The organism is Lepagella muris, assembly GCF_004793975.1.
Classification (GTDB): Bacteria; Bacteroidota; Bacteroidia; order Bacteroidales; family Muribaculaceae; genus Lepagella; species Lepagella muris.
This window is the reverse complement of the sequence record NZ_SRYB01000004.1, coordinates 1-213,612: the sequence shown is the minus strand read 5'-3', so window position 1 is coordinate 213,612 and position 213,612 is coordinate 1. Positions and strand designations below refer to the sequence as shown.

Genomic DNA, 213,612 nt, shown 5'->3' with positions numbered 1-213,612 from the left:
TAAACTATAAACTTTAAACCACTGAAGTGCAGCTTGCGAAACTTCAGTAATTAATCCCCATTTCCATAATTGGCAATTTTATACTGCTTATGGAAATGGGGATTATTGTAATTCTATGAATATAGACTATAATCCAAACATTTCACGTCGTCCTGTTATATTATATACCTTTTATACATTTACATCGTAAAACTAAGATACATGAGGAAATTGAATTATAGCCAAAAGTGGGTTATTTTTGCCACTTTTGGCTATAATTCAATTTTATGAGGACTATGAACTAAGAGACGTTAGTCCGGTAAGTCGGTATTCATACGTAGCCTATGGTCATGGGAAAAACAGTTGGTCTGCCGTTACCTGAATGGGAATCTCAAAGGAATTGTTGTTCTCTATAACGCCGTTTGATGTGATGAGGATGGGTTGTGCGACTTTGTTACGTGGAATGTAGAGATTGAATATACTTAACCTGTTGTGAATCTTTTTCAGTTCACTGTCAGTCAATCTATATCCAGCCGGGGCATATTTGATTTCACAAATGTTGATTACATTGTCGGCTCTGTCTATTATAAGGTCTATCTGAGCACCGGGATGCTCATGGTTCTTCTTGACATGCCATGAGAACAGACTTGCCGATATGCCGGAAATTCCGATGGCGGATTTGATTTGTCTGGTATGCAGAAGACACACTCTTTCAAAGGCAAGACCACACCATGTGCTATACGTGGGAGTTTTCATTGACCTTACCCAATATTCTTCATCAATCCCGTGTGACTTTTTTACAAATTGATAATAGAATAATGTATAGCAGTCTATTAGTTGGTACAAGGCATCCTTCAGAAGTTTGTCGGTATGGCAATATTTACGAATAAAGCCACATTCAATAAGATCTTCCAATACACGACTGAGCTGACCATTACTTTCAAGTTTTCCTTTCGTTATGATCTCATCTCGGGTCAATCCTGATTTTTTATCGGAAAGTGCTTCCACGACAGCGATATATTTATCCGGGCTGTTGAACATGGAGGAATAAATATAATCGAACTCGCTACGTAACTCTCCATCTTCTTTAAGGAAAAGATTGTTTATATTCTTTACCATACTCATTCTTGCCTCCAGCTTAGCCCAGTAATACGGCACTCCTCCCATGACCATATAACCCTCAACAATCATATTACGATTGAGAGGCAATTTCAAATAGTTAACAAGTTCCTCACATTCATTAAGAGAGAATTGCTGGAGCTTTATTCTGAATGTCACCCGGTTATATAGTCCTCCCTTATTGCGGAATATCTTGTTTATTATCCATGATGTAGCACTGCCGCAGATTATAAGTAGTATATCTTTTCTGGCAGAAGCCCATCCATTCCAGAAATGTTCAAAGGCAGGAATGAACCGGGAATTACGGGCATCCATCCAAGGAAGCTCATCAATGAATATTACCTTGCGTTGTTCATCCGACTTCTTTATCAGATGCTCCAACAGAAAGAAGGCATCAAACCAACTCTTAGGTGGTTTTTCTGTTGGATCCAAGCCCTGTTCAAGAAGGCTTTTGTAAAAGACTTCAAGTTGTTCCTGATTACTTACCTTGAATATTCCACTGTATTGGAATGTGAATTTGCCTTCAAATGTTTCCCTTATCAGGTATGTTTTGCCGATTCTACGTCGCCCATATACCGCTACAAACTCCGAATGGTCAGAGTTATATGCTTTCTTGAGCTTAGCTATCTCTTCTTTTCTGCCTATTATCATAGCTTTTAGTTTTTACAAAGATACAAAATAAAATCGAATTATAGCCAAAAGTAGCAAAAATAACCCACTTTTGGCTATAATTCGATTTTGTGAGAACAAGAAACTAAGGGATGTGAGCAAGACTCAATCACAAAAATACATATAGGTTAAGTATTATGTTCAAGAATTTACCACTTATATGGTGGTAAATTTAGACGAAAGTGGTAAATTTATTAATTTTACCTATAAGCAACTGGCCGTTTATGGGATGTTTATTTAGGGAATCTGCCGACTATATTCATCACATCAACTTCTGTCTCATCAAGAGTATATGCTGCAACGATACCAATTCCCCCATTTATATTGGAGAAGTATTTTATCGGTTCTGTGATTCCGAGATCAATCATTCCTCCATGTAGACCTTCTGATTCAGAATCATTGTATATGACGCTCAGAAGATAATTATAATAGTCTCGCGAGATCGAGAAGAGCTTGAACCTGCGATTCATCTCCGAATATGACGTGAGATCTCTTCCGTTACCTCCCTGCACTATTTCCTTCACCATAAGAGTATGTTTCTTCCCTTCGATTCCATGGTCTGAGAAAGGCAATCCATCAGGAGAATACGGCTCCCAACCGGGGACATTGGCGTTGATATGACGCGCCAGCTGTTGGAACACATATTCATAAGTAAAATCACGCTCACCCATCCCAACACCCTTACGCCAGTCGGAAGCATCATACTGCAGGAAATAGAAATTATCCTCCCCCACAGGATCCGTGAACGTTATGTTGTAGGTGAAAACATAGTCACGGTCAGTATATATCGACAGCGGCCCCTGGCGTGAGACCGATACAGATTCTATCCCCACTTTCTTGGGAACGATATCAGCGGCAGATACGAGAGAATCTTTGTAGGAAGTGCGTATCTCTACATTGTCACACTCAGCCGGTTTTATATCTGAGATATACATGTACGAGGTCTTGTCAAATGTCATTTCTCCTACTGATTTACCGTTAAGATATAGCTCAATATCAAGATCTTCAATATATGAGCGCTCATTGTGGATGTCGGAGAAGAAATATGTGCGGGTGGCAGCCACCGAAATTGTGGAATCCGGATTGATGATTGAGTTTATGGTGAGCAGATTCTCCCCGTTTTGCTCCCTGTATCCATCAAGGTCAATATCCTGATAGCAGGAAGTGGTGAACAGGGGGAGCATGAGAGGAAGCAGCATGTTTATTTTGGATGTCTTCATTGCTATCAAAATTCGTAAGTGTATGAAACTGAAGGAACGATTGGGATAAGGCTGAACTTTTGGAATGCCCTGTTCGGGCGTGAGGCATCCACATAGTCATCCTTGCGGATGGTCATTGCATTCATGCGGCAGTATGCGTTGTACAGGCTGAAATTCCATATAGAACGTCTGCCGCCTCCGAGATCCTTATACAGGCTCATGCCGATGTCGAGCCTGTGATATGCCGGGAAACGCACGTTGTTTCTCCCGGAATAGTAGTCGAGACCGGATGCCTGTTCCCAGTCCATGCCTGAGGAGCCGATTCCTGTGGTAGGGGCATCCGGAAAATTGTCGCCCGGCTCGTCATAGTTGTAGAGGGAAAGGGTGAGGCGGTTGCCGGTCATGTAAGTCCAACCGGCGTTGAACTCTATCTTGTCGTTCAGTCTGTAGGATGCGTTGATGTTTATCTTATGGCGGTTGTCGAATTTAGCCGGAAATTTCAGCCCCCCGTTAAGATTATCAAACTTGCGCCAGTTCCACATCAGGCCGTAGCTTACTGTGCCGGTGACCTTGCCGAGTTCTCTCGAGATACTCAGGTCAAGTCCGTATGCCCAACCTTTCCCGGATGTTATCTTCTCGTCCCATGTCAGATTAGGGTTCAGTGAGGATATACCTTCCCGGTATTCCACAAGATTACGCATATCCTTGTACCAACCTTCCAGAGAGAAATACATCCCTTTGGGCAGATTGCCATAAAACCCTATGGAATACTGGTCGCTCGACAGAGGCTTCATTCCCTTCCCTATCGGTTGCCAGAGGTCAGTAGGCAGATTGATGTAGTTGCTTGACACCTGCTGCACGAACTGGTTTATTCTGGCATAAGACGCTTTCACGCTGTAGTCATCTGTGATATTCACGCGTATAGATGCTCTTGGCTCAATGCGTGGGAAAGAGGCGTGCTGTATGAAATGGCTTACGAACCTGAGCCCGACATCAAGAGATGCACGCTCTCCGAAATTAAAAAGATTGTCTACATAGGCGAAGACCTCGTTCCCGGCCACTGACGGATTCCCGTTGCTGTCGCTCCAGCTCCGTCCGTCATCCTTATACTCATTCACCAGCCCTTCCGGATGGTATGTGTGGTTCACATATCCCACTCCGGATTTGAGGAGATATAATTTGGCAAACTGCTGCATGTAGCGCATGTTGACCCCGATATCGGCTATTGAGTTCCGCGTACCGTTAAGGGTGTAGCCGTAGGTCGACGGATCGTTAAGGTCTGTCTGATATTCGCTTTCCTGCCGATAGTGGGAGAAATATCTTGTGAAGTATGCCACTCCATTGATATATCCGTTGCCCAGCCGGTAGTCGGCATTTAGCGAGACACCCCAGTTACCCCAAGACAGACGGTTGGTATTTTCGTCAAAGAAACGAGTCTGATTGTCATCTGAAGGTGTCTCTGTTATAGTTCCATCGGGATTGACAGCAAAACTGTTGGCAGTCCCCTCAAACTTCCTGTCTCCGATTTTTAGGTAGTCCTTGCCGTAATATCCTATGGCGTATATTTTGCCGGCTCCAAGTTTCCAATCAATACGCGCGTTGAAGTCCATGAAATTATATCCGGCAATAGTCTTCTTCCCGTTTTTCTTCTGCACGGCGTTAGCTATAGCGAGAGCCGGAAGCCCCACCACATCAATCCATGAGCGGCGAATGGCGGCACTGAAAGCGAGCTTGTCTTTGACTATCGGACCGGATATGTAGCCGTTGGCAGCGAGGAGCCCGACAGTGAACTTCCCGGTGTATTTCCTGAAATCCGGAGACATCATGCTGATGTCTGTAATGCTTGAGATACGGCCTCCGAAACGTGCCGGGAAAGCAGACTTGAAGAAATCGATGTTGCGTATAGTTGAGACATTGAACGATGAGAATATACCACCGATATGGCTCACATGATAGAGCGGCAGTCCATTGTAGAGAAACAGGTTCTGGTCATTGTCCCCACCGTGGACATACAATCCGGTGAATCCCTCCACACCCTGCGACACTCCGGGGAGCGTCTGAAGAATCTTCACTATGTCGGGCTCCCCGAAAAGCACAGGCAGCTTCAATATCGCCTCCCTGCCAATCACATGCCTTCCCATCTCAGCAGCCTTCAGGTTGCGGTGTGCTCCCGTGGCTGTCACAATCACCTCGTCAAGAGTCTTATTCCCTAAAGTATCCGGAGGATTACTATTAGCGAAAGAAGTGAAGGCTATCAGAATTGCAGATGTTAAGAAGATATGTTTCATATTGATTATTTAGACTCAAGACGGACAATAATACACAATTTGGAATAATGAGTCTCAAAGGGATTTCCGATATATTCTCCGGACACATTATAATCATGTCCGTCAATAGTTGTCGTGCCGCTGAAATTATCAAGAGTGGCAATAACCTGAATATTGGTCGTCTTATTAGAATTAGACAATCCTTTTATTATCAGTGTTGTGTCATATATAGGATTAGATATGGACTCTTCCCCAGATGAAAGTTGAATGGATCTTACCCTTAATTCTTTGACTCTGGTCTGAATTTCGCCATTGATATATACTTTGACATTATCACCGGTATATGTCCAGTCCCGTGGACTGCCTTCATTGGATGGTGAAGGTTCTTCTTCATTTGAACATGACACACAAATGGAGACCATCATTACAGAAAATAGAAATAATAAAATTGATTTGAAGCTCATTGTTATTTGAATTTTATGATGTCGTTGACTACATCGGTTTGGTTTTATGGTGCAAAGCTATAAAAATCCAATATTTTATAAATTACACAAAAGTATATTTTAGTAAATCAGTACTGCAATATTACCCTTTTGTGTATAGTTATGGTTTATACATGTGTAACTTTTGTTAATTTTGCAATAAAATTTGACCCTACTTATGGAATCCAATATAAAGACAGGAGACTTCTTTTCACTTCAGAACTCAGTAGAAAGCATAAATGAGTCAGACTATGAGAAGACTGGACTCATAATAGAAGCTGCCCGTGCTTTTGAGCGAAGCACCTACCAGTGTGTATATATAATAGATTATTTTAAAAGAGGATTCTTGTATGTATCCGGGAATATCGCCAAACTGTGTGGAGGTGAGGCTGAAAAGATAAAGGATTTCGGATATAGGTTCTATATTGACTATGTACCGCAGGAGGATCTCAAAATGTTAATAGAGATCAACAACAAGGGATTCAAACTCTTCAACACGATTCCTATAGGAGAGAGGAAGGACTACACCATATCTTACGATTTCCATATAATGAGAGGAAAATGCAAGCGTCTTGTCAATCACAAGCTGACCCCGCTTATTCTTACAAAGGACGGTAGGATATGGCTGGCGATATGCACCATCTCGCTTGCCGCCGGGAATGAACCGGGAAATGTGATAATGAAGAAACCCGGTGCAGGAACATTTTATCAGTATTCCTTATATGACCATAAATGGGAGGAGCGCAAGGAGATTATCCTGACAGATAACGAGCGTGAGGTTCTTTCCTTGTCTACACAGGGATATACTATGAACGATATCGCCGACAATATATGCAAGTCGGTCGATACCGTCAAGGCCTACAAGCGCAGCATATTCCAGAAGATGGACGTGAAGAATATAGCGGAAGCTCTCACATACGCTCAGAACCATCAGTTGATATAGAAGAATTGTACATAAAATCAAGCCGGATCGCAGCGCAGTGAGGAGAAGTAAAATTTCGGGAAATACTTGATCTCCTTACCTGTGATTATGTCAAACATTGCATTTACACAATGTCCGGCAACAATCCATGAGGCTACTGAAAGTTTAGGTGGAGGAATCTCCCCCTCTTCATTTTTATATTTCTCAATAACATCATCAAGCCAGCGGTTGGGCATATTCCAGAACGTGCAGTACCGAGCCACGAAATCCGCCATCTTCACCTCAAACCCTTTGTAGGATTCGGATACTTCTGTAAGCTGGTATCCACCTGGCCTTATGATTGTAAGGAAGGCTCCCCACCCGAAATTATAAGGGTGGAGTACAGGAATCTTCCTCTTAGAACAAAGGTTGTCGAAAACAAACGGAATGTCACTCTTAAAGTCAAGCGCGTTTATGGCTATCTTAACTCCATTGAGAAGTTCTTTCACATTATCCTTATCGATGAATGTGTCACGGAATTGGATCTTTGCCTTGGGGTTAATCCTCAGTAGTCGCTTAGCGAGGCATTCTGCTTTCGATTTACCGATGTCGCTTTTGACATAGTTCTGGCGGTTCAGATTGGACAACTCCACCTTGTCCCCATCCACTATCACGATATCCTCAAAGCCGAAACGCAATGCACACTCGGCGATGATACTTCCTATTCCGGCTCCTCCGAGCAATATCCGGGTCTCACGAACCTTCTCCTGCTCTTCCTCGCTCACATAAATTCTGTTTCTGTTATATCTGTCCATAAAAGATAATTTTTATTACGGTGCAAAGATAGGACGGATATGACAAATGAATATAACACAAAAGGGTATTCTTTCTTTGCGAAGATACAAAATAAAATTGAATTATAGCCAAAAGTAGCAAAAATAACCTACTTTTGGCTATAATTCAATTTTGTGAGGACAAGAAACTAAGGGACGTGAGCAAGACTTACGACGAAAACACATAAGTCAAGAGGGTATAATAGTCAAAGAGAAACAATAGGCAAGAAAAACATAAGAGACATAAGATTTCGTTTTCATCAATTGATACGACTGCAATGCGTAGCCAAAAATCTTATGTCTCTTATGTTCTTTTGTTCTTATGTTTCTTCGCTGCTGCTGAATAGCTGCTGCTGAATAGAGAGAGATATCCGAGAATCTTTTCAAAAGAAGATATTGAGATTTAATTAAATAAGAGAAGAGGTATTGCCAGAACCAAGGTTTTGACAATACCCCTTTTGATCCGGAAGAAGAGTACTTCCGGACACGACCGTGGAGCTATTTTATTGTAATGAAAGGGTTACGATGCTCTTGGCGGGAAGAGTGACGGTCAGTTTGCCATCCTTCACCTGCCAACCATTCTTGAACGGCTTCAGAGTCACTTTCTCCGGTTGTCCGAAGTCATTGTAGTCGTTCATCGAAGTAGCAGTGAGGATTTCTCCCGATACCTTCTTCGCGGATATGCCGGCAAGATCAATAGTGATCTTGCTCTCATTCTGAAGATCAGTATTCACCAATGAGAGCGTGGTCTTGCCATCCTTTGTGGATGCAGTAGCACTCACCACCGGAACCTTCCGTCCGTCACGTGCCGCAATCTGCGGAGTAGCCACACTCAACGGTATCAGCTTCGCATCCTGATGAGGCACATACATCTTGAAGACGTAGTAGGTGGGAGTCAGAACCATTTGCGCATCCTTAGTCAGAACCATCGACTGAAGCACGTTGGCAATCTGCGCTATATTAGTCATCTTAACGCGATCCGTAAACGTATGGAATGTATTGAGACTCAATGCTGCCACCATAGCATCACGAAGCGTGTTCTGCTGATAGAGATGACCGGGAACAGTACCCGGCTCCTCATCAAACCATGTTCCCCACTCATCTACGAGCAGACCCACACGTTTCTTCGGGTCATACTTATCCATTATGTCGCAGTGACGCTTAACCACATCACCCACTTCAAGACATTTGCCGAGAGTCCAGTAATAATCCTCCTCATTAAACTGAGTGGCGGAACCCTTGCTACCACTCCATCCGAGCACCGTGTAATAATGAAGCGATATGCCATCCATGTGATGCCCGGCATTCTTCATCAACACCTCCGTCCAGTTATAGTCATAATCACTCGCTCCGGATGCTATCTTATACAGCTTGTTGCCGTTGAAATTACGGCAATAAGTCTGATAACGGCGATACACATCGGCATAATATTCCGGCGTGAAATTACCGCCGCATCCCCAGCTCTCGTTGCCTACGCCGAGATACTTCAGATGCCAGGGTTTCTCCCTGCCGTTCTTCTTGCGCAAGGTAGCCATCGGACCATCCTCCGCCGTGATATACTCCACCCATTTTGCAAGCTCCTCGACAGTGCCGCTACCGACATTGCCGCTCAGATACGGCTCGCAACCAAGCATCTCGCAAAGGTCGAAGAAATCATGGGTGCCAAAGGAGTTATCCTCAACTGTGCCTCCCCAGTTGCTGTTGACCATACGCGGACGGTTCTCTTTCGGTCCGATACCATCCATCCAATGATATTCATCAGCAAAACAGCCACCGGGCCAACGCAAAACCGGGATATGAAGCTCCTTGAGAGCATTTATCACGTCGTTTCTATAGCCGTTGGTATTCGGTATGGATGACTCCGGACCTACCCACAGACCGCCATAGATACACGTGCCGAGATGCTCGGCAAACTGACCGTAGATCTCCTTCTCGATTATCGGACTCTCCTTCGACGGAAGGAGAGTCACTGTCACGTCATTTGCCGCAAACGATGAGAGCGAGCAAAGTGCTGAAAAGGCAATAGTGCCTAATATATTCTTCATATCCGGTTATTTCTTAAAACGATAAACTGCGAATGTCTTGGCAGGGATCGACACGTTCATGTCGGTGATGCTGTCGGCATTATAGTTCTCCACCTTCGGCTTGACGATCTCCTGATTGTCAAGAGTGTTCTCGGCATCGTTGTCGGCATGGAGAGTGGTGATCTCCACTGATGAGTAGTGTTGCTTCTTCTTCAGACCCTTGAAATCTATCTGAAGCTCCTGTGCAGTGTCGCCCGTATTGGCAACCTTCACGATGATATCTCCACTCGGATCCTCCTTCACGGCTGACGCGAAGAGACCGTTCTGTCCCTCATTGCCTGCCACTGCCTTCCCATCCATCTTCAGGGGAACCACCTGTGTGCCCTTGTTGAGTGAATAAAGCTGCTGCACGTAGTAGCTTGCCGTAGGCATGGAGCGGAAATTGTCGAACCAGATCATATCCGGACGCCACTGCCAGCCCTCAACGTGGGCGAAGAGAGGAGCGTAGGTAGCCATCTCCACGATATCGGCATTGCGTTCAAGACCGGTCATAAAGGCTGCCTCAAGAAGTGCGGCATTGAAATGATTGTATTTCTTACCCTTACCGTGGCAAGCATATTCTCCGGCAAATACTTTCGGACCCTTACGGTCATAGTTGTCATAACGGTTGCCCTGTGCGAGGAACCATGACTCGGGACGATAGAAATGCTCATCGACCAAATCGGCTTTCAGACGCTTCATCTCAGGCCAGAGATAATCAAACTGCTTACCCTCGGAATCAGGACCGGAACTGCCGACAATCTTTATGTCGGGGTATTTGGCACGCACTGCCTTGATAAACGGTTCAAGACGGGTGGTGTATTCCGGACCCCACTGCTCATTGCCGATACCAACATATTTAAGATTGAACGGTTCCGGATGACCCATCTCCGCACGAACTTTACCCCATTCGGAATCAACAGGACCGTTGGCAAACTCAATAAGATCAAGCACATCGTCGATAAACGGCTGAAGTTCATTGAGAGAGGCATGAGCACTCTCATCATGGTTCTGATACTGGCATACAAGACCCACGTTCAGGATAGGAAGCGGCTCAGCACCTATATCCTCGCTGAGAAGGAAATACTCATAGAATCCGAGTCCGTAGCTCTGGAAATAGTCGGGGAAGAAACGGTGGCGGAAGGTGTAGTGCCAACGGTTCTCATTCACCGGGCGGTTCTCAACCGGACCGACTGTCTTTTTCCACTCATAGCGGGTATCCATATCCGTGCCCTCAACGATACATCCACCGGGGAAACGGAACACACCGGGTTTAAGATCTGCAAGTTTCTGAACCAGGTCATTGCGCAGACCATTCTCACGCCCTTTCCACGTGTCGGTAGGGAAGAGGGAGAGATGCTCAAGGTCTACGGTTGTCTCCGGCTTCACCAGGAACACTCTCAGCTTACCTTTGCTGACAGTCTCCGACGGCGACAGTGTGACGGTATATTTCTTCCAATCCTTGCCTGTCACCTCAAACTCCTTGGCACATTTGTCCTGACCCTCGCCCATAGTAGCGGGATCCTCAAGCTCGACACGCACTTTGGAAGTGCCGCCGTCGGGCACACGTGCCCAAACTGAGAAACGATAGTCCTTACCCTTCTCAAAGCTCACGCCGAAAAAGCCCTCATTGTCAAGACCTGTCCATTTATCGGTATGACCGGCGGGAGAAAGACGCACGTAATTAGGATTGTTGGCAAACGGACCGTCGTTACGCACCTCAACCTTGCCGAAGGCATTCCAGCCCTGAAGTGGAGTAGGGAAGTCGAACGAGCGGTTCTTGATCTTCTCTGCATACAGACCGCCGTCTGCCGCATAGTTGATATCTTCAAAGAAGAGTCCATACATCGTGGACGGGATAGGGGCTCCCTTTGCATTAGGCTCCACGACAAGCCTGTTGATTTCCGCACCTGCATAAGTCATGCAGCCAAGTGCGAGAAGCGCAGTTAAAAGTTGTTTTCTCATGATTTATGGTTATTCGAGTTTTTCGGTTTCCAATAATCGCAAGCATCGCCTCCCGAAAGAGCCTACGGCTTACGGTTGCAAAATTATAAAATATTTCCCTCACTAAAGTGGACAAATGTTTCAAAAAAGGTGAATAAATCGTATCCCTTCCACCACAATCAGTAAAAAAATGATTCATTCCACTTGACAAAAAGCCATTAAACCATTGTTTTATGTGAAATAACCTTCATTTCATTCTTATTCTGATGATTTTTAGTCAACAATTATTTCATTCCAAATATTTTTGTTAACTTTGGGTCATAATCTAAAAATCCATGCCCATGAAACGTTTATATCCAGTGCTTCTATTTGTTGCCGTTCCATTCATCTGTAATGCCGAGAAAATATATTTTTAATTATGAGATTTATCTTGAAACTCCTCTTGCATATAATGACTAAAGATTGAGTACAACCCAATTCAATTATACAATATGGTATCTCACAAAATTTTCAATGACTGGAAGGGAGCATTCCCTTTTCTGAAAGAATACACTAAGTCTACTCTTTATCTGAGAGCAGGTATCGTGATGTTGGGATTACGACTTGAATCGTCTAATTTCGATAGTAATACATATCTTATATATCTGGAATGCAGATCCCTTTGGGAAAATAAGAATAGTTTATGTGAATCTTTTGTGTTTTATTATTATTTGAGATCTAAAGGTAATATCCAATTCTGGATTTTTGATAATCACCATGATTTTTATTTTCCCAAAGTACTGCAGCGTGTGAAAGACCAATTTGGTGGTATTCTTGAAGAGAAAATTCGTTTAAGCAGTCTTTTTAACGTAATCAATCAAATTACCGTTTCATTCGATTGCAATATTTTGTCCATTTTTGAATTTGAACTGGCACTCTCTATATATTTGAATGATCCTGAAATGGAAGCAAGAATCTGGCGACAGATTGACATGAAATTTCGACATTTCAAGAAAAAGGATTTTCTAATCATTCACGGTATCACGATGGAAGAATGGAAACAGGATCTTCGGGTTAGGATGAGCGACCGGGAGGCATTGATGGCACAGGTGGAGAAAAATCTGGAAAGCCGGCGCATAAGGAATCTGAATGAGGCACAGTTTGTCATTGATGACTTTGTATTGGATTCTGAGCAACCCAAAAGTATGTCACGACGATGGAAAGAGTTCCGTGAAAACTTCCGTAACACCCGAATCGGATTATGGCGACAGCTAATAGCCAAAATAAACGGTGAGGAATACCCTTAAATCAAAAACCTCCGCGCTCTCCGCGCTCCCCGAGGTTAATTCCACACACCGTATCAAGCTGATTTACTACACCACAAAGAGCGCGGAGGACACAGAGTAATAATAAAAACTCCGCGTGCCCCGTGATTAATTCCACACATCATATCAAACTTATAATAGAGTAAACTAAATTCGATTTTATGGTTTCAAGAGAGATTTTCAATGACTGGAAGGGAGTATTCCCCTTTCTGACGGAATTTTCAAAGTCTACACTTTATCTTAGAGTAGGCATAGTGATGCTCGGTCTACGGTTGGAATCGTCCCAATATGAAAGCGACGATTATCAAGTTTACTTAGAATGTAGGTCGCTTTGGGATGATAGTGATGGCTATAATAGATTTGACATCTTTAATTATAGACTTGAAGGGAAAATAGGAAATACCTTTTATTTATCAAGTAAAAAAGAGCATGACTTTTATTTCTCTCGGGCGGAACAACGTGCCAGAGAACAGTTTGGTGACGTATTGCAGGAGAAGATTAGGCTGAGCAGTATCATGAATCTGTTTACGAGTCCTGATAAAGACATTGACAATCCAAATTTCTGGAAACCAGTGTATGAGTTCGTGTTTGCATTGTCGACATATCTGGATGATATTAACCTGAGAGAACGGCTGATGCGTGAGATAGAGTGGAAATCCAAGCGTTGGAAGTATAAATGGGTGAGGACGGAATTCGATATGGAATTTGAGGAATGGATGAACGGTATGTATGAAAGGGTTGGAAACAGGGAGAAACTGATGGCACAGGTGGAGAAGAATCTGGAAAGCTGGCGCGTCAGGAATCTGAACGAAGCGCAACTTATCATCGATGATTTCCTGTTCCCATCGGAAAAATATAGAAACACGTCGCAGAAATTCAAAGATTTTTTTGCCAATGCCATGAAAAGGTTATTACCCACACGCCATCAACCTTAATGACATCATGCACATCAACACCGCGACATCATGCACACAATGCGGTAATATCATGCACTTGATTATTTTGCAGATATAGAAATATCAGTGATTTTTTATATATTTGCAATAGAATCATCATAAATTAAATCATACGAGTTAGGCTGATTTATATCTGCTCTAACTGATTCTATATTCCATCATGAAAATCTTTCATCATCTAAATGGCTTTCCTCCAATAAGATTCTGTATCCTAATAATGATACCAATCTTGGCATTCATCTTGTGCGACTACCGTTCAGACAATCCATTGGCTCCGGGTTTGGAGAATATCGAGATATTATCCGCTGTCACCCCCGATTCTGCCTATACCCTCTTATCAACATACAACAAGAGTTTGCTGACCACAGAGCGTGACTCTGCCATGTTCGCACTGCTTTGGGCAGAACTTAGAGACAAGACATTTCATGACGACACTACATCCAAATTACTCAGTAAGGCGGTTGATTTATTCAAGAGAGAGCAAGATTACGACCGTCTGGCACGCACTCTCTTTTATCAAGGTCGTGTTTTCCAAAATTCAGGCAGATTAGGTGAATCCATCCTATGTTTCAACAATGCCCTTGAGAATATGCGGACTAACGGGATGCTCATATATAAGGCAAAAACTTACTGTGCACTGAGTGAGAGTAATTCCCAGATCGGCGACAGTCCGCAGCAACTGGAAAATTCAAGAAAAGCATGGCTATGTTATCTGCAACTTGATTCTCTGCCGTTCATTCGCGATGCACAGTTATGGTATGGCATATCCTTGGCAGAGAATGACAGTGTCGACAAAGGAGTAATGCTAATGAAAGAGGTGCTTGATGCGGCTATTGCAGAAAATGACACCGCCACTATACTGGAAGCATCAAGCCGTATCGGAAATGCTCTGCTATGGAAAAAGGACTACAATAGCGCAAATGGCTATTTCGACCTACCCCAAAGGATGGCTATTGACGACAGAATGTCAGAAAATGACAGGATCTTACTTATATATAGCATGATAAAGAACCATGCCGATCCGACTCTGATAAAAAAGTTACGCCAAAAGTTGTCGGATAATATCATGGAAGACGAACTACCACATGAATACCATCTCCTTTCTGATGACTACCTCAATGCATTCCTATCGTTATCAAGAGAATACGATAAATTAAATTTCTATTATACCGATAAGATAAAAAGCGATGCGAATCTTTTGATGGAGAAAGACCGCCAATTGAGACTGAAAGAAGCAGATTATAGGATTTGGAAAGCGAGGGTGCAGACCATCTGGATAATAATCACTTCTCTTGTGACTATAATTTCAATTATATTAATCACGAGATTGAAGATTGAAAGAAAATCAAATAAAATAAAGGAGTTGCTTGACACAATAGGTCTACTTTCCAAAAATGACAGTAAGCAACTCTCCGAACGATTTGTATCTTCTGATATTTTACAAAACATATTCCTCCGACTCGACCATCTGTATTCCGCATATTATCGTATGCCTGAATCATCAACTTCTGCGCCACAACTCATCTACGCCATGGAAACAGAACTTCAAGCGTTAAGAGAGGATGACACCCTGTTAACTCAACTTGAGAATGAAATTAATCAGGAAACTTCCGGGATTCTGAACCACACATATTCCAAAATGAAAAAGGTATCAGCCAACCAACGACGACTCATGGCATATCTATACTTCGGGCTATCTGTGGAGATGATATGTCTGCTGTTTAGGATTTCCCCCGAAGTGTATTACAATAGAAAGTCAAGATTGAAAAAGACTCTCATGGAACTGAAATCAGAAAGTGCACTGAATTTGATTGACAAAATATTCAATTGACATTACGGGACACTTTCATTTTCGTAACATTCTATTGATACAATTCATAAAATTATGAAAAAATTTCTATCGGCAATGCCAATAAAAGCCAATTTTCGGGAGTCATACGCTATCCAAATCATTCATATTTCATTATAATACTGTCTGTTATAAACGATAGACACCATATTTGGACATTCTCTTTAAGTTAGATACATTTGTGCAAAAAAACATGACGATATGAAAAAATCTAACTTGACTATCCGGGTTGCCATCGCAGCCACCTTCTTCACCTTGTCGTATGTTTCCATAGCAGACGCACAAACTTCGCCCGATACCAACAAAAATCAGACTGATACAGATAAACCGGTAGATGTAGGACGCTTGAAGAGTCAACCAAATCCTAAAAAACACCGCATGCCTTCAAATTCATATATTGAATATCAATATGACGGCAACGGTATCCTTATTCTCTCTACGGACAGATATGAACATTTGACTTTGACAGTGTCAAACGCAACATACAATGTCTCTGCAGATCTATCAATTGAAAACGGTATGTATCTTGAAACCGGTCCTCTTGCCGGCAGCTATCTTCTTGAATGTATCACGAATGATGGTGCATTATATTCAGGCACTCTTAACGTCACATTACCTGACTGATCTTTATCATTTCTTTGCCTGCATCATAATACGACCGAATATTAGGGTTAATCCAATTCCACATATATATTTCATCCCGAATATATCTAATTCCATGAGATTAAACTATCTTTTTTTGCTAATCGCATTGAATACATTCTCTATCAATGCCGAGAAAATAAGCTACAGCTATGACAGTTCCGGCAACCGGATAAAGCGGGAAATAGTTCTCGCCACAAAGTCAATGAATCAACGATCGGAAAACACCCGATATTCAGAAATGCTTTCTGAAAGACATGTCAACATCTATCCGAATCCAACACGAGGTGTCCTGAAGCTTGATATTACCGGGAAAGATAACATGGATGAAGCGATTATACAGATATTCAGTGTCTCGGGACAACAGATACTGTCTGTCATTGCATCAGATTTTCCGATGGAACTTGACATCAGTTCACAACCTGACGGCATATATATACTACATATCCGTATCGGTTCAGACGAGAGTTCATGGAAGATAATAAAGAATAACTGAACAATAATTTCCCCGACAACATGAAAAGACTATCATACATCATAGTGTGGGTACTCATAGGATTAAATCCCACTTATGCCGCATCCCGGACATCAATCAATATTGAAAACGACATAACAACCACCGTAGAGTCTCATCTTCCAGAGGATTCCATACCCCCGGCAGATGACAGGTTCGCAGGATGGACAGACGAACAGTTCCAGCACTACAACGACTCAATAATAGCAGCCCTATATCCCCCTGTAACAGCCCATCGCGCAGACAGCGCCACATTCGGTAAGGGTGAGGGCAACCGCCCGCAGAAAGCACCCTCTACGGCTGTTTCTCCGGTGCCTGAATCCATAACGATTGACACATCAAAGGAAGTGGGAGTGATTCCTATCATATCAGGAATGACTCCGACAGGTGCACGCACGTATGATGTCGCCATTGACGTATATCCCGGCATGAACGGTATGCAGCCGTCACTGTCTTTGAACTACAACAGCCAGCGTGGTAATTCCATCGTAGGCATGGGGTGGGCTTTATCCGGTGTCCCATCAATAACAAGAGGAACAAGATCCATCTATTATGACGGACAGGCACATGGTGTCTCAATGGACAATGATGATGCATTCTATCTTGACGGCATGCGTCTCATAAAAACAGGTACAGACACCGGTTGCATACTTTATGAGTCTGAGCAAGGCAACATAAAGGCAAAGGGATATTGCGGAGCCTATATCATGAAATATTTCGAGGTTTTCTATCCGGACGGAAAGAAAGGAGTGTTTGGTTACGAGAATAACTCCACCAACCGAGTGATGTATCCGCTGTGGTCTCTCACAGATCTATATGGGAACAAGATAGACTACACCTATGCCGAGGGAAACAATCTATTCAGACTTGAAAAAATCAATTATAATGCTGCAAGTATCGAATTCCGATACAAGACACGGTCTGACGGAATAGTCTCTTTTTGTGGCGGACTGCAAACTAATATACCGGTTATTCTGAATCAAATAATCTGCAAGGTCGGGACTACTGTCAGATGCACCTATACTCTCGGACATAAGTTTGACAATTCTGTATCATTGCTTGAAAAGATAGATTATTCCGCAAGTGGCAAGTCGTTTAATCCATTGATTTTTTACTATGGGAATGGCGAGACATCCAAAGTCTTTACCCAATCTTCCACTCAATTATATGAATGGTATGAATCTGCTGATCCATCCATGATCAAGATTGTGAGAGGGAAATTCGATTACGATGGAAATACCGACGGACTTATCGTGTTGCCAAACTATAATCCATATTATATCTATCATCAACACGCCACAACTTTCAGGAAATCCCAGAACTATTGTATAAACAACTATAAGGAGGATGATAAGATATTCCTGTATACTGGGCTTCAGGATGACTGGGTACATCCTATGCCCAATCTGATAACAGAGAAGGGCTTTGTTGACATTCTATGTGCTGACCTTGAAGGGAAACAGGAAGAATATATTGTGAAGGTAAATAATTTCGTGAATGGTCTTGACAAGGTAACATTCAATGTGTATAGGTCAAATCTTTATAGCGGCATGTCTCATCTGTACACAAGGACATTTGACTGGGACTATGCCTTCATGGACGAGAAAGGAAACACGAGCATAGTGCCTAAGTTCTATTATGCAGGAGATTTCAACGGAGATGGACGCATGGAGATATTGGCGATATCTGTGGATAATCCGTTTGTCGAACCTTGGCATTCCTCTCGTTGCTTTCTGTTTGATCTTTCCGGAAATAAAATTCTTTATAAGGGATCTGATCTCAATTTCAAGGTTCAGCTCGTGGGGTCGGACCAGCAGGATCCCGTTGCCACAGCCAATAATTCTGACAAACTTGTTGTCATGGATTATGACGGAGACGGCAAAACCGACATCTGCCTTATAAATGACTCCGGACTAAATATCTACACATTCACATTTTCAAATGGGAATGTATCGCTTGATAAGATTGCCACTGATACCGGCTTGACAAGGCAGATGCTGGTTGACAGGGAGCTTCTTGTCGGGGAATTCAATGGCGACGGACTCATGGATCTTCTTGTCTCAGCCAAACGTGGAGACCTGAATAATCTCAATTGGACAATATACCGTTCCAAGGGTAACGGAATGTTCGGGAAAACTGTCATCAACGGAATTTATGTAGACAATGATAGCAAATCCGGCTTCTTCCTGCAAGATGTGGACAATGACGGGAAGACAGACCTTCTAAACTATAAATCCTCATGTTTCTATACGTATTTCTCAAGAAACAACTCCATAGACTTTGGCAGTAGTCATCTCACATCATTTCCAACAACCGGTTCCTCTATTGTTCCTGTTGACATAAATTCCCATAACCGGCATTCAATGTTGATAAGTCTGATAAAGGGGACTGCAACCAAATATTCCCTTCCTCTCAATATTAGCAAGGAAGTGATGGCAACTGGAATGGCAAACAGCCTCGGGGTGATTGAGAAAAACACCTACTCCCAACTGACAGACGATACGGGAAACAGCTATACGAAAGGTTATGGAGCCTCTTACCCATACGTCAATATCCGAGAGCCTTTTAATGTGCTTACATCCTCTCATACATTCGCGGAAGGGAAGTGCATTGACAACAATTCCATCTCATATACGAATGCCATATTCCATCGGCAAGGTCTCGGATTCCGCGGATTTGAGAAGATAACCACGTTTGATAAAAGAGGACAAACCCATATCCTGACGTATGAGCCGGAGAGATTCGGGGTACTGAAGAGCGAGGAATCTCCGGCATTCAAGAATGAATTCACTTATTCTGTGTCAACCGGGACAGACCATCTCACAAAGATACGCCTGACAAGAAAGAAAGAGAACGACCTGTTGAAGGGTGTCTCTGCCACCACCACTTACAAATATGATGCCTACGGATACCCGACAGAAGAATTAATGCTGCTATATCCCGGAGCAATCACAGTAAAGAAAATCAACAGATATTCCTCATCAACCAACGTAAAGGATGGATATAATCTTGGATTCCTTCATAATCAGGAAACAAGCATAACACGTTCCGGTTCAACATACACTGAGAAAATGTGGATGCCCGCTCATTCGAAGCGTCAACCAAACGTAAAAATTCATTGCATAGACGGGAACAATGTCATACAGGAAACTTTTATCTATGACAGTCACGGGTGTGTCACCAAGAAGACTGGAACAAATTACTCATCATCAAAGGGTAGGACAACAGTCTACGAGTATGACTCATACGGGCGTCTGACTAAGGAGACTGACCCTATGGGACTCTCCACCGAATACACATACGACTCATACGGACGTGTCGCAACCATGAAGGATTATCTTGGATGCACCACAAAATATGGATATGATTCTTTCGGACGCGAGACAAGCGTGACTTATCCCGACAACACAGTAAGCAGTACAACCTACAGCTGGAACACAGCTGCCGGGAAAGGTCTCTACTCCATCGTGCGTACAGCCACGGGAAGACCCACGGAAACTGAAGGATACGACCCACTGAACAGGGAGGTATGGAACGCCTCCACACGTTTTGATGGTACAGTGCGCGGTGTCAGCAGGGAATATGACCTATATGGGAACCTGAAGAGGGAATCGCTTCCTTATATAGGCACCGGCACCCCTCTGTGGAACGTCTACGTCTATGATAACTATGACCGCCCAACCTCTTATACCGAGGCATCAGGCAGAAAGACGACCTGGAGCTATGACGGTACAAAAATCACGACAGTGGAGGACAATACCCCCACCACAAGGGAGTATGATTCACTCGGAGACCTGGTCTCGGTTACAGACCTCGCGGGAACAATAACATACAAACTTGCCGCTGACAGCCAGCCCATATCCATCACAGCTCCGGGAGATGTCACAACCACATTCACATACGACAAATATAGGAGACGGATCGGATTGTCCGACCCGAGCCAAGGCAACTCCCTATGGGCATACGATACAGAGGGTAACGTAATTAAAGAGACGGATGCGGATGGCAATGTCATAACCCATGAGTACGACGCGCATCAACGAGAGATTAAGCGTGTGACCGATGAATTCACAACAACATGGAAATATAATGAGAAGAACCAGCTGATCAACATATCCTCATCAAACGGCACGGGAAAGTCCCTTGTATACGATGCCTACGGCAGATTGAAGGCCGAGACTGAGGGAGGGGGAGGCAAATCATTGAGGAAAGACTATACATATTCTTCCGGAAACCTGAGTTCCGTGAGATACACGTCTCAGAACGGTCTTTTAGGTACCGAGAACCGTATCTATAGGAACGGCTGCCTGAGCGAGGTGAATCTCAACGGCTCGACCGTGATATTCAAACTGAACAAGGAAAATACGCTCGGACTTGAAATCGAGACCAATACCGGAAGCCTAAAACGTACATACGCGTTTGACCCTTATGGGATGCCGGCTGGAAGGATAGCCGTGGCAGGGAACAATACATATCAGAATTTCTCTTATACCTTTGACCACACCAACTCATGCCTCAAATCAAGGACAGACCGCAAAAGAAGCAAGACGGAATACTTCAGTTATGACAGGTTGAACAGACTCATATCATACGAGAGCAAAAAGGCTGCCTATGACATCAAAGGTAATATAACCTCCAGAAGCGATGTCGGCACGATGGAGTACAGCAATCCTGACAAGCCGTATGCCCTTACTGGACTGACCCCTTCGTCCGACGCTGTGCCACCACGCACCCAAAACATCTCCTATACCTCGTTCCATCGTCCGGCAATGATCTCCGAGAACGGCTGCATTGCCGATTTTACCTACAATGCCGATTTTGAACGAGTGAAAATGTTTACAGCAGGCAATAGCAAAAATCTGACACGCTATTATCTCGGTGGATGTTATGAGGCTGATGAGATTTCAGGGATCTTGAAGGAGAGACTGTATCTTTACGGTGGATATTATGACTCCCCTGCCGTCTTGATTAAGGAGGGGGGCACATCAAAGGTATATTATATCCTGCGGGACTATCTCGGAAGCATAACCCATGTCGTGGGAGCGGACGGTACACTTGTGCAGGAACTGAGTTACGATGCATGGGGTCGTCTCAGGAATCCCGCCACGCATGAGGTGTATGCTCCAGGAAAGGAACCCACCCTCTTCCTCGGACGTGGATACACCGGTCATGAGCATCTTACGGACTTCGGGCTCATCAACATGAACGCGCGTCTGTATGACCCGGCACTCGGCCGCTTCCTGTCACCGGATCCCTTCGTGCAGGAATCCGACCTGTCGCAGAACTTCAACCGCTACACATACGCTATGAACAATCCCCTCTGCTACGTCGATGAGGACGGGGAGTTCTTCTGGGCTGCTGTTGGAATTGCAGCATTAGTGGGGGGAATTGTCAATGTAGCCACCCACTGGAAAGAGATAAAGGCAACAGGCGGATGGAAAGGGTTCTGGAAAGGAGCCGGATATTTCGCTATTGGCGGGATAGCCGGAGGAGCTGGTATGGCTGTTGGAATCGGTGCAGCTGTCGGATTTGGGCACATGCTGACCACTACTGCTGCTGGATATTCCTTATACACAACCGGATTTCTCGGAGGGGCATATTCGGGTGCCATGGAAGGTTTAACACAAGGTTTCATACAGGGCACTGGGAATGCCCTCATAGAAGGTGAGAACTTAGGTACCGCCTTGGGTATGGGAGGGATTGGTGCTTTGTCCGGTGGTGTGTCGGGAGGTTTGACTGGAGGTGTCATGAGTGGGATTAAGGCTGTGATGCAAGGAAAAAATTTCTGGAACAGATCTTACAATAATAAAACTTTAGTACAAAAAGCTGCCGATTTTGCAGAAAGCAATATTAATGCTACAGGACATGCCGCTGGTTCTCGTAAACATAAAGTAGCTACAGATTTATTAAAAAAACATCAAAAATTTTATATTCCTGAAGAACGATGGTTAAAGTTTCACGTGAAAGGTAATTTAAATGGTAAAAATTATTTTCTAGATGTTTTAGATGAAAAAGGAAAGATGATCTATGATTGGAAATTTGGGTATCCAAAATTAACGCCAGCTCAATTAAATGAAACACGTCAAATGAAAATTTATCGAGATATTTGGAAAATACCTTCCACGATTATAAAACCAAAAAAATAAGTAGATAATCCTAAACATTAAATGAAATAATAAGTTTAGATATATGGTATATCGAGAGATTTTCAATGACTGGAAGGGAGCATTCCCCTTTCTGAAAGAATACACTAAGTCCACTCTTTATCTTAGAGCTGGCATAGTGATGATTGGGCTCAGATTTCAATGTAATGTATGGGGAGATTCAAGTTATCAAGTGTATTTGGAATGTGTTTCTTTATGGAAAAACTACAATGGAATAAATCGATTTAACTTATTTTTCAAGGAGTTGATAAAACCGAACGGAATTTCTCAATTTTTTATCAATTTCAAGTCGCAAGATGACTTCCTAAAAGCAGTCATGTGTGCCAATGCTCAATTTGGAGAATTACTACAATCCAATATAAAATTGAGCGATTTATTTAATCTAATAAACAGTATGACCGGCTCATTCCTTACCCGTCATAATCCAAATGATTATATAAATCTATTCGAATTTGAACTTGCATTAGCTCTCTTCCTAAATGATCCTTCTTTAGAAACAAGGATAAAAAGACAAATTGATTTGGAGTCTACAAATTGGGATAATAATAGTTTCTTTCATAGCTATGGAATTACGATTGAGGAATGGAAACAGGATCTCTACGAGCGGATGAGCGACCGGGAAGCGTTGATGGCTCAGGTGGAGAAAAATCTGGAAAGCCGGCGCATAAGGAATCTGAACGAAGCACAGTTTGTCATTGATGACTTTGTATTGGATTCTGAGCAACCTAAAAGTATGTTACGACGATGGAAAGAGTTCCGCGAAGACTTCCGTCATACCCGAATCTCGTTATGGCGACAGCTAATAGCCAAAATAAAGGGTGAGGAATACCCTTGAATCAAAAACCTCCGCGCTCTCCGTGCGCCCTGTGGTTAATTCCACATATCATATCAAACTTATAATAGAGTATAACTAAATTCGATTCTATGGTTTCAAGAGAGATTTTTAATGACTGGAAGGGAGCATTCCCTTTTCTGAAAGAATACACTTATAGGAGTGATTTAAACTTACGCCTAAAGGTAAAATACCATTCTTTTTGTAAATTTTATAAGGCTATTTCCTTTATGGTAACACCCCATCACGAAATCAAAGACTTCAAAATTTCCTAAAGCTATGAACTTTTCCGGCTTGTGAATAAGCTTAAATCGCTTCATAAATCACACAAAAAACAACATGATATGAAACCTAAATTTTATGACTTACTTCCTAAAGAGGAAAAAAACGGCGGATTAGTGGAAGCCCCTGAAGACTGGACCTATCCAATTGCCATGGATGGTAAAGAGGTGACGGACTGGCAATCCCTCGTGTTAGAACTGAAGTATGGGAAATATGCCCATTTCAATATGTGCACAGGAGGAGCCAACATTATCAGCGAGGAACTGAAAAAACTGTTTGAATCATTTGTGGACGATCCGACTCTAATAGAGTATCTACCGGTAAAGGTTTTTAGTAAGGAATATGGAGACAAGTGGATGTATATTATGCATTTTAAGAAAATATTTGATGTGGTGGATAAAAAGAATTCCATATATGTCCCCGGAACGGATATACTCATCAAAGAACGCCTCATTTATGATAAAGTCAAAGATTTGAAAATATTCAATATTAAAAAAAATCTTAATGATGTTGTCGTTTCTGAAGAAGTTTACCAGGCCATTAAGAAACAAAAATTGAATTTTTGTATTGAATTTGTCCCAATATACTGCAGTGCTTCCACCACTACATAAAGGTGAAAGTAAATACCGAAACTACGCAAGAAACAGATAGTCATAATGACCTCATGTGTTATTGTTGTATCATCTACGTTGGATATGACGTATTTACTCTCTTAAATACGTCATATCCAACGTAGATATTGATATATCTTTTACCGGATTCTTGAAAGGTCGCCGTCGTCAAACCCGATGGTTACGACTCTCCCTTCAAACATCGGAAGATGTTCTGCATTGATGGAAAGATAGTCTGAGATAATTCTTTTTGTTTTCTCCAGAAATTCCTCCCAATCCATATTGCCGGATGGCAATTCTATGAAATTACCTTCCGGTTCATAATCCACCTCACATGCCCAGTCATCATCCGATGCGTCATATTCCTCCGAACCGGTGAGATAGATACAATATCCTTCTTCTGTCTCATACAGCCCGAAATTCAAGGCAACGATGTCTGACGGCACGTCTGAGCTTTCATCAAGCTCACGGATCCAATTCTCAATTTTCTCCTTCATAAAAACTTTCTGTTAAGAATTATTCCCAAAGTTATAAATATATTTTTAATTATCCTTATATTTGCCATAATTTTCATAATCTTAGTAAGGGAGTTGTCTAAACTTCATTAAATAAAAACCATCGCAGGAGAATGAAAACTATAACCGACAGACATTTCGAACGTATTGACGAGTTTTTTGTCAATGAATTTATAGAGGAAGGATTAATCCTTGACGGATGTATCATCAATATCTTTGATGTAGTAAGCGTAAACTTCATCGGAAAAGTCGAGATCCGGAATTGCATCTTAAGCGAGTTTAAGATTCTCGGATGTTGGTTTGAAGGTGGACTTTCCTTCAGTCATAATATTGTAAAATCTCCAATAAATTATGAGATGGGAGGACACAACAAAGAGGTATTTGAACTAAATGGCAATATTTTTAATGGCTTTTTCAGTTTCTTTGACTGTCAGTTTGATGCTGAGGAAAGAATCGAGAACAACATATTCATGCAGGGTTCAGATCTGTTATACAAGGAACAAAAAGGCTTTGACAACTCTTTTAATAATGGACTCATACTTACCAACAATCTTGGCAGACTGGATATGATGGAATGTACAGCATGCAACTGATCCATGCTTCCATTATAATCATACCATATCAAACTTGATTTACTGCACCACAAAGATGACATCATGCACATCAAGCCATTACATCATGCACATGTTTATTTGATTTAAATACATTCAAATCAAAAAACTCCGCGCTCCCTGCGCTCTCCGTGGTTAATTCCACCTGACGGATATTGTTTGATTAGCTTTATTTTACTAATTTTGCCTTAAATTTGCAGAAAGGATTCAATTAGCTATGGCAGTAAACACTCCTTCAGAAGAGATGCCTCCAAAATCATCTTTGCGAAAAGAAACGCTTTGGAACCGTGACTATTGCAAGGCAATGGTCGGGAATTTCATGCTGTTTTTCTCTTTCTATATTCTCACTCCACTATTGCCCATATATCTGGATGCGGAATTTGCCGCCGATAAGGATGTAATGGGTCTTGTCCTATCCGGCTATGTCGTGGCGGCTCTCCTTGTCCGCCCTTTCAGCGGATTTATCGTCGATTCTTTCGACCGGAAAAAGGTGCTGGCAATCTGTTTCTTCATATTCTTTATCCTATTTACAGGATACATCGGTGCCGGGACGCTACTCATGTTCGCCATAGTGCGCACGCTCCACGGTCTGCCGTTCGGTGCCGTGACTGTAGCCAACTCCACCGTCGCAATCGACACTCTACCCTCATCACGCCGCAACGAAGGGATAGGATTCTATGGATTGAGCAACAACCTTGCAATGGCTTTCGCCCCGTCAATCGGTATATGGATCTATCACGCCTCCGATAATTTCACGCTTCTCTTCTGGATAGCCCTCGCCACCGCATTCATCGGATTCATGACCGTATCATCAATAAAGCTACCCAAGCGTGAGCCGAAAAAGAACCAGCCTATAAGCCTTGACCGATTCTTCCTGACAAAAGGATGGCTGCTCGCCCTGAATATCTGCTGCTTCAGTATCTGCTGGGGAATAATGTCGAACTACGTAGCTATTTACGGCAAGGAGATACTAAACGTCACAGACGGCACAGGCATCTTCTTCATGATTCTATCGTTCGGTCTCTTTGCCTCCCGACTACAAGGGTCGAAAGCTCTGGCAAAAGGGAAAATCATCGAGAATGCCGCAATGGGTGTGCTTCTGTCGCTATGCGGTTACACTCTTTTCGCCGCCGTCGAACAGCTATGGGCTTACTATCTCTCTGCCTTGCTCATCGGCTTAGGCAACGGGCACATGTACCCCGCATTCCTAAATATGTTTATAAAACTGGCACGCAATGACCAAAGGGGCACCGCCAACTCATCCATACTGACCGCATGGGATGTCGGAATGGGACTCGGAATGATAGCCGGAGGTTTCCTGCTGGAATACATATCCTATTCCGCCGCCTTCTGGGGTGCTGCCGTGATGCAGGCTGCCGGAACAGCACTCTTCTTCCTCGCCTCTCGCGACTTCTTCTCCCGACGACGAATCGACATTTAATGCTCCTCTTAATTAATACTCCTCTCAATCTTTCATAATCTTCTTCTCAACCTTTCCGACTCATGACACCGATCCTTAAACTCTCAGAATACCATGCGTTTCGCTGTATAAGCCTGACGATATTGATGCTTGTTGTCAACTCGCAAAGATTGGCTGCGGAGAATGATGCAGCAACGCTGCTACAGCGTGCCGTGACTCATCTATATGCCGACCCGAAGGAAGCATCTGCACTTGCCAACAGGGCTCTAAAACTTTGCGACATGTCGAAGCCCGACTCCGTATGCCGCGAAGCTTCAATCCTTTATGCCAATGCCGAACAATTACTCGGAAACTTCGATCTCAGTATAAAGACTCTCTTTGATGCGGAACAGATGACCGACTCCACCGATCTGCATACGTTCGCCAGAATATTTGTGCTGCAAGGTAGAGTGTTCAGCAAGCTCGGTGACTATGCCCGTGCCAACAAGCTAAACGACCGTGCCACCGCCATATTCAAATCGCTTGGGGATTCCGCCTGGGTAGCGAAATGCTACACGGAGAGGGGAGTGACCCTACTGAATACCGATGAATTTATATTGGCGGAGCATTTCTTCCGAAAATCTCTTGACATCAGCCGAAAACTCAAGAATTTAGAGGCAATAGCACGTAATCTCAACAATATGTGCCTATATCCCGGTGACAGCGATGAGAAACTGAAGATAATCGAGGAGGCGATAACCATCAACAAGCATCTTGATTCCAAGTGGGCTCTCGGTGAAAACTACAACAACAAGGGGAAACAGCTCTGCTATGCCAATAAGCCACGGGAAGCCCTTGCCGCTCTTGAGATTGCCAACAGATATATTGATGAGATAGGTGCCCGCGAATTGCTGTGTGATAATTATGAATACACCGCCATGGCTAACGCCGCCGCAGGAAATTTCAAGGCGGCATACGAAAATATGGAGAAGATGACTGTGCTTGTCAGTGAACTTCAACGGCATAACAGCCAGCGCAACACCGACCTTGATATTACAAGGAAACGATTCGAGAATCAGAAACTTGCTGCAGAGAAGCAGGAAAAGGATTACGAAATCAGGATTCTGCATAGAAATCTCTGGATACTGATAGGCGGTGTGATGATGATTGCTGTATGCTGCCTGTTCTATTATTTATGGTATAAACATAAGAAGAACCTGGAGCTGATACAGGCTAACCAGGACCTGCATCTGGCGGAGAAGGAGGTTGACTCCCTGAAGATGCGACAGCAGCAACTCGAACTTGAAAACACACAGAACCTTCTGTCGGAAAGTCGGCAGGAGCTTACCGGATTCGCAGCCTTCCTGAAGAGCAGGAATGAGATGATGGAGAAGATCCGGGATATGCTCAAAGAGGGGTATAAACTCCCGCATGATGAGATGGTGCCACATCTGAAGAAGATTTCCGCTTTCATCTCCTCATACGCCAGCCATGACGATACAAGTAAGACTCTTCTGCTGAAAGCCGAGGAGCTGAACAAGGATTTCATGAACAATCTATTGCAGAAGCATCCAAACCTAACTAAAGGGGAGCGCAACCTTGCATTACTCATTAGAGGGGGTATGTCAACAAAAGAGATCTCCATGCTCCTCGGTCTGGAGACGAAAACCATCAACATGAACAGGTACCGACTGCGAAAAGCCCTCGGCATTCCACAAGATGCCGATCTTCACGACTATCTCACATCCCTCTGAATAGTTTCATGTAGTTTTATGCAGTTTTCAATAGTTTTACACGTACTTTTCCCGCCCTCCCGTCATTTTTCCGTCATTTTCCCGTCATTTTTCCGTCATTTCCCGCACTTCCGTCATTTTTCCGTTATTCTCCCGTCATTTTTCCGTCATTTCTCACACAATAACCGCTAACTTCTTACAACAAACGTCAAACTTTTATAGAAATCATCAAACTTTCTATAGAAGTCGTCAAACTTTTTCAAGAATCGTCAAACTTTGACAAATACCAATTTTCAACACTGCTACCCCCATCGGTGCGTTTTCATATATTGTAGATTATATTCATATATTAAATCACTGATTATCAATATTAGCAATTTATTTTTGTAGATATAATTTGACCGATTTATGATGGTTTGTAGATTGATATTATAACGTAAAAGTTTGATGCCGCGTTCTCATTAATCTAATTTTGCGGCATAAACATTTTTTAATATCCATCTAACCTTTATCTATCATGACTACCACAATTAAGTTCAAAGACCGGGTCTTATCTCTCTTGACCTTGCTTCTTTGTCTCGCCCTTCCGATCCAGGCTTGGGCTCAAAAGCAGACCGTCACCGGCACGGTGACAGAACAGAATGGTGAGCCTATCATCGGAGCCACCATAATGGAAAAGGGAACCACAAACGGCACCACTACCGATTTTGATGGCAACTTCTCCATCAACGTTACAAAGGATGCAATAATCCTTGTATCATACGTCGGCTATGTCCCACAGGAAATCAAAGTGGGGAATAAGACGCATCTTGACATTGTAATCAAGGAAGACAATCAAGTGCTCGATGAAGTGGTCGTAGTAGGATACGGAACCATGAAGAAAAGCGACATGACCGGTGCAATCTCAAGTGTCAACGGAAGCGACCTTGCAAAACGTACCACCACTAACCCGGCAGAGGCACTTCAAGGTAAAATAGCCGGTGTCAACATCACCAAGTCGGGTGGTAATGCCGGTGCCGGTGTATCGGTAAAAATCCGTGGCGTCAAGACTTTCGGAGATAATGAACCGCTCTATATCATCGACGGATTCCCCGGTGATATCAACGCAGTCAATCCTCAGGACATCCAGAGCCTTGAAGTGCTGAAGGATGGTGCCGCCGCTGCAATCTACGGTTCGGTTGCCGCCAACGGTGTGGTGCTAATCACAACAAAAAGCGGTAAGAAGGGTGAAGTGAAAGTAGACTTCTCCACCTATCTCAGCTGGACAGAGGTGGCAAACAGCCTTAAGATGCTTAATGCTGATGAATATAAGCAGGTGCACAAGCAGATGTATGACAACTGGAACAGCCACGTGGAAAACCATAAGGCGAACTATGGCGGCGACAGCTGGAGCAACTCTCTGCTTCCTCTCCCGGCATATATTACCGAAAACACCGGAGTCAACACCAACTGGCAGGACGCAATGACCCGCACCGGTTTCTCACAGAACTATATGGTGAGCGTGCGCGGCGGAAGCGACATCGCACGATTCTCACTCAGCTACAACCACGCTAATGACAAAGGAATCTTCCTCGGCAATGACCATCGTCAGGACAACGCACGAATGAAAGTCACAGCCACTAAATATATTTTTGACTTTGAAGCTAACATGGCTTTCAAATACACTAAGAGCCGTCAGCCTCAGTATCAGATCAAAGAGATGTATGGCATATCTCCGCTCGTGCCTATCTATGACGACACTCGTGAGTATGGCTACGGACTCACTGACTTCAACGGATTGCCTAACAATAGAAACGTAATGGCTGATAATAATTTCCGTCAGTCGGAGGCCCGCTATTACCACACTTCTGCCAACGCTGCGATCACAATGCATTTCACACCCTGGCTAAACTACAAGATCAGCTAAGCCTACCGTGGCGAACACGAACGCGACAATTATCACACCCCCGCCTACGTGGCTGACGTGCGCTCAGTGCAGGAATATCCCGAAAATGACGAGACTTCGGCATATTGGGAGGAGCAGGTGATGGAAAATGTGCTCTCTTTCAACAAGGACTTCGGCAAGCACTCCGTGCAGGCTGTGCTCGGTCACTCCATCATGGCTCGCAAATACACCTGGAACTCTGTCGGTGTTGTCGGCAAGACCACGACTTACAAGGTGGAGGACGGCAACCTCGTCACAAGCGAAATCCCCGGTGGATTCCTTGATCCTAATTTCACCACTATAGGTGCCGGTACGGGCGGCACATTCTCCGGCGACGGCAGCAACTGGAAATATCGCCGTGTGTCAATATTCGGTCGTGTCAACTATAACTTCGACAGCCGTTATCTCTTCCAGGCAACTGTTCGCCGCGACGGTTCAAGTAAATTCGGCTCCAACAGCCGCTGGGGTACATTCCCATCATTCGCTCTCGGCTGGAGAATATCCGAAGAGGAGTTCTTCCCGAAAGATATTGCTGTCAGCAATCTTAAACTCCGTGGCAGCTGGGGTAAGCTCGGCAATGAGAATGCTCTCGGATACTACGACTTCCTCGCACTCATATCCACCTACAACACCAAGTATCAGGGATACGTGCAGGGCAACGGTGACAATGCTTGGACCGGAAGTATCGCCCGTACTCTCGAAAACCGTTCGCTCAAATGGGAAACAACTGAGACAACCAACATCGGCGTAGACTATGGTCTGTTTAACAATCACCTCAACGGCTCCTTGAACTGGTACTACAACAAGACATCCGACCTTCTCATCTATAAGGTGCTACCTTACTCCGCAGGTCTTGCCAACCCGATCCTCAACGTAGGCAAGATGAGAAACACCGGCGTGGAATTTGAAATCAACTATCAGGATTCAAAGGCGGGATGGGACTACAGCTTCGGTCTTAACCTCGCGACTACGAGCAACAAGGTGCTTGAGCTTGCCGATGAAGGACAGGTGATATATGGCGAAGGTCTTAAATTCGGTACAGAGCACTTCCCGACCCAGACGATGGTGGGCAAACCGATCGGTGCTTTCTATCTCTACAAGACCGACGGTCTCTTCCAGAGCGATGAGGAAGCCCGCAACTACGTCAACAAGAACGGCGACCGCTACCAGCCTCTCGCTGATGCCGGTGACGTGAAATTCGTAGACGTGAACGGTGACGGCGTAATCGATGACGCCGACAAAGTGGAATGTGGTTCCGGTATTCCCAAACTTGAGGTTAACCTCAACTTCAACGTGGCTTGGAAAGGATTCGACCTCTCCGGCGTGATCGGAAGTGCATGGGGACACAAGCTATACAACGGCAACATGTATTTCTATGAGAGCATGAACGCAGGATCCAACTTCCTGACCTCCACTCTTGATGCCTGGACACCGACCAATACCAACACCGACGTGCCGCGTGCTATCTTCAACGACCCCAACGGCAACCTCAAGGAGAGCGACCGCTTCCTGAAGAACGGCAATTTCGTGCGTCTTCGTCAGATTCAGCTCGGCTACACTCTTCCAGCCCACATCACACGCAAGGCATTTATCGAGAACCTGAGATTCTATTTCAGTGCCGACAACCTTTTCACAATCACATCCTACAAGGGTGTCGATCCGGAGTTCTCTCGTGCAAACGTGCTCAACACCGGTATCGATAAACTGATATATCCTTTCACCCGCAGCTTTACTATCGGAGCGCAGGTATCTTTCTAACAACCATTAAATCTGAATATTCTCATGAAATCCAAGATAATGATTCCCGCCCTTCTCCTCATGGCGGCTTCCTTCTCCTCTTGTGAGGACTACCTGACTCTCGAGAGTCCCGACAAACTGACATCCTCAAGCTTCTGGCGCGACCAAAGCGATGCAGAGGCAGGTCTCGCAGCTGCTTATTCTCAGCTTGAATATTACATCGACACTTGGGAGTTTGCCGAAGTGAAATGGCCCGTGGAGGCATACCGCGAGGATGTGGTAAAAATCGGTGCCGACGTGCCCAACTATCCCAACTGGATGGAACTCTACAACTTCACATATACCAACGGTAACTCACAGTTTGCAAGCTATTGGAGCAACAACTATCGAGGAATCAGCTTCTCCAACCAGGTCATCGACAAGGTTGGCGGAATGCCCGACGATAAGATAGATCCCACTATCCGCAAGCAAATCGTGAATGAAGGTAAGTTCCTGCGCGCATACTACCACCTGAAACTTATCCTCAACTGGGATAAAATCATTGTGCGTGACCATTTCATCACCGATCAGGCGGATCTCAGCGCACCCCTTTCAGAAAGAGCCACTGCATGGGACTTCATAATCGCCGACCTTCAGGATGCCACCGAACTCCCGGTAAGCCATAATTCCGATAATCTCGGACGTGCCACTAAGGGTGCAGCCTATTCTTACCTCGGATTTGCTTGCCTTACCCGTGCGTATGAGGAGCCGGCTCAAAAGAATGAATGGCTTAAAAAGGCTGCCGATGCTCTCAGCAACGTGAAGGGCTACGAACTGGAGAAGAATTTCAACACAATGTTCGACGGCTCCAACAAGAACTGCAAGGAATCCATCTTTGAGCTTCAGACATCCATGAGCACAGCAAATGGTGCGAACTACCGCACGCAGTTCCACCGTTGGATCGGTTGCAGCGAGCTTTGGGGATGGGACGAGATCCTACCTTCCGAAACTCTGGTGAAGGAATACATGAAAGAGGGTATGACCGCCACTACCGGACGCTATGACTCCCGCCTATACTACACAATCTTCTTGAATTGCGACTATTTCAACGACGGAACAGGAAGAATGTATGGCTATGACTACAACGACTGGTTTGAAGGTGCCGACAAACCCGCCTTCCGCAAGTTTCTCCCCGGTGATATGGCTGGTCTGGAAGCCAACTATTGTGCAATCAATGTGCCGTTGATGCGTTATTCTAATGTGCTGCTCATGCAGGCTGAGATTCTCAACGAGCAGGGCAACACTCCGGAAGCAATCAGCCTCATCAACAAGGTGAGAGACGTGCATGGCGATATGCCCCCTATGACGGGTAGTTCTCAGGATGCTGTACGCGCACAGATCGAGCATGAACGCATGATTGAGTTCCCGCTTGAAAACTGGAGATGGTACGACCTTCGCAGATGGGGCAAGACAAAGTCCGCCCTCGAAGCTGCCGGACGCGCCGGATACGACGATTCCCGTTCATTCTATCCCGTCCCTCTGATGGAGATAAATGCTAACGACCAGATTAGTTTATAGTTTATAGTTTATAGTTTATAATTGAGAATTTAGGATTGAGAATTGAAATTTTCAACACTAATTCTCCTCAACTTTCAATTCTCAATTCTAAATTTTAAATTTTCAACAATGTTTACCATAATTCTCATAATGGCTACAGGCATCGGTCTCGGCTGGCTGCTACGCGGACGAAAGATGCCGTTTCTCGGACGCATAACCAACGCACTGATATGGGTGCTCCTGTTTCTGCTCGGTGTCGAGGTAGGCGGCGATGAACGGATTGTAAACGGCATAGCCTCCCTTGGATTGGAAGCAATACTGATTTCTGTTGCAGGAGTAGCCGGTTCATGCCTACTTGCATGCGGATTATGGCGATGGGCGAGAAGCGGAAAGGAGGTGAAGAGGAAATGAAGGGTAGTCTCATAATCGTTGCGTTTTTCATACTCGGTGTGATTGCCGGACGTATGGAGTGGCTCACAATCGACAAATTCGGTTTCGACATCAGTTTCACGGCTCTTGCCATGCTGATGCTATGCGTCGGTATTGGCGTAGGTAGCGATCTCGGCGCATTGCGCAACCTGAAGACCCTTGACCGACGGTTACTGCTACTGCCGCTCGTCACTATATGCGGCACTCTCCTGGGATGTCTTATCCTCGCTGTCATTATTCCGTGGCGGACGATTCCGGAGACATTGGCTATCGGAAGCGGATTCGGCTACTACTCCTTGTCGAGTATATTCATAACCCAATATAAAGGTCCGGAACCGGGAACCGTTGCACTACTCGCCAACATAGCACGTGAGATAATAACCCTCTTAGGTGCTCCTATTCTGTTGAAGCTGGCAGGTCCGCTCGCTCCTATATCTTCCGGCGGAGCCACAAGCATGGATACGACCCTCCCGATAATTAGCAGTGTATCCGGCAAGGAATTTGTGATTCTCTCGATATACCACGGATTCACCGTAGATTTCAGTGTACCATTCCTCGTCACATTCTTCTGTAGCATCTGACATCCTCTTTCTCTTGGTAACAGTCGCCCGATAACGGATGCCTGCTGTCGAAAGGGGCTACCACTGTCAAAACAACCCTACAACCATGAAACCACATATACTATCTTTAGCATTATCTCTCTTGCCATTGACCGCTGTCGCGAATCAGCCTTGGCAAGACCAGCACATAAATTCTATCAATCGCGAGCCAATGGCGGCTCATTTCCTCCCGTTCTCCTCCGAGAAAGCTGCCGTCGGCAACCGTATGCTTCCCGCTGCCGCCAGATATGCCAATTCCGACGGGCAGAGAAGGGTTTCGCTCAACGGCACCTGGAAATTCCTATATTTCAAAAATGACGCATCCTGTCCTGCCGACATATATAAATCCAATCTGAAGAAACCGGCATCTATTGAAGTGCCCGGAAGCTGGGAACTGCAAGGCTTTGATGCCCCGATATATACCGATACCCGCTATCCATTCCCGGCTACGCCACCCTTTGTGCCTACCGACTATAATCCCGTCGGAGTGTACCAGCGCAACATCTCCGTGCCCGACGCATGGAAAGATCTCGACATATTCCTTGAATTTGAGGGGGTGGAATCCGCTTATTACGTATGGCTTAACGATGAACTGATAGGTTATGCAGAAGATAGCCGACTCCCTTCCGTATTCAAAATCACAGGGAAAGTCAAGAAAGGGAACAATCGTCTGACCGTAAAGGCATTCAGATATAGCGACGGATCATATCTTGAAGGGCAGGACTATTGGAAGTATAGCGGAATAGAGCGCAACGTGTCGCTGACCGCACGTCCGAAATCACGTATCGCCGATTTCCATCTTAACTCACCGTTGGTCAACGGATACCATGACGGTGATATGTCGCTATCTATAAAGATGCTTAACCCCATGAAGGGGGAGAGTATAGCCGTAAGGCTTTATGACGGCGACAGGGAGATCTGGAGCAATACCCACACCATCGCATCCGCAGCCGATTCCATACTTGATTACTCTCATCTCGTGGCGGCTGCAACCCCTTGGAATGCCGAGAACCCTCATCTCTACACCCTTACCGTGACGCATCGTGACGCATCCGGCAATGAGAAGGAGGCGTTCACCCATCCTTTCGGATTCCGAACGGTGGAGATGCGCAACGGTCAGCAGCTCATCAACGGCAAGGCTGTCCTCTTCAAAGGAGTCAACAGGCATGAGCATGATGCCGTGAAGGGGCGCACCGTCTCTGTAGAGTCAATGCTTCAGGATATATCTCTCATGAAACGCCATAATCTTAACGGAGTGCGCAACTGCCATTATCCCAACAACTGGCAATGGTATGAACTTTGCAATGAGTTCGGTCTCTACCTCGTGGATGAAGCGAATATCGAGAGCCATGGTATGGAGGCACACCCCGACGGCACACTTGCCAATATGGAGGGGTGGGAGATACCCTTCATGGAACGCATGAGCCGTATGATTGCACGCGACAGGAATTTCTCCTGTATCGTCACCTGGTCAATGGGTAACGAATCCGGCTACGGCAAGCATTTCGAGACACTATACGACTATACTCACGCCACCGATCCGACACGCCCCGTGCAGTATGAGGGTGGCGGCTACAATGCAAAGAGTGATATCTATTGCCCGATGTATGCCCGAATATGGTCACTTACGCGCCACGTCAACCAACGCGATGCCCGACCGATGATCATGTGTGAGTATGCCCACGCTATGGGTAACAGTGTCGGAAACCTTCAGGATTACTGGGACCTCATCTATAAATATGACCAGCTTCAGGGTGGCTTCATCTGGGATTGGGTAGACCAGACTTTTGAGAAGAGGGATGAAAAGGGGAGAAAGATTTGGGCATTCGGCGGCGATATGGGTTTTGCCGGAGTGGTCAACGACTCCAACTTCTGCGCCAACGGTCTTGTGAGTGCCGACCGCATACCTCACCCCCATCTCGCGGAGGTGAAGAGGGTGATGCAATACATCCATTTCCAGCCCATGGCGTTTGATAAGAACAAGATTGAGGTAATCAACCGTCATGACTTCTCCACTCTCGACAATTATTCTCTCACGTGGCAACTGTCGCGCGATGGCAAGATAGAGAAGACAGGGGATATGAACTTCCCCACCATACTTCCGGGGGAACATGCAGTCATGACCATTCCTTTCGGTGAAATCGAGGGGAAAGGGGAATATATACTGACTCTGCGTGCAAAGACAAAGGTTGCCAACGGTATGATTCCGTCCGGTCATGAATCTGCCACCGGTCAGTGGATGCTGACTGACTTCTCTCCGACATTCCAAGCTTCCGGCAACGGCAATACCTCCGTGGCGGAAGAGAACGGTATGGTCATATTGAATGCGAAAGGTCATTCCATATCATTCTCCAAAAACGATGGTGCGCTATGCTCTTGGCAGCATGAGGGGAGAGAGTTGGTGAAAGCTCCTCTGAAACCCAACTTCTGGCGCCCGCTTACAGATAACGACATCCCCAACGGGCATCTCGAACGCTGTGCCGTCTGGAAAAACGCCGCCGACAATATGAAGGTGGAGCAGATTACCACCGTAAGGAATGACAACGGACTTGCAGGGCTCGACGTGGCAATGTATAACGCCGCTCTTGACCTTCGTCTTGAGATAGCCTACAGATTAGGCGACAACGAGACTCTTGACGTGGATTATCACTTCATTCCCGGAAAGGTGCAGCTCCCCGAACTGCCGCGACTCGGAATGTCGATGACTCTCCCCGGCGAGTTCACAAATATGAAATGGTATGGCAGGGGACCGGTGGAAAGCTATCCCGACCGCAAATCGGCATCCCTTATCGGCACCTACGAATCGACTGTACGCGAACAATTCCACCCCTACGTAAGGGCACAGGAGACGGGCAACCATTGCGACGTGCGTTGGATGGCTCTCACCGACAATAATGGCTACGGTATAATGATAGCCGGCAACGAACCGCTCAATATATCCGCATGGGATTTCCCGCAGTCAGATCTGGAATACGTGCCGGCAATGATCGAGCGCAAGCATGGCGGGAGTATAGTGCCGCAAGACATGGTGACGCTCAACATCGACCACCGAATGATGGGCGTTGGGGGCGACAACACATGGGGCGCACAGGTGCATCCCGAATACACAATCACACCGGAAGAATACCGCTACAGGTTCTCCCTACGTCCAATAAAATAATTGATAGTTGATGGTTGATAGTTGATAGTTTATAGTTGATAGTTTATAGTTGATAGTTGATTAATTCTCAAACCTCCAACCTCAAATCTTAAACCATAAACCATAAACCTTAAACCATAAACCCTAAACACTAAACGACAATGAAATCTCTGCTTATCTCCGCACTCGCAGCCGTCGCAATCATTCCGACTGCCTGCACCGGCATAGATGCCGCCAACGAAGTGCGATATGAGTATCCGGATATTTTCGACATATCATACACTCCCGATACTCTACACAGATGCACCGGTTGGTTTACTGATGCCGGTGCATGGTTCGGATTCACGATTCCTGAGAAAGAGACCGAAATAAACGGTTTCTGCGGTCCCTTCAGCCTTGACATGAACCGTAGGCAATGGCTCGCGAAAACGGCTCTGAATGTGACTCCCGTCAATGCCGCAAAATTGACGGCGGCTGACTCATCATGCTACTATCCCGGAGAAATCCGCTTAATGTCAGAATATGCCGACGGCGAGATTGCCCAACGTCTGAATTTCATAAACTCTCATTCAGCCCTTCTCTCCATCGCAAACTCCACGGGTAATGAGATCATCTGCTCCGGCATAGATTGGGCAAAGGATATTAGTCTCTCTTTGAATGGGAACACCGTGGTGGCATCCCATCCATCAGGAGAAACACTTGCATTGACCTTCCGACCCGATGTGGAGATCTCCATATCATCCGACAACTACAAGGCGATCGTGCCCGCTCGTGACAAGGACTATGTGGTGATAAGTCTTTTTGATTCCCCCGATGCGCTGGAATCCGGATTAACCACCGTCGACAGTATTCTGACAAATCCGGCGAAGGCGTTACAGGTAAACTCTTCCCGTTGGGCAAATTATCTTCAGAAGACCCTGCGTGACGATATGCCGGAGGAATACGACCGTATCGCTGTCAAGGCTATCACCACGCTCGTATCCAATCACCGCGCCGCACGTGGCGGACTTCTACACGACGGCATAATACCGAGTCATGCCGTAGGATATTTCGTCGGTCTGTGGGCGTGGGACAGCTGGAGATTCGTGGCAGGTGCCGCTACTTTCGATCCGGAACTCGCAAAGAACAATATCCGCGCGATGTTTGACTATCAGCTCCCCGACGGAATGATAATCGACTGCATATATACCGACCCCACTGAAAATAATGCACGCAACAGCAAGCCACCGTTGGTATGTTGGGCGGTCAATAAGATCTGGGAGGCATCCGCCGACAAGGCATTCCTCGCCGAGATGTATCCTCAGCTGCTCGCCTACTATAAATGGTGGTATGATAAGCGCGACCATGACCGGAATGGCATGTGTGAGTACGGAGCCACCGACGGCACTCTTGAGGCAGCAGCATGGGAGAGCGGTATGGACAACGCGATACGTTTCGACGACACAAAGATGCTTTCCAACGGTTCTGACGATGCGTGGAGCATGGATCAGGAGAGCGTGGATCTCAACGCTTATCTTGCCAACGAATGCATGTATCTCAAGAAGTTTGCAGAAATCCTCGGCGAGAAATTCGATGCCCCGGACCATACTGCGGAGCTGAAGGATTATTTCTACGACAATGAGCGCAACTTCTTCTTCGACCGCACGCTCGACGGCAAATTCGTAGGAGACCCCGGTTGCGAGGCATACACCATGCTCTGGACCGGACTCGCATCGCCGGAACAGGTGGAGAAGATGATGCCGACGCTGAAGGATGAGAAGAAATTTTCCACTTTCATACCCTTCCCGACGATTGCCGCCGACAATCCGAAATATAATCCGCGCGGCTATTGGCGTGGTCCGATATGGCTCGACCAGACATACTTCGCCATCAACGGTCTACGCAACTACGGCTACGGCGATCTGGCAGACGAATACACACGTCAGGTGTTCGACCGTCTCGACGGATTGAAAGAGGGAGCACCCATACACGAAAACTATGACACACACACCGGAAAACGGCTGAAAGCACCCCATTTCAGCTGGAGCGCATCCCATCTGATAATGCTCTACCACGAATACGGCTCCTCCCAAAAAGAGAAAACCCAAAAAGAAAAGACAAAGAAAGAGCAGTCCAAAGCCTGATTCCAAAATGCCGCGCCAACAACGCGGCATTTTATTTTTACAAAAATTTGTAGACAATATTTCTCTCAACCATCCGGCATCAACAGATAAAATCCTCTCTACCTCTGCAATCGAAAGATTGATGACCTCAAAGTCATAGCAGAACCGACTCTGGGCATAAGTCATTTCAAAGATTATCGCGCCCCCTGAACGAACCACCTCTTTCCGTTGATCTCCTTAAGCCAAGGGATTATGAGAGTCATGTCATTCATATATATATTACATGAACTATATATGAATTTACAACCCATAATTCACTATCTTACAGAGTTATTTAAATATTACATGACTCAGGTCGCTTGAGCATCAAAGAGTCCATTACATGAATTTACATGAAAATCATCCCCATATCGGTATATAGGCTATGTCTCTTCGATTGGTACCCTCAGGTGTGCCGATCTTAATCAAACCCTGCGCGAGAGCTTCCTTGATAACAATCGAAACCAATGGATAGTTCCTCTCTTCAACCCCAAGACGCTCTCGTAATGACTTATTAGTAAGCATTTCGTTACCAAGATATTTCAGACAAGCGTGTTGATAACAGGCTTGCACACGCTCGTCCTTTGTGGTTTCGCCCCATGTCTTATACGCGGAAAGAATAATTGTGGTACGAATGTCAGAAACTCGGTATTTAATTGGAGGCAACTGATATTCCTCAATCGCTGAAAGTGCCTTATCCATACCACTTCCTTTTTCCTCGCAGAATCCCATTCTACGCATTATGTCGGCAAGTCCCTCGTTCCGTGATTGATACTCGTCAATAAATCGGTCTGTACTTATTAGAGGTTGTCCCGGGGATGAGATTTCAACACGGTCAGAGTATATCTCTATCATCGGAAAACCCATGATGAAAAAATCCTGATGGATTATCATATTGGCAGATATTTCCCGGATCGCTATCTCTGGGTACATCCTCACATCCTTACGTAATGCACGCCCGATTTCCTCGTTAGCCGGGAGTTGCCCGTTCACCCAATCAATCATCATAGGAAACCCGACGGCATATCCCTGTTCAAAAGATTTTTCCCTGACAGTTTCAAGCTTGTTTTTCCCTTTGTACACAATCACACGCACAGCCTTACGGTAAAGACTATCGAAATCCCGTAGGTCTTTGGCAAGCAGTATCGCACCTAATTCGGTAATTCCGTATCCCGTTAGCTCCGGTACGACAAACTTTTCAGATACGAAACGCTCCATTATGCCGTCAACAGTTTGCGGCATTGGGATTTTCAATCGGTCAAAGTAAGTCTCTGCACTGAGGAGCCGAATGACTTCGGAAGAACTACCACACTCTTTTATAATCGTCTTGTCAATGGTTTTGCCACGATTTTTCTTCCATAGTTTCATTTCTTTTTCCGGATAACCTAAAAGTGGTTTTGTCAACGACCCGATACGGATATATGCGACATTTAGGAATGTGACGGGACGCTCTGTCGCAGCTGGAATCCTATAAAGTGAGATATGCTTGTCCTCTTTATCAAATTCAAAACACTCAATATCGATTCTGGGGTTGAGGCGGTTAAGCAGCCACATTTCAAGCTCTTCGTTCCCTTTTTTACGTTGCTTCGCCTGGAAGCTTGTACCGATAACATTATGGGTGCCATCCTCAATACCGAATACAAGATATCCAAACGGCTCATTGACAAGGGCGGCACTATTGGATAGTGCTGACAGGCGTTGTCCAATTTCCTCCTCAGAGTGAAAATTATGTTTAAACTCCACCAATTCCGTTTCCTGCGGAAGCGAAATAAGTTTATCGAGTAAGTGTGTCAATTCAACTTTATTCATATTACAAAGATACTAATTTTTCTACAATGTTGGTCTGATCCCCCGTTTAATGTATAAGATTGTTTTTTTAATTATTGCTGTCCGATAAAACTCGGAAAATAGGGCGGCTGTTCAGTAATCTTTGGAAAATGGAGGTGGTATGGCATTAGAAAAAGTTCTATATTTGCGCAACAAACAGAAATGGCCGTCCGTTTTATATTTAAACATTTTCTAATTAGAATTATGGCAATAGCAATACATACATCACCTGAACTATCGGGTCGCACTGCTGAACTTTTTATAGAGGCTGCTGAGAATCGACCTACGACTCGTATTCCTTTGACAGAAGAGCAAAAAAATATGCTTCGTATGGTCGAAGAAAAAGGTCGAGTTTTAAGGGAGAAAATTCTCGGTCGCAATGGAAAATAAATTTGATCTTTTCCAAGAATGTTCATCTTTTTATCTGAAGAACGGTTTTAAATTCCTTTATCCAAATGAGCAGGAATAAAAGGACTTTTACAATCTACTTAATGATGATAAATTGCATACCAGAATGATGTATCTTGACTTAAAATAACCTTTATAGAATTAACACAATAACAAATAAAAACTATGATAAGTAATAGCTTAAAGCAGAAGATATGCGGAGCAATGGCGATTCTCGGGCTTCTCGGATTTATTACTATTTTGATAATAGAACTCGGCTACGATAAAGATGTCAACAACTGGTTATTTTATTGTGCTTTTAGTTTTATCTTTGTAGGAATAATGCAGTTCTTACGATATAAAAAACGTGACAGATGAGATAGGCATGTGCAGACGCAACATTGTTTCGGGAAATTTAATAAAAAAGTTCCTGATTTTGAGATAAAATGCCATGTGTTGAAAGTTTTATACAAAAAATTTTTAACTTTGCTATATGAAAAATTACTGGCAAAACAAATACGATATAGACAATTTATTCAATGCTCCCCAATTCAAAAAAATAAAATATGCTGCGTTGATAGTAATAGGTATTATCATTGCAATTCAAATTGCAACGATAGTGTGGATAGACTCTATTCCTTATAAAACAATGATTTTCTTGCGTGGATGTGTGGGCCTGGGAGCTATCATATTTGTAATCATAGCGACCATATTGGCTTACAAAGTACACTCTGAATATTTCCGTAATAGGAATAAGAAATAATAATCTCCTGACTCCTAACTATTTCCAATATTAAGATTTATATAGGAATTTCATACCTCAACCACCTGTAAAATGTGCACTCCAAGCACATTTTCTATCTGCGATATGGTTTCAATCGTGAAATTATGAGTGCCTCTCATCCACTTGCTTATCTCCGACTCATTCTTATCAAGCATTGACGCGAGATCCTTCTGACGTAGCCCACGCTCTTCAAGGATAGTATGGATACGATCAACAATGAGAAAGGAAAGGTCAACTCTTCTGCGGACCTCCGGTGACACTTTCGCACGACGTGCTTCTATAATGCTACTTCTTTTCATCGCGACTAAAATTTAAGTTCCCTATTATTTCCTTATCAACCATATATAGAGTGCCATTGGCAAGACAGGATGTTATGAAACGGCTTGTATCGACAAGCATCTCCACATATTCAGCAAGTGTATCACTATCCTGCCATGCAGCACAATTCTTAACACCACCGTTACCAAATATCAGAATTCTATCAGACAATCTGATGCAATATAACCTCAAATTGCTTGTTTCAATGGGAATGGCGCTTACTCCATCTCCATACTTACCTTCATATCTGAAATATCTTTCCAAAGCGCCTGTTTCACCTATCTTGTCAAGCCACGCAATGATGGTGTCAACATCCTCATCAAAAGGAGATCCCTCAGGGAATTTCTCAAAGAATCTTTCAAGTTCCGAGAGTTCTTCCTCGCTTAAATGGATGCTGTAGAAGTTTACAGCATCATGTTCTTCAATGAGTTCTATTGAATATCGTAGTGTCATACTTAACTTTTAGATAAACTACGCAAAATTAACCACTCTTTTCCATAACAACAAATAAATTCACTCTAAAGTTAAGAAAAAATCTTTCTGACATATAAAAGGCAATTATGATGAACTTTGTTCGTTGAGACTGTAACATATCCATTGTTTGCGAGTCTATATTATAAATATAGCAAAAAATGAAACTCAGACCAGTCATAATCTCTATACTAACGATTCCGCTTTGTGGATGTTCTTCACACCACAAGGTTGCCGGATGGTACCCCATCGCTTCTGATACTGAAAATACCATTATAGGAGAGTCATTGGTGACAATCAAGGATTTTGAGAAAGTTGTCTTGACAACAGATACATTTACAATTGACGGAAAAACTGTATGCCAGACGTTAATACAGGGAAAAATAAAGGCAGACAGAATCAATGATTTTGCGGATGCCACCGAGATGATGATAGGTCAACGCTTGGGATTTGTATTCAATGACTCGGTTATCATGGCACCACAGGTCAATGCCCGAATAGAAAGTGGCTCGTTCCAGATAATCAGTCCGGACACAACACTGCTGCGAAACATATACAATTCAATCAATCAAGAAATCAAAAACAATTAATCATGAACTATGAAAAAGCTACCTGTATTTTTAGCCATTTCAATGATTGCGGCAATTTCCTTAGCCCAAGAAGATAAATGGCTCAAAATTTTGGGTTCCTAAGAAGAAACTTAGCCAAAATATATTCCTGTCGCTCGGATATCAATTCTAACGACCAACTTCTTTTGAAGAATAGAATTATGTAGAATACAAAAAGCAAATAACAATATGAATAAACTACGTTATGGGATGTTCGTACCGCTGGCTTTTATGATTGCATCTTTGATATCAAGTTGTTTTTCGTATTCCAATGCCAGGCAGAATATTGCCGATGATCTGAACGAGGCGATGTTTGCTTTTGCGAACGAGAATAGGGAGCTATGGACAAGGCAAGACACCATAGCAGCCTTGCGTAAGATGCACGAGACGACTCACAAGCCGATAATATATCAAGCTTCCGATGTCAATTTCAGAAATGCAGCCTTGAAAGAGGATGCCTATTTCATACTTGCACTCGTGGACAAAAGAACTACAGCACCGAAAATCAAAGGTCATAAGATTGCTTCTGACTCCATAATGCTTATACCCGAAAACAATATAAGTGGAGTTGCCGTGCAGTTACAAGGATTTGCAGACTGTTCTATGGCATCGGTATTCGCTGCATCTGACCAAACTTTGCCCGGAGTATTTTTCTCTCTGTCGCTACTATCGATAGTATCAATGTATATTTGGCGACGCAAAGAAACGGAACCCATAACAGAGCTTGCCGTGGAAGTGCCTTCTATTCCATCACTTACCGGAATCAAACTGACACCCATGCAAAGGCAGTTGGCACAGATGCTTCTTGACGCTCCCGATATGAAAGTGGATAAAGCTACCTTATGCTCGGCTCTATGGGGCAACAAGAGTAATGCCGAGGAGTCGTTATATACTCTTGTAAGGCGTACAAAGGCAGCTCTTTCAGTTGCCAATATGGAAATTGTATGTAATAGGGGCGACTCCTACGAACTCCGTGTAATATCCTGATTTATTGCATTGTCAGTATTTGTCAGATAAATGTCAGACAACTTTTAAGGTGAATCTGGAGCTTTTTCATTTGCTTTGCAAAAAATCGTATAAGCATGAAAAAGTTACTTCTCGCTCTCGCCCCTGCTCTGCCTTTCATGGCATACGCACAAGACGTAAAAACAGATTCCATCACCACCTCTCTCAAAGAGGTGGTGGTGACAGCCGACACGCAAATTGAAACCTCTCAAAAGGTGATTCTCCATCCTACAAAATTGGAGAAGAGACACAGCACCAACGGATATACACTGTTTGCCAATATGAATTTGCCGGATTTCACCGTAAATCCCACAGATCAGACAATCTCAACCATAACCGGACGCGATGTGAAAATCCTTATAAACGGAGTGGAAGTTTCACCCGATGAACTTGGGACGCTTACCGCTTCCGAGATAACTCAGATCGACTATCAGCGTAACCCCGGTGGACGGTGGGCAGGCTGCGGTGCGGTTATCAACTTTATCACTGAGCAATATGATTACGGTGGAAATGTGTATCTATCTGCAGATAAAGGTTTGGCGCGTCAATATGGCGACTATACAGGCATGGCAAACTATAAGAGAAATGCTGTTACCCTTACTTTCACGGTAAATGGGAAATGGGAAAATTCATCGGTACTGAACAGTGCTGAAAATGCCGCAATATTCTCCGATGGAACATTATACCAAAGTATTACACCACAGGAAGCCTCAGCAAGGAGTAATTCGCAGTATTTCAAATTCAAATTCTCTCATGCTGCCAAAAACCACACGCTCGATTTGTCGGCATTGTTCAAGCGCAACGCCACCCCACGCAATCTGATGACTGATGTCATGACCTACTCCGGGCTATACAATTTCCCCTCGAATGTCGAGCGGAACAGCCGTGACCGGGGAGTTCTTCCGGCATTGGGTCTGAAATACAATCTGTTCATGCCCGGTGGTCACACTCTTATGATCACAAGCGAGGTAAGCCACGGTCATACGAACTACAATAGTATACGAACCGAAACCGGATTTGACCCGATAGCGAACAATGCTGTCGAGAATAATCTGAAAGCAGGGGGCAGTATCTCATATTTCAAATCATTGCCTCACGAACTTTCACTTGGTGTTTCGGTTGATGAATTCTATAACTATTTTCATGATGTCTATACCGGCAGTTTTGATAGCAAACAGACTCTTACCAATAACCACGCAATGCTAATGCTTAACGTTGACCAGAACCTACCTATCGGATTGTCCTATTATGTGTCGGCAGGACTTACCGACCTATATTCAACTATCGGTGACTATAACGACAACCAAATCTCTCCGATGGCATACTATGGAGCTACCTATGCAGTCAATCAAAAACACGTTTTTTCCTTAAACGGTAATTATGTTCACAGCATATACAATCCGTCATTCAAGAATGATGCGGTGATACGGACTTCGTTCTTTGAAGCGACAATGGGCAATCCTGAGCTCAAACAGTTGAAAGCGTTTCAGAATGTGGTGGGCTATAATGGGCACGCCGGACATTTCGGTTTTTCATTCACCTACGACTTTCTCAAATATTTCGGTAATACCACAAACCGTTACTTTGCCGACGGCAATATCATGTATCATCAGCTCGTAAATGATGGCAATTTCTGCTACAATAAATTGATTTTTGGCATTTCAGCAAATCTTCTTGGTAATAAGCTGCGTCTTAAAGGGAATGTCTCTTACAGCATTAACAGATTTAACTCAGATTATCGTCCGACTAAAAGCAATGACTGGCGTGAAGCCTTGAGTGCATCATATATGTTCGGCGACTGGCAGATAAAGGGCGAATATGTCAGTCCGTATAAATTCATGGACTACGAAGGAACAAAAGTCCGCTTCCCGGCTCAATACGGGCTATCAATCAACTGGCAGCATGGGGACTGGGCGGCAGAGTGTTGTATTGATAATTTTCTTGACCGCCGACTCTGCACAAGAACTGATGCTGATTATGGGGTATACCATTCTTTGGCTCATTCACTCAGTGATATGAAAGGTCGTAATATAAGCGTGTCATTGACCTATATTCTTCCTTATGGCAAGAAGACCGACCGCGAGCGAGTGGAAACCGATACAAAAATCAATTCCGCGATCCTCCGTCCATTCTGATTATAAAAAAGCGGTAAGAAATAGTTGAAAAACGAGATTCTCAACATTTGATAAGTTGCTTGGAGGGAAACTTCAGCTTGCCGCGCAACCATCTGTTTCAATATTTCGAATGACGGGATATTACGATATATCCAAAACACCATTTTCCATAAACGGGTCAGCTACATATTATCTTAACAACTTCTATTTCCAAGCTTCCTATCAGACTCCAAGCCGAACAATACAGGGAAACCGCGGGGTTTATTATAAAGACCGTGATTTTTACCAGATCCTTGCAGGATGGAGCAAATCGGGTTGGAATGTTCGCGTCACGGCAATCAATATGTTCCGTAACGATTGGTTAGGCTCTACCCAGACGCTGACATCGCCGTTATATTCGGAGGTGAAATATCAGGGAGGGAACTACTATCATCGCAGAATAAACCTATCCGTGACCTATACTTTCAACTATGGCAAGAAAGTGCGTCAAGGCAACGAAGTGGGAGAACAAAACGGTGGTACATCAGCAATCTTGAAATAATGTCTATGAAAGAACCGCATATATTCGGATGTAAAAAGTCGCTAATACACTGATATATCAGATATTTTTGCTACCTTTGCATAATAAACCAATCCCTCTCTGCGCATGGCAAAAATAACAGTCAAAAATACCAATATCACTATCATCAATGTAGATGGTGATGATTATGTGTCGCTAACAGATCTCGCTCGGCATAAAAGCGATGAGCCTAATGCTGTTATCGAAAATTGGATGCGTAATCGTACATTCGGTATAGCTTCCAAGCCTGATGCCGGCACAATCATCGTGACAGGAGTGCAATCTCCCTGCCGAGCCTCATATTATCGAGTAAACACCGGGGAGGGTAATAAGTCAATGTCTCTCAAAGGCAAAAATCTTGTCGGCGACGGAACGCTGTCCGTCACAATTTCAGAATGAAGGCGGTAATATTTTCTATTCTTACCATATTGTTTGTGTGCCTTTCGTCATGCGAGGGACGCACAGGCTATCTTAATGAAGGTCAGGAAAACACATTGTCAATGCTGACAGGGAAAGAGTGGGTTGAGGTATATGCTGATTACGGACTGGGCAACGAACAAACCATTGAGGATAAAACGTCAATATATTATTTCGATCTCAAAGGGAAAGGCTGGTTTGCTGTCGGCTCTCTAAAAGATGAAAACGTGAAAGAGGACATAAGATATTTTCAGTGGACTTTCACGACCGAGAATTTCGCGGTCATTCAGACAGCAGGAAATGCAATGGATGGCTATTGGCTTATCAAGAAACTCACACCAACGGAATTGTGGATGCAATGGTCAGCTAAAGACCCGGTACTGATACCCAATCAAACAACTACATTCTATAAATACAAAGCCCGAACGACAAGCAAATGAAAACCAAACTTATCATATTCATATTCCTATTGATCGCTGTCTTCCCTATATCGGCGAAGAGTAAGGAGTATCCGCGTGCTGAAATAAAAGTGGGTTATACTTATAACGGAACTTTTGTGCGTGGCTCTGACGGAATAATAAAAAGAGAGATACCGTTTGTGCTTCTCGCAAATAAAGAGCAGTCAAAGTTTTATAGTCTGGATACTGAATTCAAAGACTCTCTGCGATCGACACCGCAAGGACGTGCTATAGAAAGACAAATGACTACTTCAGTAGCAAAAAAATACTTGGAAACAAAAGATTTAAATGTTATAAATGCCGTTGTATATCCCACATTTCTTTATATTTTTCGTTCGCTCCTTGATAATGAATTGACTGTCTTTGATTATGCCGGATCTTTTGAATATGGCTATTATACCGAACCTCTTGGCGAAATACAGTGGGAAATTGGAGATTCCACTAAGACTGTACTTGGATATGAATGCTCTATTGCTACGGCTAATTATCACGGCAGGCACTGGACTGCATGGTTCACTACTGAAATCCCGTTGCAGGAAGGTCCGTGGAAACTCACCGGTCTCCCCGGTTTGATTCTTGAAGCATCCGAATCAACAGGACAACACAGTTTCATTGCAACGGGTCTGGAGGCATCCAATCAAGAGATGTATCCAATCTATCCTTATCGGCAATATGAGAAGATGTCACGTATTGAGATGTTAAGACAACTCCGTAATTATAGAGACCACAACAACTCCATAAATTCAGCGGAATTAGGTATCAACCTCGGAAAGGATCATATCAAAAATAAAGAAGAAGCTAAAATAGATTTCCTTGAAACCGATTATCACTAATAAACGACCTGAACTGATACTGATGCTTATTTCCACCACATTTAATTGTGCGATACAAGTCAATGTGACAGGATTATATCCCGACATGTTGTCAAGCTGATTTGTATATTGATAGGATACACTCCCAAATTTATCATTCAAGACGGTACAAGGCAATCACTCATCTTGTAATTGAGGCTGGGGTTATTGTCGGGCAGTCTCGTAATGAATCTCTACCGAAAATCGGTCTCCTATTGATTTCGGCAGTAGAAATCCCTTATGCCATTCGACGTATTCAGCCGTAAGCAGCGTCTCCACCTTCAAAAATAAGGCAACATCATTGTCACCATTCTGCCAATCACTCTGAATCCTAAGGATTGAATTTGGAGATGCGTCTTGCACATAAAGGAGGTTATATCTTGAAAAATCTATCTCTGACAGGCTTCCAGCATCCTCACCAAATAATTCTTTTGCCGCTTTTGATGAAGAGAGTAATACATAATCCTGCCCATCCATATTGACACAAATAGACTTGGACATATCATATTCCTTAATACCCATATCATCACAACACTCATTATCTTGACAGGAGACAAGGGCAAGCCCGACTAACAATACAGGCAGAAGCAATCTTATGAAACTTAATTTTTTCATGTCTTTACAATTTTAGAAAAGTATTTATTGAAATTGTTGTAATATTATTTTGGATTATGCAAAGTTATATAAAATATCTTAATCTCACTTTTCAATATGTATCTTTTCTTTTCATACTTGTAAAATAATGATCAATAATTACATCAAGTCCTCTCAATATTGTAAAATTATATCAGCAGCATCATGCAACCGTGCGATTTCTCTCATCCGAAAGGAGAATGCGAAAGGGAATTATCTTAATGAGACGTTCAACTCGTCAATGCTCACAAGGGATGTGATGACCGACTATATCGAGGTGGAGACACGCACCCGCCTATTCAACGCAATAGCCACATTGCCGCCGGAACTGCGTCAGATCTTCAACCTAAGTTTTGAGGAGGGGCTACGCAATCCGGAAATAGCCGCACGTCTCGGTGTGGCAGAAATCACCATAAAGAAACGTAAGGCAAGGCTCATCACACGGCTACGCGATATCTTCGGCATAAGCCCTGACCTCCTCCTCGCCATCGACATCATCTATTACTCCAATCTATTCAAACCCACCTAAAAATATGTCTAATAAGAGTTTCCGAACCAATTCCAATACAGTCATCTCTTAATTCTGAAATCTCAATTTTAACAGCAACTTAAATATTGACATTGTAATTTCATAAATAATAACTAAATTTGCATCATTCTCAAACAAAGCCGACTAATGGGGATAAAAAATATTATGAAATCGGAGATTGCTAATTCAGATAAATGTTTTATCCACGATTTAAAGAAAATTGTGGATGACTGCCGTAGGCAGGCATACCGCACCGTAAATTATGCCCAAGTAATGATGAACTGGCGTATAGGACAGCGCATAGTTGAGCAGGAGCAAGGTGGTTCAGAACGTGCCGAATATGGTAAATACGTAATCAAACTTGCATCAGAGTCTCTGACAGAAGAATATGGTCGTGGTTTTTCTGAGTCAAATATCAGAAGTTTTAGAAAATTTTACACTGAGTATAAAGAACTTGCAATTCAGCAGACAGTGTCTGCTGAATCTTCTGCAATCCAGCAGACACTATCTGTGTTATTACCTTGGAGCCACTATGAACGTCTGATGCGTGTAATAAATATTGAAGCAAGAAAGTGGTATGAGAATGAGGCAAGACAAGAAATGTGGAGCTATCGCACTCTCGACAGAAATATTTCAACGCAATATTATGAGAGGATGCTTCTTTCGCAAGTAAAAGATTCCGTTCATAATGAGATGTTATCTAATACCTCCGAATATCAAAATAATAAACTTGCGTATATCAAAAACCCTACGGTGCTGGAATTTCTCGGATTAGAATCCAACAGCGGCTATACAGAGACAGATCTTGAGAAGGCTATTCTAAATAATATCGAAGAAGTGTTGATGGAGATGGGAAAGGGCTTTGCTCTCGTTGCGCGTCAGAAACTGATTCGTACTGAAGCTCGTGATTATTACATTGACTTGGTATTTTACAATTTCATCACAAAATGCTTTTTTCTTGTTGACCTAAAAATAGGGAGAGTAACGCATCAAGATGTAGGACAAATGGATATGTATGTTCGCATGTATGACGAGCTTCAGCGACAGCAGGATGATAATCCTACTATCGGCATAGTTTTGTGTGCGGAAACAGATCCTGCGATTGCACGTTATTCCATACTTAAAGGGAATGAACAGATATTTGCAACAAAATACCGTCTGGTATTACCATCACCACAAGAACTACAGGCTGAAATAAATCATCAGACAGAATTAATTCGTCTTCAACTTGAGAAATCAAATTTAAGAAATAAAGCTAACGGAACTTGTTGAGCACATTTACAAGCACAAAGTTGCTTACTATAGAATAGAATTATATTGTCTGTAATGATTATGTGTCTTCATGGACCGGTAATGATGATGACCTCTCCATTATCGCATCGTGCAATGAGCTTGTCAAGATACTCATCTCGTCTGATATAGTTATATATGTTCATATAGTATTCCGAAAATACTGCAAATTTATAGTATTTTCGGAATACATACGTCTGCTAAAGACATAACTATCATTTTGAATTAGCTGGCACTCCATCTTTGGTGCATTTTACTGGCGAAACACTACGGAGATGTAACGGCATCGCGTTTTTTCAGGTAGTGCCGTCAAAAGGTGAGGGGGTTCCGTCTTCTTAACGAGCACTCCAATAATTTATCAGGAATTTACCATTGTACTTCTCCTTATCTTGTTTTACTTAATGGCTGAATTTATGGGTTATATGATACTATTTGCGTCCAATCAGGCGTTTATCTCAAATAAAATCAGTAATTTTGTGAATATGAAACGCCCTTTCAATACGCATATCGAAGATATTGACCTTAAATTTTGGCACGACTTGATTGAAAGCCATGGCAAGCTCGTTACGTTGAATGCCGGCGACTATATATGTCATGCCGGTGAACCATCTTCTCTTTGCGGATATGTTAAATCCGGTTATTTATGTCTTGAGTTTATCAAGCATGACGGTGAAACTAAGATTGGAGGTTTTGCATTTAAAGATGCTTTAATTGGAGATTTCCCTTTTTGTCTGAATAATGAGCCTTCCCATTTTGATATTGTGGCACGCCGTAAATCTAAAGTTTGGCTGATGGATGGTCAAATCTTAAAGGGTATATGCGATAATGACCCATACGCCGGCAAACAATGGGAATTGCTGATGGAATCTTCCTATCGATCTCTGTTGAATCGTTTTTGCAATATTTTACTAAAATCACCGGCAGAAAGGTATGCCAACCTCATCTGCGAACATCCTCAAATCGAACAGGACGTTCCACAGAAAGACATTGCCGCTTACCTGCAAATATCTCCGCAATATCTTTGCCGTCTAAGAAAAACACGCATAAAGGGCAATAGCGATAATACAGAAATATGAAACTGGTTTCATATTTCTGTATTATCCTACATTTTATCATAATACTTTGTAAGGCAGTATATTTTTTGTCATTATATTTGTATTGTTAATCGTTTTGTTCTCCCAACAAAAATATAAATCTAACGGAGTAAAGATGGATACTAAATACCTTAATTCATTATTTGGATATCTCACCATTGCTGCCGCGATGACGGCGTGCAGCGATGACAACACTGTTTTCAATGAACCGTCGCAGATCAGGGCATACGAAACGGATGCTCAGATAATGGCTCAGTTCGTGGATCTTGACAATGCCACGGGCAAGTTCGTCATAAATCCTGACAAGAAATTAACGGCATCCGACTATCTGCTAAACCGCAACCGGGAGGAACTTTTGGCTGTCAGCTCTATAAACCGCGACATATTCATTCGCGAAATGGAGAGTGTGAACGAGCTGCTTTCCTCAATCAAGCAAGCCGGAGTCGCCACTGCGATATTGTATTCGACATATTCCTCGGATTATCTCATTAAGATTAATGGAGACAATAAGATTGAGATAAGCAAGGCTTTCACACAATCAAGAAGCGGTGCCAACCTCGTGCAGCAGCTTTTTGACGGCACACAGTTGGAGCCCAGATATTTCTATGCGCCTGAAACAATGACAATGACTGTCTCTGCAAACAGTCTTTCCAAGTTCTATCTATACCAACTTTCATTCGGTATCTCTTCCGAGTCTGATGCCGGCACAATCATCGTGACAGGAGTGCAATCTCCCTGCCGAGCCTCACATTATCGGGTAAATACCGGGGATGGCAATCAGACCATGTCTCTCAAAGGCAAAAATCTTGTCGGCGACGGAACGCTGTCCGTCACAATTTCAGAATGAAGGCGGTAATATTTTCTATTCTTACCATATTGTTTGTGTGCCTTTCGTCATGCGAGGGACGCACAGGCTATCTTAATGAAGGTCAGGAAAACACATTGTCAATGCTGACAGGGAAAGAGTGGGTTGAGGTATATGCTGATTACGGACTGGGCAACGAACAAACCATTGAGGATAAAACGTCCATATATTATTTCGATCTTAAAGGGAAAGGCTGGGTTGCTGTCGGCTCTCTAAAAGATGAAAACGTGAAAGAGGACATAAGATATTTTCAGTGGACTTTCACGACCGAGAATTTCGCGGTCATTCAGACAGCAGGAAATGCAATGGATGGCTATTGGCTTATCAAGAAACTCACACCAACGGAATTGTGGATGCAATGGTCGGCTAAAGACCCGGTACTGATACCCAATCAAACAACTACATTCTATAAATACAAAGCCCGAACGACAAGCAAATGAAAACCAAAATCATCATATAATCACTCGTAGTGTTTTCAATAATACATCAAGTCCCCTCAATATTGTAAAATTATATCAGCAGCATCATAGAGGATATCACTTCATACAAAACAATCATATTTACCGAAGAGGGATTGCTTCGGTCGTCAAGACCGAGACAATCCCTCTCTCTTTCAAGTCAATCCGCTTTGCAGCTATAGTTCTCTAACCAATTCTAATACACTCATCTCATATTATGAAGTCGTATGGTTATTATCATGAAATCGTATGATATTAATGAAGTCAATTAAACTTTGACGCCTCTGATTATCTTGCAAACTACAGAGGACTATTTCTTTGTCCCAAAATTCTGAGTCAGAGTAGGATTATGCCGCGTTGCATTTCCGGGGAATGGCAGGATCCATAGTGGTGAGTCAGGAGATAGGGTATAGGTGCCGTAATCTCCAAGACTGCGGCTTATAGTCTGGCGATACCCTTCCTCCGAGTTCCATCGCTTCATATCAAAGAAATTCTCATAGCCGCCCAGGCACTCTATCCATTTGGCAGGTTGAAGTAATGCCATAGCCCGATGCTCATCTATCGGAAATATATCATACACCTTAACGTAGGATGAGGCATTCTCCACACGATTCTTCCTAACCTTGTCTACAAGCACAAGACCATCCCTGATTCTACCCGTCCGGATAAGACATTCCGCCACATCGTAGTAAAGATGATCCGACGTGATCCCGTATGGATTAGTACACGTGCTCCATCCCATAAACATACGCGAACCCTCTATTCCGGAATACATCTTGCCATAACCGAAGTCCCAACCATTGCTTCCGAGATAGCGTATCGCATAATCATTCTTCTCAAATTTTGCGCACGTTTCCAAAGAGATAACCTCTGTAGTCGGAGAGACACGTATCCCCGCGCCAATCCATACATAATTGTTTGACACGGTACGCGGCAGAATCCATTCTCCCGTCTCCTTTAGTACGGAACGGTCTTCTATACCACCATTCAATTCAAGGGCTTTCTGAAGGTAGGAAAGGGCTTCCGAATATCTCTTCATCTGCATAAGCACCTTACCTCTCACGGCATTGCCGAATGCACGGTCAGGCTGTATGATATCTGTCGTCTCATCCGGAAGCATAGAGATAACCTCATCCGTACAATCCTCAAGGATATTCCTATACGTTTCCGACAACGATAACTTTCTCTTCACTGCCATGTTGTCAATATCCGTGACGTAGGGTATGCCGCCATCCTCCGAAGCAGTAGCCTCATCATACTGACGGGCATAAATATTGACGCATAGCCAATGCAGGTATGACCGCATTACGCGTGACTTCGCCCGCAATTCATTCTTGCGGGCATCACTCCCCTCCACATCCTCAAGCTTAGCAATCACCGTATTCATATAATTGACATACTTGTAGATAGCAGAATAGCGTTCATCACTTTGGCAGAGTGTGACGCGATCCACATCCTCATTATATGTCATATAGGCATAATTAAGCGTGTTGGATGACGACAGCACTTCCGGCACTGACAGCATGCATCCCAATGATTCATTGCATATAAGTCCTAAATCTGAAAACGGAAGGATTCCGAGTGAATACTCCTGATTAAGCAGTAGGGAAATATCCTCAATATTGTCAAGGGTCGATTCCCCTTTCGGCACGAGGTCAAGCCGGCTGTCGCATGACGAGAGCATCACCACGCAGGAGATTAGCGTTATATTAAATATCTGTTTAAGTTTCATAAACGATGTATTAGTAGTTAAAACCGGAAAAATAGACTGAATGTATAGCTGCGCGGCAGTCTGAGCGACCGGATGCCTCCGATTGCATCGTTTGCCTCCGGATCTATACCCTTATCATTGCTTGCCGCCATACAGACATTGTTTATCTGGAAACGGAGACGCAGGTCATCAAGACGCAGTTTCCGACATACCGAAGGCGCGAACTGATAAGAGAGCACTATATTCCGCAGCTTGAAGAAATCTGCGCTGACCACATTGGAGCTCATGTAGGCATGATTGCCCGTTACGTGTGTGCCGCCGGCATAGCCGTTTGCCACATGCTTCGTGGCATCGCCTGTAGTCCAATAATCAAGATAAGATGACGGGACTGCATCTATACCTGACAAACCGTTGTAATAGCCATACATCGAGCCTTCCGACGTCCAATTCTCCGTGTCAGCACGCATGACGTGACCTGTATACCATGCCATCATGGCTGACAACGTGAAACGTTGCCAACTGAACTCCGGGGTGAGGCTTCCCATAACTTTTGGGTCAAGCGAACCACTATAGACTATATCGGCAGGGGTGAACTCATCCGATTCTATGCTGGAGGTGTGGACCACACCCTTATGATCGCGCCATGAAAAATACTGCATATCGCCATCCTTCACCATTCCGGCGAAATCATAGCTGAATAGGGAGTTGACAGGATAACCTTTATGAAGGGTAGAGGTTAACAACGCCTCCGAACCGGTAGCCGGAAGATGATCTACTTTCGTCACCTTATTATGGTTATAGGCGATATTGAAGCCAAGGTCAAAGCCAAACGCTTCCGGAGTCAATGCCTCAAGGATAGTACCGTTCAACTGAAGTTCAACGCCCGTATTCACCATCTTACCGTTATTGATGGTCAACTGGCTCCATCCTGTTGTGGGGTCAAGGTCTGTCACCGTCAGGAGATCCGAACCGCTCTTGCGATAGAAATCAAACGAACCGCCCAACCGGCTTCCCCAGAACGAGAAATCCACGCCCGCATTCCATGAGGCAGTCTTTTCCCAACGCAACTGGTCATTGGGAGGAGTATTGAGTGTGGCATATTTCTGTCCGTAGATATCATTGATATCCACTTTTGCCGTCAGCAGCGAGGAGACATTCTGTGCGATATTTCCCGTCAATCCGTATGACAATCGCAGCTTGAGCGCGGTTATCCACGTAGCCTCACGCATAAACTTCTCATTGTGAAGGTTCCAGCTTCCACCGACACTCCAAAGCGGACGACCACGGAACTTGGGGTCAGCTCCAAACAGATCAGTCTTGTCAAGACGGCAGCTTAAAGAGAGTGCATAACGGTAGTCATACACGTAATTGGCTATTGCATATAATGAATAGAACCTGTGAAGGATATCTCCGGTAAAGAAATTGTCACTCTCAGGCGCGCCATACATCGGATAATCCGGACCAAGCACACCTGCCGACCCCTCCATCTCCTTCAGTAATCCCCAATTCATGAGATAGTTGCTGTTGGTCTGGGTAGCATCATCATATCCCATCATCACATTCCCGTAGGTCTTCTCATGTTGCTCACGAAATTCAAAACCGGCTGTGGCTGTGATCTCATGCTTATCCAGGAAGGTATTGGAATAATCTGTCTGTGCTCGGAAAGTATAAAACGCACCCTCCGAGGTCTTGGTGCCCAACATCCCCCCGTCAGGAATATGATGTAGTATCCGTCCGGTGGATTTATCTTCAGCCGTATAGGTATTATACATCGAACGCATCGTATAGGAATCCGCATTCCTGAGCGCATCACTCTTGTAATATATATCCTCATATTGGAATTGAGCTGTGGCAGTCCATCCGTCAAGAATGTTGACACGGGCATTAATCCAAGGACGAAGATTAGTGCGTCGTATGCGCTGTGTGCTCAAGCCAAGCTCCTCCCGCTGGTTATAACCGGCACTCTTAAATCCGTAGGATTCCTCCTTAAGAATCGGATTATCAAGTTGGAACCCTGCCTGCATAGGGATGGTGACACCCTGCTGATCATACATAGTCATATAGGGGGCGAACGACGTGATTGTTCCCCATTCCGAATCATATAGAGGAGCCTTTGACCGCTCGCTGACAATATTCAGTCCGGCGGACAGATTCAGGAAACTCCCGACCTTGAACTCTCCTCGATAATTAAGCATGAAGGAATCATTCCTACCATTTACAAGTCCGGCATTATCTGTGGCATAATTCACCACAAGGCTGTTCGACATCTGACGTCCGTTGTAGCGTATCGCAAGATTGTATTGCTGCTCTATCTTCTCTCTCTCGACGGCATCCTGCCATTCCCTGCGATAGTCATTCCCCGACAAAGTCCGCAGACCATTGGCAAGCGAGCTATCATCCAATTCTCCCAAATCATGACGAAGCAAAAGAAGAGTGGCAGGGGAGATATTATGAGATCTGCCGGTCTTATAGTAATTAAGAAGAGAGTTATAAGCCGAACGGTCAGATAGGGAATTCAGATAATTAAAGTTATACCTTTCAAGCTCAACCATCTCGGCGGCATTTGCCCATTGCATATAGCCGTAGTCATTCCTCTCGCTGACCGTCACGTCGGCATTAAATTCCACCGTCAGCTTCTCTTCACGAGCCTTTTTGGTGGTTATCACAATCACTCCGTTAGATGCGCGTGCGCCATAGATTGAGGCGGCCGCCGCATCCTTCAATATAGTTATATTATCCACCTCGTAGGGATTGACCGATTCTATACCCCCCTCTATCGGAAGTCCGTCCACCACTACAAGCGGGGATGTATTCGCCTGAAACGAACCGGTGCCACGGATAGTGATACCCTTGCCGTTACCATTATCGTATGATACAAGTCCGGGCACCTGACCCTCAAGATTCGACGTTATGTCGCCGGTATAGCGTTTCGCCATATCCTCCGCGCTAATGGTCTGGAATGATCCCGTGGCACTCTCGCGTTTCATCTGCTGATAGCCGGTCACGACGATCTCCTCCATTATCTGCGACTCATCCTCAAGAGTGACCATCAGAAGATCCTCTCCCGGCTTGACCGGAACATATTTAGTCTTCTTACCGACGTATGAGAAACGCAACTTAGGATTACCCTTCTCAACAATTACGCTGAAATGTCCATCTATATCTGTCGCAGCACCGCTCTTGGTGCCCTCTACAAAAACCGACACCCCGATAAGCGGCTCACCCGAGGTGTCCGTAACCACGCCGGAGACAGAATGCTTGAAGTATGGTGCCGACTCAGGAGATTCCGACAACAATATATTTTTGTCCACAATCTCATATTGCAAACCGTTATCTTCATTAAATATTCGGTTGAGAGCCTGCGCGAGCGGCACATCAGTAAGATTGAGCGTGACCTTATCGCCGGAATCAATCAACCCTTTCTTATATACGAATTCATAGCCGGTCTGCTTCTTTATCTCCTTCATGACCGTCTCTATGGGTACATCTCGAAAATGAAGTGTGAGATTTTTCGCATACGCACTCACCGACAGTCCTGTGCCAATCAATACTATTGCTGATATTCTACTAATTTGCTTCATAAATGTATAGGGATAGTTCCGGGTGCTGACCTAATATCAGGTCATTCCTCCGTCTTTGTTAAAATCAGGAATCTATTTTCGTTTAACCAGTATCTTGCCGTCGTTGACTGTGAAAGAGATCCCTCCTATTTTCTCAAGTATCATCATAGCCGTGGAGAAATCGCTATAGCGGGGTATGCTGCCCATGAAAACCATCTCCTCCAATTCCTGTTCGGCAAATTCAAAATCAAAATCATACCATCTTCCGAGGTCATACATGATCTGACGGAGCGTCTGCTCGTGGAATACGAAACGACCGTTTCGCCAACCGGTCACTATCTCTATATCCACATTTCTGACCTCAGCCCTCATCGACTCCTTATCGAACACAGCCTGATTCCCGGGTGAAAGTTTCAATTCTCCACCTGCTCCATCAAGCCTGCGAAGACCTACTGCACCACTGCACAATGAAGTGAACACCGATTTCTCCTCCGGATATGACCGTATATTAAACTCCGTGCCATAGACACACACTTCCTGTCCGGCGGTAGTGACATAGAAGGGTGAGCCGTCAGGCTGTTTGGTAACTGAGAAGTATGCCTCACCCGACACCTCTACACGACGTGCGCCGGATGAGAAATTCTCGGGATATGTAAGGGTACTGGCAGAATTGAGCCATACTTTGGTGCTGTCTTCAAGAACTACGATAAACTCTCCTCCTCGCGGCACTTCCAAGACTATCGGACCATTCTTTATATTACCCTGTTTCTTTAAGGCAGCGACGGGAAGCCCGCGTGATGATGACTCGACAGGAATCTTATCCTCGCCGTTGTCAAGATACGCAAGCGTCTCTCCCGGACGTATGCTGTCGAGCGATATTACCGACAGACTTTGTTGCTTGACAACTGAAACTGGCACCATATCCTTATCACGCGATAATGGCAACCAAATCAGGGCAATGATAGCCGCTGCCGACACAGTCGCACCAAGGACAGCATATCCGAAACGACGATTGCGCGATGAGAGCCCGAGTCTTTCCTGCATATCTGCCAGCGGACGACCGGTATCGACAAGCGACCGCTTACGCCAGTATTCCCCGAGAAGCGACGGATCAGAGAGACGTTGTGACAACGCCTCCCTGACCTCCGGATTCTCCGACATCCATGCCTCCAACTCTTTTATCTCATCTTCCGTGAGAGGCGACGACAGGCGCCGGGTTAAAAGATATATGATTCTTTCCGTCTGATCCATAAATATTATAAAATCAATGTATGCAACCCAGAATCTGAGCCTCTACCCCCTCATCTGACGGGCGCAACGCATCTGCAACGGCTATTGTGCCGTCGGCATTGAGTATCAAGAACCGCGGTATTCCGTTTATTCCCATCTGTGTGAAGAATGTGTCGCCATCTGCTCCATCGAATATATATTGTGCCCATTCCGGATTATCCTTAGCAAGTTTCTTCTTCCATGCAGCCTCATCCGTATCAGAGGAGATACTGACAAAGGCCACATCCTTATTCCCCTTCATCTTCTCAACCAACTTCTCCATAAACGGAATCTGCTTGCAGCATGGACCGCACCACGTAGCCCAGAAATCGATATAAGTAACCTTACCCTTTAGGTCGGAAAGACGGAGAGTCTTGCCATCGGGAGTCTTCAGCATCGGGTCGGAAGGTAAGGCATCCCCCGCCTTTATCTCCTTTATGCTTGACTGGCGCAACTTATAACGCTCCACGAGATCGGGATAAGCGGATGCAATCTTCTCATATTCCTTCATATACGTCTCTGCCTGCTCCTGCGTAGGCTGTCCGTATGAGAAATAATTAAATGCAAGCTGGTTCATCATCACCTTGCGCGTGTTGGCATTGGTGATCTGCTTATCAACGATGTGAAGCTGCTCTATATTGTTGGCAAGCTGATCGTTCTGATCGCTTTTTGACTGCATGGTAAGCCATGGGAAGATGAGTGTGCATTCAAGACTCAGGTCATCATTGGGATCAATAGTCTCCACGAGCGACACAAATTCAGGATCCTCCCTCACGTCGGTGTTACTCTCATAATCACGATCCATGATAAGGCGAATCTTTGTCCAAGTATACATCCTGTCGGTCATCTTCTCATAAAACTTACGAGTCTCCTCATCCTTGATGGTAGGAAGGAGCGACACAACATTATCATGCTCTTTCTCAAGAAGAGCGAAATATTCATCAAGTGATGGACCCTCCCCCGGATCTGGTGAGAAATATTTCATCGTATCAAATGCCTGGCAAAGTGCATTGTAATATGTGTTGATATCGGCATTATCCCCTTCAAAAGTCATGATAAGTTTTCCGTTGGCATCCTGAGTGATGGTGCCCTCCACGCTTTTCCCCTTTTCAAGATAAATGCCGAAATAATCATTATCCGCAAGAAGCTGAATGCGTATTCCGTCATCAAGCACTAATGAATCCGGGAAAGTGAAATGACCTGTGGAATCCGGCACTACCGGTATGGTCGTCATATTCATAAAATCATGATCCGGTGCATAATTATACATCATGTCGTTTACCGCATCCGTTTTCAGTATGCCGGTGAACGGATCCTTTGTTTCGGTCGACGAGCATGCCGTCATAAGCAATGAAGCCACTACACTGAGTCCGACAGTCTTACCAATCGCACTGCCAATCGTGCTGAAAGTTGTAAAGTTCATATAGAATTTCGTTTAATAATGTTTTTATAAAGATACGCAACCACCTATATTTGGTATACCATGACTACGACAAATTTTTATTTTTCATTTTTTCTTTATTTTCCCGTATACCGTTTCACTTGGTTTGCGTATATATTAAAACCGAATCATACTGACAGGTTTTTAACAAGAATATTTTTAAGTCTAACTAAATATTTTATGAAAAAATTTCTACTTTCCACACTCATTATGAGTGCAGCCGTTTCAATGGCGGCACCACCACAGACAGGTTTCTATCTCTCCGGCTTCAACGGAGAAAGCGAGGCTACCGAATCCAACCGTCTGACATACGTCCCCGGCAATGAAGAGGATGAAGATGAGGGTATCTACCGTTTCATCAATGATAATTTCGTAATCTCGGAATGTCAGAATGGATTTTTCGCAATCGGTGAGGAAGGGCTGAAACTTGGATTCAATGTTGACAATGATTTCGGATTCAGCAATATGGTAAACCAGTATGCCACTATGACCTCTCTTGCCGAAAACGGACCTGCCATCAACTGCGAACTTCCTGCCGGCACGTATAAGGTGATTCTCGCAAGTATGCAGGAAGAGGGTGATCCCATGTCTTGGACAATGATGTTCCAGTCTCTTAATAACGATGATGAAGCAATCAGCTATTATCTCATAGGCTTTAACGGAAATGATGAATTATCGCAGGATAATATATTTGTGGCAGAGGAGTCGGAAGATGGTGTAATCTACACATATCCAAAGTTTCTTGTGGAAGATTGTGCCGATGGCTTCTTTGTTGCGAACTCAAAGGACGACACCCTTTTAGGTGCTGCTGCCCGGTCTGATAAAGTGACTGATGAAAATCCGTTCGCGTCGCTTGAAAATTCAGGGGATGCAGTGCAATCCTCTCTTACCCCCGGTTATTACACCGTCAACTTCATCTCCATGAACGGTCTGAATATGATTTCATTTCTTCGTTGTGAGGATCAGACCCCGGCAGATGAGAGTGTCTACTATCTGCTTGGGTTCAACGGAATCGAGAATCCTACGGATGGAGTGAAATTCGTCCGCTCTGTAGAGGAGTCATCATACGAGGATGAGGAGACAGGCGAAATGATCTCAGAAACAGTCATCACCTACACACTGAAGAATTTTGATATAAAATCCTGCTCCGAAGACGGGTTCATCGTGACAACCGAAGATGGTGGTTTCTCCTACGGTCTCAGCACAATGTTCGTGCCAATGCTCGGCAACACAATATCATTAGATTCTCCATTCGGAATGATGGGAATATATGGCAAGCCTTACAAGAGTGCATTGCCGGAAGGTAAATACGACATTAACTTCTCCACATCCGACACCTCTGCATCAATATCTTTCCTCCCGTCAGAAGACTCCGGAGTAGAGAGTATCATGACCGGAGATAATTCCGAGGCTGTATATTATGACCTTCAGGGACGCAGAATGATCAATCCCGATAAAGGTATATATATCCTTGTCAAGAATGGTGAGGTTTCAAAAATCGTGAAATGACACCTTATCTCACCCATGTAATGGACTTTCATATATCCGGCTTAGGATAAGACAACAAGAGCACGACCATTCATCAACCCATGGTCGTGCTCTTTTCATTCTCCCGAATACAATAATGTTGCCCTCTCTTTTTTCATTTTAACTCTATTTGCTTGCTTATGAATATGAAATGTTGTATCTTCGCAAAGTCAACAAACCATTGCAAGGATTCCGGCACAATGCAAAATGAACTGGACTGATGAGATATTTCTGAATTTCTGTAGAGGAAAGATAGATGATTTCTATTCTTATCTCTACCCTGACTTGCTCATATACGCATCATCTCGACTGTCAGGTAATGATGTCACAACAGCGGAAGATCTTGTGCAGGATGCTGTGGAAAAGGCATATCTCAATGCGGAATCATTTTCATCTGCCGCCCAATGGAAAGCCTTCATCATAACCTGTATACGCAACCGTGCGATTTCTCTCATCCGAAAGGAGAATGCGAAAGGGAATTATCTTAATGAGACGTTCAACCCATCAATGCTCACAAGGGATGTGATGACCGACTATATCGAGGTGGAGACACGCACCCGCCTATTCAACGCAATAGCCACATTGCCGCCGGAACTGCGTCAGATCTTCAACCTAAGTTTTGAGGAGGGGCTACGCAATCCGGAAATAGCCGCACGTCTCGGTGTGGCAGAAATCACCATAAAGAAACGTAAGGCAAGGCTCATCACCCGGCTACGTGATATCTTCGGCATAAGCCCTGAACTCATCCTTGCCATAAAGATACTCAGCTGAAATCATCCGAAATCGGCATGAAACGGTCGTCTGGTCAATCCATCCGGTTTTTTTTGTGATAGACAGCGATATAAATAAGCAAACCAATCCAGCCCATTATGAAACTGAGAATCACCCACAGCCAACGCTGCATATAGTCAAGTCCATCATTCCTATTTACCAAACGCAGACAGATAAAGGGTGGAAGAATGAACCATGCTATCGCAAGTAATCCAAATAATAGTGTAAAAGAAACTCCAAATTCCATAGCACTTTATTATTTAATTAAAATCTTTTTTCAATCACTCTTACCGCAACTCTATCCGTATCAATAATATAACATTCATAACCCATGATAAATGAATATCCAACAAGCTTATTACCTCCAACATTTAATCCAAATTCAAAGTTTGCATGGATTATTATGCAATTATAACCATTCCGGTATTCATAACTTACAGAATAATCTCTACCTGTAAGACCTGGAGGAGTTATCCCATATCCATTTACTTCTATATATTCCGGATTAATTCTTCCTGAAAGAAACTCACCCCCCCTGAATGTAACATCCATCTTATAGCATTGAAAAGCATATTGATATTCTCCTCCCTTAAGTCTTGTCTTAGTCATATTAACTGTCGTATAACCTGCGCGAGTAGATAAATATCCATACAGATTCATAGCATCGTCTAATTGTTGCAACACTGCATAAGCCTGCTTTTCAGAGGTTATTTCCAAATATGTCTGACCAATAGAGTCTTTATTTACATTGACAGGAACAAAACCGGCTTCCAAAAACATAGCCTCAATTTTTTCTGAAGGAATTGGTGCAAACTTCTCAACAGAGTCTGAGTCAGCGCAAGCACACAACAGTGATGCAATTAAGGGAATACAGACAGCAATAAGCAAATAATTTTTTTTCATGACAATTTATGATATAAAGTTAATAATATTATTATAACGTATTTTTTCATTATATATTGTAAAAATAAAACCTTTTTAGCATTTAATCATTTATGCTGATTTTTCTGCCGACCTTCCATAAAGATGCTTACTATAGAATAATACTGTCTGCAATGATTATGTGTCTTCGTGAACCGGGAGGCGGGATGAGGCGTTATCTTTTAAAACGCCCGCCGGATTAAGGGTGGCATTTGTCACCTCTTTTTCATCTGAAGTCTGTATGACTTCTCTTAATCAGACATTTATTATGAAAGCATTTATCATCAGTTTTGGAGACTCCGACAAATATTCCGTCCATTTTGACGGAAGCCTTGAGGAGTTTGAAAAATCTTCCGAGTTCAAAAGAATCAAAGATGCAGTCTATGACTACGTGAAGGAGAAATTACCCGCAGCTAAATGCGAGGCAGTACTCACCCCTCACGTTGAGGAGCCGGAAGGAAGCGAATGGGGTTATCCAGGTCTTGACACCATAAACTTGGAGAAACTAAAGAAAGACGCCCTACGCCAGATCCAGGTGAAGATGTCGAGTACAAAGCTCGACTCAAACGCCGCATTCTCCGCCTGACGTTCAACAACGTCTGACATTTCGTAGTATTTCAAAAACATGGCGGAAATTCCATCACAACATATTGGAATTTCCGTCATTTTTATATACATCGGCTACTCGTAATCGGAATGTATCTTTGTGGGTTTAAAGATTTTTATTAATTTTGCTGCATAATAATGCAAACGATAAGCAAACGCCGGAATCTTTTGGTTGCGACGCTCGCCTCTAACTTGCCCGCATATCGGGCTAACGACGTAATTATCTGACTATGGTATACAGATATGATTTTCTTGTGATCGGCTCCGGCATCGCCGGAATGAGCTTCGCTCTAAAAGCCGCCAAAAAAGGACGCGTGGCTATAATCTGCAAAACCACCCTCGATGAGGCAAACACCTATTTCGCTCAGGGTGGTATCGCAAGCGTCACTAACCTTGAGGTTGACGATTTCGACAAACACATCAACGACACAATGATAGCCGGTGACTGGCTATCCGACCGCAATGCGGTGGAACAGGTGGTGAAAAAAGCTCCCGAACAGATCAAAGAGCTGATCGGATGGGGAGTGGACTTCGACAAGAAGGAGGATGGATCCTTCGACCTGCATCGTGAGGGGGGACACTGTGAATTCCGGATTCTTCACCATGCCGACAACACCGGCGCGGAGATTCAGCTTAGTCTCGTTGACCGGGTGAGAAACCATCCGAACATCGACATCTTCGAGCATCATTTCGCCCTCGAGATCATCACACAGCATCATCTGGGGAAGATCGTCACACGACGCACCCCCGACATAACATGCTACGGCGCATATATCCTAAATGAGGAAACAGGAAAGACCGACACATTTCTTGCAAAAGCCACTGTAATGGCAACCGGAGGAACCGGTGCAGTCTACACCACCACCACCAATCCCCTGATCGCCACCGGCGACGGCATCGCAATGGTCTATCGAGCCAAGGGCACCGTAAAAGATATGGAGTTCATCCAATTCCACCCGACAGCCCTGTATCATCCCGGCGACCGCCCCTCTTTCCTTATCACAGAGGCGATGCGCGGATATGGCGCAGTCCTGAAGAATCTCGATGGAGAGGAGTTCATGCAGAAATATGACCCGCGCCTCTCGCTTGCGCCACGCGACATCGTGGCTCGTGCTATCGACTCAGAGATGAAGCAGAACGGTTCGGACCACGTATTCCTCGACGTCACCCACAAAGACCCAGAGGAGACAAAACGCCATTTCCCCAACATCTATGAGAAATGCCTATCCCTCGGAATCGACATCACGAAAGATATGATACCCGTTGCCCCCGCTGCACACTATCTCTGCGGCGGCATAAAGGTGGATCTCAACGGCGAATCCTCAATCAAGCGTCTCTACGCCCTCGGTGAGTGCAGCTGCACGGGTCTGCACGGCGGAAACCGTCTTGCCAGCAACTCCCTTATCGAGGCGGTGGTCTACGCCGATGCCGCCGCACGCCACGCCACAGAGGCTATCGACGGTTATGACTTCCGCAACGACGTGCCGGAATGGAACGACGAGGGCACAGCTCACCCGGAAGAGATGGTGCTTATCACCCAAAGTGCTAAGGAGGTGAACCAAATCATGGGATATTACGTTGGAATCGTACGTAGTGACCTACGCCTTGACCGTGCGTGGAATCGTCTCGACATTCTCTATGAAGAGACCGAGAAGCTGTTCAAGGTAAGCAAACCGAGCCGCGAACTGTGCGAACTGCGCAACATGATCAACGTGGCATACCTGATCATGCGCCAGGCAAGAGAACGGAAAGAGAGCCGTGGTCTGCATTTCACTGTCGATTATCCACCCACGCCACACAATCCGTCGAACTAAGAAATTCTCAATATATGACCCTATCTACCCGTTTATTACCTCTCGCAACGGTTGCCGTTGCCGCCTCGCAGCTCTTCGCTTCCCCCGACCTGCCGCAGCAAAGCCATGATGCGGCTGTCAACAGGAATCTGAACACGTTCAATTCAATCGTCAAGGCTGTCGAGATGAATTATGTCGACACGATACGCCCCAAGGAGGCATTCAATTCTGCCATACAGGCGTTTCTATCCACTGTTGACCCATACACGGAATACTACGACTCCGATTCGCGTGCAGAGCTGACGAAGATGACCACCGGCGAATATGATTATGCAGGTATCGGTAGCTTCATAATGCAGCGCGACAGCATGTCGTATATATCCGCTCCTATCGAGGGGACTCCCTCCGCAAAGGCGGGACTGAGGAGCGGCGACCATATAATACGGGTAGACTCCACCGACACCTATCGTATGACCTCGGATGCCATAACAAAACTGCTGCGTGGCGAAGCCGGGTCATCGGTCAACGTCACCGTGTGCCGTCCATACGTCACTGACTCCATACTCACGTTCAACATCGTCAGAAGCAAATTCTCCGAACCGTCGGTGCCTTACTGGGACGTGGTGAACGGCAACACCGGCTACATTCGTCTTACGCAGTTCATTGCCAACAGCGGAAAGGACGTGAGAGAGGCGCTGGAGGCTTTCAAGAAGAATCCAAAGGTAGATAAGATTGTGCTTGACCTTCGTGGCAACGGCGGCGGTCTGCTGGAAGCGGCTGTCGATATTCTCGGCAACTTCGTCCCGAAAGGCACCGAAGTGCTCCGCACCCGTGGAAAGGACGCCGCTTCCGAAAAGATCTACAAGACCACGCGCACTCCACTCTTCCCCGACATACCGCTTGCTGTGCTCATTGATGGAGGTTCCGCCTCGGCAGCTGAAATCACTGCCGGCGCATTGCAGGATCTTGACCGAGCTGTGCTCATCGGCACACGAAGTTTCGGTAAGGGATTGGTGCAGAGCACCCTTCCTCTCCCTTACGACGGGTTGCTAAAAGTGACAATCGCGAAATACTATATACCTTCCGGGCGTCTTATACAGGCTCTCGATTACTCCCACCGCAATCCCGACGGATCAGTGGCACGCACGCCCGACTCCCTCACCAACGTCTATAAGACACTCCACGGCAGGGAGGTGCGCGACGGCGGCGGTCTGACTCCCGACGTGGAGGTGAAATGGAGTGACTTCAGCCGACTCACCTACAACCTGATGCGCGACTTCTGGATATTTGATTATGCCAACAAATATGCCAACACACATCCCACCATTCCGCCCGCCTGGGAATTTGAGGTGACGGATGAGATATATGAGGATTTCAAGAAGAGCATCAATCCGGAGAAGTTCAAATACGACAAGATCTGCGAGGAGCTTGTGAAGAAACTGCGTGAGACTGCCGAAGAGGAGGGGTATCTCAACGAGGAGACCACTGCTGCCATAGATGCCCTCGCGCCGCTGATGACGCATAATCTCTACAAGGATCTCGACAACAAGAGAAAGGAGATTTCCGAATATCTCGGTGCAGAGATTGCCAGCAGATATTATTTCGACAATGGTAAGCTGATACAGGATCTAAAGACCGACCCCGCTCTTGAAAAGGCGGAGGAGATTCTTTCCGATAAGGCGAAACTCGCTGAAATCCTTACCCCAAAACAGAAAACCGACACAAAAAAGTGAAACTTAAGGAAGCCGACAATCTTTTTGTCACCAAATCCAGAGGCGACGCGCTTGAAGCTCTTATTGATGATAAGAAAGTCAGGCGTATCGCGCTCAAAGGATTGAAGGGGAGCGCACCGGCAATGCTTTTTGCCGGACTGAAAGCAAGAAAACAACCATTCCTCATAGTAGCCGACGACATTGATGCCGCCGGCTACATCTATCATGACCTGTGCCAGATTGCCGGGGAGCAGAGCGTGGCAATATTCCCAAGCGGATACCGGCGCGACATAAAATACGGACAGCCTGACCAGCCTTCGAGGATTCTCCGCACGGAGACCCTCGACGCTTGGCACAGGAAGAACCATCCAACATGGGTGGTGACCTGTCCGGAGGCTCTTGCCGAACGAGTACCCAAGGCAGAGACCCTGTCCGACAGGACTATCGAACTAAAGGCAGGAAAAACAGCCGACATGAACGCCATCTGCATGCGTCTGCGTGAACTGGGGTTCAAGGAGGTGGACTACGTATATGAGCCGGGGCAGTTTGCCGTGCGAGGATCTATTCTTGACGTATATTCATTCTCCGGTGAACTCCCATATCGCGTGGATTTCTTCGATGATGAGATCGACTCAATACGTGCGTTCAACGTGGAGACACAGCTTTCTGAAAGCAAACAGGAAAGCATCTCCATCATACCTGCCGGAATGGCTGATAATGACACTGCAGGCGTCTCATTGCTCCATTTTGCCGACGCTGCGACTATCGTGATATGCCAGTCGGTCAACTGGCTGGAGACCCGTATAAAGGCAATCTCCTCCGAGACTTTATCGGAAGCGGTGTGCGTCACCGGTGAGGGGGAGACGGATGCGATGAAGAACGTCGTGGATTATGATGATTTCGTCAGTCGGATGAAGAGCATGAAAATTGTGGAATTTGGCGGTGATGCCGATGCCGCATCATCATTCTCCCCAGATGCAACAATGACGTTTGATTGCTCGCTACAGACAATATATCATAAGAATTTCAACCTTATAGCCGACTCTTTCACAAAATTCCTCAACGACGGCTATAAGATTCTTATCCTGAGCGACACCCCTTTCCAGAACGAGCGTCTGAAGGCTATATTCGAGGATCGCGGCGACAAGATCTCATTTACCCCTGTCGACCATACCATCCACGAGGGGTTTGTCGACCATGAATCGAAGATATGTTTCTTCACCGACCATCAGATCTTCGACCGTTTCCATAAATATAATCTTAAGAGCGACCGCGCACGCGGCGGAAAACTTGCCCTCTCGCTAAAGGAACTACAGCAGATTGAGACAGGCGACTTCATCGTGCATATCGACCACGGCATCGCGAAATTCGGCGGTCTCGTGAAGACCGACGTCAACGGACGTCCGCAGGAGATGATAAAGCTCCTATTCCAGAACGACGACATGGTGCTCGTGTCAATCCACGCGCTCCATAAGCTCTCGAAATATCGCGGCAAGGAGGGGGTACCCCCGAAGATCAGCAAATTGGGATCCGGGGCATGGCAACGCCTGAAGGAGAAGACCAAGAGCAAGATGAAGGATATCGCCCGCGACCTCATCAAGCTATACGCTGCTCGCCGTCAGGAGAAGGGGTTTGCTTTCGCTCCCGATTCTTATCTGCAACACGAACTGGAGGCAAGTTTCATCTATGAGGACACCCCCGACCAGCTGAAGGCGACGCAAGACGTGAAGGTCGACATGGAGTCGGCAAGACCGATGGACCGCCTGATATGCGGCGACGTGGGTTTCGGAAAGACGGAGATAGCCATACGCGCCGCCTTCAAGGCTGCCGCAGACAGCAAGCAGACTGCCGTGCTCGTGCCGACCACGGTGCTTGCCATGCAGCATTTCCACACCTTCTCCGAGCGTCTGAAGGATCTCCCCGTAAGGGTTGAGTTTATCTCAAGGACTAAGAAACCTAAGGAGGTGAAGCAGATTCTCGCCGATCTGGAGACCGGGAAGGTAGACATCATCATCGGCACCCATAAGCTCATCGGGAAGAATGTGAAATTCAAGGATCTCGGCCTCCTGATCGTGGATGAGGAGCAGAAATTCGGTGTGGCGGTCAAGGAGAAGCTTAAACAACTGAAAGTGAACGTTGACACGCTCACCATGAGCGCGACCCCCATACCCCGCACCCTGCAATTCTCTCTGATGGGTGCGCGCGACCTCTCATCGCTCAACACTCCACCCGCCAATCGCCAGCCCATCGTCACAAATGTCTCCACGTTTGACGACGACGTTATAAAGGAGGCGGTCTCTTTCGAGTTGAGCCGCAACGGTCAGATATTCTTCATCTCAAACCGCATAGAGAATCTATCCACAATCGAGAACACGCTTCTACGGCTCGTGCCGGGGATACGTATCGTGACCGCCCACGGGCAGATGCCCCCGGAGAAACTTGAACAGGCGATTATCGACTTCGCAGCCCATGATTACGACGTGCTTCTCTCCACCACCATAGTGGAGAACGGCATAGACATGCCCAACGTCAACACAATCCTCATCAACAACGCGCAGAACTTCGGTCTCAGCGAGTTGCACCAGTTGCGCGGACGCGTGGGACGCAACAACAAGAAGGCATTCTGTTATCTCCTCGTGCCCCCCGGCAATCCTCTCACTCCCGTGGCACGCCGACGACTTCAGGCGATAGAGAATTTCAGCGACCTCGGCAGCGGCATCCACATCGCCATGCAGGATCTCGACATACGCGGAGCCGGCAACCTCCTCGGTGCAGAGCAGAGCGGATTCATCGCCGACCTCGGTTATGAGGCATATCAGAAGATTCTGAAGGAATCGGTGCTCGAACTGAAGACGGAGGAGTTTGCTGAGGAATTTGACGAGCTGACTGCCGGAAAGACAGAGGAATTTGTGGCTGACTGCACGATTGAGAGTGATCTTGAACTAAGACTGCCAGCCGACTATGTGCCCCAAGAGAGCGAGAGAATAAGCCTGTATCAGCAGCTCGACAATATTGAGACTCCCGAACAGATCGAACTCTTCCGCACCAACCTGCGCGACCGTTTCGGCACGATACCCCTCATTTCGGAGGAGCTGATAAAGGTGGTACCACTGAGAATGGCGGCACGCCGGCTCGGCGTGGAGCGTCTGGCTCTGAAAGGGGGGAAGATGAGGATGTATTTCGTAGGCGACGACAACAAGGCTTACTATCAGAGTCCGGCGTTCGGTAAGGTGCTTGCATATCTACGTACAAATCCTCTGCGGTGTGAGCTGCGCGACGTCAACGGGAAGCGTTCGATACTTATAGATAAGATCTCCACCGTCAGCGAAGCACTCGACATTCTCTCCTTCATGGAGCAGTCGAAGCCGGCTTGAAGCGAAACATTTGATTGATATAATTGTTTAGGTTTTATAGTTGATAGTTGATAGTTGATAGTTTAGGGTTTATAGTTTAGGGCTGATGGTCTTAAAATTTTAAAAATGACAAGATTCGGATATCTCCGTGAATCTTAAACCATAAACTATAAACTATAAACTATAAACTATAAACTATAAACCTTAAACCTTAAACGTAATAATATGAACGCCACCTTCCGACGCGTGTTGTCGCTATGTATCGCCGCATTATCCCTGCTCCCGATCTGTGCACAGGGATTCCCCCCACAACTGAACGGCACGATGATGCCATATAACTTCTCCTCTACCGACAGCATAGTGCCGTGGAGTGATGATATGAAACCCGTATTCATAAATTACGTCGCACGTCATGGTGCCCGCTATCTCTCTTCCGAAAAGAAGGTGGAGAGTCTGCGCCACACTCTTCATGACGCTGACTCAACCGGCACTCTTTCCGATAAGGGTAGGCTCTTCATGCGTCTGCTGCAAAGCGTTGACTCTGTGACCGATGGCAACTGGGGCGCACTGAACGCCACCGGCATATATGAGGAGCAACGACTGGGGGAGGAGATGACGCGGATAGCACCCGACCTGTTGGCGAAGGGGGAAGCGACGGCTGTATCATCCTACGTGCCGAGGGTAGTGATGACGATGTATGAGCTGTGTCATCAGCTTGCGCGCCACTCTACCCATATATCCGTCAGTACTTCCGAGGGAAGGCAGTTCGACTCATTACTACGCTATTTCACCACTGACTCCGCCTACGTGGACTATCTTGAAAACGGTGATTGGAAAGCGGGATATGACCGGTTTGTAGATACCAATATATCCGCATCCCCGGCACGCTCCCTGTTTACCACGGATATACCGCAGGGGAAGTTGCGCAAGTTGACGCTCGACATGTATGGCGTTCTGCAGTCGCTACCTGCTGCGCGTCTTGAATGGCAACCGGAGATATGGTTCTCATTGCCGGAATACCGTGCGTGCTGGGAGGCTGCAAATCTGAAGCACTATTACCAGCGTTCGGTGTCGGAATATTCATCTGTGGCTGCTGCCGCCTCCTCTGCGCTTCTCGATGATATAATACGCACCAACGATGCGGCTGCTGCGGGGAAAACAGACGGAAAGGTGGCGGCTCTACGCTTCGGACATGCCGAGACCGTAATACCCCTCTTCGCGCTCATGCGTCTGCCTGGATGCTACTATCCGGAGGGTTCGGCTGAATCCGTGGCATCGGAATGGAAAGATTGGGAAGTGTCGCCATTGGGGGCAAACCTCATGATAGTGATGCTGAAAGACAGGGTAGGGGATACCTTCGTGTCGCTCCGTCTTAACGGCAGATGGCTCACCATGACCTCTCCCGACGGTAACTCCTACGGCAAGATCATACCATGGTCCGCACTCCGCAAACAATGGCTCCAATACATCCCTACCTCGCACTAACCTCCATGCCTTTGGTCATACCACCGCAGAGCACACGGAGATCGCAAAGATTTTTTAATTTCTTTTATTTCCTTTGTTTCTTCGTGAACCACCGTATTATGATATCGTCTATTTGTCTGGGAATAGGTTAAGAAAAATATGAATCCATATTATTTTCTTCATTGTATTGTTCTTCGTATTCAGAAAGGATGCTTTCAACATCCTTTTTAAGTTCAGGAATATGTCTCACCACTAAACTCCACAAGAATTCAGGTCGAACATTATCATAAGCATGTATTATTCTGTTGCGTGTATCAATAATAGCTCTCGCATTGGGAATTTCCACAGTGGAATCAGCCTTTTTAATCCTATTCATAGCTTCACCCATTATCTCAGCTTTACGCTCAACCGCACTTCTGCGTAGATAATCTTTTTCAAAGACATCATATCGCATTGGATAATCGGCAAAGAAACTCTCAACATCACTAATGGCATCCAAGATATCTTGAAGATATGCCAACACCTCTTGTTTAGCCATAAATAATCTGTTTGGTACGGTTTACATTAGCTATGATATATTTATTACGCAACCCTTTTTCTTCTATCAAGTCTACCTTACGGTTAAAAAGATGCTCCAAAGAATCTCGTAAGCTGAAATAGTTGGTAACGTAATCAAACTTGTCAGGGTCGGTTGACTCGAAATCCACAAGCAAGTCCACATCACTGTTATCATTAAATCTATCGGTAAGGATAGAACCAAAGACAGCAAGGGATTTGACCTTATGCAATCGGCAAAGGTCCAAGATTCGTTTTAGATTCAACTCAATCAGTTTCATAAGTTTCAATTTCTAAGTGCAAATATAGTCAATAATCTTAATAATTCAACACTATACCCACAAAATCGTTTGAAACATAACTTTATTTTGCAAAAACGAGAAAATTTATTGCTGAAAATTTGTGTGTCTCAATATAAAAGTCTATCTTTGTACCGACAGTTTCCACCACGCCTCTTGCCAATGCGTACCAGGGTGGAACTTTTGCTTTTTATACCCACATGGATTATATTAAACAACCACTGGATTATCCTCAGATCATCACGATGCTCAAGCAACGCAACCTATTGATTGGCAATTATGGTCAGGCATTGGAACAATTAAGAATCATCAGCTATTTTCGTCTGGCAAATTATCTTCGCCCGATGGAACAGGACAAGGTCACTCACACATTCAAGCCTAACAGTCATTTTGAAAATGCAATAGATCTTTATTACTTTGACAAGAAACTGAGGGCATTGATTTTCACGACTATCCAAAGTTTTGAGGTTGCCCTACGTTCAAAACTGATACATCATTGCTCTCTTAAATACGGCGCATTTTGGGTTATAGACAGAGGGCTGTTCTCCGATAAGAAGATTTTTTCAGACTGTACGATACGTATTCAACAGGAAGTTTATCGCTCAAAAGAAGATTTCATACAGGAACATTTCAACAAATACGATAATCCGATTGTTCCTCCTGCATGGAAAACCTTAGAAGTTGTCTCATTCGGGACTTTGTCTCGGATTCTTTGCAATCTATCGGACAATCCATTAAAAAAGAAAATAGCAAGAGAGTTCAATCTGCCGCAGCATAAATATCTGGAGAGCTGGTGCAAGAGTGTTGTAGCACTGAGAAACAACCTTGCCCACCATTCAAGAACATGGAACAGGATTTATCCAATACAGCCGCAACTTCCTCAATCACTGAATGGCGATTGGATTGACATCTCGTCAGTTCCCAATAACAAGCTATATGCCCAGTTGTGTTGTCTTGCGTATCTACAGAACACCATCCATCCGATTAACGATTTCAAGCAGCAGCTGAAACAGTTGATCAGCTCTCATCCGAATGTAGATGTCGCGGCTATGGGATTCCCGGCAGATTGGATTAATCAGCCGTTATGGAGTGATTGAGATCGTACTCCATTTTGAAGTAACCCAAAAGATTGTTTTAAACATAACTTGTCTTGCGCATAGGTGATGCCCTCCGTTCTCCCTGTGGTTAAACCACCACAAAGAACGCAGAGTACTCTGAGATTTTCTAATTTCTTTTATTTCCTTTGTTTCTTCGTAAACTTATCACACTGAATCTTAGACTTTTCTTTTAAACATACGATATAAGCCGACTGATGCGGAGATCACTAATCCAATAATAAGATACAGTGATGCCCAACGAGATTCAATGATGAGTGTATAGACAGGATATGCCAGAAGCAATATTGAAATAAGAAAAAGATATAGATAGCCAACTTTATTCATATCAATAATATATAACAATTCAATAATAGTATATCCAATACGTACATGCACACAATGTCTTGACAAAGTTACAAAAAAATCCGCATCCTTTATGTTCTTCGTGGTTAAACCACCACCAAGAACGCAAAGGACGCGGAGATTTTTCTTTCTTTTTTACCATTATAGGCTGCAGCTCAGTGTCAGTATTCACGAAATGCTTAACATGGAAAGTTTCGCTAAGATATGTGTTACAAATGTATTGCATTATTTGCTAATGTTAGTAGTTGCAATGTCAAAAATATAACTTCCGACAATGCCTGCCCCACCTGCAACATTAGTATATATCCTTCCCGGTTCGACCATTCCTAATCCAAGAAGACTACCATGTATGCTGTCATCTTCCGGATCAGTGGCGATAAGACTTATCATGAAACGGTAATAGTCCTTAGATATTGAATAAAGTTTGGCCTCCCTTGGAAGACCAATATACTTTTCATAATCTTTTCCTGCCTGCTGTATGATTTCGCTAAGATGTAATGTATAGTTCTTTCCATTTATTCCATTATCAGAGAATGGCAATCCTTTGACAGAGTACGGTTCCCAACCTGGAATAGATTCATCGATCTGAGATGCCAGAATTTGGAATACAAATTCCTTATCATACACTTTTTCACCTTCATGCAAATATCCTCCTAACCCGTAAGGTTCTCCGAACTCAAGGAAATAATAATTATCCTCATCTGCCGGATCTGTAAAATTTATCTCATAATCTATAATATAATCATCCTGCCAATATATCGGATATGGTCCGCTAATCCTTGCGGTGAATGATTCAATTGTTACCCGTTTCGGAATCTCGTCTTTAGCAGAAATTCTTATTCCATTGAACTCTGTCATAATATTTATGGAATCACCCGGTTGGGGAAAGATATCTGAATAATAAAAATTGTTCAGAGAATCGAATTTTAGAGATTGTTCATATCGACCGTTAATATAAAGCTCTATATCAAGATTACTTTCAAAAGATGGTTTAGGATGAGGATCGGAGAAGAAATAAGGATGAGTGGCAATTACTGTTATCATTGAGTCTGGATTCATAAGGGAATTTAATACAACCATATTTTCAATCTTATCATTCTTGTAATGGTCAAGATCAATGTTGGAATAACAACCGGAAAACATTAATGGAATGGAAAGAATTATTAAATTTTTCATTATTAAAAATTTAGAGTGTATGAAATATTAGGTATAACAGGAATCAATGAAAATACCTGAAAATTGCGGTGCCATCCGGGATCATCTAAAGGACGTTTGGGTACATAATCTTTAGTGAGAGTAAATGCATTCATGTGGCAATATGCATTATATAGACCGAAATTCCAACTATATCTCATTCCATTATGCAATTTTCCGGTGAGGGTCACCCCGATATTCAGTCTATGAAATGCCGGCAATCTGACATTATTTCTACTTGTCAGCAGGTCAGCCCCGGTATAATCACCTTGTAAAGAATCACTGGGACGTTCAAAAGGAGCAGTTGGGAAGAAATGGTTGGGTAGGTCAATATTATATAATGCCACTGTTGTCCTATTACCTGACATGAATTGCCATTGTGTGTTCAATATCAGATTGTCTCGTATAGTCCAGTTTAAACTTATATCTACTTTATGACGATTGTCAAATTTCGCAGGGAAAGTTTTTCCACCATTGAGGTCTGAAAATTTTCGCATGTTCCACATAAGTCCGTATGATATATTCGTATGAATATTCCCAAACTCTTTTTCTAACGAGACATCGCATCCGTATGCCCATCCTTTGCCAAACGTAATTTTATCTGACCACACCACATTAGGATTAAAAATTGATACGCCCTCTTTAAATTCAGCCACACCAGTCATATCCTTGTACCATCCTTCAGCCGATATCCTGTATCCGTTTTTTGATAGGGCATATACACCTATTGATGTTATGTTGCTTTTAAGAGGATTGCCTATTGTTCCGGTAGGTAACCATGAATCGGTAGGAAGCGATATATAGTTTGAAGACACTTGTTGCATAAACTGTGACATTTCCGAATAACTGACCTTTACACTCAGTGATTTTGATAAGGAAAATTGCATTGACAGACGAGGTTCTACCGACAGATGGTTCTTATTACATGATATATATGTCTGTATTCGTGTTCCGGCATAGACTGACATTTTATCTATAGGATTCCAGTCGCATTCTATGTATGCAGCCAGTTCTCCTACAGATATATGATTGGAAATCCCATGTAAAGAATATGATTCATTCTTATCTATTCTTGTCATATTACGTCTATCCGGATTATACCTTCGCAAAGATTGTCCCATACCGAATTTCAACGTTGTTCTGTCTGATATATCTCGGTCAAAAGACTCTACAAGTCCCCACTCATTTATTGAATTTATGTTTGAGGTTGTGTTTGTAACCAATTTATCAGAATATTTGGAATCCTGTGACTCTATTTGTTTAGATTCTGCTCCTGTCCAATATAAATCACAAATCAGACATCCATTCCAAATATTTGCGGTCATATTTGCGCTTATTCCGTAACTTTGCCATTTTAACCTGTTGATATCCTTTTTATGATACTGTGTTTCATAACCATCCTCTATCCCAAAGCGTTCCTCCCCGATTTTGAAACTGTCCCCTGAGTAAAATCCAGTAAGTGTTGATTTTAATCTGCTATTCCATATATGGTCCAATCGTAAAGAGCCGTCAATAAAGTGATATCCTCCGATAGTTTTCTTTCCTTCAGACTTTGTAGTGGCATTAATTATGGCGAGAGTTGGAACTGTCACAACGTCAAGCCAAGTACGTCGTAAAGCGACAGCAATGCTTGTCTTATTTTTCTTTATGGGCGTGGCAATGAACATACTCCCACTGATAAGACCTAAATTAAAAGAACCCACAGTTTTTTCAATACCGGGAGCTGATAACTGAAGTTCTGTCACACTTGAAATTTTACCTCCGAAACTTACAGGAAAAGCAGACTTATAAAAATCAGCTTTTTTAAGAGAATAAGCATTGAATGTGGAGAACACTCCACCGAGATGACTAACATTATGCAATGGCATCCCGTCAAGAATAAAAAGGTTCTGATCGTTTTCTCCACCCCGTACATATAATCCTGAAAAACCTTCAAGTCCTGCGGAAACACCCGGTAATGTATGAAAAGCCTTAATCAGATCCGGCTCTCCGAAGATTACAGGGAGAGTCTTTATTTTATCTGCGGAGAAGGAATGAAATCCCATTCTTGTATCACGAAGAAAACCTCTGTCATCTGTGACAAGTACCTCATCAAGAGTTGTGATAGCCATGGTATCGGATTTCTCCTGCCCCATGACCATCACGAATGATATTGCCATATAAAAGGATACAACAATTCTGTATATCATACGCTACTCTATACTTACGGCAAGGAACATTGTGCCACCCTTTATTTTCCCAGATATGCCAATATTCCCATGTCCGATAATAGTTGTTGTTCCGTCAAATTTCACTTCATAAATTTCCTCAGTCTCAATCTCCTCAAGAGATACATCTTTCAATTCAACTTTTTGTATATCTGGAACGATATCAACGAGAGTAAAATCTCCTATCTTAAAGTCATGAGTAATAAAAGATACATACCCTGTTGACTTCAATTCTTCTCCGTTAAGCGTAGCTGATAATTTATACTGCTTTCCTTCTCCGTAATCACCGGAAATATAAGCTATATTTTCACCTCCTTCTCCGGAGCCTTCTTTTGAACAAGATGTTCCACATAACATCGCAAACAATGTGGTTATAATTATAATAAAATTTTTCATATTACTTCACTTTTTAGTAATCATAAAAATTACATCTACAACCTTAATACCTATATAATAATCTGAGTCTTAATCGTGAGGTGGATAGTATTCAGATATCTCATCCTCTCGGATAATTTTAAATTCTACAGAAGAAATCTTGTCATTCCATCCAATCTTTTTTAAATCATAATCTTCATGAGGATTAGGATCTCCTGATTCGTTAGACACACAATATAGCACATCTCCTTTATAGTTTATATTTTGATAACCTAAAAGACATGTCCTTAAATCTTTCCCCAATATATAATCATTGCCTGGCACCCCTCCTGTTGGAGCCCAACGGTCGCCATTATATTTTCCATTTGGAGACATATAATTATATACTTTTATTGAAGATGTTTTATCATTAAAATTTGCAAAAGCCTTCAAATGAGGAATAAATTGATATAGTTTCTCTGTAACTTTTAATTTCACTCGTCGATCACTATATCCCTTGTCATCAAACATCAATGCTTCTCCAAGAATTTTACCATCAATAGGAATCTCATAAAGTGTATTGCTTCCTCTTGTTAATGTCGTTGATATGTTCTCCACTGGCATATTTTCAATAATAGAGATATTCACACTTTCTTGAAGATCTTCTTCAGAATTATAGTATTCAACGATATCTCTTCCAGATTCATCTTTGTGCAGGTATATTGCAAGATCCGTAGCTGTTTTGATTTCATTTTCATAGATATCGGCATATTCTTGATTCAAATATATTACTGAATCACCTTCATATACTACTTGCGTAGTATAAGTTTTGCCATTATATTTTACGATAAGTTCCTCTTCATCAGACTCTGACTTTTCAGACAAACTTTCGTTTACAACTTCTTGAGAACATGCAACTGTCATTAAAGACAGCAACAAATACGCAGATCTAAATCTTTTTAAATTCATGATTGTTATTTTTATGGTAATTATTTTTTATAGTTTACATTATAGGAATCCTGCGAGGACGTATGATTCTGTGACGAATTGGATTTGCATCTCCTGGTCATTGGCGAAAACGTATTCTATGAAATCCGACTCGTCAATGAAAGATGCCAGGCATACTTCGCCAGCCGTATCCCATATCTCGTAGGAGAGAATGTCGGATGTGGATATGTCTGCTGAAATGCTTACCACGTTGGAGGAGATGACGCATTCTATCGGTTGCGAAGGGGTTCTATGTTTATTAGGGGGTAACTGTGTCCCATAATCTTTCGGTGGTTTCTTTTTTAGTGTGATGACACGTGTAGGGGCAGGTGTCTTGTCGGCGAAAACGTATGTCGGTGTGAGGCTGACAAGCATCGCCATGATGAGTAGGAGTTTTGAAAAAATTTTCATGTCGTAATAAATTTTTGATGCCGCAAAATTACGATCCTCTTTTCAAAATAGTGATAAAACGAATGACTGAAAAATGACTGAAATTAATTTCAGTCATTTTTCAGTCATCTGTTTGTCTATATCGGCAATTTATAATTTACTTACAATAAGCGAATTATCCCATCTATAATCTTTATACTGGTTTTTTCATCAAAAACTTTGAGTCCGAGGGTCTGTCGTCGTGAAACCAATGCCCCATGAGTCCTTCCAAGCAGGATTTCCATCTCCACAGGCTTGATACCACACTTTATGAGGAGGGCTGTCTGAAAGTCTGCGACATTCAATTTTCCCAAAGTAAGCAGATTCAGATTCTCCTTGAATTTAGGGGAACTCTCCAGAACTACACGTTCAAGCTCCACCCATAATTTATTCTTATCCTTTATTATCTTTTTTGCAGAAATCAAATCCTGCAATGACTTGTACGCCTCGGATTGCAGGATTGTGGGTGAGACTGTTTTATGATGGGTGGATTGCTCGTACAAATCTCGCAATTCTTTTCTCAATTGCACCCGCAACCCTTTCAATGTATCGGACTCTGTATCCTCAGGTATATCCTCCTCCATATCCAATTCCGTATCATCGGTTATTTCCGGTGAGGTATCTTTCCAAACATTATCTTCCTGAACGGAGTCCTTGATGATGCTTAACTCCCGTTTGAGCTTCTCTATATTTCTGAGAGCCTTCTGATGATCCATGATATGCTTCTGCTCACGATTCTTGAAGGATAGCAGTGCAATACCCATTGCCATTATGACAAACACGCACCCTCCAATCCAGTAATGCAATCTGATATTGTGCTGCTCTGCCTTCTGCCTTGCCTGATCATGCAGCTGATAATTATACAGGTTCTGCTGGTTAATCGTCAGTTGCGCCTCATTCTCATCATACGTTGATTCAATAAAATCACGATAGTTCAATACATATTGCAATAGGGAGTCAGTATCCAACCTATCATTCAGTTCGGAAAGAAGAAAATGATAGCCATCCGTCTTATTCATTTGCATATCGCTTGAAATCAATTCCTTCGCATAGATGAATGCGGAATCATATTTCTCAGCAGCAAGATAGACCTTTGATGCGGTTATAAGCGCATAGTTGCGACATTCATCAGACACATTGTCAGGGGTATCCCTTATCAGATTCAAGGCAGAATCAATTTCCCCCTTTCTATACTTTACCTGAGCGAGATACATTTTCGAAATCGGCAGTAATTGAGCATTACTGCCGCTCATCTCGGCAATTGATTCCCCAAGATATTTCTCGGCTTCTTCAAACTGTTCCGCACGCAGATATAATGCACCAAGCAGTTGCAAGTCGTATATTGCATTTACACTGTCACCCAACCGGTGGCTTATATCCAAGGAGGATTTGATATAAGGTATTGCCTCGTTAAACAGTCTCAGTGATTCAAGGAGGCTACCTGTCTGACTCAAGACAGTGGAGCGCAGCCGGAGATTGTCGGTATCTTCGGGCAACAGCTCGAGCGATTGTTGGAAATATTTCAGGAAGGTAGGGTAGTCGCCGAGATCGGAGTAGACGCGTCCGCCATAATAGAGTGCCTCGGCATACCTGCCGTCACCCTTGTGTGATTCCTCATGGTCGATGACCCGGAGGATGAGACTGTCGGAGGTGTGGGTGACATAATTCTTGTCGGCAATCTTCACCGACAGGAAATCATGCAGATACCGGTCACGTTCCGACAGAGAGTCGGGATTGATGCTCTCAAAGAGAGCGGTTGCCGATTCAAGCGAATCATTTACTATCCGTTCCACACGGAGCAGCCGCTGATCCTCCGCCCTGTCGCAACACGTAAGAATTACAGACAGCAGAACCAACACCGGGAGCAATATATAAAGAAGCGTATGACGCATTTATTCAGATTATTAGTTTTATCCTACAAAATTAAGCAAATAATCTGAAAACACTTAAATGGTTTAAGGTTTAAGGTTTAAAGTTTAATGTTTATGGTTTATGGTTTATGGTTTATGATCATTAAATTTTGTATAATGAAAAGATTCGTGGATTTCCGTGAATCTTAACATTAAACTATAAACTTTAAACTTTAAACTTTAAACCACTGAAGTGCAGCTTGCGAAACTTCAGTAATTAAACCTCTAAGTCCGTAGAGAGCGCGGTGATTTTCTTAGCGTGGGGGGCTTAAAGAAAGAATGACATCTTTTTCACAAAAAATGCCATCCTCCCATAACCAAAATTCAAGTATAAATTCTGGGGACCGAATTCCTGCTGAAACTGAGACAGCTCAGCAGGAATGAACTTCATGATTTCACAAGCACGAAGATACTTGTCCCGAAAAAGCAATTATAATCGTCAGTTTCACAACTTTTTTATGACCTAATCGCTTTGAAGCAGTTATCAACTTGCATTCGTAGGTACTTTTAGAACTCACTTGAACTTCGGGTCTGCCAAGAATGTAATGCATAATATCCGGCAGATATGCAAATTTAGGCAATAAAACTAATATGCCAAAGCAGTAATAGTTAAAAAATGGGGAAATGAAATGTTAAAATGCTTAATTTTTGCATTTTTGTCGCTATTTAATCCAATTTCGAGGATATATTTTACCCGTTAAAAAACAAAATTTTGATTTTCCGGAATCAAAATTTATTAATTTTAAATACCTTATCTCCGGAGATGCTGTATCACTATAGCAAATTTGACCAACAATAAATATATGCCATAATATTGCACATATAAGCGTATGAAACAAGTTTTTTAACCATGTTGAAATGATAAAACCGATCGATTCCCATCGACCGGTTTTAAATACTTTTTCGAACTAACCTAACATCATGAAACGATTTTCTGATATTAATACAAATTGAAAGTTCATTTGGTTCACAAAAAAATGCAAGATTTTTGAAAAATCTTGCATAAATTTATTTAAGAAGCTATTATCCAGTTATTTAAATTATAAAATTTCTTTTATTTCTTTATTCCCTTAATATAATCCGCGGAGTTTTTTATTTTTCTCCGTGTCCTCTGCGCGCTCCGTGGTGGGGTTTCAACGCTGGGCAAGCGGTGTGATTATTTCGATGATGTAGGGAAGGAGGAGATACGCAGACGTGCGGCTCCCATCGGGACGAGGGTAATCTCATCTACCTGTGCCGAACGCTTCGCACGTTCGCCGGGGAGAACTCCCGTCAAACCGGTCTCGTCGATACCCCATGACGGTATAAGACGACCTGTAGCCTTTATCTCCAGGGGCACATTATCAATTGTGAACGGCTGGTTATCAGCAGGCCATTCCTTACGTGTCACCTTAAAGGCGGCAAACGGATTATCCTCCGGAAGTATCAGCGAGTAATTCCACGGTGAATCCGCATATATCTCGTAGGTGGGCCATTTCTCCGGATCCGCACCCTCAAGCCAGTTGGAATCGCCTATCGCCTTCTCTGCAGAATTGACCTTCTCGTAGCGTTCGTTGATACGGAGTGAAAGGGTGAGTGGTCCGTAATTCACAGAAGCACTGTTGCGGTTAGCCTCCCAACGGCGTAAGCTAAGCTCCATCGGAAACTTGAGTTCCACCACATCTCCATCCTTCCATTCGCCATCTATACGGAGATACTCTCCCGGCTGCGGATTACCGACTTTCTTGCCGTTGACTGTAACCTTCGCATCCTTTGTCCATGACGGGATACGGAAATAGATCGGGAAACTAACCTTATCCTTTGTAGATACCTTAAACCTCAGTACATCCTCAAACGGATATTGGGTCTCCTCAGTGATTGTCACCACCTTTCCGTCAGCCACGGTCAGTGTCGCCGTGTTGGGGGCATAGACTGTATAAGCCACGCCTTTATCCTTGGTGCTGAATGTCAACGCCTGAGTGAACGAAGGCCATCCGAGACCGTGATTGTGCTGGCAGCAACGTGAGCTGAAGGGGTTCATGTTGAGGAAGGGACCACGGTTGTCAATGCCGGGATGATGGTTCTCCGAATCACTGATAGTCTGGTTGGGCGACGTAATATAGCGCAGAGCCGTCAGGTCGGGCATCATGGCAGCGGGGAAGGAGTTGAACGCCACATCCTCCATATTCTCAGCCCATAGCTGGTCTGCCGTTATGCCGATCATCACGCCGTCGGAGAGTATCTGCTCGGCGAAGCCACAAGTCTCCGTGCCCTGACGCGGGTCGGTGTAGCCTATACGTGCATTCTCATCGGCTCCGAACATACCTCCCGGCACCTGTCCGAAGTTACGGCGTATCATCTCATGGACGTTATACGTTGCGTCAAGCATGACGGAATCTCCCGTCAGCAGGTACATCTCCGCCGGCTCACGGAAATATTGCGCGATATTCACGTTGTGCCAGTTGGGGAGACGGGAAGGGTTGGTGCAGTCGGCATTGTTGCGGTGGATCTTCTCGATGAGTGGAAGCACACTCTTGTCGCCCGTCTGATTATAATACCATACTACGCTCCACATATTGTCGCCGCCTCGGCAGTTTTCCCAATAATCCTCCAGGAAATTCTCATCAGCCTGCGCCATCTCCCATTCAAAATAACGCTTCATGAAGGGGAGCACGCGTTCATCGGCTGTAAATTCATAATAGTTTTGCAAGATCCAAAGCATGATCATCTGCGCCCACACTTCGCGCTTTCCGTTGCGCATATTGTCCGGACCGAAATAGCCGTCCTCCTGCTGGGAGGCGAGCACGGCGTCGATCCAGAACTGCGACTCCTTGATCATATCGGGATCATTGAGCAGGAATGCCAGATGACTGTAGCCGCGAAGCCAGTAGGGCACCTCCTCCCAACCTCTGTCGCCACCCTTGACGAGCCATGCGTTATTGTTCTTGTCGAGCCACGCGCTGATCTCGCTCAGATGACCGTTGAGTCCGTCGCGCTGAAGTTCGAGCTGACGCAGCAGCCATCCTTCGGGTTTGATTGCGCCTACGGGAAGTTTGTCAAGTGCCAACGGACGTAAAGCCACGGAGTCTGTCGATGAAGGGATATAGGGCATATCTACATTCTCTGCCTTGAAGCCTGCCGCTCCGGCGCATGATGCACCAAACAGAAGAAAACCGGATGCTGCCAAATTCAGTAGTTTCATGATAGGGGTTATGGTTTTAAAATTTAGAATTTAAAATTTAGAGTTTAGAGACACCTCGCTCCCATGGGCTTGGGCAACCAACTGGAGAAAACTCATCCGTGCTCCCCCTTTAGGGGCTGGGGCTTACGGGTCGGGGTATGCTCCGGGGTGTTACTCGTTAATGCAAATTTAATCCAATTATATATCTATCGATAAGTAATAGCTATTCATATTCCGATAAAATCCGGTCAATATGCCTGATTTTCTTTACCAAATACATTTTTGTCGTTATATGCCACTTATTACTGCCTCTGCACTTATCGCTGCCTCTATATATAAATAGCCTGAAAACGTGTGGCACGCTTTCAGGCTATTTGTTCAGATTCTATTTATTTAAGTGGTCAGATCTTCATTCGATATCCACCTCGAAGTCATCGCCGAAGAGATCGTCGCCCTCTCCTTCAGCACCATTATCCTCTCCGAAATCCTCGTCATTCATCGGCGATTCATCGGAATCCGAATCGGAACGGGTTGACTCATTGCCGGGGAGATAGGGATTGATCACTTTGTTGCGTGCAGCATCACGTTTGGCGGCAAGAGCCTCCTTCACTTTCACCTCAAGCTCTGCCATGAGTTCGGGATTCTCCCTTATGACGCGCTTCACGGCGTCGCGACCCTGACCGAGTTTGTTGCCATTATAGGAGAACCATGCGCCGCTCTTCTTCACGATGCCGTATTCCACTGCCATGTCGATGATCTCTCCCGCTTTGGAGATACCTTCGCCAAACATAAGCTCGAACTCCGCTTTCATGAATGGGGGCGCAACCTTGTTTTTCACCACCTTCACCTTCACGAGTCGTCCGATAGCCTGCTCTCCATCTTTGATGAATGAGGAGGGGCGTATCTCAAGACGAACCGAGGCATAAAACTTGAGGGCGTTACCGCCTGTGGTTGTCTCCGGGTTACCGAACATCACGCCGATCTTCTCACGTATCTGGTTGATGAAGATGCAGCATGTGCGGGTGCGCGAGATCGCTCCCGTAAGCTTTCTCATCGCCTGGCTCATCAGACGGGCATGAAGACCCACGTTCTTGTCGCCCATCTCACCCTCTATCTCAGCCTTGGGGGTCAATGCTGCAACGGAGTCGATCACAAGCACATCGATTGCTCCGGAGTTGATAAGCTGTTCGGCAATGTCGAGAGCCTGCTCGCCGTTGTCGGGTTGAGCGATCCAGAGATTGTTGACGTCTACACCAAGCTGCTCGGCATAGAAACGGTCGAATGCGTGCTCGGCGTCGATTATGGCGCAGATGCCACCCTGACGCTGTGCCTCCGCTATGACGTGGATGGCAAGTGTGGTCTTACCTGACGATTCCGCACCATAGATCTCGGTGATTCGTCCGCGTGGAAGTCCGCCGACGCCGAGCGCGAAGTCGAGTCCGATCGAACCTGTCGATACTGTCTCCACATCCTGCACAGCGTCATCGCCAAGACGCATCACGGTGCCTGATCCAAAATCTTTCTCAAGATGCTGCATTGCCACTTCAAGGGCTTTCTTCTTCGCATCCATATCACTGATCCTGCCGCTATTGGCGGATGCCGCTGCTTTTTTCTTTGCCATATATTTCGTTGTTTTAGTTTTATTCCGAGTACTGACGAAGTAAAGATACCGTTTTTTCACCTGATCTTTAACTTCACTGCAAAGTTAATAAAACTGATTGCTAAACTCATAATTTTTCGGCATTTAAATGACACTCATCTTATTTAAATATTCTTAACAAACGCATTTTGACTGCAAGTTTTTTGCAGTCAAAATGCATAATCTTCTAATTTGCACGCCCTTTTAAAAATCTCCGTCATAGAGGCATATACGCCGTCAGTCCGACAGGTGAAGCCATGCGGCAGGCGTCGCTATAACGGCACGTATTGTAGGCATTTTGAATATCCTCCACACTGATTTTGCAGCATTTTTTAATTTAAATCGCAATAAATATATCTATTTTCACGGATTATTCGTAACTTTGCACTTATTTTCAATCAGTATTTTTCAATCTGAATCTATACAATCAGACTATATATATTATATGAAACCCGAAATATCACACCGTGGCTATGAGATGCCGTCGTCGCCGATCAGGAAACTTGTCGGGGCGGCACGAGACGCCGAAAGAAGGGGCACCCACGTGTATCGTCTTAACATCGGGCAGCCCGACGTCCCCACTCCTCCACAGGCTCTTGAGGCTCTGAAGCATATCGACCGCAAGGTGCTGGAATATTCCCCGTCGGAGGGCATCGAATCGCTCAGAGTGAAGATGTCGGAATATTATTCAAGATTCGGTATGGATATATCCTCCGATGAGATTATAGTGACCTCCGGAGGATCAGAGGCAGTGCTCTTCGCTTTCATGGCATGTCTTGACCCGGGCGACGAGATCATCATTCCCGAGCCGGCGTATGCCAACTACATGGCGTTCGCAATATCCGCCGGGGCTGTAATAAAGAGCGTATGCGCGGATATAAACGACGGGTTCCGTCTCCCTCCGGTGGAGGAGTTTGAGGCTCTAATCACCCCGCGCACAAAGGGTATACTTATCTGCAACCCCAACAACCCCACGGGATATATATATTCTGAGGAGGAGCTTCTGAAGATTGCCGACATAGTGCGCCGACACAATCTCTTCCTCTTCTCCGATGAGGTCTACCGCGAGTTCTGCTACACCGACACCCCCTTCATCTCCGCCATGTCGCTGCCGGGGATAGAGGAGAACGTGGTGCTGATCGACTCCGTGTCGAAACGCTACAACGAGTGCGGCATCCGCATCGGTGCCATCGTGACGCGCCACAAGGAGTTGCGTGCCAACGTGATGAAATTCTGCCAGGCACGTCTCAGCCCGCCGCTGCTCGGTCAGATCGTGGCGGAGGCTTCGATCGACACTCCGGAGGAATACATGCAGTACGTCTACGACGAATATTTCCGTCGTCGCGACTTCCTCATCAAGCGTCTCAACGAGATTCCGGGCGTATACTCCCCAATGCCGATGGGAGCTTTCTACACGGTTGCGTCATTGCCCGTAGAGGATGCCGACCACTTCTGCAAATGGGTGCTTGACGAGTTCAGCCACAACGGACATACCGTCTTCATGGCACCGGCATCCGGCTTCTACACCTCGCCCGGAGAAGGACGCAACCAGGTGCGCCTCGCCTACGTACACAACATCGACTATCTCGCCGGCGCCCTCGACACCCTCGAAGCCGCCCTCGCCGAATACAACAGCAAGACCCAAAAAGCATAGAAAAAATAGAAAGAATAAGAGAATAGAAAGAATAAGAAGCAAAAAAAGGAATCTTAGGAAGCCCAAGCCGCCTAAGATTCCTTTCTATTTTCAAGTAGTCCAAGAAGTCCAAGAAGTCTCAGTGGTCTTAAGACTTCTTGGACTTCTTGGACCTCTACACCGCCTCAGACATTGAATCTGAAGTGCATAATATCGCCATCGTTGACCACATATTCCTTACCCTCGACCGACATCTTGCCAGCCTCTTTCACTGCATTCTCTGAGCCAAGGGTCACGAAATCATCATATTTGATCACTTCCGCACGTATAAAGCCCTTCTCAAAATCAGTGTGAATTATACCGGCGGCCTGCGGAGCCTTAGTGCCACGAAGGAAAGTCCAAGCACGCACCTCATCCGGTCCGGCTGTGAAATAAGTCTGAAGATCAAGCAATGAATATGCCGCACGGATAAGACGGCTCACGCCACTCTCCGTCAGACCGATCTCCTCCAGAAATTCCGCACGCTCCTCAGCTGTCTCCAGCTCCGCTATGTCGCTCTCCGTGGCTGCCGCTACAATCATTATCTGTGAGGAATCATCCTTCAATGCCTCTTTCACCTGCTCCACATACTTGTTGCCGCTGACTGCCGAAGCATCATCCACGTTGCAGACGTAGAGCACCGGCTTATTTGTCAGCAGGAAAAGATCATGGGCAAAACGCTGTTCATCCTTTGTCTCAAACTGCACGCTGCGTGCCGGACGACCCTGCTCCAGAGCCTCCTTATACGCTTTCAGCACCTCCGCCTGAAGTTTGGCAGTCTTGTCGCCTCCGGTCTGGGCAGCCTTAAGAGTCTTTGCCAGACGTGCGTCAACCGTCTCCAGATCCTTCAGCTGAAGCTCATAGTTGATGATCTCCATATCGCGCACAGGATCGACATTACCGTCAACGTGAGTGATATTGTCATCGTCGAAACAACGGAGCACGTGGAGGATGGCATCAGTCTCACGGATATTCGCGAGGAACTTGTTGCCGAGACCCTCACCCTTGGAGGCACCCTTCACAAGACCGGCTATATCCACGATCTCGACAGTGGCGGGCACCACACTGCGCGGGTTGCACATCTCCACAAGTTTATTAAGACGCTCATCGGGCACCGTGATCATACCGACGTTGGGTTCTATCGTACAGAACGGGAAATTCGCTGACTGAGCTTTCGCGTTACTCAGACAGTTGAAAAGGGTGGATTTACCGACATTAGGCAAACCCACTATACCGCATTTTAAAGACATTGCTGTTTTGCTATTTATTAATTTGTTGCAAAATTAATAAATTTCCGCGACATGACATCACTACACTCGCTCTTATCACCTCACGACAACACCGTCAATCACCTAAATACAGCCTCGGTTGTCACCAAGGAGTAGCGCCGACACGCGTATAGAGATAGGTCACGATACGCCCACTGTTGGTTTTCCATTGAAGCCAAAGGCTCGTGTCGCCATCCGAAAACCAGTATGCCATAGTAGATGCCGACCCTGATTCATACTGAAGATTAATCTGATAATTTGTAGTTGCGGAATATGATCGCTGGCAGAAATAGGCGAGCTCTTCCGATTCAGGGCGTCCGTTATCATAATAATAATACCATCCGTGACCACGTCCGTAGAAATCGAGATAGTTAGTATCATAGCGGTCTACAGGAGTGGAATTAGCCTGCGTGAGCATCCACACACCGTCAAGACGTGAATCATAGAAATAGTCAGATCCCCAACCCGGAGGGGGAGAGTAGGGCCAATCGTCACCTTCGACGCAGCCGGTCAGCGAAACCAATCCGCACACTGCCAACACCATACCCATTAAAAGTGATCTCTTTTTCATAACCTTCGATATTTTGATAATTAGCTTTCTATCAAAACAACCACAAAAACCGAAGAATAGTTCAGCACTCTTTATGATACATCATGATCTAACATGATACAACATGACACATCATGCTCCATCAGAAAGAGGTAAACGAGAACGGCAGCAGCGACCCGATGGAGGGGAAGATATAGGTCTTCTCCTTGCCGTAGAGTAGCACCTCTATCTTTCCGTAAAGCACCTCATATTCCAGCAATGCCTGACGGCATGCTCCACACGGACTTATCGGCATCTGCTGGAAATATTCCTCCCACGGCATATCCGGCTCCTTACCATCCTTGCTCCAGGCTGCTATGGCAATCTTCCTTATCGCCACGCCGGGATGGGTGGCGGAGGCATAGTAAAGGGCGGTACGCTCCGCACACATCCCCGACGGATAGGCGGCATTCTCCTGGTTGGAGCCGCACACTATCGAGCCGTCGGCAAGCTGCAATGCCGCTCCGACATGAAACTTCGAGTATGGGGAGTATGAACTGCGTGTCGCCTCTCGGGCTGAATCCACAAGTCGGCGGTCTGACGCATCAAGCTCCTCGATGCCACATTCCTTAACGAGGGTGGTGATTGTAAACTCTTTCATGGTTCCGTATGTTTTAAATTGCGTTCACAGATGGAAACCCACATAGGCTTCATTGAGGGAACACTTCTGTATTAGTATTAGTTTATATCAAAATTTGTGAAGATACCGGCAATTTGTGTATCTTTGTACTCTCATTTTAACGACAATGGTTCCACGTTTATTATCCCTACTTCTCCTGCTCTCCTTGGCGACATCCTCCCTAACGGTTGTCGCAACCAATAATTATGAAGTGTATATCGATAGGTTCTGCCACCTTGCGGTGGAACATCAGGAGGAATTCGGCATACCCGCCTCCATAACTCTGGCGCAAGGACTCCTTGAAAGCGCGGCGGGGAAGAGCACCCTCGCCACCAAAGGTAACAACCACTTCGGCATAAAATGTCACAAGGAATGGAAGGGGAAATCAATGAAACGAAGCGACGACTCTCCCAACGAGTGTTTCCGATCCTACAACACACCGGAAGAGAGTTTCCTCGATCATTCCCGTTTTCTGCGCCGCACTCGCTATCAGAAACTCTTTGACCTCGACATCACCGACTATTCCGGCTGGGCACGCGGACTGCGTGAGTGCGGATATGCCACCGACCCTAACTATGCCGCTCGCCTCATCACCATAATAGAACGATACTCCCTATATATATATGACACGCAGGAGGGACGCTCGCAAGAGGAGACCGTAGCCTTCATACGCGACATGCTGGTCAACACCCATCCCGTGCGCCGCACTCGCGGACTGCATTACGTGGTGGCGACACCGGGCGACACCTACGCCTCGATCGCGAAGGAATTCAACCTAAAGGAGAAGAAACTCATGAAATATAATGATGCACATAAAGACCATGAGATAAAAGCGTGGGAGGAGGTATATCTTGAGGAGAAACTTGAGACAGCTCCGGATGGAGTGACAACAGTCACCATCGGTGAGGACGAGTGCATCCATTCCATAGCGCAACGCTACGGGATGAAAGTGAAGGTCATCAAAAATCTCAATCATAAAGCCTCCGACACCCCCGGGACAGTCCTGAATTTAAGGTAAAAGGAGGGGAGAAAGGTAAAAATTTTTTAAATAACAGCCAAAAAACACGTTTTGGCAAAGGAATTTTGCACAAAATCAAATTTTTCACTAATTTTGCGCAACATTATCGGCATCCGGCACTCCGCCACCAATGGTCGGGCTGCCGCCGTAAGGTGTCTGCCTCTGTAGTTCAACGGATAGAATAGAAGTTTCCTAAACATCTATTCTCTCTAAGAGCTAAAAATGGCACTCTAAATCATTAACCCAGTTAATGATAACCGGCACAACAAACGACATAATACTATAAAGTCTTGTAGTTCAACGGATAGAACGAGGGTTTCCTAAACCTTAAATCGGGGTTCGATTCCCCGCAGGACTACAACGAAGCCTCACCTTTTTAGGGTGGGGCTTTTTACTTTCCGCACTTTTTGACTAAATTTGCGTTGAAAAGTTCTACAATAGTTCTACAAGAAAAGAAATGGCTACCTTCAAAGCAGAAATATATGCTCACCAAAAGCGGGCAGATGGCACATATAACATCAAAATCCGAGTTACCCACAAGCAGCGCAAAAAGTATCTCGCTACTCCGTGGTATGTAGGTAAAGAGGACATGACACGCGCCCTCAAGCTGAAAAATCAACGGTACATTGATATGGTTGAGGATTTGTTGCGCAAGTATCGCTCAATCTGCAATAGTGTTGGTGAGGGGCTTGATGACATGAGCGTTGAGCAAGTGGTGGAGCTTATCACCCGGAAAGAAACAGATAAACCCTTTGATTTGGATATAGTGGACTATACGCGCAAGTTCGTTACCAAACTTGACAAGGCAGGGCGTGGTGGCACCGCAAGGGCGTATGAGGTTGCGATTAACAGCCTTTGCCGTTTTGTCGGACGTGAGAGTGTGAGCATAAAAGAAATCACTGTGCAATTCCTTACTGACTGGATAGCATGGATAGCAGCCCAGCCCCCACGGAAAAACTGCAAAAAAGGAGACCGCGCCCAAAGCCTGTATCTCGCTCAACTCCGAGCTATGTATAACCGAGCCAAAAAAGAGTTTAACGATGAGGAGGCCGGCATTATCCGCATACCCTTTTCACCATTCAACAAAGTAGAGATACCCAAGCCATCGCTTTCAAGGAAACGAGCGTTGACGGTTGAGCAACTACACAAATTCTCCGAGATACCTTATACAACCATTCTGCAACCGGGCGTGAACCGCTTCAACTTTGCCAAAGATGTATTCCTGTTGAGTTTTATGCTGGTCGGCATGAACGCTGTGGACTTATACACCGCTACGGATTGCAAGGGTGGCCGCATTACCTACCAACGTGCCAAGACACGAAACCGCCGCGCCGACAATGCGGAAATCTCAATAAAACTGGAACCGGAGGTAATGGCTCTATTTGAAAAGTACCGTGACCCGTCCGGGCAAAGAGTTTTCAAGTTCTACAAACTCTATTCCTCAATGGATACGTTTTGCGCGGCTCTCAACAAGGGGCTTAAAAAGTTGGGAGATATTATTGGCGTTGATGATTTGGAGTTTTACGCTGCCCGCCATTCGTGGGCTACCATTGCCAACAATGACGCTGGCGTTGACAAATACACTGTTCATGAGGCGTTGAACCATGTGGATGAAACAATGCGAGTGACGGATATTTACATTCGTAAGAATTGGGAGCGCATAGATAAAGCCAATCGTGCCGTGCTTGATTTACTCCAACTGAATTTACCAAGTGTTGATGAGCCTAAAAAATAGGTTTTGCCTAAGCAAAATTTGTAAATCGCTGTGGCGCAACGCCTTATTAAGACCGTTTTGCTTAGGCAAAATGTTCCACGGATTTTTGCCCCTCAAAATCGCCCCAAAACACCCTCTCAAACACACTTATTTTGCTTAGGCAAAATTTGTATTACGTTGTAAATATGAATGTTATAAAATTATTTTGCTTAGGCAAAATGTTCCACACACCAAATTTTTGCTTAGGCAAAATTTGTAAAATACTGGTTTATAGATTATTGCCAACTTTTGCCTAAGCAAAATAACAAAATCAATATTTTGCCTAAGCAAAATTTGTAAATCGCTGTGGCGCAACGCCTTATTAAGACCGTTTTGCCTAAGCAAAATTTAGCCTCACGCGCACGCGCATAATGCGCGCAGGCGCGTTAAAACACACTATATATAGAGAGTATAAGAAAGTAGTATATGTTTTAGAAATAGGGGGTATGGGGGAAAGAACAAAACAAGTGGAGCGACACCCGAAAGCACCGCTCCATTCGTTTTAGTCCTCAAACATCTTTCCGGCTCCAAGCAAGAGCCATTTGGCACTAACGCCATACTCTTTAACCATAGGCTGGAGCCATGATACTTGAAACCAACCACGCTCTAAGTCTTTCCGATTGGCTATGAGGTTGCGCCGGTCAATATCGTAGAGGCGGCAATAGGTGTTGACACCCCTTATTCGTTTCATCGCAATTATCGCGTCAAGGGCGCAATAAAAGCGTTCCATGATTTGCTTGCTTACTGAGGTGTTCATTTTACATAGGCTTCAACTACGCACTGAAAAAATGTTGTTTCGCCATTCCTCACAACTGGTATGAGGAAACCGACCTTTTCCGGGCGCAGTTTGGCGTATTTCTTTTGAAATAGCTTTGTGCCATATTCCACATTGTCCTTTGGCGCAATAGCCTTACGGAGTTTGGTATGGGGAGCAATCGACGTTGTGCCTTTGGGATTATTAGCTAATGCCATTACGGTATCATCAAAAATAATCTCTTTACTTGATTTATCGCCGAGCATAAGAAATTTATCCCAATCAATTTCAATCACATCATCCGTGAGGTTTTCAATAGCGAGATTTGCAAAGTACGCCCCACTATCGAAATCAATATATACTTTGACAACTCCATTGGTAGCCTCAAGCGTATCACTTACCTCTGGCTCAACCATTCGCAGGTAGCAGCCATTTATCTTTTCTTGCGCATGAGCGCACAATCCTACTATCAAGATTAGGATTGTAAAAATCTTTCTCATTCGTTCAACGCTCTAACAAGTTCAACATCGGCTTTGAGCTGGTAAAGCTCATCAAGGGGCTGGCCGGTGATTTTTGCAGTTGTGATTGCTTTCTCTATCTCGGTCAGCACTCGGAGGCTCTCATCGGAATTTACCCGGTTTACACTGGTGAGGCTTTCTTTCATAAGCTCTATCACCATACGATAGTAGGTATTCATACGGTTGCTGGTGTTATATTAAATTTCAGTTCAAGCATAGTTAGGAGGCGGTCAATCTGGGATTGCGCCTTATCCACTTGCGCCTGTGCGCGGTCAACTTGGTCTTGCGCTCTACGGGTTATTTCGTGGGCTTCTTTGGTGAGGTCTGCTTGTGCAGTCATTGCAGAAACGATTTTGTCTATCTCTACTCCAAAGGTGCAAGGCGGGTTGTTGGTAAGATTGTTTCCGGCAAACTGTGGGTTATCCCCCGTTATTGGGCCGTTGAATTGCTGACCGCTGCCCGCATTTTCTTGTGTATTCTCTTGCGAGTTCACATTTTCCTCAATAAGCATATTGCCCTCGCCTGTTTCAAGCCATTCAAGGTTTAGGTTGGGTGATAATTCTTTTAGTTTGTTCATAAAGTTTTTAGGCTCTACGGCCTTTCCGTTTATGACTTGTGAGAACGCGGAGGCATTGTTGTAGCCAACTTTTGTGCCCAACTCTTGTTGGCTGGCAGCTACCCCAATACTAATGAGGTAGCGGACTAAAATTTTGTATCGGTCTATCTTTGTCATTATGAGGTAGTTATGATTTTTGAGAAAAATTTACCTAAATTTAATCCTAAAATCTTTTGGTAGTTTAGGTAAATATGTTTACCTTTGCAACACAATAAGATTTATAACGCCGCAAAGATACAAAATTTATGTTTGCGGAACACATAAACACTATAAAAATTATAATGGAACAAAAGAAAAAAACAAAGTTTAGGCAAATCTATGACGCGCTACCAAGCAAAGCACCGATAGCCCCCAAATCGGCTTTTGTAAAAGAAATCGCCAAGTTGGTTAAGGTGCATGAGGTAACGGTACGCTGCTGGATTGCCGGAACACAAAAGCCCGATGCTTTGAAAACATCCATTATTGCAAAGCATTTGGGCGTACCAGAAAACGAATTATTCTCTTAATCAAATTGCAACACCGATGACTGGAATACAAATTTACAACACTTGTTGGCTCTCAGTATGGCTTTTATGTCTATGTGGGGCTATATGGGGTGTAATCGCCGGCAACTGGGCGCACTGGCTCTTTGTGGCTGCTTCGCTCTACTTTGCCTACTTGCTCTTTATTGATGATGAGGATGGCGAAAGCCTCAAGCAATTACTAACACGCAAAATCAAAGCGTATAAGGAGGCTAAGTGATGACCGTAACAATGGAGTTGTACGAATTAAAGACGCTATGCTCGGATATGGCCGCGCTCGGTGTCGCTACCTACCAAAAGGACGCGGCCCCGGCTACTGACCTTATTTCTCAACGTGAGGCGTATCGCCAATTCCAAGAGGTTAGGGTTAAGAGGTGGGTTGAAAGCGGATTGATAACACCCCAACGCAACGGGGCGGCACTCAATGCCAAACGCTATTACTCACGCGCTGAACTGATGGCAATCAATAATGCCGAAAGGCTGAACACAATAATTCACAGATAACATGAAAACAATTAAGCTCAAATCGCTGGCTCTTGTGAATTTCAAGGGTGTACGCTCCTTTGAGGTTGCGTTTGATAGTGATGTGGTTTCTATCCAAGGCGGTAACGCCACCGGCAAGACCACTCTCTATGATGCTTACCTTTGGCTGCTCTTTGGAAAGGATAGCGCGGGCCGTGGTGATGGTAACGGGGGATTTAATGTAAAGACCCTCGGCACGGACGGAAAGCCTATCTACCGTCTGGAACACTCCGTAACAGGTGTGTTTGAGATAGACGGGCGAGAAATCAAACTGCAACGCTGCTTAGTGGAGAAATGGAGCAAAAAGAACGGCTCTAATGAGGAATCCATGAATGATGAGCAACAGTATTTCATCAACGATGTGCGTTGCGGCACCAAAAAAGAGTATCAAGCGGAAATCTCCGAAATAATCCCGGAGAATGTCTTTCGCATGATTACCAACCCGCACTATTTCCCACGTCTTTCAGCCGATGACCAGAAAGATATGTTGCTTGAAATGGTAGGCAATATATCCGATGAGGAAATAGCGGCAACTGATGAGGGCTTTATGGCGTTGCTGGACCATATCAACGGCACCTCACTAATCAAATTCGCCCAAGAGATAGCGGCAAAGAAAAAGAGTTGCAATGATGCGCTCAAAACCATACCCGCCTCTATCGAAACAGCACAAAAGTTAATGCCGGAGATTGAGGACTGGGCCGCGCTTGAAAGTGAACTTTCCACCAAGAAAAAGAGCCTCGCGGAAATAGACGCACAGCTTACCGACCACAACAATACGGTGAGCCAAGCCAACCAGCGTAGAAATGAAATCATACGCCTCAAGGGGGCTAAGGAAATGGCTTTGACTACGCGCCAATCTAATTTGCGCATACAAGCCAATGCCGACACCAACAAGGCTAAGGCCGACTTACAGGCTATGGAAAGCGAACTTGCGACCTTACAACGCAATATCGCCTCCAAGCGTGGAGAACTCGCCGATGTGCAAGCCACCATTACTAAGCTCAATGAGCAAATCGTAGCCCTGCGCGATGAGTTTAAGGCCGTGGCAAAGGAAATGTATGTAGAACCGGCTGAGGGTAGTTTGGTATGTCCTACTTGTGGCGAACCACTCCGTGGTGAAAACCTCACCAAGCAAAAGGAAACAATGCGTGGCAACTTTGAACAGCACAAGGCAGAACGCCAAAAGTCTATCCAAGCAAAGGGCGTACCTATGCGCAAAGAGTTAGACCGCGCCAAAGAAACGGAAACACGCCTCAAAGGGCAAATATCTACCTATGAGGATAGCGTGTTAGACCTCAAAGGCCGTATCGAATACGCCAAAGCGCATATCCCCACCGCCAAAAATGCCGATGAGCTTATCAAGGTTGACCCTGAATGTATCGCACTCGCCAATGAGATTGAGGAACTGAATAATCGCCTTAATGCTGAAATCCAGCCCACCGATGTAAGCGAACTGCAAGAGGCTAAGGCTATTCTTTCCGAAAGCATAGCCGAACTCAACCGCCGCCTCGGAAAGCGTGATACAATCACTCGCTGCCAAAAAGAGATTGAGGAGCTGGAGGAAAAGCGAGTTGCCAACAACCAAGCCATTACCGATTTGGAGCGTTGGGAGGACACCTACACTCGCTTTCTCAAAGCCAAAGATGAAATCCTCATGGAACGTATCAACGGCCTTTTCAGCTACGTTTCTTTCTCTTTCCTCAAAGAGCAAAAGAATGGTGGTGAGAAACTGACTTGCTTTTGCACCGTCAACGGCATACCTTATCCCGATGTGAACGCGGCCGGCAAGCTCAATGCCGGACTTGATATAATCAACGCGATATGTCGCACCAAAGGCATTTCCGCACCGATATTCATAGACAATGCCGAAAGCGTGAATGAGATTATCCCCACAATCTCACAGGTGGTAAATCTCCGTGTAAGCACTCACCGAACTCTAACCATACAATAAGCTACAAGATGACACAACCAACGACACAACAGCCCGCAAGGACTGCACCGACACCGCAAACAACGGCTCCGGCACAGAAATCCCCCGTCAACATATTAAGCGAAATGCTTAATCGTGCCTCAATGAAAAGGCAATTTGAGGACACCCTCAAAGCCGGGGCCGCCACATTCATAGCCTCAATGTTGGAACTCTACGGCTCTGATAGCAAACTCCAGCGTTGCGACCCCGGCCAAGTGTGCAAGGAGGCACTTAAAGCGGCCGCCCTGCGCCTGCCTATCAACAAGGCACTCGGACAGGCTTATATCATAGCCTACAACAACACCGTCACCGATGAACACGGTAACAAGGTTAAACGCTATGAGCCTACTTTCCAGATAGGCTACAAGGGGCTGTATCAACTTGCCATGCGTACCGGCCAATATCGCATTATCAATGCGGACGTGGTGTATGAGGGCGAACTCCGTAAAAAATCAAAGCTCACAGGTGAGATTGATTTGGACGGAGAAAAGACCTCGGACAAAGTGATTGGCTACTTTGCATATATCGAATTGCTCAATGGCTATCACAAGGCACTCTATATGAGCGTTGAGGATATTGCCAAACACGCCAAACGCTACTCCAAAGCTCTTATGTGGAATAGTGACGTAACAGTTGAGAGCCTTATGGAGTTAGCTAAACTGCCCGTTGTTGCCGAAAGTGGCAATTTGGGCTGGCTCGGTAACTTTCACGGAATGGCAGTTAAGACCGTTTTACGAAATCTACTAAGTAAATATGGCTATCTTTCCGTGGAACTCCAAGAGGCTTTGGAGAAAGATGAAACCACTGGCGATGTTAAGCAACTCACTACGACCGACACCCCCGCGCTGACTCCGGCTCAACCCGTGCAAGCCATTGATGTAACCACGGTGGACTATGAGGACGTAAGCAATGCCCCCGCCGGCGTTGAGGATGCGGAAAGTGAGGATTTGCCAACAGAACCCGACCCCGGTTTTTAATCCGCTCCGACAATGGAATTGAAAGTGTTAGGCAGCTCGTCAAGTGGTAATTGCTACATTCTTGACAACGGCAACGAGGCTTTGATACTTGAGGCGGGCATACGCTTTGCCGATGTAAAAAAGGCTTTGGGCTACAATATCCGCAAAGTGGCGGGCTGTCTAATCACCCACCGCCACAACGACCACGCCAAATACATTAAGAACATGATGGAGAATGGTATTCACACATTGGCATTGCCTGATGTATGGACTGCAAAGCAACTGACGGATTCACGCGCCGTTGCTATCCAGCCAAACAAAGGGTATAAGCTGGGCCGGTTTAAGGTACTGCCTTTCCACGCCTGCCACGATGTGCCTTGTGTCGGCTACCATATCATGCACCCGGATTGTGGGCGTGTGTTGTTTCTCACTGATAGTTGCGACTGCTTGCATTTATTTCCGGCTCTCAATCATGTTTGGATAGAGTGTAATTATTCCACCCCTAAGCTGATTGAGGCAGTGAGTAAGGGCTACACTCTCAAAAGGCAGATTGAACGCCTCCCCAACTCTCACATGGAGCTTGACACTTGCAAGCGTGTACTCTCTGAACATGACCTATCCCACGTTCAAGAAATCGTGTTGTTGCACCTCTCGGAGCAAAACAGCGATAGGGAGCATTTCATAAGCACCATTGAACGACAAACGGGTAAAGTTGTGTATGCTGCGCACCCGAATATGACTATTGACATTACCAAGTATTGACTATGGCAAAGGTGATGGTTGAAAAGATTAACGGGCGATTTAGCCTACAACCCCTATATGAGTGGTTTACGCAAGTTTGCGATGGACTTTTCCACATTGAGATTAAGAAAATCCGCAAGCCGCGCACCAACGACCAAAACGGTTGGCTCTGGGGCTGTATCTACCCTATGCTCTTAGACGGGCTTTTAGAGGCTGGTTGGGAGTTTACCACGGTGGAGCAAGTGCATGAGTTTTTCAAATCCATTATGGCAAAGGAAAGTGTTGTCAACCGACACACTGGCGAAATAGTGGAATTTCCAAGCTCGACAGCCACGATGAACACCGTGCAATTCTCCACTTATTGCGATAAGCTAAGGGATTATGGGCGTGAATTTCTCGGAATCGAAATACCGGACCCGGATAAATACTGGAGGCTGAATGATACAAGTAGCTGATAATGTTGTGGCCGAACTGGTAAGGCATATTCCGATGATATTAGAACTTTTGCCACGCAATCCCACAAAAAGCCTTAGAGTGGCAAACGCAATAAGAATGACTAAAATTAACATCAACAAATTAAAAGAATTAGATGATGAAAGAAAACGTAATCGAAATCAACAGCGCGAACTATGACGCGGCCTATGCTATGGCTGATGAGCAAACGCGCAAAGTGCTGGCCGTCCTCTGTGGACGTAGCGATGAAACAACTGCACCCGCCAAGCCAGCCCCCACACTTTCCGACTATACCACTATCCGCTCCTATGAGGATGCGTGTGTGGCACTCGGAATAGAGCCGACCCTCAATAAATCTCTCATCGTGAGAAATGGCGATAGTGTTGAAGATTTGTTTGAGCTACCTAAGCACATTGTGGCTCAAATGAAACTGGAAACCATTTGCCGCGCCCTTTGGGGTGGTGAGGTTAAGGTATATCCCGACCCCAAAGGTGAACGTACCTATTGGTACCCGTGGTTTGCACTCTACACCAAAGATGAAATGGAGCGCATGAACAAAGAACAGCGGGGTGCCCTCCTGTCTGCTCGTGCGGATGGTGGAGCGGCTGCGGGCTTCGGTTTTCTGGTTGCGTATCGTCGTTCCTCGTACTCGTCTGCGCGCAGTGGCTTCCGCTTGTGCCTTGACACTGAGGAAAAGGCAGAATACTTTGGCAAACAATTCGTGGAGTTGTGGGCTGAGGCAATCGCTTTCAATTTCACCGTGGGCGAACATATCACGGAATAAAACTGCAACATCAACCCCAAATAAAAAGAGATATGCAACCCGATGTAATGTTTCCCAATGACCCGGTTGAATCCCGCGAACAAATGTTGCGGGACAACTGCGACCAGATAGAGCAGCGTAGTTTTACGCGCTCTTTCTCCCAAGATGAGGTGTATGCCCGCCGTGCTGAACTGGAGCAAGTGTCAATCCAAGTTGCCGAACTTGAAGATGAACTCGCCCAAATCCGCGCCGACATAAAAGGACGTATCAAGCCATTGCTTGAACGCCGGGGCAAAATCCTCGATGAGCTGAAATCCCGTGGCGAATGGGTAACGGCCGACACTTTCAAATTCGTAGATGTGGAGGATGGCACAGCCGCCTACTACTCTGGCGATGGCTACAAGATTGAGGAACGCCCAATAACCCCGGAGGAACGCCAACGCAACATCATTCAAGCCACGCGCTTTTTCAATCGCACCGGCACCGATGACTAAATAACAATATTCACCAACTTAACCCCACAAAAAACATGGAAGATAGCAAGCCTATTGCAATCAACATCGAACACTACACAGGCGATAAGCCTATTGAGGTAGTGTATCGTGAGGGCCGTGCAAGCTCCGTGCTTGACACCAAAGCCCCCGAAAGTATCAGCGTGTGTGGCGTACTCTCTACGCCCCTTGACTGGCTGGAAAAGCGCGTTGACACGATAGACCAGAAAAAAGCAAATATTCTGGTGGAGCGTGAGAAAATGACAATCACGCTCACAGTCAACGAAAGCGACCACTACACCAAGAATACTATCACCGGCACCGCCCAACTTTCCGAAATCTTTAAGAAATTCGGAATCAACAACCCCAACGTAGGGTGGACTCCCGCCAAACTGGGACAATTCCTGCGCCTTAATCGCTCCGCGTTTGAGGATAAGGAAACGTGCATGAAGCTGGTGTCAGCCCTCAAGAATTTCACCGCCAAAGCTAAGGCACAAATCGAAAAGCAACATGACCCGTCCGGCTCACGCGCCGATGTGTACCGCCAAGAGGTAGAAAGCAACCTGCCTAAATCGTTCACCGTGAAAATTCCTATCTTCGCCGGTCCCGTCAAAACGACTTTCGATGTGGAGTTTGACCACTACCTTACAGACGGTGAGGTATTTCTACAACTCGTTTCCCCCGGCGCACAGGAGCTTATGGATGAGTGGCGCGACAACAGCATTGACAAAGTGCTGAACTCTATCCGTGAACTTGCCCCCGATATTGCCATTCTCGAAGCGTAACAACTGCAATCCCCTATGGCAATAAAGCGGACAAAATCGCAAATGCCTATTGATACGGGGGAATGGTTAGACAGCCCCCGTATCAATAATCTCTCTTATGACCTAAGAGGGATATGGCTTACTATGCTTTGCTATATGTGGGAAAGCCCCACAAGGGGGATAATGGCAAAAGCCAACGGCAAACCATACACGCAAGACCAGATAATACGCCTATTGGATATTGACCCGTTAGCCCTTTCAATACTTTTGGAAAATGGCTTATTGGCAAAGAATGACAAAGGGGCTTATTACTCCCCGGATATGGTACACCGTGAGCGTGTGAGCAAAGCAAGGCGCACAGCCGGCCGCAAAGGTGGCGAGGTAATGAAAGATAAAATCCTCAATCCCAAAATAGAGGAAACGCCCCCCACGATTGTTGAACCGCCCCCTACACCAGCAGCCACACCTCAAAAGCCGGCACTGTTTAAGGAGGATGAGGTGCCAGAAACGCCCCCCGAACTATCCCCAGAACAAAAAGCAAAGGCTGAAAAGAAAAAGAAATACAAGTATGCCGAATTTGTAACCCTGACAAAAGATGAGTATGCCAAGTTGTGTACTGAACACACAGAGGAGGCCGTAAGGCGAATGATTGAAATACTCGACAACTACAAAGGGCAAAGTGGCAAACGATACAAGAGTGATTATAGAGCTATCCTTAATTGGGTAGTGGATAGATATAACGATGAACAATTAAGATATGGCATTAGACCCACAACAAATGCGACTACCGCAAAATCAGCAGGAGGCTTTGGAACTGTTGCGCCGTATGCAACAGGAGCGAACCCAACTGCAACGGGAGCAAGCCCACAATCTGGTGATGCGCCGGAGAAAGGCTATTCTGAAAGGTTTTAAGTATGACCTCACCGATGAGAACGAATACAACGTACACGCCAATATGGTTATCGGAATGGGCGATAACTATATGCTCCGTGAGTTTTCGCGCTTTATGGTTGATGAGCATAACAAAAACGTGCTACGTTTCTTACTCTACTATTTCAACAACTGCCCGCTTGCTGAATCCGTCTTTCCCGATGAGGATTACAAAATTCACAAGAATATCCTATTGGTAGGCGAACCCGGTACCGGCAAAACTATGTTGATGCAAGTGTTCGCGGATTATCTACAAGCGACCAATAACGATAATCAGTTTACCTCTATCAGTATGACCCAACTTATGAACTACCAAAAGGTATTCGGACATATTGATAAGTACACATACAATGAGCTTAAAGGAGCAAGCCGACAAGAGGCGTTTGACGGGGTTAATCCCTACAACATTTGCCTTAACGACTTAGGTATTGCAACTGAGCAGCAAAAGAGTTTCGGCACACAGCTCACCCAAGTTACCGATGAATTTCTCTTTGCCCGCTATGAGATTTACCAACAATACGGCAAACGCTATCATATCACAAGCAATCTTACCGTCAAAGACTTTAAGAAACGCTTTGAGGCACGATTGGTTGACCGTTTCAAGAGTTTCAACGTGATAGAGTTGCATGGTGGTAGCCGCCGGCGTTAATCTCTTATTTCAAAAAGTGTGTTCAACAAACAACCCAACCGCAATTATGGAGCATAAATTTAACTACAACTGGACCCTTAAAGACGCTAATTTCAGCAAGGATAAGGGCGTTGTGTTTTCGTGCTTTGCTTGTGGGGGGGGGGGGGCAACAATGGGCTATAAATTAGCTGGTTACGATGTAATAGGATGTAATGAAATTGACCCTCGCGTTATGAGCTTATACGAACAAAACCATCATCCCCGATACGCTTTTCTTGAACCAATCCAGACGTTTAAGGATAGGACTGCATTCCCGGATGCTCTTTATAATCTTGACATTTTGGATGGCTCACCACCATGCTCCGCTTTCTCAATAGCGGGTAGCCGAGAGGAAGCGTGGGGCGTTGAGAAAAAGTTTCGTGAGGGTCAAGCAACCCAGATACTTGATACTCTATTTTTTGATTTCATAGAGCTTGCGCACAAGCTTCAGCCCAAAGTTGTAATAGCTGAGAACGTGAAAGGACTATTACAGGGTGATGCGAAAAAATATGTGCAACGTATCTATGCGGAGTTTGACGCAGCCGGCTATTATTGTCAGCACTGGCTATTGGATGGCTCTAATATGGGCGTACCACAAAGGCGTGAGCGAGTGTTTTTCGTATGCCTAAGAAAAGACCTCATAGACTTTGTGCCGGTGCAATACAATCTGTTTGACGTGCTGCCACGCCTTACTCTGGACTTTCACGAGCCTCCTATCACTTGTGAGGACGCGGGCATAGAGTTGGGGGACCCGATAACGACACCATGCTATGCTGAGGAATACGACAGGCTCAAAGCTGGATTACCCAAAAAGTATCTCCAATGCTGTCTATACCCTAAGACGGTCGTACACCCTACGCTGATTGCCGGGTACCGAGCAAAAGCCTCCCCAATGCCGGATTGGGGCAAACAATGGCTATCAACATCGGATATATGCAAAATATCATCATTCCCTCAAGACTACGATTTTGGCACACAAAAGCCGGAATATGTATGCGGAATGAGCGTACCGCCGCTTATGATAGCCCAAATCGCTACGCAAGTTTATGAACAATGGCTAACAAGAATTAACCAAGTAAAATGACACGAAAGAAAGTAATACTCACCCTTAGCCGAGTGTTTCCACAAACCCACTCAAAAAAAGGTATCAACACGCTCTTTGCGGTTAACCTTTTCGCGGGCCGTAAGATACACACCATACGCACCGATGAAAAGGAGTTATGGGAGCAGCGTGTTAAGGATATTAACGATGGGCGCAAGCTCTTATGTGTGCGTGAATGGACTGGCCGCCCTTACAACTCTGAGCAGGCCGACATAAAGAACTTTGTGCAAGTAGGATTGCAACACATCACAATGACTTATGGAGCAGATGATAAACTACCCCAAGCATGGGTGGATGGTAAGCAGGTCCCGATTGAAACACTCGCCAAGAATGACGGACTCCGTGTTGAGGACTTTGTTGAGTTTTTCTTTGGTACAAAGCAATACAATAACAACGTCTTTGAGGGCGTGATACTCCATTTTACGGATTTCCGCTATTGAGGTATGGAGAATGTGGTTTTGAACGGTTGCACTTGCTACAACGGGGATAGTCTGGAGCTTATGGCTACTATGCCCGATAAGTGCGTTGATTTCATTCTGTCTGACATACCCTATGATTTGGATTTGAACGGTGGCGGGGCGCATGGTGATTTCTGCACCCGCAAGCAAATCCAATCACGCAAAAACAGCTCACTTTACTTTGTATCACAAGGCATAGACTACGACAAAGTTTTCTCTGAATTTGAGCGCATTTGCAAGGTAGTGAATATATGCGTGTTTTGCTCAAACAAGCAGATAGGGCGCATAATGACATGGTGGGAGCAGCGCGGTTATGTGGCTACACTACTTGTATGGGATAAGCCTAACCCTATGCCTTTGGGTAATGGGTGCTACATAAACAATCTTGAATTTATCGTTTATGTACGCTCCAAAGGTGCTACCTACAATTCCCTCGGCTACGATATGCAATTCAAGACCTTTCGGAACCAGCCGCCTCAAGCAAAAGAAAGAATACACGAAACGGAAAAGCCGGTGAGCCTACTGCAACGCTTGTTGTTGCTCCACTCCAACGAGGGTGATGTGGTGTTTGACCCTTACGCCGGCTCTTTCACCACAGCCATTGCCTGCCACAAGGAAAAACGCAAATTCATTGGTTGCGAGATACTATCAAAATACTACGAGCCGGCCGTGAAACGCCTCCGAGGTGTGACCGCTCAACAAAGTTTATTCTAAAACTCAAACAAGTTACTACAATGGAAACAAACCCCACGAAAAGAAAAGATATATTTCTGGTGGACCCGCGTAATATCCGGGTTGTTGACGGTTTCAACGTGCGCCGGGATTTTGACTTAGAGGAACTGAAAGAACAAATCAAGTCAAAGGGTGTGCTTAATCCTATAACCGTAATCGCCTACAAGGATGAGAACGGAATGGAACTTTACAAGCTGGTTGACGGAGAAAGACGTTACCGTGCCACTATGCTTGCAATCTCCGAGGGTGCTGACATTCCTTTCGTGCCAGCTCTCAAAGCTCCAAAGGACGCAACGGTGCAAGACCTATACATTGAGCAGATGATGCGTAACGAGGGCAAAAAGTTTACCGAGCTGGAATGTGCGGTTATGTATCGCCGTTTCAAAGAGGAATTTGGCTACACACAGGTACAAGTGGCCGACATCTTCAAGAAATCCCCAGCTTTCGTGAGCAAGTGCCTTTCGTTGCTTGACCTGCCCCAATATCTCCAAGACAAAATAGCGTGTGGCGAGTTGTCGGCAAAGGCAGCAAGGGAGATAGCCACAAGTTACTCAGATAGCCACGACCAAGTGAGAGCCGCAAAGTCAGCCGTGAGAACTGCAAAATCAAATGGACGTGCGACCGCTACCAACAAGGAGGTACAACGTGCCCTCAAGGACGCAAAGCAAGGTAGGGTTATCGCTGACGCTCTTAGGAGTATTACCGCATATCTGGACGGTGTGCCGACCATTGAGGTTGACCGTCTTATAAAGTCGCTTGATAGGTGTGGGACTTTGCACGCCGCTATGAAAGAATATAAATCAATCTCAAACTGAAAACGCATGATAAAATTAAAAAGAGTGCTTGACGCGTACTTTTGGAACGCAACTGACTATTTTACTTGTGAGCGCAATATCGCGAGTATGGAAATCGTAGAAAAGCCCCGGCAATTTGGATGTTGCACGTTAACTCAGATAACCACTTTTGACGGTGAAAAGGTGTGTGTGACTGAAACACCGAAGCAAATCTTTGAGCTTCTAAAGTATGACAAGTAACATGGAAATGAACACCTACCAAAAGGAGGCAAAGGCAACAGCCATTTACCCCAACGATGGAAATATCACCTATCTGGCACTCGCCCTTTGTGGCGAGGCTGGTGAGGTGGCAGACAAGATAAAGAAAGTGCTACGCGATAAGCAAGGGCAATTCTACGCCCCCGACATTGCCGCCATTGCACTTGAACTGGGCGATGTGCTTTGGTATGCTGCCAATCTCGCTAACGCCATTGGCTACACGCTTTCCGACATTGCCGAAATCAATCTCCAGAAAATCAACAGCCGCGTACAACGTGGTACACTCCACGGGTCCGGTGATAACCGATAACCAACAACTGTAAAAATGAAACCAATAGAATTTCCCGAACAAAACGCTATCGCTACAAGTGAGGATGAGAACGTGCAACCCTTACCCTGCCGCATATCAAAGGACGGCACCCAAGTAATATCGTGCTGGGAGATAACCGAGGCTGACTTTGAACGCCTCAAGAGAAACCCAAGAATATACATATCGCAACTGACGTTTGGTGCTAATATTCCACCGCTCTTTGCGACAACCGACAAACACGATTTATTCACATATAAACAACCCGAACAATGACACAAGACATCAAAGGGCAAGTAATCCGAACAAAACGCCCAAATAAGCCGATACGCCTACCGCGTAAATTCAAAAAGGACATCATCAAGACATCGGGCCGTGAATCCTACTGGAAAATAATAGGACTGATGTATATGCAAGTAATGATGGGCGGCACTCAATACCTCAAAATCCGCAAGGTGAATGAGTAAGACTATACAAGAGGCAATTCAAGAACTTGCTATTGCCGTTGGTGAATGTTCGGTTACGGTTCAAAACATGATTGAAAGGGTATTATGTTTTAACCAAACCTATATAAAGTTGGATGAGCTAAAACGACTTACTAGAACGCAGAAGCCCAAATACCCACAATCTCCATACACAAAGTTTGATAATATCCACAAAAAACAAAAACGAAAATGAAACTGTTATTTTTCGACTTAGAAACAACCGGTACATTGGTGAACAAACACGGTATTCACCAGCTTTCCGGGGCCGTTGTGATAGACGGTGAAATCAAGGAGAAATTCAATCTCCACGTTCAGCCTAACCCGCAAGCTCAGATTGAGCAAGCCGCCTTAGATGTGGCAGGTGTGACCCGTGAGCAAATCATGGCTTACCCACCTATGGGGCAAGTTTACAACGAGTTTGTCAACGATATACTTTCAAAGTATGTTGACCGCTACAACAAAACCGACAAGTTTTTTCTTGTTGGCTACAACAACGCCTCTTTCGATAATCAATTTCTCCGTGCGTGGTTTATCCAGAATGGGGATAAATACTTTGGCTCATGGTTTTGGGCTAACTGCATAGACGTGATGGTAATGGCAACACCTTATCTCGCTGACCGCCGCGCCCAAATGGAGAATTTCAAACAAGGCACCGTAGCCAAGACCCTCGGAATTGCTATTGATGATAGCAAGCTCCACGATGCGCTCTACGACATCGAGGTGTGCAAGGCTATATATGACATCGTTTGCGCCCGCTACTGATGAACTCACTACACATTGGCATAGATACCGGCACCCACACAGGCATAGCCGTGTGGGATAGCCGGGGCCAGTGTTTCCGTGCTATTGAGGATATGCCTATTCACAAGGCTATGGAAACAGTGGCTAAGTACAAGGAGATAGCCGACCAAGAGGGCGCAAGGCTCTATGTTCGTGTTGAGGACCCGCGACAACGTACATGGTTCGGCACCGAAAGAATGAGCCGTGAGGAGGAGCGAAAGAAACTGCAAGGCGTTGGCTCAGTCAAACGTGATGCGTCTATCTGGGAGGGCTTTCTCTCTGATATGGGCGTATGGTTTGAAATGGTAGCCCCCAAGCGCAATGTTACCAAGCTCACACATGAAAGATTTGTAGCTATCACCAAGTGGAAAGGGCGCACTAATGAGCATAAACGCGATGCGGCAATGCTTGTTTTTGGGAGATAGTAATTTTTCTGCCTAAATATGCGTTTAGTGAACACATTATTTTGTATCTTTGCACTATTAACCGAGTTAATTTTAACGATATGGACGTTACAACATTCACACTATGGGATTATCTCTTACTCGCAATGTGCTTTATTGCGTTGATGGCTGTTCTGTGGGCGATTGACGCAAGGGGCTGGATTGGCTCTAAGGTGGCAAAATTGCTGCCCTTTGCGACCATTCAGCAAGGGGATAAGGTGCATATCTATCTCAACGGAGAATACAACCGCACGGCAACACTTTCAAAGGTTGCGGTGGATTGTGTGTATATCTACGATTCAGCCATAAGATTGCCTCTTTCTCACCGTGGGCGTTTCTATGGGATTGGCGTAGATGCTGCCGATGGTAGCCATGTGGTTTTTATCACAAGGCACCGCCATTATCGCCTTATCCGGGTGGCTGAACTTATCCGCAAGGTGTTCGGCTTACAGAATGAAGATGGTAATCTCAACCCTGATTATGCCGAATATGAGCAGCTTGTCAGCGATGTAGCCGAGGAGGGCGAAAGTGATGAATGTTGAGTCTATGAAATATCGCAAGGTGGCCGACCTGCACCCTCTGCCCGATAATCCGCGCACTATCACCAAAGCGGATTTTGAAAGGCTGGTTGATTCCATAAAGATAAATGGCTTTTGGGAACACCAGCCTATGGCATTGGAGGAACAGGGCGGCCGCCTTATCGTTCTATCCGGCAATCAACGCCTCAAGGCTGTAAAGAAACTCAAAATGAAAGAGGTGCCGACCGTTCTTTATTCAGACTTGACCGATGAGGAGCGCGTTGAAATTATCCTACGCTCCAATATCAACAATGGAGAATGGGATAGCAACATACTCACCACGGCCCCGGCTTTTGAGGCTGTGGATTTCGGCTTTATTGGGCTTGAACTACCACAAGAGGAAACAAAGGGCAAAAAGACCTCAAAGAAAAAGATTGCCCTTACCCCCAGTGAAGATGAGCAAGACCAAGACCCAGAAAATGACACCGACAATGAGGATAAGGGCGATGATGAGGAAACCAACGAAAAGGAGGCTTTTTATCGCTCAATGCTGAAAGACGTGTTATATGAGAGCGACAACATCTATGAGATACCCAACCTATTGCTTGAAATGCAAGCGGGTAAGGTTGAATTGCCCTTATCTCCGTGGGGCGCGAACAGCCGCCTCCGTAAAGATGTGGCAACGTATCATTTCTATGTAGATGATTACCGATTTGAGGCTTTGTTCAAAGACCCGATAAAGTTGCTCACAAGCAACTGCAAAGCGGTTGTTGAGCCTAATTGTAGTTGCCACGACCAAACCCCGATTGCATACGGAATAAGCCTTATCTACAAAAAGAGGTGGCTTTGTCGCTATTTGCAAGAGTGCGGTATCAAGGTTTATGCCGACCTCAATGTTAGCCACAAATTCATTGAATACAACAAAATGGGTATTCCGAAAGGCTACAACGCTTTTTTTACCCGTGGACTTGATGGCTGGCTTGAAAGTCTTAAATCCGACTTACAGGTTGCACAGGAGATAAGCGGGCTTGAACGCCCCAATCTTGTTGTGTATGGTGGCGGTGATGAGATTAAAGCGTTTTGCCGTGAGCATGGCTTGCTTTACGTCACCGACTTTATCAATGCCAAAAAGAAATGACTATGGGTAGGAATAGTGGCGGCGTTAGAGGTGGCGGTGGCTCATATAGTCAAGCAGAGATAGAAAACGCTCTGTTTGATTACGTCAATGGATATTCAAGTGAAATGAATGGCTGGTTGCGCTCACCCGCTGATTATTCGCTCACCCCGGAAAGCCGACAGCACATAAAAGTATTGGATTCAATTCTAACTGGAAATATAACCAACGAAACACTTTATCGCAAGACCGAGGCTAAGTCAATTTTTGGTTATATGAGCCAATCCGATTATGATAAACTTTGGATGCACGTTGTTGACGGAACTGCAAACGGTGCCTCTCAAAAAGCGATTGCCGGTGTCGTTGGCAAGACATTCAAGGAGAAAGGGTTTATGAGTACCTCAAAATCCGCGTCTATTGCTGAGGATTTGGACTTTGCGATGAAACCTATAATGTTGAGAATAAACCCCAACAAAAGGGCAAAGGGCATGGACTTAGACAAACATTCAATAGGCGAGGAAGAAGTGTTGCTAAGGCGCAATACCAGATACAAGGTGAAAAAAGTGTATGGCAAGGCTGGCAACATTTATGTAGATGTAGATATAATTTAACAACGATATAATAACAATCATGGGTAGAAATTCAAGCGGCAACCGTGGCACAAAAGACGGTGGCGGCGATTACAAAGGCAAAATTACCAACGTCGGCCCTCTTGTCGAGATGACCGACCCACAAATGTATAAGGCAACCAAGCAAGCCATTTCGCGCTATCATGCCGTTCTGGGTGTAAGGCAGCGCGAGGTTAAACTTGCTGACTTTCCCGGTGCCTATGGCGTACACGTTACAAGCGGTGATGGTAAATCAAAGGCGGTTTACCTCAATCGTAGCCACTTTAACCAAGGAGCAAAGAGAGTTGCAAGCGACCACGCAGCAAACTACACAAGTGGCTGGAGTACCCACACCAACAAGCCGATTGCTCACACTGTCACACATGAGTTGGCACACGCTACATGGAATGAGCATTTGTCTGGAGCCAATCAAAGGGCGGCCGGCAAGGAAATCCGCACTCTTTATCGTTCATGGATGAGAGATAAGAAAAAGTCCGGCTATGGTAAATATGCCCGTACCAACGTGAGCGAGTTTTGGGCTGAAACCGTTACTAAGGCAGTACATGGTAAGTCTGATAAGTACACTCGCCGAGTGAAAGCGATTTGCAAAAAATACAATCTCTAACTATCTTTACATAAAACTACAAGAATAAACAATGAAAAGAATTGAATTAACCCCCGAAGAAATTGCCGTTATCAAGCAGCAGCTTGACGGTGAGATTGAGGTATGGAGTGCTACCGATGAGCAGCAGAAACACCTCACTAACGTAATTGACAAAGCCGAGGCGCGTCTGGAGGAATACCCCGATGATTACGACTTTGGCGATGACCTTATAGCGTGGATATGGAGCGAGTACCAAGCACAGGAGGCTAACGCCTAATCCACCATTAACCCGGTGAAGAAATCGGGCAGTTTTCGGGCTGTCCGTTTTCTTTGCAGTTTATGTGTGTTTGATGAACACGTTTAATTAAATCAACGGAATTACAACGGATGGCACTCTTTGAGAAAGGAAATAAAATGGGACACCGCTTTACGTCCGATAACCAGCCCAAGCGCAAGGGGCGTGGTAAATTCTCCGTGCTTTCCTATATACGTCAGACTACCGGCAAGAAAGTTGACCCACAAAGCAGCAAGGAGGAAATCTTAAAGGTTATCCAGCACATTTACGAAAGCTCACCCGCAGAACTGGAGCCGTTGATGAAAGACCCCAACGACCCCACCAAGCCCAATGCCAACACTCCGATGTGGGTATTGAATGTGATAGCGGCGATTAACACCGATATGCGCTATGGGCGCACGTCAACGATTGAAATGCTCTTTGACCGAGTATTTGGCAAAGCCACTCAGCCGATAGAGGCCGATGTGAACGCCCAAGTTACTAACACGGTTGATTTGTCGGTACTCACCACCGAGGAACTACTACAATATAACGCTCTTTTGGAGAAAATAACAGCAGGTAAGAATGGCAAAGAATAAAGCAACATCAATGCCATTGTCGCTTGCAGTCAAAGTTGAGTTGTTCAAGCGTGGCGAGTTTGGATTTATCACCGACCGCGAGGGCAAGAGGCACGAAAAGCAGGGGCAGGCTCTAACAATACTGACCGACACCGACCATGTAGAGGTGCTATATGGTGGAGCGGCCGGCGGTGCTAAGTCTTGGACTGGTGCCGTGTGGTTGCTCTTTATGTGTCTTGCCTATCCGGGTACAAAGTGGTTTATCGGCCGTGCTGAATTGAAGCGTATCACCCAATCAACCTATATCACGTTCAAAAAAGTATGCTCCATGTATGGTTGCACAGAGGAACTATACACGTTCAATGGGCAGCTCAACTACATTCAGTTTTTCAATGGCTCACGTATTGACTTTTTGGACTTGCAATATAAACCCTCCGACCCGCTGTATGAACGCTATGGCTCTATTGAGTTTACCGGCGGCTGGATTGAGGAGGGCGGTGAGGTTAATTTTGGTGCATACGACACGCTTAAAACCCGTGTGGGCCGCCACTTGAATTTGGAGTATGGTTTGTTGCGTAAGATATTCATTACTTGTAACCCCAAAAAGAACTGGATGTATGATATTTTCTATAAGCCATATAAGACCAATCAACTTGAGGCGTACCGTTTCTATATCGCTTGTTTGGTGCAAGAAAATCCGTTTATAGACCCCGGATATATTGAGGGCTTACGCTCGACAAGCGATAAAGTGAAATTTGAGCGACTGTTTAAGGGTAATTGGGATTATGACGATAACCCTAACGCTCTATGCGCCTATGATGATATTTGCGCCATATTCGGCAATAAGTTGGCTCTACGCACGGGCAAGCACTACATAACGGGCGATATTGCGCGTTTCGGTGCCGACCATGCGCGATTGGCTGTCTGGGATGGCTACAACATAGTTGAGCTTATTTCTTTGCCTAAATCCAAGCTCACCGACATTCAGACGTGGATTATTGCCAAGCAAAAGAAATACCGCATACCCAATCACCGCGCTATCGTGGATGAGGACGGAGTAGGCGGCGGCGTGGTTGACTTTTGCGACATTCAGGGCTTTGTGAATGGCTCTACACCATTTGGGGGCGAGAACTACCGCAATCTACAAACCCAATGTGGTTACAAGCTGGCAGAACACATTAACGCCAATGAGATAGGCATTGATGAGGATTTGATTAACGAGGCTGACCGTGAGCAGGTGATAAGGGAACTTGAACAACTGCAAACGTGGAAAGGCGATAGCGATGGCAAACTACAATTAAAGCCGAAAGAGGAAATTAAACTTGATTTGGGTTGCTCCCCGGACTGGCGCGATATGCTCTTGATGCGTTGCTGGTTTGACTATAACGAAATAGACATACCCGAAAACATAGAACAGATTTTAGGATTAACGTAACACCAAATAACATGAGTATCATTCAAACAATCTCAAATAGCATTAAGGCAGCCGTTGGCTACCAACAGAGCTTTGATGAACTGTTGGCCGCTCACGATGTGACGCGGGCCGTTGCTATGATGACTTGCCACTCCGACAAGGCGGCAAGTTACTTGCGCGAGTATGAGGTAAGCACTCACAAGGTGATGGAGCGTGAGGATAGAGCCGTTAAGGACAAAAAGGGCAATTTCCTACGCTGGAGCAAGCGCAACAAAATTCCTATCCCTTACCCAAAATTCATCAATGAAATCTCGTTGGTGTTTCTCTATGGCCGGCCCGTGAAATGGACGCAGCTATCAGAGGGAACCGATTATGCCTATTCCTACTACAAGGACTTAATGCGTGATATTCGCTTTGATTCGTGTGTAAGGGAGGCTAAACGTGCCGCCGGTGCTGAGGGTGTGTCGGCTATACTCTACCACGTTTTCCGCGATGAGAATACCAACAAGCCACGCCTCTTGCTGAACGTGTTAAGCAAGAAAAACAACGATGACATTTACATTATCAAAGACCAATATAAAAGGCTCAGAGCCTTTGCATGGGGCTACTATCTCACAGAGCAGGGCAACCGCACCGTTCACCATGTAGATGTATATACGGCCGATAAAATCTACCGTTGCAAGCGTGGCAATATAGGCTGGGAAGTTGACACCTACGATAACCCCGTTGGCAAAATCCCCGTGTTGCTCTTTGAGCAAGACCCGGAACACTCCGATGTGCAACCGATGATTGAAAGGGTTGAGAACTCCGAAAGTGTGGAGGCCGATGTTATAGACCGTTTCGCCAATCCCGCAATGGTGGCAACGGCCGATGTGCTTAACTCGCTACCCAAACAAGAGGAAGAGGCGAAACTCTTTATCCTCAAAAATGGCGGCAATATGTCTTACCTCACATGGAACGATGCAAGCGAAAGCAAAAAAAATCAATTTGAGCGTCTGGATAAGCACATTCTTTCAAAGTCTTTCACCCCCAACATTGACTTTGACAATATGAAAAGCCTCGGCAACCTGTCTGCAAAGGCTATCCGCAAAGTTATGTTGCTGGCCGTTATCAAGGCTGAAAAACATAAGGAGAAACACGATGGCTATATGAGCCGCCACGCCTCACTTATGATAGCCATAATGGGTAACGTCTTAGACTATATCCACAAGGCAGAATTTGAAAAGCTCAATCTGGGGCATGAATTTCAAGAGCCGTTTGGTGATGATGTGAGCGATTTGCTTGCTGACATTTCCAAGCAATTCAATGACGGTGCTTTGAGCCGTGAAACGTATGTGGAGCTTTCCTATCTGGTTAAGGATGTGAAAGGCGAAATGGAACGTATCAAGACCGAGCAAGCGGAAAATCTGGCACAGCAAATGGCACTACAACGTATGGACGCTTTTGAACCTACTGACTAATGGAATACTCTACAAAATTTAATCCGGGTGATGAGGTGTGGACTATGAGCCAAAACAAGCCTCACCAATTCCGCGTGGCAGCCGTGGAAATCACATTGAGCGCACCCAACGCTCCTATGCGTGGCCGCTCCACGGAGATACTTGTTGAGCTTATCAATACAGCCCCACGCAATAATCCCCACCGCCTCACATTCGATGCGCAGGCTTGCTTTGCGACCAAACAAGAATTGATAGACCACCTTTTCAACTCCGGCAATGGCTAAGAAAACGACTACCACCAAGAAAGAGGCACCGAGCAAGCCCCAATACACTTGCAAGGACTGCAAACACTCGACCGACTGGCAAAACAAAGGGGCTGATGGCTCAATGATATTTTGCCGCTGTCAATTCCATAAGTGGTGCAAATTCCTCAATCACGATTATTGCGATAATTTTATAAAACGATGAAAGCAAAAGTAAAAAGAACAGGAGAAATAATAGAGGTTGAAAAAATCTCAAAAGGTATTTATGGGCGTGTGGGCGTAGCTGAAATATACAAAAGCTCAATGCTTGATTTTCGCGTGAAACAGACCCAAACAAAGCAAGGATAACGACTAATGGCAAAGCGACAATACATAGACTACAAAAAGGCTCAATCCGAGTTATTCAAGCGCACCGAGGGCTATGCCGCCAATGTGGGGGCAGCCTATCGGGCCGCGCTCACGCAAATAATTAACTTGGTAAAGGGTACGGAGCTTGAGGCGGGTAAGCCGTTTTCATTCTCCGAGTATGGCTATTCCGATGAGGTTACGCCTATACTCCGTTCTATGTATTCTCGCGTGTACCAGATAATCCGCGCCGGCGTAGAAAAGGAATGGCTAACCGCCAATGAGCATAACGATGGATTGGTTAAGGCTGTATTTGGTGAACACTCAATAGAGGATAACCACTTTGCCAAATTCTTTCAACGCAACATGGAGGCAATGAACGCCTTTTTTGCGCGTAGGACTGGCGATGGTGGGCTTAATCTCTCTCAAAAGGTATGGAAATACACCGGCATTTACAAAGATGAGTTAGAGGACGCTTTGGATTTGGCTATTGGTGAGGGTACACCCGCCAATAGGCTTGCAACCCAAATTCAAAAGTATCTCAATGACCCCGACCGCTTTTATAGGCGTTTCCGGGTTAAGATTGGTGAGAATGAGGACGGCACCCCCAAATATGGGCGTATCTGGAAAAGGCGAGTGTTTGACGCTGAAACCAATTCTTACAAGTGGATTGATGATGACCCTCGCAAGTATCACCCCGGACGTGGCGTTTATCGTAGCTCTTACCGTAACGCTCAACGTCTGGCGCGTACTGAAACCAACATTGCATATCGCACGGCCGATTATGAGCGTTGGCAGCAAATGGACTTTGTTATTGGCATTGAAATCAAGCTATCCAACAATCACCCGTGCGTGGATATATGCGATGACCTCAAAGGCATATACCCCAAAAATTTCAAGTGGACGGGCTGGCACCCTAATTGCCGTTGCTATCAAGAGCCGGTATTGGCAAGCCCCGCCGAACTTGATAAGATGTTGGATAATATTCTTGACGGGAAAGCTCCCTCAAGTGGTGTGGTATGCGATGATGAGGTAACAGAGTTGCCGCCGACATTCAAAGCGTGGGCTAAGACCAATGAGGAACGTATGGATAAGGCGGCCACCGCTGGTACATTGCCCTATTTTGTCAAGGATAACAAGAAAGCCATTGATAACCTACTCCACGGATTAACCCCAGAACAGAAAGAGGCGCGAGCTATGGGTGATTTGCTTGATGACCCAATGGGATTGTTGGAGAAACACGGCATTGCCGAACTCAAAGCCCTATATGGCGCGGTTAAATCTAAGCTGGGGCAAATGCTCACGGGTACGCTGGAACACCAGATAGACACCCTCAAATTTGAAATTGAATGGGTAACTAATCACAAGAAATATTCAACGTGGGAGGGTGCGGCCAACGCTTACAAGAAAGCTCTATCTAATGTTGAGTTGCAACAGCGTAGGCAGCGCATAGCCGCCGACATTCAAAGCGTGGAAGCGTTTGCAGTTGCCAATAAGGTTGACACCGTTTCCGAACTATACAAACAACTCAAAGCGGCCTATGATGCCGGCGATATTGATTCCGCATTGCTCATTCTGGGCGATGCGCAAAAGGCTATCGAGGAATATAAGACCGAGTTGTTGAGGCAAGGGCTAAAAAGCACTACCGACTTAGAAAAGTATTGCGACAAGCACCGCACCTTTGAAAGCAAAGTCAAGAGTGATAAATCCTTTGTGCCATTCCAAGATAGAATGATTGCCGATAGTGGCGCAGCATGGCAAGCAGCCACGGATGACGCAAGGCGGGCGGTCAGCGCATACACCAATGGAACGTATGATGATATTAACCGCTCATATTGGAAATATCACAAAACACATTCCGATGGTACGCTTATGGATAGTATTCTTGACGGTTGCACCCTATCAAAAGATACCGTGCTTAGGCGTGGTTGTGGTATGGATGAAATGGGTAGTATCTTTGGTGAGGAATTTTTGAAAATGGTTAAAGCCGGAGATATTGACGGGTTAAATGCCATTGCCGGTTGCCGTGGTATCAACGAGGGCTTTATCTCCACGTCCTTTGATATGAGCGGTGGATTTTGGAAAAGCGTAGATTTACGTATCTATGCCCCCAAAGGCACACAAGCACTATATGCCAAACCAGTTTCGGGCTATGGTGATAGGCACGGCGCAGGCTGGGATGGTAGGACAGCAAGCCAAATCTTTGACAAAGGGCGCGAGAATGAGGTTATAGTTCACCGAGGTTATGAGTATCGCTTTATCAAGGCTGAGGCAGGGGGCAAAAAAAGCAGCTCAATAACTATCTATGTTGAGTTACTGAGCCGCGATAAAAGGTTAGTGAGGTGATAGGATTATAGGGCGAAATACATTGCTTGAAAGTCTATATCCTCACGTTTCATCTTTTGGAGCTTATCAAAGATAGCGAGTTTATACACCTCCTCCGCTTTTTCCTCATTGTCGGCAAGTTGTTTGGGGCGTTGATGTTTCCACATATCATACCACCATTCAAAGCCTTTCACAACGGAATATTCAGCGTCCCAAATCTGGAATTTAAGGTATTCGTTAGCCCACTCCGATTGAGGTACGTTGTCAGGGTTATAGGGGTTAGTGTCCTCTCCTTTGTAGAGCTTGCACAACCCTTGTACTATTTCTATAACATCACTTTGTGCCATATCGTAATTGTCTTAGTTGTTGTTCTCTTTTAATATCTTGTGCAAAGATTGAGATTGCGCAAATCAAATCATCATAGGTAAATTTGCCGCTTTCTACAAATGACACCGCTTGAGATGGCTCTATTCGCAACACATTTGAAAATATTCTTAATAGTGGAATACCCGCACAAGCGAAAGCACGAATTGTATCATGTGTAACTCCACTCCGTTTAGCTTCGTTAACGAGGTGTAGCAGGTAGTCTGAATCCGCTGTTGCTCCGATTATTCGTATTGTTTCAATGAGCAAAATTTTAATAATCTCCATATCTAAACATTGTAAAATGAGTGAATAACAGCTTGCATATTGCGTGGGAGCAGCCACATTGCCCTTTCTCCAAGTTGCCACGGAACACCCCACCGAGCCTCCGCGATTGAGCCAACAATGGCAGCGAGTGTGTCACTATCATCGCCATAAGCCACGGCCTTTCTTATTGCGTCCTCAAATGAGTTGGCGTTATAAATGATATTGAACACAACCGGCATAACCCCGGCACACGTTTCATCAAACTTTCCGCGTGGGGCTGGCTTCGGATTGGGGTAATACTCATTAGCAATCTCCACAAATCCACTCAAATCTCCACCTTTGCGAAAATGCCATATCGAATGAGCCACGGCCAAAGCTCCTCTAATACCCTCAATGTGATTGTGCGTTGGTAATGCAGTCTTTTCAGCCTCTTCAAGCACTCTATCCAGACTACCAAAAGCCCATGCCACGGGGCTTACTCTCATGGCAGAGCCATTGCCATAACTGTTGTATGGTTGTGGGTCGCTTGAGGCTATCCATTGAGCGAAACGGCCGCCATAACCGCCCATTGGGTGAGGGTATTTCCGGCACCACGTCAATAACGCTTGTTCATACGAAATGTTGCGTAATATAGCGTCCGCAATAGCCACGGTACAAATTGTATCATCGGTAAAGTTGCAATCCTTGTGGAATAGCTTAAAGTCGGTTTTGTCGGTGTTGTTAAACTCAAAGCGTGAGCCAACTATATCACCTATTATTGCGCCTAACATCTTTGTCGTATTGGGATTTTAAGTGTTCGTATGCTCTTTGTTCGGGGGAATGTTGATTGTGTATAATTTTTGCGTATATTGAGCAAGCAACACAAGTGGCAATAACTCCACCCATTAAACATTGCTGGTTTCGCAAATATTTACAATTCATCGTTTTTCTCCTTTCTTTCCGCGATTGGTTTTCTTTGATAGCAGCCTGCCCTCGCGTATTATGGCAAGCCGCCCCACATACTTTTGCTCTTTGCCGAACACATTCCAGAGTGCGCCGGCCGCTATGCCTACAATCTCAACTGGGAGGGTGTCGTAGATAGCGGCCACACTACCGAAATAGTAGTTGCGCTTTCCGTTGTATGGCTTTTTCAGCTCAACGTGGATAACTTTACGTTGGTGTTCCATTGTTGGTAAGTGCGTTTATTGAACGCAAAATTAGTGAAATATATTTAATATAACAAATCTTTAAGCCGTTTTATTTCCGCTCTTAAGCGTTTATTCTCCTTTTTGAGTCTTTCTATTTCCTCTTGAGGCGTTGGCGGGGCGTTGCAAGTGCAATAATCCATATCGCCACTAACCGCCACGCCCATACATCCGGGGATAAGCACACGCCCAACACCCTTGACGGTTATGTAGTGACACTTGTCGCTCATTATTGCCCTTTTATGCGGTTGGTTAGTTCGTGGGACAGTATCAAGTATTCATCACCATACGCAACAGCCTCACAAAGCCTATCTCCTAACTTTTCGCCATCACACCAATCACATTCGCATTTCTCGCAACGATTATCCGGGTTGTCGGTCTTTTGTGGCACATACACATCGCCCTCAATGATAAGGCCGTTTGTTTTGTCGTTTTTCATCGCTTTTGTTCTTTGGGAAACTCATTAAAGCGGCGGCAAATTTCCTCACATAGGGCGTTGGAGCTTTCCACATCGCCCGTATGAATGTGAGCGATTGCCAAGTTGAAACCATCCTTAATGCACAGGTCGGCATCCCATTCATCTGGGCCGCAAATGCGCCTCCCGCGGGCTGGTACGCATATAAGCTCCATATCTTTTGTATCTACTGTGCCTTTGGCATAATTCCATTTGATTGCTATTTCCATAATTATTTACTGGGTTTATTTGGTTTGAAATTCATACAAGCGCGGTCGGTTACTTTGATACGCTTATAGCCGGCCGTGTTGCGCTCCGTTGGTTGCAGCCCGCAGTGTTGCGTTACTCTTATTGAGTGGTAAAAACTGAAAGATAGACGGTGTGCGCAGTGCCGGCAAGTATTATCGGGGAGCTTTGGCATAGCTGGCGGCTCTCCGGGTGGAACATCAAAAAGTGTCGGTTGGTTACTCATTGTGTCTTGGATTTATAGCACGTTTAACATCCTCGCGTTTGGCGTATTCTCTTTGGCGTTGTCGGCACTCATCAACACTTTCAAGAAATTCATCACTCATCGGAATATCGTACTCTAAACACTCATCAAAGATTATCAAATCCTCGTGGCAGTTGGTGCAAATGCCATTATACATTTTGCATCCACAATCTGGGCAATAGCTCATGGTTGTTGTCGGTTGATTGTTGTTAAAGCCCACACACCGCCTAAGCAGAACGCGATTTGTGCGGTCTCATACTCTTGTGTAGTCATATCGCTACGGCCAATGCCAATTATCTCTTTGGCAATTTTCCTTAGTTTGGCTACGGTGTCCGGGTGAGTTTTCGCAAACCCATCCACCATAGCAATTATTTCATTCTCTTTCATAAGCTCGCCTCACTGTGTCGTTAAGCAATTCGCGCATTTCCTGTTTGGTGTATTCCAGAGTGTCCCCGTCAAGAGGCACCGCGCATGAGTATACTACCTTGCGCACACTACGTCTTAGAATGAGTGTTTTGCGCATATAGAATATTTCACCGAGAACCATCGGCTCTACGTTTCCCGTTTGGAGATTGTGAACGTAGATAACGCCCACGGCTGAAATGAGTTGCTTTTTCATCTTTCGTTGTAATGTTTACACGGACGCTTGCGGGCCGTTATCCGCTTTTGTATTTTGTGGCAATACATAGTATAGCCTATATTATCGTAATAATAGCATTGGGAACAATGGGGTAAACGCTCTTGATAATGCCTACACGTTTCTATTAAATGTTTATCACAAGCATAGAATTTGGGGGCTGTCCGTTGGAAGCATAAGCCATCGCAATAATGCACACATCGGATAGGCTGGCGTTTTATAGATTTCTTGTTTATCATTGCTTAATTCTCATAATGTAGCTTTCGAGATTGGTTGCGTAGCCAAGAGTCAGACCAGCCAACATATCGGCCATACTTGCGATGCAACCGTTTCATTTCTGGGTATTCATCACCGCTTATGTCATCCCAAATATCAAACCAAGCGCAATCATATCGCTCTTGTGGCACATAATCGAAAACGCTTGCATTGATAATGTTAACGCGAGGGTCATCGGTATATGCCGAGGCTACCAATTTTATCACATCAGGCGAAAGCTCAATGATTGTAACCTTTGTAATGGTCGGCTTTTCAAGTAGGCATTTTAACACCATACCTAACCCCAAGCCCCCTATAAGCACTTTACCTTGTGCCTTTTGGATAAAACGCCAATGGTCGTTAATTTCAGCCGGCGTGTTGCTCATTATGATTTTGCCATTACGAAATAAGCCCCAATACTCACCAGCATTTATAACTCTGTTGCTACCATTGAGTATTTCACGGAAATTATGCAGTCTTGCCCCTTGTTGCGTGACGGTGAATTTTTTTAATTCCCACGCCCCGGAAATATTGGGGCACAAGTCTAATTCTACTTTTCTCATATCGTTAGGGTTTCTTTCCCGTCTTTGCGCAATAGTCAGCGCATTTTGATTTGTTGTTGTTGAATGGTCGGCAGCGATAGCTACAAAAGTATGATGAGCCGTAACGTGCGCCATAGGTGCATTGGGCGCATAGGGATTTACTGGTTGCCATTGTTAGCCTCCTTCCTCGCTTTGTGAACGCCTTGCACATATCCACGTTCAACGCGGCGTATGTCATTGTATTTGGCTTGTTCGCTTGTTTCGATAACTCTTGTAGGGCTATCAATAAAGCGAATATCGCGGCCTTGCTCTTTGGCTGATTGTGTCAGCACCTCACGGATTGCATCTTTGAGTATTCCCATTATCGTAGGTGTTTAGTCGGTGATTGAGTAAAAGTAAGCATATTCCTCACCCTCAAGATGAGTGTTGGCGTAGTTGTCGGCCTCTTCCCACAATTCATTGTAGAGATTGGCTAACACGTTGGGTGCGCCTTTTGCCGGATTGTAGTGGTAGGCTATTTTGTGGTTGAGTACCATTACAAGCTCCGTGAGATACTTGTAGTTGCCTTTCCATTCAGCAAAGGCACGTCTGAATGTGTCTTTGACAGCGGTGGGGCCGAATTTGTCAGCAATGGAAAAATCCATCCAGAATATTGTGATAGGCTTGTAGCCTAAATCCTCGGCCATAGTCCAACGAGGGATTGAGAAAGAGAATGATGTTGTTTTCATACTTGTATCGGTGTTGCGTTGTTTTGTGGCGGGGATTGCTCCCTGCCTTGTTGATTATCCTACGAATGTGATTGAATATTTGCCATCCTCAAACGATATACGATAAACGCGAGGGTTTTCTTTTTCGGCCTCTTGTTGTGCGCTCCATTTAGCAGCTTCAACCATTGTGTTGAGTATGTGAGTGCCATTATTGCGAACACACCAGTAGAAAGAGGGGATATACCATTTAGCCTCTTTGCGTGTTTGTTCGTGATTTTCCGCAATGAGCTGAACATCATAGAGCGCGTCCGAAAGTGCGTAGGTTGATTCGGCTGTTTCCTTTGCTATTTCGCGCATTTTTGCGATGAGCTTAGAGAGGGTGAGGTTGGTTGCTATTGTTGCCATTTCTTGTAGTCTTAGAGGATTATTTCTGTAAGTGTGATTTTGGTAGAGTGGATTGTTTGACCACCTTTGACTTTCACTATATGCTCTTGCGTGATTTCCAATACACGCTGTCCTTTGTCGTTAGTGTACTTGTGGTGATATTGGAATGTGGGTCTAAAACAATCCTCATATTCCTCGCCATCTCGGACGCCCTTGCGCTCCCAAGATTTGAGGTGTTTTTTTGCCTCGTCCAGATTGGTATAGATTACGTTGTCTATAAGTTCGGGCCAGTTGCCGCCATTTTCGTTTGTGATTACCACGTTATAAATTGTTGTAGCCATTTTCTTGTAGTTTTTGTTGGTGTTGCTATTGGGTGTGTTTCTTGAACACGTTGCAAAGTTAATGTGTTTTATTGAATATACCAAATAATTTAGGTAAAAAAATTTAGGATAAAATTTACCAAGTAAATCTAATGCACTGATAAATAAGGAATTTACCAAGTAAAATTTTTGTGTGTTTTGTGAACACATATCGCAAAAATTGGCTATCTTTGCACTTATTAAGTAACTCTGCCCTAACGGGCAACAACACTAATTACAGGTATGAACAAGGCACTTTTAGCGAAAGTCAAGGAGAAAACCAAAGACACGCGCCTCTCGGAGAAGTACCTTACCGCGATAACCGAAAAGCTCGGTGGCAGCGTTGAGGATGATTCTACCGATGAGGAACTGATTGAAACGACTGCAACCCTTATCGCTGATGTAGCAACCGAAAGTCAGGGTGAGGCTACACGCTGGGCGCAGAAAGCAAAGGGCAACGCCAAGACCAAAACCGTCAAAGATGATGACACGGACGATGACGATGACAACGACACGGACGATGACACCAACACCAAGAAAGGAAAAGGCGGCAAGGGTAAGGGCAAAGGCTCGGATAACTCCGATGATGAGATAGCCACGCTACGCAAAAGGCTGGATGAAATGGAAGCAGAGCGCACCCGTGGGGCGCGTACCGCTGAAATCAACGCCGCCTTTGAAAAGCACAAAATCCCCGTGTTTCTCCGTGAACGCCTCGGCAAGACCATTGCCGATGATGAGGATATTGAAACGGCCGTGGCAACTCTCAAACAGGACTGTATCACCAATGGGCTTATCTCCGGGGCCGATACGGGTGCAAAAGCAGCAAGCGACAAGCAGGTTGATGAGGCCGCTGATGCTTTGCTGGAATCAATAACCGCCAAATAAATTTCAACAACGATGAAACGCAAGACCGCCTCGTTTACAGGTACGCGCCCGATTTTCACGGGTAGCCCCTCAATCGTAATGGGTGGCTTCAACCTCGACAAAGAGAAACAGAACTTTGCCGTGGGTGATGTTATCCCGGCCGGCACCCCCGCAATCCGCGATGAGGTAGCCCGCAAGGTGCAGGTGATTAAGACTGCAAAGGTATCGGACGTTGACGCGGAGGATGCAAAAATACTCACTCTCTATGTAGATGAGTTTTATGCGCCTTTCTACGCTGTCGGCGATAAGGTACTTAAAGCGGACGCTATCACCGGCACATTCGCAGCAGCCCCCACTATCACAAAGGTAGAGGAAAAGGGCAGCACTTATCGTATCACGCTTGACAAAGCCATTGCCGGCCTCGCTGTTGGTGACGTGCTTGTTGAGGTTGTAGAGGACGCAGCCAAGAACGCCGCAGAGCGTGGCAAGGCAAATTCTCTCACAATCAAGGACACCACCGTTAGCGAGTTTGAAACCGCTATGGATGTCACCGCTGATACTATGCAATACGCTCTCTATGAGAGGCGCGTTGCTCCTATCCCCGCAAGTCAGAAAGATGAAACCGGTTGCTATCTCAAAGCCAACCCCCACGTCAAACTGACAAAATCACTCTAAGTTTTCAACATCTAATTTTAATAAATCATGCCTAAGTCAATTTTCTCTACATTCAAGGGCTTGCACAAGAACGGCACACCGCTGGACTTGCTTGCCACATGGAGAAAGACCTTTGACAAAGCCTCGGAGCGTGAGGTTGCACTTTTCCAAAAGATGTACACCGATGGCTGGTTTACCTACAATGAACCTCAGATGTCGCTGACAGCTGAGGCTATCGTGGGTAGATACAATATCCGCTTTATGGCTACACTTGTGGGCGATGAATCCCCCACACCGTTACGCCGTACCGATGGCTTTGACCTCTGGACAAAGGAAATTCCCCGTGTCGGCCACACATTCGTAATGCAGGCCCGCGACTATCGTAAACTCATGGAGGTTTACGAAAACCCTCGCCTCAAGGAATCCGACAAAGTAAAACGTATCGAAAAGACCCTCACTCACGATATACAGGACGCTTACCTCGGTTGTAAGGATGTAATGGATTTTATCGTGCTGATGGCTCTTTCCAACTGGGGTATCGCTCAATTCAAGCCCGAACTCAACAACCCCGGCGGTCGCGCCTATGAGGTGGACTACGCAATGCCCGAACTCAACAAGATAGTGAGCGCGGTTAACTGGACCACTGCAAACACAAAGGCCGGCAAACTCATTCCTATTCTGTTTCTTTCCGCGCTCTGTTCCTATCTCCGTTCACGTGGCGTAGAGCCGGGTGAAATCCTCATGTCGCAGCAGCTCTACACATGGTTGCGTATGGATGAAACCACACGCCTCCTCGCCCACGGGTCCGACAAGAAAGCGCAGGTTGTCACACAATCCGAACTTTCCGCGTTGCTCACCGAAAACCAGATACCCCCTATCACTGTGGTACAGCGTAAGATGGGTATCAACCCCGATGGCAAGAGCAAGGCTATCAATCCGTGGAATGATAACTTTATCGCTATCAAACCCGCTGGCGTAATCGGCGAAATCCAGCCCGCTATTGAGGACTCCGAACTCATAGAGGAGGATAACGTGGATTACATCAACGCCGGCAATGGTATTCGCATTTCCAAGTGGCGCACCGGTGCCTCCACCGGGCAGGTGGCCGGTGAATACACCGAGGGCGCAGCCCGTCTTATCCCCCTTATCACCGAGATTGGGCAGATTATTTGCTGCCAAGTCCGCGGCATAGAGGAAAAGCCCGTAGAGCTGGATGAGAACGGAATCGCTCCTATGTATCTCACTAAGCAGGAATACGAAACCCTCGCCGCCACAACTGAACTGGAAACCGTCTAACCCAATGCTTTGCTATGGATTTAAGAGTAATCAAAAAATTCAATGGCAAGGCAGAGGGTAAGACCCTTTGCCCCGGTGATGTTATCCAGAGCAACGATGTTGACCGTATCAACGCACTTGTAGGGCGTGGATTTTGTGTTATCGTTGCGCTGGATAGCACCCCACCGGCTGCCATTACGACAAACCCCACTCCAACAGATGAGGAGGCGAGTGTAACCGTGGACTTTCGCGGGTATCGTTACCCCTTAGAAACAGTCAAGGCCGCATTAGGCGTGATTGGTGTTAAGGTAGCACACAACGCCAAAGAAAAGGCCGTGAGCAACGCCTTATCCACACTCACCGATGAACAGGCGCAGACACTCGCCGAGGCTCTCAACGACTGGGGCAAACCCGAAACGGATAACGAGTAAGCTATGGATATTACAATTCTTGAGGCACTGATGGCCGAAATCGAACCTTACACAGCCGCGCAAGTGGTATGTAAGAAAGCTCTTATGGACGCAGGTTGTGAAAGCATTGATACGACCTACTCAACGGACTGCAAAAAGACCGTGGCGAAAGCCGCTATCAACATTCTCAAAAAGATGTTGGTGTTGAGTAGCGACAGTCAAGGCAAATCCTCACAATCATTCAACATTGAGGGCTTGAAAAAGCGTATCAAGGCTTTGTGCGCTGAAAACGGCTTAGATGCTGATGAGATATTGGAAATATCCTCAATTACGGATGGCTCAATGTATTGGTAGTTATGAAATTCAACGGCTCTTTCAATTATCGCCCGGCGGGCAATGCGACAGTTGACCCCACAACCGGCTTTCTTGATGATGGTGCGGATAGTGCCTTTGTCAAGGGTTGCGAGTGCCAGATTGATGTTACCATTCCTGCCAAAACCATTATAGGCACGGACGGACAAACCTACACCTACACTTACGATGTGTTTATTCCTAAATACTTTCGTGGAGAATTGGCAAAGGGTGATACCGTGCAACTTGTGGGGGCTGACGGACGCGAGATAGAAACAATCACGGTTAAGGGTGTTGACACTCTCAACCGCAAGTACATTGAGATATGGGGATAACGCCAACATTCGGTGATGGGCTTATTGCCGCCCAAGTACAGGCATTTGAGAAAAGGCTGGAGCAAGAAGCCATATTCTTAATGCAATATCTGGGTGAGGAATTGGTGAAATACGCCAAAGCCATGCACAACTACACCGATAGGACGGGCAACCTCACGAACTCAATAGGCTATGCGGTGGCGAAAGGCAAGGATATAGTGTTTTATGGCGGGCCGCAACAATCCGGGGCCGGCAATGACGCAGCTTTGCAAGTCGCAATGAAAATGATTGAATCATTACCCAACCGATTATCTCTTGTTATCGTGGCCGGCATGAACTACGCCGCCTATGTGGAGGCAAAGGGCTATAACGTGATACTACCCGCGGAACTGAAAGCAAAGACCGATTTTCCGCAAGCCATGCAAAAGCTAATGGATAAGGCGAAAGCCAAAGCAAATGAAATGTTTGGAACGACAATATGATAACGACCGAGGAAATAGCAGTTAGGGTTTACCAAATGCTCCAAGAGAGCGAGGTAAAGACCATGATTAGCGGTGTGATTGATTACGAAAGGAACGATTACACCAAAGAGGACGTAATCATTGTGCCTCACACAATCGCTGGTGAGGATGATGTGCGTTTCGGGCAAATCAATGTGAATATCCATGTGCCGGACTTGCCTAAAAGGGTTAATGGTAAAACCGTTTTCCGTACTCATTTCAAAAGGCTCATAGAGATAAGGAGCAAGGCGATAGAGGTACTGCAAAACCACTATGAACACGGTGCCGGGTATAACTGGACCGTGGGGCTTATCAATCCACCTATCAAGGAACCGGAACACGATGAGCATTTTGTTTCCTTTGCTCTGGAGCTTACAGTAGTAGAAAAAAGAACTAAACAATAAATTTCAACAACCATGCCTATTTTATGCACAATGGGGTTAAAGAAAGTCTATGTAACCCCTGCCGGAACTACCCCCGGCCAAATGCCCGCAAACGGCCCCGCATGGCTTGATTTGGGCGATGTTTACAAAGACACCTGCCAGCTTCTCGATGATGACGTTGAGGTAACAACTCACGAATCGGAAACGTCAAGCAAGAAAATCAACCTCTGCGGCGAGTTTGTAACCGCTGTGAGTGCTACGCTCATGGACCCGGATATGGAGTTGCTGCAACGCTACTTTGGTGGTACAATCACCGGGACCAAAGGCAAGCGCAAGTGGCTACGTCCCCGCAAACCTGCCTACAAGGAATGGGCTATCTGGCTCATGCCGGAAGAGGGCTTGTTTATCGGCTGCCCCAATGTTTCGATTATCCCCAAGTTTGAAATCACCTACTCAGCAAAGGGTATCGCACTGGTGCCGCTCAAAATCCAATTCCAAGACCAGCTTTGCGCTGACGAGGGTATGACCGACCCCACCAAGACCGCCTAACTACGGGCTGAAACCACAACCAGCCAAGCCCCCTATCCCTATTCGGTTAGGGGGCTTGCTTAATCTTAACGATATGGCCGAACAAGAAACAGAACAGGAACTAACGCGGGAACAACGCTTAGAGATTGAGGATAAGGCGATAAACGCCCTATTGTCAATGGGTGCTAAATTCTCCGTGCCTTTGAAAATTAACCCGGTTAAGCCCTCCAAGTGGTTTAATCTCAAAAAGCGCATATTCCGCAAGCGAAACAAAGTGTGGCGTGATAAGCGCATACCCAAAGACTGGGACGTAAAGATTACCGAGGTGCCGGACGTGGATTTAGGCAGAACAAAAGAGGTTTATATGCGCCACTTTTATATCAAGCCGCTCTATCTGGGTACGATTGATTGTTTGCGCAAACTCTACATTGCCATAGAATACGATGAGGAGGCTATTCAAAATCAACCGCTCCAAGAGAGCAAACGCCTTTTCAAGTATATAGACCAGATGGCCGTGATAGCCGCCGTTGCAGTCCTCAATAATCCATGCGTCACCGACCCCAACGACAAATCCGTTAAGGAGCTTGCGGAATTTTTCATTGAACACCTCACCGTGGCACGATTGCAAAAGCTGGCCGAGGTTATTAACCAGATGATGAACACCGCGGGTTTTACATCCTCTATTCGATTGATACGGGAAATGGGAACGACCCGACCGAAACCCCAAGAGCAGCGGATAGAGTAATAGGGTTGAATAGCCCGTGGGGTAATCGTGGCGAACTCTTACGCTCGTTTGGGTGGAGTTATGATTACTTGCTATGGGGTATATCGTGGCTCAACGTGTCGCTTATGATTGCTGACGCACCGAGAACAAAGGAATTGCCGAAAGATGAGGACGGAAACGAAATTGACTACGAAAACGACCCACCGGCAAATCTCTCAACGAAAGATGAAATTAAAAACTATCTCAAAGGTTTAATCTAATGGAAAATATAGGCGGTGGCTTAGGTTTTAGGGCTACGCTCGACATAGATGATTTCAATGTTTCCGCACAGGCTATGGAGCGGCGCATAAAAGATTTCTCCAACACGGCCATTGATGAGGTTGGCAGTGTTGAGGATTCTTTTAGGCTGATGGCAGAACGTGCCGGACAATACATTTCCTACTACCTTGTGGGGCAGGGAATGAAAAGTTTGCTATCGTCTATCGTAATGACCCGCGGGCAATTCCAACAGTTGGAAATTGCCTTTGAAACCATGTTAGGCAGTGGCTCTAAAGCGCAGGAGCTGATGGGGCAGATGATAGACACCGCCGCCAAAACTCCATTTGACCTTATGGGTGTTGCCGAGGGCGCAAAGCAGCTCATGGCATACGGTGTTAGTGCCGACAAAGTAAATGACACCCTTGTAAGGCTGGGAAACATAGCCTCCGGCCTTTCAATCCCGCTCAATGATATTGTGTACCTCTATGGTACTACAATGGTACAGGGGCGTTTGTATGCGCAGGACGTAAGGCAATTTACGGGCCGTGGTATTCCTTTGGTTAAGGAACTCGCGGAAAAGTATGGGGTGACAGCCGACAAGATAAACGAAATGGTATCTGCCGGCAAAATCGGATTTCCGGAGGTTGAGGAGGTCTTAAACAAGATGACCAATGCCGGCGGTCAATTCTACAACCTTATGGAGAAACAATCTGCCTCTCTCACGGGACAGATTGCCAACTTAGAGGACGCATGGGACACCGTGCTTAACGATTTTGGTAAGGCTGGCGAGGATATTTTTTCCGCTGGTATTTCCGGGGCTACCTACTTTGTGGAACACATGGACGATGTGTTACGCATACTCAAATCCATTACCATTGCCTACGGCTCTTATAAGGCCGCTATGATACTTACCAGCGTGGCGATGAAAGGACACACCGGCGTTGCAGTCCTTGACAACACCGCCCGTAGTGCCAAGTTGGTATTGATGAAAGCCGAGGCCGCTCTCAATGGCACTGCCACCGCTCAGATTAAGGCTATGACCGCCGCTGAAAATGAGCATTACGCAGCTCTTGAGGCTATGCTCACAGCCGAGGAAAAGGCCGCCATTGTCAAACAAATGCGAATAGCGGCCATTCAAAGCCTACTCACCGCCCAACAACAAGAGTATCTATCCAATATCGGGCTTACCGCCTCAAGCAACGGCTATGAAGCCGCCGCCCTAAGCGTTATGACCGTGGAGCAGCGTTTGGCTCTCTCTAAGGTTGATTTGACAACAAAGAGTGCTGCCTATCGTGCTGCCATAGCCCAAGAAACAGCAGCCAAACAAGCGGGGCAATTAGCATCCCTTGAGGCTATGCGCACAAGCGTTAAGGAAGCCGCCGTAGCGGTTGAGAGTGCCAAATCAAAAGCCATAGCCGCCACACAAGCGGTTGAGGCCGCACGATATGAGGTTTATTGGGCGCAACAATCCGGCAATGCCACAGCCATCGCCGCCGCTCAAAAACGAATGGAGGCGGCCGTTGACGCACAATTATTGGCACGAAAAGCAGCATTGGCCGCATCCTCTGACTTTTACGCCAAGAAAAAGAAATTGGAAGCCACGGCCACGGCTCAGGCCCGCACCGCATCTATTGCCGACACTGGAGCAAAGACTGCACAAACAGCAGCCACCAACATTCTTTCAGCAGCCACGGGCAAGTTATCCACAATGTTCAAAGCGTTGTGGGCTACCTTACGCGCTAATCCTTTCGGTTGGTTACTTACTATCATTGGGGCAGTATGGAGCTTGATTACCATGTTCTCCAACGATACCGAAAAGACCACGGACGTTATGGAAGAGTTTAGCGAGGGTACTAAGAAAGTTACCGACAAGCTGGACCTATATTTTGCCATATTATCAAAGGCAGAAAAGAATGGTAAGACCTATCGGGATATGATAGCCAAAATCAATGAGATATGCCAAGAGTACAACGCTACACTCCTTGATGAGAACGCCACACTAAAAGAGCAGGAGGCACGATACCTTGAAGTGAAAGCAGCCGTGCAAGCCACGACCGCCGAAAAGATTAAGGCTAAACGTATTGAGGAAGAATTAAATAAGCTAAACGAAAAAGGAGATACGAACTATGATAGCTTTGAAACTCGCCTAAACAATCTCCAATATAGGACTGGCAAAACTAAAACGGTTAATGATAAAGAACATGGAGAGTCCTATGAGGTAGAAATTCAAGAGGCCGCAGAAAATATCCAAAACGCGGCCCCGGAGGTAAGGGAGGCTATTCGTAGCCTTGTTGAGAGTGGGGCGCAGGAACTCGCCAAACTTTCGGGTAGCGAATACACCCAAAAGTACAATGAGATTATCGCTCAGATTGTAGCCGGAACAAAAGCCGGTACGGGTGCAACCGAGCGTGAAATGCAATCGTTTGAGGCTCAACTTAGGCTTTATCTGGATAACCAGATACGCGATGTGCAAGTATATGACAAAGCTATTGCTCTTGTAGATGAGCGACTGAATAATTTCCTTGCTCCCAAAGACACAAGCGCAACTGAGGGTATCACCGACTATGCGCAAATGTCGTTTGAGGATTTGGACAATTTGGTTACTCAAACTCAAAAGGATATTGACGCAATCAATAATAGCACAGTAGGGCCGGGGGCTGATACAACCGGCTTAGATACTCTTTTGTCTAAATTGGCTGAAATCAAAGGGGCTATCCAAACCAAAACGGACAATCTCAACACCGAGCAGGGCATTTCCGACCGTATCAAGCAGCTCAAACAAGAAAGAGCCGAAACGGAAATCAACTCTACCCGATATAAAGAACTCAATAAGGAAATCTCCAAACTTGAGGGCAAAATGCCAAAGCACACCACCGGTGGAGGTGGAGGTGGAGGTGCTAACAACGCGGCCCGCAACGCTGAAACCTTACGCCAAAAGCAAGTTGACGCAGAAAGGCGTGTTGAAGAGGCGCGTATTGCAGTCATGGAGGAGGGTTATGACAAGCGCAAAGCCCTTTTGGACTTACAACACAAACAAAACCTTGCACAAATTGAGCGTGAGGAAAAAGAACTTATAGAGGCACGAAAGAAAGCAGGCAAAGGTGGATTGAGCGACACCGAGAAACAGGGCTTTGAGCAGCGGCGCACCTATGAGAACCAAAGCTATACCCAATCCCAAAACAAACTCTTTGAGGGCGAACTTGACTACAAGCGCAAGCAGTATGAATTATATTGGCGTTGGGTTGAGAATATGGGTAAGGATGTTGCCGATAAACAATTTGCCTCCTTGCTACAATCTGGTGGCTCTTATAAAGAGTATATCGAAAAGCAGATAGCCGAATTACAGGGCAAGAAACAAGCTGGCGTACTCACCGAGGGCGAGGGCAATTTCCTTATATCCTTGAATGTGCAATATGATGAACTTACTGGCGCAAGAACCGCTCTTGAGGCGTTTAAGCAAGCTGTAAGTGAAACCATAGGGCGTAGCCAGACCCTTGCCGAAAAATTGGAGGCCGTTGCTGACGCAAAGCGTAAATTGGAGAATGGCGAAAGTGGCATTGTCAACGATGATGACAGAGCAGCCATGAGCCTTGAACTATCCAAGCAGGAGGCCGACCTACAAAAGCAGGTACATGAAACCGTGCTTAATGATTATCGCTCCTTTGAGGAACAGCGTAAAACAATCACTGAGGAATATGCGTTGCTCCGTGCTGAGGCTGAACGTCTGGGCGATGAGGAGCGTATCAAACTAATCAACAAAGCCGAAACGGAGGCTCTTTCCGCTCTTAACACTGGATTTCTCCAGCAAACCGATAGTTGGAAAAAGTTGTTTAGCGACCTTGACACCCTTTCCGTGGGGCAAATTCAAAAGCTGGTGAGCGATATTGACAAACAATTAGCCGCCGGCACGTTGAAATTATCCCCCGTGGACTATAAGGCCGTTATTGACAGCCTTAACCAAGCCAAGCAGCGCATACAGGAGCTTAACCCCTTTGCGGCCTTAGATACATTCTTTAACGACTACCTCAAAGCTAAACAGAAATTGGCGAAAGCGAAAGCCGCATTAGCCAAAGGTGAGGGGTCAAAAGAGGATGTTGAAAGCGCGGAACGAGAGGTTAAATCCGCTGCCAACGGTATCACTCAATCCGTGGAGAAAGTAACGGATATAACCACTGATTGCGCCTCGTCCTTGCAAAGTATGTTTGACGCACTGGGCATGGATGGTGTATCTGATGGCATAGGGACTGCAATAGAACTTATGGGCGAGTTGGGTAATGCCGCCGCGTCCGTGGGTCAGTTTATGGCAGGCGATGTCGTAGGTGGTATAACCGGCATGATTTCCTCTATAACATCGGTAATTGGCATATTCGCAAAAATGCACGATGCGAAATATGAGAAAAAGATACAAAATCTCCAAAAGCAGATTGACGCTCTGGAACGCTCATACTCACGCCTTGAACGTGCCTTTAATAATACCTATTGGGTGTTCAACGATGAGGAGCGTGCCGGATTTGAGCGTAATATCCAACTCATAGAGGACCAGATAGCCGCCCTTGAACAGCAACGAGAAACAGCCCGCCGCGCATGGGATTTTGCACAATACACCCAACTTACAGCCCAAATTAAGGACTTGAACCAGCAGCTATCAAAAGCCAAAGAGGGTGATGATATGCTGGGCTTGTATGAGCAGCAAAAGGCAAGCCTCCGTGAGCAGCAGGAGCTGATGAAACAGCAAATCCAAGCTGAAAGAGATAAGAAAAAGACCGACAACGACAAAATCCAACAATGGAATGATGCGATAGAGCAGATAGAGGAACAGATTGAGGACTTAGACCGGCAAATGATGGAAACCTTTGCCGGAACGACCACAAAGGAAGCTCTGGACCAATACGCGGATGCCATTGTTGACGCATATTGTGCCGGCGAGGACGCGGCAAAGGCTTTGGGTGATACCACACGCGAGGTACTGAAAAAGGCCGTTGTTGATGCTCTCAAACGAAATTTTCTTGCAAAAGCAATGGATGATGCTATTCAGTATCTGGGCGAGGCAATGTCTGACGGAGAATTGACAGCCCGTGAAAAAAGTAAGTTTGAGGCTCTTGTAAATGCCGCCGGCGCAACATTCACCAACGCTCTTGAGGCGGTGGGTGACTGGATAAAAGATATTGATGATGAAGCCACAAGCTCCGACCCCTTGACGGGTGCCGTTACCTCAATGAGTGAGGAAACCGGGGGCGTGATTGCGGGCCGCCTTAATGCTTTCATCATTAACCAGACCGACCAGACAAGCGTAATGCGCCAACAGCTCTTGCAACAATCGGCTATTGCTCAAAACACTGCAAACGCCAATGTAATTCTCACCGAGGTGCGAGATACCCTCAAGCGCATAGAAACGAAAGATAATTCTTTACTCTCACAAGGCATATCGTAACATGGAACTGATTCAGCAACTCAAAATAGATGGCATAGCCAAAGGGTTGTGCCGCCCGTGGCAAGGAAAACTCCACATAGGGTTATCCACCGAGGAACTTGTAAAACTCTACATTCAGGGAATAGATTTTTGCATTTCCGAGGATTACCCCACGTTAGACTTTCTCCGTGAGCATTTCCGGGGCAAGTGTGAGCCTTTCGGAGTGTATGTTGATGATGAGATACCCCCGACCAAGAATAAGCCCGATATGGTGCTTAACGGGGCTTGTAAAGCTCTGGTGGAGTATGACGGTTATTCAGTATCGCGCCTATATGTGCGCCACGATAGCGAGGTAGCCGTGAATGTTTCCGACCATGCCAATGTGAGCATTGACCTGTTCGACCACGCCAAACTACATATAGCCGTTGTCGGCAATGACGCGAAAGTGCTAATCAATGTGTATGGCAAGGAAACCGAGGTGGACTATATAGGGTTATCCTCAATGGGAAAAGTAACAACAATATTTAACGATAAAACCACATACTGATATGGTAGATAAAAACTTACTCCTGTATCTGCCTTTTGATGACCCGGATGGCTCAAAGGCATACGACTATTCCGCCGGCCGCCATGACGCTACGCTGTCGGACGGTGCCGAATTAACCAAAATTGCCAAGACCGGCAAGGCTCTTGCTCTCAATGGGGGCGAGTGTATCACCGCGCAGGCTATCCCGTTCAGCTCTGATTTTACGGTGTGCGCCTATGTGAAAATCGCAACCACCCGTTTAGGCTGGCTCTTGAATTTACCCGGTGTAGAAAACTACTGTGAGCAATGGTTGGACGTAGCCCCGGAAATGTGGTACTTTATCGCTTTCGTGCGCAGCGGCTCCACGTTCAAAGTTTTCTTAAACAGTGAATGTGTCTATGTTGGCACTTTCAGCGGAACACCCACCGGCCTTTCTCTATCAACCGATGAACTACTCACAACGACTGCAAGCGTGGATGAGCTTCAAGTGTTCAACGTAGCCAAGACCGAGAAACAAATCCTTAAAATGCAAGCTGACACCGATGTTGAATATTACATTGACGGTGTGAATTTCAAGGACTATGGGGTGTATGTGTCGGCCTCCGATGGACTTGTCGGACGTCTGGCGCGGAAAGAAGCTCTCACCGTGGACTATGACAACTACCACGGTGTTGTGCGCGACCGCAAGCGCAAGCGTTTTAAGGAGCGTGAGATAACCCTACAATGTTTCATCGAAGCCTCCAGCCGTAGCGCGTTTGTGGAGTGGCAGAGCCGATTTTTTGCTCTCTTTGACGGTGACGGTACACACCGCCTTACCGTTGAGTATGATGGCAAAGCAAAGCCTCTTGTATATGAGGTTGACTTACTGGACGAGGCCGCCGTAGATAAAAAGTGGGGTACTTACAACAATGAGCTTATGGTGGGTAAATTCACCCTCAAGCTCACCGAGGACGAACCCGTGAAAAAGGTGTTACGCCACATATCGGGTAGCAACAACTCCAAAGCGACAATCAAAGTATCAACCTACAAGTTACTCAACATCTATTGGGGTGATGGTACTCACACTTACAACGTGGGAGGCAACGATACCACCGTTGAACACACCTACGCCCTCCCCGGTCAGTACGACATAGTTGTTACCGGGGTGATTGAGGATATTGAGAAATTTGAAACCAATGCTATTCTTATATGGGAATTGCTCAAATAATCAAGCGTAACGGCAAGGTTATCGAACTCAACACAAAGGAGCCGTTTTGCGTAGTCAAGAGTGCTACGCAAAACAGCTCTCTTATGGGCGATGACTACATTACGCTCCAAATCGTATCTACCGAATGGCTCTCTTTTGAAAAGGGGGATAAAATCATTGTGGACGGATTCGATTATACCATTAGGACTACAACGAAACGTGAGGTACAGGCTGAGGATTACTATATCTTTGAGCCGGTATTTTACGGGCCGATGTACGACCTTATGAAAACGACCTATCGCAACACCGACCGCAACGGGAAATCCGACCGCAGCACGTTTGATTTGACCTACACAATCAAGGAGTTTGTGCAGGTTTTAATCTACAATCTCAATCGTGATTATCCGGGCTTGTGGACGTTTGATGAGAATAATTGCCCCGAAACCGAGGCAAAGACAATTCAATTTTCGGGGGTGAATTGTTTGCAAGCCCTACAATCCCTTTGCTCAAAAGATAATTTCAATCTGGAATTTCTCATATCGCAAGCGGATGGCATTAGGACTATCCATATTGGTAAATTCGGGCAGCGTGTCAATCCCCCCGGAGGTGCTGATTACTTTGAGTGGGGCAAGGGCAATGGGCTTTATAAGCTCACCGAGCAAAAGATTGATGATAAAGCCATAATCACCCGTCTTTGGGTGGAGGGTGGCACGTCTAACATACGCACCGACTATCGCAATTATTCAGAGCGGTTGCAACTGCCATACCCACGCCGTTACAATCGCAAGAAACATATCCTTTTTGACGGAACTGTTGTTGAGCCTAACACCGAACTCATAGGCATATCCGATGACAATAAACGCTACTTAGAGGACGAGGCACTACGCGATAAGATAGGCAGCGAGGAAGATGTTAAGACCTACGATGAGATTTACCCCACACGCACGGGCCACGTTACTGCACTGGTGAGCGATGATACAAACGCTTTCATTGATGACACTATGGATTTTGACCTTTGCGAGAAAGACGCAAACGGTACAAAATATCTGGTGGATAGTGTGAGTGCAAAAATCACGTTCACGTCTGGCAGGCTGGCAGGACAGCAATTTGAACTTGAGGCTAAGGGTGGGTACGACCACGCCACAAAGAAATTCAAGCTCATCCCCTTTACTGACAAACGCGGCCTTACAACCCCTACCGTTTCAGTAGAGCAAGGGGGCGCATATCCTATTGAGGTGGGCGCAACCTACAAGATTACGGATATATTCTTGCCCGAAAGTTACGAACAGAACGCAGAAGAAGAATTGTGGTATGCCGGATATAATGATTTCAAGCCGGCCACACAAGCCAAAGCGCAATATGCCCTCACACTCGACCGCTTATATTTTCTTGAGGCGTTGAGCCGTGATAGTGAGGTGTGTTTGTTCAAGGTGGGGGATTATGTGCCTGTGAAAGACACCCGATATGGCATAGAGAAACAAATCCGCATACAAAAGATTACGCGCAATCTTTTGTTGGAGCAGGACTACCAGCTTACCCTCTCCGACACAACTGCAATATCTATCCAGACGCAAACCGTGCTATCCGTGATAGAGCATGACCAGATTATAACTAACAACCGCCTACGGGACCTTAACAAAGCGCGTAGGGGCTGGCGCACTACTGAGGATTTGCGCAATATGGTGTATGATACTGACGGCTTTTTTGACGTGGATAACATACGCCCCAACTCCATTGACACTAATATGTTAACCGTAGGCTCAAAGAGCCAACAGTTTGTGTTAACCGGGGTAATACTCCAAGCTAATGTAGGCGGCAATCCTAATGCGTTTATCGCCACAGAGGGCATATTGTCGCACCTTACCATTGACACCTCAAAGATAAGGGCATGGCAAATGAGCGGACAATCATTTACGGTGCCAAGTACCGCCGGATATTATCTTTTCGCCAAGTGTTCAAAGTCTGGGGAAAAAGGCACATGGCTACTTACCCAAACTCAATATAAGTTTGAGCCGACCGATGACCCCAACAATTATTACTTTCTTGTTGGGGTGTTATCCACACTTTATCCAGATGATAATTTCCGCGATTTCCAAACCACTTATGGCTTTACCCGTATCAATGGCAATACCATAACCACGGGCCGCATTGTCACAAGTGATGGTGAGTGCTATCTGGATTTGGATGGAAACAAATTCCGAATTGGTGATGCGTCAAGCTCAATAGACTGGAATGTTAGCCGCAACAATGCTATAACTCTCAAAAATGTAAGTGTTGTTAGCGAGAGTGGCGATGTTTCACCGTTGGGTGTATATCGTGGCACATGGAACGCAAGCTATGTCTATTATCCGGGTGATGAGGTAAGTTATACTGAGAATGGAGCAACTTGCACCTATCGTTATATTCACCCAACACCCACCAAAGGACACAAGCCAACTGATTCTACTTATTGGGCTGTCGTGGCAAAGGGTGCAAATGGCGTTAATGCAGATAGCAACAAGCTCGTTTACTGCTATTCCTTTGACAAGCCCGCCAAGCCAACCGGTACCGCCCTAATACCTACGGGATGGAGTGACACCCCCGACCGCGAGAATGTGAAAGTTACACATAGCAGCGTGTGGACTTTGAAAGATGGCTATTTCATATCGCCAACAATAGACCACAGCCAAATAACAACCAACCGCATTACTATCGTTACAACCAAGCCCAACCAAATGCTTGCGTTGGAGATATGGGCGCAGAGTGAAACCAACTTTGACTTTGTGCTTGTTGGCAAGCTCGACACCGAGGGGCTTTCGCGTGTTTCAAACTATCTGGATAGAGTGAGCGGCCCGGACGCAAAGAAAGTGGTTTATATACCAATACCCACCGCCGGAACACACTTTGTAGATGTAGCGTATGCTAAAGACCAAAGCAATTCTCTGAATGGGGATTGTGGCCGCTATCGTGTCGTTACAGTACCTAATTGCTGGCTATCTGTCGGCATAGTGAGCGGAGAAACTGCAAAGGTTGTTTCATGGAGCGACCCCGTGCCATTCTCTATTGACACGGCAGATGTGGAACGGATTTATTGCTTGATGTCGGAAGAAAGGACTCCGGCAATTCCACATAGCGATGAATACATTGATGACTATGTGCCGCCACTATCCACCGAAAATCATGTTGTAGGCAAAGAATACAAACAAGGTGAGATGGTGATTGGAGCGGATGGCAATTATTATGAATGTACGACTACGACCACCACAACCACACCTGTATATAAAAGTGGCAATTTCTGGGTAAGGAGCTTACAATGGGATTTGCGCCAAGGCTGGACCGACAACCCACAAGATGTATCAAGTGCCTATCGCTATCAATATGAGAGTGTGCGCAAGAAAAAGGATGGCAAATGGGGTACTTTCTCTACGCCCGTCCTTTGGATGGTGCTGCCTAAAAATGGCGACAAAGGAGATAAGGGCGATGATGGCATAAATGGTGATTATACTGAATACCGCTATGCTGTCAATGGCTCTAAGTCAAGTGCGCCCGGTTTAGTTGATACAGACCGTTCACCCGCGGGCTGGACCACTGCAATGCCGGCCGTTGGCACGTTGAAATATCTATGGCTCACCACGGCTGTAATCAATGGACAGAGCAACGCTTTGAAAGCAAAATGGACTACCCCAATTCGCGTTACGCCCTATGATGGTGTTGACGGTAAACCGGGTAAAGATGGCAAAAACGGAGATAGCCCTGTATTGGTATTTCGTGGCAATTATGATAGCTCAAAAACCTACTATGGCAATGCGCAGCGAATAGATGCGGTTAAATACAACAACCACTACTACATAGCGCGTATTGACGCTGGCTCATTCTCCAATATACTACCGACCAGCACCGCCAAATGGAATGATTTCGGAGCGGAGTTTGAAACAATCGCAACCAATTTGCTTTTGGCTGAGGGGGCTAATATCGGAGATTGGTTTATCAAGAGCGGACAGATTGTTTCTACTCTTGATGAAACATTAAAAAATCGTATCATGCTACAAGTGGGTGTGTATTATGGCAATACGCTATCATATCAGCCTAAGATTGTGCTTGAAAGCGAAAACTCCGGCGGTAGCCAAACCATGACTGAGGATAGGACGCTTGGCTCAATAATCACGCTTGACGCAACACAAGGCACTGTGGAAACCCGTAACAAGGATTATTCCGCGGTTAGTTATATGTCCCCGGCTGGCATATTCGCCAACAGAGCAGGGCAAGAGGCGATGTCGGCAACCTCCGGGTGTACCTATCGCGCCTCCGTTGTTGGATTAGGTTTTGCCAATGTCAACAAACAAGATTGGCAGGTCAACATCAATCAAACAATGATTGCCGGAATTTTCGGCCGCGCCTACAACAATGGCACCGCACCCGCTTATGGTGGATTTTTCCAACGTCTTTACGCCGGGGGGCTTGTGCTGGGCCGCAAAGCTATTGTTGACACCACCTCCAACACAAACTATCTCGCTACTGGCGATACTATGGTTATCGGGTATTGCTCCGATGAGGAAATTGTATATCTCCCCACCGACCCCTACGAGGGGCTAGTGGTATTCGTAAAACAATGGTGGAGCGGTTATATGCGTTTCAAGCCGCGTACCGGCCACCATATTTATGATGACCACACGGAGAATGATTATTACGATTTCGCCGAAGGTCAAGGCGGCATGTTCGTGTTTTCTATCGGATATATCGGTAGTGGAAGCAGCGCAAAAAAAACGGAGGCGTGGATTGTTTCACGTTGGAAATTCTAAATAGCTATGAAAGAATACGGATATATTGAGGATGGCTATCTATGGTCAAGGATTTTAGAGCCATACATTGAAAGACTCCAGACTGAAACGGGCGAGATTGAAACTCGCACCGTTTCCGTTGAGGAGCAAATCAAGCAACTATCCTCGGAATACAAACCCGTGGATGCAGTTGATGAAAGCCTTATGGTATGCGATGATGATAACTACACCATACGCTTAGTGCCATACGACAATGGAGATAAAATTTCCTATCGTTACGAAAAGGTAGTGAATAACTATAAGCTCAATGCCGATATTGAGGCATTAAAAGCTGAATTGGCAGAAACGGATTATCAAGTAATCAAATGCTACGAGGCTTCGCTTGTCGGTGAGGAACTACCTTACGATATGAAAATGCTCCACACCTCACGCAATGCCATAAGAGCGCGTATCAACGAAATACAAGCCACCCAAATAAACTTAACATCATTATGAGCTGGATAACTGAAAGCAACCGCCTCAAGCACTTTTTCTACGCTATCCCCTGTGCCATGCTCCTTACCATTCTTTTTGTCGGTGGACTGGCCGCCGGCATGGAGTTTAAGGATAGGGCGTATGGTGGAAAATGGGATTGGCTGGACCTATTGGCTACCATTTTGGGCGGGATAGTGGGGCAAATGCTCCAAGTCCTTATATTTTACGCCTTAAAATGTGTTCACCAAACACATTTTTGATTAACTTTGCAGTAGAGTTAACCAAGTAAATATGGATGATGTAAGAATACTCGCAAAAGGCCGTATCACCGACCTCTCAAAAGGGTTTAAGATTGGTGTGCCATTCTCCGTGTATCTCCGTAGCAAATCGGGGGTAGTGGAGAATGACACCCTCATTAGGTGCCGCCTTATATGCGACCAAAAAATTGGGGATTTCCCCGTGCCTATTGGTGACTGGACACCCGGTAAGATAGTGGAGTTGCCTCCCAACGCTATTGACACCGACAAGTATGAGATTTTCTGGGGGGCGAGTGAAGCACCACATTTAGAATACTACAAATGATATGGGACTTATTTTAGGCAGCGGCTCAACCAAGCCGCAATATCCGTATGATATGTGGTATGGGGTGCAAGGCGATTTTACCAGCAAGGACTACAAGCTCACTCGCATAGGTAATATGGACTTACACCGCACACTACCTATCCAAAAGAAACTGAGGCGTTTCGTGGAAAACACGGATGGCTCCGTGAAATACTATCTCCACCAGAACGATTCCCGTAAAAAGGATTCTGGAGCGGCGGCAAAGCTCGACACCACGGACGGAAACGTGATGTTGGAAAAGCCCGAATACTACGCACGCTTTGAGGTAGAGGGTACAAAATGGGCTATGTGTATTTCCGAATATGCCCTCCCCGGCTTTGTTCGCATGACACGAAAGACTTGCTCACCGTGGTATGGCACTATTGACATTGCCAACAACATAGCCGTTTCCGGCTGTTGGTTGCAATGGGTAGGTAATGAGATTAAGCGCGATGCCAACGGCTTTGTTTCATTGCTTGCAAGCGCAACAAATTTCCGTGGTGGCAGTGGAGCGAGTGATGCGGCAAAAGATGGCACATACAACTCAATGCTCGGTATGCCCCGCACCTCAATCTCAAAAGCTGGTGTTCGCCCCCTTTGCAAGAATGGTACTCACGCGGGGGCGGGCCGTGTTTATACTGAAATTGCATGGCTCCAGCGTATTGAATACGCCTCAATGCACTGCCAAGACACCTACAATGAAACACTCACCGCCGATGGCTTTCATCAAGGCGGCCTCGGCAATGGCACGTCCGTTAATGGTACTCAATGGAACACATGGGGAGGCTATCGGCCTTTCATCCCCTGCGGTGTTACTGCAATCCTCGGCAACAACACTGGCCGAGTAGCCTATACAATCAAGGGCTGGACCGGTGGCGATAAGGTGGTGCAAGTTGCATCATATCGTGGGCTTGAAACACCCTTTGAATATCTTTGGCTGCTTGCCGATGACATTCTTATCCATTGCTCACCCGAAACAGCCGATGACCCCGGACATTGCACAGCCTATGGTTGCACCGACCCCACAAAGTTTGCCTCTCCTGCCGACACGTCAACCGCCATTCCTGCCGGGTATGAGCGTATCACTGAGTTACCCACCGCTGAGGGCTATCAATGGAATTTCGGCTTTTCCTACGATGGCTTTACATTCCCTACAAGCGTAGGTGGTGGAGCAAATCAAGGACTTTGTGATTATTTCTGGCGCGTGGCAAAGGCAACAGCTAATGGCTGGTACGGTGCCCTCCTGTCTGCTTCTGCGGGTAATGGAGCGTATGCGGGCTTCGGTTTTCTGAATGCGATTAATCGTTCCTCGTACTCGTATGCGTACAGTGGCTTCCGCTTGTGCCGTTTTTAACGGGACTGCAAAACACGGCTCACGGAGCAACGAGAATTTACCAAAACCAAAACGTAAGACAATGAAAATAAACGAATAACAAAATACGGGTGTCGGCGGTCAGGGGTGCCCTCCTGTCTGCTAATGCGAATAATGGAGCGAATGCGGGCTTCGGTTATCTGAATGCGAATAATCGTTCCTCGAACTCGAATGCGAACAGTGGCTTCCGCTTTTACCGTGGTTTCAACTTTACAAAGATATTTCAGACTGTTGACCGCCGACACCTTACCTCTTGGTAGAAAAATAGTGATTAACGTAGTGTTAGTAGGAAATCGAAAGCTCTACATTAGACTAACGGCACTATGGGCTTGAACGCAAAAACATATCTCGCGGATTACTCCGACTTTGAGGATTGCGGGCTTTACATAGGCGATACGGGCAAGATGTTCCACTCGCCGGGTAAAAAGCTCAAAAACATCTATTGGCTGCTATACACCAATGAGAATTTGACGCTATCCCAATATACCGCACAAAAGGGCAAATCCGACCATTCCGACATTAAGCGTTTCAATGAGAATATCCTTGAAAATCTTGATGCGCTTTGGGAGATGTTGAGGTATGAAACGTATGAGCCGGGCGAATATCGCATTAAGAAAATCTACGACCCGAAAGAGCGTGATATAATGATTGCGCCATTCTTTCCCGATAGGATTATTCACCATTGCTTAGTGAATGTTCTGGGGCCGCACTGGAACCATATATTTATTGCCAACACCTACTCTTGTATCAAAGGGCGTGGCACTCATAAATGTAGGCGCGATGTGGGCGAGGCGTTGAAACGCGATAAGCACGGCACCCGCTATTGTCTGAAAATAGACATACGTAAATTCTACGACAACATAGACCACGCAGCCCTCAAACGCATATTCCGCTACACAATCGCGGATGAGCAACTTTTAAGACTGTTAGATAAGATTGTTGATAGTAACGGTAAAGAAAAAGGTTTGCCAATAGGCAACTACACAAGTCAATACTTTGCCAATCTCTACTTAGCCTATTTCGACCACTGGATGAAAGAGGCTATGGGAGTTAAGTATTATTTCCGCTACATGGATGACATAGTAGTGCTTGACGGGGATAAAGACCGACTGCACTACTTGCTTGACATGATGGGGTTATATCTGGCAACGGAGTTGAAAGTGGAGATAAAACCGAATTGGCAGATATTCCCGGTTGACGATAGAGGTATTGATTTTGTAGGATATAAGCAAGACCATTTCGGGGTGCTGCTCCGAAAGAGCATATTGAATAAGTTCTACAAAAAGGCCGACCGCATAGCCTGTGACACTCCTATCAGAGATGCAACCGACATAAAGCACTTGTTCCCGTCTGAATACGGGTGGGTTATCGGGTGTAGTGAACAACATAAGGAAAAAGTCTTTAACATCATTATTTCAAAAAATGGCAACAACAAGAATCTTATCAACCGGGCTGTTGGCTAATGAACGCCCCAATGTGATTGACCCGTACAACAACGGGCAGGGTACCGTCCTCTATAACCATAACATCACTGAGGTAGATGTGGTGGTTGATGAAATGGGCGGCGTATCAATCACCGATGACCCCAAGACTGCAACCGGCAAGATGTACCGCTACGACAGCCTCCGGGTGGAATACCCCACAACCGCCGACAACATTTTCAGCACCCTCCTTTCGGCAAAGTACCCTGCCAACACTGAGAGCAAGCTGGTGAACGAGTACCAGAGCGCAATGCTGGGGCTTATGCCCGAAACCGCAAAAAAGCCCTATGAGGACTTTTTGCGCGACCGTCTGGCTATCCGCGAAATGGTGGATAGCGATTGTAAAACCCTCAATATCCCTATGGACTTATGAACGACTATATCGAAGATTTTGTAGAGGATGAATCCGCCGCATCCTCCGACCTTTTCGATTGCGACTACACCCCGATAGACGCGGTGGTTAACCAAGTCACTGTGTTTACCGGGTGTACCACACGCGCAACTGAAAACGGAGACCGTATGGTTGTCGCTTATGGCGAGGGAGCTGCCAAATCAGCATTTTTCACAGACAGCAAGAAATTGAAAAATGTGTTTGGTAATCCCAATCGTAAATATCCTTTCCGCGCTGTAATCAAAGTGGTAAGCTATGGCAATATGTATGGCTTCAATGTGTTTTCACCGAACACTGAGATAACGGCCGATGATGAGGCTAATTTCAGCTTTTACAAACGCTCCAAAAAACGTATGCCGCGATGAACACAGTACAGGACACAATGACCGTGGCGCAAGGCATTACGGATTTAGGAATGATGGCTATCGTGGCCGCGTTCTTTCTGGTGCTTTCCGCGCTCCTATGGGTTGCGTGTTTCCGCTGGTTCAAAGGTATCATTGACGGAATGATTAAGGGCAATACCAAAATGGTTGATGACCTCATAGTTGAAACCCGCAAGCAAAACGATATGCTCAACGACATATCCGAGGGCTTGAAACCCGAAACCCAACTAAGGGTTAAGAATTTCACCGGGGTTTACTTTGACTTAGCCATTGAAAAGGTTTGCCGGATAATCAAGAAAGTCAGAGAGGAAAACCACATAGCGGATAAGGAGGCAACCCGTACCAAAATCCGTACCTTACTGCACAATCTCCATGAGGATAGGAACAGCCGGTTTGATAGTTTCCGCTATCGTGGCAAAATCCTCACAACCTATGTTAACCATGACTGGGTGGATTGGGTAGCTGAGGTTGTGGAGCATGAGGTGTATTCCGACACGGTTAACAACGGACGCGCTTACACCAACGTGCAAGCCGTTTATGAGAGAATAAAAATCGACTTTTACCATAAAATGAATCACGAATGAAAATCCTTATTGACAACGGCCACGGGGCCGACACTAAGGGCAAACGCAGCCCTGACGGGCGATTGCTTGAATACAAGTACACCCGTGAGATTGCCGGGCGTGTAGAGAAAGAGCTACGCGCCAAAGGCTACGATGTTCAACTTATCGTGCCGGAAACGCACGATGTATCACTCACTGAACGCGCCCGCCGCGTGAACGAGATATGCGGTAAGATTGGCACCGCCAATGTTATTCTTATCTCTATCCATGTGAACGCCGCCGGCAACGGGCCGTGGATGACTGCAAGAGGCTGGAGCGCATTTACAAGCAAGGGGCAGACTAAGGCCGACATACTGGCTAATCACCTCTATGCCGCTGCTGAAAAAGTGCTGGCCGGCCACAAAATCCGTAAGGACATGAGCGATGGTGACCCGGATTGGGAGGAGGGCTTTTACATTCTCCGTAAGACCAAATGCCCCGCCGTACTCACTGAGAACCTATTCCAAGACAACAAGGATGATGTGGATTTCCTGCTTTCCGACAAAGGCAAGGAGGCTATTGTCAAACTCCACGTTGACGGTATCGTAAGTTACCTCAAATCCATTGGCGCATGAAAAAGCCTATCATTCTTATTGTAGCGGTGCTGGTGATTACTGTATGCTCCTTATGGAGCAAATGCAAGTCGCTTTCAGAGGACAATGAGAGATTGACCGCCAACAACACCGCTCTTATGGATAAGGCAACCTACTTTGAAACGGAGGCCGGCAATTCGGCCGCCTCCGTTCAAAGGCTGGAGTTATCCTATTCCGAGTTGGAGCGCAACTATCAACACGTTTGCCAAACGGCTGATGAGTTGGGTGTGAAAGTCAAACGCCTCCAAGCCGCCGCCACGACTGCAACCCAGACCGAGGTTAAGGTGATTACCCAGATACGCGATAGCATTGTGTATCGGGATGGAGTGCTTGACAGCCTCAAGATGTTCAAGTGGAGCGATGCGTGGGTTGACGTTGCCGGAGAAATCCGTGGGCGTGATGTTTCGCTTGATGTAGTTTCAAATGATACCATTAGGCAGATTATCCACCGCGTCCCTAAAAAATTCTGGTTTATCAAGTGGGGTACGAAAGCCATACGCCAAGAGGTTGTAAGCAGCAATCCCCACACGAAAATCACATACACCGAATACATAGAGCTGAAATAGGCTCTAAGATTTTTCTTGTAGTAACTGTTAGATTAGAGTAGTGGGCGGCCGTGAGGTTGCCCGCTATTTTTATTGTTCCACTATAAAATAAATAATGTGTTTGCACGTTCCAAATAAAAGTGCTAACTTTGCACAACCGATTACTTGTAGTCGGTGTTGCAGAACAATCCCCGTTAGCCCCGAAAGAGGCGCGGGGATTTGGAATTTTAGCGGAAATTCCACAATAGTTCTACAAAATCCGCGTTCAGCTCTGTATCTGGTTGATAATCAAAGTTGAGTTAGGAGTTTCCTAAACTTTAGATAGGAGTTCGATTCTCCTCGGAGGTACAATAATATTCTCTGACAGTGGGAAAGTTTTCGCAATATAAAGTTCAGCTCGCATCTCTCAACGACGGGCATTACGAACAAGATTTTGAGTGTGGATCGGAGTTCTTCAAAAATATGGAGAACCCTGACATTATAGCATCAGACGTGCACGTGCATCTCGACCTTGAGAAGAAAAACGACTCATACGACTGCACATTCACTTGCAAGGGGCTGATGCAAGTGCCGTGTGACCGTTGTCTTGACCCTATAGACATCGACGTCGACACCACCTACCACATCACCGTGAAATATGGCGAGGACTATAACGACGAGACCGACGACCTTCTCATCATTCCGCAGAGCGACACTTATATCAACGTGGCGTATATGCTCTATGATACCCTCGTCCTTACAATTCCTCTTCGCCACGTGCATCCGCTCGGAAAATGCAACCGCGCAATGGCCGCCGCGCTCAGCAAGCACCGTTCGATCGGCGTGGACGACACTGACGAGGATTTCGATGACGTCAGCGAACAGATCGACTCTGAAATAGAGACCGAATGATCATCACCCTCTTCTCTTTTTAAAGACAAAAATAATTACTAAAAAAACTATAGAACAATGGCACATCCTAAACGAAGACAATCGCATACCCGCACCGCAAAACGTCGCACTCATGACAAAGCCCTCATCCCCACACTCGCCATCTGCCCTAACTGTGGCGCTTGGCACGTATATCACACTGTGTGCGGTGAATGTGGTTACTACCGCGGAAAGCAAGTTATCGAGAAAGCTAACGTCTGATCCGGAAACATGGAAGTCGGATCCGGCTTCTTATTCCGCAAACAAATCATCTGGCAGACTCCACCGGAAATAAAATCGGTGGAGTCGCCTACATTTAATCTATAGTTCATTTCTTAGCAGCCATTATGGTAAACGCAAAAATCAGCGGTATCGCATCATACGTCCCGGAGGATATCCTCGACAACGACATGCTCTCCAAGATGGTCGACACCAACGATGAGTGGATCACCACTCGCGTCGGCATCAAGGAGCGCAGAATCCTGAAGGATGATTCCAAAGGATCAAGTTTCCTCGGCATCAAGGCTGTCGAAAAACTTCTCGCGTCTACATCCGTAAAACCGGAAGAAATCGACCTCCTTATCTGTGCCACGTCAAATCCCGACTACCGATTCCCCTCGACAGGTTCGGTAATCGCTCACGAAACCGGGCTATCCAATGCCTATTCCTACGACATTCAGGCGGCTTGCGCCGGATTTATCGTAACCCTCCAGGCGGCAAGAGCCTACATACAGAGCGGACTTTACAAGAAGGTGATCGTGGTCTGCGCTGAAAAGATGTCGAGCATGACCGACTATCAGAATCGTGCCACTTGTCCTCTTTTCGGCGATGCAGCGGCTGCCGTGCTCGTGGAGCCCACCGAGGAGAATGTCGGTATAATCGATGGTGAATTCCATATCGACGGCACAGGTCTCCCTCATCTCCTGATGAAAGCCGGAGGTTCGGTAAAACCGGCTTCTATCGAGACCGTGGAGGCACGCGAACACTATATATACCAGGAGGGACGCAACGTCTACAAGAATGCCGTGCAGGATATGCTCTCTTCAACCATCTCGGTCATGAAGAAGAACAACCTTACCGTTGATGAGATTGATTGGCTCGTGCCTCATCAGGCAAACCTCCGCATTATCGAGGCTGTTGCCGGAAGAACGAAGATTGATGAGAGCAAGGTGCTTATCAACATACAGCACTATGGCAACACTTCCGCTGCATCAATCCCCCTCTGCCTTGATGAATATAAGCATAAGCTCAAGAAAGGGGATAAGGTCATGATGACTGCTTTCGGTGCCGGATTCACCTGGGGTGCTATGTATATTATCTGGGCTTTCGACTCCTGATAAGTCCCCGGATGAAAGATCTATTCTACGGGTCAATGGATTTCTCTTTTCCATCGACCCGTTTTTTTCTTACCGCGTAATCGTATGCTTCCACCATCATACTTGAACCCCTACAGCGGCTGAGGCGTTTATCTTATAGGCAATTTTGGTTGCCCGGCACGGATCCCCCCTCAAGGCAGGACCGACCTTAACTCTAAAATTTATCAATTATGGAAGAAGCTAACAAAGATATCCCTCAGTCTCATAAAGCGGGATTCGTAAATATTGTCGGAAACCCAAACGTAGGCAAGTCTACCCTTATGAATGATCTTGTCGGCGAAAGGATATCTATAATTACATCTAAAGCACAGACCACCCGACACCGTATTATGGGCATTGTCAACACTCCCGAATATCAGATCGTATATTCCGATACCCCGGGCGTGCTGAAACCTAAATATAAACTTCAGGAATCAATGCTCGAGTTCTCTGAAGGAGCACTGACGGATGCCGATATCCTTCTTTACGTCACCGACGTAATCGAAAATCCAGAGAAAAATAAGGATTTCCTCGACAGAGTGGCAAAAGAGGATGTGCCGGTGCTTCTCGTCATCAATAAGATTGATATGCTGAAGGGTGACGGTGAGCTTGAAAAACTTGTTGACCAATGGCACGAACGCCTGCCGAAAGCGGAGATCTTCCCGACAAGCGCACTCGAGCATTTCAATGTTGACAACCTCAAACGTCGTATCGTGGAGCTTCTGCCGCCGTCTCCTCCATTCTTCGGCAAAGATGCCCTCACCGATAAACCCGCGCGTTTCTTCGTCACTGAAATAATCCGCGAGAAGCTCCTCCTCAACTACGATAAGGAGATTCCATACAGCACGGAGGTGCTCGTAGAGAAATTCGAGGAGAAGGAGAACTCAATCCATATCATGTCGGTGATCTATGTGGAGCGCGACTCTCAGAAAGGGATTCTCATCGGTAAAGGTGGAGAGAAAATAAAGAAAATAGGGATCGAGGCACGTCACGATATTGAGAAATTCTTCGGTAAGAAGGTTTTCCTTGAAATCTTTGTGAAAGTAGAGAAAGACTGGCGCAACAGGGAGAACAAACTCCGCGCATTCGGATATATCGAGTGAGTCTGATGGAATCAGACAATTATCGGTCTTAAATTTCCAACAAACATTATAATGAGCAGATTAGTAGCAATAGTAGGGCGGCCGAACGTAGGTAAATCCACCTTGTTCAACCGTTTGACGCAGACCCGCAGCGCAATCGTCGACAATACTGCGGGCACCACACGCGACCGCCAGTATGGCATGGTCGAATGGTGTGGGCAGGAATTCTCAATTGTCGACACGGGTGGATGGGTGGTCAACTCCGAGGATATCTTCGAGGAGGAGATCAACAAACAGGTGCAGATCGCCATTGAGGAGGCGGACGTGATTCTATTCGTGGTCGATGCATCCACCGGAGTCACCGATCTCGACGATCAGGTGGCGGCTATACTCCGGCGTTCAAAAAAACCGGTCATTCTCGTTGCAAACAAGGAGGATATCGGCGACGCCCGATTCAATATCCCGGAGTTCTATTCCCTTGGATTGGGCGACCCGGTTGAGGTGTCGTCTGCCAATGGTAGCGGCACAGGCGACCTCCTTGACAAGGTGATAGAGGATATGCCCGAACCGAAAGAGGAGGAGAAACCGGAAGAGGATGTGGCTAAATTTGCAATCGTAGGGCGTCCTAATGCCGGAAAATCATCTCTCATCAATGCTTTCATTGGCGAGGAGAGGCATATAGTGACCGACATCGCAGGCACCACACGCGATTCAATATATCACCGATACAACAAATTCGGCTTTGATTTCTATCTCGTCGATACCGCCGGCATACGAAAGAAGCAGAAGGTCAATGAGGATATTGAGTATTATAGCGTGATACGCTCCATCCGCTCAATAGAGGCAAGCGATGTCTGTATCCTTATGATTGATGCAACAAGGGGCATAGAGAGCCAGGATGCCAACATATTCGGACTAATACAGAAGAATAGGAAGGGGCTCGTGGTGTGTGTCAACAAATGGGATCTTGTGGAGGATAAGTCTGAGAAGGCGCAGAGAAGCTTTGAGAACGCTATCAGACAGCGTTTCGCTCCGTTTACTGACTTCCCCATTCTCTTCACCTCCGCAATCACGAAACAGAGGATATTCAAGGTGCTGGAGACCGCTATCGACGTATTCAAGAACCGCAGACGTATAATCCCCACCTCGCAGCTCAACACCTACATGCTTGAGCAGATAGCGATAACGCCGCCCCCAAGCAACAAGGGTAAGTTTGTGAAGATTAAATACGTCACTATGCTCAAGGATGCCGTGATTCCCACGTTCATATTCTTCTGCAACCTGCCGCAGTGGGTGAAGGAGCCTTACCGCCGCTTCCTTGAGAACAAGATACGCGAAAAATGGGACTTCCACGGAACCCCCATCGCCATCTTCATGCGTGACAAATAAGTTTATAGTTTATAGATAAAAAAGGGAAGGTGCATCCGCTAATCCGGCTGCACCTTCCTTTTTATTCTGTCATTTCTGAATCGCGCAATGACTATCTTGACCTGCAGCTATCATTTCGCCTTCAGGTGAAGCACTCGTGAAGCGTATTCCGTGCGTTTGTGATAGTCTATATCGTGGGATGATGGCATCTCCAGACCGTTGTCCATAAGGAAGCGGCCTGTAAATTCCTTACCCTCGCAGCGCATAGGGCTCTTGTCAATGCGGTTTAGCTCAGTGACCACGTATGTCTTATCGGGGTCAAGACCTGCCAGACGGATCTTCGGGAGCTGCTGGTTGACGAAAGCCTCCGTTTTCCACCAGTAGAAGACTGCCTCATCCTTCTCAGGCGACACCATCATCATTGAGGCAGCACCTTTCCCATCATACGGGGAGAGAAGACGGTAGATATCGCCAAATTGAACGACGGGGCGTATCTGCTTGTATTCGCTGATAGCCTTACGGCATATATCCTTATCCTCCTCGCTCATATCCTTGGGCTGTATCTCCATGCCGAGACGTCCGCTCATTGCCACGTCTATCCTGTATTTTATAGGGATTGACCGGCGCGTCTGATGATTTGGGGAGGCACTGATGTGGGAAGCCATTGCCAAGGGTGGGAAGAAATAGCTGTGGCCCCATTGCAGATACACTCTCTGAAGGGCATCCGTGTCGTCACTTGTCCAGAACTCATCAAACCAGGGGAGGAAGCCATAGTTGGCACGTCCGCCGCCGGCACCACACGCCTGTATGGTGATGTCGGGATATTTCGCACGTATCCGGTCGAGCACTTTGGCAAGACCCTTATGATAGTCGATGTAGAGATGGCTCTGGTTGTCGGATGTCTGATACTGCGAACCATGGTTCATGACGGGTGCATTAGCGTCCCACTTGATATAGTCAAGACCGGGATAATTGGTCAGGAGTGTGTCGACCACCTCAAACACTATATCCTGCACTTTCGGATTGGCGAGGTCAAGCACCATCTGTGTGCCTCCGCGACCCATCACCGGCTCACGGTTGGCTGCCTTGATGATATATTCGGGATGCTTCTCATAGAGGCGTGATTTGGAATTTACCATCTCCGGCTCTATCCATATTCCGAATTTTATGCCGTTCTTCTCAGCCGTATCTATAAGCCCCTGGATGCCGTGGGGAAGTTTCTCCGTGTCGACAATCCAGTCGCCGAGTGCCGTGTCGCCACCTTTGCGCGGATACTTGTCGCCAAACCATCCGTCGTCCATGACAAACAACTCACCACCCATCGATGCTATGTCGTTCATCATCTGGCTCATGCCCGCCTCATTGATATTGAAATATACACCTTCCCAACTGTTGAGAAGCACCTTGCGCGGTGTGTTGCCGTGAGCTATCATGTGGTTGCGTCCCCACTTGTGGAAATTACGGCTTGCGCCACTGAGTCCCTCCTTTGAGAAGGTCAGGGCAAGGTGAGGGGTGGTGAATGTCTCCCCCTTCTTAAGATGGTAGGCGGAATTCTCCTCATTGATTCCGGCAAAGAAGAGATGATGATCGCCGGAATTGGTGTCGAAGCGTAATTTGTAGTTACCGCTGTAGGCGAGAGCCGCGCCTATCACGCGCCCTGTGTTCTCCTGCGGTTTGCCGTCGAGAGATATCATCACCTCACTGTGGGCGGAATGGGAGTTACGCACGCCGTCCTTATTCTGTATCACCTTCATGCCGTGGGTCAGTGGCTCCGTCTCGATACGCCCCTCATTACCCCATGATCCATATAGCGATGAGAGCCAAACGTCGCCAACGCGTATCGGGAGATGACCGGAAGCGAATTGGGTCAGGGTGACGTTACCTTTCTCCTTGTTGGTGATTTCCGACCATGTCTCGATCACGTCCTCACCCGGATATGTCTTGTAGTTCAGTTTCACAGTGACAGGGTAGACCTTATCCTGAAGAGTGACAGTGGTTATGTCAGCCCCGTCGGTTGAAGTCCTCTCGATGTCTGCCACTTCCATATCAAGCGTCATATTGCCGTCGGCATGCGTCATGGCAAGCGCGGATTCATTATAGGGGTGGAGACCATATACGGGATACGCGTTCTGCGCCCACATACCGCTGTCGCCGAAAGAATTCATCTCATTGTCGGAAAGGGCGGCACCATAATACATTATATAGAGCGGTGAGCCCTTTGAGCCGTCAAGCACCATGGAGGTTGACGGAGTAGAGATATGGATGCGTTCTGCCGAGCATTCAAGCCCTCCGGTAAGTGCCGAAAATAGCATCAGTGAAACCGGTGCCAGCAATCCGGGAATAGAAAATTTTGGTTTTGTTTTCATGTGTTATTGATTTTGTATCTTATTTTACATCGTTCCAGTTGTCGGTGCGGAACGGTGCGGCGGGAATGCCGAAAGTGTTCTGAAGGTTCCCCTTGATGAAGTTGCGGAAGGCATATCTGACAGCCACAGGATTCTTCACCTCATCCGACCATACGCGCACCTCCCCCTTCGGGTTGTCGGAAGTGTGTGCCCTTGCCGGATGAAACACCCTGTCTTCTCCGGCAATCTCAAACCCTACGATGGGTCCGTGCGACCAGGGACCGACCCCCTTGTCAGCATTGTCCATCTTCAGTATTATCTTCCCGTCTTCCACTCTGAAAGAGTTCAGGCGGGGAGCCTTTGCCTCAAATCCACCCATATTATACGTCTGCAACAATGCAAGGGCGGCGAGACGCTGTCCCACTTCCGATTTGCGGCTTGGATGAATCATATATTCCTCACCCAAGTCGGTCGTGGTCGCCATCCCTGAATTAGGTATGAGATCGAGAGCCTGCTCCTGAGCCTCCACGAAGAGAGGGCAGCTGATCTCACGTGAGCCATCGTAGATGAAAGGGGCTATCTGCACGTAATAGAAGGGCATAGAGCCGTCGGTGTCGCCCCAATCCTTTCTCCATCTCTCCACGAGCTTGGCAAGGAGCTTGGCATAATCGTGATAGTCCTTGCGGTTGGACTCCCCCTGATACCAGATGAATCCTTTCGCCTTGAAATCCCTTATCGGGGCGATGATTCCGCAATACATCTCACTCGGCTTGCACCAATGGTTGGAATGTTTCTCCTCGAATCCCTTCTCGTCTGTTGCCTCCCTCAGTGCGTCGAGCGGCATCCAAGCCTCCACGCGTGTGTCGCCGAAATCTGCGGCTATCAATCCTATGGGGATATCGGTTGCCTCAGCGATATTGTTGCCGAAGAAATACCCTACAGCTGAAAATTCCGCTGCTGACTGTGGGGAACATACAAGCCATTCCCCTCCGCAATCCTCTTTCTCATCATCGTATGAGCGCACCCTGTCAACGGTAAAGAAGCGCAGGTTATCCCTCTTCTGCGATGCTTTCATTATGTGGTCAAGAGAATCGTCCACAGGCTGGGAGGTGAATCCTGATAGAGGCATCTCCATATTGCTCTGTCCCGCACATATCCATACGTCGCCGCTCAATAGGTTGTCGAGAGTCAGCGGCTCTCCGTCGGATATTGTGATGGAGAGTGGAGTGAAGGAGGCCGGAGGAGTCCTGACAGATAGTGTCCAGTTACCCTCCGCATCGCTCTTGGTAGACACTTTATTCTTATCCCACGATGCTGAAAGGGTCACTTTTGTATTTGGCGATGCCTTACCCCACAATTTGAAATCAGAGTTCTGCTGCACCACCATATTACTCCCTATGATATGGGGCAATTCTATTGCCGGATAGGCTGCAAATGAAGCTGCAAGGAGTGAGGCTGTAATGAAAAATGTTCTCATTCCCTATTACTATTTTTTCTTGGAATCTTTCTTATTACTCTTGAAACGTTCGGGAACCTTGCTGAAAATCTTCTTTATGCGATCCATATCGAATTTCTTCGTGCGGTCATAGTTATATATTCCGTTCTGCTCCTGCTCCACATCAGTGAGCTGCGTGTAGCAATAGCCCGACATGTAGGGTACGGCGAGAATCACGTCGGTCAGGCGTTCAAGACGGTCATACAGTTCCTCCTTTGTGCGTGGGGCATTACCATATCCCCATGAATTGTCGGCAAACTGTGCGCCGTCAATCCATTTGATGCCGCCATATTCATCAATGAAGAATGGCTGACCTCCGTAGGAGATCTCCTTATTCGGGTCAAGCTGAGGATAACGTCCATCCTTAATCACGAAATAATCCGCGAGCTTATCAGGATCCTGTTCGTAGCTGTGCACGGTCCAAAGGTCGGTGATGACATGATAATTGCCACTCGTGTCGTTGATGGGACGGTAATCAAGATGGCTTGTCAGGGTGTAGATATCCTTCACGAAACGGTCATGTTGCTTTGCCTGCTCTGAGTCGCCGGGACGCTCCCAAGTCTCATTGAACGGGGTCCATGCCACTATTGACGGATGATTCCTGTCGCGGATCACGATACTCTCCCATTCCGGAATGAAATTGCGTGCAGCCTCTATCTTATTGGTATTCGCACCCCAGTTTGCAGTCTCGCCCCAAGTCAGATAGCCGAGTTTGTCAGCCCAATAATGGAATCTCTCCTCAAACACCTTCTGATGCAGGCGTGCGCCGTTGAAGCCTGCATCCATGCTCATCTCTATGTCTCGTTTCAGTGAGGCATCATCCGGTGCCGTCCAGATACCCTCCGGATAGAAACCCTGGTCAAGCACAAGACGAAGGAAACATGGCTCGTTGTTGAGATAGAGCTGATCACCCTCCCAATGAATCTTTCGCATACCGCTGTATGAGGAAACCTTGTCGATTGCGTTGCCATCAGCGTCATATACGGTAAGTTCCACGTCGTAGAGGAACGGAGATTCCGGCGACCATGTCTTCACATTCTTTATCGGAAGCTCCAACTTCACCTGGCGCGAAGCCTTCTCCGAAGCACGCGAAACAACCTTGCCACCGTCTCGCACAATAGCCTCCACACTCTGTCCGTTCTCCAGATTACGGAACGACGGCTCTATCACGAATCTCTTATGGTCAAGATCCGGAACGATATACGCAGAAGAGAGCCCGGCATGATCAACCGGCTCCATCCACACTGTCTGCCAGATACCGGTGGTGCGCGTATAGTCACAACCCTGTGAATAAAAATTGCCCGACTGCTTACCACGTGCCTGATTACCACTTCTCTGGTCATCCTCCACTCTCACCACAAGGTCATGCTCCTTCCCGTCTGCCACGTACTTCGTTATGTCATGACTGAATGAGGATGTGCCACCCCAATGATGACCTACAAGATTCCCATCAATATAGACGGCACAGAAATAATCCACGCCTCCGAAGTTCAGCATCACGTCGCGTCCCTGCCAGTCGGTAGGGATCTGTATCTTGCGGTGATACCACATTGCAGGGATGAAATCCACATACGCAACTCCCGACAGACGGCTTTCCGGACAGAACGGCACCGTTATCTTATCCTTGAATCCTTCCGACTTATAGAGATGACGATCCATGCCTGACTTGCCGAAGTCAAACTCATAGGTCCAGTCTCCATTAAGGTTAACCCAATCCGTGCGCTCAAACTGTGGACGCGGATACTCCGGACGCGGCACGGAAGCCGATGCCGTAAACGACATGATCCCCAACGCAATCCCGGCGAATATTCTTGTTATCGTTCGTTTCATAATATTTTTTGATTTGTTTAAAGTTTAGAGTTGATAGTTTATGGTTTATGGTTGATGGTTTATGATAGTTTGGATCTTGTAAAATGACAATAGCCATAACTTCCCCAAACCATAAACCATAAATAAACCATAAACTATAAACTATAAACTATAAACTATAAACTATAAACCATAAACTATATCCAACTTATTTGACATAGAAAGATGGATCCTCTCCACTGAAGTCATTATCCTCTATTGTCACGTTTACTGCTCTCTCCAGCTTGAAAGTAAATCTATTTTGATGGAAAGCCGGGAAGTCATGGTTATGTATGATTTTATTCCCCTTGAAACGCAAACCGTCAATTGACTTAGCATAAAGGATAGGATTGTCAAATGTCTCGAACACATTGTTCTCAATCACGACACCCTCATGCCCCTCTCCTCCATGGAAATATTTCACCTGTCGCCACAGCTCGGGAATCTCTGGGTAGATGGATATTACAGCCTCGGTAAACTGGAACATATTGGTCAGAGAATTGACAAACCTGTTATTGCGGATTATGACATCGCGGCAGGCTCCCGTTTCATACCAGCCGTTGCAGTCACCGCAAAGAAGGATTGCGGTGCCGGAAGTGTGATCAAACAGATTGTTCTCCACTATCGTCCTCCTTGGTGTGCTGAAAAGCGTGCCACGTGCGCGGTTATTGCGGATTGTATTACCGGCAAAATACACTTCCGGGGTCCATGTAATATTCTCGAGTCCATAGGTCTTTCCACACTCTACCTCCTTCGGCAACGGGGCATTGAAAACAATTTCAAAATCCTTGGCACCATGATAGGTTGGCATATCAACCGGAGTGATTGACTTGATCACATACACCGAATCAAGATTCTCCATAGTGCGAGATCTTATCACCTTGACGGAATCGCCAACCTCTCCCCATTTGAACCCGTAATATCCGGGGCTCAGGTATCTTCCGACAACCGTAGATTCATTCTTACGCTCCACGATACGGAGATAGGAGCCATGTACGTTGATTGCATCATCCATCATACCCTCATACAGACCGTTGACCGACACTATCTTACCTTTGCAGGCGGAGAAGTGGGTGGCATCAGCATTCGAGGTGAAATATCTGGGATCATCATCCCCCCGGAGACATACGCCAAAACCGTCGAGAGTGATGTTCTCTGTCATCTGGGCGATTAGTCCCATCCCCTCACAATAATGCACCTTTACATTGTTGATTTGAGTGTCCTTACATTCATCCACGAAGATACCTGCCGCCGGGCGATGATACCAACGTAGAGCCACCACCGTGCCGGGCACCATCTTGGAATCGGTCCATTTCGGGGATCGGTATAGATCCTTGTCAACCTTTACCACGCTGTCTACCGGATTCCAGATATCGCTCGTCCTGTAGACGATATGACGGGTCTTGCCATCGAAGGCAATCGCTCCCGGAGTCTGAATCTCCCATCCATCCCCATAATTATAGAATTTTCCATCGTCACCTATCCTGAACTTAACCCAAGGAGCAGGACGCCAGACAACCCCGTTACCGTCATTTGACACCACCTCAATCTGTGCAATCTGTGGAGTCTCGAAATCCACACTGAAATTGCGAAGTGTGACTCTCTCAGAACGCACGAGTGCAACGGGGAGAGTATGTCCGGAGAAATAGAAGTCGGCACCATTGCCATCGATGGTGACATCGTTCCAGTCCTCAATCGGGAAACCAACCGTGCGAGGATTCATCTGGCTATGGTTGGAAATGAAATATTCCCTTTCGGCAGTCCCCTTCACCAGAAAATTATATTTACCCTTCTGGAAATTCAGGGTGACAGGGGTTCCGTTATATTTTTTCTTTATCTTCTGGAGAGCCTTCTGAAGTTTGGCACTCTGATTCTCTTTTCTGTCCGGCTTGATTCCATAGTCAGACATATTTATGTCAACAGCCATAGCAGTATTGCCAAACAGCAATGCCATGACAGCGACGAGAAGTGGTAGTCTCATGATGTTACGATTGTTATGGTGTTTTATTTAATTTAAAATACGGATCAGTAGACTTTTCCGTCCGGTTCCTCGCCACGGTTGTTGCCGGGATAGATCTTTATCATCACGACTCCATGAGGCGCAACATTGGCAGTGAACTTCTCCTTCGCCTCCTTCTCCCACACATCCTTCTGACGCCAGAGATCGCGGATCTTCTGCTGACCCCTTATCCCGAAATCAGAGGGGGAGATGACCATGTCAAGGGGGGTGTCGCCATAGTTGAAAAGACCGACCGCCATGCTTCCATCTACCAACGGTTTGGCATATACCACACTGCGGTTATCCTTGAAGAAGGGGAAACCCTGATAACCCAGTTCATCCTGATGCACCTCAATAATCTCATTGTTGCGCAAAAGGCTGAGGGTGAAGTCATCAAGCTGCTGCATATCGCAGCCTAAGAACATCGGTGAAGCAAGTATTGTCCATAAAGACACGTGGGTGTATTGCTCATCGGGAGTCAGACGCGAGTGATGAAGCTCACCATCCCAGCCCACTACGCCGATCACCATCATGTCGGCATCAGCCCAATGACCTGGCACGTTGAATGGTGCCCACTTATCCTGCTGCTGGAATCCGATACGGCTCATGTTGCCCCAGGTGTCGCGGATATCCCCGGTCGTGCGGTAACAGTTAGGGTATCTTGCCCATTGCGGGGCATCACCCCAATGAGCGGCGTTCGACATTCCGAAGAGAATGTCGCGATCCGTGGAGCGCAACGCATCAATCATCTCCTTCACGTAGTAGAGCTGATTGGGTGTCCAGTCATATTTAAGATAGTCTATACCCCAGTCTTCCCATTGCTTCACATCGTTCGCCACAAATGAGTGCTTACCGTTACGCCAGTTGTAATAGCGTGCGGGCCATGCCTCCTGAAGCGATGGCAGAGAATCCCTGACTGTCCATTCATACCTCCCTTCCGGATTGTCGGAGTAGCTGCCGATGAATCCGGCATAAGTGCCGACCCATGGGGCAGAGTAGATGCCCAGTCTCATCCCCTCCGAATGAAGCTCGTCGGCAAGTTTCTTCATGTCGGTGAATTTCTCCGGATTAGGTTGTATAGCATTATGCTTACCACCTCTCAAACCCTGCCAGCCATCGTCGATATTGACATAGCTCCATCCATAGTTGATGAGGTCATTGTCAACCATAGAGGCTGCCGTCTCCCTCACGAGTCCCTCATCAATAAGAAGTCCCCAGCAGTTCCAGCTGCTCCATCCGAGGGGCGGGGTCAGTGCCACCTCATCGCCGATCTTTATGGTCAGCAAACGTGTTGTGGTTCCCTTGGAATTGGAAGCCGTTATCTCCACCGGATATTCACCCGGCTTCTTGACGACACCGGTAATCAGACCCTTCTCCGGATCGATTGAGAGTCCCTTGGGAAGCCCGCTTGCGGAAAACTTCATCGGACGTTCACCCGTACAGGGCACACGATACAGGAATTTGGAACCGGGACGCGCACCAAACACTTTCGCCCCGTTGATTCTCGGAGTGGCAGGTGCCGGAGGTGTGAGGATATATTTGGAGTTATCGATTTTCGGCAGTGTGTCTCTCTCTGCCGGACACTGCCCCATTCCCGCAAGGGGAATGAGGGCAACGCCAAGCGCAGATATGAAAATGCGTTTCATGTGTACTGGTTTTTATTATAAATAAATCAGGATGGGATCATATCTTCCCCTTATGGTCAAAGATCGGCAAGGTGACGGCGATCGCCGTTTGCCCTGACCGCATAGATGCGGCAGCCGTTGGTGTTGACGTCGGAGGGTATCTCGAATGTGGTGAAATTGCTGAAGAACACAATATCGCCCGACTCATCCGATCTCCTTATCTCGATCGCCACTGCCTCCGATGCATTGCTCACCGTCACAGTCCTGCCCGACACAGTCGCGGAGATATTCTCTGAAAGCTGAGGATTCTCCTTGAAAGTATCGAAGAAACCGAGGTCTCCAATGTCGGCACGGTCAAAGTCGCCGTCAAGATAACCCACCATCTTGCGGTCTTCGATATACTGGAGCGCATGTTTCGGCTTGGGGAACTGGCTGAGATACTCTTTGGTGCTCGTCACCATGTCGGAAGTCACCTTCAATGTATAGGGTGATGTCTCATTTGTCGGGACAAAAAGACCCCAGAGGTCAAAGAATTCACTCAGATCCTCACCCGCCACCTTTGAACATGCCTTGATAAACTCCATCTGCTTCTCTCCCGGACGATCATAAGGATCAATATTGACCTCTCTCATCTCCTTGAAGACGTTGGCATAGAACTTATCCATACCGCGCACTTTAGTATAGTAGATATAGAGCTGCCACCACATTCTATTGTTGATATGATTATAGTTTGCGGAGTTGACACAGATGTCAAACCATGACCCTCCATTATTCTTCCTTGCTATGGCAAGGCGACGCAGACCGGGACCGTGGGATGTGTACTTACCCAATCTTTCACATACGTAATGCGCGAACACATTCGCGGAAGTCTCTGTGCAGAGATCCCAGTTGATTGCCTGCTGGTGTACGTGTCCCATCTCATGGGCGGCTCCCCATGTGGAACCTACACTTGAATTTGCCTCCTCCTTGCTGATGAGGATTTTTCCGAGCACGGTGTAGATGAACGCCATACGATACTCAGATGCCCAAAGATGAAGCTGATTGTTGTCGGCTTCCGGCGACATGCCGTAGAGGTGGTTGTTGAATCTTCCACCCTCTCCGCGAAACTCATCAATACCGCAGAATTCCTGCTCCCATTCCGCTATGCTGTCCCATAGGTCGAGGGCATCTATGATTTTGTTCTGTGGCATCTTGGTGCGGCTGAAATACATGATGAATGTGTTGCCGCGCACACAGAAATATTTATGGCTGGCATTGGCGATTATTTCGGCATATTTATCATCAGTCTTATGCTCCTTGAGATCAAAGAAACCGTTGACCACTGCTGCGCCGGGCGGGAAATGAATCCTTATCGGCTTGGCATCGGCTGAAAGTATGTCAGGCACGTTGTACATGACAAACAACTGTCCTTCATTCCTTATCTTAACCTTGTTGACACCCTCCTTCAGCAGGTAAGTGTCGCCCGACTCTGCCGGCTGGTAATAGTTGCCCCTGTCATCCTTCACAAGCTCTTCACCGAGACATTGCAGTGCGACAGAATTTCCATGGGTATCGCCGACGCAGACGATTATCTCATCTCCGGCTTTCACTGTCATACCTGTAGGATTGTCAAGAGAGGAGTAGCAGCGGGTCATAAGCTTGTTGCGCCATTCCGATGCAATTGAATACGCCTCATAGTCTCTTATTCGGAAATCTTTCTCCAATGGGGTATAGGAATTGTCACGCAGGATCTTTGCCAGACGTGAGAAATAGTCGCTAAGTGCGTTGATTTTCTCGTCGGTGACATCCTTACGCAACTCTGAGCAGGAGAGATCGGTGAATACGGTCAGAACCTCATCATTGAGAGTGTTGGTGGAATTGGTCTGCCAAAACTCCATCTCGGCGCAGCTGACAAAATCATTATATCCGCTCTTCACCTCAAATTTGATTGCGGTGGGCTTGATGGAGCCTTTCAGATCTATTTTGGAGGGAGCATTGTTCTCATAGAAATCGTAGTCGTCTACTTTAGAATAAGTGTGTGATGCATCGGTTGCCACGTATAGCGTGAATTTACCGAAATTACCGTTTCCGTTGCGGGAATGATAGATTATATAGTCGATGACGTTATCGCCATTGAAGAAATATTCCAGTGTTATAGGGAATTTAGTCCCGTTCCAAGGTGAATGGAAATGGGTGGAGTAGTCACCGTCTATTGTCATGTCGATGCCCTGATTGGAGTGGGCAGTCTCCCATGAGGATGCCTTGGCATCTATAGGCTTCACCCGAATATCCTCAGCCACGCTCTGTCCGTCGCTGTGCTGGATGATGCTGATCTGTTGGGAATTGAGTTTTGACTCCGTGCGTGCGGTGATTGTCCCCATCCGTTTCTCTCCGGTGGTGTTCTCACGCACTTTGATTTCAATATAGGGGACTTTCTCGGAGTCTTCCCCTTTTGAGGCTGTGAACCACGTCCCCTCCTGGCTTACATTCCATTTATCGAGAGACAGGTTCGTTTTCACGGGGATCTGGAGTGTGACTGCCGGACGATCCACCTCTACATTTCTGTAGGCAGCTTCAATCGTAAACTGTTCCGTACCACCTTGCGGTGATATATCTTTATCGGATGAGCAGGCCATAAGCAGCAAAGAGTAGACTGCAAGGAAGTATACCGCCATTTTTTGAGCTAAAGTTTTCATGATGATTATTTGGGTTATTTAAGTCATTATGACCGGGAGAGCGTTTTCGGTATTTTATAGAAGGGAGGAGATGGAGACCACCCCCTCCCTTGAATATAATTACCTTAAGATTACCTGATATTTCCTAAAAACGCGATTTAATATTTATTTGGCATAGACCACAAGCTCTCCCATGCTCCAGAAGGCACTCGTATTGCCGATAAGGTTTCCGCCATCGGCCTCATAGATTCGCATCACGAATGATTTGAACTTGAAAGGAGCCTGGAAAGATCCGAAGTAGCCTACAGATTCCTTGTCTGTCAGCACATTTTCGTAGGCATTGCTATCGGAGAATATTTCCCATTCGCCGGTCTCCGGATTACTTGCCATAAGCTGAACACGCTTGATATGTCCGTTGTTGTACGACCTGCGGTTATAGATATCCAACGCCACCTGAGATGCCTCTTCCGGAAGCTGGATCTGTATCCATGCGCCAAAAGGCTCGGAAAGATCCCGTGTCCAATAGTAGCCATGACAATAGGTGTTAAGATCGCCATCCACAAGACCGGGGATGCCGGCACCGTCATTCTCATACACATCATTTGAACTAATGTCGTCGGCTGTAAGGTTTATCTTGTAGCCGGCAGCATTGTCAATGGCTATGACTGCGGGAGTCTCCGAAATTGTGAAACCATCAGCGTCAATGCTCGTGATACGCAAGGGGAGTGCATTGCGGAAGAGTGCCTTGACGAGATCAAGTTTGATGTCGAGTGTGGCATATTCCTCACCATTTGCAATCTTCACATCTCCGACTCCGCTATACGAACCCTCCGGCATAAGACCGTATGAAGTGCCGTTCGCCTTGTTGTAGGCATCAAGGGCAGACGGGTCTACCTCAATCTTACAGTTCACATCCCATTCGGATGTAAATGGGAAGCCTATCTTCAGCTGATAGGAATCCGTTCCGTCCGGCAGCACCTGCAACCCTCCGTTCTGGAAGCCGACAGAAGGCTCGGCATAATTCGGCATGATGAAGAGTTCCCGGCTCTCCATATCTATGCCTGCATCCTGGCTTTCAAGAATCACCGGAATCACCGGAGTGCGCGACGCATCTGTATACGTCTCAAGAAACTCCCCTATCTTAGGCGGATAAAGATTCAGGTTCACAGTCTGGTATCTTACATCGCCATTGAACGACACTGTTGTCTGCGTAGCCCCTGTGCCGTCGCTGAATGAGTAGCATGAGGAGGGTATATAGGAGTAGCCCGCACCCGATTCAAGAAGGTAGTCATTGAATTCTGCCTCCGTCATTATTCTCAACGTAGCGGTCGCGTCAGTCTCAGGATTCCATCCCCCCTTCTGGACTGTCACCGGGCATACCGTGACAGCATGTGGGGAATAGACTGTAATCTCCTGCGCACCACTTGATTTTAATCTCACCACCTTGGAATACTCCTCAGGGTAGATATCGTATGTCTCGGAGCAGGAGCCCCCGATAAGGAGCATTCCCACTGCCGTAAGCAATATATATTTTGTTGTTTTCATAACAGGTTCTTTTTAGAGTTGATCCGACAAGTAATTAATAACCGGGATTCTGCACACATTGCGGATTTGCATACACCTCATCCTGCGGAATGGGGGAGAGATAGAGGCGGTTAGCCCATGTGTAGGGATAAGGGAGTGCGACTGGTCTATTGAATTCTTCAAACGTCGGAAATTCTCCCACAAGTGAGTTCAGACCCTTTCTCTTGCCGTAGCCGAGATATTTCTCACCCACCACGTATCTGCGGATATCGAAATATCTTTGAGACTCTGAGAAGAACTCGACGCGACGTTCGTTGAGTACCCAATCGAGGAGCGACATGCCCCCTGCGCCTATCATTGAGGTGGTCAACGGCTTCACCCCGGCACGCGCACGAATCACATTTACGTCAGATATAGCCTGATCTGTCTTGTTGAGATGAGCGGCACACTCCGCACGGTCCAAATAGATCTCTGCAAGACGTATAAGCTTGATTGTTGCGTTCTTGCTATCCTGATAAGCCCAGCGGTTATCAGCAAATCTCATACGTGGATCCAAGAATTTCTGGAGGAAATATCCTGTCGGGCAGTTGTCGCGGTTGGTCTGTGCGGGATCATAGCCGTGGTAGTCAATGATGTCGTTGAGATTATTCGGATTATGCCACTGAAGGAGATTGATATGAACCGGATAACCGTTACGGATCACGAGGCTATAGTCGCCACCGTCAAAGCCTATCCACGCATAGAAACGAGGTTCACGATTAACGTGGAGATTGATGATTCTGTCGCGAAAACGCATCTGGTTGGGATCTTTGGGATCCGGTGTCTCATTCTCTATTCCGGCTGCCTTATACCATTCCGACTCAGGAATGAAGTTGGGGTCGGTGCTGGGGGTATAGCCATCTTTGGTAAGGAACGCGAGGACACCATTCAGCATCGGGGCATACGCTCCATAGCCACCACGCGGCACGTCTGACTGCTGGCATGTTCTCGGCCACATAGGATACTGGAAGGAGTGCAGGTTTTTGCCATATATCTCATGTATTGCCTCGGTATTACCCTCTCCGGCACCACACCAGAGCATATATCTCATTCTCCATACTGCATGACGGAACTCATCGTCAACATCTCCGGGAATATATATATCGTCAAGGTCAAAGCCACTCACTACGAAATCATCCGTAAACATCTTGCGCTGACCGGCTGACTCGGCATATTTGATAGCTTCATCAGCTGCATCGTATGCACGCTGCCATTTGGAGGGGTCGTTTGTCCTGCTGACAAGCTCAAGTCCATAACCCGGAGTCTCAAAAGAGGTATTGCTGAAATTTGAGTATGGGAAACTTCCATTCCACAGAGGAGATGCAGCCAACAGGAACATATTTGCCTTAATCGCCTTGCATATAGTGGAGGTCATTCGTCCGATCTCTGCATTCGGTCTTGTTGCGGGAAGCTCTTTAGCAGCCTCATCAAGTTTGTCAGCAATCCAATCAACGCAGTAGTCGAAATGGTAACGTCCATTGAAACCCGATGAAGACGTACCGAGTCCGGGTTTCTCCTCAAGAATCACAATCGGACCATAGCGACGGAGAAGCAGGTAATGATAGTATGCTATCAAAGCCTTTGCCTCCGCTTTCCATTCCGTATATTCAGCTTGCGTTATATAGCCTTTTCCCAAAGGATCACAGCTATCGAGTTTCTCAAGGAAAAGAAGGCATTGTCCTATACCATCATAGAAATGTCCCCACACATCGATAGCGTTGGCTGCTGTCTGATTATTCATAAGCACTCTGCCGGCGAGTGAGTTCAGTCCCGGATCGGAAGCCCAACCGTAAGGATTGATAACGTCATCTGTTGTCGTACAGAGTTCTCCACGATCCCAACCGTAGGGGAGTTCGCTGTATTCATTCGAGGTGAAAGCATTATAACAAGAGAAGAGGAAACCGTAGGCATTGTTGTGACTCCCCATGGCATCGTCCACACCTACCTGCTCCGGTGGCACCACATCAAGGTAATTGCATGATGAGAATCCCAGCATTACTGCAATAGCAGTGACTGACAAGGTTTTCTGTAAAATATTATGTAGTTTCATGAGTTTATCTGTTTTATTAGAGGTTGAACTGTGCTCCGATTGTCACACTCGACTGGGTAGGATATTTGTTCCAAGATCCCATTTCCGGATCCCAGTATTTGAATGAGGTGAAATTCACGAGATTTATACCCTGAACGTAGATTCGGCAGATCGGGAAGGAATAGCCGAGCTCAAGATTACGGAGGCGGAGGAAATCACCGTTGCGGAGCCAGAAGGATGACGGCTCATTGTTGTTGGCGAAATCGTTGGTGCCAAGACCCATACGTGGAAATTCCGCATCAAAGTTGTTCAGCTCAGGATCGAAATGGTTGTCAACCACCCACTGCATTACGTTTCTCGGACTGCCGCCCCATCCGTGAGCACTGAACGGCTGCATGTTGTTGATCATGATCTTCCGTTTTGCCGAGCCGGTGAAGAAGAAACCGAAGTCCCATCTTTTCCAGTTGACAGTCGCTCCGAAGCCGTACTGAAGGCGTGGGGTTGTGCCGTATGACGAAAGCATTGTCTGGTCATCGGTGTCGATGCGCCCGTCGCCGTTAAGGTCGCGGTATTTGATATCACCGACCATAACTCTGGATCCGAGATCCTGTGTAGGACTGTTAGCAATCTCCTCCTCGCTCTGGAACAATCCTTCAGCCACATAACCTCTCATGTAGTTCAATGGAAGGTTGGTGGAATAAAGCCATGGATACTTATATTGCAACTCATCACCCTCTACGAGGACGTTCTTGTTATAGGTGAAATTACCGTTGAACGACACAGATAGATCAGAGGTAAGGGCTTTTGAGTACGTCACGCTTCCCTCTACACCCTTGTTGGTGATTCTGCCCACCGGTCCGTAAGGGGTGGCGGCGCCGTAACCGAGTGACGAAGGCCATGACTGGCGTGCCATAAGGATATCGTAACGTTTGTCGCAGAAATAGTCTAACGTAATATTGAGATCCTCAAAAAGTCGGATATCGACACCGACATCAAATTTCTTCACCTTCTCCCAACCGAGATTTGTCAGTCCATAATAAATCATCTGCGGACCGCCGAATGACTCCGAAACTCCGAGCGATGCACCCGCTCCTGTCTGGAATCCCAAGGCACTCAGATTATTCTGGTATATCTGGTCATAGTAAAAGAAATATAGATTTGAACCGACGGGTGTCATGTCATCACTACCAACAAGACCGTATGAACCTCTCACCTTGAAATATGACACAACCGGCGAAATCGGTGCCCAGAAATTCTCGTTGGAGATGACCCAACCAATAGAACCTGCCGGGAAGAAGCCGAAGCGGTAGCCCTTTGCAAGACGTTCTGTACCGTTATAGCCGAAGTTGAACTCCGCGAGATACTTATGACCGTAATCGTAAGTGACGCGTCCGGAGATACCCTGGTTGCGGTTGGGAAGAACCTTGTTACGGTATTCCCTCATGCGGTAGATTGCAACAGCATTCAACTCATGCTCACCGAAAGAACGGAGCCAATTGAGGTTTGCCTGAAGCTCAAAAGTGTTGTCGGATGCCTTCGAGATGTCTGACTGGGAAATGTATTTGCTTCCCGATGTGCCGGCTCTCAGAGGCATGAACATCGTATCCTGCCAGTCTTCGGTTGCCTGATGCGAACTGTTGATGTAGTATAGATATGGCTCGACAGAACGGGTGTAGCCAGACCAGCTCCAGCTCTTGAAATTGACCCAGACATTGAAGTTGAGTCCTTTAGTAATCATATCGAGATCCTGATTGAGCTTGATGACCGTGTTGACGGTATTTGAATTCTCCTGACGGAAACTTGTGCGGAGTTGTGCGTATGGGTTGTCGGAAAAATTGCCACCACCTTTATCATAACATCCAAACATCACATGGTCAATACCTTCACGGGCAGGGAAAGTGGTAGGAAACTCCACCGGAGTCATATCCATGACAGATGCAAAGAAATTATCAGCATTTACGTTCGGACGTGTGTTCTGATGAATCTGCGCATTCATGTTCATAGAGATGGTCGTGGTGGGCGTCAGCTTATAGGAGATATTGTTCTGGAAGGTGTAGTTATAATTCTGAAGCTGGTTGTTCCAGGAATATAATTTCTCTGTCTTGTAGTGGCCTGTCTCATGAAGGAACTCAAGCGACATGTAATATTTCACCTTGCTTCCACCACCTGAGACATTGACATTACCCCTCTGACGCATAGCCATTTTTTTGAATAGGACGTTCTGCCAGTCAACGTCGGGATAGAGATATGGATTGATACCGGAGCGTGTGCGCTCGATCATCTCATCCGTATATTTGAGTGGCTCATTGGGATTACGATATAAAGATGCCTTATTCCACATCTCCATATAAGTAGCTCCGTCGGCAAATTCGGGAAGCTTACCCATGAAGTTGAATGAGTTCTCAAGAGTAACGTTGATTTTCGTCTTCGTGTTGTAGTCACCACCCTTGGTCGTGATGATCATTACACCATTGGCACCACGTGCACCATATATTGCGGTGGCGGATGCATCCTTCAGCACGGAGAAGCTCTTGATGTTTTCTGCCGGGATATAGTTGAGGTCGCCCGCAGAGATCTCAACATCGTCAAGCAGGATGAGGGGAGTCGCACTCTTACCCGCGAAGTTGGAGATACCGCGGATGTAGAATTCTGCGCCTGAACCGGGTTCGCCGGAGGTATTGTTAGCGTAGACACCCGCAAATTTACCGGCAAGATTCTGGGTCAGCGTTGATGCCGATGTCTTCAGTTCCGCACCGGACACTGAAGAGATAGCACCGGTAACCGACACTTTCTTCTGCACACCCGTACCGGTCACAACAACCTCATTGAGCGACTGGGCTGAGGCATCAAGTTCGATTTTAAGGTCTGTGACACCCTCTACAGGCACCTCCTTAGGTTGGTATCCCACGTATGACACCATCAGAATCACATCTTTCTTCTGTGTCTTGTAAGATAATTTGAAATGTCCGTCAACGTCGGTCACTGTTCCCGACGTCGGTTGTCCTTTCACCTGGATAGTGGCGCCTATCAATGGCTCTCCGGTGGTTTTGTCGACAACTGTCCCTTCTATGGTTCTTGTGGCAGCATTGGTTGACTGCGGTGCAGGCGAACCGGTTGAGACTTCGGCGTGAGTCATCAGAAATCCTCCGCTCTCCGTATCGTGCGCCCTTACTCCGGCGACGTCAAACACGGAAAGGGTAGCAGCGACAGCTAAGGTTAATTTGATTTCCTTTCTCATGGTTAGGTGTTATTAGTAATTATTGATTGTACGCAAAATTAAGATTTCGGTGAGTTATATATGTGCGAAATTGTACATAATTACACATTTTGGACTTTTACGACAATATTTGTATGATTGGGGTCAGGATTTCTATCAATTATATAATTCCACCGGGCTGATATCCGCAATATACTACAGAAGGATTGATTCTGAAAAATGGAATCAATCCTTCTGTCTATTTTGATTATGTCTGTTTTTAGGTGTCATCGCCGGAGAAGGCGACGGAAAATGGGGGAGAGCACCGGCACATTCTCGAATGTGCACACCACTCCTACATAAATAAGGAGCAGAACTATCCTCACTGCGTATGTTAGCCACATACCCATGATATTCTCCACATACATCCCGCCCGCATACAATGCCACGGCAAAGAGAAGATAGCTTCCCATGCGTTTCGTCTCGTAGGGGAGTGGGTAGTAGCGGCGTCCGGCAAGATAGCTCATGACCATGACGATGAAATAGCTTATCAATGCCGCCCATGCCGATCCGAGGTAGCCGTCGGGGATGCCGATCGCCGGCACAAGCCATACGTTGAGTCCGAACATGAGCACGAAGCATATCAAGGAGAAATACATCCCCCACTGGGTCTTGTCGGTGAGTTTGTACCATAGCGACAGATTGAAGAACACTCCGAAACATAGCTCCGCCATCATCATGATAGGCACTACCCTAAGTCCGCTCCAATAGCCGGGGGCGATGAAATGCTTCAATATGGGAAGGAAATACATCACTCCAAGGAATATCAGCAATCCGAATATCACGAAGTATTTCATCGCATCGCAATATGCCCTACTCTTATCCTCCCCATCCCCTTTTGCCTGAGCGAAGATGAAGGGTTCGTAGGCGTAGCGAAACGCCTGCGTGAACATCACCATGACTATCGCTATCTTCATGTTGGCTCCGTAGATACCGACCATGGATCGTGCCGCCTCCTCATCAGCCGGGAAGAGATAGGGGATGACGAGCTGACCCATATTCTGGCTGAGTATACCCGCCACTCCGAGTATAAGAAGGGGCCAGCTGTAGCTTAACATTCTCTTAAGAAGGTCAGGTCGGAATACATAACGCCTTCCGGTAAGCTCCGGAAGCAGGCAGATAAACACAAGCAGGGTGGAGATGATGTTGGCAACGAAAATCCATCCGATGCCGAAACTCTCCCCTCCGCATGGCTCATAAAACCAGCTTATCGCCGGAGGGTAATGACGCATTATTACCGGACACAGCAACAGGAAGAAGAGATTCAACCCGATGTTGAACCCGACATTGAGCAATTTTATCCCGGCAAAACGCCATGCCTTATTCTTATAGCGTAGATAGGCGAAGGGGATGTTGGAGTAAGCATCTATAGCTACCGTGACCCCCATTATCCATACGTAGAGCGGATGATGTGGCAGTTTCAACGCTTGCGAGACCGGATTCAGGAAAAAGGTCAGAAGTAATATGAAGAGAAGGGAGGTGGCACCCACGGATAGGAGGGAGGTGGTGTAGACACTTTCCGGATCCTTATCTTTATTGGCGAAACGGAAGAACCCCGTCTCCATGCCGTAGTTCAGGATGACGAGTGCCACGGCTGTCGCACCGTAAAGATAGGTGACTACACCATATTCCTGCGATGGGAATAGATAGACATACAACGGCACGAGACACCAGTTGAGGAATCTCCCGATGATGCTGCTGAGTCCGTAGACCGCAGTGTCTTTTGCCAATGATTTTATTCCAGCCACGTGATGGTTTATGGTTTAAAGTTTAAAGTTTATAGCAACTCCCCTTTAGGGAGCAGGCCGAGACCCAAGCGGGGGATTTATTCAAACAGACTTCCCGGTGCATCGAAGCGTTTGCGTCCGAGATGCGTATAGGCGAGGTCGGTGGTCTCGCGTCCGCGCGGTGTGCGCTTTAAGAAGCCCTCCTTTATAAGGAATGGCTCATACACCTCCTCCAGCGTACCGGAATCCTCTCCGAGTGCCGTCGCTATCGTGGATAGTCCTACCGGACCCCCTTTGAATTTATCGATTATGGTCAGCAGTATGCGGTTGTCGATCTCATCAAGACCGTAGCGGTCGATATTGAGTGCCTCCAGCGCATGGCGCGCGATGGCTATATCGATGAAACCATTACCCTTGACCATAGCGAAGTCACGCACGCGACGCAGCAGTGCATTGGCGATACGCGGTGTGCCTCGGCTGCGCAAGGCTATCTCCATGGCTGCCTCGTCGGCGATACCCACTCTCAGCAGACTTGCCGAACGACGCACAATCCCTTTCAATATCTCATGGTCGTAATATTCCAGATGGCAGTTGATACCGAATCGCGCACGCAGGGGCGAAGTGAGCAGACCGCTCCTCGTAGTCGCACCGATAAGCGTGAACGGGGCAAGCGACAGCTGCACGCTCTTAGCTCCCGGTCCCTTATCCAGCAGGATATCGATACGGTAATCCTCCATTGCCGAGTAGAGATATTCCTCCACGATAGGATGCAGACGATGTATCTCGTCAATGAAGAGAACATCATTCTCCTCCAGACTCATCAGGATGCCGGCAAGATCACCGGGCTTATCAAGCACCGGACCCGACGTCACCTTAAACCCCACACCCAATTCATTGGCTACGATATTGGAGAGGGTGGTCTTGCCAAGTCCCGGAGGTCCGTGCAGCAACGTATGGTCAAGTGCCTCCTTGCGAAGACGGGCCGCCTTCACAAACACACGGAGATTCTCTATTATCTTCTCCTGACCGCTGAAATCATCAAATGCCAGCGGACGGAGGGCTTTCTCTATATCCTTATCCGATTCGCGGCTCTGACGCTCCCTTATGTCGAAATCTTCTGCTTCCATACCACAAAATTACAAAAAAATCCATAATCTCCCCCCTATCACACGACAAAATCAATGCTCTTTTATCGCCATAATCCCTAAAAACACACAATTTTTAAATTAGTAATAACAACTTTCACAAAAAACACCGAAAAAAATTTGCAGTTACAGAAAAAATGCCTAACTTTGCACTCGCTTGAAGGGAATAACCTTCCTGCATACATTCGGAGCAATCCCAAGGAGAGGTGGGTGAGTGGCTGAAACCACCAGTTTGCTAAACTGACGTAGGAGCAATCCTACCACGGGTTCGAATCCCGTCCTCTCCGCCAGAATCCTGTAAGCTAAACCCTTACAGGATTTTTTCATTTCCCCTGTCCCGCTGGCTTTCCTGCTGCATCGCCCGCTCCATAACCACTCTCCAGCCGCCAGCTCCGCTTCAGCCCCCACTCTCCAGCCGCTCGCTCTCCAGCCCCCAGCCGCCTATCTCCAGCCGCCAGCTCTCCAGCCCCAGCCGCCTATCTCCAGCCGCCAGCTCTCCAGCCCCAGCCGCCTCTTATTCGGATTCTCACCCCTCTCTCAAGCGAGCCATTTAGAAGCGATAAAATCGCTATAAACATGGACTCCTCCGGAGCGAAACTGCTACTCCTTCAACAAGAGCAGGCCCAATAAAGGCTGAAGAAATGCTGAGCCCAATGAAGGCCGAGGCTGAAAGATGAAGCCCTATAAAAGCTGAGGCTGAAAGATGAAGCCCAATGAAGGCCGAAGAAATGCTGAGCCCAATGAAGGCCGAGGCTGAAAGGATTGGGGGGGGGCAGTTTCGCTCCGCAGGAGTCCGTGTTGAGGCGATTTTATCGCCGATTCCCTCGATTCCCTCGATTCCATCTTCGCTATCCCGCCCCATTGCGTGGCTACGATAGCTTTTGTATTATCTTTCTCTAATTTACAAAAGAATGATTCCTTCCAATCTCCCCAATAAAAAAGAGGCTCCCGCTCCAAATAAGATTCCTTCTTATCTCCCAAATGAAGATGAGACTGATTTGCCGGCTTTTGATCCAATCAATTTTCTTATAGAGGATAACAATATTCCCGCTTTCGACAATGCAGCCTATGATATAGAAGATGCCTGCCTCTATCCCGGCTATCTTACCGATACCCATTATCCAAATGCCGACTATCCGGATCTTGATGCCGGATCTTCCATCGCGAATGAACCACCGGAATCGTATCATCATTCCGGCTCCAACCGTCTGACGAAACGTGCCCCGTTCCATGATTACAGGATGCCGGGGATATATCTCATTACGTTGGTAACTTTAAATCGAGAAAAACTATTCGGCAAGCTGATAATAAAGGATAAGCCCTATATCTATCAGTCAGAATTAGGACGAAGAATATTCTCCGAGGAATTACCGAAGATCTCTACCGTATTTCCGAACGTGGCAATCTGGAAAACCTGCATCATGCCGGATCATATACATCTGATAATGGAAGTCAGATCAAAGATGCCTGATAAGAAACATATCGGCAATGTGATTGCCGGGTTTAAAATCGGATGCAACCGCCTTTGGAGAATCATCTCGAATAATCCGGATGCAATTATCTTTGAGTCAAATTATAATGACCGCATTATAAACCGCCATGGTCAACTCTCCACATGGAAAAGATATCTTGCCGACAACCCTCGTCGTCTCGCGCTGAAACGTATGTATCCGGAGCTTTTCAAAAAGAGATATAATAAGGAGATTCTTGGACGCAAATGCCAGATATTCGGGAATATGTTTCTACTGAATATTCCGGAGAAGGAGTTTGTGGTGGTTCACAGAAAAGACTCTGAGGAGACTTACCAAGAGAATTTCAAAAGATGGATGAATTGTGGCGAACATGGTGGCATCCTCGTGGGCGCATTCATATCCCCACGTGAGAAGGCGGTGAGAAACGAGGCAATACTAAGTAATTATTCGGTTATAGAATTATGCGACACCGGTTTCGGCAAATATTACAAACCCTCCGGAATTGTCTTTGATGCTTGTGCCGAAGGACGGCTGCTCCAGATATGCCCTTTCGATAATCAATATGCTTACAGCAAAATCTCACGCAAGATATGCCTGCAATTAAATGCCTTCGCTAAGGAAATTGCAGACGTAGCCACTCTTATTATATAATGCAAGGGATATTATACCGGTTTATCTTGCATCCACATTCCCAAATTTATATCACCATCCCAATATTTCATTGACATTCTCAATTTTGCACAGAAAATGACATTGTGAGTAGTTTTGCACAATATATTCATTTTTAGTGCAACCAGAGCATCTATTCGGATTTATTAATGTAATTTCGCAGACATCTCTCTCTTATTCTTTTCGCTTATTAATTTCGCTTGTTCATTTCGTGAGTATGGAGTTTTATAATCTCGGACACTCTTGCCTGCGATAAAAAAGCTGAATATAAAGACTCTGTTATTATGGCAAAACCAAAACTTGTGATTTCTTCCGGTGCCGGGATAAGTGCTGAAAGCGGTATATCAACCTTCCGTGATGCCGGTGGTCTATGGGAGAATTATCCCGTGATGGATGTCGCGTCTGCCGACGGATTCCGTCGTAACCCGGCTCTCGTGCATGAATTCTATAATGCCCGCAGAAAGGATCTCATAACAAAAGAGCCGAACTTTGCCCACAAGACTCTCGTAGAACTGGAGAAATATTTCGACGTCTACGTCATAACCCAGAATGTAGACGACCTCCACGAAAGGGCGGGAAGCTCACACGTGCTGCATCTACACGGCGAACTCATGAAGATGCGTTCCGTCAGCGACCCGGACTATATCGAGCCTCTCGACATAAATCATCTTGAGACTACCCCGGCAACGCGCGGTAAACGTGGCGACCTGATGCGTCCGCATATCGTATTCTTTCAGGAGGCGGTCCCTAACATCGAGCCGGCTATGGAGCTGGTAAACGAAGCTGATATTTTTGTCGTCATCGGCACATCTCTTGCCGTTTATCCCGCAGCCGGTCTTATACAATGTGTGCGCCCGGGCACTCCTATATATTATATCGACCCGAATCCGGCATCAGCTGCTGTCGGTATGCCCGGTGTCACCATAATAAAAGCCACAGCAACGGAGGGTATGAAAAAATTAATGGATTTAATTATTCCTTCTCTTTGATTTTAAATTTTTTTACCCTTTATCCGTTAAAAATATGTTGTAAAACATATTTTATGTTGTTCAACATATAAATCATACCCTCTTCACGAAAGTTTTTTACTACTTTTGTGAAGTAATTCATGAAAATTGTCGTCACGACAACTTTTCTCATTCTAAAAAATAAAAGATATGGCAAAAGTAAAAGGCGCGATAACGGTCAACGTAGAACGCTGCAAGGGTTGCAATCTCTGTGTGAACTCTTGCCCCACGAAGACCTTGGCGCTACAGCCAAACGAGGTCAACGACCGAGGATATCATTACGCATTTATGGCAAATCCGGACAATTGCATCGGATGCTGCTCTTGCGCTTGGGTTTGTCCAGACGCATGCATTGAAGTATATAGGGTTAAGGTGTAATGATTTAATACCACACACCTGATTATTAGCGCAACACTCTCCAGAATAGTAATTATGACAGAAACAATGAACGACGAGATAAGACTGATGAAAGGCAACGAGGCGGTGGCTCACGCTGCCATACGCTACGGTTGCGACGGCTATTTCGGCTATCCCATAACCCCTCAGTCGGAAGTGCTGGAATCGCTTGAGGCTCTTATGCCTTGGGAAACCACCGGAATGGTGGTGCTTCAGGCTGAATCTGAAGTGGCTGCCATCAATATGGTATATGGCGCGGCTGCTTCCGGAAAAGCTGCCATGACCTCATCATCTTCCCCGGGCATAAGCCTTAAGCAGGAAGGGATATCATATATGGCGGGTGCCGAACTCCCCGCTCTAATCCTTAACGTCATGAGAGGCGGACCGGGACTCGGAACAATACAGCCCTCACAGGCAGATTATTTCCAAGCCACAAAAGGAGGGGGACACGGCGATTATCATCTGATTGTGCTCGCCCCGGCATCCGTACAGGAGATGGTCGATTTCGTGGCTCTCGGTTTTGACCTCTCTTTCAAATATCTCACCCCCGCAATGATCCTCGCCGACGGAATCGTCGGGCAGATGATGGAGAAGGTGGTGCTCCCTCCACAGCGTCCGCGACGCACCGACGACCAGATAAGGGAACAATGCCCGTGGGCAACTACCGGACGGAAAGGGTTGCGTAAGCGAAACGTGATTACGTCTCTCGAACTCGAGTCTTCAAAAATGGAGATCATCAACCATCGTCTTCAGGCAAGATACAGGGAAATCGAGAAGAATGAGGTGAGATGGGAGGAGATCAACACGGACGATGCCGATTATCTGTTCGTGGCTTTCGGATCTATCGCACGAATTTGCACCAAGGCGATGGAGCTTGCACGAGAGGAGGGGATAAAGGTCGGAATCGTGAGACCTATAACCCTATGGCCATTCCCCGACAAGGCGATTGAGAAGGCAGCTGAAGGGAAGAAAGGGATATTGTGTGTGGAACTGAATGCCGGACAGATGATCGAAGACGTCAGGCTTGCCGTGCACGACAGAATCCCTGTCTGCCACTACGGACGTCTGGGTGGTATAATCCCGAGTCCTGCTGAAATCGTGGAAGAGCTCAAAAAGATGATTAATGATTGATCACTCTCTTGCCCTGCAAGAATAAGACTGAAACCAATGGAAATTCAAGATATAATTAAGGAAGAGAATAAGGTGTACAGCACACCTGAGCTCCTTGACGATGTGCACATGCATTACTGCCCGGGATGTAGCCACGGTGTCATACACAAGCTGCTTGCCGAAGTGATCCATGAGATGGGACTGACGGAACGCACCGTCGGGATATCCCCTGTAGGGTGTGCGGTATTTGCATATAACTATGTTGACGTCGACTGGGTAGAGGCAGCCCATGGAAGAGCTCCTGCCGTTGCCACTGCCATAAGCAGACTTTGGCCCGAAAATGTGGTGTTCACCTACCAAGGCGACGGCGATATGGCGGCTATCGGTACAGCGGAAACCATACATGCCGCAAACCGTGGCGAAAACATTGTTATGATTTTTGTAAACAATGCTATCTATGGAATGACAGGCGGACAGATGGCGCCGACAACTCTCCTCGGACAGAAAACCGCCACCTCCCCATACGGACGTCGCGCCGACCTTAACGGCTATCCTCTCGAGATAACCGACATCATGGCTACACTGAGAGGAACGTGCTACGTGACCCGCCAGTCTGTGCATACGCCTGCCGCTGTCAAGAAAACAAAAGCCGCAATAAAGAAGGCTTTCGAGAATGCGCTTGCCAAGAAGGGGACTTCGGTGGTGGAGGTGATCTCCACATGCAATTCCGGATGGAAGATGACCCCGGTCCAGGCTAATGAATGGATGGCTGAAAATATGTTTAAGGAATACCCGCTGGGTGACTTGAAAAATCTTTAACCTAATTTTTGTGTGATGAAAGTTGAGATCATAATAGCCGGATTCGGAGGACAGGGTGTCCTCTCTATGGGCAAAATATTGGCATATTCCGGACTCATGGATGACAAGGAAGTGACGTGGATGCCTTCATACGGTCCGGAGCAAAGAGGGGGCACTGCCAACGTCACTGTCATCCTCTCCGACGACAAAATCTCCTCCCCAGTGCTCGACTCATACGACATCGTTGTGGCACTGAATCAACAGAGCCTCGACAAGTTCGTCCCAAGAGTGAAATCCGGCGGGATACTGATGTATGACACCAGCGGAATACACAAGCGTCCCGAGAGAAACGATGTCAAGGTATATCCGATAAATGCCATGGAAGCCACTCTTGAAATCGGCAATCCGAAAGCATATAATATGGTCGTGATGGGCGCGCTCCTTGAAGTGATGCCCTACAAACTCCCAATGGAGAATGTGGTGAAAGGTCTTAAGAAATCTCTTCCGGAACGTCATCATAATCTAATCCCACTCAATGAGCAGGCTATCGAGAAGGGGAGAGGACTAATCTGATTTTATTTCCCGGAAACCAAAAAGAGGAGACGTGGCTATGATGCCGCGTCTCTTTTTTTACCCTATTTCGTGAACCTCTTTTTCTCTTTATCGGTTATTATAGATGAAGCCCCGATTAAGGATCTCTATTGAGAAATTGATAGGATCGGACCACCTCTTATCCGAAAGACAATATCATTTTGCAAGGGGCATTTTTTTCTGTGCTGATTATTCAAAACTATCATGGCCGAACAAGGACAGGCCGAACTGACAAAAGGAAATCACCTTTTCGTAACCTTGATGTTGCGGGGGCCGGAGACTGAAATATCCGGTTCCCGCTTTCATTTTATGATGTCAATAATCTTGCCGCAATTGTCAATAACTTGTAGATAAGTGGTCGAAAAGTGGTAGATATGTTGTAAAGAAGCTGTAGAAAATTGTTTTATAACATATTTTAATTTAACTTGCAATTTATAAATATTGTCTGAGATAGCGGTTTTTATTGTATCTTTGCATATTCCTTCAAAGGTTATCAATAGTTATTGTCAAAGATATCTACAGTTATTTGCAGGGTTATCTACAGTTATCTACACTTTGCGAGATAAAAATTTGTAAACATCGCAGTTATTTACAAGTTGTCAATAACCTTCACATCTTGTTGATTATCAAGGATATCTATTGTTAATAATATGACAATAAGTGCGTCTTAAAATTCAATAACTCATATTTCCAATTTTTTTTGGGAAAAGTTATTGGTAGTTATTGACAGCCTTTGTTGTTGTTGTTGATTAATTTTTATAGATTTAAATTTTTATTAAATAATAAACAATAATGAACCTTAGTCAAAAAAATCCCGAAACAGACGCATTGCGCGAGGAGATAATGCGTCTGAAGAAAGATAAGAATGCTCTCATCATGGCACATTATTATCAGCGTGACGAAATTCAGGAGATAGCCGATTTCATCGGTGACTCTCTCGCCTTGGCGAGACAGGCGGCAAAGACGGATGCCGACGTAATCGTGATGTGTGGCGTGAATTTCATGGGTGAGACTGCAAAGATACTTTGCCCCGACAAGACGGTGTTGCTCCCCGACACAGAGGCGGGATGCTCTCTCGCCGACAGCTGTGACCCTGTCAAGTTTGAACAGTTTGTAAAGGAGCATCCGGATCATACGGTCATAAGCTATGTCAACACGTCGGCTGCCGTGAAGGCTCTCACTGACATCGTGGTCACATCCGGCAACGCACGTAAGATAGTGGATAAGCTTCCCGAGGATGAGAAGATAATTTTCGGTCCTGACAGAAATCTGGGTGAGTATATCAATTGCGTGACCGGGCGCTCCATGCTCCTATGGGATGGTGCTTGCCATGTGCATGACCGATTCTCTTTGGAAAAAATCGACGAGCTGAAGAGGGAGCATCCTGAAGCTAAGGTGCTCGTGCATCCGGAGTGCAGACGTCCTCTCCAGCTGATTGCCGACAAGGTGGGATCTACTGCCGCACTGCTCGATTTTGCCAGGAGCGACGATGCGCCGGAATATATTGTTGTGACAGAAAGTGGCATATTATTCGAGATGCGTCGCCAGTGTCCGGAGAAGAAATTCATCCCCGCTCCTCCCGATGAACCGGGGTGTATGTGCAACGAATGTGACTATATGAAGCGCAACACTCTCCGCAAGGTTTACGAGGCTCTGCGCGACGGAAAACCGGAAGTGACGGTCGATGCCGAGATTGCAGAGAAGGCGTTGCGACCTATCGTGCGTATGCTTGAGATGTCGGAGTGACGGGTCATGGATCGTAAGAAGAAGAATATAATCGAACTTACCAACTGCAGCCTCAGCCAATATAAGGAGATGGAGAAGCTGCCGATCGTGATGCTTGCCGATAATGTGAGGTCGATGTATAATGTCGGCGCAATGCTGCGCACAGCCGATGCCTTCCTTATAAGGGAGGTGGTGCTTGCCGGAATTTCCGGTTGCCCGCCTCACCCGGAGATCACGAAGACGGCTCTTGGAGCAGAGGAGAGCGTCGACTGGCGACACGTGAATGATGCCTTCGAGGAGGTGAGAAGAATGCAGTCGGAGGGGTGGAAAGTGTGCGTGCTTGAGCAGACACATAATAGCATTGCTTTACAAGATTTCCGTCCTATTGATGGCGAACGCTATCTCCTTGTGGTGGGGAATGAGGTGAAGGGTGTCGACCAGCGTATCGTTGACGTTGCTGATATCGTTCTTGAGATTCCACAGTCGGGGGTGAAACATTCCCTCAACGTCTCGGTGAGTGCAGGGATAGCGTTATGGCAGATTGTGTCGGGGATGATATGATTCCCAGAGATCCCATCTCATAAAAATGGAATCATGAATTTATCGGCATAATGCCTTGCCGAGAATCTCCACGAGCCGTCTGCCGCCGATATAGGTGCAGACTATTCCGATCTTGTTTTTTAATCTGACAGAGGGGTTGCGCAGCGATTCGCCGCGCAGCTCCTTTATTCTTATCCAGCATCTGTCGGATAAGGCACGCGCCTCCGGAGATGTGGAGTTGGCGGCGAGGAGCGTAAGCATATTGAAATTCGCGCTCAGTTCTCTTGAGCGTGCAGCAGGTGCCAGACGGGGATAATGGCTTTCCATCGTGGCGGTGAGGCGTCGTGTCACGTCGAGCACATCGCAACGCCGCAGATTGAACGTATGTATATAGCTTCCTTGATGCTGCCGATAGAAATAAAGATGGCAATCTTTCAGCACGACTACTCGGTTGGCTCGCATAATGGCAGGGCAGATTGCGTCAAGATCCTCATAGCCGGTGCCCTCACGGAATCGCAGCTCTTTCCAGATGCGGGCTGTAAATAATTTTCCGCATACGGAATTGTCGAGTCTTTTCTGATAGAGGATGTCGAGCATTGCATCTTCCGGAGAGAGCATGCGGAAATAATTATTCCCTGTCAAGGCTTCCGAAGGGGATCTATCTACAGATTTCAGTTCATCTTCCTCTGAGAAATTCTGCATGGTGCCGCACACTACGTCGCATCCGGACTTCAGAAAGCAATCATAGGTTATCTTCAGAGTGTCAGGCGGAAGGATATCATCGGCATCAAGAAAGATTATATGGCTCCCTTCCGCCATATCCAATCCATGATTCCTTGCATGGGATTGTCCACCGTTGCTTATATGCGCCACCTTGATATTATCATGCTGATTTGCCAGACTGTCGCAGATAATGCCGGAAGAATCTGTCGAGCCGTCGTCAATAAGGATAATCTCCCAATCCTTATATGATTGTCGGAACACACTCTCCACTGCCTTCTCCAAGAAAGACTCGGCATTATATACAGGAATGATTATGGAAACCATGCGATTCACTATTTTTATGCAAAAGAAATAAAAAAAAGTCAGAAGTCAAAGGCTATACCCTTCCGACTTCCGACTTATTATATGTTACAATGCGCGTAAGCGCAGCGATTACACTGTAAGAATCTCTTTCTCTTTTGCTGCGAAGATTTCGTCGATTTTCTTCATGTACTTGTCATGGAGTTTCTGCACGTCGTTCTCGGCATCCTTCTCGATATCCTCGCTGAGACCCTTCTTGATCTCTTTCTTCAGACCCTCGATAGCCTCACGGCGGGCATTGCGCACCGACACCTTTGCAGTCTCTGCCTCTGCCTTGCTCTGCTTTACGAGCTGCTTACGGCGGTCTTCTGTAAGCGGCGGTATCGACAGGCGTATCACTTCACCATTGTTTTCAGGAGTGATGCCAAGTTCAGAGTTTATGATAGCCTTCTCAATCTCCTTGAACATGCTCTTTTCCCATGGAGTGATGGCAATGGTTCTTGCGTCTGGCACCGAAATATTGGCGACATTTGAGATTGGAGCTTGCGAACCGTAGTAATCTACACGTATTCCGTCAAGCAGACGAGCGGATGCCTTTCCGGCGCGGATATGCGAAAGTGTGTCGTCGAGATATTCCACAGCGAGTTCCATGCTGTCTTTCGCATTGTCAAGATATTCGTTAACTTCCATATTTGTTTTAATGTTTAAATGGGATGGGTTAAGGAGTGTTTTAAGAAATAATTATCATTTAATCAATATTTTGATAGTATTGCTAAATGATGTATAAAAGCGCATGTTAAGCGCATTTCTGCTGTTGATAATAGAAATGCTTTAGTCAACGAGCGTGCCTACATTGTCGCCATTGAGCATCTTTTCGAGATTGCCCTCCTTGTCCATGTTGAAGACATAGATAGGCATGCTGTTCTCTTTGCAAAGTGCGGTAGCGGTAATGTCCATCACCTTCAGATTGCGTGCTATCACTTCTTCGTAGGTGATATGGTCAAATTTTGTGGCAGTGGGGTCTTTCTCCGGGTCGGCTGTGTATACGCCATCTACGCGGGTGCCCTTCAGCATTACGTCAGCCTCGATTTCAATGGCGCGCAGTGCCGAGCCTGTGTCGGTTGTGAAGTAAGGGGATCCGGTGCCGCAACTCATGATAGCAACAGTGCCCTCTTTCATAGCTTTTATAGCCTCCCATTTGGAATAGGGGTAGCCGATGGGGAACATGGGGATAGCGGTCAGCACCTTGGCGGGTTGTCCGATTGCCTCAAGTGCAGAACTTAGGGCAAGGGAGTTGATCACTGTAGCGAGCATACCCATCTGGTCGCCCTTAACACGGTCGAAACCTTTGGATGCGCCCGACAGACCACGGAAGATATTTCCACCGCCGATCACGATGCCAACCTGCACGCCGTTGTTGACAGCTTTCTGTATCTGGAGAGCATAGGAGTTGAGGCGGTCGGTGTCGATGCCGTAGCCCTGTTTGCCCATGAGAGATTCTCCGGAAAGCTTGAGAAGAATACGGTTATATTTCATATCTCTAAAATTTATGTCAAGTATGTTTACAATCCCCAAATTTAAGGAAAAAGTGCGACATTACAAGATTCTTTGGGAAATATATCTCAAAAAAGATATGATTCCCCAATTCTAATTAATTTTTTGACCTGCTTAAACTTTATAATGTATTATTGTCTTATAAGTAAACAGGAGGTTCACTGGATCATCGGTCTCCTCCTTTTAACTCAGATTGTTTCACCTTTTAAACGGAATCCTTATGAGACATATATTCGCATATATTCTGATAGCTTTATTCATGTCGGTCGGCAGTGTCGAGGCTTTTGCTGACAAGCACAAGGGGCATGACCGTGATCGTCATGAGCAAAGATACGACAGGAAGAAAGGTTATAAAAAAGACCGTGACCATAAGTATAAGAAGGATAAGCATCATGGTAATTACGGGCGTCCCGGCAATAGTTTCCCGGCTCCCGGCAATAAGCACAGACATACCCCGCCACCACCGCCGAAGCATCATCACCACGCTCCGCCGCCACCACCAAGACGTCATCATCACGCTCCACCGCCACCACCACGTCTCGGGCACATGGTGAGATACGCCACAAGAGGGTGTCACGATGTCGGGGTATGGCAGATCAGCCATGACACGTATATCGTGAAATATCGTAGAGGTAATCATTACTACACTCAGTATCTATATCCTTATGCCGACAGATACGGTGCCAGAAATGTCATATCCGTCAATTGGGCTCCGCAGAGCCCCTGGACTCTGATACCTCCGATCCAATTGAATATTAATCTTTAGCAATATAAATTGCATCATGATATAACATGATCAACCATGGTATATCATGATGCAATATTTTTATGATATATCATGATTCAGCATGTTATACCATGATATCTCAAAATCCATGATAAATCATGTTGCGTCATGGTCTATCATGTTGAATCAAAATCAGAATCAATATTCCACTTCCAGATTCTGTCGTTTCTGTCCTTTAAGATATTGGATCCAGCTCTCCATATCCTTTATATCCTCGCGGTCCCAGGAGAAACCCCAGCGGTAGGAGAGGGTGTCGGAGGGGGAGATGTTGACTATGCCGAGCACGTGGCGATTCTTGTCGGATTTTGCGGTGAAATCATTGTCGATGATGATGCCGAGTTGTGCGCGTCCGTTGTCAGGTCCCTGTGTGGGATCGGAATATGCTATGATCCCTTCCGATATGAAGGACGGGGAATCATCCCTCAGCGGGAAACCTACAACAACGTCGGCATTGCCACTGAGACCGTCATACCACACTTCCGTATTGTTCAGATAGCTGCCTGCGTCAAGAGAGATGAGACGATGTTCAACCACGGCAGTGTCACCGGCAATCCTCACCGGTGCGAAGTCAAGACGGGCGGTGAAACGGAGCGGACCATTGTCGAGCACCTCCGCTTTCTCATAGCACCACGGATAGAATATAGTGTCGTTTCTTAATATTGCCGCAACACCGGCTCCCAGTGTCGGACCGACAGCATAGCAATCCATCCCCAAGCCGTGGTCAATATGATAAGAGATGGAATCTCTGAATTTATTAGCCAATTCGGGGTCAATTTTCTGTAGGGAATCCACTTTCTGCCATGTGGCGGGATCTGTCTCCGGACCATATAATTTTTCAAGAATGAGGTCATCGGTCTTATGCTTGAAAAACAGGTCGTAGCCGAAACCTCGCTCACCCTTTGCCTGGGTAGCCGGTCCGTACACACGATAGCCGTTCATCTCATTTTCCCATGCCATGTCGTCGGCACGTTCAGGATAAAGCCGTCCGGCTGTCAGTTGAGGATATGTGTGGAGTGTGTCGGAAGGGAGAAGCTGATACTCTTCCGAACTACCCTTGCCGATAGAGGTGCGGAATATTATTTTCCCGTCATGGGTATGTTGGGATGCCACTTCATTGCCATTAGAATCTGTCACGTAGCAATACTTACTTCCGAGACGTGACAATACGGAATCTGCCCACAGTTCCACGATGGCACTGTTGCAGTCGGAATCAGAATTATTGCTGACTGTCACTTTCACTCCATTGCTTTGGCATGACACCAATGCCAGGGAAGCGAAAGCCATTAGTTTTGAAATCTGTTTCATGGGATAATTATAGAATGGTTATTTTTAAGTAGTCCAAGTAGTCCAAGAAGTCTTAGTAGTCTTAGTAGTCTTAGGACAGCTTGGACTGCTAAGACTTCTAAGAAAAAAAGGAAAATTCCGAATGCGAGCATTACGGAATCTTCCTTTTTACATTGTAGTGAAAAAAACTCATCGAAATTCCCTTCGATATGTTCAATTCATGGCGTTTATCTGCTTTAATGCTTTTGAAAGCTGGTCAGGACAGGAAGTCGGCTTATTGCCACACCTTATTCCTTCAAGACGCTTGATGACGTCTTCCGCTTTCATCCCTTTCACCAATGCTCCAATGCCTTGAAGATTTCCATGACATCCGCCGGTGAAGTTCACCTCCTCCACGATGCCATTTTCAACCTTGATTTCAATAAGGCGGGAGCATGTGCCTTGGGGACAGTATTGCAAAGTGGTCGCCATTATTTTGAAGTTCTTTCAGCCACCATCTCTTTGAAAGTGTTGCATGGCTTGAAAGAGGGAATCTTGTGAGCGGGGATGATAACCGCAGTGTTCTTTGAAATGTTGCGGCCGGTCTTCTCTGCTCTTTCTTTCACTATGAAGCTGCCGAAACCACGGAGATAGACGTTCTCACCTTTTCCGAGGCTGTCCTTAACAACTTCCATAAATTTTTCAACCACCTGGAGCACATTTTCCTTGTCGATACCGGTTGCTCTCGAAATCTCGTTGGTTATTTCTGCTTTTGTCATTTCTCAGTTACATGTTTTGGTTTTCGGAGTGCAAAATTAATTAAAAATCTGTAAATAGAGAATGATTATGCCCCAATAAGATAGAATATTTTGAAAGATTATATGGAATATGCGTTATTTTTCGGGTTTTTCTCCATATTTTTCAGGTCTTGGCATGATTTCTTTGATCATTCCTCATCTTTGATCTCTTCTTGGGATATGATCTCGCGATAGTCGCGCATTATCTTAAGATACTGCGAAAGTCCTATCAAACCACCTACGATACCACCTATCACCATACCGATGATAAGTCCGGTGTCGCTTGCAATCGGTATGGCAAACACCACCAGCGTGACGATGGCAAACGGGATGAGGATGATCTGGAAGATGTGGTGATGACGTTTCAGCGAGCGCCCGCGCGATGCCACTTCCAGCACGCTCATCGTGGCGAGGTTTATGTCGCGCACCGCCATGTAAAGATAGGCATCCATGCCGGCGGCTACCATGAAGAAGATAAAGAACATGGCGGCTGATGCGTATCGCCAAGGGATTTGTGGATAGTAGGCTACTCCTCCGAAGCAAAGAAGAAGAGGGAAGAATATCCCCGTAATACCGGCTATGACGATGAAGCGACGGTATTTTCTGATAAGATCCTCTTTGGCGGTATGCACCTTATTGGAACTTACCTTGCGCGACTGTTCCGATAAATCTTTCTCCAGTTTTGTAAGACGGGTGTTCATATCCGACCACATCTCTTTCATGCGATCAATGTCGGTGATATTCGATAAATTTTCCATAATTCAGTTATTCTTTTGGGTAAGTATTATTCATTGGATTTTTTAGACGGATAGGTATAAGCCTGTCGTATATTAAGACAAGGAGTCATGCCTCAGCCATTTTAGCAAGTTTCTCCTTTATGCGTCTCAGTCTGGTTGCGACCGTGTTGCGTCCTATACCGATTATATCGGAGATATTGTCGTATGAGAGATCATCGAGCCATAGCAGGATTATCGCCTTGTCTGCCGGAGAGAGACGGGAGATCATGCGGTATAGTTCACGGTGCATTCCGGCGGTGTCTGACGTGTCGGAATGTAGGTCGGTGAGTGTCTCAAGACTTACGCTGACCCCCTTCTGTTTCCTCTTGCGCAGGGCGGAGATGCACGTGTTGAGCGTCAGGCGGTAGATCCATGTTGAGATGGCGGAATCCCCTCGGAAAGAGTCGCGGTATGCCCATATATTGGCAATCACGTCTTGCCGCAGGTCGTTGAAATCATCCGTATCCTGTGCATAATAATAGCATATACGGGTGATGACGCTGCTGTTGTTATCTATGATGTCGAGAAATTCCCTTTCTGAAAGAGTGTGGGATGTCGGGTGTTGGCTCATGTCGGATTTTATAGATTTTAATACTTTAGTAGCGTTTTTAGGCTAATAGTTTCAAATCAATGGGAGATAGGCATATTTTTTTCAGATGAATCATCATATAATTCCATATTAATGATTACTTTTGTCATTGAATCGATTCATGCCGTATTATAGGGCATAATCATTCCCGTTCCCTAACTTTTATCTGTTTACCTGATGAATATACCCCATTATAGAAACTTTTCTCATTATGATTATATTTTATCCGGGATATTGCCGGTTGTGATTGTCGTCATGTTGGCAGTCATTGCTTCTGGCTGCGAGTCGGAGGGTAATCTGACTGATGGTCCACATTCCGTCAGAGGCATGCGTCTGTGTCTGTCTGCTTGTGATATGCCTACGAGGGGCTCGACGGGTAAGGAATACGGCAGACGTGGCGGATCGGCGGATGAGAATCATATATCGGCTGACGATCTTTGGGTGGGTGCATTTGATAAGGATGGCGTTCTGATTGATATTATATATGACAACAGTCATGATACAGGCCTATTATTGGAACCTGATGCTGATGATTCTGCCGACGGGACTATTCGTGATATTTCAGCTGAATTTGATGCCGCATCCTATAAGGATGGAGTGGTAAGGGTTGTTGCCTTGGCAAACTGGAGTAGATTTCTTCCTGATGGGGTATCGTTCGGAGCGATAACCGATATTAAGGGTCTGTCTGAGATGTGTTTTGAGTTCAGTCCGGAGAAATTGGCGTCGGCAGATAAAGAGGGCATTACGGATTATTACCCATTGCCGATGTATGGGGAGAGGGTCTTTAATCTGCTGGATGCGGGAGTGTCGGATGAGTTGCAGATAGGACTTGAACGACGCATGGCGAAGATAGAGATTATAGACAATACGGATTCCGGTATCCTTTCTGCATCGCTTGCATGTTATCTTGGTTCGGGATCGGTTATGCCATCCGGTAATTTCTCGGAAGAGGGGAAAGATGTAAAGCCGGAGGATGAGGAATCAAGACATTCTCTATGTTTCAATAAGTCGGTGATTACGGTGGATGAGGTGGATAGGACATGCTATTATCTTTACGTGCCGGAGATGATACTTGGAGAAAGTGTTGATGATGAGAGAAGGAGAATCACGCTGACGATGTGTGACGGAGAGGGTGGAGATTCAGGTGTGACGAAAGATATATACATTGCGCATCATGATGAGACGGGTCTTCCGACAGAGTCAACAGAAGATGTATGGAAAAGATTGAAAGGCAATCATATATATCGCTTTGTAGTGAAAGGGGATGTGGCAGTGGAACCGGAGATAGAGATACAATCCACACTGCGGGTGATATGGTATGGTACATATAATGGAAGATTCTACAACAATACTGCCACGCTTTTTACATACGCTTTTTCGCAAGAAGAATCGTTAGTTAAGCCTACGAAAGGTAATACGAGTCAAATGGATTTTGATTATCCATTGAAGGAGGGATTAAAAATATATTGTAGGTATTTTGATATCTCGTTAGAAGGTGAGGTAATGGAAAGAAGAGAGAAATATCATAATTTATGGTATGCGATTGCTCTTCATAATTTGGGTACAAATAATGAAGGTAGTAGAAGATTTATAGATGATTATAAGCATCAATTATGTGAGGATGTCATAAAGTTGGAGAATGTGGAAGAGAAGGAGAAGGGTAAAACCATAACCAGAACATATTGTTGGCTTAACTCTGTTTCTATAGTTTATTTGAAATATCCTTTTATTGATACATTTGATCCCAATTGTAGGTATAGAATCTATTGGTATGATTTAGGTGAGCAATTTAGAGTTGTATTAGGAGACGATGTGGAGAATGGGGAGGTGGTTTATGATGAGAGAAGAAGATATTGGCACATGGATTTTAAGTTAACAAGGGGAGATCTTACTAAAATATCATATAAAATAGAGAATGGGGATAGAGAGATGGTGATGTCGGTAAGTCCTGAAGGATCTTTTGAAATTGATGACGTCACTACCGAGATGATAGACGGTGTGGAGTACAACGTATTTTACGTGAATTGAGTCTCGTGAAAAGAAATCCCGATTGCCGATGTGTGATGGGCAACCGGGATTTTATCAGATATCGTATGTGATGTGGGGGCATTTAGCGTCGCAGGTCGGAGACTATCATGATAAGCTCCTCGCGTATCTCAGTCGGAAGGTTGATCTCCCTTACCTGTATGCTCCGTGACCATCCCGCCACGTCTTGTGGCAACAACGTCATGAGCACATCGCGAAATTCCTCTATCTCCTCCTGTGTGTACTCATCGGCAGCCCTTCCGCGATAACGGTCAAGTTCCTCGTCATCGTAATATACAATCTCACCCGTGAGGGGGGAGAGATTCGTCTTCTCACATACGGTATGCGCACCGCAGCACACTTCCGGTTCATCCATCGGATTAGCGGTAGGAACGGATGTCGGCTTGGTGTCTGCCTTCACTTCTTCCTCGGCAGGCTGTGGCTGAGGCTCCTTTTTCGTTGTCGTGTCGGTTTCCGGAGAGGCTGTTCCAACCACTTCCGGATGTTTCTTGCGGTAATATAGTCGGTCTGTCACGTAAAGAATGATACCGATGACTACCATTGCCGCCAATATTATCAATGCTCCAATCATTTTTGCACTCTTTTAAGTATTATTACGTTGCCGTTGCGTTGGCAGTGGAGACCGATCTTAGGTAGCTGATTCCAGAAATCCTCGAATGATTTGTTCACCACATCGGGGTCAGCTATCTTTATCTCCCCAAGTCGTAGGGCTGCCATTGCGAAAGCCATTGCTATGCGGTGGTCATCGTATGTGGCGATTGCTTCCGGCGTGGTGTCGCAGCGTTTGCCATTCCACTCTATGGAATCGTCAGTGACGGTTATGACGTAGCCCAACTTGCGCAGTTCCGTTTGAATGGCTGCAAGACGGTCACATTCCTTCAGACGGAGATTACGCACACCGTCAAACCGGAATTCGCAGTCGGAAAGTGCACACGCCACGGCAAATGCCGGAGCGAGGTCCGGATTATCTGTGAGGTCCACCTCAATACGGTCTGGCTTCTCCTCACCCTCTGAAAGCGTGGCTCCGTTATCATCAAATGTTGACTCTACCCCTGCCATCTCAAAGAATCCGGCAGTTGCTGCATCCCCCTGCAATGATTCGGAAGGGGAGACAAGCGCGGCAATGCGGATTTTTGCATTGGATAAGGCTGCTGCCTCGTAGAAGAACCCTGCGGCACTCCAGTCTGCCTCAACCTTGAACCTGGCGGGTGCGACGTACCTCCCGGCTTTTACCTCAACACCCTCATCATGAAGAGTGACCTCTATGCCGAACTGACGCATAACCTGTGCTGTCATCTCGGCATACGGACGGGAAACGAGCGGAGTTGTGAATCGTAGCGACATACCATTCTCCCATGTAGGTGCGCAGAGCATGAGCGCGGAGATGAACTGTGAGCTGACATCACCTTTTATTTCAAATTCTCCACCCTTCAGAGCGGATCCATGTATGCGGTAGGGTCCTGTGCCGTTCTCGCCGAGTGATTCAATCTGTGCACCGGCTTTTCTGAGCACGTCAAGCATTGGAGCCATCGGACGAGAGCATAGTCGGGGAGTGCCTGTTATGATACAGTCCGTGCCGGGTGTGGAGGCGGCTATGGCGGTCACAAACCGGAATGCCGTGCCGGAGGCATGTATGTCGATTGATTCGCCGCTGATCTTTCCCGTTTCTTTCATGTCAAAGAGAGCGAGCAAGGCACGTTGTATCACGCGCAGGTCATCGCAGTCAGTTAGTGCCGGGCAAGTGGGTAGGGTGCCGGCAAAGTATGAGGCTGCAAGATAGCGTGCCCCTATACTCTTTGATACGGGAAGGATGATTGTGTCGGTCGCGTCTGACGCATTATCAGCGTTATTGTCGGTTGTATCCTCTGCCGTATTATCAACTGTATTATCAATACTTACCCTTTTAGCCACTGTCGGGGCAAAGAGCAGACAGGCATCGCCGTAGGATAGGAAGCGGTAATCGTTGCGTAGAGCCTCATCGTAAAGGTCGCGCCATACAGGAAGCCCATTTCTCTCTCCAAGGAATGAGGATACGAGAAGCAGGAGGGTGGATTGCGGCTGATGGAAGTTTGTAACCATTACGTCTACCATTCGCCATCTGAACCCCGGAGCTATCATTATGGCTGTGGAGGCAGTGAGTATTGTCTTATTATTCTTTTCAAGCCATCTGTCAATTGCTGTGAGGGCTTCTATTGTGTCGATTGAAGATGATTCCGCTGAATATGCCTCCCATTGGTCTACGTGCATACTTTCATCGCCACGAGCGATGGCCGCGCCGAGATAGGGGAGGGATTCAAGCGTGCGGACGGAGGTGGTGCCTACTGCCGCCAAAGGTTCACCAGCTTGCTTTTGGGCTATGAGTCGCCGGATAAGGTCGCGGTTCACTGAGAAACTTTCGGTATGCATGGGATGGTCGCCTATATTCTCCGATTTCACCGGTTGGAAAGTGCCGGCTCCGACGTGGAGAGTAAGTTTTCCCACCTCGATATTATGGGCATAAAGGTCGTCAAACACTTCGGGCGTGAAATGCAATCCGGCAGTGGGGGCAGCCACCGAGCCTTTGGCATCGGCATACACGGTCTGGTAGTCGTCGTTGTCACACTCTTCCGATTCGCGTTTCAGATAGGGTGGGATAGGGATAAATCCGGCAGCATCCACTACGGAAGCGAATGTCACGTCAGGATTGTCCCACGTAAATTCAATGGCGTGGGCATTCCCGGCAGTGGGATTTAGTCGGCGGGCGGAGAGCGTGACAGGGGTGGTGGTCCCTTCCGCTCTTATCTCAATGGAGAGAGCTCCCTCCTTCCATCTCTTCAGATTACCGACAAGGCAATTCCATATACATTTTCCGCGAGATTGGAACGTGAGTACATAATCGGCGGGGTCAATAGGTTCGAGAAGGAATATTTCGATTCTTGACCCGGTGGTCTTATAGAATGATATGCGTGCATTGATCACGCGTGTATCATTGCATACAAGGAGAGTCGCAGGGGGCAGAAGAGAGGGTAGTTCGTTAAAATGGCGGTGAGCCACCCCGCCGTCAGGACGCGAAAGGATCAGTTTGCATGCGTCGCGTTGCTGCAACGGATGACGCGGAATCCTTTCATCGGGGAGATTATAATCGAAATCTTCAATTTTAATATCTTTGACCATGAAAAAAAGTGCATTTTGAATAAAGATTTATTTATCTGATAATCAATAAATAATCAAAATTCGAATAAAAAAAGTAAAAATTTTTTCACAAAATTAGCAAAAAAATTTGGTAGTTATGAAATTTTGGTATAACTTTGCACTCGCAATCGGGCGATTAGCTCAGCTGGTTTAGAGCGTCTGCCTTACAAGCAGAGGGTCTGCGGTTCGAATCCGTAATCGCCCACTTCCCCGAACTTTTAAGAATATTTCGTAAACAATCGGTTCATTCGTGAGAATGAGCCGATTTGCATTTTTTGACTACTTGGACTCCTAAGACTACTTGGATTGATTGGACTCCTAAGACTTCTTGGACTCCTAAGACTACTAAGAAGTCCAAGCAGTCCTAGCAGTCTAAGCAGTCCTAGTGGTCCAAGTAGTCTTAGCAGTCCAAGTAGTTTGCTTCCTATGCCATTAGCATTGTCACGCCGACGTAGACAAAGTGAGCGACGATGGCTGCAACGATACCGCCGACAGTGTGTGCGGCAATAGCTTTTGGGGTCAGTTCGCGGTAGCCGAGTGAGTCAAGCATTGCGGTGTGAGTACTCAGATAACCGCTCCAGCACATGCCGATAGCTGTGAATACGGCTATCGCATTGCCATCGATCCATCCCTGTGCAGCAAAGTTGGGCACGAGTCCTAAGGCAGCCCCTACGGCTCCAAGTGCCGTAATCGGGAAGGCTATCAGATGAGGATCGGTGAACCCGAACAACCATTCAAACAATAAGTTGACCTTTGCGGCAAGCCAGGGAAGCAACTCTATGCCTTCGTAAGCGGCTCCGGTGTAACCCTCTGCCGATGCACCGAATGTCAGTATCATCACCAATGTAGAGATGATGAGCACGCCCGGTATGATGGCTATGCCGACGTCCACACCCATCTTGCCGCCATCAAGAAGCGAGTTGAGCGTGCGGATAAATACGGATTTTGATACAACCTTATCTTCTGCAGCCTCTATTGCAGCTGCTTCCTCTGAGATAGCTTCCTCCACAGCAAATGAGGGATATGCCTTGATGATGAAACGTTGCATCAGGCGTGTTGAGACGATACACCCGCAGAATGCCCCGAAAAGACCTACTACCGGTTCGACAAAATAACCCTGTCCGACCATGAAGACCATCACGAGGAGCCCCATGCCGAACGCTGTGCCGAAGTTGGTCAGCGAGATAAACTGGTATTTCTTGAAATAACTGCTGAAACGCTTGTCCTGCGACAGAGAGATGATGGCGGGATTATCGCTGAGGAAGGTCATAGTCGCTCCCAATGCCGCCACGCCGGGAAGGTTAAACAGTGGCTTCATGAGCGGACGCAGGAGATTCTCCAATAGCTTGACAACGCCAAATTCCACAAACAGACGTCCGATTGCCCCCGTCACCACGCATATACCCATAAGATAGAAGACCGTATTGAGAAGCAGGTCATGGGCAGTGTGCATGATAGTGTTGAGCATGTTGGGCAGACCCATGATCGAACCGATATACCAGAATAGGAGTATCACAATCACGAGACATGGCACTCCTGTAGGGATAAACCGATAGTGTGACTTCTTTTTTTCCGCCTTATCTGTAGAGGCGATTGTTTTTTCCATTTCCATTGGTCAGATTGTTATTTTCGTTTTAGAGAGAGTAGGTTCATATACCAAGTGACGCCTGCTGTTGCCATCATAGTCTTATTCTGCATAAGGTTGGAGGTGTTTGTGTTAGTACCCCATGAATAGAAGGCTGCGGCGTGGAAACGTAGTGTGTGGCGGGGATGTATGAATGGCGTGAATTCCACTCCGGCTCCTGCCATTTTCATTTCTGTTCCGTTGAGCACATAGAGGTCGGCATCTGTCCCCGACTTATTGACATCGTAGCTGAACTTGCCGAATACTTTCCAATTGCCGTTGGGAGAGTAGGCGAGATCGGCTATGACCGACATGTCTTTCAGAAAAAAGGTCTGATGGGAAGAGGCGCGGTTCATAACGTCGAGTTCAAGTGCCACTTTGTCAAACGTGAACTTATTGCCGAGTGAAATATAGTTGATGAATCGTCCCGGAAGATACTCCATCATATTGACGGAATATATTGCGTCGAAAAATCCGTGGCTACCGTTCCACATTAGGTTATAGCCATACAGATTGCGGTTTTCGCTTGTAAAGAACGGGCTTTGGCAGAATTGAAACGTAAGTTTGTCGTTGGTGGAGAGTTTCCTACCTATTGATGCGCCCAATCCGTAGCAACGCACGTTATAACAGAATACGGAATACACATAATGGTCGATAGGGGGGCGGTCATATTCCCAACCACCGATAGCCACCACCTGCTTACCTCCGGCAAACGACCAGTTGTCAAGATTGTAGTTAAGGTATATCCAGTCGGTTGCATCAAAGAAAGAGGCATCCTTATGTGGCTTGTTGAAACGTTGACGCCAAGAATAGCTGAGATTGTCGGTCAGATTGCCATCGAGTCGCAGATTGAGGAATTTCCCGGCGAATCCGGTATTATCCTTCTCCACATCGCCATCCAGCCATGCGCCTTCCCAGTCCACGCGGGTTTCTATCCGGAGATTAAGCAATTTTTCATCAATATTGGCATTATCATCAGCGTGAATGATATTGGCAGACGCCGCCAATGCCAAAGCAAAAAAGAGTGGTCTCATGATTGAAAGATGTTGTTCTATCTCCGGAATATATCATTCCGGAGAATGATTTGATTTAAGGTTAGTTGATACGTCAGTAGTCCCCACGGAGCTCTCGTCGTATTCGGCTGCAAAAATACAAAATAGTTTTCAGATTTTCATGGTATCAAGTCTTAATTCTGATAAAAAATATCCGTACCCTTTCCGAAGTATTCAACCGCAAAGGGCACAGAGTGCACAGAGAAATAAAAGATCTCCGTGCCCTCCGTGCCCTTTGTGGTGTATAAAAAACGTGGTGTATTGTTTATTCAGAGTTTTGCTTTGATAGCCTCTGTCTCTTTCTCGTAGCCGGGTTTCTCAAGAAGGGCAAACATATTTTTCTTGTATGCCTCTACACCGGGCTGGTTGAACGGGTTGATTCCGAGCATATAGCCGCTGACGCCACAAGCCTTCTCAAAGAAATAGATGAGCTGACCGAGAGTGTGCTCGTCAAGTTTGGCAAGCTCGATCTTGATGTTGGGCACACCACCATCGACGTGAGCGATCTTTGTGCCGAGTTCTGCCATCTTGTTAACCTCGTCAATACGTTTGCCGGAAAGATAGTTAATTCCGTCAAGATTGGCTGCATCCTCCGGAATACGGCGCGTGATTGCAGGCTTCTTCACTGAAAGCACAGTCTCGAAGATAGTGCGCTCGCCCTCCTGTATCCACTGTCCCATTGAGTGGAGGTCAGTTGTGAAGTCTACAGCTGCCGGGAAGATACCCTTGCCGTCCTTACCCTCGCTCTCGCCATAAAGCTGTTTCCACCATTCTGCGAAATAGTGGAGCTTAGGATTGAAGTTAACGAGAATCTCGATCTTCTTACCGCTCTGATAGAGTGCGTTGCGAAGACGTGCATATACCTCCACGGGATTCTCTTCGCTCTCATGAGCTGCGGTATTCTCCATCTCTACGGCACCTGCCACGAGTTTCTGGATGTCGAAACCTGCGCAAGCGATGGGGAGAAGACCTACGGGAGTGAGCACGGAGAAACGTCCCCCCACGTTATCGGGAATAACGTAAGTCTCATACCCCTCCTGAGTGGCAAGCGTGCGGAGCGCACCCTTCTTCTCGTCGGTGACAGCCACGATAAGATCTTTGGCAGCCTCTTTCCCTGCCTGATTCTCAAGCATCTCCTTGAAGATACGGAATGCTATGGCGGGTTCGGTAGTTGTGCCTGACTTGGATATCACGATGATACCGAATTTCTTGCCTGTGAGAAGTTTCTCAAGCTCGGCTGTGTATTCCTCACCGATGTTCTGACCTGCATACAGCACCTTGGGATTGTGGGGTGCCGGTGCATATAAGTCAGCGAAAGAGTCGGAAAGTGCAGATATAACTGCCTTGGCACCAAGATAGCTGCCGCCTATGCCTATGCACACTACATAGTCGCAGTTCTCGCGCAGACGGGCAGCAGTCTTGTTGATTCTGTCAATAAGCTCTTGCGAAATTGATGACGGGAGGTGGAGCCAGCCCAGAAAATCGGAGCCTTCTCCATTACCTTCGTGCAGTGTGGTCATTGCCTCTACAGCAGACGTGCGGTTTGCCTTATACTGCTTCTCTGCGAATGACACTGCATCCTGAATGTTGATTTCAATAGATTTCATTGTGTCTGTTTATATAAAAATTCGTGTCAAAAATTTTGAGTTTTATATTTTATCTCCCATTTCCTTCCACAAGTAATAATAAAGGGGCTTGTAGGATTGTTTCATCTTTTTGGATGAAATAATATAAATTAACGGGAGTAAACTTAGCTGAATTTCTCTGATAACGCCTCAAAGGCTTTCTTCGGCGATATTCCGGAATATAGTATGTCGTAGACGCAGTCAAGGATTGGCATATCGACCTTGACCGTCGTTCCGTTGATCTGATGCATGCATTGTGTGCCGTAGTAGCCTTCCGCTACCATTTCCATTTCCATCTTAGCTGCCTTCACGCTATGCCCTTTACCGATCATTGCTCCGAAGTTATGGTTGCGCGAGAATAGGCTGTAAGATGTGACGAGGAGGTCGCCGAGATATGCCGAGCGGCAGATATCGCGTTTGCGTGGTGCGATAGCATCGATGAAACGACGCATCTCCCGGGCGGCATTACATACGAGCATTGCCTTGAAATTGTCGCCTGCTTTCATACCGTTGACCATTCCTGAGGCTATGGCATACACGTTTTTCAGGACAGCCGCATATTCTATCCCCTTCACGTCTTCCGAATAGATGGTCTTTAGACGCTGTCCGGCTATGGCTCGTCCGAACTCATGGCTTTTCGCAATGTCGTGACAGCCGATGGTGAGGTAGCTCAGATGATCGAGAGCCACCTCCTCGGCATGGCACGGTCCGCCGATGACGAGCATATTCCTGTCGTTGCATCCGAAGTTGCGGCAGAACCATTCGGTGATGATCATGTTGTCGCCCGGGACAAGACCCTTGACAGCCGAGACGATGTTCTTGCCGGAGATGTCGACGGTGATCTTCTCCGCCTCGTTCTTGAAGTAGGGGGAGGGGATCGCCACGACAAGGGTGTCGGCATCGGCGACGGCATCGTTTATGTCGGAATGGAAGTCGATGCGGTCTGTTTCGAATGTGACGTCGCTGAGATAGACGGTATTGCGGTGGTAGCGTATGAAATCATCAATGCGTTCCTGCCGGCGCACATACCAGTTGATGCGCTCGTTGTTGCCCAATAGCAACTTTGCGAGCGCGGTAGCCCAACTGCCTGCACCGATCACTGCTATCTTTCCCAACGTTGCCATCACTCTCCCTCTTCCTCCTGGTTCTCTTTAGATTGTTTCTTCTCAGGACGCATCTGCGGGAAGAGGAGAACTTCCTGAATAGTGGATTGTCCGGTCATAAGCATGGCGAGACGATCCATGCCGATGCCCATGCCTGATGTGGGGGGCATTCCATATTCCAGCGCGCGGATGAAGTCGCCGTCGATAATCATTGCCTCGTCGTCCCCTTTGTCGGCAAGACGCATCTGCTCCACGAAACGTTCATACTGGTCGATGGGGTCGTTAAGCTCTGAATAGGCATTCGCAAGCTCCTTGCCGTTGACCATAAGCTCGAAACGCTCCGTCAGACGCGGATCGTTGCGGTGGCGTTTGGTGAGTGGCGACATCTCGATGGGGTAGTCGATGATGAAGGTGGGCTGGATGAAGCTACCCTCGCATTTCTCGCCGAAAATCTCGTCGATAAGTTTACCTTTGCCGAATGATTCGTCCACCTCGATACCGTTTGCCTTACAGAATGCACGAAGCTCCTCTTCGCTCTTGCCGGTAATGTCGAAGCCGGTCTTGTCGAGGATTGCCTGGGTCATGGTGACGCGGGGATAGGGTGCCTTGAACGAGATTGTGTTGTCGCCGACTTTCACCTCTGTCGTGCCGTTGACGTCCATGCAGATTTTCTCAAGCATCTTCTCGGTGAAGTCCATCATCCAGTTGTAGTCTTTATAAGATACGTAGATCTCCATGCAGGTGAACTCAGGATTGTGGGTGCGGTCCATGCCTTCGTTGCGGAAGTTCTTGGAGAACTCATATACGCCCTCGAACCCGCCTACGATAAGGCGTTTGAGATAAAGCTCATCAGCGATACGGAGATAGAGAGGAATGTCGAGTGCATTATGATGTGTGATGAACGGACGTGCCGATGCGCCTCCGGGGATTGCCTGGAGAATCGGGGTCTCCACCTCAAGATATCCATGCGAGTTGAAGTATTCACGCATAGAGTTGAACATCTTGGTGCGCTTGATGAATATGTCCTTTATACCTTTATTGACTACGAGGTCTACGTAACGCTGGCGATAACGCTGCTCAGGGTCGGTGAATGCATCATACGCCTTGCCATCCTTCATCTTCACTACGGGGAGCGGACGAAGGCTCTTGGAGAGCACGGTGATCTCCTGTGCGTGGATCGAGATCTCGCCCATCTGGGTGCGGAACACGTAGCCTTTGACTCCGATGAAGTCGCCTATGTCAAGAAGTTTCTTGAAGACAACGTTATACATATCCTTGTCTTCACCCGGACAGAGGTCGTCGCGGCTTACGTACACCTGTATTCTTCCGTCGGCATCCTGAAGCTCCATGAAGGAAGCCTTGCCCATGATGCGACGGCTCATTATTCTTCCGGCGACTGCCACTTCGCGTGGTTTCTCTTCGCCGTCTACAAAGTTCTCTTTTATTTCGACTGAATGACCTGTCACCTTGTATTCCGGTGCGGGATAAGGTTCAATTCCACGGTCGCGTAGTGCCTGCATACTGTTGCGGCGCACCTGTTCTTGTTCGGAAAGTTCTTGATTTGCCATATATTTATGGAGTCTGTTTGTTATTTCCTTGGATATTATTTCCCTGTATTTTGCTTTTATAAGTGGGCTATAGATTTCTCTTGCGCACTTATAGGTCGCCGGCAAATACTTTGCAAGTGACCTATAATGTGCAAAATTAACAAAAAATCATGAGAATCACGAAAGAATCCCTTATTTAGTCTTCAGGTAATCGTCGATGGCTTTGGCTGCCTTGCGTCCTGCTCCCATCGCGAGGATCACGGTGGCGGCTCCTGTGACGGCATCCCCGCCGGCGAATACACCTTCGCGGCTTGTGCGTCCCTCTTCGTCTGCGACGATACACCCTCTGCGGTTGGTATCCAGACCCTTTGTCGTAGCCTTTATCAGAGGGTTGGGGCTTGTGCCGAGTGCCATTATGACCACGTCGCAGTCAATCTCGAAGTTGCTACCTTCCTTCACTACAGGGCTGCGTCGTCCGCTCTCGTCGGGCTCACCAAGCTCCATCTCCACACATTCAATACCTTTCACCCAGCCTTTGTCGTCGCCGAGCACGCGGATAGGGTTGGTCAGCATACGGAACTCAATCCCCTCCTGCTTAGCGTGGTGCACCTCCTCCACACGTGCCGGAAGCTCTGCCTCGCTGCGGCGGTAGACTATGACTGCCTCCGCGCCCAGACGGCGTGCAGTGCGCACCGCATCCATAGCGACGTTGCCACCTCCGACAATTACGGCTTTCTTCCCTGCACATATAGGGGTGTCGAAGTTCTGGTCGTAGGCATGCATGAGGTTGGCACGGGTGAGGAATTCGTTGGCGGAGAAGACCCCGTTGAGATTCTCACCCTCAATACCCATAAAGCGGGGGAGTCCGGCTCCGCTTCCTACGAATACTGCGTCATAACCCTCATTGTCGAGAAGGTTGTCGATGGTCATTGTGCGACCTACGATCACGTCGGTCTCTATCTCCACACCGAGGCGTTTCACAGCCTCTACCTCCTTTGCCACGATGCGGTCTTTGGGCAGACGGAATTCCGGTATGCCGTAGACGAGCACGCCACCCACTTCATGCAGGGCCTCGAATATCTTCACCTCATATCCCATCCTGGCAAGATCGGAGGCACAGGCGAGCCCGGCAGGTCCGGAGCCTACGATTGCCACACGTTTCCCATTGCGCACTATCTCCGGCTGCGGTAGGGAGTCGGCATTCTCTATCGCCCAGTCGCCGACGAAGCGTTCGAGCTTACCGATGGCTACGGGTTCTGACTTTATGCCGAGCACGCATGAACCCTCGCATTGGCTCTCCTGCGGGCAGACGCGTCCGCATACGCTTGGAAGCGAACTGTCGGCGGCAATTGTTGCGGCGGCACCACGGAGGTCGCCCTCGGCGATATGGCGGATAAATTCCGGTATATTGATGTGCACCGGGCAACTGTTGACACAACGCGGATTCTTGCAGTTGAGGCAGCGTGAGGCTTCCAGCGTAGCCTCCTCTGCGTTGTAGCCATAGCAAACCTCTTCAAAATTCTCTGCCCTCTTCACGGGATCTTGTTCCCTGACGGGAACGCGTGGTATTCTGTTAGCCATTGCACTTGCAGTTATGAGATTCTTCGTTATGATTTTTGTTGGTGTCGCGATACATGTTCTGACGGCGCATAGCTTCATCAAAATCAACCTTATGACCGTCAAACTCCGGACCCTCCACGCATGTGAAGCGGGTCTGTCCGTCGACTGTCACACGGCAGGCACCGCACATGCCGGTGCCGTCTACCATCAGTGCGTTGAGTGATACGACTGTAGGTATGCCGTATTCCTTTGTGGTGAGCGCGGCAAACTTCATCATGATCATGGGTCCGATTATGATGCAGCGGTCATATTGCTTCCCTTGATTCTCAATAAGGTCTTTCATAAGCCCTGTGACCATTCCGTGGAATCCCTCGGAGCCGTCGTCTGTACAAAGGTAGACGTTGCCTACCGTGCGCATCTCGTCAACGTATGTGAATATATCCTTTGTCTTTGCTCCGATTACGACATCAGCAGTCACTCCGTTCTCCTTAAGCCATTTCACCTGAGGATATACCGGGGCGGTGCCTACGCCACCGGCTACAAAAAGAATCCTCATTTTCTTGAGTTCATCCTCCGGCAGTTCGAGAAGGTCGGACGGACATCCGAGCGGACCTGCGAAATCAGCGAAAAAGTCGCCTTCATTCATGTGGATGATCTTATTGGAGGAATATCCGATGGCTTGGGTCACGATAGTTACTGTGCCCGCAGTGGTGTCGTAGTCGCATACTGTGAGCGGGATGCGTTCGCCTGTATGATCAGTACGGACGATTACGAACTGACCGGGTTGGGCGGATGAGGCCACGCGGGGTGCCTTGACTTTCATCTCCACGATATTAGGGGCAAGTTCGCGCTTGCTGACGATTTCAAACATAAAAATCGGTATGTTGAGTGAAAAGTTAGATTATCTTGTCATATCCTGCAATTAGAATAGACACCGCAAAAATAACTGATATTTCTTTAACACACAAATCTCCAGACAAAAGAGTCTGAAGATTTGCATTATAGAAGTATTATATTTCGTTTTCGGGCAATCCGGTGACCTTTGCAATCTCAGAAAGTGGCATGCCAAGCTCCTTTAGACGTTTTGCCACTAATCGGCATCCTTCTGTCAGTCCTTCTGCCCGTCCTTCTGCCCGTCCTTCTGCCCGTCCTTCTGCCCGTCCTTCTGCAAGGCTTTTGCGTGCGGCTGAGTCTATAACGTTCTGATAGTCCCTAAGGGCTTTTAGGCTATCCTCGTATGCGCGTATTTGCTCCTTTGAGAAATTCTTTGTGTCGGCTGACTCAAAGAAATACTGCATCACCTCATCCTCAATCTCTTTTGGAATCTCATCAAACTGATCCAGATATTTTAGGATGTATAGCCACCAATCCATCTTTGTCTCAAACTCACTGATATCTTTGCGGAACTTTGGAAGCTCGATATATATGTATGTCAGACGGTCGTAGAACACCTGTCCGGTCTCCACATCCGCAAGTTTCACTACGCTTCTGAAGTTGGGAGAAGACATGAGCTGCCTTATCTCAAAGTTTAGGAAGGCTATTGTATAGACCTTTGGTAGATGATAGTCCCATTTCCCTTTCACGGCCGCTTCCTGTATGGGGAATGTTGAATAGTATACGCTTCTGTCGACGAAGAATTCCTGATAGTTGTTCTGCATTTCCACGATCATGTGAGATCCGCTTTGTGTGATGCAGTAAAGGTCGAAGATTGCGACACGGCTTTCCTGTCCCATACCTAATTTTTCGGTGGGGAGATATGTTATCTCTGTTATCTTATCGTCATCATTGATTATGGCATTCAGGATGCTGATGAGCGACTTCTCGTTGCCCGGTGTGCCAAAAAGTCTTTTGAATCCGAAATCGGTAAAGGGGTTTATGAATCTTTCCTTGCACATATAGACACTTTTTAATTGTAAAACACTCTTTTATTATAAAAAAACATGCTTCACCGAATATTTGACGGGACTTGCATTTTTACTTTGCAAATATAGCCAAATTTTCTCAAAAGCACAATTCTATATCTCATTTTTGGATGTTTATCGACATCAGTTGGGGAAATATTTGTAGGAAAGAAAGTTTTTTGCTAAGTTTGCACCTAATTAACAGAGGGAGATGTTTTCCCGTAATGATAACTTATTTCGAAATACCGGCACACAGCATGAAGAAACTGATTCTACTATCTGCTATCGCAATGGCAATCCCTTTCGGCATATCGGCAACCGAAATCGGTAATGCTTCTGAGGCGAAGAAAAAAACTGCGAAAACCGACACTGTCGGTTTCAAATTCACCGACATAAAGGTGAATCCAACCACATCTGTAAAGAACCAGAACAAGTCGGGAACTTGCTGGAGCTTCTCCGGCACTTCTTTCCTTGAGGAGGATATCATGAAGAAGGGTGGTCCTGAACTTGACCTTTCTGAAATGTACGCCGTGCGTAAATGCTATATCGACAAGGCTAAGAAATATATACGCACTCATGGGAATATCAATTTTGCACAGGGTGGAGGTTTCCCCGATGTATTATATGTAGCAGAAAACTATGGTCTTGTGCCGGAAGAGGCATACAAGGGTCTGAACTATGGCGAGGACAAGCACGTGCATGGAGAGCTTAGTGAGGCTCTGAAGGCCTATCTGGATGTGATTGTAAAGAATCCCAACAGAAAATTGTCTACCGCATGGCTCGACGGTTTCATCGGTATCCTTGACGCTTATCTCGGTCCGGAACCTGAATCGTTCACTTATAACGGCAAGACCTACACTCCTCAGACGTTTGCAAAGGAATTGGGTTACAGCTCTGATGATTATATCTCAATCACAAGCTACAATCATCATCCCTTCTACAAACCGTTTGCAATTGAGATCCCCGATAACTGGCTATGGGCTGAGAGCATGAACGTGCCTTTGGATGAGATGAAGGCTATCGTCGACAATGCTCTCGAGAATGGATATACCGTGGCATGGGCTGCCGACGTTTCCGAGAAAGGTTTCAAATGGAAAGATGGTTTTGCTGTGCTTCCCGCTCCAAAGGATGAGAAAGATCTCGAAGGCACTGAGCTTTCTCGTTGGGTGAGCCTATCTGCTGCCGATAAGGAGAAAGACAGATATGACATCAAGGGTCCTGTAAAAGAGGTGAACGTGACTCAGGAATCCCGTCAGAAAAGTTTCGACAATTTCGAGACCACTGACGACCATGGAATGGTAATCGTTGGTATCGCTCAGGATCAGAAGGGCAACCGTTTCTACAAGGTTAAGAACTCTTGGGACACTGACCAGAAGTATGGCGGATATTTCTACGTATCGGAACCATATTTCCTTGACAAGACAATCGACGTGGTTGTCAACAAGAAAGCCGTTCCCGCTGACGTGGCTAAGAAAATCGGACTTTGATCCGCTCCATATTACAACGGGCGCACAAACTATGTCTGTGCGCCCGTTGTTTATAATGAAGCATTAATGATGAAACATTAATGCTGACGCAATCCTCCTCAACATAATCTCATTACACTCTTAATATGACACAAGTAAAAGCTAAAAAGGCTCTCGGACAGCATTTCCTGAAAGACTTGAATGTGGCGAAGAGGATAGCCGAGACTATCAATCGTGACGAGTTGCCCGACAATGCCAAGATATGGGCTGACATCCCCGTGTTGGAGGTCGGTCCCGGCATGGGTGTGCTGTCACAATTCCTTATGTCGGCAGGTAGACGCATAAAGGCGGTCGAGATAGATACGGAAAGTGTTGAATACCTCTCTAAGGTATATCCCGGATTGGAAGTGGTCGAAGGTGATTTTCTGAAGATGGATCTTTCTGAATTATATGGCGGAGAGTTTGCCCTTATAGGCAACTATCCATATAATATATCATCACAGATATTCTTCAAGGTGCTTGACTATAAGGAGAAGATTCCCGTTGTGGCGGGTATGCTTCAGAAGGAGGTGGCGGAGAGGATATGCTGCAAACCGGGAACAAAGGTATACGGCATTCTGTCCGTCCTGCTTCAGGCATGGTATGATTGCGAATACCTATTCAATGTCCCACCCGGAGTATTCGCACCACCGCCAAAAGTGATGAGCGGAGTGATACGTCTCACGCGCAACAAACGCACCACCCTCGGATGCGATGAAAGAATGTTCAAGACCATTGTCAAGACAGCATTCGGACAGCGCCGTAAGACGCTGCGCAATTCATTGGGCGGACTGATACCGTCGGATTCACCCATAATGCAGGATCCCATCATGGGCTTGCGCCCCGAACGCCTCAGCGTAGAGGATTTCATCCGCCTGACATTAGCTGCAAAAAACTGAATAGCCCCCACCCCCCCTAAAGGGGGAGTAAAAAAGTCGGCATATATGTGTTTGCTGGAGTTCAGTGCCCTCGCCCATGGGCGAGGGGTGCGTCCCCTTCAAATAAAACCAATATCAAATTTTAAATTCTAAATTCTAAATTTTCAACGCTTCCATGAAAATAGTAGTTCTTGACGGATACGGACTGAATCCCGGCGATCTCAGCTGGGAATGGCTCGACAAATACGGCGAGGTAACAGTCTACGACCGCACATCCCCCGACCGGATTGCCGACCGTGCAAAGGATGCCGACGTATTGTTTACCAATAAGGTGGTGCTTGACAAAGAGATGCTTCAGTCATTGCCCCATCTTAAATACGTCGGAGTGCTTGCCACCGGATATAACGTGGTAGACATCGATGCAGCCCGCCAAGCCGGAATAACAGTGACGAATATCCCTGCCTACAGCACGGATTCAGTGGCACAGATGGTGTTTGCCCATCTCTTGAACGTGACGAACAGAGTGGAACACTATGCAGAGGAGAACCGCAACGGAAGATGGAGCCGTAACCCCGACTTCTGCTATTGGGACTATCCGCTGACAGAACTTGCCGGAAAGAATTTCGGCATTGTGGGACTCGGACACATCGGAATGACGGTTGCCCGCATTGCACGTGCTTTCGGAATGAACGTGATAGCCTACACATCGAAGCCGCAGGACGAGTTGCCGGAGGGTGTTGCGAAAGTGGATATGGACCGGCTCTTTGCCGATAGCGATGTGCTGTCGCTTCATTGTCCGCTCACTCCATCTACCAAGCATCTTGTCAATGCCGACCGGTTGAGAGGGATGAAACCCTCCGCAATAGTGATAAACACAGGTCGCGGACCGCTCGTAGATGAGGATGCAATGGCAGACGCACTTAAAGAGGGTAGGGTAGCGGCATTCTGTGCCGACGTTCTAAGCACAGAACCACCTTCCCCCGACAATCCCTTGCTTACCGCTCCGAACGCATACATCACCCCCCATATAGCATGGGCATCCGTAGAGGCACGCCGCCGCCTGATGCATATCTGCGAAGACAATCTGTCAGCCTTCCTATCAGGCACTCCCCGCAACGTAGTCTCATAAAGAAGTCCAAGAAGTAAAAGAGCTCCAAGAAGTAAAAAAAGTAAAAGAGGTAAAAGAGGTCCAATAATTCCAAGAGGTCTAATAGGTCCAATAAGTCTAATAGGTCCAATAAGTCCAAGAGGTCCAAGAAGTCCAAGAGGTCCAATAATAATCGGCTCAGATCAATCAGATTTGAGCCGATTATTCCATTCTTATTCTTACGGGAGGCGGTTGCGGTATTCTGTAGGTGTATATCCGAAATGCTTTCTGAAGACGGTGCTGAAATATCCGATTGAGGAATAGCCGCATTTAAAAGAGATTTCTCCTATTGATATTGATTTGTCGTTTAGTAGTGTAGTTGCAAGTTGCATCTTGTAGTTGCGTATGAAGTCGGCTACAGAAAGACCTGTCAGCAATTTTATCCTTTTGTAGAGAAGAGATATGCTGACGCCCATCTCTGCCGCGAAATCCTCCTTTTTAAAACAGGTGTCGCAAAGATGCCGGTCAAGCACCTCTATGAATTGTGCGACAAATTCAGGCGTCTCTTTTGAATCCGGTACATACGGGTTCTCCGATTTCTCATTTTCATCGGAATGGTTCGTATCAAACGAATAATTACTCATGATATAATTGATTTTAGACTATAAAATCGTGAAGAATGAAGAATGTTGATGAATGATAGGGAGGGATGATATATATTGAATTGAGCTGATAGGCGTCTGCCTATTGTCAATGATGATTCAGATGTCTCTTATGGATAATTTCAATCTTTTGGATAAAAATCGCATACAAAATTAATGAAGTTGTCTAAACTTATTTTGAGATGTTAAAAATTCGGTAAAATAAATAAAATACAGCGCATCCTGAAAATGAAGCACTATATTATAGTCGCCAAACTTCAATAAGTTGCACCTATGCCAGAATACGCAGTACTTGACAAAGATACAATAAAAAATCGAATTATGCCCTATCTTTCGGTCGCAA

General features: G+C 46.3%; 194 protein-coding genes, 3 tRNA genes and 4 pseudogenes. 122 read left to right on the top strand and 79 right to left on the bottom strand.

Annotated features, from left to right (window positions below; all coding sequences use genetic code 11):
• Positions 1 to 327: 327 nt before the first annotated feature.
• From E5331_RS04715 to E5331_RS04700, 4 genes are all read right to left on the bottom strand, one after another.
• Entirely contained in the window at positions 328 to 1,749 is a 1,422-nt protein-coding gene (locus E5331_RS04715; protein WP_123483885.1) for an AAA family ATPase, read from the bottom strand.
• A gap of 251 nt (positions 1,750 to 2,000) precedes the next feature.
• Positions 2,001 to 2,987, bottom strand: a complete 987-nt coding sequence (locus tag E5331_RS04710) for a DUF4249 domain-containing protein (protein WP_123483884.1) — start codon at positions 2,985 to 2,987, stop codon at positions 2,001 to 2,003.
• A 5-nt stretch (positions 2,988 to 2,992) separates the two neighbouring features.
• A complete protein-coding gene (locus E5331_RS04705) occupies positions 2,993 to 5,254 on the bottom strand; it encodes a TonB-dependent receptor plug domain-containing protein (RefSeq protein WP_123483883.1) in 2,262 nt (753 codons plus the stop codon).
• A 5-nt stretch (positions 5,255 to 5,259) separates the two neighbouring features.
• Positions 5,260 to 5,697: a hypothetical protein gene (locus E5331_RS04700; RefSeq protein ID WP_135984102.1), complete on the bottom strand. Its 438-nt coding sequence runs from the start codon at positions 5,695 to 5,697 to the stop codon at positions 5,260 to 5,262.
• Between the two features lie 196 nt (positions 5,698 to 5,893).
• Between E5331_RS04700 and E5331_RS04695 the strand changes: the two genes are divergently transcribed.
• Positions 5,894 to 6,658, top strand: coding sequence for a response regulator transcription factor (locus E5331_RS04695; RefSeq protein ID WP_123483881.1), 765 nt, complete (start codon positions 5,894 to 5,896; stop codon positions 6,656 to 6,658).
• A 17-nt stretch (positions 6,659 to 6,675) separates the two neighbouring features.
• On the opposite strand, the gene E5331_RS04690 is transcribed toward E5331_RS04695, so the two are convergent.
• The 3 genes from E5331_RS04690 to E5331_RS04680 all read right to left on the bottom strand — a co-directional run bounded on the left by E5331_RS04690 (position 6,676) and on the right by E5331_RS04680 (position 11,480).
• On the bottom strand, positions 6,676 to 7,431 hold the full coding sequence (locus E5331_RS04690; protein WP_123483880.1) for a ThiF family adenylyltransferase: 756 nt from the start codon (positions 7,429 to 7,431) through the stop codon (positions 6,676 to 6,678).
• Positions 7,432 to 7,952: 521 nt separating this feature from the next.
• Positions 7,953 to 9,494, bottom strand: coding sequence for an alpha-N-arabinofuranosidase (locus tag E5331_RS04685; protein WP_123483879.1), 1,542 nt, complete (start codon positions 9,492 to 9,494; stop codon positions 7,953 to 7,955).
• A gap of 6 nt (positions 9,495 to 9,500) precedes the next feature.
• A complete protein-coding gene (locus tag E5331_RS04680; protein ID WP_420813752.1) occupies positions 9,501 to 11,480 on the bottom strand; it encodes an alpha-L-arabinofuranosidase C-terminal domain-containing protein in 1,980 nt (659 codons plus the stop codon).
• A gap of 917 nt (positions 11,481 to 12,397) precedes the next feature.
• Between E5331_RS04680 and E5331_RS04675 the strand changes: the two genes are divergently transcribed.
• The 8 genes from E5331_RS04675 to E5331_RS04645 all read left to right on the top strand — a co-directional run bounded on the left by E5331_RS04675 (position 12,398) and on the right by E5331_RS04645 (position 24,610).
• A complete protein-coding gene (locus E5331_RS04675; protein WP_135984100.1) occupies positions 12,398 to 12,742 on the top strand; it encodes a hypothetical protein in 345 nt (114 codons plus the stop codon).
• A gap of 179 nt (positions 12,743 to 12,921) precedes the next feature.
• On the top strand, positions 12,922 to 13,695 hold the full coding sequence (locus E5331_RS04670) for a hypothetical protein (protein WP_123483876.1): 774 nt from the start codon (positions 12,922 to 12,924) through the stop codon (positions 13,693 to 13,695).
• Between the two features lie 238 nt (positions 13,696 to 13,933).
• The gene (locus E5331_RS04665) at positions 13,934 to 15,547 is read left to right on the top strand and encodes a hypothetical protein (protein ID WP_135984099.1); all 1,614 of its coding nucleotides are present in this window, start codon (positions 13,934 to 13,936) and stop codon (positions 15,545 to 15,547) included.
• Between the two features lie 219 nt (positions 15,548 to 15,766).
• Complete coding sequence (locus E5331_RS20280) at positions 15,767 to 16,189, top strand: hypothetical protein (protein ID WP_168355135.1); 423 nt, start codon at positions 15,767 to 15,769, stop codon at positions 16,187 to 16,189.
• A 94-nt stretch (positions 16,190 to 16,283) separates the two neighbouring features.
• Entirely contained in the window at positions 16,284 to 16,703 is a 420-nt protein-coding gene (locus E5331_RS20275) for a T9SS type A sorting domain-containing protein (RefSeq protein WP_168355134.1), read from the top strand.
• A gap of 20 nt (positions 16,704 to 16,723) precedes the next feature.
• Positions 16,724 to 22,867, top strand: a complete 6,144-nt coding sequence (locus E5331_RS04655) for an RHS repeat-associated core domain-containing protein (protein ID WP_123483873.1) — start codon at positions 16,724 to 16,726, stop codon at positions 22,865 to 22,867.
• Positions 22,868 to 23,279: 412 nt separating this feature from the next.
• Positions 23,280 to 23,720, top strand: coding sequence for a hypothetical protein (locus E5331_RS04650; RefSeq protein ID WP_135984097.1), 441 nt, complete (start codon positions 23,280 to 23,282; stop codon positions 23,718 to 23,720).
• Between the two features lie 341 nt (positions 23,721 to 24,061).
• Positions 24,062 to 24,610: an imm11 family protein gene (locus tag E5331_RS04645; protein WP_123483871.1), complete on the top strand. Its 549-nt coding sequence runs from the start codon at positions 24,062 to 24,064 to the stop codon at positions 24,608 to 24,610.
• A gap of 140 nt (positions 24,611 to 24,750) precedes the next feature.
• Here the strand turns inward: E5331_RS04645 and E5331_RS04640 are convergent, their stop codons facing one another.
• Positions 24,751 to 25,107, bottom strand: coding sequence for a hypothetical protein (locus E5331_RS04640; RefSeq protein WP_123483870.1), 357 nt, complete (start codon positions 25,105 to 25,107; stop codon positions 24,751 to 24,753).
• 131 nt (positions 25,108 to 25,238) lie between these two features.
• Between E5331_RS04640 and E5331_RS04635 the strand changes: the two genes are divergently transcribed.
• From E5331_RS04635 to E5331_RS04595, 9 genes and pseudogenes are all read left to right on the top strand, one after another.
• Complete coding sequence (locus E5331_RS04635; protein WP_123483869.1) at positions 25,239 to 25,718, top strand: hypothetical protein; 480 nt, start codon at positions 25,239 to 25,241, stop codon at positions 25,716 to 25,718.
• A gap of 235 nt (positions 25,719 to 25,953) precedes the next feature.
• The gene (locus E5331_RS04630) at positions 25,954 to 27,177 is read left to right on the top strand and encodes an MFS transporter (RefSeq protein ID WP_275441080.1); all 1,224 of its coding nucleotides are present in this window, start codon (positions 25,954 to 25,956) and stop codon (positions 27,175 to 27,177) included.
• Positions 27,178 to 27,239: 62 nt separating this feature from the next.
• Entirely contained in the window at positions 27,240 to 28,889 is a 1,650-nt protein-coding gene (locus E5331_RS04625; protein ID WP_135984095.1) for a LuxR family transcriptional regulator, read from the top strand.
• Positions 28,890 to 29,385: 496 nt separating this feature from the next.
• Positions 29,386 to 32,550: pseudogene (locus E5331_RS04620) on the top strand (SusC/RagA family TonB-linked outer membrane protein).
• 24 nt (positions 32,551 to 32,574) lie between these two features.
• Complete coding sequence (locus E5331_RS04615) at positions 32,575 to 34,086, top strand: RagB/SusD family nutrient uptake outer membrane protein (RefSeq protein WP_135984093.1); 1,512 nt, start codon at positions 32,575 to 32,577, stop codon at positions 34,084 to 34,086.
• Between the two features lie 108 nt (positions 34,087 to 34,194).
• Complete coding sequence (locus tag E5331_RS04610; RefSeq protein ID WP_123484701.1) at positions 34,195 to 34,476, top strand: LysO family transporter; 282 nt, start codon at positions 34,195 to 34,197, stop codon at positions 34,474 to 34,476.
• Positions 34,473 to 35,075, top strand: a complete 603-nt coding sequence (locus E5331_RS04605) for a LysO family transporter (protein WP_123484702.1) — start codon at positions 34,473 to 34,475, stop codon at positions 35,073 to 35,075. Before E5331_RS04610 ends, E5331_RS04605 begins: the two co-directional genes overlap by 4 nt.
• A gap of 85 nt (positions 35,076 to 35,160) precedes the next feature.
• Positions 35,161 to 38,253: a glycoside hydrolase family 2 TIM barrel-domain containing protein gene (locus tag E5331_RS04600; RefSeq protein WP_135984091.1), complete on the top strand. Its 3,093-nt coding sequence runs from the start codon at positions 35,161 to 35,163 to the stop codon at positions 38,251 to 38,253.
• Between the two features lie 140 nt (positions 38,254 to 38,393).
• Positions 38,394 to 40,355 carry an MGH1-like glycoside hydrolase domain-containing protein gene (locus tag E5331_RS04595; RefSeq protein WP_135984089.1) on the top strand — a complete coding sequence of 654 codons (1,962 nt, stop codon included), beginning with the start codon at positions 38,394 to 38,396 and terminating at the stop codon, positions 40,353 to 40,355.
• Positions 40,356 to 40,733: 378 nt separating this feature from the next.
• On the opposite strand, the gene E5331_RS04590 is transcribed toward E5331_RS04595, so the two are convergent.
• Positions 40,734 to 42,182, bottom strand: a complete 1,449-nt coding sequence (locus tag E5331_RS04590; RefSeq protein ID WP_123484705.1) for an ATP-binding protein — start codon at positions 42,180 to 42,182, stop codon at positions 40,734 to 40,736.
• Positions 42,183 to 42,404: 222 nt separating this feature from the next.
• Here E5331_RS04590 and E5331_RS04585 point away from each other — a divergent pair, with 222 nt between their 5' ends.
• Complete coding sequence (locus tag E5331_RS04585) at positions 42,405 to 42,590, top strand: hypothetical protein (RefSeq protein ID WP_135984087.1); 186 nt, start codon at positions 42,405 to 42,407, stop codon at positions 42,588 to 42,590.
• Between the two features lie 810 nt (positions 42,591 to 43,400).
• Here the strand turns inward: E5331_RS04585 and E5331_RS04580 are convergent.
• Together E5331_RS04580 and E5331_RS04575 are read right to left on the bottom strand one after the other, a co-directional pair.
• Positions 43,401 to 43,670, bottom strand: a complete 270-nt coding sequence (locus E5331_RS04580; RefSeq protein ID WP_123481696.1) for a helix-turn-helix domain-containing protein — start codon at positions 43,668 to 43,670, stop codon at positions 43,401 to 43,403.
• A complete protein-coding gene (locus tag E5331_RS04575; protein WP_123481695.1) occupies positions 43,657 to 44,142 on the bottom strand; it encodes a hypothetical protein in 486 nt (161 codons plus the stop codon). Before E5331_RS04575 ends, E5331_RS04580 begins: the two co-directional genes overlap by 14 nt.
• Positions 44,143 to 44,321: 179 nt before the next feature.
• On the opposite strand from E5331_RS04575, the gene E5331_RS04570 reads away from it, so the two are divergent.
• The 7 genes from E5331_RS04570 to E5331_RS04540 all read left to right on the top strand — a co-directional run bounded on the left by E5331_RS04570 (position 44,322) and on the right by E5331_RS04540 (position 50,154).
• Positions 44,322 to 44,750, top strand: a complete 429-nt coding sequence (locus E5331_RS04570; protein WP_135984085.1) for a SecDF P1 head subdomain-containing protein — start codon at positions 44,322 to 44,324, stop codon at positions 44,748 to 44,750.
• 207 nt (positions 44,751 to 44,957) lie between these two features.
• Positions 44,958 to 45,755, top strand: a complete 798-nt coding sequence (locus E5331_RS04565; protein WP_123481692.1) for a helix-turn-helix domain-containing protein — start codon at positions 44,958 to 44,960, stop codon at positions 45,753 to 45,755.
• Between the two features lie 95 nt (positions 45,756 to 45,850).
• Positions 45,851 to 47,908 (top strand): TonB-dependent receptor, encoded by a 2,058-nt coding sequence (locus E5331_RS04560; RefSeq protein WP_135984083.1) that lies wholly within the window; start codon positions 45,851 to 45,853, stop codon positions 47,906 to 47,908.
• Positions 47,909 to 48,017: 109 nt separating this feature from the next.
• Complete coding sequence (locus E5331_RS04555; RefSeq protein ID WP_123481690.1) at positions 48,018 to 48,428, top strand: hypothetical protein; 411 nt, start codon at positions 48,018 to 48,020, stop codon at positions 48,426 to 48,428.
• Between the two features lie 105 nt (positions 48,429 to 48,533).
• Positions 48,534 to 48,845 carry a KilA-N domain-containing protein gene (locus E5331_RS04550; RefSeq protein WP_123481689.1) on the top strand — a complete coding sequence of 104 codons (312 nt, stop codon included), beginning with the start codon at positions 48,534 to 48,536 and terminating at the stop codon, positions 48,843 to 48,845.
• Positions 48,842 to 49,303 (top strand): hypothetical protein, encoded by a 462-nt coding sequence (locus E5331_RS04545; RefSeq protein ID WP_123481688.1) that lies wholly within the window; start codon positions 48,842 to 48,844, stop codon positions 49,301 to 49,303. Before E5331_RS04550 ends, E5331_RS04545 begins: the two co-directional genes overlap by 4 nt.
• The gene (locus E5331_RS04540; protein ID WP_123481687.1) at positions 49,300 to 50,154 is read left to right on the top strand and encodes a GLPGLI family protein; all 855 of its coding nucleotides are present in this window, start codon (positions 49,300 to 49,302) and stop codon (positions 50,152 to 50,154) included. Before E5331_RS04545 ends, E5331_RS04540 begins: the two co-directional genes overlap by 4 nt.
• 183 nt (positions 50,155 to 50,337) lie before the next feature.
• Here E5331_RS04540 and E5331_RS04535 read toward each other — a convergent pair whose 3' ends face one another.
• Positions 50,338 to 50,787 carry a hypothetical protein gene (locus E5331_RS04535; RefSeq protein WP_123481686.1) on the bottom strand — a complete coding sequence of 150 codons (450 nt, stop codon included), beginning with the start codon at positions 50,785 to 50,787 and terminating at the stop codon, positions 50,338 to 50,340.
• A 127-nt stretch (positions 50,788 to 50,914) separates the two neighbouring features.
• Here E5331_RS04535 and E5331_RS04530 point away from each other — a divergent pair, with 127 nt between their 5' ends.
• From E5331_RS04530 to E5331_RS04510, 5 genes are all read left to right on the top strand, one after another.
• The gene (locus E5331_RS04530) at positions 50,915 to 51,334 is read left to right on the top strand and encodes an RNA polymerase sigma factor (RefSeq protein WP_123481685.1); all 420 of its coding nucleotides are present in this window, start codon (positions 50,915 to 50,917) and stop codon (positions 51,332 to 51,334) included.
• 165 nt (positions 51,335 to 51,499) lie between these two features.
• Positions 51,500 to 52,606 carry a PDDEXK nuclease domain-containing protein gene (locus E5331_RS04525; protein ID WP_275441078.1) on the top strand — a complete coding sequence of 369 codons (1,107 nt, stop codon included), beginning with the start codon at positions 51,500 to 51,502 and terminating at the stop codon, positions 52,604 to 52,606.
• A gap of 419 nt (positions 52,607 to 53,025) precedes the next feature.
• Positions 53,026 to 53,700: a Crp/Fnr family transcriptional regulator gene (locus tag E5331_RS04520; RefSeq protein WP_135984081.1), complete on the top strand. Its 675-nt coding sequence runs from the start codon at positions 53,026 to 53,028 to the stop codon at positions 53,698 to 53,700.
• A gap of 133 nt (positions 53,701 to 53,833) precedes the next feature.
• Entirely contained in the window at positions 53,834 to 54,565 is a 732-nt protein-coding gene (locus tag E5331_RS04515; protein WP_123481682.1) for a hypothetical protein, read from the top strand.
• Entirely contained in the window at positions 54,562 to 55,023 is a 462-nt protein-coding gene (locus tag E5331_RS04510; protein ID WP_123481681.1) for a hypothetical protein, read from the top strand. The genes E5331_RS04515 and E5331_RS04510 overlap by 4 nt, the downstream gene beginning before the upstream one ends.
• 328 nt (positions 55,024 to 55,351) lie before the next feature.
• Here E5331_RS04510 and E5331_RS04505 read toward each other — a convergent pair whose 3' ends face one another.
• The 4 genes from E5331_RS04505 to E5331_RS04490 form a co-directional block, all read right to left on the bottom strand.
• Positions 55,352 to 56,773, bottom strand: coding sequence for a RagB/SusD family nutrient uptake outer membrane protein (locus E5331_RS04505; protein WP_123481680.1), 1,422 nt, complete (start codon positions 56,771 to 56,773; stop codon positions 55,352 to 55,354).
• Positions 56,774 to 56,790: 17 nt separating this feature from the next.
• Positions 56,791 to 60,333 (bottom strand): SusC/RagA family TonB-linked outer membrane protein, encoded by a 3,543-nt coding sequence (locus E5331_RS04500; RefSeq protein ID WP_123481679.1) that lies wholly within the window; start codon positions 60,331 to 60,333, stop codon positions 56,791 to 56,793.
• A gap of 72 nt (positions 60,334 to 60,405) precedes the next feature.
• Positions 60,406 to 61,563, bottom strand: a complete 1,158-nt coding sequence (locus E5331_RS04495; RefSeq protein ID WP_123481678.1) for a FecR family protein — start codon at positions 61,561 to 61,563, stop codon at positions 60,406 to 60,408.
• 13 nt (positions 61,564 to 61,576) lie between these two features.
• Complete coding sequence (locus tag E5331_RS04490; protein ID WP_123481677.1) at positions 61,577 to 63,004, bottom strand: TlpA family protein disulfide reductase; 1,428 nt, start codon at positions 63,002 to 63,004, stop codon at positions 61,577 to 61,579.
• A gap of 198 nt (positions 63,005 to 63,202) precedes the next feature.
• Between E5331_RS04490 and E5331_RS04485 the strand changes: the two genes are divergently transcribed.
• Both E5331_RS04485 and E5331_RS04480 read left to right on the top strand, forming a co-directional pair.
• Complete coding sequence (locus E5331_RS04485; protein ID WP_135984079.1) at positions 63,203 to 64,531, top strand: hypothetical protein; 1,329 nt, start codon at positions 63,203 to 63,205, stop codon at positions 64,529 to 64,531.
• Between the two features lie 225 nt (positions 64,532 to 64,756).
• On the top strand, positions 64,757 to 65,320 hold the full coding sequence (locus E5331_RS04480) for an RNA polymerase sigma factor (RefSeq protein ID WP_123481675.1): 564 nt from the start codon (positions 64,757 to 64,759) through the stop codon (positions 65,318 to 65,320).
• A 264-nt stretch (positions 65,321 to 65,584) separates the two neighbouring features.
• Here the strand turns inward: E5331_RS04480 and E5331_RS04475 are convergent, their stop codons facing one another.
• Complete coding sequence (locus E5331_RS04475) at positions 65,585 to 66,223, bottom strand: hypothetical protein (protein WP_123481673.1); 639 nt, start codon at positions 66,221 to 66,223, stop codon at positions 65,585 to 65,587.
• Positions 66,224 to 66,509: 286 nt separating this feature from the next.
• Here E5331_RS04475 and E5331_RS04470 point away from each other — a divergent pair, with 286 nt between their 5' ends.
• From E5331_RS04470 to E5331_RS04450, 5 genes are all read left to right on the top strand, one after another.
• Complete coding sequence (locus tag E5331_RS04470) at positions 66,510 to 66,827, top strand: hypothetical protein (RefSeq protein WP_135984078.1); 318 nt, start codon at positions 66,510 to 66,512, stop codon at positions 66,825 to 66,827.
• A 250-nt stretch (positions 66,828 to 67,077) separates the two neighbouring features.
• A complete protein-coding gene (gene nadB, locus E5331_RS04465; protein ID WP_123481671.1) occupies positions 67,078 to 68,661 on the top strand; it encodes an L-aspartate oxidase in 1,584 nt (527 codons plus the stop codon).
• Positions 68,662 to 68,675: 14 nt separating this feature from the next.
• The gene (locus E5331_RS04460) at positions 68,676 to 70,373 is read left to right on the top strand and encodes a S41 family peptidase (protein WP_123481670.1); all 1,698 of its coding nucleotides are present in this window, start codon (positions 68,676 to 68,678) and stop codon (positions 70,371 to 70,373) included.
• Positions 70,370 to 73,726 carry a transcription-repair coupling factor gene (gene mfd / locus E5331_RS04455; protein ID WP_275441075.1) on the top strand — a complete coding sequence of 1,119 codons (3,357 nt, stop codon included), beginning with the start codon at positions 70,370 to 70,372 and terminating at the stop codon, positions 73,724 to 73,726. Before E5331_RS04460 ends, mfd begins: the two co-directional genes overlap by 4 nt.
• 204 nt (positions 73,727 to 73,930) lie before the next feature.
• A complete protein-coding gene (locus tag E5331_RS04450) occupies positions 73,931 to 75,190 on the top strand; it encodes a histidine phosphatase family protein (protein WP_135984076.1) in 1,260 nt (419 codons plus the stop codon).
• Positions 75,191 to 75,317: 127 nt separating this feature from the next.
• Here E5331_RS04450 and E5331_RS04445 read toward each other — a convergent pair whose 3' ends face one another.
• Positions 75,318 to 75,707, bottom strand: coding sequence for a HepT-like ribonuclease domain-containing protein (locus tag E5331_RS04445; RefSeq protein WP_123481668.1), 390 nt, complete (start codon positions 75,705 to 75,707; stop codon positions 75,318 to 75,320).
• Positions 75,700 to 76,005, bottom strand: coding sequence for a nucleotidyltransferase family protein (locus E5331_RS04440; protein WP_123481667.1), 306 nt, complete (start codon positions 76,003 to 76,005; stop codon positions 75,700 to 75,702). The genes E5331_RS04445 and E5331_RS04440 overlap by 8 nt, the downstream gene beginning before the upstream one ends.
• Before the next feature lie 218 nt (positions 76,006 to 76,223).
• Here E5331_RS04440 and E5331_RS04435 point away from each other — a divergent pair, with 218 nt between their 5' ends.
• Positions 76,224 to 77,120: an Abi family protein gene (locus tag E5331_RS04435; RefSeq protein WP_123481666.1), complete on the top strand. Its 897-nt coding sequence runs from the start codon at positions 76,224 to 76,226 to the stop codon at positions 77,118 to 77,120.
• A 588-nt stretch (positions 77,121 to 77,708) separates the two neighbouring features.
• Here E5331_RS04435 and E5331_RS04430 read toward each other — a convergent pair.
• The 8 genes and pseudogenes from E5331_RS04430 to recA all read right to left on the bottom strand — a co-directional run.
• The gene (locus E5331_RS04430) at positions 77,709 to 78,659 is read right to left on the bottom strand and encodes a DUF4249 domain-containing protein (protein WP_123481665.1); all 951 of its coding nucleotides are present in this window, start codon (positions 78,657 to 78,659) and stop codon (positions 77,709 to 77,711) included.
• Between the two features lie 2 nt (positions 78,660 to 78,661).
• A complete protein-coding gene (locus E5331_RS04425; protein WP_168355133.1) occupies positions 78,662 to 80,836 on the bottom strand; it encodes a TonB-dependent receptor plug domain-containing protein in 2,175 nt (724 codons plus the stop codon).
• A 33-nt stretch (positions 80,837 to 80,869) separates the two neighbouring features.
• On the bottom strand, positions 80,870 to 81,280 hold the full coding sequence (locus E5331_RS04420) for a DUF4925 domain-containing protein (RefSeq protein ID WP_123481663.1): 411 nt from the start codon (positions 81,278 to 81,280) through the stop codon (positions 80,870 to 80,872).
• 69 nt (positions 81,281 to 81,349) lie between these two features.
• A complete protein-coding gene (locus E5331_RS04415) occupies positions 81,350 to 82,207 on the bottom strand; it encodes a hypothetical protein (RefSeq protein ID WP_135984074.1) in 858 nt (285 codons plus the stop codon).
• 39 nt (positions 82,208 to 82,246) lie between these two features.
• Complete coding sequence (locus tag E5331_RS04410) at positions 82,247 to 82,636, bottom strand: hypothetical protein (protein WP_123481661.1); 390 nt, start codon at positions 82,634 to 82,636, stop codon at positions 82,247 to 82,249.
• 140 nt (positions 82,637 to 82,776) lie between these two features.
• On the bottom strand, positions 82,777 to 84,546 hold the full coding sequence (locus E5331_RS04405; RefSeq protein ID WP_123481660.1) for a tetratricopeptide repeat protein: 1,770 nt from the start codon (positions 84,544 to 84,546) through the stop codon (positions 82,777 to 82,779).
• A 1,174-nt stretch (positions 84,547 to 85,720) separates the two neighbouring features.
• On the bottom strand, positions 85,721 to 87,655 hold the full coding sequence (locus tag E5331_RS04400; RefSeq protein WP_275441083.1) for a beta-L-arabinofuranosidase domain-containing protein: 1,935 nt from the start codon (positions 87,653 to 87,655) through the stop codon (positions 85,721 to 85,723).
• A 652-nt stretch (positions 87,656 to 88,307) separates the two neighbouring features.
• A pseudogene (gene recA / locus E5331_RS04395) lies at positions 88,308 to 89,345 on the bottom strand (recombinase RecA); the annotation flags it as partial.
• Between the two features lie 463 nt (positions 89,346 to 89,808).
• Here recA and E5331_RS04390 point away from each other — a divergent pair.
• On the top strand, positions 89,809 to 91,017 hold the full coding sequence (locus E5331_RS04390; protein ID WP_123481657.1) for a pyridoxal phosphate-dependent aminotransferase: 1,209 nt from the start codon (positions 89,809 to 89,811) through the stop codon (positions 91,015 to 91,017).
• 164 nt (positions 91,018 to 91,181) lie between these two features.
• Here E5331_RS04390 and ychF read toward each other — a convergent pair whose 3' ends face one another.
• From ychF to E5331_RS04375, 3 genes are all read right to left on the bottom strand, one after another.
• On the bottom strand, positions 91,182 to 92,285 hold the full coding sequence (gene ychF / locus E5331_RS04385; RefSeq protein WP_123481656.1) for a redox-regulated ATPase YchF: 1,104 nt from the start codon (positions 92,283 to 92,285) through the stop codon (positions 91,182 to 91,184).
• 121 nt (positions 92,286 to 92,406) lie between these two features.
• A complete protein-coding gene (locus tag E5331_RS04380; protein ID WP_135984072.1) occupies positions 92,407 to 92,874 on the bottom strand; it encodes a hypothetical protein in 468 nt (155 codons plus the stop codon).
• Between the two features lie 121 nt (positions 92,875 to 92,995).
• The gene (locus E5331_RS04375) at positions 92,996 to 93,493 is read right to left on the bottom strand and encodes a cytidine deaminase family protein (protein ID WP_123481654.1); all 498 of its coding nucleotides are present in this window, start codon (positions 93,491 to 93,493) and stop codon (positions 92,996 to 92,998) included.
• Positions 93,494 to 93,638: 145 nt separating this feature from the next.
• Between E5331_RS04375 and E5331_RS04370 the strand changes: the two genes are divergently transcribed.
• From E5331_RS04370 to E5331_RS04360, 3 genes are all read left to right on the top strand, one after another.
• Positions 93,639 to 94,529, top strand: a complete 891-nt coding sequence (locus E5331_RS04370; RefSeq protein WP_123481653.1) for a glucosaminidase domain-containing protein — start codon at positions 93,639 to 93,641, stop codon at positions 94,527 to 94,529.
• Between the two features lie 286 nt (positions 94,530 to 94,815).
• A tRNA-Arg gene (locus tag E5331_RS04365) sits at positions 94,816 to 94,887 on the top strand.
• A gap of 99 nt (positions 94,888 to 94,986) precedes the next feature.
• Entirely contained in the window at positions 94,987 to 96,264 is a 1,278-nt protein-coding gene (locus E5331_RS04360) for a tyrosine-type recombinase/integrase (RefSeq protein WP_135984069.1), read from the top strand.
• Positions 96,265 to 96,784: 520 nt separating this feature from the next.
• Here the strand turns inward: E5331_RS04360 and E5331_RS04355 are convergent.
• The 4 genes from E5331_RS04355 to E5331_RS04340 are packed head-to-tail and all read right to left on the bottom strand — an operon-like array spanning position 96,785 to position 98,287.
• Positions 96,785 to 97,039 carry a hypothetical protein gene (locus E5331_RS04355; RefSeq protein WP_275441073.1) on the bottom strand — a complete coding sequence of 85 codons (255 nt, stop codon included), beginning with the start codon at positions 97,037 to 97,039 and terminating at the stop codon, positions 96,785 to 96,787.
• A complete protein-coding gene (locus E5331_RS04350) occupies positions 97,036 to 97,536 on the bottom strand; it encodes a hypothetical protein (RefSeq protein ID WP_135984068.1) in 501 nt (166 codons plus the stop codon). The genes E5331_RS04355 and E5331_RS04350 overlap by 4 nt, the downstream gene beginning before the upstream one ends.
• Positions 97,533 to 97,733, bottom strand: a complete 201-nt coding sequence (locus tag E5331_RS04345) for a hypothetical protein (RefSeq protein ID WP_135984066.1) — start codon at positions 97,731 to 97,733, stop codon at positions 97,533 to 97,535. The genes E5331_RS04350 and E5331_RS04345 overlap by 4 nt, the downstream gene beginning before the upstream one ends.
• Positions 97,730 to 98,287: a hypothetical protein gene (locus E5331_RS04340; RefSeq protein ID WP_135984064.1), complete on the bottom strand. Its 558-nt coding sequence runs from the start codon at positions 98,285 to 98,287 to the stop codon at positions 97,730 to 97,732. The genes E5331_RS04345 and E5331_RS04340 overlap by 4 nt, the downstream gene beginning before the upstream one ends.
• Positions 98,288 to 98,451: 164 nt before the next feature.
• Here E5331_RS04340 and E5331_RS04335 point away from each other — a divergent pair, with 164 nt between their 5' ends.
• From E5331_RS04335 to E5331_RS04175, 34 genes are all read left to right on the top strand, one after another.
• The gene (locus E5331_RS04335; protein ID WP_135984062.1) at positions 98,452 to 98,676 is read left to right on the top strand and encodes a helix-turn-helix domain-containing protein; all 225 of its coding nucleotides are present in this window, start codon (positions 98,452 to 98,454) and stop codon (positions 98,674 to 98,676) included.
• A gap of 16 nt (positions 98,677 to 98,692) precedes the next feature.
• Positions 98,693 to 98,911 carry a hypothetical protein gene (locus tag E5331_RS04330; RefSeq protein WP_135984060.1) on the top strand — a complete coding sequence of 73 codons (219 nt, stop codon included), beginning with the start codon at positions 98,693 to 98,695 and terminating at the stop codon, positions 98,909 to 98,911.
• Entirely contained in the window at positions 98,911 to 99,195 is a 285-nt protein-coding gene (locus E5331_RS04325) for a hypothetical protein (protein ID WP_135984058.1), read from the top strand. The genes E5331_RS04330 and E5331_RS04325 overlap by 1 nt, the downstream gene beginning before the upstream one ends.
• 1 nt (position 99,196) lies before the next feature.
• Complete coding sequence (locus E5331_RS04320) at positions 99,197 to 101,164, top strand: AAA family ATPase (RefSeq protein ID WP_135984056.1); 1,968 nt, start codon at positions 99,197 to 99,199, stop codon at positions 101,162 to 101,164.
• An 8-nt stretch (positions 101,165 to 101,172) separates the two neighbouring features.
• Positions 101,173 to 102,159: a recombinase RecT gene (locus E5331_RS04315; protein ID WP_135984054.1), complete on the top strand. Its 987-nt coding sequence runs from the start codon at positions 101,173 to 101,175 to the stop codon at positions 102,157 to 102,159.
• Positions 102,160 to 102,171: 12 nt separating this feature from the next.
• Positions 102,172 to 102,900 (top strand): MBL fold metallo-hydrolase, encoded by a 729-nt coding sequence (locus E5331_RS04310; RefSeq protein ID WP_135984052.1) that lies wholly within the window; start codon positions 102,172 to 102,174, stop codon positions 102,898 to 102,900.
• Positions 102,901 to 102,914: 14 nt separating this feature from the next.
• Positions 102,915 to 103,334: a hypothetical protein gene (locus E5331_RS04305; protein WP_275441072.1), complete on the top strand. Its 420-nt coding sequence runs from the start codon at positions 102,915 to 102,917 to the stop codon at positions 103,332 to 103,334.
• Complete coding sequence (locus tag E5331_RS20270; protein ID WP_168355130.1) at positions 103,318 to 103,512, top strand: hypothetical protein; 195 nt, start codon at positions 103,318 to 103,320, stop codon at positions 103,510 to 103,512. Before E5331_RS04305 ends, E5331_RS20270 begins: the two co-directional genes overlap by 17 nt.
• 37 nt (positions 103,513 to 103,549) lie before the next feature.
• Positions 103,550 to 104,116, top strand: coding sequence for a hypothetical protein (locus tag E5331_RS04300; RefSeq protein WP_275441071.1), 567 nt, complete (start codon positions 103,550 to 103,552; stop codon positions 104,114 to 104,116).
• A gap of 32 nt (positions 104,117 to 104,148) precedes the next feature.
• Entirely contained in the window at positions 104,149 to 104,589 is a 441-nt protein-coding gene (locus E5331_RS04295) for a hypothetical protein (RefSeq protein WP_135984050.1), read from the top strand.
• A 35-nt stretch (positions 104,590 to 104,624) separates the two neighbouring features.
• A complete protein-coding gene (locus E5331_RS04290) occupies positions 104,625 to 105,371 on the top strand; it encodes a hypothetical protein (protein WP_135984048.1) in 747 nt (248 codons plus the stop codon).
• A gap of 15 nt (positions 105,372 to 105,386) precedes the next feature.
• On the top strand, positions 105,387 to 106,262 hold the full coding sequence (locus tag E5331_RS04285; protein ID WP_135984046.1) for a hypothetical protein: 876 nt from the start codon (positions 105,387 to 105,389) through the stop codon (positions 106,260 to 106,262).
• Positions 106,228 to 106,929 carry an AAA family ATPase gene (locus E5331_RS04280; protein ID WP_275441069.1) on the top strand — a complete coding sequence of 234 codons (702 nt, stop codon included), beginning with the start codon at positions 106,228 to 106,230 and terminating at the stop codon, positions 106,927 to 106,929. Before E5331_RS04285 ends, E5331_RS04280 begins: the two co-directional genes overlap by 35 nt.
• A 46-nt stretch (positions 106,930 to 106,975) precedes the next feature.
• Positions 106,976 to 108,031, top strand: a complete 1,056-nt coding sequence (locus E5331_RS04275; RefSeq protein ID WP_135984044.1) for a DNA cytosine methyltransferase — start codon at positions 106,976 to 106,978, stop codon at positions 108,029 to 108,031.
• Positions 108,028 to 108,489, top strand: a complete 462-nt coding sequence (locus E5331_RS04270; RefSeq protein WP_135984042.1) for a hypothetical protein — start codon at positions 108,028 to 108,030, stop codon at positions 108,487 to 108,489. The genes E5331_RS04275 and E5331_RS04270 overlap by 4 nt, the downstream gene beginning before the upstream one ends.
• Before the next feature lie 3 nt (positions 108,490 to 108,492).
• On the top strand, positions 108,493 to 109,221 hold the full coding sequence (locus E5331_RS04265; RefSeq protein ID WP_135984040.1) for a DNA-methyltransferase: 729 nt from the start codon (positions 108,493 to 108,495) through the stop codon (positions 109,219 to 109,221).
• Positions 109,222 to 109,241: 20 nt separating this feature from the next.
• Positions 109,242 to 110,054: a ParB/RepB/Spo0J family partition protein gene (locus tag E5331_RS04260; RefSeq protein ID WP_135984038.1), complete on the top strand. Its 813-nt coding sequence runs from the start codon at positions 109,242 to 109,244 to the stop codon at positions 110,052 to 110,054.
• A 226-nt stretch (positions 110,055 to 110,280) separates the two neighbouring features.
• On the top strand, positions 110,281 to 110,601 hold the full coding sequence (locus E5331_RS04255) for a nucleoside triphosphate pyrophosphohydrolase family protein (RefSeq protein WP_275441067.1): 321 nt from the start codon (positions 110,281 to 110,283) through the stop codon (positions 110,599 to 110,601).
• Positions 110,602 to 110,616: 15 nt separating this feature from the next.
• A complete protein-coding gene (locus E5331_RS04250) occupies positions 110,617 to 110,874 on the top strand; it encodes a hypothetical protein (RefSeq protein ID WP_135984036.1) in 258 nt (85 codons plus the stop codon).
• Positions 110,871 to 111,065 carry a hypothetical protein gene (locus E5331_RS04245; RefSeq protein ID WP_135984034.1) on the top strand — a complete coding sequence of 65 codons (195 nt, stop codon included), beginning with the start codon at positions 110,871 to 110,873 and terminating at the stop codon, positions 111,063 to 111,065. Before E5331_RS04250 ends, E5331_RS04245 begins: the two co-directional genes overlap by 4 nt.
• Positions 111,058 to 111,276 carry a hypothetical protein gene (locus tag E5331_RS04240; protein WP_135984032.1) on the top strand — a complete coding sequence of 73 codons (219 nt, stop codon included), beginning with the start codon at positions 111,058 to 111,060 and terminating at the stop codon, positions 111,274 to 111,276. Before E5331_RS04245 ends, E5331_RS04240 begins: the two co-directional genes overlap by 8 nt.
• A complete protein-coding gene (locus E5331_RS04235) occupies positions 111,273 to 111,845 on the top strand; it encodes a 3'-5' exonuclease (RefSeq protein ID WP_135984030.1) in 573 nt (190 codons plus the stop codon). The genes E5331_RS04240 and E5331_RS04235 overlap by 4 nt, the downstream gene beginning before the upstream one ends.
• Positions 111,845 to 112,288: a hypothetical protein gene (locus E5331_RS04230; protein WP_135984028.1), complete on the top strand. Its 444-nt coding sequence runs from the start codon at positions 111,845 to 111,847 to the stop codon at positions 112,286 to 112,288. The genes E5331_RS04235 and E5331_RS04230 overlap by 1 nt, the downstream gene beginning before the upstream one ends.
• An 80-nt stretch (positions 112,289 to 112,368) precedes the next feature.
• A complete protein-coding gene (locus E5331_RS04225) occupies positions 112,369 to 112,848 on the top strand; it encodes a hypothetical protein (protein ID WP_135984026.1) in 480 nt (159 codons plus the stop codon).
• 4 nt (positions 112,849 to 112,852) lie between these two features.
• Positions 112,853 to 113,962, top strand: coding sequence for a DUF4417 domain-containing protein (locus E5331_RS04220; protein WP_275441065.1), 1,110 nt, complete (start codon positions 112,853 to 112,855; stop codon positions 113,960 to 113,962).
• Positions 113,963 to 113,964: 2 nt separating this feature from the next.
• Entirely contained in the window at positions 113,965 to 114,549 is a 585-nt protein-coding gene (locus tag E5331_RS04215) for an ADP-ribosyltransferase (RefSeq protein ID WP_168355132.1), read from the top strand.
• A gap of 19 nt (positions 114,550 to 114,568) precedes the next feature.
• Complete coding sequence (locus E5331_RS04210; RefSeq protein ID WP_135984021.1) at positions 114,569 to 115,171, top strand: hypothetical protein; 603 nt, start codon at positions 114,569 to 114,571, stop codon at positions 115,169 to 115,171.
• Positions 115,172 to 115,202: 31 nt separating this feature from the next.
• Positions 115,203 to 115,427 carry a hypothetical protein gene (locus E5331_RS04205; RefSeq protein WP_135984019.1) on the top strand — a complete coding sequence of 75 codons (225 nt, stop codon included), beginning with the start codon at positions 115,203 to 115,205 and terminating at the stop codon, positions 115,425 to 115,427.
• A gap of 110 nt (positions 115,428 to 115,537) precedes the next feature.
• Positions 115,538 to 116,023, top strand: a complete 486-nt coding sequence (locus E5331_RS04200) for a hypothetical protein (protein ID WP_135984017.1) — start codon at positions 115,538 to 115,540, stop codon at positions 116,021 to 116,023.
• On the top strand, positions 116,010 to 117,437 hold the full coding sequence (locus E5331_RS04195; RefSeq protein WP_135984016.1) for a phage terminase large subunit: 1,428 nt from the start codon (positions 116,010 to 116,012) through the stop codon (positions 117,435 to 117,437). Before E5331_RS04200 ends, E5331_RS04195 begins: the two co-directional genes overlap by 14 nt.
• A gap of 11 nt (positions 117,438 to 117,448) precedes the next feature.
• Positions 117,449 to 118,876, top strand: coding sequence for a phage portal protein (locus E5331_RS04190; RefSeq protein WP_135984014.1), 1,428 nt, complete (start codon positions 117,449 to 117,451; stop codon positions 118,874 to 118,876).
• Positions 118,876 to 119,139: a hypothetical protein gene (locus E5331_RS04185; RefSeq protein WP_135984012.1), complete on the top strand. Its 264-nt coding sequence runs from the start codon at positions 118,876 to 118,878 to the stop codon at positions 119,137 to 119,139. Before E5331_RS04190 ends, E5331_RS04185 begins: the two co-directional genes overlap by 1 nt.
• A 180-nt stretch (positions 119,140 to 119,319) precedes the next feature.
• Positions 119,320 to 119,466, top strand: coding sequence for a hypothetical protein (locus E5331_RS20265; RefSeq protein ID WP_168355131.1), 147 nt, complete (start codon positions 119,320 to 119,322; stop codon positions 119,464 to 119,466).
• A 6-nt stretch (positions 119,467 to 119,472) separates the two neighbouring features.
• Entirely contained in the window at positions 119,473 to 121,809 is a 2,337-nt protein-coding gene (locus E5331_RS04175; RefSeq protein ID WP_135984008.1) for an ADP-ribosyltransferase, read from the top strand.
• A 5-nt stretch (positions 121,810 to 121,814) separates the two neighbouring features.
• Here the strand turns inward: E5331_RS04175 and E5331_RS04170 are convergent, their stop codons facing one another.
• The 14 genes from E5331_RS04170 to E5331_RS04105 all read right to left on the bottom strand — a co-directional run bounded on the left by E5331_RS04170 (position 121,815) and on the right by E5331_RS04105 (position 127,412).
• Positions 121,815 to 122,135, bottom strand: a complete 321-nt coding sequence (locus tag E5331_RS04170; RefSeq protein WP_135984006.1) for a hypothetical protein — start codon at positions 122,133 to 122,135, stop codon at positions 121,815 to 121,817.
• Complete coding sequence (locus E5331_RS04165; protein ID WP_135984004.1) at positions 122,122 to 122,439, bottom strand: hypothetical protein; 318 nt, start codon at positions 122,437 to 122,439, stop codon at positions 122,122 to 122,124. The genes E5331_RS04170 and E5331_RS04165 overlap by 14 nt, the downstream gene beginning before the upstream one ends.
• Before the next feature lie 2 nt (positions 122,440 to 122,441).
• Positions 122,442 to 123,188 (bottom strand): ADP-ribosylglycohydrolase family protein, encoded by a 747-nt coding sequence (locus E5331_RS04160; protein WP_135984002.1) that lies wholly within the window; start codon positions 123,186 to 123,188, stop codon positions 122,442 to 122,444.
• A 147-nt stretch (positions 123,189 to 123,335) separates the two neighbouring features.
• Positions 123,336 to 123,584: a hypothetical protein gene (locus E5331_RS04155; RefSeq protein ID WP_135984000.1), complete on the bottom strand. Its 249-nt coding sequence runs from the start codon at positions 123,582 to 123,584 to the stop codon at positions 123,336 to 123,338.
• A 44-nt stretch (positions 123,585 to 123,628) separates the two neighbouring features.
• On the bottom strand, positions 123,629 to 123,832 hold the full coding sequence (locus E5331_RS04150; protein WP_135983998.1) for a hypothetical protein: 204 nt from the start codon (positions 123,830 to 123,832) through the stop codon (positions 123,629 to 123,631).
• Entirely contained in the window at positions 123,832 to 124,041 is a 210-nt protein-coding gene (locus E5331_RS04145; protein ID WP_135983996.1) for a hypothetical protein, read from the bottom strand. Before E5331_RS04145 ends, E5331_RS04150 begins: the two co-directional genes overlap by 1 nt.
• A complete protein-coding gene (locus E5331_RS04140; RefSeq protein WP_135983994.1) occupies positions 124,038 to 124,286 on the bottom strand; it encodes a hypothetical protein in 249 nt (82 codons plus the stop codon). The genes E5331_RS04145 and E5331_RS04140 overlap by 4 nt, the downstream gene beginning before the upstream one ends.
• Before the next feature lie 443 nt (positions 124,287 to 124,729).
• On the bottom strand, positions 124,730 to 124,933 hold the full coding sequence (locus E5331_RS04135; protein ID WP_135983992.1) for a hypothetical protein: 204 nt from the start codon (positions 124,931 to 124,933) through the stop codon (positions 124,730 to 124,732).
• The gene (locus E5331_RS04130; protein WP_135983990.1) at positions 124,920 to 125,165 is read right to left on the bottom strand and encodes a hypothetical protein; all 246 of its coding nucleotides are present in this window, start codon (positions 125,163 to 125,165) and stop codon (positions 124,920 to 124,922) included. Before E5331_RS04130 ends, E5331_RS04135 begins: the two co-directional genes overlap by 14 nt.
• Positions 125,166 to 125,425: 260 nt before the next feature.
• The gene (locus E5331_RS04125; protein WP_135983988.1) at positions 125,426 to 126,115 is read right to left on the bottom strand and encodes a polyamine aminopropyltransferase; all 690 of its coding nucleotides are present in this window, start codon (positions 126,113 to 126,115) and stop codon (positions 125,426 to 125,428) included.
• 23 nt (positions 126,116 to 126,138) lie between these two features.
• Positions 126,139 to 126,342, bottom strand: coding sequence for a hypothetical protein (locus E5331_RS04120; protein WP_135983986.1), 204 nt, complete (start codon positions 126,340 to 126,342; stop codon positions 126,139 to 126,141).
• A gap of 12 nt (positions 126,343 to 126,354) precedes the next feature.
• Complete coding sequence (locus E5331_RS04115) at positions 126,355 to 126,708, bottom strand: hypothetical protein (protein WP_169477628.1); 354 nt, start codon at positions 126,706 to 126,708, stop codon at positions 126,355 to 126,357.
• 54 nt (positions 126,709 to 126,762) lie between these two features.
• On the bottom strand, positions 126,763 to 127,092 hold the full coding sequence (locus E5331_RS04110; RefSeq protein ID WP_135983984.1) for a hypothetical protein: 330 nt from the start codon (positions 127,090 to 127,092) through the stop codon (positions 126,763 to 126,765).
• 11 nt (positions 127,093 to 127,103) lie between these two features.
• Positions 127,104 to 127,412, bottom strand: a complete 309-nt coding sequence (locus tag E5331_RS04105) for a hypothetical protein (protein WP_135983982.1) — start codon at positions 127,410 to 127,412, stop codon at positions 127,104 to 127,106.
• Between the two features lie 261 nt (positions 127,413 to 127,673).
• Here E5331_RS04105 and E5331_RS04100 point away from each other — a divergent pair, with 261 nt between their 5' ends.
• The 30 genes from E5331_RS04100 (at position 127,674) to der (ending at position 156,746) form a co-directional block, all read left to right on the top strand.
• The gene (locus tag E5331_RS04100; protein ID WP_135983980.1) at positions 127,674 to 128,315 is read left to right on the top strand and encodes a hypothetical protein; all 642 of its coding nucleotides are present in this window, start codon (positions 127,674 to 127,676) and stop codon (positions 128,313 to 128,315) included.
• Positions 128,316 to 128,327: 12 nt separating this feature from the next.
• Positions 128,328 to 128,969: a hypothetical protein gene (locus tag E5331_RS04095; protein ID WP_135983978.1), complete on the top strand. Its 642-nt coding sequence runs from the start codon at positions 128,328 to 128,330 to the stop codon at positions 128,967 to 128,969.
• A 27-nt stretch (positions 128,970 to 128,996) separates the two neighbouring features.
• Positions 128,997 to 130,244 carry a hypothetical protein gene (locus E5331_RS04090; RefSeq protein ID WP_135983977.1) on the top strand — a complete coding sequence of 416 codons (1,248 nt, stop codon included), beginning with the start codon at positions 128,997 to 128,999 and terminating at the stop codon, positions 130,242 to 130,244.
• A 14-nt stretch (positions 130,245 to 130,258) separates the two neighbouring features.
• A complete protein-coding gene (locus E5331_RS04085; RefSeq protein ID WP_135983975.1) occupies positions 130,259 to 130,654 on the top strand; it encodes a hypothetical protein in 396 nt (131 codons plus the stop codon).
• 3 nt (positions 130,655 to 130,657) lie between these two features.
• Positions 130,658 to 130,987, top strand: coding sequence for a DUF6706 family protein (locus E5331_RS04080; protein ID WP_135983973.1), 330 nt, complete (start codon positions 130,658 to 130,660; stop codon positions 130,985 to 130,987).
• 2 nt (positions 130,988 to 130,989) lie between these two features.
• Complete coding sequence (locus tag E5331_RS04075; RefSeq protein WP_135983970.1) at positions 130,990 to 131,319, top strand: hypothetical protein; 330 nt, start codon at positions 130,990 to 130,992, stop codon at positions 131,317 to 131,319.
• Positions 131,310 to 131,780: a hypothetical protein gene (locus E5331_RS04070; RefSeq protein ID WP_135983968.1), complete on the top strand. Its 471-nt coding sequence runs from the start codon at positions 131,310 to 131,312 to the stop codon at positions 131,778 to 131,780. The genes E5331_RS04075 and E5331_RS04070 overlap by 10 nt, the downstream gene beginning before the upstream one ends.
• Complete coding sequence (locus E5331_RS04065) at positions 131,777 to 132,202, top strand: hypothetical protein (protein ID WP_135983966.1); 426 nt, start codon at positions 131,777 to 131,779, stop codon at positions 132,200 to 132,202. The genes E5331_RS04070 and E5331_RS04065 overlap by 4 nt, the downstream gene beginning before the upstream one ends.
• Positions 132,203 to 132,214: 12 nt before the next feature.
• Entirely contained in the window at positions 132,215 to 132,730 is a 516-nt protein-coding gene (locus tag E5331_RS04060; protein ID WP_135983963.1) for a hypothetical protein, read from the top strand.
• Between the two features lie 73 nt (positions 132,731 to 132,803).
• A complete protein-coding gene (locus E5331_RS04055; RefSeq protein WP_135983961.1) occupies positions 132,804 to 133,454 on the top strand; it encodes a hypothetical protein in 651 nt (216 codons plus the stop codon).
• Between the two features lie 5 nt (positions 133,455 to 133,459).
• Positions 133,460 to 133,693: a hypothetical protein gene (locus tag E5331_RS04050; protein ID WP_135983959.1), complete on the top strand. Its 234-nt coding sequence runs from the start codon at positions 133,460 to 133,462 to the stop codon at positions 133,691 to 133,693.
• Positions 133,693 to 139,122, top strand: a complete 5,430-nt coding sequence (locus tag E5331_RS04045) for a tape measure protein (protein ID WP_136013216.1) — start codon at positions 133,693 to 133,695, stop codon at positions 139,120 to 139,122. The genes E5331_RS04050 and E5331_RS04045 overlap by 1 nt, the downstream gene beginning before the upstream one ends.
• A 1-nt stretch (position 139,123) precedes the next feature.
• A complete protein-coding gene (locus E5331_RS04040; RefSeq protein ID WP_135983957.1) occupies positions 139,124 to 139,648 on the top strand; it encodes a hypothetical protein in 525 nt (174 codons plus the stop codon).
• 1 nt (position 139,649) lies between these two features.
• The gene (locus E5331_RS04035) at positions 139,650 to 140,834 is read left to right on the top strand and encodes a LamG domain-containing protein (RefSeq protein WP_135983955.1); all 1,185 of its coding nucleotides are present in this window, start codon (positions 139,650 to 139,652) and stop codon (positions 140,832 to 140,834) included.
• Positions 140,816 to 145,591 carry an N-acetylmuramoyl-L-alanine amidase gene (locus tag E5331_RS04030; protein WP_135983953.1) on the top strand — a complete coding sequence of 1,592 codons (4,776 nt, stop codon included), beginning with the start codon at positions 140,816 to 140,818 and terminating at the stop codon, positions 145,589 to 145,591. The genes E5331_RS04035 and E5331_RS04030 overlap by 19 nt, the downstream gene beginning before the upstream one ends.
• A 6-nt stretch (positions 145,592 to 145,597) precedes the next feature.
• Positions 145,598 to 146,065 carry a hypothetical protein gene (locus tag E5331_RS04025; RefSeq protein ID WP_135983951.1) on the top strand — a complete coding sequence of 156 codons (468 nt, stop codon included), beginning with the start codon at positions 145,598 to 145,600 and terminating at the stop codon, positions 146,063 to 146,065.
• Complete coding sequence (locus E5331_RS04020; protein WP_135983949.1) at positions 146,062 to 146,304, top strand: hypothetical protein; 243 nt, start codon at positions 146,062 to 146,064, stop codon at positions 146,302 to 146,304. Before E5331_RS04025 ends, E5331_RS04020 begins: the two co-directional genes overlap by 4 nt.
• Before the next feature lie 31 nt (positions 146,305 to 146,335).
• A complete protein-coding gene (locus tag E5331_RS04015) occupies positions 146,336 to 146,626 on the top strand; it encodes a hypothetical protein (RefSeq protein ID WP_135983947.1) in 291 nt (96 codons plus the stop codon).
• Position 146,627: 1 nt separating this feature from the next.
• A complete protein-coding gene (locus tag E5331_RS04010; RefSeq protein ID WP_135983945.1) occupies positions 146,628 to 147,998 on the top strand; it encodes a hypothetical protein in 1,371 nt (456 codons plus the stop codon).
• A gap of 341 nt (positions 147,999 to 148,339) precedes the next feature.
• A complete protein-coding gene (locus tag E5331_RS04000) occupies positions 148,340 to 149,479 on the top strand; it encodes an RNA-directed DNA polymerase (RefSeq protein WP_135983941.1) in 1,140 nt (379 codons plus the stop codon).
• Complete coding sequence (locus tag E5331_RS03995; RefSeq protein WP_135983939.1) at positions 149,439 to 149,870, top strand: hypothetical protein; 432 nt, start codon at positions 149,439 to 149,441, stop codon at positions 149,868 to 149,870. Before E5331_RS04000 ends, E5331_RS03995 begins: the two co-directional genes overlap by 41 nt.
• The gene (locus E5331_RS03990) at positions 149,867 to 150,253 is read left to right on the top strand and encodes a hypothetical protein (protein WP_135983937.1); all 387 of its coding nucleotides are present in this window, start codon (positions 149,867 to 149,869) and stop codon (positions 150,251 to 150,253) included. Before E5331_RS03995 ends, E5331_RS03990 begins: the two co-directional genes overlap by 4 nt.
• Positions 150,250 to 150,855 carry a hypothetical protein gene (locus E5331_RS03985; RefSeq protein ID WP_135983936.1) on the top strand — a complete coding sequence of 202 codons (606 nt, stop codon included), beginning with the start codon at positions 150,250 to 150,252 and terminating at the stop codon, positions 150,853 to 150,855. Before E5331_RS03990 ends, E5331_RS03985 begins: the two co-directional genes overlap by 4 nt.
• The gene (locus tag E5331_RS03980; RefSeq protein ID WP_104404925.1) at positions 150,852 to 151,448 is read left to right on the top strand and encodes an N-acetylmuramoyl-L-alanine amidase; all 597 of its coding nucleotides are present in this window, start codon (positions 150,852 to 150,854) and stop codon (positions 151,446 to 151,448) included. The genes E5331_RS03985 and E5331_RS03980 overlap by 4 nt, the downstream gene beginning before the upstream one ends.
• Positions 151,445 to 152,032 carry a DUF6549 family protein gene (locus tag E5331_RS03975; protein ID WP_135983933.1) on the top strand — a complete coding sequence of 196 codons (588 nt, stop codon included), beginning with the start codon at positions 151,445 to 151,447 and terminating at the stop codon, positions 152,030 to 152,032. Before E5331_RS03980 ends, E5331_RS03975 begins: the two co-directional genes overlap by 4 nt.
• A 345-nt stretch (positions 152,033 to 152,377) precedes the next feature.
• Positions 152,378 to 152,902 (top strand): YceD family protein, encoded by a 525-nt coding sequence (locus E5331_RS03970; protein WP_135983931.1) that lies wholly within the window; start codon positions 152,378 to 152,380, stop codon positions 152,900 to 152,902.
• 57 nt (positions 152,903 to 152,959) lie between these two features.
• On the top strand, positions 152,960 to 153,142 hold the full coding sequence (gene rpmF, locus E5331_RS03965) for a 50S ribosomal protein L32 (protein ID WP_123481583.1): 183 nt from the start codon (positions 152,960 to 152,962) through the stop codon (positions 153,140 to 153,142).
• Between the two features lie 125 nt (positions 153,143 to 153,267).
• Positions 153,268 to 154,257: a beta-ketoacyl-ACP synthase III gene (locus E5331_RS03960; RefSeq protein ID WP_135983929.1), complete on the top strand. Its 990-nt coding sequence runs from the start codon at positions 153,268 to 153,270 to the stop codon at positions 154,255 to 154,257.
• Positions 154,258 to 154,466: 209 nt separating this feature from the next.
• Positions 154,467 to 155,378, top strand: coding sequence for a GTPase Era (gene era / locus E5331_RS03955; protein WP_169477630.1), 912 nt, complete (start codon positions 154,467 to 154,469; stop codon positions 155,376 to 155,378).
• Between the two features lie 51 nt (positions 155,379 to 155,429).
• Entirely contained in the window at positions 155,430 to 156,746 is a 1,317-nt protein-coding gene (gene der, locus E5331_RS03950; protein ID WP_123481581.1) for a ribosome biogenesis GTPase Der, read from the top strand.
• 110 nt (positions 156,747 to 156,856) lie between these two features.
• Here the strand turns inward: der and E5331_RS03945 are convergent, their stop codons facing one another.
• The 11 genes from E5331_RS03945 to ruvB all read right to left on the bottom strand — a co-directional run bounded on the left by E5331_RS03945 (position 156,857) and on the right by ruvB (position 178,393).
• Entirely contained in the window at positions 156,857 to 159,091 is a 2,235-nt protein-coding gene (locus E5331_RS03945; protein WP_420813750.1) for an alpha-galactosidase, read from the bottom strand.
• A gap of 19 nt (positions 159,092 to 159,110) precedes the next feature.
• Positions 159,111 to 160,547 (bottom strand): sialate O-acetylesterase, encoded by a 1,437-nt coding sequence (locus tag E5331_RS03940; protein ID WP_123481580.1) that lies wholly within the window; start codon positions 160,545 to 160,547, stop codon positions 159,111 to 159,113.
• 9 nt (positions 160,548 to 160,556) lie between these two features.
• Positions 160,557 to 162,347, bottom strand: coding sequence for a glycoside hydrolase family 2 protein (locus E5331_RS03935; protein ID WP_420813751.1), 1,791 nt, complete (start codon positions 162,345 to 162,347; stop codon positions 160,557 to 160,559).
• Positions 162,348 to 162,582: 235 nt separating this feature from the next.
• Entirely contained in the window at positions 162,583 to 164,394 is a 1,812-nt protein-coding gene (locus tag E5331_RS03930; RefSeq protein WP_123481578.1) for an alpha-1,3-galactosidase B, read from the bottom strand.
• A 44-nt stretch (positions 164,395 to 164,438) separates the two neighbouring features.
• Complete coding sequence (locus E5331_RS03925) at positions 164,439 to 166,058, bottom strand: putative Ig domain-containing protein (RefSeq protein WP_123481577.1); 1,620 nt, start codon at positions 166,056 to 166,058, stop codon at positions 164,439 to 164,441.
• A gap of 56 nt (positions 166,059 to 166,114) precedes the next feature.
• Positions 166,115 to 168,712, bottom strand: coding sequence for a M60 family metallopeptidase (locus E5331_RS03920; protein ID WP_123481576.1), 2,598 nt, complete (start codon positions 168,710 to 168,712; stop codon positions 166,115 to 166,117).
• Positions 168,713 to 168,856: 144 nt separating this feature from the next.
• Positions 168,857 to 170,236 (bottom strand): DUF1735 domain-containing protein, encoded by a 1,380-nt coding sequence (locus tag E5331_RS03915; RefSeq protein WP_123481575.1) that lies wholly within the window; start codon positions 170,234 to 170,236, stop codon positions 168,857 to 168,859.
• A gap of 34 nt (positions 170,237 to 170,270) precedes the next feature.
• Positions 170,271 to 172,304, bottom strand: a complete 2,034-nt coding sequence (locus tag E5331_RS03910) for a RagB/SusD family nutrient uptake outer membrane protein (RefSeq protein ID WP_135983927.1) — start codon at positions 172,302 to 172,304, stop codon at positions 170,271 to 170,273.
• Positions 172,305 to 172,320: 16 nt separating this feature from the next.
• Positions 172,321 to 175,521, bottom strand: a complete 3,201-nt coding sequence (locus E5331_RS03905) for a SusC/RagA family TonB-linked outer membrane protein (protein WP_135983925.1) — start codon at positions 175,519 to 175,521, stop codon at positions 172,321 to 172,323.
• A 245-nt stretch (positions 175,522 to 175,766) separates the two neighbouring features.
• Positions 175,767 to 177,287 (bottom strand): polysaccharide biosynthesis C-terminal domain-containing protein, encoded by a 1,521-nt coding sequence (locus E5331_RS03900; RefSeq protein ID WP_123481572.1) that lies wholly within the window; start codon positions 177,285 to 177,287, stop codon positions 175,767 to 175,769.
• Positions 177,288 to 177,364: 77 nt separating this feature from the next.
• Positions 177,365 to 178,393, bottom strand: coding sequence for a Holliday junction branch migration DNA helicase RuvB (ruvB, locus tag E5331_RS03895; RefSeq protein ID WP_123481571.1), 1,029 nt, complete (start codon positions 178,391 to 178,393; stop codon positions 177,365 to 177,367).
• Between the two features lie 218 nt (positions 178,394 to 178,611).
• On the opposite strand from ruvB, the gene E5331_RS03890 reads away from it, so the two are divergent.
• The 9 genes from E5331_RS03890 (at position 178,612) to E5331_RS03850 (ending at position 186,740) form a co-directional block, all read left to right on the top strand.
• Positions 178,612 to 178,701: transfer RNA gene (locus tag E5331_RS03890), tRNA-Ser, on the top strand.
• Positions 178,702 to 179,322: 621 nt separating this feature from the next.
• Positions 179,323 to 180,534 carry a transposase gene (locus tag E5331_RS03885; RefSeq protein ID WP_123481570.1) on the top strand — a complete coding sequence of 404 codons (1,212 nt, stop codon included), beginning with the start codon at positions 179,323 to 179,325 and terminating at the stop codon, positions 180,532 to 180,534.
• A gap of 302 nt (positions 180,535 to 180,836) precedes the next feature.
• Positions 180,837 to 181,541: a Sir2 family NAD-dependent protein deacetylase gene (locus E5331_RS03880; RefSeq protein ID WP_123481569.1), complete on the top strand. Its 705-nt coding sequence runs from the start codon at positions 180,837 to 180,839 to the stop codon at positions 181,539 to 181,541.
• Between the two features lie 168 nt (positions 181,542 to 181,709).
• Positions 181,710 to 181,937: a 4Fe-4S binding protein gene (locus tag E5331_RS03875; protein WP_123481568.1), complete on the top strand. Its 228-nt coding sequence runs from the start codon at positions 181,710 to 181,712 to the stop codon at positions 181,935 to 181,937.
• 66 nt (positions 181,938 to 182,003) lie between these two features.
• Entirely contained in the window at positions 182,004 to 183,086 is a 1,083-nt protein-coding gene (locus tag E5331_RS03870) for a 3-methyl-2-oxobutanoate dehydrogenase subunit VorB (protein WP_123481567.1), read from the top strand.
• A 36-nt stretch (positions 183,087 to 183,122) separates the two neighbouring features.
• On the top strand, positions 183,123 to 183,884 hold the full coding sequence (locus E5331_RS03865) for a thiamine pyrophosphate-dependent enzyme (RefSeq protein ID WP_123481566.1): 762 nt from the start codon (positions 183,123 to 183,125) through the stop codon (positions 183,882 to 183,884).
• A 15-nt stretch (positions 183,885 to 183,899) separates the two neighbouring features.
• Positions 183,900 to 184,436: a 2-oxoacid:acceptor oxidoreductase family protein gene (locus E5331_RS03860; RefSeq protein ID WP_123481565.1), complete on the top strand. Its 537-nt coding sequence runs from the start codon at positions 183,900 to 183,902 to the stop codon at positions 184,434 to 184,436.
• 810 nt (positions 184,437 to 185,246) lie between these two features.
• A complete protein-coding gene (gene nadA / locus E5331_RS03855; protein WP_123481564.1) occupies positions 185,247 to 186,200 on the top strand; it encodes a quinolinate synthase NadA in 954 nt (317 codons plus the stop codon).
• 6 nt (positions 186,201 to 186,206) lie between these two features.
• Positions 186,207 to 186,740: an RNA methyltransferase gene (locus E5331_RS03850; RefSeq protein WP_123481563.1), complete on the top strand. Its 534-nt coding sequence runs from the start codon at positions 186,207 to 186,209 to the stop codon at positions 186,738 to 186,740.
• Positions 186,741 to 186,779: 39 nt separating this feature from the next.
• On the opposite strand, the gene E5331_RS03845 is transcribed toward E5331_RS03850, so the two are convergent.
• From E5331_RS03845 to pyrH, 3 genes are all read right to left on the bottom strand, one after another.
• Positions 186,780 to 187,766, bottom strand: a complete 987-nt coding sequence (locus tag E5331_RS03845; RefSeq protein WP_123481562.1) for a glycosyltransferase family 2 protein — start codon at positions 187,764 to 187,766, stop codon at positions 186,780 to 186,782.
• Between the two features lie 108 nt (positions 187,767 to 187,874).
• Complete coding sequence (gene frr / locus E5331_RS03840; RefSeq protein ID WP_123481561.1) at positions 187,875 to 188,432, bottom strand: ribosome recycling factor; 558 nt, start codon at positions 188,430 to 188,432, stop codon at positions 187,875 to 187,877.
• A 141-nt stretch (positions 188,433 to 188,573) separates the two neighbouring features.
• The gene (pyrH, locus tag E5331_RS03835) at positions 188,574 to 189,278 is read right to left on the bottom strand and encodes a UMP kinase (protein ID WP_123481560.1); all 705 of its coding nucleotides are present in this window, start codon (positions 189,276 to 189,278) and stop codon (positions 188,574 to 188,576) included.
• Between the two features lie 238 nt (positions 189,279 to 189,516).
• Here pyrH and E5331_RS03830 point away from each other — a divergent pair, with 238 nt between their 5' ends.
• The gene (locus E5331_RS03830; RefSeq protein WP_135983922.1) at positions 189,517 to 190,062 is read left to right on the top strand and encodes a hypothetical protein; all 546 of its coding nucleotides are present in this window, start codon (positions 189,517 to 189,519) and stop codon (positions 190,060 to 190,062) included.
• 159 nt (positions 190,063 to 190,221) lie between these two features.
• Here E5331_RS03830 and E5331_RS03825 read toward each other — a convergent pair whose 3' ends face one another.
• From E5331_RS03825 to E5331_RS03805, 5 genes are all read right to left on the bottom strand, one after another.
• Positions 190,222 to 191,388, bottom strand: coding sequence for a DUF4861 family protein (locus tag E5331_RS03825; RefSeq protein ID WP_123481558.1), 1,167 nt, complete (start codon positions 191,386 to 191,388; stop codon positions 190,222 to 190,224).
• Between the two features lie 192 nt (positions 191,389 to 191,580).
• Positions 191,581 to 191,838 carry a TIGR03905 family TSCPD domain-containing protein gene (locus E5331_RS03820; RefSeq protein WP_123481557.1) on the bottom strand — a complete coding sequence of 86 codons (258 nt, stop codon included), beginning with the start codon at positions 191,836 to 191,838 and terminating at the stop codon, positions 191,581 to 191,583.
• Positions 191,838 to 192,125, bottom strand: a complete 288-nt coding sequence (locus tag E5331_RS03815; RefSeq protein WP_123481556.1) for an HU family DNA-binding protein — start codon at positions 192,123 to 192,125, stop codon at positions 191,838 to 191,840. The genes E5331_RS03820 and E5331_RS03815 overlap by 1 nt, the downstream gene beginning before the upstream one ends.
• A gap of 167 nt (positions 192,126 to 192,292) precedes the next feature.
• Positions 192,293 to 192,901 (bottom strand): hypothetical protein, encoded by a 609-nt coding sequence (locus E5331_RS03810; RefSeq protein WP_123481555.1) that lies wholly within the window; start codon positions 192,899 to 192,901, stop codon positions 192,293 to 192,295.
• 85 nt (positions 192,902 to 192,986) lie between these two features.
• Positions 192,987 to 193,490, bottom strand: coding sequence for an RNA polymerase sigma factor (locus E5331_RS03805; RefSeq protein ID WP_123481554.1), 504 nt, complete (start codon positions 193,488 to 193,490; stop codon positions 192,987 to 192,989).
• 195 nt (positions 193,491 to 193,685) lie between these two features.
• On the opposite strand from E5331_RS03805, the gene E5331_RS03800 reads away from it, so the two are divergent.
• Complete coding sequence (locus E5331_RS03800; protein ID WP_135983920.1) at positions 193,686 to 195,536, top strand: hypothetical protein; 1,851 nt, start codon at positions 193,686 to 193,688, stop codon at positions 195,534 to 195,536.
• An 82-nt stretch (positions 195,537 to 195,618) separates the two neighbouring features.
• Here E5331_RS03800 and E5331_RS03795 read toward each other — a convergent pair whose 3' ends face one another.
• From E5331_RS03795 to E5331_RS20605, 3 genes and pseudogenes are all read right to left on the bottom strand, one after another.
• Positions 195,619 to 196,125 carry a hypothetical protein gene (locus E5331_RS03795; RefSeq protein ID WP_275441058.1) on the bottom strand — a complete coding sequence of 169 codons (507 nt, stop codon included), beginning with the start codon at positions 196,123 to 196,125 and terminating at the stop codon, positions 195,619 to 195,621.
• On the bottom strand, positions 196,122 to 197,465 hold the full coding sequence (aroA, locus tag E5331_RS20610; protein ID WP_275441082.1) for a 3-phosphoshikimate 1-carboxyvinyltransferase: 1,344 nt from the start codon (positions 197,463 to 197,465) through the stop codon (positions 196,122 to 196,124). The genes E5331_RS03795 and aroA overlap by 4 nt, the downstream gene beginning before the upstream one ends.
• A gap of 12 nt (positions 197,466 to 197,477) precedes the next feature.
• Positions 197,478 to 198,707, bottom strand: a pseudogene (locus tag E5331_RS20605) (S-adenosylmethionine:tRNA ribosyltransferase-isomerase); the annotation flags it as partial.
• A 148-nt stretch (positions 198,708 to 198,855) separates the two neighbouring features.
• Between E5331_RS20605 and E5331_RS03785 the strand changes: the two are divergent.
• Positions 198,856 to 198,930: transfer RNA gene (locus E5331_RS03785), tRNA-Val, on the top strand.
• 219 nt (positions 198,931 to 199,149) lie between these two features.
• On the opposite strand, the gene E5331_RS03775 is transcribed toward E5331_RS03785, so the two are convergent.
• From E5331_RS03775 to E5331_RS03740, 8 genes and pseudogenes are all read right to left on the bottom strand, one after another.
• Positions 199,150 to 200,331: a CD0519/CD1768 family membrane protein gene (locus E5331_RS03775; protein ID WP_123481705.1), complete on the bottom strand. Its 1,182-nt coding sequence runs from the start codon at positions 200,329 to 200,331 to the stop codon at positions 199,150 to 199,152.
• Between the two features lie 17 nt (positions 200,332 to 200,348).
• Positions 200,349 to 201,383: a porin gene (locus E5331_RS03770; protein ID WP_123481551.1), complete on the bottom strand. Its 1,035-nt coding sequence runs from the start codon at positions 201,381 to 201,383 to the stop codon at positions 200,349 to 200,351.
• 287 nt (positions 201,384 to 201,670) lie between these two features.
• Positions 201,671 to 203,008 (bottom strand): glucose-6-phosphate isomerase, encoded by a 1,338-nt coding sequence (locus E5331_RS03765; protein ID WP_123481550.1) that lies wholly within the window; start codon positions 203,006 to 203,008, stop codon positions 201,671 to 201,673.
• Between the two features lie 143 nt (positions 203,009 to 203,151).
• The gene (locus E5331_RS03760) at positions 203,152 to 204,150 is read right to left on the bottom strand and encodes an NAD(P)H-dependent glycerol-3-phosphate dehydrogenase (protein WP_123481549.1); all 999 of its coding nucleotides are present in this window, start codon (positions 204,148 to 204,150) and stop codon (positions 203,152 to 203,154) included.
• 20 nt (positions 204,151 to 204,170) lie between these two features.
• Positions 204,171 to 205,697: pseudogene (gene lysS / locus E5331_RS03755) on the bottom strand (lysine--tRNA ligase); the annotation flags it as partial.
• A 171-nt stretch (positions 205,698 to 205,868) separates the two neighbouring features.
• Complete coding sequence (gene gltA, locus E5331_RS03750; protein WP_123481547.1) at positions 205,869 to 207,257, bottom strand: NADPH-dependent glutamate synthase; 1,389 nt, start codon at positions 207,255 to 207,257, stop codon at positions 205,869 to 205,871.
• Positions 207,250 to 208,107 carry a sulfide/dihydroorotate dehydrogenase-like FAD/NAD-binding protein gene (locus E5331_RS03745; protein ID WP_123481546.1) on the bottom strand — a complete coding sequence of 286 codons (858 nt, stop codon included), beginning with the start codon at positions 208,105 to 208,107 and terminating at the stop codon, positions 207,250 to 207,252. The genes gltA and E5331_RS03745 overlap by 8 nt, the downstream gene beginning before the upstream one ends.
• Positions 208,108 to 208,246: 139 nt before the next feature.
• Positions 208,247 to 209,131 (bottom strand): Rpn family recombination-promoting nuclease/putative transposase, encoded by an 885-nt coding sequence (locus E5331_RS03740; RefSeq protein WP_123481545.1) that lies wholly within the window; start codon positions 209,129 to 209,131, stop codon positions 208,247 to 208,249.
• A gap of 263 nt (positions 209,132 to 209,394) precedes the next feature.
• On the opposite strand from E5331_RS03740, the gene E5331_RS03735 reads away from it, so the two are divergent.
• The 3 genes from E5331_RS03735 to E5331_RS03725 all read left to right on the top strand — a co-directional run bounded on the left by E5331_RS03735 (position 209,395) and on the right by E5331_RS03725 (position 212,649).
• Positions 209,395 to 210,624, top strand: a complete 1,230-nt coding sequence (locus E5331_RS03735; RefSeq protein WP_123481544.1) for a C1 family peptidase — start codon at positions 209,395 to 209,397, stop codon at positions 210,622 to 210,624.
• Between the two features lie 125 nt (positions 210,625 to 210,749).
• Positions 210,750 to 211,541, top strand: a complete 792-nt coding sequence (rsmA, locus tag E5331_RS03730; protein ID WP_135983912.1) for a 16S rRNA (adenine(1518)-N(6)/adenine(1519)-N(6))-dimethyltransferase RsmA — start codon at positions 210,750 to 210,752, stop codon at positions 211,539 to 211,541.
• Between the two features lie 154 nt (positions 211,542 to 211,695).
• On the top strand, positions 211,696 to 212,649 hold the full coding sequence (locus E5331_RS03725) for a D-2-hydroxyacid dehydrogenase (protein ID WP_123481542.1): 954 nt from the start codon (positions 211,696 to 211,698) through the stop codon (positions 212,647 to 212,649).
• Positions 212,650 to 212,846: 197 nt separating this feature from the next.
• Here the strand turns inward: E5331_RS03725 and E5331_RS03720 are convergent, their stop codons facing one another.
• Positions 212,847 to 213,251: a helix-turn-helix domain-containing protein gene (locus E5331_RS03720; RefSeq protein WP_123481541.1), complete on the bottom strand. Its 405-nt coding sequence runs from the start codon at positions 213,249 to 213,251 to the stop codon at positions 212,847 to 212,849.
• Between the last annotated feature and the right edge of the window lie 361 nt (positions 213,252 to 213,612).

Coding starts and splice junctions, on each gene's coding strand:
- E5331_RS04375 (WP_123481654.1), bottom strand. CDS start 93,493: ATGAAAGAGTTTACAATCACCACCCTCGTTAAGGAATGTGGCATCGAG.
- E5331_RS04025 (WP_135983951.1), top strand. CDS start 145,598: ATGAAAGAATACGGATATATTGAGGATGGCTATCTATGGTCAAGGATT.
- E5331_RS04685 (WP_123483879.1), bottom strand. CDS start 9,494: ATGAAGAATATATTAGGCACTATTGCCTTTTCAGCACTTTGCTCGCTC.
- ychF (WP_123481656.1), bottom strand. CDS start 92,285: ATGTCTTTAAAATGCGGTATAGTGGGTTTGCCTAATGTCGGTAAATCC.
- E5331_RS04580 (WP_123481696.1), bottom strand. CDS start 43,670: ATGAAAAGAAGTAGCATTATAGAAGCACGTCGTGCGAAAGTGTCACCG.
- E5331_RS04210 (WP_135984021.1), top strand. CDS start 114,569: ATGGGTAGAAATTCAAGCGGCAACCGTGGCACAAAAGACGGTGGCGGC.
- E5331_RS04060 (WP_135983963.1), top strand. CDS start 132,215: ATGCCTATTTTATGCACAATGGGGTTAAAGAAAGTCTATGTAACCCCT.
- E5331_RS04000 (WP_135983941.1), top strand. CDS start 148,340: ATGGGCTTGAACGCAAAAACATATCTCGCGGATTACTCCGACTTTGAG.
- E5331_RS03920 (WP_123481576.1), bottom strand. CDS start 168,712: ATGAAAACTTTAGCTCAAAAAATGGCGGTATACTTCCTTGCAGTCTAC.
- E5331_RS04520 (WP_135984081.1), top strand. CDS start 53,026: ATGGCTGAATTTATGGGTTATATGATACTATTTGCGTCCAATCAGGCG.
- E5331_RS20270 (WP_168355130.1), top strand. CDS start 103,318: ATGATACAAGTAGCTGATAATGTTGTGGCCGAACTGGTAAGGCATATT.
- E5331_RS03765 (WP_123481550.1), bottom strand. CDS start 203,008: ATGAAATCTATTGAAATCAACATTCAGGATGCAGTGTCATTCGCAGAG.
- E5331_RS04490 (WP_123481677.1), bottom strand. CDS start 63,004: ATGAACTTTACAACTTTCAGCACGATTGGCAGTGCGATTGGTAAGACT.
- E5331_RS03795 (WP_275441058.1), bottom strand. CDS start 196,125: ATGATTGGAGCATTGATAATATTGGCGGCAATGGTAGTCATCGGTATC.
- E5331_RS04600 (WP_135984091.1), top strand. CDS start 35,161: ATGAAACCACATATACTATCTTTAGCATTATCTCTCTTGCCATTGACC.
- E5331_RS04235 (WP_135984030.1), top strand. CDS start 111,273: ATGAAACTGTTATTTTTCGACTTAGAAACAACCGGTACATTGGTGAAC.
- E5331_RS04220 (WP_275441065.1), top strand. CDS start 112,853: ATGAAATATCGCAAGGTGGCCGACCTGCACCCTCTGCCCGATAATCCG.
- E5331_RS04500 (WP_123481679.1), bottom strand. CDS start 60,333: ATGAAGCAAATTAGTAGAATATCAGCAATAGTATTGATTGGCACAGGA.
- E5331_RS04090 (WP_135983977.1), top strand. CDS start 128,997: ATGCCTAAGTCAATTTTCTCTACATTCAAGGGCTTGCACAAGAACGGC.
- era (WP_169477630.1), top strand. CDS start 154,467: ATGGAAGAAGCTAACAAAGATATCCCTCAGTCTCATAAAGCGGGATTC.
- E5331_RS04285 (WP_135984046.1), top strand. CDS start 105,387: ATGGCAATAAAGCGGACAAAATCGCAAATGCCTATTGATACGGGGGAA.
- E5331_RS03885 (WP_123481570.1), top strand. CDS start 179,323: ATGATTCCTTCCAATCTCCCCAATAAAAAAGAGGCTCCCGCTCCAAAT.
- E5331_RS04480 (WP_123481675.1), top strand. CDS start 64,757: ATGAACTGGACTGATGAGATATTTCTGAATTTCTGTAGAGGAAAGATA.
- E5331_RS04705 (WP_123483883.1), bottom strand. CDS start 5,254: ATGAAACATATCTTCTTAACATCTGCAATTCTGATAGCCTTCACTTCT.
- E5331_RS03945 (WP_420813750.1), bottom strand. CDS start 159,091: ATGAAAACAAAACCAAAATTTTCTATTCCCGGATTGCTGGCACCGGTT.
- E5331_RS04710 (WP_123483884.1), bottom strand. CDS start 2,987: ATGAAGACATCCAAAATAAACATGCTGCTTCCTCTCATGCTCCCCCTG.
- E5331_RS04425 (WP_168355133.1), bottom strand. CDS start 80,836: ATGGCAATATCATTCGTGATGGTCATGGGGCAGGAGAAATCCGATACC.
- E5331_RS03980 (WP_104404925.1), top strand. CDS start 150,852: ATGAAAATCCTTATTGACAACGGCCACGGGGCCGACACTAAGGGCAAA.
- E5331_RS03975 (WP_135983933.1), top strand. CDS start 151,445: ATGAAAAAGCCTATCATTCTTATTGTAGCGGTGCTGGTGATTACTGTA.
- E5331_RS04275 (WP_135984044.1), top strand. CDS start 106,976: ATGGAGCATAAATTTAACTACAACTGGACCCTTAAAGACGCTAATTTC.
- E5331_RS04380 (WP_135984072.1), bottom strand. CDS start 92,874: ATGAAAAAGAGATCACTTTTAATGGGTATGGTGTTGGCAGTGTGCGGA.
- E5331_RS03820 (WP_123481557.1), bottom strand. CDS start 191,838: ATGGCGACCACTTTGCAATACTGTCCCCAAGGCACATGCTCCCGCCTT.
- E5331_RS04605 (WP_123484702.1), top strand. CDS start 34,473: ATGAAGGGTAGTCTCATAATCGTTGCGTTTTTCATACTCGGTGTGATT.
- E5331_RS04315 (WP_135984054.1), top strand. CDS start 101,173: ATGACACAACCAACGACACAACAGCCCGCAAGGACTGCACCGACACCG.
- E5331_RS04035 (WP_135983955.1), top strand. CDS start 139,650: ATGGTAGATAAAAACTTACTCCTGTATCTGCCTTTTGATGACCCGGAT.
- E5331_RS04055 (WP_135983961.1), top strand. CDS start 132,804: ATGGCCGAACAAGAAACAGAACAGGAACTAACGCGGGAACAACGCTTA.
- E5331_RS03870 (WP_123481567.1), top strand. CDS start 182,004: ATGAACGACGAGATAAGACTGATGAAAGGCAACGAGGCGGTGGCTCAC.
- E5331_RS04145 (WP_135983996.1), bottom strand. CDS start 124,041: ATGAAAAACGACAAAACAAACGGCCTTATCATTGAGGGCGATGTGTAT.
- E5331_RS04310 (WP_135984052.1), top strand. CDS start 102,172: ATGGAATTGAAAGTGTTAGGCAGCTCGTCAAGTGGTAATTGCTACATT.
- E5331_RS04400 (WP_275441083.1), bottom strand. CDS start 87,655: ATGCCCTATATCCCTTCATCGACAGACTCCGTGGCTTTACGTCCGTTG.
- E5331_RS04445 (WP_123481668.1), bottom strand. CDS start 75,707: ATGGCTAAACAAGAGGTGTTGGCATATCTTCAAGATATCTTGGATGCC.
- frr (WP_123481561.1), bottom strand. CDS start 188,432: ATGGAAGTTAACGAATATCTTGACAATGCGAAAGACAGCATGGAACTC.
- E5331_RS04205 (WP_135984019.1), top strand. CDS start 115,203: ATGAAAAGAATTGAATTAACCCCCGAAGAAATTGCCGTTATCAAGCAG.
- E5331_RS04530 (WP_123481685.1), top strand. CDS start 50,915: ATGATCAATAATTACATCAAGTCCTCTCAATATTGTAAAATTATATCA.
- E5331_RS04635 (WP_123483869.1), top strand. CDS start 25,239: ATGAAAACTATAACCGACAGACATTTCGAACGTATTGACGAGTTTTTT.
- E5331_RS04410 (WP_123481661.1), bottom strand. CDS start 82,636: ATGAAAATTTTTTCAAAACTCCTACTCATCATGGCGATGCTTGTCAGC.
- E5331_RS04105 (WP_135983982.1), bottom strand. CDS start 127,412: ATGGCTACAACAATTTATAACGTGGTAATCACAAACGAAAATGGCGGC.
- E5331_RS04650 (WP_135984097.1), top strand. CDS start 23,280: ATGACCGGCTCATTCCTTACCCGTCATAATCCAAATGATTATATAAAT.
- E5331_RS04010 (WP_135983945.1), top strand. CDS start 146,628: ATGGGACTTATTTTAGGCAGCGGCTCAACCAAGCCGCAATATCCGTAT.
- E5331_RS04020 (WP_135983949.1), top strand. CDS start 146,062: ATGAGCTGGATAACTGAAAGCAACCGCCTCAAGCACTTTTTCTACGCT.
- E5331_RS03880 (WP_123481569.1), top strand. CDS start 180,837: ATGGCAAAACCAAAACTTGTGATTTCTTCCGGTGCCGGGATAAGTGCT.
- E5331_RS04040 (WP_135983957.1), top strand. CDS start 139,124: ATGGAACTGATTCAGCAACTCAAAATAGATGGCATAGCCAAAGGGTTG.
- E5331_RS03905 (WP_135983925.1), bottom strand. CDS start 175,521: ATGAGAAAGGAAATCAAATTAACCTTAGCTGTCGCTGCTACCCTTTCC.
- E5331_RS04355 (WP_275441073.1), bottom strand. CDS start 97,039: ATGAACACCTCAGTAAGCAAGCAAATCATGGAACGCTTTTATTGCGCC.
- E5331_RS04295 (WP_135984050.1), top strand. CDS start 104,149: ATGCAACCCGATGTAATGTTTCCCAATGACCCGGTTGAATCCCGCGAA.
- E5331_RS03860 (WP_123481565.1), top strand. CDS start 183,900: ATGAAAGTTGAGATCATAATAGCCGGATTCGGAGGACAGGGTGTCCTC.
- E5331_RS04655 (WP_123483873.1), top strand. CDS start 16,724: ATGAAAAGACTATCATACATCATAGTGTGGGTACTCATAGGATTAAAT.
- E5331_RS04515 (WP_123481682.1), top strand. CDS start 53,834: ATGGATACTAAATACCTTAATTCATTATTTGGATATCTCACCATTGCT.
- E5331_RS04230 (WP_135984028.1), top strand. CDS start 111,845: ATGAACTCACTACACATTGGCATAGATACCGGCACCCACACAGGCATA.
- E5331_RS04550 (WP_123481689.1), top strand. CDS start 48,534: ATGGCAAAAATAACAGTCAAAAATACCAATATCACTATCATCAATGTA.
- E5331_RS03850 (WP_123481563.1), top strand. CDS start 186,207: ATGGATCGTAAGAAGAAGAATATAATCGAACTTACCAACTGCAGCCTC.
- E5331_RS04290 (WP_135984048.1), top strand. CDS start 104,625: ATGGAAGATAGCAAGCCTATTGCAATCAACATCGAACACTACACAGGC.
- E5331_RS04280 (WP_275441069.1), top strand. CDS start 106,228: ATGCGCCGGAGAAAGGCTATTCTGAAAGGTTTTAAGTATGACCTCACC.
- E5331_RS04435 (WP_123481666.1), top strand. CDS start 76,224: ATGGATTATATTAAACAACCACTGGATTATCCTCAGATCATCACGATG.
- E5331_RS04440 (WP_123481667.1), bottom strand. CDS start 76,005: ATGAAACTGATTGAGTTGAATCTAAAACGAATCTTGGACCTTTGCCGA.
- E5331_RS04340 (WP_135984064.1), bottom strand. CDS start 98,287: ATGACAAAGATAGACCGATACAAAATTTTAGTCCGCTACCTCATTAGT.
- E5331_RS04560 (WP_135984083.1), top strand. CDS start 45,851: ATGAAAAAGTTACTTCTCGCTCTCGCCCCTGCTCTGCCTTTCATGGCA.
- E5331_RS04075 (WP_135983970.1), top strand. CDS start 130,990: ATGAAATTCAACGGCTCTTTCAATTATCGCCCGGCGGGCAATGCGACA.
- E5331_RS04070 (WP_135983968.1), top strand. CDS start 131,310: ATGGGGATAACGCCAACATTCGGTGATGGGCTTATTGCCGCCCAAGTA.
- E5331_RS04245 (WP_135984034.1), top strand. CDS start 110,871: ATGACACAAGACATCAAAGGGCAAGTAATCCGAACAAAACGCCCAAAT.
- rsmA (WP_135983912.1), top strand. CDS start 210,750: ATGACACAAGTAAAAGCTAAAAAGGCTCTCGGACAGCATTTCCTGAAA.
- nadA (WP_123481564.1), top strand. CDS start 185,247: ATGAACCTTAGTCAAAAAAATCCCGAAACAGACGCATTGCGCGAGGAG.
- E5331_RS04170 (WP_135984006.1), bottom strand. CDS start 122,135: ATGGCACAAAGTGATGTTATAGAAATAGTACAAGGGTTGTGCAAGCTC.
- pyrH (WP_123481560.1), bottom strand. CDS start 189,278: ATGAAATATAACCGTATTCTTCTCAAGCTTTCCGGAGAATCTCTCATG.
- E5331_RS04555 (WP_123481690.1), top strand. CDS start 48,018: ATGACGGGATATTACGATATATCCAAAACACCATTTTCCATAAACGGG.
- E5331_RS04370 (WP_123481653.1), top strand. CDS start 93,639: ATGGTTCCACGTTTATTATCCCTACTTCTCCTGCTCTCCTTGGCGACA.
- E5331_RS04390 (WP_123481657.1), top strand. CDS start 89,809: ATGAAACCCGAAATATCACACCGTGGCTATGAGATGCCGTCGTCGCCG.
- E5331_RS04150 (WP_135983998.1), bottom strand. CDS start 123,832: ATGAGCGACAAGTGTCACTACATAACCGTCAAGGGTGTTGGGCGTGTG.
- E5331_RS04130 (WP_135983990.1), bottom strand. CDS start 125,165: ATGAAAAAGCAACTCATTTCAGCCGTGGGCGTTATCTACGTTCACAAT.
- E5331_RS03830 (WP_135983922.1), top strand. CDS start 189,517: ATGAGACATATATTCGCATATATTCTGATAGCTTTATTCATGTCGGTC.
- E5331_RS03990 (WP_135983937.1), top strand. CDS start 149,867: ATGAACGACTATATCGAAGATTTTGTAGAGGATGAATCCGCCGCATCC.
- E5331_RS04615 (WP_135984093.1), top strand. CDS start 32,575: ATGAAATCCAAGATAATGATTCCCGCCCTTCTCCTCATGGCGGCTTCC.
- E5331_RS03815 (WP_123481556.1), bottom strand. CDS start 192,125: ATGACAAAAGCAGAAATAACCAACGAGATTTCGAGAGCAACCGGTATC.
- E5331_RS03925 (WP_123481577.1), bottom strand. CDS start 166,058: ATGAAACGCATTTTCATATCTGCGCTTGGCGTTGCCCTCATTCCCCTT.
- E5331_RS04415 (WP_135984074.1), bottom strand. CDS start 82,207: ATGAATTTAAAAAGATTTAGATCTGCGTATTTGTTGCTGTCTTTAATG.
- E5331_RS04575 (WP_123481695.1), bottom strand. CDS start 44,142: ATGACACTACGATATTCAATAGAACTCATTGAAGAACATGATGCTGTA.
- nadB (WP_123481671.1), top strand. CDS start 67,078: ATGGTATACAGATATGATTTTCTTGTGATCGGCTCCGGCATCGCCGGA.
- E5331_RS04195 (WP_135984016.1), top strand. CDS start 116,010: ATGGCAAAGAATAAAGCAACATCAATGCCATTGTCGCTTGCAGTCAAA.
- E5331_RS04450 (WP_135984076.1), top strand. CDS start 73,931: ATGAACGCCACCTTCCGACGCGTGTTGTCGCTATGTATCGCCGCATTA.
- E5331_RS03725 (WP_123481542.1), top strand. CDS start 211,696: ATGAAAATAGTAGTTCTTGACGGATACGGACTGAATCCCGGCGATCTC.
- rpmF (WP_123481583.1), top strand. CDS start 152,960: ATGGCACATCCTAAACGAAGACAATCGCATACCCGCACCGCAAAACGT.
- E5331_RS04080 (WP_135983973.1), top strand. CDS start 130,658: ATGGATATTACAATTCTTGAGGCACTGATGGCCGAAATCGAACCTTAC.
- E5331_RS04160 (WP_135984002.1), bottom strand. CDS start 123,188: ATGTTAGGCGCAATAATAGGTGATATAGTTGGCTCACGCTTTGAGTTT.
- E5331_RS04155 (WP_135984000.1), bottom strand. CDS start 123,584: ATGGAACACCAACGTAAAGTTATCCACGTTGAGCTGAAAAAGCCATAC.
- E5331_RS04460 (WP_123481670.1), top strand. CDS start 68,676: ATGACCCTATCTACCCGTTTATTACCTCTCGCAACGGTTGCCGTTGCC.
- E5331_RS04325 (WP_135984058.1), top strand. CDS start 98,911: ATGACCGTAACAATGGAGTTGTACGAATTAAAGACGCTATGCTCGGAT.
- E5331_RS04085 (WP_135983975.1), top strand. CDS start 130,259: ATGGATTTAAGAGTAATCAAAAAATTCAATGGCAAGGCAGAGGGTAAG.
- E5331_RS04305 (WP_275441072.1), top strand. CDS start 102,915: ATGGTTGAAAAGATTAACGGGCGATTTAGCCTACAACCCCTATATGAG.
- E5331_RS04240 (WP_135984032.1), top strand. CDS start 111,058: ATGAGTAAGACTATACAAGAGGCAATTCAAGAACTTGCTATTGCCGTT.
- ruvB (WP_123481571.1), bottom strand. CDS start 178,393: ATGGAAGCAGAAGATTTCGACATAAGGGAGCGTCAGAGCCGCGAATCG.
- E5331_RS04595 (WP_135984089.1), top strand. CDS start 38,394: ATGAAATCTCTGCTTATCTCCGCACTCGCAGCCGTCGCAATCATTCCG.
- E5331_RS03935 (WP_420813751.1), bottom strand. CDS start 162,347: ATGTCGTTTACGGCATCGGCTTCCGTGCCGCGTCCGGAGTATCCGCGT.
- E5331_RS03940 (WP_123481580.1), bottom strand. CDS start 160,547: ATGAGAACATTTTTCATTACAGCCTCACTCCTTGCAGCTTCATTTGCA.
- E5331_RS03985 (WP_135983936.1), top strand. CDS start 150,250: ATGAACACAGTACAGGACACAATGACCGTGGCGCAAGGCATTACGGAT.
- E5331_RS04270 (WP_135984042.1), top strand. CDS start 108,028: ATGACACGAAAGAAAGTAATACTCACCCTTAGCCGAGTGTTTCCACAA.
- E5331_RS04140 (WP_135983994.1), bottom strand. CDS start 124,286: ATGGAAATAGCAATCAAATGGAATTATGCCAAAGGCACAGTAGATACA.
- E5331_RS04330 (WP_135984060.1), top strand. CDS start 98,693: ATGACTGGAATACAAATTTACAACACTTGTTGGCTCTCAGTATGGCTT.
- E5331_RS03825 (WP_123481558.1), bottom strand. CDS start 191,388: ATGAAACAGATTTCAAAACTAATGGCTTTCGCTTCCCTGGCATTGGTG.
- E5331_RS04185 (WP_135984012.1), top strand. CDS start 118,876: ATGGAATACTCTACAAAATTTAATCCGGGTGATGAGGTGTGGACTATG.
- E5331_RS04135 (WP_135983992.1), bottom strand. CDS start 124,933: ATGAAAGAGAATGAAATAATTGCTATGGTGGATGGGTTTGCGAAAACT.
- E5331_RS03720 (WP_123481541.1), bottom strand. CDS start 213,251: ATGAGTAATTATTCGTTTGATACGAACCATTCCGATGAAAATGAGAAA.
- E5331_RS04700 (WP_135984102.1), bottom strand. CDS start 5,697: ATGAGCTTCAAATCAATTTTATTATTTCTATTTTCTGTAATGATGGTC.
- E5331_RS03930 (WP_123481578.1), bottom strand. CDS start 164,394: ATGAGACTACCACTTCTCGTCGCTGTCATGGCATTGCTGTTTGGCAAT.
- E5331_RS20280 (WP_168355135.1), top strand. CDS start 15,767: ATGAAAAAATCTAACTTGACTATCCGGGTTGCCATCGCAGCCACCTTC.
- E5331_RS03845 (WP_123481562.1), bottom strand. CDS start 187,766: ATGGTTTCCATAATCATTCCTGTATATAATGCCGAGTCTTTCTTGGAG.
- E5331_RS04540 (WP_123481687.1), top strand. CDS start 49,300: ATGAAAACCAAACTTATCATATTCATATTCCTATTGATCGCTGTCTTC.
- E5331_RS03775 (WP_123481705.1), bottom strand. CDS start 200,331: ATGGAAAAAACAATCGCCTCTACAGATAAGGCGGAAAAAAAGAAGTCA.
- E5331_RS04585 (WP_135984087.1), top strand. CDS start 42,405: ATGGCAATAGCAATACATACATCACCTGAACTATCGGGTCGCACTGCT.
- E5331_RS03915 (WP_123481575.1), bottom strand. CDS start 170,236: ATGAAAACAACAAAATATATATTGCTTACGGCAGTGGGAATGCTCCTT.
- E5331_RS03960 (WP_135983929.1), top strand. CDS start 153,268: ATGGTAAACGCAAAAATCAGCGGTATCGCATCATACGTCCCGGAGGAT.
- E5331_RS03745 (WP_123481546.1), bottom strand. CDS start 208,107: ATGTTTGAAATCGTCAGCAAGCGCGAACTTGCCCCTAATATCGTGGAG.
- E5331_RS04570 (WP_135984085.1), top strand. CDS start 44,322: ATGAAACTCAGACCAGTCATAATCTCTATACTAACGATTCCGCTTTGT.
- E5331_RS04695 (WP_123483881.1), top strand. CDS start 5,894: ATGGAATCCAATATAAAGACAGGAGACTTCTTTTCACTTCAGAACTCA.
- E5331_RS04485 (WP_135984079.1), top strand. CDS start 63,203: ATGAAAAAATTTCTACTTTCCACACTCATTATGAGTGCAGCCGTTTCA.
- E5331_RS04095 (WP_135983978.1), top strand. CDS start 128,328: ATGAAACGCAAGACCGCCTCGTTTACAGGTACGCGCCCGATTTTCACG.
- E5331_RS04165 (WP_135984004.1), bottom strand. CDS start 122,439: ATGGAGATTATTAAAATTTTGCTCATTGAAACAATACGAATAATCGGA.
- E5331_RS03810 (WP_123481555.1), bottom strand. CDS start 192,901: ATGGAAAATTTATCGAATATCACCGACATTGATCGCATGAAAGAGATG.
- E5331_RS04715 (WP_123483885.1), bottom strand. CDS start 1,749: ATGATAATAGGCAGAAAAGAAGAGATAGCTAAGCTCAAGAAAGCATAT.
- E5331_RS04265 (WP_135984040.1), top strand. CDS start 108,493: ATGGAGAATGTGGTTTTGAACGGTTGCACTTGCTACAACGGGGATAGT.
- E5331_RS04110 (WP_135983984.1), bottom strand. CDS start 127,092: ATGGCAACAATAGCAACCAACCTCACCCTCTCTAAGCTCATCGCAAAA.
- E5331_RS03805 (WP_123481554.1), bottom strand. CDS start 193,490: ATGAGCCAACACCCGACATCCCACACTCTTTCAGAAAGGGAATTTCTC.
- gltA (WP_123481547.1), bottom strand. CDS start 207,257: ATGGCTAACAGAATACCACGCGTTCCCGTCAGGGAACAAGATCCCGTG.
- E5331_RS04670 (WP_123483876.1), top strand. CDS start 12,922: ATGGTTTCAAGAGAGATTTTCAATGACTGGAAGGGAGTATTCCCCTTT.
- E5331_RS04590 (WP_123484705.1), bottom strand. CDS start 42,182: ATGAATAAAGTTGAATTGACACACTTACTCGATAAACTTATTTCGCTT.
- E5331_RS04100 (WP_135983980.1), top strand. CDS start 127,674: ATGAACAAGGCACTTTTAGCGAAAGTCAAGGAGAAAACCAAAGACACG.
- E5331_RS04065 (WP_135983966.1), top strand. CDS start 131,777: ATGATAACGACCGAGGAAATAGCAGTTAGGGTTTACCAAATGCTCCAA.
- E5331_RS04045 (WP_136013216.1), top strand. CDS start 133,693: ATGGAAAATATAGGCGGTGGCTTAGGTTTTAGGGCTACGCTCGACATA.
- E5331_RS04420 (WP_123481663.1), bottom strand. CDS start 81,280: ATGAAAAATTTTATTATAATTATAACCACATTGTTTGCGATGTTATGT.
- E5331_RS03740 (WP_123481545.1), bottom strand. CDS start 209,131: ATGTGCAAGGAAAGATTCATAAACCCCTTTACCGATTTCGGATTCAAA.
- E5331_RS04120 (WP_135983986.1), bottom strand. CDS start 126,342: ATGGGAATACTCAAAGATGCAATCCGTGAGGTGCTGACACAATCAGCC.
- E5331_RS04470 (WP_135984078.1), top strand. CDS start 66,510: ATGAAAGCATTTATCATCAGTTTTGGAGACTCCGACAAATATTCCGTC.
- E5331_RS03910 (WP_135983927.1), bottom strand. CDS start 172,304: ATGAAACTACATAATATTTTACAGAAAACCTTGTCAGTCACTGCTATT.
- E5331_RS04535 (WP_123481686.1), bottom strand. CDS start 50,787: ATGAAAAAATTAAGTTTCATAAGATTGCTTCTGCCTGTATTGTTAGTC.
- E5331_RS03800 (WP_135983920.1), top strand. CDS start 193,686: ATGAATATACCCCATTATAGAAACTTTTCTCATTATGATTATATTTTA.
- E5331_RS04015 (WP_135983947.1), top strand. CDS start 146,336: ATGGATGATGTAAGAATACTCGCAAAAGGCCGTATCACCGACCTCTCA.
- E5331_RS03865 (WP_123481566.1), top strand. CDS start 183,123: ATGGAAATTCAAGATATAATTAAGGAAGAGAATAAGGTGTACAGCACA.
- E5331_RS04405 (WP_123481660.1), bottom strand. CDS start 84,546: ATGCGTCATACGCTTCTTTATATATTGCTCCCGGTGTTGGTTCTGCTG.
- E5331_RS20275 (WP_168355134.1), top strand. CDS start 16,284: ATGAGATTAAACTATCTTTTTTTGCTAATCGCATTGAATACATTCTCT.
- E5331_RS03770 (WP_123481551.1), bottom strand. CDS start 201,383: ATGAGACCACTCTTTTTTGCTTTGGCATTGGCGGCGTCTGCCAATATC.
- E5331_RS03995 (WP_135983939.1), top strand. CDS start 149,439: ATGGCAACAACAAGAATCTTATCAACCGGGCTGTTGGCTAATGAACGC.
- E5331_RS04525 (WP_275441078.1), top strand. CDS start 51,500: ATGAAATCGGAGATTGCTAATTCAGATAAATGTTTTATCCACGATTTA.
- E5331_RS04350 (WP_135984068.1), bottom strand. CDS start 97,536: ATGAGAAAGATTTTTACAATCCTAATCTTGATAGTAGGATTGTGCGCT.
- E5331_RS04665 (WP_135984099.1), top strand. CDS start 13,934: ATGATACCAATCTTGGCATTCATCTTGTGCGACTACCGTTCAGACAAT.
- E5331_RS04115 (WP_169477628.1), bottom strand. CDS start 126,708: ATGAAAACAACATCATTCTCTTTCTCAATCCCTCGTTGGACTATGGCC.
- E5331_RS04645 (WP_123483871.1), top strand. CDS start 24,062: ATGAAACCTAAATTTTATGACTTACTTCCTAAAGAGGAAAAAAACGGC.
- E5331_RS04475 (WP_123481673.1), bottom strand. CDS start 66,223: ATGAAAAAAAATTATTTGCTTATTGCTGTCTGTATTCCCTTAATTGCA.
- E5331_RS04675 (WP_135984100.1), top strand. CDS start 12,398: ATGGAAGCAAGAATCTGGCGACAGATTGACATGAAATTTCGACATTTC.
- E5331_RS04260 (WP_135984038.1), top strand. CDS start 109,242: ATGGAAACAAACCCCACGAAAAGAAAAGATATATTTCTGGTGGACCCG.
- E5331_RS04495 (WP_123481678.1), bottom strand. CDS start 61,563: ATGGATCAGACGGAAAGAATCATATATCTTTTAACCCGGCGCCTGTCG.
- E5331_RS04190 (WP_135984014.1), top strand. CDS start 117,449: ATGAGTATCATTCAAACAATCTCAAATAGCATTAAGGCAGCCGTTGGC.
- E5331_RS03760 (WP_123481549.1), bottom strand. CDS start 204,150: ATGGCAACGTTGGGAAAGATAGCAGTGATCGGTGCAGGCAGTTGGGCT.
- E5331_RS04690 (WP_123483880.1), bottom strand. CDS start 7,431: ATGGACAGATATAACAGAAACAGAATTTATGTGAGCGAGGAAGAGCAG.
- E5331_RS03875 (WP_123481568.1), top strand. CDS start 181,710: ATGGCAAAAGTAAAAGGCGCGATAACGGTCAACGTAGAACGCTGCAAG.
- E5331_RS04030 (WP_135983953.1), top strand. CDS start 140,816: ATGGGAATTGCTCAAATAATCAAGCGTAACGGCAAGGTTATCGAACTC.
- E5331_RS04565 (WP_123481692.1), top strand. CDS start 44,958: ATGAATAAACTACGTTATGGGATGTTCGTACCGCTGGCTTTTATGATT.
- E5331_RS04640 (WP_123483870.1), bottom strand. CDS start 25,107: ATGAAGGAGAAAATTGAGAATTGGATCCGTGAGCTTGATGAAAGCTCA.
- E5331_RS04545 (WP_123481688.1), top strand. CDS start 48,842: ATGAAGGCGGTAATATTTTCTATTCTTACCATATTGTTTGTGTGCCTT.
- der (WP_123481581.1), top strand. CDS start 155,430: ATGAGCAGATTAGTAGCAATAGTAGGGCGGCCGAACGTAGGTAAATCC.
- E5331_RS20265 (WP_168355131.1), top strand. CDS start 119,320: ATGAAAGCAAAAGTAAAAAGAACAGGAGAAATAATAGAGGTTGAAAAA.
- E5331_RS04360 (WP_135984069.1), top strand. CDS start 94,987: ATGGCTACCTTCAAAGCAGAAATATATGCTCACCAAAAGCGGGCAGAT.
- E5331_RS04510 (WP_123481681.1), top strand. CDS start 54,562: ATGAAGGCGGTAATATTTTCTATTCTTACCATATTGTTTGTGTGCCTT.
- E5331_RS04175 (WP_135984008.1), top strand. CDS start 119,473: ATGGCAAAGCGACAATACATAGACTACAAAAAGGCTCAATCCGAGTTA.
- E5331_RS04250 (WP_135984036.1), top strand. CDS start 110,617: ATGAAACCAATAGAATTTCCCGAACAAAACGCTATCGCTACAAGTGAG.
- E5331_RS04505 (WP_123481680.1), bottom strand. CDS start 56,773: ATGAAACTTAAACAGATATTTAATATAACGCTAATCTCCTGCGTGGTG.
- E5331_RS03735 (WP_123481544.1), top strand. CDS start 209,395: ATGAAGAAACTGATTCTACTATCTGCTATCGCAATGGCAATCCCTTTC.
- E5331_RS04125 (WP_135983988.1), bottom strand. CDS start 126,115: ATGGCGCACGTTACGGCTCATCATACTTTTGTAGCTATCGCTGCCGAC.
- E5331_RS04225 (WP_135984026.1), top strand. CDS start 112,369: ATGGACGTTACAACATTCACACTATGGGATTATCTCTTACTCGCAATG.
- E5331_RS04215 (WP_168355132.1), top strand. CDS start 113,965: ATGGGTAGGAATAGTGGCGGCGTTAGAGGTGGCGGTGGCTCATATAGT.
- E5331_RS04255 (WP_275441067.1), top strand. CDS start 110,281: ATGAACACCTACCAAAAGGAGGCAAAGGCAACAGCCATTTACCCCAAC.
- E5331_RS04200 (WP_135984017.1), top strand. CDS start 115,538: ATGGCACTCTTTGAGAAAGGAAATAAAATGGGACACCGCTTTACGTCC.
- E5331_RS04610 (WP_123484701.1), top strand. CDS start 34,195: ATGTTTACCATAATTCTCATAATGGCTACAGGCATCGGTCTCGGCTGG.
- E5331_RS04625 (WP_135984095.1), top strand. CDS start 27,240: ATGACACCGATCCTTAAACTCTCAGAATACCATGCGTTTCGCTGTATA.
- E5331_RS04345 (WP_135984066.1), bottom strand. CDS start 97,733: ATGAATACCTACTATCGTATGGTGATAGAGCTTATGAAAGAAAGCCTC.
- E5331_RS04630 (WP_275441080.1), top strand. CDS start 25,954: ATGGCAGTAAACACTCCTTCAGAAGAGATGCCTCCAAAATCATCTTTG.
- E5331_RS04430 (WP_123481665.1), bottom strand. CDS start 78,659: ATGAAAAATTTAATAATTCTTTCCATTCCATTAATGTTTTCCGGTTGT.
- E5331_RS04320 (WP_135984056.1), top strand. CDS start 99,197: ATGAAAACAATTAAGCTCAAATCGCTGGCTCTTGTGAATTTCAAGGGT.
- E5331_RS04335 (WP_135984062.1), top strand. CDS start 98,452: ATGGAACAAAAGAAAAAAACAAAGTTTAGGCAAATCTATGACGCGCTA.